Origin of the sequence: Rhodococcus sp. NPDC058521, assembly GCF_042719695.1 — a bacterium.
In the GTDB taxonomy this organism is placed as follows: domain Bacteria; phylum Actinomycetota; class Actinomycetes; order Mycobacteriales; family Mycobacteriaceae; genus Rhodococcus_F.
The window spans coordinates 158,185-388,429 of record NZ_JBHXNL010000003.1 but is presented as its reverse complement, the minus strand read 5'-3'; the positions used below and the strand labels follow the sequence as shown (position 1 = coordinate 388,429).

The following is a 230,245-nucleotide window of genomic DNA, read 5'->3' as shown; positions in this document are numbered from 1 at the left end:
CGGCACGGTCACTGTCGGGCATGATCAACGGCGCTGCTCGCATACACCATTCAACCAAACAATACCGTCCAAGCACTTCAGGCGCGCCGCACTAGAGGCACTGCGCCTACTGGCGTTCGGCGGTGTGCTCGATATCGACGTGCTCAGTCGAGCCACGTCGAACGACGCGGTCGCGGCCGCCCACCGGAGCGGACATCTGCGGTCCGGCTCGGACGGGGCCCGACGCGTCGCGCGGCTCAGCCACCCGATCGTCGGCGAGGTATTGCGGGAGCAGACCGGCGCTCTTGCCGCACGGATCCTGCGTGGCACGCTCGCGCGTGCCCTCGCCCAGGGCGGGGCGGCAGGTGACCGACTGCAGTCGGCCGCGTTGGCTCTGGACAGTGACGTAGTGCTCGATCCCGAGCTGTTGGTGGCGGCTGCGGAACAGGCATTGGCTCTCGGTGACCTTCCTCTCGCAGGGCGCTTGGCACAATCGGTCATGTCTCGAGGTGGTGGGCTGAGAGTGGCACTTGCCGCTGCCAGAGCCCAGGCATGGCAGGGCCGTGGAAATGAGGCAGCCGAGCTTCTCGCCGCATTCGATCCTGAGCAGATGTCCGAGGGAGAACTTCTCGCGTGGGGCGTGTGGCGTTCGACGTTCCTGTTCTTCGCCGGAAATCCGGTTGCCGCACGAGTGGAACTGGCACGACTGATGGGACGGCCGCACAGCAACGAACGACAGGACGTGGTCGTCGCGACAGAACTCACCTTCGACTCCTGTTCCAACGACGTACCCCGCTCGATCGAACTCACACGGCGACTGACCGGAGCCGAAAGATGTGCACCCTCTGCCCTTGCCGTTGCGGCAGCTGCAGGAGGATCGGCCTTGGCGAGAGCCGGACACGCGGACGAGGTCGCCGCACTTGCAGTGCGTGGTCGTAGCGCTGCGGAGGACAGCGACTTCATGATCGGGCACACGCAGATCGGCGTTGCCGAGGTCTTGGCGGCGGTGCTGTCCGGCAACCTTGCCGGCATCGAGGGAGTGCTCGAACGATACGCACCACCAGGACATTTCGGCAGATCAGGGTGGAGTGTGTATCAGTACATGCGAGGTCAGGGCTATTTCGCGGAGGGACGATTGTGGGAAGCCGCGGATCAGTATCGGCGGGGCCTCGCCGCAGCCAGAGCCGGTGGCCCACAGGTGTGGATTCTGCTGTGCTCGCTGGGCCTGTGTCAGGCGCTTGGGGCGCAAGGGAAGACGGAGCAGGCGGCAGAGGCGCTCGAGGTGGCGCAGCATGCATTCGGCGAGCAATTGGCATCCTTCGAGCCCGACCTCGTGTTGGCGAGGGCCTGGGTCGTGGCGGCGCGCGGAGAGCACCGTGAGTCGGTGAGCTTGGCACGCAAGGCTGCCGGGCTTGCCCGGTCCGGATCCATGTTCGGGATCGAGGTCCTAGCGCTCCACACCGCGGTGCGTTTCGGTGATCGTTCGGCGACCGGGCGCCTTCGTCGACTGGGCGGACAGGTCGATGGAATCTACGGACGCACCGCCGCACAGCATGCGCTGTGTTTGCAAGCCGGCGATGGGCAGGGACTGGACAACGCTGCCCGGGAGTTCGAGACGATGGGTGCCGTACTGGTCGCGGCCGACGTATCAGCCCAGGCCGCGTCCGCACACAGGGTCGGCGGTGACCGCTACCGGGAGAGGCTGTCGGCATCGGCGGCGCAGCGTCTCGCCGCACGGTGCCAAGGAGCAAGCACCCCGGCCCTGAAGACTCTCGGAAGCCGGGCGTACCTGACCGCCAGGGAACAAGTGGTCGCCTCGCTCATTGTGGCGGGCATGTCCAACCGGGAGATCGCCGAACGTTTGACGCTGTCGGTCCGCACGGTCGAAGGACACATCTATCGGATGTTTGCAAAGCTCGACGTGGACAACCGGAAAGAATTGGTGGACAAGTTGTGTCGAGTGGCATGACCATCTTCACGGAAGGGTTTCCGTGCGCATCGTTTCAGCCATCCCCTTGCGGTCGGCGACCTCCAGCTTCATGAACATGTGATAGATGTGTCCTTCGACGGTCCGCGACGAGACCGTCAAGCGTTCGGCGATCCCGTGGTTGGTCAACCCGTCCGCGACCAACAAGCCGATTTCCCGCTCGCGCTGCGTCAGTGGGAGCGGAGCCGCCCCGGCGCGGATTGCCGGGGTGTGTGCGCCGCAGGTGCGCGCGAGCGTGTATGCGCGAGCGGACGTGCGGAGTTGCTCGCGGCGATTACCCGCGCGCCGATATGCTGCCGCGGCCTGAGCGTAGGCATCCGCGGCCAGCAATTTTGCTCCGCCGATGTCGAACTGAGCAGCGGCCGAGCGCAGCCCATCGACATCTGACGCGGCGGCCGCGGCAGCGTGTGCGGCCATTGGAGCAATCAACAGGCCATCGACGAGACCGATGAGAGCCGCCAGCTTGGGCGCCGCCGCCTCATCACCGAACCTGACGGCGGTGTGCCATGCTTCAGCGGCTACAGCCAACAACCCTGACTCCTCGGCGGTGACCGCAGCCCTACGGGCCAGACTGATCGCGAGTCCCACGTCGCACGCCGCGGCAGCGGCCCATGCTTTGGCGATGCCGAGTTCGGGGGTATACAACTTTCTGTGCTGGCCGCGCGAGGCCTCCGCGCGTTCGATTGCCTTGTTCGCGTCGACAGGACGTCCGGACATCGCCAGAGTCTGAGCCAGGAAGAGACTGGTGAGCACCCGCCATTCGGGATTCGATTGTCCTAGTGCCGCAGCAGCTTCCTCCAACCTTGCCCTCGCTGCACGAAGCAGTCCTCTGGCAAGTTCGAGTCTGCCGAACAGTGCGGTGATGCCGAACGCTGCCGGATCGTGGGTTCCCGCCAGTTCGAGATACCGCCGAACAGATTGCTCGGCACTGTCGAAGTTGCCCGTGTAGATGAGCGCCATGATCTCGCCGTGCCCGATCGCAAATCGGAGAACCGCCGTGTCGGATTGCACGTAGGCGGCCGTCGATCGTGCCCAGGGGCGCACTTCATCACCCCGCCCCATCAACGCCAGCGCTACACACCCCGTGCTCGCCGCCCACATCCGTGCGGCGGGAGGAGCATTCTTGGACAGACGGATTCGGACTGCAGATTCGGCTGCGGAGCCCGCCCGCCCGATCGACAGCTCGATTGCGGCCCGAACTCCGTCAAGACACTCGCGGCCGGAGCCGGCGCCAATACGGGCACGCGCGGCGTTGAGGGCGGCGCAAGCACGATCTGGCGAGTCAAGGTTCCAGAACAGATTGCCCGCCCGCAGGATTGCCAACCGGGTGAGTTTTGCCGAGGTGCTGCAGGTGGTATCGGCCGTCGTCAGCAAGAGTTCAGCATCGGCACCCCGGCTCGTCCAGGCGAGCGCCCCCGCGCGGATGAGAGTGGCCCGGAATCCGCCGCCTTCGGCGGTGGCAGCGCGGGCAAGGGCTTCGGCTCGGTCGTAAGAGCCCAGGGCAATCGCATCCGCAGCGGCGGATGCGAGTAGGCCGCTGCTCGCGTAGTCAGTGCCGAGCGTAAGTTCCGCGGCCCGAATTCGATTCGCCTGTCCGCTCGCGTCGTTCGTGAGAAGCGGAACCAGTTCTTCGCGGGCCTGCCGTGCGTCGTCGGCGGAGAGACTGCTGCGGACCGCTGTTCCGAAGAATGGGTGGACCAGTCGCGCCACCAGGGTCGAATCTTCCTTCGTAAAGCGAATCAGTCCGGAGGTTTCAGCGTCGAGAAGTGATTGCGTGCTGACCAGTTCACGGAGGATTGCCAGTTCGAGGGGCTCGCCGAACGCGACAAGAGCGACTATCCGTCGGATAGTGTCCGGCGCGTGGGCGCACTGGCGGCGAAGTCGTAGTGTCAGCTCAGGAGTGACGGCGGGCTCCCCACGCAGCTGCCAGATTCCGCTGGTGCAACGCAGCGTGCCGGACGTAAGTGAGCCTTCGACCAGCTGTCGAAGACAACGGGGATTACCGTGGGACGCCTCCGCGAGCCGGTGCGTCGTGATGCTCTCGACCGGGCCCCCGAGCGTTGCGGCGAGAATCGTTCCTGTTTGGTCGCTGTCGAAGCCATCGATTCTCAGCCGCGAGAATCCGCGATCCTTCCACAGGGCGGCGATCGCGTCGGGGACTGGCGCATCGGACTTGATCGTCACTACCAGAGCGAGGGCCCCGCTGATCGCGAGATGATTGACAAGGATGGCAGACATCGGATCCAGTATGTGTGCGTCGTCTACGAAAAGCGTTCCGCCCCGGAGCTCCTCGGAGAAGCGCCGGTCTGAATCGCAAAGCATCGCAGCGAGATTCCACGACGAGGAACCGTCGACCAACCAGGAGAGGGCCCCGAACGGGATCTGGCGGGCTGTATCGGTACCGGCTATCCATCTGGCGGGGCCGTCAGGCGACGCCGCCACGCTTGCAAGCAGCGTGGTGCGTCCGATCCCCTCGGGGCCTTGGACGAGGATCCCCCGAGGCCCGTTCACACAGTTGACGGCCTCGGAAATTGCTCGAGATTCGGCAGGTCTCTCGATCACTGGCCAGGCCAGATTCACACCGACAAGTCTAATTCGTGGAGAGGAGTCGGTGGAAAACCGTTATCGTTTTCACTGAAGCTTGTCGATCACGACCCGAACATGCCTTGCGAGTCGCTGCTGAACTGGGTGCGCATGTCGTTGATGGGGTCGCGTGGGGAGTACAACTGAAGGGTCGCGCTCTTGTTGCTGGAACCCGCAGGGCACTCGGCGAAGACTGGGTGAGTCCCCGTGCCCAATGCTGCAACCTGCACGTTGTTCAACGTAAATGTAAAAGCCGAAGAGGCTCCTGTTCCCATAGTCATTGGACCCACGTGGACGTCGCACCCAGTTGGATTGGGGGTCGCAGTCGGGTCCAGGCTCACCGCCCAGGTGTTGGGGCCGACTGTTTGCACCGAGATTGTCGGTGGTGTTGCTGCCGAGGCGGTCCCCGCTCCCATGCCCACGCCCGCCGCTACCAATGGGGCGATGACGACTGCCGTCATTGCCCATCGAAAAGTGGTCGCTGTCATCGCTGGCTTCCCTTCGGACAGCCGCGACCTACCAGAGCGTGGCCGCGGACCAGAATCTCTCCTGGGCCCGAGTGTCGTCCCTGACGATCTCGATGTCATGAGTAGTCGACTACTCGAATTCGAGGCGCCGAGTCGAGACTCGCACCTGGTTTGACGAAAGGCGGACTACGACGGCCGCCGGATCTATAGATCGTGGGTGCCGAGCCATTCGAGGATCCGTTCGGCGACGTTCTGCCAACCAGGTTCCAGCATCATGTCGTGGGCCATCCCCGGAAACAACTCGGCCTCGAGTCCGTCGGCGCGTGCTGTTGCGCGAACTTCTTCGGGGGTATTTGCTGTGTCGCCCTCTGCGCCGAGTACCAAAACGGGTGTGGAACCAAGTCTCGGTCGGGTTCCATTGGAGAGCATCAGGTCGCGAAGTGCGTGGTCACTCTCATTCACCAACTGTGCGGCATAATGCTCGACTTGTGCCGCTGGCATCTGGGCCGAGAAGAACAGTTCGCGCGCCAACGCTGGGGTTTCGACGAGGTGCAGGGGGTTTCGAGTGAGCATTGCCTCGAGGGTCAGTCGTGGGTGACGTCTCGCGGCCCGCCGCACGGACCCACGCGCGCTGCGCGGGGATGTGGGAGAGATCAGCACTGCAGCCGGTGCATCGTGTGACTCCAAGTATTTCTGCACGATGAAGCCGCCGATGGAATGGCCGATGACCACCGGCTTCGTCGACAGCATGTCGGCGATTGAGACGACGTCGTCTACATAGTCCGCGATCGTCACGTTCCGAATCGGTGTGGATGTCGGACTGTTGCCGTGGCCGCGCAGGCTGACTGCGAGAGCGCGGTATCCCTTGTCCGCGAACCAGTCCAGGAAGTGCTCGTCCCAGCACCACGCACCGTGGTAGCCGCCGTGGATGAAGAGAAGAGGAGTGTCGTGCAAAGCACTGACCTGACCCTTGTCTATGACTTCGAGCACTGGACTTGTCCTCTCCATTTCGACAAGAACTGTCCCACAATTTGAACCCGTTCGGTTCGTCATCCACCGAAGTTCAGTACCCGACCCAACCTGCCCACCCTCAATCTCACTCAGTATCGTCACAGATTGCGGCGCGGACATAGGCACGACCGACGGAGCGTCCCGCAGGAACGGCGAGTTGTCAGCTGTACCGAGGAGCTGCGATTACCGCCTCCCGGTACCGTGCGTCGGGCCGTGGACCCCTTGACTCCGAGTGCTCAGCCTCGTTCTTGTCGAGGTGCACCTGGACGAGAATGGGATCGGGTTGGTCAGCAATGCTGAGCCCGAGGAGTGGCACGGCCCCGACACGTCGTCACCCGGCCGTACCGGATGGAAACGCCACTCCTCCAGTTCCGACACAACCGCCATTTACCGGGCCCGCAACCCAGGCGCCGAACATTGGATCGACGACTTTGCCGTTATGCGTGTTCACGTCCGGGTCGGACACCATACCGATGGTTAATCCCTGAAATACCGCGCAGGTCCAACCCTCCATCGGCAGACCATCAGTCCATAGGACCGGCCCAACAACCGCGGGTCGCGCGTCCGGCTCGAGCGTCGGAGCGGCCGCTGCAACACCTGATCCGAGGGCGATCGCGGGCGCAACCGCGGCACAAGCGACAGCTACCCGTACAACGTTCTTGTTCATGGTCTTTCCTCCATCCGTAGCCGCTTCGGGATCCGAGCGAATCTCCGGCGGTAACGTCAATCCTCCTCGCTGTGGCATGCTGAAACATCACCACTCGGGTAGAAAGTCGCCACACCTGAGCCACCGGTGACGTGTGAGGACACTTGACTGTTCACTGACGTCTGACCTCGCCGAGTCTTACTGTGAGGTGCACCGGAATGGTGAGGGAGATGCTCCCGGTGACAGGGGGAGTCCGCGTAGCCGCTGAGTCGTCGGTTGCTGTGCTTTCAGCGCCTGCCGTGCCGTCCGCCGGCGTTGGTGCCGGTTCCGATGTCCGTTGTGGAGGATCGTCCGGAAGTGCCAGCGCCGTGACGGGCGGCGGGTTCAGGAAATCTCCGATCAGACTCTGCTGCTCGGGGGTCAGGCCTTGTACCTTGCCGACTCGCTCGAGGATGCTGCTGATTCGGGCTCCTTCGTTCGCGACCCACTGAATCGTCGACTCGCCCCGATCTTCACTCCACGGCGTCCCGTCGACGGCGAGAATGCGGCCATCGCCTCCCCGTGCTGGAACCCCCGAATGGTGCAGCCCGACCACTTCCCACTGGTTGTTGTAGAGAGGTGAACCGGACGATCCGGGTGACGTATCCGAACGGTAGTGGAGGAAGTTGTCCAACCTGTCGATGAGCTCGTTCTGCTGCAGGGCGATTTGCTTCGGTCGACCGTCTGGATGCTGGATGACGTTGATCGATTCGCCGAGAATCAGCTTCCCTTGATCGCGGCTGGTGCGGTTGAATCCGAAGCAGGCAAGCGAGACGTGTGGGACACCATGAGTGAGCGGCGATACCGCAACCACGGTGAAATCGAGTTCGGCGTCGGTGATGAAAAGGACGTCGGGCTCGAGGTCGAACACATGCGACGGCATCGGCCGGCCATCGAGTCCATTCTGAAAGTTGAACTCGACTTGCGAGAATCGAGCCGATGCCGAGTCGGGCAGTACGTGGTTGTTGGTGAGGATCAGCCGCGGTGACACCATGAATCCGGTTCCCCGCCCTAGATCCCGGAATTGATCACGGATGTGGATCAGACCGACTGTACGAGCGACCGTGGTACCTAGTTCGAGGAAGGCGACGCCGAGTAGGTTGTTGCCGGCAAGTATTCGTTCCAACAGGTGCTCGCTGCCTTCCACAACGCCAAGGGTTTCGAGGGTCTCCGCGGCGGTGTCCGATCCCAGCGCTTCACGGACGATCGGCTGGTCGAGTACACGCTGAGTGCGCAATGCGAGCCGTTGCGGATCATCGACTCCGAGAATGCTTCCGCGGACCGAATGTGCGTCGGCGAGCTTTGCCTCGATGATCGCACGCTGGGCTGCCCGTTCCGTGAATCGTGCTTCGGTGGCGGCGATTACGCGACGCTGGAGGTCGAGGGTGGGCGCCGCGGGAGCTGGTGGATGTGGGTCCGCGGGCGCTTGGGTTTCTACGGACGAGGCAGCAATTCCATCGAATGTCATGTCAAGCCTTGTCACGTCCGTCGGGTCCGAGACGAGCGTCGACATGAGCTCGAAACCAGGCGTATTGGGGGTGAGACCGTGGAAGCGGATCAACTGTTTGGTGAAGTCCGTGACGACGCTGTAGCGCTGAAGGAGTGGAAGCAGTGAGCGCACCCGTTCGATCTGATCCAACGTCAACTCGGGCTCATGGGCACGCACGTAGAGATCCAGCCGTTCCATGGTGAAACCGAGTCCTTCATTGAACAGCGGCAGTCCGCGGTCGGCTACCTCGAGGAACACCTCGAGTGCCTCGGCGTGCCGGCCCACTCGTGCTAGATATTCGCCCCGGATGACCGCACCGTCAGGCAACCAAGGGATCGCGTTGCATAGCTTCTCGCTCGATGCATCGAGCTGATCGAGACGATTGAAACGCAGCAGGGCGTAAGAACCGACTGCGGCGGCGATCGGGTCTTGAAAGGTGCCACCGATCAAGTGATCTGTTCCGACGCCGTTTGCGTCTGGCTCCATCCCCATGGAGGCTTCGGAGGCGAAGCCCGAAGCGCGGTACCGGGCCATTGCGTTGGCCTCCACATTGGCGAAGTGCACATCGAGCGAGACTGCGTCCATCTCCTGCCCCACCGCAGATCCGGCGGGCACACGGGACAGGGTGACGGTGCATCCGATACTCGGCGAGATCGGCAGTGCGACGACGACCGCAGGGTTCTGAGAATGCAGCACTTGCAGGTACCACAAGCCTTCGGATGAGCCGGGAATCGATAGTTCCCGGACCGATCTGCTGACCGTACGGACCGCGATCCCACCGACATCCTGTGCCACAGCTGCAAGAGATAGTGGGTTTCCGTGGAAGAGCCGAATCTGGACTTCATCCCGCGACTCGGCGAACTCGCTGATCTCGGGACGGTTCGCGGATTCGAACACCGAGGTATGGGACGGCGCGGCGAGGACTCGGCGCTCGAGGGGTGGCGCCGTTGCTGTCGGACTCGTCTTCGGTTGGTGACCGAGGTAGTCACCGAGGAGGGAGTCGAGAGCGGCGCCCTCCTCATCGATACCAGTGGCATCGACCTCGGCGCCCACTCCGAGCGCTTCCATCATCGGAGCCGCGTCGGACCTCCATTCTTGGCGCGGAACCGGCTCAGTGCGCGGAAGAATCGTCGCTGCCGGGTTACCGAAGAACTGTTGCACCTCGTTGTTGTGCGACGTCGAGGCTTGCGGCGCTCCCGGTTCGAGCACGACCGCGATGGGTGAGGTCGACCGGAGTGGAATCGATACCTCCTGTGTGATGGTGGGCCCGCCCGGTAGTTGCGCAGTTACCACATAGGAGCGTCCGTGTTCGAGTCCTTCCACCGTTTGTCCGCTGCGCGTATGTGCAACGACGGACAAGTCGCTACCGCGTATCTCCACAGGTACCGCAAAGTTGTTCAACTCCGCAGTGCGGAAAGCCGTTTCGATCCGAATGGCGCCGGTGTTGGGGGAGTCCTGTGGTGGTTGACAGGGCGAGCTATCGTCCATCGGACATCCTCGCTTTCCACACTCGGGGCCGGAGTGGTTCGACGAGCTGAAGCTGGGCTTTGCAGTCGTGCAGAGGTGGTCGCGGCTGATCGAGGGCGGCCGAGAACTCGTAGAAGCCCGCCTCGAGACTCACCCTGAATGGATATGGGTCCGCCGGCGTGCGGAAATCGCGAACATACTTCGGGTCGGACTGACCCTCGAGATGCACGCACGTGCTGGCCGCAGCGTTGTCTGGTTCGATGCCCAGCTGGAACGACACCAGCGGGCGTTCCTTCAGGTAGCACAGCACCGCATCCTCGGTGAAGCCGTCGGCGAGCCCGATTTGGTCGCCGCCATAGTCGGCGTTCACCTCATCCAAGCGGCGCGGGAGTCCGAGATTGAGAGAGAACGACGAAACGTGCCAGTCGGTGGCGCTCCTGCCGTCGGTGGATTGGTCGGGTGCGTTTGCAGCTTCACCAGCGAGACATCGCAACAAAGCCATGCTGAACAATGACTGCTTGTCGGTGAGTGCGCGTGCCGCCCCGGCCGGGATCGCGGCATAGAACACCGGCGCGCGGCGGTCATCGCGCATGTCCGCGGCTTCCACATCCCATACGGCGCCCGAGCGAAGCTCCTCGTAAGACAGCAGCCGGGACGGGGCACTGCGGCAGGCGTCGATGAAATAGAACTGGGTTCGGGCGATTTCGGGCCTGACTCCCGAAGGATCACCCAGGCCTTTGCTGTTCGCATACGGAGCCATTCCATTTCGCAATGAACTCACGTCGACGGAGTGCCTGCTCAATGTGCCACCGGCGCCGAAAGTATCGAGGAGCAGGAGTTGGTCGCTGCGCGTGCGCTGAATGCCGTGCCCGGAGAAATAGAAGAAGGTGGCGCCGTCGCGATTCGCTGTGGCGCTTCTTCGCCACGCCTCGGTCGCAGCACTCAGATTGTTCTGATCGCATGTGGGCACCTTCAGCTGCGCGATCGGCGGCAGGCCGATCGTGCCCTGGGCCGAGTGCAAAGCCGTTACGCCGATCTCCTTGGTGGTCGGCGACAGCAGCAGCCGTACCGACCCGAGAGGGAAATGCAGCCGCTGTTCGTCCGCCGTTTTCATCAGCCAATCGAGGATGAGATAGGCGGTGAGGCTGGTGCAGGAGAGCCGTCGCATTCCCAGACCGGCGGAGGTAGCGGCTTCACCGGGCCCTGGCAGGTGTGAATACTCGCTGACTCCGGCAATGAGTGCATGGAGCGCGGGTTTGCCTGCCAGGGCGCGGTCCTCGAAGACAAGCGATGGATCTGCGGCCGGCCGGTCGGATGGCTCCAGTAGGTTCATGGCTGCGCTCGGACCTCTCGCGCCAGAAGTTCGTAGAACGTCGGCCGGGTGTAGTAGGCGCCGTGTGCATCGAGGGCGGAGACACCCGACTTGAATCGCAGATCCTTGATCCGCACAGTGGGATCTTGATCGGTCAAGACCGGTTCGATCAGGAAGCTGAGGATGTCGGCCGGATCATAGACGTTGAGCCAGGTCCGCACGCGCCCATCGAGCGCGGCGACCTTCGGTGGCATTGGCGGCGCGGGCGAATTCGTGATCGTGCTGCCCTTGAAGAGCTTCATCTCCTCGAACTGACCGACCTGTCCGCCAGCCGACACCCACAGGTCCACCTTCAGCGACGGGTCGTAGCTGGTGACGAGGTCGTAGAAGATATTGCCGCCCATCGAATGGGTGAGGACGACGAGCGGTTCGTCGGGGCGCGACCGGGGTACGTCGGCGATCGCCCGAGCAATCCGGTCGATAATCGGGCCGGGTGAATCCGGCTCACCGCGGTGCAACAGATATTCGAAGACGTCGCCCATGAACAACGTGAGATGCCTGTGCAGGCCGTCCCGGTACCGGTCGAGGGCCGCGATGGATGCTGCTCTGGCCGGTGCGTTCTTTGCTCGGTGGATTACTTCTCCGACCCGATTCTCGAGCTCGTCGAGCCAGGCCGGTCCGAGGGTTTCCAGTGTGCTGGCCTCCGCATCCCCTGGCCCGGGAGGTTGGGCGCGCCGGGCGATTGCGTCCCCGATCAGCGTGAGGGCTGCGTCGTCGGACACGCAGTCGCGAACCGCGGCGGTCAAATCGGCATCCGCGGCGGCCAGTGAACCAGCCAGGAGGACATGGCCATCAACGTGTCCTACTGCGCTTCCCGGGGTTATCTGCCGATCGGCCGGGAGATCATCGGCGCGCATGACCGACCCTTCGGAGTGGATGACCGGAGCGAGAAGCGCCTCCACGGTCCGGTGCGGATTCTTGATCCACGCGTTGCGCAGCGGCGTCTCGCCGCCCAGGCCTTCGAGGGTGGGCGCGTCCATTCCCATTTCCGCCAGCATCTCGGCGATCTCGAGATCAGCGGCGGTGGCGCCATCGCCGCCCGCTCCCATGTCCTCGAGCAGGCTGACCGGCGGCACAGTGGCCTGCGCCCAATAGTGACGCACCCCGAGATCGCCCCAATAGGGGCTCGTCACGTGCATTCCCGACCAGCGCGGATCGGACTCGGCCATTCGATCGATGAGCAACCGCCGGATCAATTCTTCACGAACGGCAACACCACGCTCGTACTCCTCTCCCGACCGCGTGGCGACACCATGGATGAAGACGACGGGCATGACGGTTCCTCCGGACGATTCGCACCGAACATCCGCTGTATCCAGCGAACTCCTGTTCGGATGCGCTGTCATGCGTAGTCGACTACTCGATTCCGGTGATCGGATTCGAAGTGCGCTACTTCGTCGTTCAAGTCAGCACACTCTCCGCGAACCGGGCGACCGCGAGGACCAGGTCGTCGGCGTAGCGCGGGCCGACGATCTGAAGACCGACGGGCAACCCTGCTTCGGTCGTTCCCACCGGGATGCTGATGGCGGGTTGCTGGGTCATATTGAACGGGTAGGTGAACGGCGTCCATTGCGGCCAACTGGTGAAGTCGCTGCCCGGCGGAAGGTCGTACCCGGCGTCGAAGGCGGGTATCGGCATGGTCGGGGTGATCAGTACCTTGTGCTCGAGATGGAAGGTGCCCATGTCGATCCCGATCTGGGCCGCCACCGCGCGAGCGTCGAGGAAGTCGACCGCCGAGTGGGTTTCACCACGATCCCAGACCTTGCCGAGTTCGGGATCGACCTTGTTGCGGGTGCCCTCCGGGTAGTGGTCCAGCATCGTCGCAGCACCCGCCGCCCACAGCAGTTCGAAGGCGTCCAACGGGTCCGTGAATCCGGGATCTGTCTCCGTGACATGCAGGCCTCCGGATTCCAGCGCGCGTACGGCACTGTCCACGATGCGGCGCACCTCCGGATCCACGTCGACGTAGCCGAGGGTGGGGGAGTAGGCGACGCGTAGCCCCGTCATGCTCTTCCCGATCTCGCCGCGAAATGTGTTGTGGGGTGGTTCAAGCGCGGTGGGGTCGCGGGGATCCGGCACCGAGAGAACATCCATCAGCACCGCGGCATCCTCGACTGTTCTTGTCAGCGGACCGGCGTGAGCCATGGGGCCGAACGGGCTGGCCGGATACATCGGGATCCGTCCGTGCGTCGGCTTGAAACCCACGATGCCGCAGAACGACGCAGGGATTCGCACACTGCCACCGCCGTCGGTACCGACCGACAACGGCCCGAATCCGGCGGCCACCGCCGCAGCGCTCCCGCCCGACGAGCCACCCGGCGTCTTCGTCGTGTCCACGGGGTTGCGCGTGATTCCGCACAGGGGGCTGTCCGTCACTGCCTTCCAGGCGATCTCGGGCGTGGTTGTCTTGCCGACGAAGACCATGCCGTCCGCACGCAACAGTGCAGCAACGGGGCTGTCGACCTCCCACGGCTGGTTCGGATCGACGGCGGCAGAACCGCGAAGGGTCGGCCACCCGTCGGTCAGGAAGATGTCCTTGATCGAGATGGGGACGCCGTCGAGAAGACCCTGCGGGGAGCCCATCCGCCAACGCTCCTGGGAGCTGTGCGCTTGTTCGAGGGCGCGTTCCTCGTCCACCAGGCAGAAGGCGTTGATGTCCCGATCTCCAGTGCCGATCGAGTCGAGCACCGAACGTGTGGCGTCAACCGGAGACAATTCGCCCGACGAGTACGCGGCCACCAGTTCGGCAGCGGTCATTTCGGTGGGATTCACGACCACACTCCTCACTCAACTGGGTACGTATCCGAGTGTCTTGTCGACAACGTTCTCGAGCGGAGCACCGTCGATCCACCGCGCGAAATTGTCGGTGAACACCCTGACCAGAGCATCACGCCAACCGACGAAATCCCCCGAATTATGTGGCGTGACGGACACATTGGGTATCGCCCACAGGGGGTGCCCAGGCGGGAGGGGTTCGGTTTCGAGCACGTCGAGGGCGGCGCCGGCGATAACCCCGTCTGCAAGCGCAGCGACAAGGTCGTCGGTGTTCACCAGTTCGCCTCTGCCGACGTTGATGAAGCGTGCACCCGGCTTCATCGCGGCGAACGTGTCGCGGTGGAAGAGGTGGCGCGTCTGCTCGGTAAGTGGAGCGACCGCGACCACGTAATCGGCCTCGGCCAACTGAGCAGGAAGCTCTTCAGTGGTGGTGACGGTTCCGAAGTCGGCGTCATCCGATCGCGCTCGCCGTCCCGATCCGCGCACCTCCATGCCCGCTGCCCGCAGGAGGCGCGCAATCGAACGCCCGATGGGACCGGTGCCCACGATCAGGGCCACGCGGCCGGCGATGCGCTCGGACTCACGGTGCTTCCACGTCTCGGCCTGCTGGAGCCGTAGCGAGCCGGGGAAGTCCTTTGCGAACGAGAGGATCTGCCCGAGTACGTATTCGGCGATGGCACCGTCGAACACGCCACGGGAATTGGTGACGGTGACATTGCTCGCGCGCAGCTCGGGGAACATGACCGGGTCGACGCCCGCGGCGGCGATATGGAGCCAGTCGAGGGTGTTCGCAGCGTGCCACGCCTCGGGTACGGCATCGCTGAGGAAGTCGTACAGGAACAGAGCCTGCGCCCCGTCCAATGCCTCTGCCAGTCCGTCCCGCGTGGTGTAGCGAATGTCCGCGCGCTCCGCGACCGGGGTCATGAGCTCCTGGCTCGGCCGGGGGTCAGTGCCGGAGGAGCTGTCGGCATGCAGCACCGCGAGGATCGGAGTCGGCGTCACGTTGACACCGTATGAGCGGGTCGTATGATTGTCAACAATCTGCACGTCGAAGGAAGGCATGAACATGGCACTGACCGATCTGGAGCCGGTCAGTCGGCAGTCGACGGCCGAACTGATCGCCGATCGGCTACGTGACGCCATCATGCGCGGGTCGTTGAAGCCGGGCGAGCAGCTGGGCGAAGCTGACCTGGCGGCTCACTTCCAGGTCTCGCGAGGTCCACTACGGGAAGCGATGCAGCGTCTCGTGTCCGAGGGCCTGCTGCACAGCATTCGCAACCGCGGCATCTTCGTCACAGAGCTGACCCTTGACGACGTGGTTGATGTGTACCGCAGTAGGCGAGTCATCGAGGGGGGAGCGCTCGCGATGATCCTCGAAGGACGTAGGGACGAGGCCTACGAGGCGCTCGGACCCGCCGTCGAAGCAATGCGCACCGCCGCTGAGCGTGGAGACTCCGCCGCAGTGTCCGACGCCGACCAGCTGTTCCATCAGATCCTGGTGGAAAGCTCCGCCAGTCCGCGCCTCGTCCGCGCCGCACGCACGCTCCTGATCGAGACGCGGATGTGCATGGGCGTACTGCAGACCACCTACGACGATATTCGCGACCAGGCGCGCGAGCACGTGGCACTGCGTGACGCCATCAAAGACGGTGCCGACGCAGATGTAGGGAAACTTCTCGCGGAGCACCTCGACGATGCGGTTGTGCGTCTGCGCGGGAAGTCACTACCCGCCTGAGTGCGCACAAAGTCGCTTCGAGTGACGGGATTCCGTCGCCGATCCCGATTTGTGTGCAGTGAGACCGGTTGTCAGGCCGGAGCAAGGTCGACGCCCGGCGGCGGACGAAGCTTCCGGAGAGTGCCGTCGAAGCCTGTGACGTACAAAGCCCAGCCGTCCCCGTCGGGTGCGACGCGCACCGATGTGGGGCCGTCGGGTGGCATCCGAATCGGCGCGGGAGGCTTGATCATTCCGGTGAGGACTGTGCAGGCCTCGCGCGTCTCAGGATTGATTCGGTACACGGCACCGGCGAGATGATCTGCGACATAGAGCGTGCCGTCGGCGACCGCTTCCATGTCGTCGGGCAGGCCGATCAGATCCGGGAACCCCATCACAGTGCTCGGCGTGCTGGGTGAATCGAGGGGCACCCGCAGGATCTGCGAGGTGACGTCACCTGTGTAGAACGCCGTGCCGTCGGGAGTGAGTGCCATTCCGTTCGACCGCGGAATCGTAGACCAGGAGCGATCGAGTGTGTTGGTGGACGGGGTGTATCGCGCGATTCCCGTCGGTGGACCGAAAATGTCGATGCGTGAGATCAGCAGGTCGCCGTCCGGTAGCAACAGCAGGCCGTTCGGTCCGTACAGTCCGTCGGCGAGTGTTGTCACCGAACCGGAATTGGTGTCCAGACGTTTGAGAGTGCCGTCGGCAACGGTACGCATGGGATCGTCGCCCGTAACGAAATACAGATCGGTCCCCGCCAGTCTCAGCCCGGCGGGTTTGTCCAACCCGGAGAGCACGGTCTCCACATTGTTTGCAGAATCGACGTGGTACAACTCGCCGTTGTCCCCGCCGCTGACGTAGAAGCCGCCCCTCCCGTCCGGCTCGAGGTTCTCGAGCCAGCCCAGGCCGGATGCCATCGTTTCCGATTGCCAGCCTTCGGAGCACGACGGTGCCGAAGCGCCGGCTTCCGACGGTGCGCCGACACTCAGGGTCGCGGTGGCAGCAACCACTGCGACAGCACAGGTGAACTTCGTCTTGACACGCATGACACCCCTCTCGAAAGAACGGTACGAAAATACACGCATCTGTGCGAGATCGGCAGCGGCGCGAACGATCTGTCAGGAAACGGTGAACTCTGCGGACGTGCCGGTGAACGTCGTGATCGTGCCGCCAGCGTCCTTTCCGGCACCGAAATGCTGAATTCGATACCTTCCGGCAGGAGTTCCTTCGGGGACGTCCCACGTGATTCGGGCGGTCGACTGGTTCGGTTCGGTTCTCTTCCAATGGAACTTGGTCGACCAGTCGCTGTCATCGGCATGCCGGACCCAGTTCTTACCTTGGCGTCGCTGGACCTCCAGGTAGGTGCTCCGCCGACGAAGATCGTTCTTCGGGTGCCCCGTCACGAACTCGGCCACAGCCTGTGCGCCTGCGGTTACGGCCACCGGCTGAGTCAACACGTCGCCGAACTTGCGGTCGGCACCTGGCACGTCGAGGTCGACGCCGGGGTTGAATGCCGGCTGCAGTCCCGAGTTGTCGACGGGTGCGGGGCCACGATCGGCGGCACTGCCCGACTTCAATGTCGCAGCCAGTGCCGCGAATCCCTGTTGGTAGGCAGGGAGGGTGTAGCGACCGAACATCGTCGACCCGCCCTCGTACTGCTGGGCGTCGTACTCCTGCGGGGTGGTGCAGTAGCTGGAGTAGGAGTTTGCGTATCCCTGGAAGATGACGTTCTCGAGGGGGACATCGAGTTCGGCGGCGACGGTTCGGCGGATTCGAAGACCCGACACGATGGTGAATTCGGCAGGGCCGCCGACCACGTAGAACTGACCGATCTCGAGGATCTGAATCTTCAGAATGTTGGGAACCCAGGTGCCGACCGGAGGCACCAGCCCTACCGCGATCAGAACGAGCTTGGGTGCCTGAGCGTCACGCAGCCACTGCGGTATCGGAGCGTCCATGCCACCGAGAGCATCGACGAGAGGATTGGTCGTGCCCTCCGGGAAGATCGGAATTGCCGGACCGTCCTCGGTGCTGCCCGCGCTCATCGCGGCGCCGATGCACGCGGGTGAGGTTCGGGCGGGCTTGCCGTCCGGGGTGTACTTGCCGTCCACGGTCTGAGCTGCCATGTCGAGGTACATCACCCGCGCGTCCACGGAGCCGGTCACCTTCTCGGATGCGGCGGACCAAGCCTTTTGGGCGGCATTGACCTGGCGCTGCCCGATGATTCGGGCGTTCTCGAATTCGTCGTCTGTCGGCCCGTGACCGGGCTCGAGGTCGAGGTTGGGTGACATGTCACCCGAATTCGTCTGAGGGAATGCGGCGACGAACTTCGGTTTCCCGTCGGCCAGGTAGTCGACGCCCTTGTCGGCGCGCTCCCAGAAGTACGCTGCGGCACCCTTGTTGTCACCGGACACCAGATGATTTTCGTTGGTGAGAGATGCGCAGTGGGTGGGGAACCAGTTGATCGCGCCGACATCCTCGCCGCCCTGCTTGATTCGCATCACGCGCATGGACGTGTCGATACCGAGCGGGTAGTAGCTCTTGTCCTCGTCCGGGTTGCGGTCGAAGGCGACACGAGACCGGTTGACGCTGGCGTTGGACAGTTCGCCACGGCCGTAGTCGACCGAGCCGGGAGCGAGGTCGTCGTGAGCGGCGCTGATCGCCTCGACGATTCCGTCGACCTCGGCGTCGTATACCAGTTTCTCGAAGCCCATGACTGCGAGGTTGTAGGCGTAGTTGTGCGAGGCGCCGCCGCACGCCGCGTGGGAGTGGACGGCCGTCAGCATGACGTTGCGTTCGGTGTAGAGATCGCCGTATTGCTGGGCGAGGCGGGCAATTACGCCGTCGTGCACGGACTGGAAGATCATGCAGTTGTCGACGACCACGTAGACCACGCGGGAGCCGCCCTCGGCGAAGACGTACGCCCGCGCGCGCATGCGCTGATGCAGGCCCTCCGTGCGCTGCTCGAAGCTCGAATAGCCCATCATGCCGACTTCGGCGACGGGGCCGGTCACGTCGGAGATACCAACGCCGACGTGCAGGCTGGACCCGGCCGGATCGTTTCGCTTCGGGCTCACGGCTCGGGCCGGGTCGGCCTGTGCGGCCCGGCCCGCGACGGCGGCGAGCGCTGGCGCCGCGGCGACTCCGGCCAGCATGCTTCGACGATTGATCCGCGCCATGAAGGTCCCTCCGGTGCGCCTCGGGCGCAGGTCACTCTTGGTCAAGTGTCCAGCAGTCTAACGGTGAACCGGAAATCGATGTAGTCCGGATCACAGATCGTTCGCGTCGCCGAAGGACATGGCGATATTGCGGACCGAGGTGGTGAAGAGGGCGCGGCGCGAAAGTCTCAGCGAACGTAGCTCTTCGGCGAGGGGATGGGAGCCCAGTCTCAGGGTGGCGCCGCCGGGCCGCGCCCGCACTCCCGTCGGCGTCATGTCCCACGGCGTATGTCGGGTGACGCCTCCCAGGTGCGAGTAGGCCACCGCCTCGGTTCGTCGGCCCGGTACTGCGATACCAGGTTTCACCTCGAGGTCGAGGACCGCGGCGCCGTCGACGGAAAGCGAGGCGCGCTTTGTCGAGGAATCGTGATCGGTGTCGAACGTGGCGAGGGTCTTCGGGAACCCCCAGATGCCGCGTCCCGCAGCCAACGTGAAGTCGCCGTCTACCGGAAGTCGGTGGATGAAGGCTCCTCGCGAGGAGCGCCCGCGATCGCGCACCATGAATACGACACCGAACTCCTCGTACCGACCGAGGTCGCCGTCGACGTAGTCGACGAACACCAGCATGCAGATTCCGCGGCCTTCGCGATACTCCAGAACCCGTAATCCGGAGTAGTCGATCGTCGACTGCGCACGATCGGACGGAACGGTGAACGCGGCCACGAAAGCCGATGCCTTCCGGACCTGGACCGGTGTGTTCACCGTCCGGCCGAGAACCTCGTGTGCGGTCATGTCGACCTCTCTGTCGGTGCAGGCTGCGCAACTCCGTCCGGCATCTCATCCGAGATCGTGAAGCAGAGGCGAGCGTGAACTACGCACGGTCGCCGATAGTGGCGACGAGTGTCGACGTGCCGGCGCGGGTGTAAACGCCGGCGATCCCGGTGGCGGTGATCTCCGAGGTCGCAACGACGCGCGGGCTCTCGAGTCGATAGCGCCTGCCGCAACGCTGAATCTCGCCACCACCTGCGGCCAGGAGGTTCTTGACCCACTGGCTTTGCGGTCCATAGAGCATGGGAATCGCGAAGCCTTCCGGGGTCTTGAAGCCCGCGACCGGTGTCTTGAACGAGCGGCCCGAAGACCGACCGGTGTGATGCACGATCGCCCATGGCGGTACCAGCCACGCCCAAAGCCTTTGCACACGGTTGGCGAAATGCTTGTTCACGATCGCGACCACGTGAGGCAGCTGCATGGCGTACGAAACTACCACCGTTGTTCGAAAAGTTGGGCGACTCACGTCCGTGGATGTCCCGGCGCTCACGCGAGAAAAATACGACAAACAGCCGACACCTGCAGGAACGCGTTCTACCATCGGGTGCACGATCGGCGGAGGAGTTCCACATGGACGCGAGGCCGGAGTTCGACCTTCTGGACGGGCGTTTCTACTCGGGCGAATTGGAGGATCCGCGGTCGGCGTATGCGTGGATGCGGGAGAACGAGCCGGTGTATCGGGCGGAGGGGATCGTCGGAGCAGCGACCTACGACGCGGTAGTCGATGCCGAGCGCGACCCCGTCCTCTTCTCGAACGGTGGCGGTATCCGCCCTGGTGTCGGACCGCTACCGCACATGATCGACATGGACGACCCGCAACACCTCCAGCGTCGCCGACTCGTGAACGCCGGATTCACCCGTAAACAGGTCGAGGCGAAGATTCCGAGTATCCGCCGCATCTGTGATCAGCTCATCGATTCGGTGTGCGAGAACGGTTCGGCGGACTTCGTGCGCGACCTGGCAGCGCCACTTCCGATGGCGGTGATCGGGGACATGCTCGGGGTGCGCCCCCAGGATCGTGGCACGTTCCTGAAATGGTCCGACGATCTTCTGAGTGCCCTCGGAAGCAACGCCTCGGAGGAGGAACTCAGAGCCCAGGCCGAGGCGTACCTGGCCTTCAGTGAGTTCACCCTCGACACGATCGCCAAGCGGCGGGACGACCCCACGGACGATCTGACGAGCATTCTCGTCCACGCCGAGATCGACGGCGACCGACTCGGCGACCAGGACATCGTGAGCGAAACCCTTCTGATTCTCATCGGGGGAGACGAGACCACCCGGCATGTCCTGAGCGGTGGCATGGAACAGCTGATGCGTCACCCGGGTCAGCAGGCGCGCCTCGTCGACGATCCGGATTCCATCCCTCAGGCACTGGAGGAGATGTTGCGCTGGGTGTCGCCGATCAAGAACATGTGCCGCACCCTCACTCGCGACGTCGAGTTTCACGGAACCTCGCTTCGCGAAGGAGAGAAGATGATGCTGCTCTTCGAATCGGCCAACTTCGACGAGGCGCACTTCGACGATCCGAACTCGTTCGACATCGAGAGGGCACCCAACCAGCATCTGGCTTTCGGGCTGGGTGCACATTTCTGTTTGGGAAATCAACTGGCGCGGTTGGAGGGAAGACTGATGTTCGAACAGCTACTGTCGAGACTGCCCGACATGACCTTGCCTGCCGATGTCATGGCAGATTCGCGTTCGCTGCGTCGCCGGCCGGCGAACTTCGTGTCGGGGCTGGAAGAGATGGCGGTGACGTTCACGCCCACCGCTCCCGCCGACTGAAGGGTGCGAAGGTGCTGAGACTGCATCGTGCGGAACGCTCGAGCACTCTCGCCGACGCACTGGCAGAGCTACTGGCCGCACCACAGGCGGATCCGTTTGCCGGCGAGGTCGTGGCCGTGCCGGCCAGGGGAGTGGAACGGTGGTTGACGCAACGACTGGCCACCGTGCTGGGCGCCGAGCACGCGGATGGCATCGCCGCCAACATCGCATTTCCCGGTCCCAATCGATTGGTGGACGACGCCGTGTCCGCCGTTTCGGAGATGGACGCCCGGACCGACCCCTGGTCGTCGAACCGGATGCTGTGGAAGGTCCTCGAGGTGATCGACACCAGCACCGGAGAGCCCTGGTACCCGGTGCTCGGGAAACACCTCGAAGGGCACAGGATCGGCCGCCGCTACGAAACGGCGTTGCACCTCGCAGAACTCTTCCGCGGGTATGCAGCGCAACGTCCATCCATGCTCGTGGACTGGGCGAACGGTGCCGACACAGACGGTGCGGGTGGTCCCCTCGACGGCGATCTGACGTGGCAGGCGGCGTTGTGGCGAGGAGTGCGGGAGCGGATCGGTTCGCCGAGTCTCGCCGAGCGACTAAGGCCGACGTGCGACCGTCTTCGTGAGGATCCCGACGCTGTTCCACTGCCGGAACGGCTCTCCCTCTTCGGAACGACGCGATTGACCACCGCCCAACTCGAGGTAGTGCAGGCTCTTTCGGCACATCGGGATATACATGTGTGGCTCACCCATCCGAGCCCGCGAATGTGGGAGCGGCTGTCGGCTTCGATCCCGGTGGTTCGGCGGCGCGAGGACGACTCTGCGCTCCTGGTACAGAACCCGTTGTCGGCAAGTCTTTCTCGCGACGTACGAGAGCTGCAGGCGCGGCTGAGTGGGATCACGATGGAAGACGTTCACCACCCGGGCAGCCCTTCGCCGGGGACGCTGCTCGGTGCGGTCCAGCAGGCCGTCGTCGAAGATCGCTACCCCGAATCGCTGCCCGATCCCGACGGAACTCTCGAGGTTCACGCCTGCCACGGCCCCTCCCGTCAGGTCGAAGTACTGCGCGAGGACCTGCTGCGGCTGTTCCAGGACAACCCGGGTCTCGAGCCACGCGACGTCTTGATTCTGTGTCCGGACGTGGAGGCGTACGCGCCGCTGATCAGGGCGGCATTCGGCCAAGGTGTACTCGGACATCCTGGCCACCGACTGCGGGTCCGCCTCGCCGACCGCGGACTTCGGCAAACCAATCCGGTCCTCGCCGTGCTGGACTCGCTGCTCCAACTTGCAGACGAGCGCGTCACTGCCAGTTCGGTTCTCGACCTGGCTGCCGCACCGCCTGTCCGCCGACGGTTCGGGTTCGGCGACGACGAGTTGGAACGATTGCGCGAATGGGTGCACGAGTCGGGCGCCCGCTGGGGGATCGGGCTGCGGCAACGCGCGACGTTCGGCCTCGAAGGGTTTCCGCAGAACACCTTCGTCACGGCCATCGACCGACTACTTCTGGGTGTGACCGCGGACGAATCGGAGTCCGAGTGGCTGGACCTCGCACTTCCACTCGACGACGTCGAGAGCACGGACATCGAACTCGCCGGCTGTTTCGCCGAGTTCGTGGATCGTCTGGCTGTCACGCTTCGTGACCTCGAGGGGCCTCGTCCTGCGAGCGAGTGGGTGACGGTGCTGCGCAGATCCCTGCAGTTCCTGGTCGATGTTCCGCAGTCCGATTCGTGGCAACTCGGTCAAGCCTTGCGCGAGTTGTCCGATGCCATGGAACACGGTGGCGAAACACGCCTCTCGCTTCCCGACGTGCGTGCGATGTTCACGAGTAGGACGGCCCCACGACCCACCCGTGCGAACTTTCGAACCGGCGAGCTCACCGTGTGCACGATGGTTCCGATGCGCTCGGTTCCGCATCGGGTGGTCGCCCTGCTCGGACTGGACGACGAGGTCTTTCCTCGCAAGGGCAGCCTGGACGGCGACGATGTCACGGGTCGCGATCCGTGTATCGGCGAACGCGACCCTCGGAGCGAGGATCGGCAACTGCTGCTCGATGCACTGATGTCCGCCGGTGACCATCTCCTGCTGTTCTTCACGGGTTCCGATCCGGTGACGGGCGCTGAGCGGCCACCCGCAATCCCGCTCAGCGGAGTGCTCGACATGGTGGGGGAGGGAGTGATTTGTCGACATCCGTTGCAGCCGTTCGACACCCGAAACTTCGACCCCACTCGCCCGGCCAGCTTCGACATGGCCGCGCTGGCCGGAGCGAGAGCCTCGCTTTGTGAACCGGCGGGTGCGCCTGCAAACTCACCGTCCCTCCCGTACGAGCCGCTGCCACCCCGTGTCGACACCGATGTGGACCTCTCCGACCTGGTGTCGTTCGTCGTCGATCCGACCCGGGCCTTCTTGCGGCAGCGGCTCGGGATTCGAGTGGCCGAGATCGAGGAGGACGTCGCGGACGCCCTCGATCTCGAACTCGACGGCCTCGCCAAATGGTCGGTCGGGGAGCGCATGTTGCACTCGCGGCTGCGCGGAGTCTCGCCCGCGGATTTCCGTGCGACCGAATGGCGCAGGGGCACCCTGCCACCGTTCGCTCTCGGGGCACAGGTCCTCCAGGAGATCGAGGCGGCGGTGGACGCGCTCTCCGATGCGACTCTGCCGCTGCTGGAGGCCGAGGCGGAAACCGTCGACGTTGCCCTCGACCTCGGTGACGGGCGGCGTCTCGTGGGCACGGTGACCGGCGTGCACGACGATTGCATCGTGCGGACGTCGTTCTCCAAACTCGCTGCGAAACATCGACTCACGGCGTGGGTGCAGATGCTGGCTGTGGCGGCCGCTGTCGGTAGACCGGTCCGAGCGCTGACAACCGGACGTGGCAGTCGCAATCGGTTCACCTGGCGTTCGAGCCTCCACTCACCGGGAGGCCCGATCGCACACCTGCGAGCGCTCGTCGAAATGCGCGATGAAGGATTGCGTTTCCCATTGCCGATCGCCCCGCGGACCACCGCCGCCTATGCCGAGCGTCGGTTTCGGGGCGACACGGAGGAGGAAGCCCGCGCGGCAGCGGAGCGGGAGTGGTCGGGGATGTACGGCGAGGCGACCGACCTGAGTATCGGCTACGTATTCGGCGAAGGCGTCTCGTTGTCCGAGTTCGCTCCTGATTCAACGACGTTCTCGACACTGGCATACGAGCTGTGGAGTCCATTGCTCGCCGTCGAGACCCAGGGGCGCCCGTGAACTTCGATTCGACCGGAGACCTGCCCACCGGGACAACGGTGCTCGAAGCGAGCGCCGGCACCGGGAAGACCTACGCGATAGTCGGTTTGGCCACCCGGTTCATTGCCGAGGGCACGGCAGACGTCTCTCAACTGCTGCTGGTCACGTTCTCGAGGGCGGCGACGCAGGAGCTCCGGGAACGCACACGTGAACGCTTCTCTGTGGTGTCGGCGGCTCTTGCAGATCGAGGTTCTGCTCGGGCCAGCGGTGACGCACTGATCGCACACCTCGCGGACGGCTCTGTCGACGAAGTTCAGACGAGGCGTCGTCGTCTGCTGCGTGCTCTGGCGGATTTCGATGCCGGAACCATCGCGACTACGCACAGTTTCTGCCAGCGGATGCTCGACAGTTTGGGGATCGCCGGCGAGCGGGAGCCGAACAGCCAGCTCGTGGAATCCGTGGACGACACGGTGATCCAGGCTGTCGACGACCTTTATCTGGCGATGTACGGCAAGAATGACGGCGGTGCCCCGATGACGCCGTCGGAGGCGTTGCAGTTGGGACGTGAAGCGGTTCGCGATCGTCAGGCTGCGCTGTCTCCCGATCCGGACGACACGACCGAGGCCGGAATGCGGGTGCGATTCGCCGCTGCAGTTCGCGAGGAGGTCGACCTACGTAAGAGGCGTTCGGGGCTTCGCGATTTCGACGACCTGCTCGGGCTGTTGCACGGTGTGCTCACCCATCCGGAACACGGTGAAGCGGCCTGTCGCCGGGTGCGGGATCGGTACCGGGTCGTGCTGATCGACGAGTTCCAGGACACCGATCCGCTGCAGTGGAACATCATCCGCCGGGCATTCCACGGGCACAGAACACTCGTGCTCGTGGGCGACCCGAAACAGGCGATCTACGCGTTCCGTGGCGCCGAAGTGCTCAGCTATCTCGATGCCGTCCGGCACGCCGAGAGCCATCAAGAGCTGAGCACCAACTGGCGGACCGACGCCGGGCTGGTTGCTGCGCTGGAGCACCTCTACGGGGGTGCGGCACTCGGGAACGACGATATTCTCGTGCACCCGGTGGAAGCAACGAACGCCGAGTCTCGCCTGCCGGGTGGTGAACCGTTTCGCTTGCGATACCTGCCACGCACGGGTGCAGGGCCGCTCGGGAAGTCGGGGTTTCCCGCGATCGACGTTCTCAGAGCTCGGGTGGCACGCGACGTCGCCGCCCAGGTAGTCGACCTCCTCGAGAACTCGGAAGGTCTGGTCGGACCGGGAGACATCGCCGTGCTGGTCCGCAAACGGGCGCAGATCACCCTGGTCCAGGACGCACTGCAGGCGGCTGGTGTGCCCTCGGTTCTGACCGGCGGAACGAGTGTCTTCGACACCAGTGCTGCGACCGACTGGCTCCGGGTTCTGCAGGCGCTCGAGGCGCCTCACCGGGCCGATCGTCTGCGGCTGGCCGCACTGACTCCGATCCTGGGGCGAACTGCCGAGTCGCTCGATGCGGAGGGTGAGACCGTCGTCGCCGAAGTCGGTACCGAGCTTCGCGAGCTCGCTTCGCTGTTCGCGAGGGCGGGATTCGCGGCAGTCTTCGAAAGAATCTCCGCGGCAAGCTCTCTGGACGAACGACTCCTCGGAAGGCCGTCCGGGGAACGGACCATCACCGATCTGCGTCACATAGGACAGCTGCTGAACCGCGCTGTCGTCGAGGATCGACTCGGGCTGACCGCGCTGACACGATGGCTGGCAGACCGCATCAGCGATCCCGTCGCCGCAGCCGCGACGGATCGCAGCAGACGACTGGACAGTGACGCGGCTGCCGTGCAGATCGCGACCGTTCACGCCAGCAAAGGACTCGAGTTTCCGGTCGTGTTCGTGCCTTTCGCGTGGGACGGTGCCAAACATCCGTATCCCAGCACCCTGCTACTGCACGGCCCCGACGGTGAGCGCATTCTCGATGTCGGCGGACGCACCGGACCAGGTTATGCACAGAGGAAACAACTCTCGGATCGTGAAGAGGCCGGCGAGGAGCTCCGGCTGCTGTACGTGGCGCTGACGAGAGCGAAGAGTCGGGTGCTGACGTGGTGGGCACCCAGTACAGCGACCTCGGGATCAGCTCTGCATCGTCTGCTTCTGGGGAGAGTTCCCGGAGCTGCCGCCCCGGAGCCGTCCGTGAAGGTACTCGAGGACGACGTGATGTCGAACCGCCTCGAATCCTGGCCAGGAGATGCGGTTTCGGTGATCTCGGTGGAACCGGTCGTGGGGGAACCCTCGTCCGAGCGGACGTGGAAGCAAGCGGACAACCCGAGCCCAGAGGTGGCAGCAGCCCGATTCGACCGGGAACTGGACATGGAGTGGCGGCGCACGTCGTATTCCGCTCTCACCGCCTCGGCACACGAAGGCCCGGGTGTGCGCAGCGAGGTGGAGCAACCGGAGAAGGACGACGAGCCGGAAGGCCCGGTCGAAGGCACCCCCGAACCCGACACGGAGGTGCCCGAGAGTCTGCCGTCGCCGATGAACGGGCTCCCCGCAGGCGCCGCCTTCGGAACTCTCGTCCACGAGGTACTCGAGACGGTGGACACCTCGGCTCCGGATCTCGCCGGCGAACTCTTGGTGAGATGCCGGGAAGCTGTCGAAGCGAGGTATGCGGACGTGGACCCGAAGGCGCTCGCGACGGCTCTGGTTCCCGTCATGCAGACCCCGCTGGGATTCGGCAGGCTCGCCGACATCGATCCTTCGGATCGGCTCGCGGAGTTGGACTTCGAACTGCCGCTCGCCGGCGGGGAGGAGCTCGTCGACGTTTCGGTGACGACCCGTGACATTGCCGACTTGTTGAGACGGCATCTGCCGGAAGACGACGTCATGGCCGGCTACCCGGAGCAGATGACGATGCTCGAAGAACGCCCGATTCGCGGGTTCCTCACGGGCAGCATCGATGCCGTGCTGCGAATACCCGGCCCGAGATTCGTGATCGTCGACTACAAGACGAACAGGCTCGGCGCAGGGGATCTCACCACGGAGCACTATACGAACGACCGTATGGTTGCCGAGATGCTGCGCGCCCATTACCCACTGCAAGCTCTGCTCTATGCCGTTGCACTGCATCGCTACTTGCGTTGGCGGCTACCGGACTACATCCCTGACGAGCACCTGGGTGGGGTTCGCTATCTGTTCGTGCGGGGAATGGCAGGGCCCGAATCCCCACCTGGGGCAGGCGTCTTCTCCTGGGACCCGCCGCCCGGCCTGGTGGTGGAGTTGTCGGATCTGCTCGCCGGGCGAATGGGGGTGCGAGGATCGTGACCGAATTCGATACGTACGAGCCGATTCCCGCGAGACTTGCTCAGCGGGCGACCGGAGCCATGCGGGTGTTCAACGAGGCCGGGGTGCTCGCCGCAGCCGATGTCCACGTGGCACTGCGCCTGCAGAAGCTCGGTCGTGAGACCTCGGAACCGGTTCTATTGGCAACGGCGATGGCGGTTCGAGCGGTACGCGCCGGCTCGGTATGCCTCGACCTGACGCGATTGCAGGATGCTGCTCACGCCGGTTCCGATGGTGAAGGCGGCGTGGCCGACCTCGACGACCTTCCCTGGCCAGACGAGAACGATTTGGTCGACGCACTGCGACGGAGTCCCTTGGTGATCGGTGCGGACACGGGCCCACTGCGCCCGCTTCGCCTCGTCGATACCGACGAGGGGCCGCTGCTGTACCTGGCTCGATACTTCCGTCAGGAACAGACCATCAGACGCATCCTCGACGAACGGGCCCGTACGCGTCCGATGGTGGTGGAGAGGGTGATTCGAGAGAGTCTGGAGCGACTCTTCCCGTACGAGAACGAAGCTCCCGTCGACCGTCAGCGCGTTGCCTCTGCCCTGGCCGCGACTTCGTGGACGACGGTGGTCGCGGGCGGGCCGGGCACCGGAAAGACCCATACGGTCGCACGTATTCTCGCACTGCTCACGGAAACGAGCGACGCCCCACCACGCATCGGGTTGGCCGCCCCTACGGGCAAGGCCGCAGCGCGACTGCAGGAATCGGTGCTCGCGCAGGCCGAGTCACTGACACTGCCCGAGAACGTGCAGGCGATGACGGTGCATCGCCTGCTCGGCTGGCAACGGGGCACGACCCGGTACCGATACAACGCCGACAATCGGCTCCCGTACGAGGCGATCGTCGTGGACGAGACGTCGATGGTTTCGCTCACGATGATGTGCCGGCTCCTCGAAGCCGTCCGTTCCGACACCCGACTGTTGCTGGTGGGCGACCCCGATCAGTTGACGTCGGTCGACGCGGGAGCGGTGCTCGCGGACCTGGTGGCGAGACCCACCACGAGCATTCCGAACCCTGCTCTCGAATTGCTCGTCCCCGCGGACATGAGCGCCACGGGAACGGACGAGGCTCTGACCCAGATGGAGAGGGACCGTCTCGACGCCGGCGTCGTGAGGCTCACGCGTGGGCGGAGATTCGGCGGTGACATCGGTGAGTTGGCAGAAGCGGTGCGAGACGGCGACGCGGACAGTGCGCTCGAGATTCTGGCGCGCGGCACTTCGGGAGTGTCGTTCCATCGACCGGAGGATCTCGAAGATCTTCGAAACGACGTGGTCCGGGCATCCTTGCGTGTCCACGAGGCTGCCGAGAAGGGTGACGCTTCGGGCGCTCTCACCGCACTCGAGTCACACCGCCTGCTGTGTGCGCATCGTGACGGACCGTTCGGAGTGGAGCGGTGGGCAGCGCGGGCAGTCGGCTGGGTCGGCGAAGCGACCGGACGGCGGCTCGACCCACATCAGTGGTACCCCGGGCAACCCCTCCTCGTGACCGCGAACGATTACGAGGCGCGGATCTACAACGGCGACGCCGGGGTCGTCGTTCGCGGTGAGAACGGCGAGCCGACTGCCGCTTTCGAACGAGGGGACGGAATCTTCCTTCGGCATCCGAGCCTGCTGTCGGCTGTCCAGACGGTATACGCGATGACGATTCACCGTAGTCAGGGCAGTCAGTACGACACCGTGTCCGTGGTGCTTCCCGACGAAAAGTCGGCTCTCCTGACCCGAGAACTGCTGTACACGGCCATTACCCGTGCGCGAACACACGTTCGCCTCATCGGAACCGAAGAGGCAATCCGGGCCGGGATCGAAAGACGAGTACTCCGCGCGAGCGGACTGCGCCGCGACATTCGCCCCTACGACGGGCTCAGTTCGACAGCACGGCCTTGAGGAAGGTGCGGGTGCGTTCCTGGGTCGGATTGGTGAAGATGTCCGTGGGAGGACCTTCTTCGACGATCTTCCCCTGGTCGAACACGAGGACTCGGTCGGCTACATCACGGGCGAAGCCCATTTCGTGCGTGACGATCAGCATCGTGATGTCGGTGGTCTTCGCAACGTTGCGCAGAACGTCGAGCACGTCGGCGACGAGTTCCGGGTCGAGGGCAGAGGTGACCTCGTCCAGCAGCAGGATGTCCGGGTCCATCGCCAACGCACGCGCAATGGCGACGCGTTGCTGCTGGCCGCCCGACAGCGTCGTCGGATGGGCGTCTTCCTTGTCCGCCAATCCGACTGTCTCGAGGAGTTCGCGCGCCCTCGCCTGCGCTTCCTGCTTGCTGCGTCCGAGAACGTGAATCGGTGCCTCCGTGATGTTCTCGATCACGGTCATGTTCGGGAACAGGTTGAACTGCTGGAACACCATGCCGATCTTCTTGCGCACTCCGCGCAGATACTTCTCGGACGGTGCGACGAGCTTGCCGTTCTTCGGTTCGTGGGAGAGCGGCTCGCCTTCGACCCAGATCACGCCGTCGTTCGCCTTCTCGAGTGTCATGAGCAGGCGCAGGATGGTCGTCTTGCCGGAACCACTCGGTCCGATGAGTGCCACGCGCTCACCCTGCCGAACCTTGAAATCCAGGTGATCGAGCACGACGTGGTCCCCGAACTGCTTGACGACCTTCTCGAAGAGGATCATCGCGTCCCCGGAGTCGGTGTGGTGGGGTGCCCTGTTGCTCGCGTCGGCCGCGTCAGTAGACAAGAGACTTCTCCAGTTTCCGAATGAGGATGGACGTGGGGTAGCTGGCGAGGAGGAAGATCACGCCGGCAATGGTGATCGGCTCCAGGTACTGGAATGTGCGCGCACCGTACTGCTGTGCGGCGGTCACCATTTCGACGACGGTGATCGCGAACAGGAAAGGCGTGTCCTTGAACATGGAGATCGCGTAGTTGCCCAGAGCAGGGAGCGTGCTTCGGATGGCCTGCGGCAGGATGATCGCTCGCCACGTCCTCGTCTGCGGGAGAGACAGCGCTCGCGCAGCTTCCCACTGGCCGGGCGGAACGGCGTCGATACCCGCTCTATAGACCTCTGCCATGTACGTCGAGTAATGAATGCCGAGTACCGCGATGCCGATCTGCAGCGGACTGAACTGGGGAAGCAGATAGTAGACGAACAGCAACTGCACCACGAGAGGTGTCAGACGGATGAACTCGGTGACGGCGCGTAGCGGCATCGTGACGAACTTCGGGGCGGATTGCCGAACAACCGCTATCGCCAGGCCGATGACTGCGGCGAGGACGAAACCGAGCACGGTGGCGAGCAGCGTGATCTTGAACCCGTCCAGGAGGATCGGGATGGAATCGGCCGCACGTTCCCAACTCCACTGAACGTTCATCGGCCGACCCCCACGCTCTCGTCGACCTTCTCCGGTCGCACCCGCAGCACATCCTTCATCGAAGGTCCGACGCCGAGTCGACTCTTTGCCCGCACCTCGAGCAGGTTCATGATCAGCGTGAGAATGTAGGCGAAAACGAAGTACAGAATCAGCCCGACCCCGAACGAGAAGATCGTGTCACCGGTACCGCGCCGCAGCTGCTCGATCTGGTAGGTGAGGTCCTGCAGCAGAATGAAACTGGCCAGGGCGCTGCCCTTCATGAGCTGGATCAACAGGTTCGTGAGCGGCGGAATCATCTGCGCCCACGCTTGCGGGAACACCACGCGGTGCATCCGTTGCCACGGAGTGAAGTTCAGCGCGACGGCCGCTTCCGATTGCGGGCGTGGGACGGCGGCGATCGCGCCGCGCACGACCTCCGCACCGTAAGCCCCGTAGTTGAGGCCGAGAGCGAGGATTCCGCAGAACGTGGGGTCGAGCTGGTAGCCGAGCAGCGGCAGCACGTAGAACAGCCAGAAGAGCTGCACCAGAAGCGAAGTACCGCGGAAGAACTCGACGACCACCCTGGCCGGCACGCGCACGTACGCGTGCCGGTTGGTGGACGCGAGGCCGAGCACGACCGCGAGGATCATCGCAAGGGCCGCCCCGCCCAGAGTCAGGATGATCGTGACGACCATGCCGTCCCACAGACGGGGTAGCGCGTCGATCAGTGCATCGACATTACTGTTCACAGTGTTTGAGCCTGTTCGGTGTCGAACGATGGTGAAAGGACGGGATTATGCGGTGCCCTCGCACAGCGCCGCTGTCGTCAGGTTCGGGTCGGGAAGCTCCGCTTCGGTGAAGCCGAAGGGTCCGACGATGGACAGGTACTTCTCGGGATCTGACGTGATCTTGGCGAGCTCCTCGTTGTACGCGTCGAGGAGTTCCTCGTCGTCCGTGCGGAACACGGTCGCACCGGCGCCGACCTGTGGCTTTCCGTCGATGTCGGCGACGAACGACGGGGTCACGTCGACCGGTGCATCCGGGTTGTTGTTCTTCATCCAGTTCAAGGAGATGGCAGTGAGAGCGAACGCGTCGGCACGGCCCGAGGTGACGGCGTCCATGCCGTCCTGAGCGCTCGCGACCTGGATCGCCTCGATACCGAGTGAATCGGCATAGTCGGACTCGATGGCGCCGGTCATGGTGGCGAGTCGAATGCCGCTGTCCTTCACGGTCTGCATGTCGGTGACGTTCCGCGGATTGCCGGTCGGAACCATCAGCGCCGTCGTGTAGTTGAACTCGGGGTCGCTGAACGCCGCCTGCTCGCAGCGCTGGGGGAGGATTGACATGCCGGCACTCACGACGTCGAATCGGTTTGCCTGCAGACCCGGGATCAGCGCGCCGAAGTCGGCGTTCACGCCCTCGACTGTATCGATGCCCAGCTTGCCGAAGATCTCACGGTGCAGTGCGACGGTGGCGCCGGTGAGTTGACCGTTCTCCTCGAAGCTGTACGGGGCTTCGCCCGCGAACCCGACGGTGATCGTGCCCTTGTCCTGCAGGGACTGGAGATGGTTGCTGTCGTCGCCCGTGTCGGTGGACGTACAAGCCGTGATGCTGCCTGCCAGCAGGGCGAATCCCGACAGCGCGACGACAGATCGCTTCCCGGCGAATCGATGAAGCAAGGTGCGTGCCATGAGGTGGAGCCTTCCGGTCGCAGTCGGGGTCGTGGCTCGTGAGCCGACGTGAACTGCGCCGAGCCCCGCCCCGTCTCGTTAAGTTTGAACGAACGTAACACGGGGACAGAAGGTTCCGAGCGAAATGGCTAGCAATGGAAACGAAGTTGTAACGATGACGGCGAAAACGGACTGATCGGACGACTCGGGCAGGTGTCCGAACCTCTCGAGACTCGGGTGCGCTTCGGGCGTGTCACCGTTCGAAGGTGGCGTCCAAGGCGTGCGACAGATCTGCGATGAGATCGTCGGGGTCCTCGAGGCCGACCGACATCCTCAGGTGCCCGTAGGCCCGGAAGGGTTCCGGGTACGCGGTCACCCGGGGTCCACTGGTGCCGACGTGGACGATGAGCGTCTCGTCGTGCCCTACGGACACGGCCGAGGTGATCAGAGCGAGGTTGGCCACGAACCGATTCTGGGTATCGGGGTCGCCGTCGACAGCGAAGGCCATGACCGATCCGAAACCCCTACCGCCGAACTGTTTCTCGGCCAGTTCGTGCTCGGGGTGCGACGGTAGCCCCGGATACGCTACGTAGGCGACCCGTGGGTCGGCATCCAGGAACTCGGCCACGCGTCGGGCCGAGGCGAGGTGCTGTCGCAGCCGGAGCGGCAGGGTGACCGAACCGCGGGTGATCAACCAGGCGTTGAACGGGGAGATCACGCCGCCCACGTCGACCATCGCGTCCGCCTTGATGGGTGCGACGAGTTCCGCGGACCCGACGATCGCTCCGCCCATGGCGTCCCCGTGGCCGTTGACGAACTTGGTAAGCGAGTGCACGACCAGGTCCGCACCGTCCCGGATCGGGCGATACAGCGGCGGTGGGGTGAACGTGGAATCGACCGACAGGATCGCGCCCGCGTCGTGTGCGATGTTCGCGAGCGCAGCGATGTCGGTGACCCGCGTCGTGGGGTTTGCGATTGCTTCCACATGCACGAGCTTGGTGTTCGGTTGCACTGCCGCACGTACCGCTTCGTGATCGGTGCTGTCCACGAACGTGGCACGAATGTCGTAGCGTTGCGGCAGAAGTTCGGTGAACAGGCGCCAAGTGGCCTCATAGGTGATGTCCGAGACGATCACGTGGTCGCCCGAGCGCAGATGGGTGAAGAACACCGCATGCAGGGCTGCGACTCCCGAGGCCAGCACCAAGGCGTCCTCACCGCCGTCGAGGGCGGCCAGCTTCTCCTGCAACAGCAACTGGTTGGTCCCCGAGTTTCGCGTGTACAGGGGCGGGTCGGTACGCGACCAGCTGATGTCCGCCGGGTCCTCGGGCAGCGTGTACGAGTTTGCAAGCACCAACGGAGAGCGGATGGCTCCCGTGCCGGGGTCCACCCGATTGCCGCCGTGCACTGCCAACGACTCGAAGGCGAGTGATTCCGGAAGGTGCTTGTCGGGGCGCTGCGTTGTCATGATTCGAACCTACAACTCGGCACCGCTCACAATCCGGCGGCGGCTGCCAAGCCTGGCAGGTACTCGCGGGGCTGTCCGAAGAGCTGCGCACTGCCGTGTGCCCGTTTGAAGTACAGCTGGGCGTCGTGCTCCCATGTGATCGCGATGCCTCCGTGTAACTGCACGGCCTCGGACGCCACCATTCGAAAGGCATCCGAGCAGTACACCTTGGCGATCGCCGCGTCTTCCGCGGACCCGGAGCGCGCCGCTGCGTACGACATCGATCGTGCGGTCTCCACGAGTGCGTACATGTCGGCCATGCGATGTTTGAGAGCCTGGAACGAGCCGATCGCCCTGCCGAACTGCTTGCGCGACTTCGCGTATTCGACGGTCTGTTCCATCGCGACCGCTGCTGCACCAACCTGTTCCGCGGACAACGCGATCAATGCGAGTGTCCGTAGCCGGTCCGCGAGGTCCGCAGGACCACCGAGGTGCCGTGCCGACGCACCGTCGAACGTGACCGTGGACAACGTGCGCGTGGGATCCATGGTCGGTACCCGGCGGCGTGCGACTCCGTCGGAAGCGGGGTCCACCTCGAAGAGTCCGTCCTCGGTGACCACCAGGAGTGTGTCCGCGATGTCGCCACCGAGCACGTACGACGCCACGCCTTCGAGGACTGTTCCGTCGGTCCGGATGCCGTAGTCACTCCAACCGCTCTCGTTCGCCCAGCAAAGGGCCAGCGTGGATTCGCCGGCAGCCAGGGTCGGGAGCAGCCGCGCGCACGCCTCGCTGTTTTCAGACAGCAGGACGGCGTGCGCACCCAGGATCGCGGATCCGAGCATGGGTGACGGGGTGAGGGAGCGCCCCAGCTCTTCCTGGACGACGTGGACTTCGCCGTATCCGGCCCCCACGCCGTCGTACTCCTCGGGGATCGCGAGCGCCGCAACGCCGATCTGCCCACACAACCTCGCCCACAGCTGTTCGTCGTAGCCGTTCGCGGAGTCGATCGCCTTGCGGACGGCGGCCGGGTCGGAGTGCTTGTTCAACAGGTCCCGCACCGATGCGCGCAGGGCTGCCTGTTCTTCGGTGTCGACGCTCATTTCGCACTCACCAGCGCTGCAGTCACGCGGCGACGGTGCATCGCCGGCGTTCCCCACGCTGTGGCCAGCGCACGAACCTTCGTCAGCCACAGAGACAGATCGTGTTCCTGCGTGTAACCGATGGCGCCGTGCACCTGCAGGCCCACGCGAGCCGCCAGATACGCGGCGTCACCGCAGGCGACCTTGGCAGCCGAGACGTCACGCGCGGCGTTCGGCGAACCGTCCCGGACGGCGAGCGCCGCACCGTGAAGCAGCGGCCGCGACATTTCGAGTGCAACGGCGGCGCCCGCCAGGTGATGCTTGATTGCCTGCAACGAGCCGATGACTCGGCCGAACTGCTTGCGCTGCTTTGCGTATTCGGTGGTCGTCTCCAGGAGAGTCTGGCCGAGACCCTGCAGCTGGGCAGCCGTGGCGAGTGCTCCGAGGTCGAACGCGGCGTCGAAGTCGCTCCGGCCGAGTACCTCACCGGCGGTGAGTGGGAACAGTCTGCGAGCCGCGTCCACGGAGGCTTTCGCGTCACCGATCTGCCCGATGGACACGGAACCAGCGTCGACCAGCAGGGCGAGGCGCGCCGCATCGGCGTCCACGGCGTAGGGCACGTGCGGAGCCGCTGCCACTGTTGCCAGATCCCCGGAGGCGAGTGCGGGCAGTCGATCCGGCGCGGTCGTGGCGAGCAGTGCCGGCGCGACGGCGGTCGTCTCCACGACCGGTCCCGGAACGGCGTGGCGCCCCAACTGCTCGATCGCGACCACGAGGTCCACGGCGTCCGCTCCGAGCCCGTCGTGCTCCTCGTCGACGAGCAGTCCGTTGACACCGGTCTCCGCGAGGCGTTTCCACACCTCGAGGCCGGGGCCGGTGTCGCCTGCGTTCCACGAACGAATCACGGCGGGCATGTCGGCCTTCGACAGCAGGGCGTCGATACTCGACGCGAAGTCCTGGTGGGAGGAATCGAGCGCGAATCTCATCGGTCCGCCTTCGGTAGGCCGAGCAGTCGCTCGGCGATGACGTTCTTCTGGATCTCGTTGGTGCCGGCGTAGATCGGGCCGGACAGGGAGAACAGGTACCCGTCCGTCCATGGATCGGCGAGCTCCGCCTCGGGGCCCTGCAGCTCCAGCGCTGTCTCGTGGGTGGCGATGTCCCACTCCGACCAGAACACCTTGTTGATGGATGATTCGGCGCCGAGTTGGCCGCCGTCGGCCAGACGTGTCACCGTCCCGAACGTGTTGAGCTGGTAGGCGCGGGCACCGATCCAGGCATCCGCCAGCCGGTCCCCGAGCGCTGCGTCGTCGGTCCGCCCGCTCTTCTCGTACAGACTCACCAGACGGTCCACGGTGGCGAGGAAGCGGCCGGGGCTACGTAGCGAGAGCCCGCGTTCGTTCGAGGCGGTGCTCATGGCTACGCGCCAGCCTTGGTCCACGGCACCGATCACGCCGGAACTTCCAGGTTCTGCCGGGTCGTCGGGAACGAAGACGTTCTCGAGGAAGATCTCCGCGAAGCCAGGCTCGCCGTCGAGTTGGTCGATGGGCCTGATCGTGATGCCCTCGGACTTCAGGTCGAACATGAAGTAGGTGATGCCCTTGTGGCGCTGGGCCTCCGGGTCGGTGCGGAAAAGACCGAATCCCCAGTCCGCAAAGCTCGCGCGCGAACTCCACGTCTTCTGCCCGTTCAGAACCCAGCCGCCGTCCACTCGCTTCGCCGACGAACGGAGGCTCGCGAGGTCACTGCCCGATTCCGGCTCCGACCAAGCCTGCGCCCAGATGTCGTCGGCGCGTGCCATGCGCGGCATGATCCGGTCGAGCTGCTGCTGATTCGCGTGCTCGAAGAGAGTGGGGGCCAGCAGGAAGATTCCGTTCTGACTCACGCGCCCCGGGGCGCCGGATCGGTAGTACTCCTCCTCGAAGATCACCCATTCGAGCAGGCTCGCATCCCGGCCACCGAGTTCCTTCGGCCACGACACGACCGACAACCGCGCGTCCGCGAGAGTGCGTTCCCACTCGCGATGGGCCTCGAACCCCTCTGCGGTGTCCATCGACGGAAGAGACTGGGCAGGAACGTTCTTCGTGAGGAAGTCCGCCACCTCGGTGCGGAAGGACTCGGTGGCTTCGTCGAATTCGAGGTCCACTACTTCGTCCTTCCCTCGGGTGCCTTGGCGCCGGCGGCCATCGACTTGGCGTTCTGACCGCCCAGCGAATCGGCGCCGACCTCGGCATTGTGCGCGTGCGCGAAGTGGTGCAGACCGAAGACGGAGTCCATCCCGTTCCGCATCCCCATCTGGTCCTCGCTCTGGTTGACGGCCTTCTTCGTCAGGGCGAGCCCGAGCCGTGGCATCGCGGAGATGCGTTCGGCGATCGCGAAGGTTTCCTTCTCGAGGTCGTCGCGCGGCACGACTTTGTTCACCATGCCGACCTCGTAGGCGCGCTGCGAGGTGAAGCGATCTCCGGTGAACAGCATTTCCTTCGCGAATCGCGGCCCCACCATCCACGGATGGGCGAAGTATTCGACGCCCGGAATGCCCATGCGAACAACGGGGTCCGAGAAGAACGCATCCTCGGACGCCACGATCATGTCGCACACCCAGGCCAGCATGAGGCCACCCGCGATGCAGGCGCCCTGCACCATCGCGATGGTCGGCTTCGGGATCTCTCGCCAACGGCGGCACATCCCGAGATATACCTCCATCTCGCGTGCGAACCGCTGGTCCCCGCCGACCTTGTCGACGTGGTCCCACCACATGACGGCCTTGTTCTCGTAGTGCACGTGATGGTCACGTCCGGGTGTTCCGATGTCGTGACCTGCACTGAAGTGCTTGCCGTTTCCGGCGAGCACAATCACCTTCACGTCGTCGTCTTCCACCGCACGCTCGAACGCGGCGTCCAGCGCATAGGTCATCACGGAGTTCTGGGCATTGCGGTAGTCGGGACGGTTGAGCGTCACCACCGCCACCCCGTCACGCACCTCGTAGGTGACGACTTCGCCTTCGTCGGGGACGGTCATGAAATCTCCTCACGCAGAACATTTTTGAGAACCTTGCCGGAAGGGTTGCGCGGTAACGCGTCTACGAACCGAACGTCCTTCGGAATCTTGAACTTGGCCAGACGGTCGCGGCAGAACTCCAGGACGTCCGCTTCCGCGATCTCGGCGCCGGGGAGCTTGACCACGACGGCACGCCCGACCTCGCCCATGCGCTCGTCTGGAACGCCGATGACCGCCGACTCGGCGAGGCCGGTGATGCGGGCGAGCGTCTGCTCGACTTCGGCCGGGTAGACGTTGAATCCGCCCGATATGTACATGTCCTTCAGACGATCCGTGATGTCGACGTAACCACGGTCGTCGATCGTCGCGACGTCACCGGTGTGCAACCAGCCGTCGGCGTCGATCGTCTTGGCCGTCGCCTCGGGATCGTCGAGGTAACCGAGCATCACGTCGGGACCGCGGAGCAGCAGTTCGTCCTGCTCGCCGAGTCGGATCTCCATACCGGGAACCGCGCGTCCCGAGCTGGACGAGATGGTTTCCGGGTCGTCGCCGCTGCGGCACATGGTGGCGACCACTGCCTCGGTCTGCCCGTAAGCGGTGAGGACAGCCTCGAATTCGAGTTCCTTCTGCATGCGCTCCACGAGCGCGACGGGGACCGGAGCGGCTCCCGTCACGGCGACCCGGAGGCTGCCCAGGTTGTAGTCGCTGCGGTTGGGATGATCCAGTATCGACTGATAGATGGTAGGGGCGCCGGGAAGCACGCTGATCTGCTCGTCGTGAATCTTCGTCATCACCTTCGGGACGTCGAAGACCGCCATCGGGACGATGGTCGCGCCGGCGAGCAGGCACACCAGAATTCCAGCCTTGTATCCGAAGCTGTGGAAGAACGGGTTGATGATCAGGTAGTTGTCGTGCGCGACAATCTCCGCGCACTCGGCCCACGCGATGGCAGCGCCCATGGTCTGGCGGTGCGCGGTGAGAACGCCCTTGCTCTTCCCGGTCGTGCCCGACGTGAACAGGATGTCCGCCACGTCGTCGGGGGAGACGGCACGCGCACGCCGGTCCACCTCGGCGCACAGGTCGGGGGTGGCCATCGCAAGGAAGGCGTCGAAGTCGATCACGGAATCGTCCGGCGCATCGGAATCGCCGAGAGGGATTCGGATCACGGTGCCGACGGAGAATGTGGTGTCGGCCGCACGGAGCTGGGCCAGGCGGTCCGCGCCGAGGAATTCGCCGACGACCACGAGCGCCGCAGCGTTCACTCGGTCGACGATCTCGGCTGCCTCGGCCCCTGTGTAGCGGGTGTTGATCGGCACCACGACGCCCCCAGCGTAGTGGATGCCCAGGGCCGAAACTATCCAGTGATGGGTGTTCGGGACCCAGACGGCGACGCGCTCGCCGGGTTGGAGGCCACGCGCGACGAGTGCTCCCGCGAAAGTCCGGACACGCTCGTGGAGTTGTGCGAACGTGAGCACGGTGTCGTTGTCGGACACGGCTGTGAGCTCGCCGAATCGATCGGCTGCCCGAACGAGGGCGGATGGTGTGGTTCTCGGATAGTCGGTCACTACGCTCCTAACCTACCTAGCAATTGCTTGGTAGGTTATCTTACAAACGTGGACCAGAGCGAGAGTCGAACCGACGAGACCGCGGACGAGCAGTTCGCGAACGATGTCAGGACGTGGCTGGCAGAGAACCTGACCGGTGATTTCGCCAAGCTGCGAGGTAAAGGCGGGCCGGGTAGTGAGCACGAGTTCTTCGAGGAACGCCTGGCCTGGGATCGTCACCTCGCCGCTGCCGGGTGGACCTGTCTGGGCTGGCCGGAGAAATACGGCGGCAAGGGTGCGAGTATCACGCAGCAGGTGATTTTCCACGAAGAGTACGCCAAGGCCGGGGCGCCGGCGCGCGTCAGCCATGTCGGTGAGGAGCTGCTCGGACCGACTCTCATCGCCTTCGGAACCGAGGAACAGAAGCAGCGCTTCCTCCCGGGGATCAACACAGTCACCGACCTGTGGTCGCAGGGCTATTCCGAGCCGGGGGCAGGCAGCGACCTCGCAAACGTGTCGACCACAGCCAGACTCGACGGTGACAAGTGGGTCGTCAACGGGCAGAAGGTGTGGACCTCTCTCGCACATGTCGCCGACTGGTGTTTCGTCGTGTGCCGGACCGAGCCGGGGTCGAAGCGGCACAAGGGCCTGAGCTTCCTGCTCGTTCCGCTCGACCAGCCCGGTGTCACCGTGCGTCCGATTCAGCAACTCACCGGCACGTCGGAGTTCAACGAGGTGTTCTTCGACGATGCCGTCACGGAGGCAAGTCTCGTGGTCGGTGAGCCGGGTGAAGGCTGGAAGATCGCGATGGGTCTGCTCACGTTCGAGCGTGGCGTATCCACCCTCGGGCAGCAGATCGGATTCGCCCGCGAACTCCGGGGGATAGTGGACATCGCCAAGGCGAACGGTGCCGATCGGGATCCCGCCGTACGCGAGAAGATCGCGCGGGCCTGGATCGGGCTTCGAGTCATTCGCGCCCACGCGGTCCGCACACTCGACGCGGTGGATGCGGGCACCGGTGGGGGAGAAGCGTCGGTCGCAAAACTGTTGTGGGCCAACTGGCATCGCGATCTCGGCGAGCTCGCCATGGAGGTCTCCGGCGCAAGCTCACTTCTCGCACCCAAGGCGAACGCGGTCGGTGAGCCGTCCGACGTCACCGACCCGGAACACCTCGAACTCGACGAATGGCAGCGGCTGTTTCTCTTCACTCGTGCCGACACGATCTACGGCGGGTCCAACGAGATTCAGCGCAACATCATCTCCGAGCGGGTGCTCGGACTACCACGAGAGGCACGACCGTGACACCTTCCATTCCTTCACCCCTCGCAGCCGTTCCGGCGGAAACCCCCGGGCACGACCTGCTCGAAGGGAAAAAGGTCGTCGTCACCGCGGCGGCCGGCACCGGCATCGGGTTCGCATCCGCCAGGCGCGCACTTCTCGAGGGTGCGGATGTGTTGGTGTCCGACTTCCACGAACGACGGCTCGGCGAGACGGTCGCGAAGCTGAAGGACGAGTTCGGCGGGCAGCAGGTCGAGGCGATCGTGTGCGACGTATCGAGCACACAGCAGGTCGATGCGTTGATCGACGGTGCGGCCGAGAAGCTGGGTCGCATCGACATCCTCGTCAACAACGCGGGGCTCGGTGGCGAGACTCCGGTTGTCGACATGACGGACGAGCAGTGGGATCGAGTCCTCGATATCACCCTCACGAGCACCTTCCGCGCGACGAGGGCCGCGCTGCGCTATTTCAAGTCGGTCGATCACAACGGAGTGCTGGTGAACAACGCGTCCGTCCTCGGGTGGCGTGCGCAGCATTCCCAGGCGCACTACGCGGCGGCCAAGGCCGGCGTCATGGCGCTCACGCGATGCAGCGCGATCGAGGCCGCGGAGTACGGGGTGCGTATCAACGCCGTCGCTCCGTCCATTGCTCGGCACGCGTTCCTCGCGAAGGTCACGAGCGAGGAGCTTCTCGACCAGCTGGCTGCGGGCGAGGCCTTCGGTCGTGCGGCGGAAGTGTGGGAAATCGCGGCCACGATTGCGATGCTGGCAAGTGACTACACCACTTACCTCACCGGTGAAGTCGTCTCGATCTCCTCGCAGCGCGCATAGGCGGCTCCGCCGCCTGTGAGTGGCCAGCGAGTTCAGGGACTCGTCAACCACTCACAGGGGGCCAAACAAGCGCTTGGTTGATAGGATTACCTCATGAACCCACCCAAGGGAACCGACGACGCCTCCGCGAAATCCGGACGCAGAGCGGAGCTCCTCGAGCTTGCGGCCGGACTCTTCGCGGAGCGCGGACTGCGCGCAACCACCGTCCGTGACATCGCCGACGCCGCAGGAATTCTCTCGGGCAGTCTCTACCACCACTTCGACTCCAAGGAATCGATGGTGGACGAAATCCTTCGCGGATTCCTCGACGAACTGTTCGGGCGCTACCGCGAGATCGTGGCGGCCGGATTCGACAGCAGAACCACCCTCGAGGCCCTGGTGACGACATCGTACGAGTCGATCGACGCCTCCCATTCGGCGGTCGCGATCTATCAGGACGAGGCGAAGCATCTGTTCGACAACGAACGGTTCGCCTACTTGTCGGAGCTCAACACCGAATTCCGCGAACTCTGGATCGGTGTTCTGGAAGCGGGCGTGAAGGACGGCAGCTTCCGTCCGGACATCGACGTCGAGCTCGCGTATCGGTTCATGCGCGACACCGTGTGGGTTGCCGTTCGCTGGTATCGCCCCGGCGGTTCGCTCACCGCAGACGCAGTCGCAAAGCAATATCTCGCCATAGTGCTGGACGGGCTCACCGAACCGGCCACACGGAACCCCACCACACGGAATCTGGAGAAGTGATGACAGAGGCCTACATCGTCGATGCGATCCGCACGCCGATCGGAAAGAAGAAGGGCGGCCTGTCGGAAGCTCACCCCGCCGACCTCGGTGCCCACGTGATCAAGGCGATCGTCGAACGAACCGGTGTCGATCCGTCCGATGTCGACGACGTGATCTTCGGTTGCGTCGACGCGATCGGTGGACAGGCCGGCAACATCGCCCGGACGGCATGGCTCGCGGCCGGTTACCCGGAAGCTGTGCCCGGCGTGACGGTCGATCGTCAGTGCGGCAGCAGCCAGCAGGCGATCCACTTCGGCGCTCAGGCGATTCTGAGTGGCACCGCCGATCTGATCGTCGCGGGCGGGGTTCAGAACATGACCCGCATTCCCATCTCCGCGGCGATGATCGTGGGCAAGGAGTACGGCTTCGACACTCCGACGAGCGGGTCGAAGGGTTGGGAAGAACGCTACGGCGACCAGGAGGTGTCGCAGTTCCGCGGCGCCGAGTTGATCGCAGACAAGTGGGACCTCAGCCGTGAGGATCTCGAGAAGTGGGCGTTGCAGAGCCACGAGCGTGCGAAGTCGGCTATCGCGGCCGGACGCTTCGAGCGCGAGATCGTGCCGTTCGGCGATGTCACCAAGGACGAGGGTCCGCGTGAGACGAGCCTGGAAAAGATGGCTTCCCTCGCGCCGCTGGCCGAAGGTGGCCGTCTGACGGCCGCCGTGGCGAGTCAGATCTCCGATGGCGCGAGTGCGTTGCTTCTCGCGTCCGGTCAGGCCGTGGAGAAGTTCGGGCTCACCCCGCGTGCGCGCATTCATCACCTCAGCGCTCGCGGCGACGACCCTATCTTCATGCTCAGTGCCCCGATCCCGGCCACCAAGCATGCCCTCGAGAAGACAGGCCTCACGATCGACGACATCGATCTGATCGAGATCAACGAGGCATTCGCCCCTGTCGTCCTGGCGTGGATCAAGGAACTCGGTGCCGACCCGGCGAAGGTCAACGTCAACGGTGGCGCTATTGCGCTCGGACACCCGCTCGGTGCGACGGGGACCAAGCTCATGGCCACCCTCGTCAACGAACTCGATCGAATCGAAGGGCGCTACGGCCTGCAGGTGATCTGTGAGGGCGGGGGCACCGCCAACGTCACCATCATCGAACGCGTCTGACCTGCATTTCCCGCCCCCGACCCCGGCGAATGTCACACCGGTTCAGCTCACGCGAACCGGTGTGACATTCGTCCGGGGAAGGTTGCTCTCTGTCACGATCCGGTCACGAGGCCGCTAGGGTGGGGCGTTGACCCGTAGCCGATCCCGAAAGTACGAACTCTTGATGCAGATTCGATCGAAGGCCGAAGCTCACCCGGTAGCCACCGCGTTGATCGCGGTCGGAACGATCATTTCGCTGTTCATGATCGTCGACTACGTGGTCGAAGCCGCGACGGGTTACCTGATGGATCTCTCGGTGTTCCGCGACGCCGGAGGTGCCTTCCTCCACGGGCTTCCGCTGTATTCGGACGACTTCCCGAGTACGTCCGGCTTCAGGTTCATCTACGCTCCGTTCGCAGCAATTCTGTTCGCACCAATGGCGGACGTGAATCAGACGGCGCTCCAGGTCGGGTGGTGCGCGATGAACCTCGTGCTGGTGTGGTGGACGCTCAAGATGGTGTTCGCCAAGCTGCAGTTTCAGCGTTCGTCGATGGTTGCGCTTGCCACGCTCGGTCCGGTCCTGCTCCTCGAGCCGATGCGGTCCAACTTCGCATTCGGCCAGGTCAACATCATTCTCATGGCGCTCGTCGTCGCGGATCTGACCGGCGTCATCCCGCGTCGGTTCCGCGGTATCGCCATCGGTCTCGCCACCGCCATCAAGATCACGCCCGGAGCGTTTCTGCTCGTGCTCCTCGTGCGCCGGGACTTCCGCTCCGTCGGACGGTCGATCGGTGCGGTGCTGGCCACAATCCTGCTCGGGTTCTGGGTTCTGCCCGACTCGTCCAAGTGGTTCTGGACGGCGGAGTTCTTCTCCACCGGCCGCGCCGGCCCGCCGACGTTCTTCCGGAATCAGGCGATCACAGGGCTCCTGGCGCGTCTCGGGGCCGACGGCATGCTCGAGAGCGTCCTGTGGGGTCTCGCCGTGATGATCGTGGTTGCGGCCACCGCGTGGGCCGCTTATCGCTTCTCGAGGGCGGGAGAGCACGTCGTCGCACTCGGCATCGTTGCTCTCGGGTCGTTGCTCGCCGCGCCGATCGCCGTCACACATCACTGGACGTACAGCATCCTCCTGGTCCCGCTGCTGTTGGCACCTCAGTACCGCAGCTGGCGCCCGCTGATAGGCATTGCGACCGTCATCTGGTTGATCGGTCCGAACTACGTGCTCAACACCGAGACGTCAGGCTGGGTCGAGGGTGCGGTCGTCGAGCTCGTCGGCAGCTCTCAGTGCCTGATTGCGATGGTGCTCATGGTGGCCGCTGTGGTCGCGGCGAAGTCTCGCAAGCCCGTCGACGAGGCGCCGTCGGTCGAGGGATTGCGGGAAGACGTACTCGAGCCTGCCCGTTCCTGACATGTGACGATCGACACAACTCGGCGCTATCGTCGAGACATGTGCAGAAATATCACCGAACTGCGCGGGCTCGAGCCGGCCGCGACTTCCGAGGAGATCGAGGCGGCTGCGCGACAGTACGTACGCAAAGTGAGCGGAATTCAGAAGCTGTCGGATGCCAACCGGGAGCCGTTCGAGAAGGCTGTGGCGGTCGTTGCTGCCGCGACCACCGAACTGCTGGCGGCGGTGCCGCAGCGGAGGCAGCCACCGAAGACGGTTCCGCCGCTCCGTCGGCCAGAGGTGCAGGCTCGTATCGCCGCCAAGGCTGCGGCCGCCAGCTGACCCGCCCCCGACGAATGTCACACCGGTTTGCGTGAGCTGAACCGGTGTGACATTCGTCGAAAAAAGGGGGAGATCAGGAGCGGAGGGCGGTCAGGGCGTCGATGCGTTTCACCGCATCCGCGACGATTCCGTCGATGAGTTCCTGGCACGACGGCAGATCGTCGAGCATGCCCACCACCTGCCCGGAGGCGAGGACGCCGGCCGCGGTGTTGCCCTCGACCAGTCCGGCTTTCAGTAGCATCGGGGTGTTGGCGGCCATGATGATCTGTTGCCACGTCCGGTCGCCGGACTTCTTCATCGCCAGCCCGTCCTTGACGAGGGACGACCATTTCATGCCGGTCATCGACTTGAACTTCGACGCGTTCTTGGCCGCGGCGAGCAGGCCACGCACGTTGCCGGAATGTTCGAGGCTGTCGACGAGTTCGGTGTTCAGGACTCGGTGCGGCATCCCGTCGACCTTTCGGGTAACGGTGGTGTCCTGAAGTCCGCGGGACAAGTATTGCTGTTTCACGGAGTCCGGGACGGAGCTGTCGCTCGTGAGCAGGAACCGGGTTCCCATCGCCACTCCGGCAGCACCGTAGGAGAGCGCGGCCGCGAGGCCGCGCCCATCGAAGAAGCCGCCCGCAGCGACGACTGGAATGTCGACGGCATCGAGAACGGACGGCAACAGCAGCGTTGTCGCCACGCCGCCGGTGTGGCCGCCGCCCTCGCCGCCCTGCACGATCACGGCGTCCGCGCCCCAGGAAGCGACCTTGACGGCGTGCTTGGCAGCGCCGATCGACGGCACGACGACGACACCGTTTTCCTTGAGCTTCGCGATCAGTTCCTTCTTGGGTGCCAACGCGAACGACGCGACGCGCACCTTCTCGCGGATGAGTAGATCGATGCGCTGGGGAGCATCGGCGGCGTCGGCGCGAATGTTCACGCCGAACGGCTTGTCGGTGAGGCTCTTGGTCTTCGCGACAGCCGCCTCGAGTTCCTCGTACGTCATCGTGGCCGACGCGAGAATGCCGAGGCCGCCCGCGTTGGCCGTCGCGGCGGTCAGGCGAGGACCCGACACCCAGCCCATACCGGTCTGCACGACGGGGTGCTCGATGCCCACCAACTCGGTGAGCGGTGTCTTCAGGTGCGCGGTCACACCGTCACCTCACGGTCCCGAAGGCTTCGGGGGTCGAGAACCTCGCGGATGATGGTCAGTTCCTCGTCGGTCGGTTCACGGGTGACACCCGCGCCGTCGAGTCCGGCAATCTCGAAGGACGTGTTCTCGGCGACGTCGTCGGCGCTGACTCCCGGATGCAGGGTCAGTGCGCGCATTGTGTGGTCCGGTCCGCCGAAGTCGAAGACTCCAAGATTGGTGACCACCCGGGCCAGGTCGAGGAATCGGTAGGCCGGGTTGTCCGGATCGACCTGGTCGTAGCCGATCCCCGACACGACGTCCACCTTGTCGCAGAACACCCGAGACGAATGCTTGCCTACCCAGTAGCTGGTGGGGTGATTGATGGTGTTGCCGGGCGCGCCGCGCACGCCGAACATCTGACGCGTGGGCTGCTGCAGCGGGCCGAACGCAGAGAGGTTCTGATTTCCGTGGCGGTCGATCTGGTTCGCCCCCATCACCACGTGGCGACGACCGGAGGCCACGACGTCGAACACCTTGCGGAAGGGCATCCAGCCCTCGATGTCGGCCTTGGCGCCGACGGCCGGAGTGTCGGCGAAGATCAGGGCTTCGCCGTCGGTGATGAGCAGGTCTGGTTCGGTGGTCAGGCGCGCCAGACGAGCGCCGATGAGCGGCACCGTTGCCATCGGGCTGGCCATGATTTCACCTGCACCGGAGAAGATCTCGGCGCATGCGATCACGCAGTACTCCGCCCGGGTGACGGCGGTGGTGGTTTCGCTCATGACTGGTTCTCCTGTCCGAACTTCGTCGCGGCGGCCTGGTAGTCGTCCTCGCCGCCGGAGAGGTAGGTGTCCACGAACTTCTGCCAGGACTCGGGATCCTTCGCCGACTCTGCGTAGTGGCGCTGAAACTTCTCGTCGCGGCCGTAGCTGTCGCCGGCGAGTGTGAAGTGAGCACCGTTCGGGGCCTCGACGACTCCATCGACCATCATGCGGTTGAGGATCAGGTTGGGCAGCGGCACGGTCTTGACCAGTTCTTCGGTCTCCACGACACGCTCGACGGAGACGTATCGCTTTTCGGCTGCGGCGCAGTAGAGGTCGTCGAAGTACGGGTCGACGCCGGTGTAACCGGCGTTGCCGTGCTTGTCACCGATGTTCAGATGAACCAGCGCCGCATCGAGATTCAGAGCCGGCATGGCGATCAGCGTCTCGGTCCTGCCGTCGGCGTTCGGGTAGGGGGATTCGACGGTCTTCAGCTCGTCACCCCAGAAGGTGCGGACATCCGAGCCGAGACCGGCACGGATCGGGAGGAACGGCAGCCGTGCGCCGGCGGCCTCGAGTCCGCACTTGATCATGCCCTCGTCCATCTCGCGGGCCTCGATCTCACCGCCGGTGCGCGCCTTGGCGAACCAGGGATCGTAGAAGGGCTTCGAGTCCAGGGAGACGAAACCGTAGTACGCCTTCTTCACCTTGCCTGCCGAGCACAGCAGACCGAGGTCCGGTCCGCCGTACGTCACGACGGTGAGATCCTTGATGTCGGAGCGCAGAATCGCGCGGATCAGGGCCATCGGCTTACGGCGCGATCCCCAGCCGCCGATGCCGATGGTCATTCCGCTGCGAAGCTCGCCGACCACGTCGTCGAGTGACATCCTCTTGTCACGCTTGCCGGCCATGTCGAGTCAGCCTTCCTTCTGGGTCGAATTGGTGCGGGCCTTACCGGTCTCGACGAATTCGTCGCGATGTTCGTCGGACACACCGGAGAGGTTGAGCTCGAACGTGTATCCCTGTTCGAGGCGGTAGCTCGTTTTGACGTCGACGGGGTCGATGCCGTTGATGGCTTCCTTGGCGCAGCGGATGATGCGGGTGTCCTTCGCGGCGATCCTGGTCGCGATGTCGTGTGCCGTGTCGTCGAGTTTCTCGCGGGGCACCACGTCGTACACGGAGCCGAAATGCTGCAACTGCTGCGCCGTCACGTTCTGGGCTGTGTAGTAGAGCGTGCGCATCATGTGCTGCGGGACGAGCCGCGCGAGATGTGTTGCGGCGCCGAGTGCTCCGCGATCCACCTCGGGAAGGCCGAACACCGCGTCGTCGGAGGCGACGATGACGTCGGCATTGCCGACCAGGCCGATTCCGCCGCCGACGCAGAATCCGTTGACGGCGACGATCACCGGCACCGCGCAGTCGTACACTGCGGCGAAGGCGGCGGCGCATCCACGGTTGGCGGCGACCAGTGCGTCGTAACCCTCGGTCGCCTGCATCTCCTTGATGTCGACGCCGGCGTTGAATCCGCGTCCCTCGGCTCGCAAGATTACGACGTGGGTGCTCAGGTTCTTGCCTGCCTCGAGGATTGCGTCCGCCAGTTCGAACCAGCCTTTGGAGGGGATGGCGTTCACGGGCGGGTAGTCCACGGTGACCGTGGTGATGCCGGCCCCGTCGGTGTTGGAGGTGATGCCCATGGCACGTTCCTAACGTCTGTTGACCAAACCAAGCGATTGCTTGGTAAGTTAGCACATGTGTCGCTCCGGAGCTCTCGGCTCGGACTGCACTGACGTCCACACGCGGAGGTATCGGTGAAAACAGGTCTTGACGGCGCAATAGTGCTGGTCACGGGTGGTGTGCGTGGGGTGGGTGCCGGAATAAGCCGGGCCTTCCTGCGCGCGGGCGCCACCGTGGTGACCTGCGCTCGTCGTCCGGCGGACGAGCCGGTCGAGGAGGTCGGACCGGACGGAATCACGGTCGGCATCGAGTTCACGGAATGCGACGTGCGTGATCCGGAGCAGATTCGGGCAATGATCGCGGGGATCGTGGATGCGCACGGCCGACTCGACGTGGTGGTGAACAATGCCGGCGGTTCGCCGTTCGCCCTGGCTGCCGACGCCAGTCCCAAGTTCCATTCGAAGATCGTCGAGCTGAACCTGCTGTCGCCCCTGCTGGTCTCGCAGGCTGCGAACGCGGTCATGCAGACACAGGCCAGTGGTGGCGCCATCGTGAACATCTCGAGCGTGAGCGGCTCACGGCCGTCTCCGGGGACCGCCGCTTACGGTGCGGCGAAGGCCGGCGTGGACAGCCTGACCAGTTCACTGGCGGTCGAATGGGCACCGAAGGTGCGGGTCAACGCGGTGGTGGTCGGGTTGGTCGAGACCGAATTGAGCCACCTGCACTACGGCGACGAAGACGGTGTCGCCGCGGTCGGTAAGACGGTCCCGCTCGGCCGTATGGCACGTCCCGAGGACATCGGCAACAGTGCCGTGTTCCTTGCTTCATCGCTGGCGGAGTATGTCAGCGGTTCGACCCTGACCGTCCACGGTGGCGGCGAACGTCCCGCATTTCTTGCGGCATCTACGAAGGAGAACTCATGAGCGGATTGGTGGACGGCCGCGTCGTCATCGTGACGGGTGCCGGACGTGGCATCGGGCGTGCGCACGCACTGGCTTTCGCGGCCGAAGGCGCGAAGGTCGTCGTGAACGACATCGGTGCCGGAATCGACGGCGGCGCCACGGGGGAGAGCCCAGCCGAGCAGGTCGTCGCGGAGATCGAGGCAGCCGGCGGCGAGGCAGTCGTCAACGGTGACGACGTGGCCGACTGGGCTGGGGCCGAGAACCTGATCAAGAGCGCTCTTGACGAGTTCGGACGGCTGGACGTGCTGGTGAACAACGCCGGCTTCCTCCGAGACCGTATGCTCGTCGGGATGAGCGAGCAGGAATGGGACGCGGTGACTCGCGTACATCTCAAGGGCCACTTCGCTCCGCTGCGTCATGCCGCCGCCTACTGGAGGGCGGAGTCCAAGGCAGGACGTCCTGTCGACGCACGCATCATCAACACCAGTTCCGGTGCGGGACTGCAAGGTTCGATCGGTCAGGGCAACTACGCGGCGGCCAAGGCCGGGATCGCCGAGCTGACCATCCAGGCGGCCGCCGAGATGAAGAACTACGGCATCCGGGTGAACGCGATCGCACCTGCGGCGCGTACCCGAATGACGGTAGGCGCCGGCGGGGCGATGGCCGAGGCCATGGCGGCCCCCGAGGAGGGGTTCGATGCGATGGCGCCCGAGAACATTTCGCCGCTCGTCGTGTGGTTGGCCAGCGCCGAATCGGCGGACGTCACCGGCCGGGTGTTCGAGGTCGAAGGCGGGAAGATCACCGTCGCCGAGGGCTGGCGGCACGGCCCTTCGCAGGACAAAGGTGATCGCTGGAAGCCCGACGAGATCGGACCCGTGGTCGCCGATCTGCTCGCCAAGGCGGAAGCCCCTACGCCGGTATACGGGGCCTGAACCGGAATCGTCGACGGGTGGGTGAGTGCCGTGAACGAGCCTCGACAGAACGTCGGTGCGGAGTGGAAGCGACTGCGCGTCGGTCATTTCCGGTCGGAGGCCGACTGGAAGCGGTTCCAGGACATCTACCGCGAAGGTATGAAGGAAATGCCGACACCGAGGCGTTCGGAGGATTTCCGAACCAGCTTCGGTATCGTGCGCGCCTACCTGTTCGGCGACGATCCGCGCACCCCACTGCTGTTGCTGCCCGGCCGGAATTCTGCGACGCCCTTGTGGGCCGGGAACATGTCCTCGCTGGGCGAAGGGCGGTCGATATGGGCGATCGATCTGCTCGGTGAGCCCGGACTCAGTGTTCAAACAGCGCGGATCGCGAACGCGGCGGACCACGCGCAGTGGCTCGACGAGTTGATCGAGAGACTCGGCGTGGACACGGTCCACCTTCTCGGGATCTCGATCGGAGGGTGGGCAGCGATGAATCTCGCGGTTCGACGCCCGAACCGGGTGGCGTCGGTGTCGTTCCTCGATTCCCCGCTGGTCTTCGCCGCGCTGAGCGTGAAGATGATCATCTTCTCGATCGGGACGATTCTTCCGCTGATGCCTTCTGCGGTGCAAAAACGACTGCTCGGGTGGATCTCTGGTGGTGCGCGAGCGGACGACCTCATGGAGGGCCGTCTCGTCGACGCGGGAATGAACACTTTCCGGTCGGCACTTCCGGTTCCGAAGCAGCTGAGCGACGACGAGTTGGCCGCCATCGACCTTCCGGTCCTGGGGATCTTCGCCGGGCGCAGCATCGTCCACGACAGCGCGAAGGCAGCCGATAACGCCCGACGGCTACTGCCGAACGCACAGGTGGAGGTATGGGGCGAGGCATCCCATGCAATCAGTGGTGAGTACTCGACAGGGGTGGCCGAGCGGGTGCACACCTTCCTGAACGAGGTCGAGAGCAGTTCCAGGTCCGAAGAATGTGATCGAGAGAATCGACGCGAGGAGAAATCGTGAAGTTCGGTGTCACCCTGTTCACGAGCGACCGGGGAATCAGTCCGACGTCAGCGGCACGTGGTGCGGAGGCAAACGGTTTCGACACGTTCTACGTGCCGGAGCACACGCACATTCCGGTCAAACGCGATGCGGCACATCCGCAGACGGGCGACGGCTCGTTGCCGGACGATCGGTACATGCGCACCCTCGATCCATGGGTGACGCTCGGTTCGATCGCTGCGGTGACGGATCGCATCCAGCTGGGTACGGCTGTCGCGCTGCCGGTCGAGCACGACCCGATCACCTTGGCGAAAACGATCGCATCGCTCGACCATCTCAGTGGCGGTCGGGTGGTCCTGGGCGTCGGGTATGGCTGGAACATCGACGAACTGACCGACCACAACGTGCCGGCGGGGCGGCGTCGCACGATGCTTCGTGAGTACCTCGAGGCGATGCGTGCGTTGTGGACGGAGGAGGAAGCCGCCTTCGACGGCGAGTTCGTGAAGTTCGGTCCGAGTTGGGCGTGGCCGAAGCCGGTGCGGATTCCACCGGTACTGGTCGGCGCGGCCGGCAACGAGAAGAACTTCGACTGGATCGTCCGTTCTGCGGACGGCTGGATCACCACTCCTGTCGAACAGGACATCGACGATCGAGTGAAGCTGCTCCAGGACAAGTGGGCGGCGGCGGGTCGCGAGGGGAAGCCGCAGATCGTCGTCCTCGACGGCAAACCGGATGTCGAGAAGCTGGCACGCCGGCGCGAACTGGGCGTCACCGAAGTGGTGTACGGAATGCCGGACAAGAGCGAGGCCGAGGTCCTCGCATACCTGGAACGTCTCGCCGGAAAACTCGAGAGTTTGCGCGAAGGTGACGCTACGGCCACCGTGCGATAGTTGGCGTGGCGTTACAGCAACTGTTCACGAGAGGTCGAATGCTGTGCGAATTGCACTGTTGTCTTACCGAAGCAAGCCGCACTGTGGTGGACAGGGCGTGTACGTACGTCACCTGAGCCGTGAGCTCGCCGCCTTGGGGCATTACGTCGAGGTGTTCTCCGGACAGCCGTACCCGGAGCTCGATCCGGGCGTGGTGCTCACCAAGGTGCCGAGTTTGGATCTGTACCGCGATTCGGATCCCTTTCGAACTCCGCATCCACGTGAGATCCGTGATCACATCGATCTGCTCGAACTCGCGACGATGTGGACCGCCGGCTTTCCGGAGCCGCGAACTTTCAGCATGCGCATGGCGCGCATCCTCCGCGGGCGGGCGCGAGATTTCGATGTCGTGCACGACAACCAGTGCCTTGGGCCCGGTCTGTTGAAGATTCAGGAGTCCGGTCTGCCGCTGGTCGCGACGATTCATCACCCGATCACCCGCGACCGCGAACTCGACGTCGCACAGGCACGGCGTCTGCGGAGGCTGACCGTGCGCCGGTGGTATGGGTTCTTGGGTATGCAGAAGCGGGTCGCGAGGCAGATCGGGGCACTGCTGACGGTGTCCCAGTCCTCTGCCGACGACATCGTTCGCGCTTTCGGCGTATCGGAAGATGCGCTCACGACCATTCCACTCGGCGTCGACACCGCGGTGTTTCGGCCACGCCCCGATGCGCGGGTACCCGGTCGCATCGTCTGTGTGGCGAGCGCGGACATGCCGCTCAAGGGTGTGTCGACGCTCCTCCAGGCGGTTGCGAAGGTGCATACCGAGCGGAACCTCGAGCTGGTACTGGTCACCAAGCTGGTGCCGGGAGGGGTGGCCGAGAACCTGATCGACGAACTGGCCATCGGCGACGTGGTGCGTACCGTGAGCGGGATCGAAGACGACGAGTTGGCGAGCCTCATGGCTTCTGCCGACATCGCGTGCGTCCCATCGCTGTACGAGGGTTTCTCGCTTCCTGCAGTGGAAGCGATGTCGTGCGGTACACCCGTGGTGGCCAGTCGCGCGGGCGCGATCCCGGAGGTGGTGGGTACCGAGGAGCAGGCTGCATTGCTGGTGGATCCGGGCAATGCGGAGCAGCTCGCGGCTGTGCTCACCGCGTTGCTCGACGATCCGGATCGGCGAGCCGCCCTCGGCGCGGGTGGCCGTGAGCGCGTGCTCGAGCGGTACAGCTGGGCCGCCGTGGCAGCGCATACGGCACAGATCTACCGCACAGTGATCGACGGACGGAACGGAACGGGGAATTCGGCGTGCTGACAGTTGATTTCGACAGGCTCGGGGTGCGCCCCGGTGACAAGGTCATCGATATAGGTGCGGGTGCGGGTCGACATTCGTTCGAGCTGTATCGCAGGGGCGCCGACGTGATCGCCTTCGACCAGAACGTCGAGGAACTCGCGGACGTCGAGAAGATGTTCATCGCGATGGCGGAGGTAGGGGAGGCACCGGTCGGAGCCTCGGCGAAGGTTCAGGTGGGCGATGCCTTGAACCTGCCGTACGAAGACGCCTCGTTCGATGTCGTGCTGATCTCGGAAGTGCTCGAGCACGTCCCCGAGGACGTTCGCGCGATCTCCGAATTGACGAGGATCCTGAAGCCGGGTGGCGTTGCCGCTGTGACGGTTCCACGGTGGTTCCCCGAACGAATCTGTTGGGCGTTGTCGGACGAGTACCACGAGGTCGAAGGCGGGCACGTCCGGATCTATCGCGCGGACGAGCTGTCCGCGAAGCTCTCCGCCGCAGGCCTCACTGTGACGGGCCGCGACCACGCACACGCTCTCCATTCCCCGTACTGGTGGCTCAAGTGCGCAGTGGGTGTGGACGAGAGCGAAAATCCGTTGACGAAGGCATATCACCAGATTCTGGTGTGGGACATGATGAATGCTCCGTGGCTCACGCGCACTGCCGAGCGGCTTCTCGATCCGGTGATCGGCAAGAGCGTCGTGTTCTACCTTCAGAAGCCGGAAATCCCCGTTGCAGTCGAATGACGTTCCCGCTGTCCCCGGTGCGCTGACGGCGGAGCAGTGCCGGCAGACAGCGCGCTCGATCTCCGCCGCGCAGGAGAGTTCCGGTGCCCTTCCGTGGTTCTCCGGTGGTCACACCGACCCGTGGGATCATGTCGAGTCGGCTATGGCCCTCCTCGCGGCGGGGTTCCGAGAGGAAGCCGAGGCGGCCTACGGCTGGTTGATCCGCACACAGCGCTCCGACGGTTCGTGGCCGATGCAGTCCCGGAACGGCGTCGTGGAAGACGACGGCGCGGACTCCAATTTCTGCGCCTACCCGGCGGTGGCAGTGTGGCATCACTACCTGATCACCGGAGATCGAGAATTCGCGGCGGAGATGTGGCCGGCGGTCCGAGCTGCGCTCGACTTCGTGGTGGACATGCAGGCTCCGTCGGGCGAGATCTATTGGGCACGTGGTGCCGCCACCGGTGAGGTGGTCACCGACGCCCTGGTCACGGGCAACTCGAGCATTCACCACAGTCTTTACTGCGGGCTCCGTCTCGCCGAACTCACGGACGACCCGCAACCGGAATGGGAGTTCGCGAAGTACCTTCTGGGCCACGCGATTCGCCGCCATCCGGAGTCGTTCACGCAGAAGAACGAGTACTCGATGGACTGGTACTACCCGATTCTCGGCGGGGCGGTACGCGGCGGCGCCGCTGCCGGGAGGATCGGCGAACGCTGGGACGACTTCGTTGTCGACGGGCTCGGGATTCGGTGCGTCGACCACCGGCCTTGGGTCACGGGTGCGGAGACGTGTGAACTGGTTCTCGCTCTGGATGCGATGGGTGAGACCGATCGCGGCAGGCAACAGTTCGCGGCGATGCAGCACCTGCGCGATCCGGACGGGTCCTACTGGACTGGTCTCGTGTACGCCGACGGAAAGCGGTGGCCGGTCGAGCGCACCACCTGGACCGGTGGCGCGGTGATCCTGGCCGCCGACGCGCTCTCTCGAACCACCCCCGGGAACGGCATCTTCAGAGACGCCGAACTACCGGTGGGGCTTCCGGTCGGTGACGACCGGTGCGGTCAGCACTGTCAGGCGAGCGGATCGCCCGTCTGACCTCCCGTTCGTTCGAGCACTCGGAGCGAGGCGAATGCAGACCTCTCCTCGAACTGTCCCGACGCCAGCGCACGCTCGTAGATCTCGAAGGGCGGCCGACCGCCGTCGGCAGGATCCGGGAACACGTCGTGGATCAGGAGTGCCCCGCCCGGTTTCACCCATGGTGCCCAACCGTCGAGGTCCGCCTCGGCGGCTTCGGACGAGTGGCCACCGTCGATGAACACGAAATCCAGGGGGGTCCGCCAGAAACGTGACACCACGGTGGAATCGCCCACCACAGCAACCACGTGCTCCTCGAGGTCGGCGTCGGAGAGCGTGTGCCGCAACCGTCCGACCGTGTCGAGACGGCCTGTGTGCTGATCCACGAATGTCGGATCGTGGTATTCCCACCCCGGTTGGTGCTCTTCGGATCCGTGATGGTGATCGAGCGTGACCACCGTGCCGCCGACGCGGCGCGCCACGTCGCCGAGGTACACGGTGGAGCGTCCGCAGTACGTGCCTATCTCGACCCCAACCCCGGATTCGCCGAGGTACTGCTCCGCGGCACGGTAGAGAGCGGCGCCCTCGTCGTCCGGCATGAACCCAGGCGTGGCGTGGACGAGGTCGAGAAGGTCTGCGGTCAGCACGGTTACGAGGACTCCGAATTCTCTGCTTGCGACTTCTTGCGTTGGTGCAGGACTTTTCCGACCGTCGAATCGAGTTTGGTGCCCAGCGGCCATCCGACATAATGGCAGAGGAACAAGGCGATTTCCTTCAACTGGGCTTCGTCCAGCTCGTCGTTGTGCAGTGCGGCACCGATCTGGATCTCCGCCACGTCGACCAGCCCCTGAGCCGTGAGTGCCCCGAGCAACAAGAGCCGCCGGTCACGAATGCTCAAGCCCGGCCTCGACCAGATATCGGCGAACAGATGATCGGCGGTGACGGCGAAATGGTCCCCGGGACCGTCCTGCAACTCGAAGCCGTAGACCTTCGACATCATCTCCAGTCCGCGTGCGCGAACGTCGGACGTTTGTGGAGCTTCGGTCATGAGTTCTCCTCCGTGGCAGGTGTTCCGACGCCGAGCCCTGGACCGAGTCCCGTCAACGCCAGCTTGGCGAGTGGTAGGTCGACGTCGAATCTTTCGCCCAACGACATTGCAAGGCCGAGGTCCTTCTCGCCGAGATTGCGAACGTGCTCGAAGATCGGATACCAATCGTCGTCCTCGGCGAGTTGCGCAGTGGTGTCACGCAACATGATCGCTCCGGCCCCTCCGGTGATCGCATCGGTGTGGCGGACCACCTTGCCGAGTTCCACGAGATCGATGCCGGCGGCTTCGGCGAGGCGTCCGGCTTCGGCCGCAGCCGTGAAGGACACGAAGTGCAGAAGGTTCCGCGCCAACTTCATTCTGGTGCCGGCGCCGACCGGACCGGCATGAACTACCAACTCGGCCCAGTAGCCGAACGGCTCGCGAACCTTGTCGAAGCCCGATTCGGTGGCGCCCACCATCACGGCCAACTTGCCCTGCTGTGCGCCCGGGGCCCCGCCGCTGACGGGCGCGTCGACCAGTTCCACGTCGCGCTCTCGGCACACCTGAGCGAGTTCGACTGCGGTGACATCGCTGATCGTGGAGTGAATCGCCACGACCGTACCGGGGGCAGCGCCGGAGAGAATTCCGTTCTCGCCGGTCACCACCTCGCGAACCTGTGCATCGTCGAGCACGGTGACGGAGACGACGGCCGAGTCCTCGGCAACTTCACGTGGACTCGACATCAGCTTCGCGCCTTTCGCCACGAACTTCCCGGTGGCCTCGGCACGAGTGTCGTAGACGGAAAGGCCGCCGGGCCAGTCGAGAAGCCGCTTGGCCATGGGGGCGCCCATGTTGCCCAAGCCGATGTAACCGACTGCAGTTTCGGTCATGAGCGGAAGATCTGTCCGCCGTCGACGTTGAGAATCTGGCCGGTGACCCAGCTCGCGTCGTCGGAGAGCAGGTAGAGGCACGCGCCGACGAGGTCGTCGGGAGTACCCATCCGCTCGAGTGGCAGCGTCTTCACCATGTCGGCGACCATGTTGCCCGGGGTCACGGTACGAGTGGCCTCGGTGTCTGTCGGTCCGGGTGCGATGGCGTTGACGCGAATGTTCATGCCGCCCAACTCGTGTGCGAGCTGTTGAGTGAGACCGTTGACGCCAACCTTCGCCAGACCGTAGAAACCGGAATACAGCCATGCTGCCGTGGACGACTGATTGACGATCGACCCGCCGCCGTTCTCGTTCATGTTGGGCCACACCGCGCGGGTCACGTTGAGGGCTCCGTCGAAGTTCACGCTCATGAACTTCTTGTAGTAGTCCCATGGCACCGTGATCAGCAGGTCCAGCTTCATGGTGCCGTAGATCGCGGCGTTGTTCACGAGGTGGTCGATGCGACCGAACTTCTCGACCGTGAACTCGGCGAGATCCTTGGCCGATTGTTCGTCCGAGACATCGACGTCCTTGAATGCCGCGGCGCCGCCGTCCGCAGTGATCTGCTTCGCCACTGCCTCACCGAGTGCTACCTCGATGTCCGCGACGACGACGTTCGCACCCTCGGAAGCGAGAGCCCTTGCATACACCTCGCCGATACCTTGCGCCGCACCGGTGACGATGGCGGTCTTGCCTTCGAAACGTCCCATGCCGAATTTCTCCTGTGTGTGATCAGCGTGCTGGTTCTGTTACTGCGCGGGAGCAGCGACGAGCTTCGTTTCCAGGTACTCCTCGAACCCGGCCACACCCATCTCACGGCCGATTCCCGACTGCTTGTAACCGCCGAAAGGCGCGTCTGCGGAGTACCAGACTCCGCCGTTGACGCTGAGTGTTCCGGTGCGAATCCCGGCGACGACGTGTTCCACCCGATCCGGGTCGGCGCCCCATACCGAACCCGACAGGCCGTAGGGGGAATCGTTTGCGATACGGATCGCGTCCTCGTCGCCGTCGTGTGGGATGATCACGATGACCGGACCGAATATCTCCTCCTGGGCTACTCGGGCGTCGTTTCCGACCCCGGAGATCAGGGTGGGGGAGACGAAGAATCCACGTTCCTTGTCGGACGGACGATCTCCGCCGCACTCGATGGTCCCGCCCTCTTCGACAGCCAGCTTCAGGTAGCTCTCGACGCGATCGCGTTGCTTCGCGGAGATCAGCGGCCCACAGATGGTCCCGGGCGCATCGGGGTCGCCTGCAGCGAGCCCCGCGAGGCCCGCCTTGGTAGCGGCGATGGCCTCGTCGTACTTCTCGCGCGGGACGAGCAGCCTTGTGGTGATGGCGCATCCTTGCCCCGCGTGCGTCGCGACCGTGAACGCCGCGATCGAGCAGGCTCCGTTGATGTCGGCGTCGTCGAGGACCACGAAAGCGGACTTGCCGCCGAGTTCGAGGAACACCTTCTTCAGCGATTCGGATGCGGCAGCCATGACTGCCTTACCGGTGGCGGTGGATCCGGTGAACGACACGAGGTCGATGCGCGGGTCGGTTGACAGTTGGGCGCCGAGCGCATGATCGCTGGATGTGACGATGTTGACGACGCCCGCGGGAATGTCGGTCTCCTCGGCGATGACCTTGCCGACCAGTGCGGCGCACCAGGGCGTGTCCGGGGCGGGCTTGAGTACAACGGTGTTGCCTGCTGCCAACGCTGGGCCGATCTTGGCGAAGTTGATCTGATGGGGGAAGTTCCACGGGGTGATCGCGCCGACGACGCCGACGGCTTCTTTGAGGACCCGGCGATGTGTCTTGATCCCCATCGGGGCCGCAACTCCGAGATCCCGCTCCCACTCGTAGGATTCGGCCAGGTCGGCGAAGTATCCCAGATCGGCTATCGGACCCTCGAGTTGCGGGCCGCTCGTCAGGAAACGTGGTGCTCCGACCTCGGCGATGGTGATGTCGCGGAGTTCGTCGATGTGCCCCTGCAGGGCGTCTCGTAGTTGGCGAAGGCACCGGGCGCGGAGGGCGTGATCCCGCGACCACGACGTGGTGTCGAACGCTCGACGAGCTGCCTGGATCGCCGAGTCCATGTCGGTGGCGTCTGCGTCGGCGGCCTGGCCGATCACTTCCTCCGTAGCAGGGTTCACGATGTCGAAGACACCACTCGATCCGGGGACCAGCTTGCCGTCGACCAGTAGTGCCGAGCTGTCTGTGGGACGCAGCGGCATCAGGCGTCGGCTTCATTTCTGGACATGTGTCTGGACTGTAGTATGTCAAGATGTGAGGTGCAATGGCGATCGCAGAAGTCGTTGCGGCACCGACACATCAACTATGGCGAAAGCAGGAGGGTGCCGACCAACGAGATCGCACCGACCCACACGGTGGAGGCCAATGCCATGACGAACGGCCTCGGTCCGACGCGCTTCATGGTCGCGATGCGGACACCAGTTCCCAATGCGAACATCGCGGCAGTCAGCAGCGCCGTCTCGATGACTACGCCGACCGTGAGGAACCACTCGGGGAGCGTGACCAAAGAACGTATGGCCACCATCGAGATGAAGACCAGCACGAACAACGGCACCAGTGGCGGGCGTTTTCGATCTGGCGGTGTCTGCGTCATCGCACGCCGCTGGGCGAGACTGACGATCGCCATGACCGGAGCCAGCATCAACACGCGTGCCAATTTGACCACCACTGCGACGGCCAACGCGCCGCCGCCGATGGCGCCGGCCGCGGCGATGACCTGCGCAACCTCGTGGATGGATCCACCCGCCCACAGCCCGGCCTGCTCGGGTTCGAGACCGACGAACGATGCAAGCAGCGGGAGTGCCGGAATCATCAAGGTGCCGAAAATGATGACGAGGGCGACGGCTGTAACCGTTTCCTCTTCATCTGCGTCGACCACCCCGTCGACGGCCGCGGCTGCGGCGGCACCACAGATCGAGAACCCGCACGCGATCAGTAGTCGTTGAGTCCAACTCAGTCCCAGCAACTTGCCGACGAACATTGAGCCGAGGATGCCGAGCCCGACGATGGCGACCACCATGATGATCACACCCGGGCCGAGGTCGAGAATGTCCGCGAACACCAGTTGTAGCCCGAGGAATGCGACCCCTGCGCGCAGCAATCGCTTCGCCGAAAACTCGATCCCCGGTTCGATTCGATTCGGCAACCGCACAATATTCGCGAGCGCTGCGCCCATCACGATGGCCACCAATAGCGGGCTGATCGACGGCACGAGATCGTGGACACACAGCGCGACGCCGGTAGCGCCGGCGCAGAGCAGGAGACCGGGTAGTAATCGTCGCAGACGCGCAAATCGCGCCGGAACCTCGTGTTCGGGCGCCTCCTGCTCGGGCGCCTCCTGCTCGGGTGAACCGTTCGGGGTGATCATGAATCCACCCTCCGCACCCTGGGCTGGCCCCGGTAGTCCCCAAATCGGTATGGCGACATATGGCATTGAGATGGCTCGTGCGTTATGCATATCCTGAATGCATGATCAGAGCGTGGCCTGACCTGGCGGTACTTGAGTTGCTGGTCAGGGTGGACGAGCTCGGAAGTCTCGGAAGTGCGGCGCGCAGGGTGGGCATGGCGCAGCCGAATGCAAGTCGTGCCGTCAAACAGCTCGAAACTCATCTGGGCGCCCCGTTGCTCATGCGCAGCACACGCGGATCGACCCTCACTCCGCAGGGCACGGTGATCGTGCACTGGGCGCGTGAGGTTCTTGCCGATGCAGCGCGGCTGCTGGACGCGGCAGAGGCGTTGCGCGCGCAGCGCCAGGCGGAACTGACCGTCGGCGCAAGCATGACGGTGGCCGAACACCTCGTCCCGAACTGGCTCGCCGAATTCCACCGGCACCATGCGGATGTGCAGGTCCACCTGCAGGTGCACAATTCCACCGAGGTCTTCGAGCGCACCGAGGACGGTCGGTGCGACGTCGGCTTCGTGGAGTCTCCGACGGTGCCGAGGAGCTTGCACAGCGCGGCGGTCGCCACTGATCGCCTGGTCGTCGTCGTGCATCCGGCACATCCGTGGGTCCGAAGACGGCGTTCGGTCGGTATTGCGGAACTCGCTGGTGCGCCGCTCGTGGTGCGCGAGCCCGGCTCGGGTACCCGAACGACTCTCGATGTGGCACTGATAGACCGTGTGCGTCCGTTGCCGCTCTTGGAGCTCGGTAGCGCGGCGGCCATTCGCACCAGCGTGATTGCGGGCGTGGGCCCCGCCGTGATGAGCACGCTCGCGGTCTCCGATCAGGTGGCGTCCGGCGAGATGAAGATCGTCCCGGTCGAAGGCCTCGATTTGACCCGCACTTTGCGGGCTGTGTGGCGCCCGCCGCGCAGACTCGACGGTCCGGCCGGTGAACTGGTGAGTATCGCCCGATCTTGGCGGGCGTAGTCGGCAGACCGCCAGTCTCGGTCCATTTCAGATGCTGCTCCCGTAGCCAGGTATCTGCCCGCCTGGCGGATGCCTGGCACAGCCAGGCGTCCTGGACGATCTCGACCAGCTCATCGTGGTCGATCTCGCCCACGTGCGAGGCGGGAGCAAGACCGAGCGATGTCCGTCGAAGTGGCGGGTCGTGAAGAAGGGTAAGCGCACTTCCTGAAGTAGGGCCTGCTTGTCGCCCTCCGACGCCACCCAGATGACGACGACATCGTCGTAGCGCTTCCCGGTGTCCACGTCGATAGAGTCCGGCCGCGGAGTGCGGAAGAAGACGAACGACTTGCTGCCCACCTGGTAGACAGGGTTGCTCTCGGGACGGAAGACGGTCACGTGCGGCATCGCGCGCGCGGTGGCGTGGATGTCGTCGACCGTCGCTTTCCGGGTCACGGCTTCCAGTCCAGGAGTCGCTAGCGTCAGTGATTTCGTTGCCGCGACACTCGAACTGTAGTAGCGTCCAGACACGTGTCCAGTAATGCGAATTTCGAGTCCACCCGGCGCCGTCTGACCGAGAAGCAAGCCGATACCGTCGATCGCCTGACAAAGGCCGCGGTGGAGGTTCTGCGCGAAGAAGGGTTCGCGGGACTCACCGTTCGGTCCGTCGCGGGCGTCGCAGGTGTAGCGCCCGCGACGGCGTACACCTACTTCTCGTCGAAGGAACATCTCGTTGCAGAGGTGTTCTGGCGCAGGCTCGCCGCGTCCGAGCCGCCCTCCTCGGACGGTGAGAACCCTGTGGTCCGTGTCGTTGCAGTACTGCGCGACACCGCTCTGCTCATCGCCGACGAACCCGAATTGGCGGGAGCCGTCACCAGCGCTCTGCTCGGTCGCGATCCCGACGTCGAGCACCTGCGCGGTCGGATCGGACTGGAGATTCGTCGCCGCCTGGCCGACGCGCTGGGGGACGGCCACGACCCCAACGTGCTCGAAGCCCTCGAATTGCTCTATTCGGGCGGGCTGGTCCGTGCCGGTATGGGGTACGGCACGTACGAGAAGTTCGCCGACCGTTTGGAAACATCCGCCAAGCTCATATTGGAGTAATCGCCATGACGGCAGCGTCACTGAGATTCGACCCTTACGACTACGACTTCCACGAAGAGCCGTATGCGATGTACCGCCGGCTACGCGAGGAGTACCCGCTCTACTATGACCGGGACCTCGAGTTCTGGGCGCTGTCGAGGCACGTGGATGTCGCGGCTGCATTCCGGGACAGCAAACGGTTGTCGAGCGCCAACGGAGTTTCGTTGGATCCGGCGGCATACGGCCCCAACGCCCACAAGACGATGTCGTTCCTTGCACTCGACGATCCGCGGCACATGCGGATGCGTCAGTTGGTGTCTCGAGGATTCACGCCTCGCCGAGTCAACGAACTCGAGGGCCGGATCCTGGAGTTGACGGATCGCTATCTGGACCCGGCAATGGAGGCCGGTGAGTTCGACTGGATCACCGAGTTCGCAGGAAAGCTCCCCATGGACGTCATCTCGGAGCTGATGGGTGTTCCCGAGTCCGATCGCGCAGAATTGCGAAGGCTTGCGGACCTGGTGGTGCATCGCGAGGACGGGGTGCGCGACGTACCGGTCGCCGCCATGGAGGCATCCCTCTACCTTGTCGGCTACTACGCGGACATGCTGGCAGTGCGCCGCAAGACGCCGGCCGACGACCTGACATCCGCACTGCTGGAGGCCGAGATCGACGGCGACCGGCTCACCGACGAAGAGATCATCGGCTTCATGTTCCTGATGGTCGTGGCGGGTAACGAGACCACGACGAAGCTTCTCGGCAATGCACTCTACTGGGGGTCGAAGAATCCGGACCAGGTGCGGCCGGTGCTCGACGATCCCGAGAACGTGCCGGCCTGGGTGGAGGAGACGTTGCGCTACGACACGTCGAGCCAGATCGTCGCGCGCACCGCGGCGGAGGACATCGAGTACTACGGGCAGACCGTTCCGGCCGGCAGCAAGGTGCTGATTCTCATCGGTTCGGCCAATCGCGATTCCGATGTGTTCGAGGATGCGGACGAGTTCCGAATCGGACGTGACACTTCCACCAAGATCGCCAGTTTCGGTGGCGGCACCCACTTCTGCCTCGGCGCCCACATGGCTCGGCTCGAGGCCAGGATCGCCCTCACCCGGTTCGCCGAGAAGGTGCGTGAATACGAAGTCGACGAGGCGGGCGCCGAGCGAGTCCATTCGACCAACGTGCGGGGATTCTCGAAGCTGCCGGTGAAAGTGAAGGTGCGCGGTGCCTAGGTTCGAGCCCAACCCCCAGCGGCGCCCGGCGATCGTGAGCGGAGCTTCCTCCGGGATCGGTACCGCTACGGCGTACGCACTAGCGCAACTCGGGCACCCCGTCGCCCTCGGTGCGCGAAGAGTCGCCGAATGCGAGGCGATAGCGGAGAAGATTCGCAACAATGGCGGCGACGCATTCGCCCACTTCCTCGACGTCACCGACACTGCCTCGGTCGACGAGTTCGTCTCGGCCTCCGAAGGAGAGCTGGGGGAGACCGAGATCGTGCTGTCGGGCGCGGGTGACCTTGCCTTCGGACAGGCACACGCGATGGACCCCGACGACTTCCTCACCCAGGTGAACGTGCACCTCGTCGGTGCTCAGCGCCTCGCACACCGCATCGTCCCGGACATGATCGAGCGCAGGCGCGGTGATTTCGTACTGATCGGCTCCGACTGCGCCGATGCGCCGCGACCGCGGACCGGTGCGTACAACGCCGCGAAGACGGGTCTGGAAGCCATGGGGCGCCAGATGCGAATGGAGCTCGAAGGCACCGGCGTTCGCGCGTCGATCGTGCGACCGGGCCCGACGCAGACCGGCATGGGGATGGACACGACCCCGGAAATCATCGGACCCGTACTGGACGACTGGTCGAAGTGGGGCTTTGCACGGCATCCCTATTTCCTGCGCGCTTCCGCGATCGCCGACGCCGTCGTCGCGACCGTATCGGCGCCCCGTGGATCACACATCGTCCTGACCGAGGTCCAGCCGGAAGCCCCGCTCAGCACGCAGCAATCTGCTGAGGAGGTAGAACCATGACCACCGCGCCGCGAGTGTCCGGCGGGCAGACCGAGCACGGGCATCTCGAAGAACTCCGCACCGATCCGATCGCACTCATGCGGCGTGTTCGGGACGAGTGTGGTGACGTGGGCGTGTTCGAGCTCGCCGGCCGCGACGTCGTGCTGCTGTCCGGCGCGGAGGCCAACGAGTTCTTCTTCCGCTCGAACGACGAGGATCTCGACCAGCAGGCTGCCTACCCGTTCATGAAGCCGATTTTCGGCGAGGGTGTGGTGTTCGACGCCAGCCCCGAACGCCGCAAGGAGATGCTTCACAACCAGGCGCTGCGCGGTGAACAGATGAAGGGTCACGCGGCCACCATCGCCGGCGAGGTGGACGACATGGTCGCCAAGTGGGACGACGAGGGCGAAATCGACCTTCTCGACTTCTTCGCCGAGTTGACCATCTACACGTCGTCGGCCTGCCTCATCGGCAAGAAGTTCCGGGATCAACTGGACGAACGCTTTGCGCGCCTGTACCACGAGCTCGAACAGGGCACCGACGCGCTGGCTTTCGTCGATCCCTATGCCGATATCGAGAGCTTTCGTCGACGTGACGAAGCCCGGGTCGAGCTCGTCGCGCTGGTGCAGGACATCATGACGGAGCGAATCGCGAACCCTCCTCGAGGAAAAGAAGATCGCGACATGCTCGACGTGCTCGTATCCGTCAAGGACGACGAGGGCAAAGAGCGTTTCAGCGCCGACGAGATCACGGGCATGTTCATCTCGATGATGTTCGCCGGGCACCACACCACCAGCGGAACTGCGGCATGGACGCTGATCGAACTCCTCCGGCACCAGGACTTCATGAAGCAGGTGGTGACCGAACTGGACGAGCTCTACTCGGACGGTTCCGACATCAGTTTCGGAGCGCTCCGGCAGATTCCGAACCTCGAGGCAGGGCTGAAGGAGACTCTACGTCTGCATCCACCACTGATCATCCTCTTACGTCTCGCCCGAGGCGATTTCGAGGTGGCCGGCTATGAGATCTCCGAGAACGATCTGGTCGCTGCCACCCCGGCAGTGTCGAATCGAATTCCCGAGGATTTTCCCGATCCCGACACGTTCGATCCGGCCCGCTACATCGACCCGAACCAGGAAGACATCGTGAACCGGTGGACCTGGATTCCGTTCGGCGCGGGACGACACCGCTGCGTCGGCGCGGCATTCGCCCTGATGCAGCTCAAGGCGATCTTCTCGATCCTTCTGCAGGACTGGGAGTTCGAGATGACGCAACCCTCCGATTCTTACCGGAACGATCACAGCAAGATGGTTGTGCAGCTCGCCAAACCGTGCACCGTCAGGTACCGGAAGCGGAGCAAGTGATGAACGTCGAGGCCGACCTGGACCTCTGCCAGGGGCATGCCATGTGCGAACTCGAGGCGCCGGATGTCTTCGAGGTTCCCAAGCACGGACAGGTCGAGATTCTCGAGAAGTACCCACCGGAGTCCGCCCGCACGGAAGTCGAGAGTGCCGTGCGGTTCTGTCCCACCCAGGCCTTGCGCCTGCTCGAATCGAACGGAGACGAATCATGACGGAAAAGAAGGTCGGCTTCGATCGGGCCGAGCTCGACGAGATGGTCGAGAAGTGGATCGACGAGAACAAGCGATGCGAGTCCATCGGAGACTGGAAGCCGTTGGCGGACATGTACACCGAGGATGCCACCTACGGTTGGAACTACGGGCCGAAGGACGACTTCATGGCCGTGGGTCGTGAGGAGATCCGCGAGCTGGCGCTGGGGCAGGAGATGCACGGGCTCGAGGGGTGGCAGTACCCGTACCAGCAGTTCGTCATCGACGAGCGCACCGGAGACTGCATCGGATTCTGGAAACAGACAGCCGACGAGACGCGCGAAGACGGCTCGCACTATCAGGTGCACGGCATCGGTGGCAGCTGGTTTCGATACGGCGGCGATTTCCAGTGGTCCTGGCAACGGGACTTCTTCGATTTCGGCAATGTGTCTGCCCTGTTCCTGGAGATGATCACCGACAACGCCTTGTCGGACAGCATGAACGCACGCATCCAGCGCTCCACCGGCGAGCGACTGCCCGGCTGGTACCCAGCAGGGAAGGCTCCGGTCTCGTTGTGGTGACGTCCTCTCGATTCGAGCCTTTGTCGCGGCGCGAACTGGCGGTCCTGGTTCGCGAACTGTTGCTGTGCGGGCATCTGATCGACCGATCCGGAATGCCGCACCTGATAGGCGCTTTCGGCCGCGAAGGCATGACGGAGGTCGCCATCGAGGAGTGGATGGCCGCCAGTCCCGTGTACACGAAGCGGATGCAACGGGCGCTGGATTTCGAGGGTGACGGCGTGGACACCCTGTTCAAGGGCATGCAGATCGAGATAGGCGCGCCACCTCAGTTCATGGACTTCCGATACAGCGTGACCGATCACGATCACGGCGAGTTCTGGCTCGATCACTGTGGTGCCCTCATGGACGTCGAACCGATGGGTGACGAGTACGTGACCGCAATGTGCCACGACGTCGAAGACCCCACGTTCGACGCGACGGCGCTGGCGACCAATCCTCGTGCTCAGGTCCGGCCGGTGCACCGCCCCCCGCGCCGACCAGCTGACCGGCACCCACACTGTGCTTGGCAGGTGACGATCGACGCGAACAACAAGCCGCAGCCTTTTCCCCCTCGCGCAAGGACTCTCGCTGCGTCGGCGGCGGGCACCGTGCAGCTGACTCCGATAGACGAAAGTGAGGAAGGGCAGGGAAGCTATAGCGGCCCACTGCTCGCTGACGTGCGATTCGAGGACTTCTCGCACTCGGCGTTGATACGGATCGCAGAAGAAGTCTGCATCCAACAGCATCTACTCGCGCTCGGGTTCCTGATGGCGGTGCGGGTGCGTTGCGACGAGAACCAGTCTCTCGAGATCGCCCGCAAACAGCTCACCGGAATCGCCGGTCTGACTTCGGAACGGATTCGTGACGCCATGGGGCTCGCAAGCGACACGGACGGCCTCGCCACGGTGTTGGCTCTCCACCCAGTGCTGAACCCGCGTCAGTACGTCGATGCCGAGATCCTCGGCGGTGACCGGATGCGAATCCGTCTCGGACGCGGTTCCGGTGTGGACACCGACGGTGGGTGGCCGTCGTGGGTCACCGCTGAACACCTCGAACCACTCGTCGCCCTGGTTCGGGGAGTGAATCCCGCATTCGACCTTCGAATCGTCGAAGACCTGCCAGACTCCCTGGTTACAGAGGTCGTATTGGGGGAGGTGCCGGCGAAGGAGGCTTCCGAGGTGGCGTTGACGAGATTCAGCACGGGCGCGGGTTTCGCCTTCTCCGATCGGGGAATGTCGTTACCGCTCACTGTCGTGTAGTGATTCGAGCCTGTAGTGATTCGAGCCTGTGTAGTGCCCGACTCCAGAGACAACTCTTGCTAGAGAGGACCCGACTTCGTGGCGTACAACCTGGCTGACCTGTTCGAGCATTCGGTCGATCTGATGCCCGATCGTGTTGCGTTGATCGATCCGTCCAGGGAGGTGACCTACCGTGAACTGGAGGAGCGCTCGAACCAGCTCGCGCACTACTTTCTGAGCATCGGCCTGGGGGAGGGGTCGCACATCGGAATCCACCTCCACAACGCGATCGAAACGATGGAAGCTCTCATCGCGTCGTTCAAGATCCGCGCGGTGGCGATCAACATCAACTACCGCTACACCTGCGACGAGCTGGAGTACGTCTACGACAACGCACAGCTCGACGCCGTGGTCCACCATCGGATCTATGCCCAGCAGATCGCCGAGGTGCTTCCGTCACTGCCGCGAATCGGTACGACCCTCGTGGTCGAGGACGACATCGGCGGGGCCGGTCTCCCCAGCGAATCTGTGCCGTACGAGGACGCGCTCGACGGGATGTCGACCGAGCGGGACTTCGACGAGCGCAGCAGTGAAGACCACTTCATCATGTACACCGGCGGCACCACCGGTAGGCCGAAAGGCGTGGTCTGGACGCAGGAAGGCATCTGGCGAGTCCTCGGCGGTGGCCTCGATTTCTACACCGGGGAGTCGATCGAGGACGAGTACCAGCAGTCGCGGGTCGGCGCCGAGGGGGATCCGTCGCGGTGGTTCGCGCTGCCCCCGTTGATTCACGCGGCAGCGATGATGCCCACCTTTTCGGCGCTGTTCAGTGGAAACACCGTGCTGCTCGATTCGAAGTTCGACCCGGTTCGTACCTGGCGGCTCATCGAGAAGCATCGGATACAGATCATCATCATCACCGGCGACGCGATGGGGCGGCCGCTGATCGAGGCCTATCGTGATGTCGACGTGGACGTCTCGAGTCTCATCGTGGTCGCGTCGGGCGCGGCCCTCTTCTCCTCGGCGATCAAGGACAGCTTCCTCGAGACCTTCCCCGGCATCATGGTCTCGGATTCCATCGGTTCGTCCGAGACCGGCTTCGGTGGAATCGGCTTCGCCTCCAAGGGGCAGAAGCAGGTCGGTGGTCCGCAGGTGCCGGCGGGGAGATTCGCGATGGTCGTCGACGACGACAACGTTCCGGTCGAGCCGGGATCGGGTGTCGAGGGGTGGTTCGCCAAGGGCGGGTATGTGCCGATCGGCTACTTCAACGACCCGGAGAAGTCGAAGGAGATCTTCCGAGAGGTCGAGGGCAAGCGTGTCGTCGTCACCGGAGACCGCGCGCGTATCGAGGCTGACGGCGCGATCACGCTGCTCGGCCGAGGCAACATGGTGATCAACACCGGCGGTGAGAAGGTGTTCGCCGAGGAGGTCGAAGGCGTCGTCAAGGCGCACCCCGATGTGTACGACGCCATCGTGGTCGGCGTCGCGGACGATCGTTGGGGCCAGCGCGTCGCTGCGGTGGTTCAGGCTCGCGAGGATGCGGTGGATTTCGCCGGCCTGGAGGCTCACGCACGAGCGAGCTTGGCGGGGTACAAGATTCCTCGTCTGGTTTGGGTCGTGGAGACCGTCGAGCGCACGCCCAGCGGTAAACCAGACTACCGATGGGCGCACGCGGTCACCGAGAAATCCGGACCTACCCACGAAGTGGGCTCCGCCCCCGTGAGTGGTTAGCGAGTATCTGAACTCGCTGACCGCTCACGGCGACGTGCGGGTGGCGAGTCGCTCGTAGCGCTGTCTGGCCGCCTGGGTGCTCCCGAGTCCGAGGCCGAAAGCGATGTCCTTCCACGTCATTCCACGCTGTCGGGCGACACCGAGCAGCAGGGCCTCGAGTTGGTCCATGTCCGCACGGGCGCGCGGCAGCAAACTCAGAGCCGCGGTGATGTCGGTGTCGTCGACGGGCGCTTCGTCGGGCAGCAGTTGCGCGGAACCGCCGGCGAGGGCGGCCACCACACGAACGGCCCCGAGCGGTTCGAACATCTCCGTGTGGGATTGACGTGCGCGCTGCTCGGGGGTGGCGCCGTGGCGATCACCGATTCTGAAGAGTCCTTCGTACTCGCGGTGTGCTCGCTCGCGGCCGGGGTCGGGTGGGGTGAAGGTGTTGTCGCTCATGGATCGAGCATGCCTTGGCAACACCAAATTGACAATAGAATGTTGTGAACCAAATGTTCAAACGCAGAACTCGGTGGTGGCCGAGCGCCCGGTGGACCGCGTCAGGCCGGCGCTCGGACGACGAGAACGGTGCCGGGGAACTCGGCGGCCAGCTCTCGACGGCTGTGCTTGACGGCTGCGGTTCCATAACCCTTCTTGCGGGACTCGGGAGCGATCCAGATCGCCACGTCGACCTCACGTCCCGACAGTTCGCCGAACACGAGTCCCACGCACGAGGAGTCGGAGGTGTCCTCGGCGACGAACCATGCGGCCGACTCCTCGCCGACGCGGCCGATGCCTGCCTTGCGCTCGTTCTCGATCCGGTCCTCGTTCCACGGACTACCCGCGTCGTCCGTCTGCTCGGCGCACCGCTTGTGGAACAGTTCGGCATCCTCGGAGCTGTCCGTGAAAGGCCGCAATCGGAACTGCCGGCCGGTGCTCGCCGGTCGGTCCACGGCTGTCCACTGGAGTGTGGCGTCGAGGTCGTCGAGTTCGGCCTGCGTCTTACGGCGCTCCGCTCTGGTCAGTCGACGGAACTGCAAATTCAGTACCGCGTTCGCGTAGGCCTCCGAGGTGTCCAGAAGTTTCGCGACGGTACGCAGAGCCGCATCGTGGTCTTCGCTGTCGACCACGGCGTCGAGGACCTCGTGCCGTCGTTCGAGAGCGCGGAGCAATGCTGCGGTGAGCTCGCGGCGGTCGTGGATCTGATCGTGTATCTGTGTGCTCATGTGTGCGAAATCCTTGCTTCGAGGCCGACCGTACGTCTCCATATTGCAAGACTCCGGCCGGCATGGCATCCCCTCGGGGCAACTACTGACGGGTAGGTGCCTCGGCACTTGTCAGCTACTGGCCGGTACGCAGATGACGACGGGAATCGTGCGGTCCGTCCATGTCTGATAGTTGTCGAAATCGGCGTACAGCGACGTCAATCGGGGCCACAGTGCAGCACGTTCGTCCGGGGTGGCCACCCGTGCGGTCATGGTCGTCACGCGCCGTTTGATCTGGATGCTCACCCGAGGGTCGGCCATCGAGTTGAGGTACCACATCGGGTTCTTCGGGAGACCGCCCTGGGACGCGACGAGGACGACGTTCTCGCCGTCCTCCATGAACACCAGCGGCGTGATTCGCTGCTGGCCGCTCTTGTGTCCCGTGGTCGTGAGCAGGCAGACGGGGATACCGAACGGAAACGCGCTGCCGACTCGCCACTTGCTGCCGAGGAGACCGCCCGTCCGGCGGTAGAGGAAGACGTTGACGTGCGACATCCATTTGATGATGCGAGCCGTTGTCGGTGAATCGAGGTGCGCCGGACGGGTCGTCATCGTCGTCAGATCCGTTCGATGATGGTGCCTGTCGCGAGTGCGCCGCCGGCGCACATGGTGATGAGAGCCGTCGACTTGTCGGTGCGCTCGAGTTCGTGCAGAGCGGTGGTTATCAGTCGAGATCCGGTGCTGCCCACCGGGTGTCCGATCGCGAGTGCGCCGCCGTTGACGTTGACCCTGTCCATGTCCGGCTCGTGAACGGAGGCCCACGAGAGCATGACCGAAGCGAAGGCCTCGTTCACCTCGAACAGATCGAGGTCACCGATCTTCATGCCACTGCGTTCGAGTACTCGCGAAGTCGCCTGGACCGGGCCGTCGAGGTGGAACTCGGGTTCGGCGCCGACGAGCGCCTGCGAGACGATCCGTGCGCGTGGCCTCAGACCCAGTGCGAGCGCCTTCTCCTCGTCCATCAGCATGACGGCTGCCGCGCCGTCCGATATCTGAGAAGACGTTCCCGCCGTGTGAATTCCGCCGTCGATCACGGGCTTCAGTTTGGCGAGCGATTCGGCCGTGGTGTCCCGCAGGCCTTGGTCCCGAGTGACGGTGAGGGTCTCGCCGGTGCGGTTTCCCTCCTTGTCGACCTCCGGTGCGGTAAGGGTGAGAACCTCGCGGTCGAACCTGCCTTCCTCCCATGCCTGCTTGGCGCGTGCCTGGGAGCGGACGCCGAGCGCTTCGACGTCGGCACGGCTGATACCGCGGCGCTTGGCGATGCGCTCGGCCGCCTCGAACTGGTTGGGGAGGTCGATGTCCCAGTCGAGGGGGCGGCGCGGGCCGGCACTCTCGACCACGTTGGCGCCGAGCGGGACCTGGCTCATGGCTTCGATTCCACAGGCGATACCGACGTCGATCGTGTCGGTGGCGATCAGTCCGGCGATCAGGTGATTGGCTTGCTGCGCCGATCCGCATTGGCAGTCGATGGTGGTTGCGCCCGTCTGCCACGGCAGTCCGGCGTGGAGCCATGCGGTGCGGGTGATGTTGTTCGACTGAGCGCCGGCCTGCGTGACGCAGCCGCCGATGACCTGTTCGACCAGCTCTGGGTCGACCCCGGTCCGGGAGAGGATTCCGCTCTGCACGCTGCCGAGGATCTCTGCGGCATGCAGTCCGGACAGCCAGCCGCCACGCTTTCCGATGGGCGTGCGGACGGCCTCGACAATTACTGGTGTGCCCACGGCGGGCTCCTTTCCTGTTACTTCAAAAAGTAGAACACGTTCCTAAGCATGGCAAGGCTTCTGTAAAGCGAGGCGAGAGAAGCTTTCCTTTGCCGGTGCCGCGGCTTGTGCTTCAATGTAAGTAGAACGTGTTCCACATCACTGAGTGATGTATGGCTTAGGGCAGGAGACAGCAGTGGCGCAGCCCAACCTTCTAGAGGGTTTCGATCCCACCGACCCCGACATCTACGAGCAGCGGTTCCCTCTCGAGGAGTTCGCTGAACTGCGGAAGACAGCTCCGATCTGGTGGTGCCCGCAGTCGCCCGAAGTCGGTGGATTCCATGACGACGGATTTTGGGTCGTCAGCAAGCTCGAGGACGTGAAGGAGGTGTCGCGTCGCAGCGACGTCTTCTCCACTCACGAGAACACCGCGATCCCTCGTTTCGCGGACGACATTCCGCGCGAGAACATCGAGATGCAGCGGTCGATTCTGTTGTTCAAGGACGCGCCGGAGCACACCAAGCTCCGGAAGCTCATTTCTCGCGGTTTCACCCCTCGCGCGATCAACAGCCTGCGCGAGGAACTGACGGAGCGCGCCGAGAAGATCGTCAAGGCGGCCGCGGAGTCGGGTTCCGGCGACTTCGTCACCCAAGTCGCGTGCGAGCTTCCGCTCCAAGCCATCGCGGAGCTTCTGGGTGTCCCGCAGGAGGACCGCGGCAAAGTCTTCGACTGGTCCAACCAGATGACGGGCTACGACGATCCCGAACTCGACATCGACCCGGTCACGGCGTCGATGGAGATTCTCGGCTACGCGTACAACATGGCGGACGAGCGTAAGAAATGTCCGGCAGACGACATCGTCACCAAGCTGATCGAAGCCGATATCGATGGCGACGAGCTGTTGCCCGAAGAGTTCGGCTTCTTCGTCATCCTGCTCGCCGTCGCCGGCAACGAGACCACCCGCAACGCCATCACTCACGGCATGGTCGCGTTCCTCGACAACCCGGATCAGTGGGAGGCCTTCAAGAGGGATCGCCCCAAGACCACCGCGGACGAGATCGTGCGGTGGGCTACGCCGGTCACCTCGTTCCAGCGCACCGCCCTCGAGGACACCGAACTCGGTGGTAAGCAGATCAAGAAGGGCCAGCGAGTCGTCATGCTGTACGGTTCGGCCAACTTCGACGAGGATGCGTTCGACGAGCCGCAGAAGTTCGACATCACACGCGAGGACAACCAGCACGTCGGCTTCGGCGGCACCGGTGCGCACTTCTGCATCGGCGCCAACCTGGCACGACTCGAGATCGACCTGATCTTCAACGCGATCGCCGATCACCTCCCGGACATCACCAGGCTCGGCGATCCGCGCCGTCTCCGCTCCGGCTGGCTCAACGGCATCAAGGAGTTCCAGGTGGACTACAAGACCGGAGGCTGTCCGGTCAAGCACTGACCGGCCCGGACGGGTAACGAGGAAGGGGCGGTAGCAGGGTGAACCTGCTACCGCCTCTTCCTCGTGCTCGAGCCGCTGGGTAAGGCGGGGCAGGTCACGCAGGGCAGGTCACGCAGGGCGCAGTGTCTTCATGGCACGATCGACCTCCCAGAACGCGCGCAGTGACGCGATCTTGCCGTCCTCGTTCACCTTGTAGACGAAGACACCCTCGGCGTCGATGATCGAACCGCTGACGGTGCTGCGAATCGTGCCGATGTTTACGTTCTCGTCACCGCAGACCAGAGAATCCTCGATCAGGAACTCGAGTGACTCCGTGGTGGCGATGGTCATGTCATAGAAGCGGCTGATCGCCTCCAGTCCTCGATGCCCCTTGCCTTCGGGGTCGAAACCCGAAGGGCCGACCGGATCCTCGACGACGGCGTCTTCGGCGAACAGCGCCAACCATTCGTCCTTGCGCTTGCCCGACGCGGCCAACCTCGACGCCCGCCCCGCTTTCACCGAGGGGTGCAGTGTTTCCGTCATCGTCGTAGCTCCTCGTCAGTTCTTCTGAATGTGTTCGGCGGCAAACTTGCGGAGTGAATCCTGCTTGGCCTCGAGCGGTCCGTCGAAGCCGATTCCATCGAAAACCCAGGGCACCGTGATGATGTCGGTAACGCCGGCCGCTTCGAGATCAGCGTGGCCGTCCTTCCCGAATCGATCGATGCATACGGTCTGGATCTCGAAGGGATCGTTCTCCTTACCCTGTTCCGTGCGGAGTTCGCGTAGTCGGGCAATCACCTGGACCAGGTCGTCGTACTTGATCATTGCCGACGTCCACCCGTCGCCGACTCGTGCTGCGCGGCGCAGTGCGACGTCTGTGTGCCCGCCGACATAGAAGGGGACAGGCTTCGATGGAGCCGGGCTCATCTGGAGACGTTCGAAGTCGAAGAACTCACCGTGATACTCGACCATGCCGCCGCCCAGGATCAGTTTGATGATGTCTATCATTTCGTCGACGCGCTTTCCTCGGCGCTTGTATGGCGTCCCACACCATTCGAATTCTTCAGGTGCCCAACCGATGCCGAGACCGAGACCGAAACGATTTCCGGTCAGGTTGGCGACCGAGCCGACCTGTCGTGCCAGCAGCACCGGATTGCGCGAGCCCAGCTTCAACACCTGAGTGTAGAACTCGATCTTCGAGGTCACTGCCCCCATGGCAGCCACTGCGATCAGGGGGTCGACCCAGGGGGTGTTCTCGTCCCACATGCGTGACCCGTCCGGTGTGTACGGGTAGTCGGCTGCCTGCTTCTCCATGAAGAAGAGGGAATCGGGGAGGGCAATCGAGTGGAACCCGCATTCCTCGGCAGTCTGTGCGAGTGCGGGCAGTTCTTCGAGCGGGTTCATCGCGATGCCGACGGTGTACTTCATCGTGTGTCCTTACGTCGTGGGGCGGTCGGCGCCGACCACCCACATGGAGAAGTATTGGGAGCCACCGCCGTAGGCGTGACCCAACGCCTTGCGAGCATTCGGAACCTGGTGGTCGCCTGCGCGGTCCATCACCTGCATTGCGGACTCCGCGAATCGGATCATCCCGGAGGCCCCGATGGGGTTGGACGACAGAACGCCGCCCGATGCGTTGACCGGAAGCTTGCCGTCGATCGCGGTCTCGCCCGCCTCGGTGAGCTTCCAGCCCTCGCCTTCGGCGGCGAAACCCAAGTTCTCGAGCCACATGGGTTCGAACCAGGAGAAGGGCACGTAGATTTCCGCGGCATCGATCTCTTCGAGTGGGTTCGTGATCCCGGCGTCTGCCCACAGTGCGGCTGCCGCATCACGACCGGCGCGAGGATTGACCTGATCTCGACCCGAGAAGGTCGTGGGTTCGGTGCGCATCGCGGTGGCGTGAATCCAGGCGACCGACCGGCCCGACGCTTCGACTTGTGCCGCGGCCTCTTCGTTTCCGATGACGAGTGCGCACGCGCCGTCGGACGAGGGGCACGTCTCGTCGAATCTGATTGGGTCCCAGAGCATCTGTGAGGACTGCACCGATTCGAGCGTGATGTTCGGCTGCTTGAGGTGGGCGTACGGATTCTTGCTTCCGTTCAGCCGATCCTTCACGGCAACGATCGAGCCGATATGGCTCGGTGCGCCGGAACGACGGATGTACGAACGAACGTGCGGCGCGAAGTAGCCACCGGCTCCGGCGCCCACGGGCATGTTGAACGGGATGGGTATGGACAGCGCCCACATCGCATTCGACTCGGACTGCTTCTCCCACGAGACCGTGAGAACCCGCTCGTGCACACCCGACTTCACCAGGCTCGACGCGACGACAGCGGTGGACCCACCCACAGAGCCCGCGGTGTGCACGCGAAGCAATGGCTTTCCGTTCGCGCCGAGAGCGTCCGCCATCGCGAGTTCCGGCATCATGGCGCCCTCGAACAGGTCCGGGGCCTTGCCGATCACCACGGCGTCGATGTCGTCCCATCCGACGCCGGCGTCCGCCATCGCCCGGTCGATGGCTTCTCGAACCAGGCCGGACATCGACACGTCGTGACGTTTCGCGACGTAGTGCGTCTGACCGGTTCCGAGTACTGCAGCATGTTGTCTTCCAGAAGCCACCATCAGTCGCGTCCCTCCATGACGGCCACCAAATTCTGTTGCAGGACTGCACCACTCGTCGCGTGAGCGAGCGCGCGATTCGCGGTGCCGTCGAAAATCGCGCGGGCGGCGTGCCCTATCCTTTCCAGCCCGGCAGCGAACATCGGATTTCCGGTGAGCGGTCCACCGGAAGGGTTGATCTTCGTGTCACCCGGGATCCCGATGGCCTCGCGCAGAATCAGCTCCTGGTGGGTGAACGGCGCGTGCAGCTCCGCGACGTCGATGTTGCCGGCGTCGCCGCCGGTCGCCTTCCTCGCCGCCGTCGTCGTCGACGGTGACAGGGTGAGGTCACGGGCGCCGAAGTTGGGGGAGTCGATCCGATGGTCGATTCCGGTGATCCATGCAGGTCGTTCGCGCAGCTGGCGGGCCCGGTCGGCCGACGCGAGGACGATCGCGGCCGCACCGTCGGTGACGGGTGCACAATCGTGAGCGCGGAGCGGATCCGCGACGTACGGCGAGGCGAGGAGATCGTCGATGCTCGGGTTTCCGGCGATCTGTGCGTCAGGACGCGATTGCGCGGAAATTCGGCTGCGCGCCGCGACTTCCGCCATGTCCTTCGCGGTCCACTTTCCGGAGTCCAATCCCATGCGGGCCTGCAAGCCGGCGATGGACACGGAGTCCAGACCGAGGGGCGCGACGAGGTACGGATCCAGTTGCATCGACAGGATCTTGCGAAGGTTTCCCGCGGACGACTTCCCGAATCCGTAGACGAGGGCCGTGTCGACCTCTCCGGTCATGACCTTCACCCAGGCCTCGTAAAGGGCCCACGCCGCGTCCATCTCGACGTGTGATTCGTTGATCGGCGGTACGGCGCCGATCGCGTCCACTGCGGAGATGAACGAGAATGCTCTGCCTGCGAGGTAGTCCGACGATCCGGAACACCAGAAGTCGATGTCGGACTTGCTGATTCCCAATTCTTCGTACAGCTGGTGGAAACACGGGACGAGCATCTCGACGCCGTTGGTGGTGCCGCCGGTCTCGCGGACGTGGGGCGCCTGCGCGAACCCGACGACTGCTACTTCTGTCATTGCCGCCTCACAGATGGTGTTCGAAGGTGTCGTACTCCGCATCGGGTTCGCCTGTCGGGCGGAAGTACTCGATGTTCTGAAGCGTGTGACCCCACTCCTCGCGTCGACGCCATTTGGCTTCCACGCGCATGCCCATTCGTACGTCCGCTGCATCGCATTCGAGGATGAGGTGCAGAAAGGGGATGTCGGCGCCGTCGAGGAGCACGTATGCGGCGACGTAAGGGGGTTTGATCTTCTGGCCGAGGAACGGCACGTTCACGATGCAGAACGTGGTCACGATTCCCTTGTCCGGCAACTCCACCTGGTCTCGGGTGGGGATACCGCTGGTGGGGTTAGCGCCACGCGGGGGAATGTAGACCTTGTCGCCGGGGCCGGTGCGCCCACCGATGAGACGCCCTTCCGCCAGTCCGCGCAGAAAGTAGCTCTCTTCTGCCGACGCGGAGTGCATATAGTCGAGCGCGACCGGTGTGGTGAGCATCGTGACGGCTTCGGCACCATCGCCGTCGGAGCTGACCGAGGGCCGGGCGTCGGACTCGCCGGGCTCGAAGTACTCGATGTCCTGGATGCGACCGAACCGCTGATCGGACCAGTGCGCACGCACCCGCATCCCGGTGCGTATCGAGTCCGGCGTTCCGACGTCCACGGCGTGCAGCAGAGAGGTGTCGGCGCCGTCGAGCTTGATCAACGCCCACGCAAAGGGGTGCGCGAGTGGTTGCCCGGCAATGGGTTCGGGCATCCATGTCCAGCTCTCGACCGTCCCTGTGTCGGAAACGTCTACGAACTCGGTCAGCGGCTCCGCGGTGTTCGGGTCGTATTCCGGCGGCGGCGCGTACACCCGTCCGTCGGACCCACGTGCGCCGATCAGTCTGCCGTCTCGGATGGCGGTGAGGAACGCGCCGATGGTCGGACCCACCGATCGGGTGTAGTCGAATTGCAGACTCAGCGGTGCGCTGAGTGGTTGATCCGCCACCGCGCTCTTTCCCAGGCTCACAACTTCGAGTAGAACAGGTTCTAGTGGATGTGGCAAGGGTCACCGTTGCTCGTCGGAAGGGTCGGAGGTGCGGGATGAAGCTCGGATTGCAATTGGGGTACTGGGGTGCCGGACCACCCGCCAACGTTCCGGAGTTGCTCGCCGCGGCAGAGGAAGTCGGATTCGACGCCGTATTCGCCGCCGAGTCGTGGGGGTCGGACGCGTTCACCCCGCTCGCCTGGTGGGGGTCGCGTACCGAGCGCATGCGCCTGGGTACTTCCGTCGCGCAGCTATCCGCCCGCACTCCCACCGGTTGTGCGATGCACGCGCTGACCCTCGATCACGTGAGTGGTGGACGCGCCATTCTCGGGCTCGGCGTATCCGGTCCGCAGGTCGTCGAGGGTTGGTACGGGGAGCCCTTCGCGAAACCGTTGGCGCGCACTCGCGAGTATGTGTCGGTGGTGCGGAGGGTCCTGGCTCGGGAAGCACCTGTCACCAACCGCGGACCCCACTATCCACTGCCGTACTCCGGGCCGGGGAGCGTCGGGCTGGGGAAGCCCCTCAAGCCGATCACCCATCCGCTGCGGGCGGACCTGCCGATCTGGCTGGGCGCGGAGGGGCCGAAGAACGTGGCCCTCACCGCCGAGATCGCCGACGGGTGGCTCGCAATCTACTACTCGCCGCGTCTCGCGCCCATGTACAACGAGTGGCTGGACGAAGGATTCGCACGGACCGGTGCTCGTCGGACGCGCGAGGACTTCGAGATCGCCGCGACCTGTCAGGTCATCATCACCGACGACCGTGCCGCGACCGTCGCATCGTTGAAACCGACGACGGCGCTGTACGTCGGTGGCATGGGTGCGCCCGAACTCAACTTCCACGCGCAGGTCTACACCCGAATGGGATACGGCGACGCGGTCGCCGAGATCGGTGAGTTGTTCCGCGCGGGCCGCAAGGACGAGGCCGCGGAAGCCGTACCGGATGACATGGTGACCGACACGATGATCATCGGCGACATCGACGAAGTACGAGCCGGCGTCGACCGGTGGGAAGCCGCAGGCGTCACGATGCTCCTTCTTTCGTGCCGGGACGCCGACCACGTACGTCAACTTGCGGAGGCCTTTCTCTGACCCCTCCCGTCGGGGCGAACGGGTCGGTCGTCCGCTCAGATCGGACGAATGCTCCATGGGTTCTGACCACATTGCCGCCACGGTCGTGCTTCAGTTGTCAGCGTCGGGTTCCGTCGTGGGAGGTCTCGGATGAGCAAACGTTGTCAGCGAAGTGCAGTTGCCGTTCTGCCGATCATTGCGCTCGGAGTTGTCGTGCCGGCGGGCACCGCCTCGGAGCATCTCCGGGCACCGACATATCCGCAGTCTCTTCGACCCCGTGCGAGGTCACTTTCGAGATCGTCAACAGAACGAATTCGACGTTCTACACGATCGACTTCCGGGTGGATGGCGAAGAACTGACCGGGCCGGACTATGGATCCGGACCAACTGGTCGGCGGACCGTCAACTCGCAGCTCGCGCCGGGGACCGCGCCGTTCCAGCCCGGTCTCACGCCGTACCGCAACGATCTGCCGCCGGTAACCAGCAGTAAGACCGAGAACCTCGCCGACCTCGGCTACCCGGAAAAGCAGCCGGACGAGTCGTACAACGTCGAGTACCGGATGATCCTCGGACCGAACGGTGCCGATCGGCACGCGACCTGGCAATCCGTCGAGGTGCCGGGCTGCGCCACGCCGCCGCCCGAGCCGGGTGGATCGTCAGGTTCCTCGGGGTCTTCTGCTCTGGACATCTTCGGCCTTCTCGCTCCTCGCTGACCACACGGGGCCGAGTTGTCCACAATGGCGACTTTGCCCGTGGTCGCGCGCGTCTGTGGGGTGCCATCATCAGCCGATGAAACGAGGATTGTTCGTCGGCGGAGGATAGGGGAGGAGTCAGCGGCCCTCGAAGTGCGGGGCGCGCCTTTCCGCGAAGGCGCGGGGGCCTTCCTTGGCGTCCGCGCTCTTGAAAACCTCGGTTCCGAGCCTGGCGTCGACCTGGAAGGCCTCCTCCTCGTGCATTCCCTCGGTGCTGCGGATGGTCTCGAGGATGGCCTGCACCGCGAGCGGGCCGTTCGCGGAGATGAGTGCGGCGAGCTCGAGTGCCTTGTCCATGGCCTGGCCGTCCGGGACGACGTGGCCGATGAGCCCGATCTCCTTCGCTTCGGGTGCCTTCACGTGCCGGCCGGTCAGGAGAATGTCGGCGGCGACCGTGTACGGAATCTGTCGAACGAGACGCACTGCCGACCCGCCGAGCGGGAAGAGGCCCCATTTGGCCTCGGACACCCCGAACTTCGCACTCTCGCCGGCGACCCGGATGTCCGTGCCCTGCAGGATCTCGGTGCCGCCCGCGATCGCGGGCCCTTCGACCGCGGCGATGAGCGGCTTGGTGAGACGTCGACCCTTCAGCAACGCCTCGATCTTCGACAGGTCCCAGCCGCCACCCGAGAAGGAGTCTCCGGGGTGCTGTGACGTCATCGCCTTCAGATCCGCGCCGGCACAGAATGCACCGCCGGCGCCCGTGAGGATCGCGACGCGGATGTCGGGATCCGCATCGGCACGGTCCCAAGCGTCGCGCATGATCGCCATCATTTCGGCGGACAGCGCGTTCCGAGCTTCAGGACGGTTCATCGTCACGATGAGAATGTGCCCTCGCTTCTCGACGAGGCAGTGCGAAGATTCTTCCGATATGTCCGAATTATCGGCGGCGATGGAGGACACTGTGACTCCCGTCGGGTGTGTGAGCTGGGTCTCGAATTGGGTCTTGCCAGGAACGGTAACACGTTCTATTTTGTTGACGTGGCCCTAAATATCGCAGACTTCGTCGAGCACTCCATCGACCTCAACCCGGACCGCATCGCGATCCGGGACTCGAGTCGTGAAACGACCTACGCGCAGTTGGAGGAGCGAGCCAATCGACTTGCCAACTACCTGCGGGATCGTGGTGTGAACCCCGGTGACAAGGTGGGTATCTACTGCCGTAACACGATCGAGGCGATCGAGGCGATGGTTGCCGTGTTCAAGGCGCGCGCGGTGATGGTGAACGTCAACTATCGGTACGTCGAGAACGAGTTGCAGTACATCTTCGAGAATTCGGACATGGCAGCTCTCGTCATCGAGCGCCGGTACTCGGACAAGGTTGCGGCGGTCGTGCCCAACACACCGCAGGTTCACACCGTCGTGGTCGTCGAGGACGGCACCGACATGGACTACTCCGCCTTCGACGGCATCGAGTACGAGAGCGCGCTTGCCAAGGGCTCACCGGAGCGAAACTTCGGCGAGCGCAGCGCGGACGATCTCTTCATGCTCTACACCGGTGGCACGACGGGTAAGCCGAAGGGTGTCATGTGGCGTCACGAGGACTGGTGGCGTGTTCTCGGAGGCGGTACCAACTTCGTCACCGGTGAACTCGTCGAGGACGAGTGGGATCTGGCCAAGCTCGGCGCCGCCAACCCGGCGATGGTTCGGTTCCCGATTCCGCCGATGATTCACGGTGGCGCGCAGTCGGCCGTGTTCCACAGCCTGTTCGGTGGTGGCACCCTCGTGATGCACCCCGAGTTCGACGGACACGAAGTGTGGCAGGTCATCGACCACCACAAGGTCAACCTCATCTTCATCACCGGTGACGCCATGGCGCGCCCGATGTTGGACGCCCTCGTCGAGGGGAACCCGAAGACCGGTGAGCCATACGATCTTTCGTCGCTGTACGTGATGGCCAGCAGTGCTGCTCTGTTCTCTCCCGCATTGAAGGAGCAGTTCCTCGAGCTTCTGCCCAACAGGATGATCACGGATTCGATCGGTTCGTCCGAGACCGGCTTCGGTGGCCTTAGCACGGTGACCAAGGGCTTCGAGCATACGGGCGGGCCGCGGGTGAAGATCGACGGGTCCACCGTGGTCCTGGACGAGGAGGGCAATCAGGTCGAGCCCGGTTCCGGGAAGGTCGGCATGCTCGCCCGCAGGGGCAACATTCCCATCGGCTACTACAAGGACGAGGTAAAGACTGCCGAGACGTTCAGAGTCATCGGCGGCATCCGCTACTCGATTCCGGGTGACTATGCGACCGTCGAGGCCGACGGCACCGTCACCATGCTCGGGCGCGGCTCGGTCTCCATCAACAGCGGCGGCGAGAAGATCTACCCCGAAGAGGTCGAGGGGGCTCTCAAGTCGCATCCCGACGTGTTCGACGTGCTCGTTGTCGGCGTTCCGGACGAGCGTTTCGGTCAGCGCGTCGCTGCCGTGATTCAGGGGCGCGGGTCTGCTCGCCCGAGCGTGAAGGACCTCGCGGAGGCGGGACGCAAGGAGATCGCGAGCTACAAGTTGCCGCGCAGTGTGTGGTATGTCGACCAGATCAAGAGGTCCCCGGCTGGAAAGCCGGACTACCGGTGGGCGCAGGAGCTCACCGAGAGCCGCGCCGCGGACGATCAGAACGGTTCCACTCAATCGGAGGCAGCTGAGGGCAAAGGTGCATGATGCGGACGGACCTGAGTGACAAGTTCGGTATCGAACATCCGATCTTCGCGTTCACTCCCTCCGAGCATGTTGCCGCGGCTGTCAGTCGTGCAGGCGGCCTCGGCGTACTCGGTTGCGTCCGCTTCAACGATCCGGATGAGCTAGAAGCCGCTCTGACGTGGATGGACGAGAACACCGACGGCAAGCCGTACGGCGTGGACATCGTGATGCCGGCGGAGGTGCCGACCGAGGGCACTCCGGTGGACCTCGAATCTCTCATTCCTGCCGAGCACCGCGCGTTCGTGGATCGCACGCTCTCCGAACTCGGAGTGCCGCCGCTCGATACGGGTATCGAGCACGCGACCGGCGTGCTCGGCTGGCTTCATTCCGTCGCTCGCGCTCACGTCGAGGTCGCACTCGATCACCGCATCGCTTTGATCGCGAACGCGCTGGGCTCGCCACCCAAGGACGTGATCGACCAGGCCCACGCGAAGGGTGTTCCGGTCGCTGCTCTCGCCGGAGCGGTCGAACACGCGAAGCGGCACGTCGCCAACGGCGTGGACGTGGTCATCGCTCAGGGGTACGAGGCGGGCGGCCATACCGGTGAGATCGCCTCGATGGTCCTGGTTCCCGAGATAGTCGACGCCGTGGGTGACTCGGCCGGCGTGCTCGCGGCGGGTGGTGTGGGCAGCGGCCGGCAGATCGCTGCCGCCCTTGCTCTCGGAGCGTCGGGAGTATGGATGGGCTCGTACTGGTTGACGGCTGCAGAGTACAAGCTCGGCAGTGCGGCGGGAGAAGGCCCGTCGGCGATCCAGAAGGCACTGCTCTCCGCGACATCTTCGGACACCGTCCGTACCCGAATCTTCTCCGGCAAACCGGCGCGTCTTCTCAAGACGAAGTGGACCGATGCCTGGGAGAAGCCGGACGCACCGGATCCGTTGCCGATGCCACTGCAGAACCTCCTCGTCAGTGACGCACATCAGCGTATCGTCGCCTCCGACGACCCCGAGGTCGTCGCGATGCCGGTCGGCCAGATCGTCGGCCGGATGAACGAGATTCGGCCGGTTGCCGACTTGATGGCAGATCTCGTGAACGGTTACGAAACCTCGGTGAATCGGTTGAACACGTTGTCGTAGTACGAGATTCAGGAGTGATGATGTACGGATACGACCCGTTCGATCCCGCGTTTCTGGCGGACCCGTATCCGGCATATCGGGAGCTGCGAGCCTTCGATCCGGTGCATCGGTACACCGGTGGTGAGGTCCCTCCGTTCTGGTCACTTTCACGATTCGACGACGTCTGGAACGCGGTGCGCGACACGGAGACCTACTCCTCGGCGCAGGGACTGACCTTCGTTCCCGACGAGATCGGCAAACTGGGACTCGCACCGACCATCGTGATGCTCGACCCGCCCCGTCACGGCCAATTGCGGGGACTCATCGGCAAGGGTTTCACGCCGCGTCGGATCGCCGCCCTCGAGGACAAGATTCGCGGCTACGTGAAGCTCCGTCTCGACATGATCGCCGCCATGCAGCGAGACGGTGAGGTCGTCGATCTGCACCAGGACTTCTCGTCGCCCGTGCCCACCTTCACGCTCGCCGAACTTCTCGGGGTTCCGGAGTCGGAGCGCTGGCGTTTCGACCCGTGGGTCGAAGCATTGACCGCCCTGCAGAACAACGGATTCGATGTTGCCCGAATGTCCGCTCCGGACGCGGTGGCGGAGATGTTCGGGTACTTCTCCGATCTCGTCGCCAAGCGGCGGGCCGATCCCACCGACGATCTGGTCGGCACGCTGGTCCAGGTCGAGTCGGAAGGTGAACTCCTCACCGACTGGGAGATCCTCGGATTCTGTTTCGTGATGGTCGCGGGCGGAAACGACACGACCGGAAATCTGATCACGCACACCGTGATGACGCTCGACCGCGATCACGCACAACGCGAGATGCTCGTCCGGGATCGAGAGTTGATCCCGACCGCGCTGATGGAAGTATTGCGACTCGAGGGATCCGTGCAGGGTCTGGCCCGTACTGTCACCAGGGACGTATCGATCGGCGACGCCACCATCCAGGAGGGGGACAAGGTGATGATGCTGTACGGATCGGCCAATCGCGACGAGGCCGAGTTCGGCGAAACGGCAGAGGAACTCGACATCACCCGGCACATTCCGCGTCATCTCGGATTTTCCAGCGGACCGCACTTCTGCATCGGTTCCCATCTGGCGAAACTTCAGGCGCGGGTTGCCGTCGAGGAGTTGTACGCGAGATTCCCCACCGTCGGAGTGGACGTGGATCGGGGCGAGCGGATTCGGTCGTCCTTCACTCGCGGCTGGGAAACACTGCCGGCAGTTCTCTGACCGACATCGCGACTGCAGGCTTTTGGAGAAGCCGGAATTCGGCATCACCGCGTTCACGTACCCACACCGGGTCGGCACAGTTCCATCGCTCGGCACTCAAGGTGCGCGTGACGATCTTGAATGTCGCGGTTCGGGGGAGTTCCACGCTCACCCGCACAAAAGTCGGGTGCTGCTTCGGTCCGAGATCGGGTTGATCACGAAGAAACCGGGAGAAGTCGGCCGCATCGAAACCTGCGCGGGCATGTTCGGGTGACAGCACCACGGCAGCCATCACGCGGTCGCCGACGTCGGTGTCTGGCACACCGTAGACGGACACCTGCGAGAACGCCGGATACCGCGTCAGGACATGTTCGATGGGCGCGGTTCCCAGGTTCTCGCCGTCGACGCGAAGCCATCCCGCACTACGACCGGCGAAGTAGACGAAGCCGTCGGAATCGCAGAAGCCGAGATCTCCACTCCAGTACTTGCCATCTCGCATTCGCTCCGAATCCGCATCCGGGTTGCCGTAATAGCCGGCGAACGACCCGGAACCCGTCACGTTCACCAGTTCGCCCGTAGCCTCGTCGGCGTTGGTGATGCGACCGTCGGCATCGAACACGGCAGGCGGGCAGACCGCACCGGTCTCCGGATCCAGTATCCGGACCGATTCGGGTAGCAGGCCCAGCGCCCCCGGTGGCTTCCCGGGCGTGGACGAAATCGCGATGCCACCCTCTGTCGAACCGAAGGCTTCGACGACGGTGGCATCGAAGCGGCGCGCGAACTCGGCGACGACTCTCGCAGACCCTTCGTTTCCGTACATGAGACGCAACGTGTTGTCGGCGTCGTCGGGACGCTCCGGCGTCGCCAGCACGTAGGCGAGCGGTTTGCCGACGTAGTTCGCGTAGGTGACCTCGAATTTGCGGACGTCGGAGAGAAACCCGGATGCGGAGAACGTACGTCGGAGTGCGACGGAAGTGCCGGCTGCGAGAGCTACCGACCACCCAGCCATCATCGCGTTGGAGTGGAACATCGGCATCGCCAGGTAGACGACGTCGGACGTCGACAGGTCGAACCGTTCGGCCAGCATCATTCCGGGCCCGACGATCTTCTCGTGGGTGCACCGTACGGCCTTGGGCTTTCCGCTCGTGCCGGAGGTGAAGATCAGCATGAACAGGTCGTCGGGTGTGGTCTCCGCGATGGTCACTGGCGTCGAATCATGCTGTTCGAGAAGGTTCTTCCACCGATCGGATCCGACGTCGATGACCGGAACCTCGAGATCGAGGCCCTCGAGGAGTGCGGCAGACCGACCCTCGGTGAACACGATTTGGCAGTCGGCAACGCGAATGTCGTCGGCAAGGGCCTCGCCGCGACGCGTCGTGTTGAGACCGACCACCACCGATCCCGACAGTGCCGCCGCGCCGGCCAGGAGAGAGAACTCGGGGACGTTGTCCATGAGGACCCCGAAGTGGCGCGGTTCGGCGGGGTCGAGGAGCGAGTCCAGGGCGACTGAACGGATCTTGCTGTCCGACACGTGCCGTGCCCACGAGATCGCCTGATCCTCGAAGCGAAGGCCTCGGTCCTCGGTGTGCTCGAGGGTCAGCAGGAGTTCGGTGACGGTCCGAGTCATTCGGTGGCCTCAGGCGGGCACGGACGCGAGGACTTCACCGAGCGCGCGTAGTTGATGCGTGGCGGAACCGAGTCCGAATTCGTGTGCCTTGGCGGCGAGAAAGTATCGGTGGACCGGGTGGTCCTCGTCCAGTCCGACGCCGCCGTGCACGTGGATCACCGTGTGCGCCACGCGGTGACCGGCTTCCGAGGCCCAGAACTTGGCAGTGTGGACGCTGCCCTCTGCGGGGAAGTTCTCACTGGTCTGCCACGCCGCTTGCCACAGCGTCAGACGGACACCCTTGACGTCGATGTAGGCATCGGCCAATCGTTGCGCCACGGCTTGGAACGAGCCGATCGGCCTTCCGAACTGAACTCGCTCGCGTGCGTACTCGGCGGTGAGTTCGAGGGCGCGGTCGAGTACTCCGTATTGGAAGGCGCAGGAACCCAGCGTTCCTCGTTCGACGATCCACTTCACGATCTCGGAACCTCGATCGGCTTCTCCCAGAACGCGATCGTCGGTCAGGCGCACTTCCTGGAACGACACTTCGCCGGTGCTCGCGTGATCGACGGGGTCCTGGCGGGTGATGCCCACGCCGTTGTCGTCGCGGTGGACCAGGAAGACTGTCACGCCATCGGGAGAGGTCGCGGGGACCAGGAAGAGATCGGCGATCGGTGCCGCATCCACGAGGATCTTGGTGCCGGTCAGTACCCAGGCGTCTGCCTCTCGCCGCGCCACCGTTACGGGCGCGCCCGGATTCTCGTTCACCTCCTCGGCCAGAGCCACGGTCGAGATCCGTTCGCCGCGCGCCGCAGGAACTCCCCACTCGGAAACCTGTTTTGCATCACCGAACTCCGCTACGGCCCCGGTCGCCATCACGATCGACGACAGGTAGGGAACCGGTGCGAGGGCACGCCCCAGTTCGATGAGAACGGCACACTGCTCCAGCACGCCGAAACCGTCTCCGTCAACGGATTCGGGTAGGGCTGCGCTCAATACGTCCGAGGATGCGAGGGTGGCCCACAGGCGAGCATCGAACAGGTCGTCTTCGGCTTCGAGTTCGCGTAGCCGCTCGTTGGTGACGAGGTCTCCGACGATGCCGCGGGTCAGCCCGGCCAGGTCTTGCTGGGCCTCGGTGAGTGTGAAATCCATGGTCGTGTCATCTCCTCGCCGGTGGCAGGCCGAGAGCGGTCATGCCGATGATGTCGCGCTGCACCTCGTTGGTGCCGCCGCCGAAGGTCAAGATGAGCGCGGACCGATGCATGCGCTCGACCCGGCCTCGAAGGAGCGCTCCGTGCGAACCCTGACGCAGAGTCGCCGAAGGGCCGAGGATCTCCATCAGCAGGCGGTATGCCTCGGTGGCGAATTCGGTTCCGAACACTTTGTTGGCGGATGCGGCCTCGGGACCCGGCGTCTGTTCCGAGTTGGCGATCTCCCAGTTCATCAACTTCAGGTATTCGGCCTTGGCGTGAACGCGGGCCAGGTTGACCTGCACCCACTCCTGATCGATCACTCGGCGACCGTCCGGCAGCTTCGTGTTCTGCGCCCATTCGCGAACCTCACGCTGGGCCGTCAGGATCGGACCCGCCGACGTCAGTGCGACGCGCTCGTGGTTGAGCTGGTTCGTGACGAGTGCCCATCCACCGTGCTCGGGGCCGACGAGGGCGGACGTGGGAACGCGCACGTCCTGGTAGTAGGTGGCGCTCGTGTCTGGCCCGGCCATCGTGTGCACCGGTGTGTACGAGAAGCCCTCGGCGGTGGTGGGCACGATCAGCATGCTGATGCCCTTGTGCTTCTTCGCGTCGGGGTCGGTGCGACAGGCCAGCCACACGTAGTCGGCGTAGGCGATGAGGCTGGTCCACATCTTCTGGCCGTTGATCACGTATTCGGCGCCGTCCTTGACGGCCGTGGTGCGGAGGGACGCCAGGTCGGTGCCGGCCTCGGGTTCGGAGTAGCCGATCGAGAAATGGAGTTCGCCCGCGGAGATCTTCGGAAGGAAGAAGGCCTTCTGCTCCGGCGTCCCGAAGTGCATGATCGTCGGCGCGACGGAATTGATCGTCAGGAACGGCACCGGTGCTCCCGCGATGGAGGCCTCGTCGGTGAAGATCAACTGTTCCATGGCCGAGCGTTCTTGCCCGCCGTACTCCTTGGGCCACCCGAGTGTGAGCCAGCCGTCCTGGCCCATCTGGGCGACGACATCGCGATACACGGTGCCGGAGCCGTACTCGCCGGTGGTGGCGGAAAGTGCCTCGCGCCGTTCGGGAGTGAGCAACTGAGCGAAGTATTCCTGCAGTTCCTCACGCAACTTCTGTTGTTCCGGCGTGTAGGTGATGTGCATCGAGAGCACCTCTTCGGTCGGTCGGTGCCCGAATCATTGCACACGACTGGAACAGGTTCTAGTGTTGTGGCAGGAATGGTGTGGATCACAGCCCGATCCCGCCCTGTCCGCCCCTCTTGAATTCAACGAGAAGTGAGGTATGTCGATGGAGGTCAGGGTTGATCTCGATATGTGCGAGGCGAACGGAGTGTGCGTGGGGATTGCACCCGACATCTTCGACCTCGACGACGACGAGGTGTTGCATATCAGCTCCGCCGTGGTTCCTGTCGACCGCGAAGCCGACGTGCGCTCTGCGATCTCGCAGTGCCCGAGGGCTGCGCTGTCGGAGCACCCGTGACGAACCGCGCCGCGACCATTGCTCAATTCTGTAACACGTTCTACTGTTGCGACGTCTGAAGAGAAGGCAGGAGAACGCTTCCATGAATGCAGTGAACAATCGCGACGTAGGCCTCGAAGGCAAAGTCGCCGTCGTGACGGGCGCCGGGTCCGGACTGGGTAAGTTCGAGGCGCTCGAATTGGCGCGAGCGGGCGCCGCTGTGGTCGTCAACGATCTGTCCGCGAACGATGCGGTCGAGGAAACGCTCGAAGAGTTGCGTGGTCTCGGCGCCGGTGCGGAGTTCGTGGCAGGTGACATCGGTGAGCGGGCAACGGCCGACGCCCTCCTCGACACGGCGCAGAAGAAGTTCGGCAGTCTCGACATCGTCGTCAACAATGCCGGGATCACTCGCGACCGAATGTTGTTCAACATGTCGGACGAAGACTGGGATCTCGTTCTGAAGGTGCATCTGCGCGGACACTTTCTCCTGTGCCGCAATGCGGCGTCGTACTGGCGTGCCAAGTCGAAGGAATCCGGCGCACCCGTGTACGCCCGGATCGTCAACACGTCGTCCGAGGCGGGACTGCTCGGACCCGAGGGCCAGGCCAACTACGGAGCGGCCAAGGCGGGTATCACCTCGCTGACCCTGTCCGCTGCGCGCGGACTCTCTCGGTATGGGGTGCGGGCGAATGCGATCTGCCCGAGGGCTCGCACGTCCATGACCGAGAACGTCTTCGGGGAGGCGCCGGCGGAGGGGATCGACCCGCTTTCGCCGGATCATGTCGCAGCCCTCGTCGCGTACCTTTCCTCGCCCGCTGCGGAGACGGTCAACGGACAGGTCTTCGTGGTGTACGGACCGATGGTCGCGCTGATGGCCGCGCCGGCCGTGGAACAGCGTTTCGATTCCGCAGATGGGCAGTGGTCGGCAAAGGCGCTGGCTTCCGAGTTGGGCGAGTACTTCGACGACCGCGATCCCGCCAGGATGTTCTCGGCGTCGGCAGCGCTGAAGTCGCTGGGCTGATCGACGTAAGCGCCCAACTGTCTCGGTTGGCGTATGTCACAGTCTGGTCGTGAAGTGTGACGCGCTACGATTTCCCCGCCGATCGAGGCGATTCGGTCGTTGTTACTTGGTACAAATACAGGGTCCTCGCTGCGGTCGGACCTTCTCGTGAGGCCCAACCGTGCGATATGGAGGGGCTGGATTCAGGTAGATCCTGTTCTAGTTTCGAACGCTGTGAGGGGAGCGGCAAGGCGCTCGGGGAGAGCGTCGAAGGGGGAGCGGCGGGAAAAGTTCGGGCGATCCTCGGACGAGCTCGGGGCTATTCGTGAACCGTTACGAAGTTGGTCGCCGAAATACTCTTGTTGCAGGGGTTATGGGTATCGAATGTCGGTGAGATATCGCGCCACGAGCGGGACTTTTCGTCGAGGGTGAGCACACTGTCAGCACCTGGATCGATTGAACGTACGGGGGCGATCCGTGTGCGATTGCAATCGTGATGCAGGCCACTTTTGACACATGAACACGTTCTAGTTAATATGACCTGGGTCACAGGCCGTTCCGGAGGACTGGACATGGAATTTCGAGCGGCTCTGCGTCGGAACATGAATGAGGAGGATGGATGGTAGACCTCCTCGAGGTGCCGTTGCGCGCGGTCGGAGGGTTCTTCGCGGTTTCGGCGGAGACCCTCCGTGCCGTGTTCTCCCGGCCGTTCCAGCGGCGTGAGTTCGTCGATCAGGCCTGGTTCGTCGCACGGGTGTCGATGTTGCCCACCGTTCTGGTGGCCATCCCTTTCACCGTGCTGGTGAGCTTCACGATCAACATTCTCCTGAGGGAGATCGGCGCTGCCGACCTCAGCGGCGCGGGCGCCGCACTCGGAACCGTCACCCAGGTCGGCCCGATCGTCACGGTCCTCATCGTGGCAGGCGCCGGTGCAACCGCGATCTGCGCCGACCTCTCGGCCCGCACCATTCGCGAGGAAATCGATGCCATGCGGGTGTTGGGAATCAACCCCATCCACCGCCTCGTCGTCCCGCGTGTTCTGGCATCGACGGTTGTTGCACTGCTGTTGAACGGCCTCGTCTGCACCATCGGCATCTTCGGTGGCTTCGTGTTCTCCGTTTTCGTTCAGGACGTCAACCCCGGAGCGTTCGTCAACGGCATCACCCTGCTCACCGGATTCGGTGAGCTCATCATCTCCGAAGTCAAAGCCGGTCTGTTCGGAATGATCGCCGGCCTCGTGGCCGCCTACCTGGGACTGAACGTCCGCGGCGGCGCCAAGAGCGTGGGCGATGCCGTCAACCAGACCGTGGTGTTCTCCTTCATGGCGCTGTTCGTCGTCAACGTTCTCGTCACCGCTGTCGGCCTCAAGCTGACGGACGGGTGATCGACATGGTGGTGGGATAAATGGCACTCGCAGCAGCCGGCCGCTTTCCGCGGACTCGGCGTAGATTCTCCAGGGCATCTCGGTCCGTCGACCGGGTCGGCGAACAGGCGTTGTTCTTCGCGCGCGCCATCGGTTCGGCGCCGCGCGCCCTGATGCACTACCCCCGTGAGACGTTGCGGCTCATCGCCGAGATCAGCATGGGGACCGGCGCGCTCGCCGTGATCGGTGGAACGGTGGTCATCGTCGGCTTCCTGACGCTGTTCACCGGCGGCACCATCGCCGTTCAAGGCTACAGCTCGCTCGGCAACATCGGCGTCGAGGCCCTCACCGGCTTCTTCGCTGCCTTCATCAACGTTCGCATCGCGGCGCCGGTCATCGCAGGCATCGGACTCGCTGCCACGATCGGCGCGGGCTCGACCGCTCAGCTGGGTGCGATGCGCGTGTCCGAGGAGATCGACGCGCTCGAGGTCATGGCCGTTCCGTCGGTGCCCTACCTGGTCAGCACCCGTGTCATGGCGGGAATGATCGCCATCGTTCCGCTCTATGCACTCGCGGTGATCGCGTCGTTCATCGCCAGTCGCTTCGCGACCGTCGTGCTCTACAAACAGTCGGGCGGTGTGTATGACCACTATTTCTCGACCTTCCTGATGCCCACGGACATTTTGTGGTCGTTCGCGCAGGCCATAGTCATGGCTATCGCGATCATGCTGATCCACACCTACTACGGATTCAACGCGACCGGCGGTCCCGTCGGCGTCGGTGTCGCCGTCGGCAATGCCGTCCGGTCGTCGCTCATCGCCGTCGTCACGGTCACCCTGCTCATCTCACTCGCCATCTACGGCGGGTCCGGCAACTTCAACCTCTCGGGATAGGGGCGCCCGATGACCGATTCGAGTTGGAAGAAGAAGCTGGCCGCTCTGGTGATGGTCGGTAGCCTCGTTGCGCTCGTCGCCGTGGCACTGACCATGTTCTCCGGCGGATTCACCAAGACCACCCCGGTCACGGTGACTGCCGACCGGGCCGGACTGGTGATGGAACCCGACGCCAAGGTGAAGCTCCTCGGCGTCGAAGTCGGTCGCGTCGGTTCGATCGAGCACAGCGAAGAAGGCGCGATTCTCAACCTGGACATGAAACCCGACATGATGTCGCTCATTCCGGCCAACTCCGAGGTCGAGATCAAGTCGACGACCGTGTTCGGCGCCAAGTACGTGAACTTCGTGATGCCGAAGGATCCGTCGTCGAAGCATCTGAGCGCGGGCGCGACCATCGGATCGAAGAGCGTCACGGTCGAGTTCAACACCGTCTTCCAGCATCTGTCCGACGTACTCGCCCAAGTCCAGCCCGAGAAGCTGAACGCCACCCTCGGTGCCGTGGCCTCCGCGCTTCGCGGTCGAGGTGACGAACTCGGCCAGGTGCTCGAACAGGGAGACCAGTACCTGAAAAAAATCAACCCAAGCCTGCCGCAACTGCAGGAGGACCTGGCCAAGGCCGCACGGGTCTCCAATCTCTACGCCGATACGGCGCCGGACCTGCTGCACACCGTCGACAACGTCACGGCGATCGGCAACACGGTGGTCGATGAGCAGGCCAACCTGGACAGCTTGCTCCTCAACGTCATCGGTCTCGCGGACAACGCGAACGGTGTGATCACCGAGAACGAGCAGAACCTGGTGTCGGCGCTCGACCTCCTCGAACCGACCACTGACCTGCTCGCCGAATACTCACCTGCCATCACCTGCTTCATTCAGGGCTTGAACAACGCACGTCCGCTCGGTGAGGCGATCTTCGGTGGAAACCAGGAAGGCATCGCGCTCAATGCCAGCTTCATGTACGGCATGGATGCGTACGAGTACCCACGCGACCTCCCCAAGGTGAACGCGACCGGCGGCCCGAACTGCTGGGGATTGCCCAACCCAGACCCGAACGTTCACGCCGACTTCGTCGTGACGGACACGGGAACGGTGCCCTTCGTTCCGTCGACCAAAACGGAGCCGCGTGTGCCCAAGTTGTTCCAGATCCTGTTCGCCGGCGTCTACCCGGAACAGGGGGAGTAGGCGATGAGAAGTGTTTCGATCAAGCTGTTGATCTTCGCGACCGTGATGGCCATGATCTTCGCGGGACTGGCGCTGGTCTTCAGTCAGTACCGATTCTCGAGTTCGAACGACTATCACGCCACGTTCACCGACGTCTCCGGTCTCGAGCCGGGCGACAAGGTGCGCATCGCAGGTGTGCCGGTGGGGGCAGTGGAGAGCGTCGATATCGACGACGACAATCTGGCCTCGGTCGAGTTCACAGCGGACACCAAGTACAGTCTCTTCGACGGTACCAAGGCAACGGTTCGGTACGAGAACCTCGTCGGTGACCGCTACATGGAACTGCTCGAGGGTGCCGGGTCGACCGAGCAGTTGGCAGACGGGGGGTCGATTCCCGTCGAGAACACCTCTCCCGCACTCGATCTGGACCTGTTGCTCGGTGGATTCAAACCGCTCCTTCGTTCCCTCAATCCAGCACAGGTGAACAAACTGTCCGAAGCTCTCGTACAGGTGTTTCAGGGGCAAGGTGGCACGTTGGTGTCACTGCTCGGAAGTACGAGTTCCTTCACCAACACCCTTGCGGATCGCGACCAGCTGATCGGCGACGTGATCAACAACCTCAACGAAGTGCTCGGGACGATCAACGATCGCGGGGACCAGTTCAAGTCCACCCTCGACCAGCTGCAGCAGTTGGTCAGCGGTCTGGCGCAGGACAAGGACCCGATCGGTGAGGCAATCCCCAAGATGGCCACGGCAACTGGCGATCTCGCTCAACTGCTCGAGGGAGTCAGGCCGCCGCTGCAGAGCACAATTGCGGAGGCGAATCGCACAGCCACCCAGCTCAATGCGGGTGAAGACGAGATCAACTGGGTGCTCGAACGACTGCCGGCGTCCTACCGGAAGCTGATCAGGCTCGGCACCTACGGCAGCTTCTTTCAGATGTACGTCTGTAGTGCCAACTTCAAGTTCGGAGCACCGAACGGGCAGGACATGGTCGTCAAGATGCCGGGGGCACAGGACACGGGAAGGTGCGCGCCGAACTCATGAAAGCAGAACGCAATCCCGTCCAGGTCGGCATCATCGGTGTTGCCGTCTCCGCGATGATCGTGATCGCGACCCTGCAGTACGACCAACTCCAGTTCATCTCGGGTGGAACGCATTACACCGCCGAGTTCGCCGATGCCGGTGGTCTGCTCGAAGGTGACGAGGTCAGTCTCGCCGGTGTGGAAGTCGGCAAGGTCACGGACGTGGAGCTCGAGGACAAGCACGTCGCGATCACCTTCACCATCGAGGACGGAATCGCTCTCGGCGATGCGACAGAGGCGAACATCAAGACGAACACGGTGCTCGGACGTAAGTCTCTGCAGATCGTTCCGCGGGGAAACGAAACCCTGGACGTCGGGAGCACCATCCCACTCGATCGCACGAATTCGCCGTACTCGCTCAACGATGCATTGGGCGACCTCACGACCACGGTGTCCGAACTGGACACCGACCAGGTCAACAATGCGCTGAACTCGATGTCGGGGGCCCTGGAGAACACGCCGCCCGAGCTGCGGACCGCGCTGGAGGGTATGACACGCCTGTCGGAGAGCATCAACTCGCGCGACGAGAGCCTCCAGCAGTTGTTGTCTCGCGCAGAGGACGTGACGGGTATCTTGGCCGATCGCAGCGATCAGATCAATCAATTGATCGTCGACGGCAATGAGCTGTTCGCCGAACTCGATCGTCGGCGTAACGCGATCAGTCAGCTGATCGCGAACGTCTCCTCTGTGTCGAGGCAGCTCTCGGGCTTGGTTCTGGACAACCAGGAGCAGATGAAGCCCACGCTGGATCAGCTCAATCACGTGGTCGGGATTCTGCAGAAGAACAAGGAGAATGTAGGGCAAGCGTTGGAGGCTCTCGCTCCCTATGCGACGTCCCTGGGTGAGGCCGTGGGTAGTGGATCGTTCTTCATGGCATACCTGCAGAACGTAGGTGTGCAGAAATTCCTGCAGCCGTTGTCGGATGCCGTGACGTGGCCGGAACACCTGCCTGACGACCTGCGGTCGTTGGTCGACCCCGCGCCCGGTATCGAGTTCAAGGATCCGACACGATGACAGAGACGAACACTGTGAAATCACGCAAGAAGTGGCTGGCTCCACTGGCCGCCGGGTTACTTGTCGTCGCCGTGGTGGTGGCTGCAGCCGTGTATTTCCTGCCCGGACTGGGCAAGAACAAGGTGGTCGCATACTTCCCGAGCACCACCGGGTTGTACGAAGGTGACGACGTACGAGTGCTCGGCGTCAGTATGGGCCGAGTCGACAAGATCGAGCCCGGTGGCGACTATTCGAAAGTCACCATGTACATGGATTCGTCGGTCGATGTTCCGGCCGACGCCAAGGCCGTCATCGTTGCGCCGAGCTTGGTGTCGGGCCGGTTCGTCCAGTTGACCCCGGTCTACGAGAGCGGCCCCAAGCTCGAAGACGGCGGTGAGATTCCCGTCGAGCGCACGGCTGTGCCGGTCGAGTGGGACGAGATCAAGACCGAACTCACCAAGCTCTCCGATGCACTCGGGCCGCAGGGCGCGGATCCGCAGGGTTCACTCGGGAACTTCATCGACACCGCGGCCGACAACCTCGACGGCAACGGACAGACCATTCGCGATACGTTGCGGGAGCTTTCGGACACGATGCGGGTCTTGTCCGACGGCCGCACCGACCTCTTCGGCACGGTGCGTAACCTGCAGACTTTCGTCTCCGCGCTGTCGTCGAGCAATCAGCAGATCGTTCAGTTCGAGGGTCGACTCGCGTCCGTATCGGATTTGATGGCGACCAACTCGGACGAGTTGGGTCAGGCCCTGGCCGATCTGGATGTCGCCCTCGCTGACGTCGACCGGTTCGTGAAGGAGAACCGAGGCGCACTCACCGAGCAGGTAGGACGTCTCGCGGAAGCCACTCAGGTTCTTGCGGACCATCGTCCGGATCTCGAAAAGGTCCTGCACGTGGCACCTACCGCGTTGGCCAACTTCAACAACATCTACAAGCCTGCCCAAGGTTCGCTGGTCGGTTCGGTAGCCTTCCCCAACTTCGCGAATCCGGTGCAGTTCATGTGTGGTGCCATCCGGGGTATCGAGGCCAACGATTCGGACAAGAGTGCCGACCTGTGTGCGCAGTATCTGTCGCCGGTACTGAACTCTTTGACCAACAACTACCTCCCGATTCTGACCAATCCGGTCGCTGGAACCAACGCCTTCCCCGATCAGATCAGCTACAGCCCACCGAGTCTGGCCGGTGAGGTGCCGCCTCGTACGGCGAAGGTGCCGGATGCGGCGCCGCTGGACCTGGCTCCCGCGGTGGGCATCCCGAAGGGACTCGAGGACTTGCTGCAGCCGGGAGGTGGACGATGAATCGTCGAGTCACGACGGGCCGAGCGCGTAGAGGCGTGGCGATCGCCGCATTGTCGACCGCGTTGACGGTCACCCTCACCGGCTGCGAGTGGGAGGGACTCAATTCGCTGCCTTTGCCCGGAACACAGGGGCAGGGAGACGACGCCTACACGGTGAAGATCGAGATGCCGAATGTGACGACGCTGTCACAGAACTCACCCGTCCGGGTGAACGACGTGACGGTGGGATCGGTCACCGGTATCGACGTGGAGAACTGGCACGCCATGGTCACCGTCTCCATCAACGGCGGGGTGGAACTGCCTGCCAATGCGACGGCGAAGATCGGGCAGACCAGCCTCCTCGGCTCGCAGCACCTCGAGTTGGCGCCGCCGGCCGATACCAGCCCCGAAGGTGTTCTCGCGGACGGCGACGTGATTCCGATCGAGCGCGCCGGAGCGTACCCCACAACCGAGCAGACACTGTCGTCCCTCTCCGTGGTTCTGAACGGCGGCGGCATCGCTCAGATCCAGGACATCACCGAGGAATTGAATGCGACCCTGGACGGTCGGGAAGGGTCGATCCGAGACCTGCTGCCTCAACTCGACCGCCTGGTGACGAGCCTCGATCAGCAGCGTGGCGACATCGTGAATGCCATGGAAGGAATGGACCGACTGGCCGGAACCGTCAACGCACAACGAGACACCCTGACCGCCGCGCTCGACAGCATCCCGCCTGCTCTGCAGGTCTTGGTCGGACAGCGGCAGAATCTGACCAATGCGCTGGTCTCGCTGGGCAATCTCAGTGATACCGCGACCCGGGTGATCGACGCGAGCGGTGAGGACCTCAAAGCGAATCTTCGCAATCTGACCCCGGTTCTGCGTGAACTGGCGGACTCGGGCAGTGCTTTGACCGACGTCCTCTCGTTGGCTCTCACCTACCCGTTCCCGATGAAGACGATGGACAATGCGATCAAGGGCGACTACGCGAACCTCATGATGCTGATCGACATGACACCCGAGCGGATCGACAACAACTTCCTCACCGGTACGGGGTTGGGCGGCACATTGGGTGGCGTCGAAGGTGCCATCGGGTCGCTGGCCGGTCCGGCAGCAGGTACCGGAGACCCGCTGCGAAACCCGTTGCAACCGCCACCGGCGGCAGCACCCGAGCCCGCCCCTGCCCCGCAGGGTGATTCGACCCCGACACCGCCCAAGGCGCCGGCCGCAGCGCCTGCGCCGTTGATTCCGGGGCTACCGTCGATCCCGGGGATTCCGGGACTGGGAGGGGGACCGACACCATGATGCTCACAAGGTTCGTGCGCATACAGCTGATCATCTTCGCGATCCTGACGGTGATCGGGCTCGTGGTGATGTCGTTGCAGTACATCAAGATTCCGTCGATGTTCGGGATCGGCCGTTACGAGGTGACCGCTGAGCTGGCGTCGACGGGCGGTTTGTATCAACGCGCGAACGTCGCGTACCGCGGCACCAATATCGGTGTGGTCGACGCGGTCACCCTCAATTCCGACGGTGTCGAAGCCAAGATGTCGATCGACAGCAGCTACAAGGTTCCGGCCGATGTGGACGCGGTCGTCAAGAGCGTGTCCGCAGTCGGCGAGCAGTACGTGGATCTGATTCCGCGGTCGTCCGACGGAGCCGAGCTCGCCGACGGCGACGTGATTCCCGAGGACCGCACGGCAATCCCACAGGACGTCGGAGAAATGCTCGACCAGGCAGACGTACTGCTCGCGAGCATTTCGGACACTCGGTTGCGCACCGTGATCGACGAAGCGTTTCTCGCGTTCAACGGCGCGGGCCCGGACCTTCAGCGCCTGATCGATTCGGCCCGGCTCTTCGTGCAGGAGGCCGACGCCAATGTCGATGCGACCAAGACCCTGATCGATCAGGTCGGTCCGCTACTCGAGACGCAAGAGGTCAGTAGCGACGCGATTCGCTCGTGGACCAAGGATCTGATGACGTTCACCGATCAGGTACGGGCAAGTGATCCGAACCTGCGATCGATTCTCGAGAAGGGCCCCGGAGCGGCGCAGGAAGCCAACGCACTGTTCCAGGATCTTCGCCCCACCCTGCCGCTGCTGCTGGCGAACTTGGTGAGTGTGGGCGAGGTCGGTGTGATCTACCACCCCGGCATCGAGCAGATCCTCGTTCTGTATCCGCCACTGACGGCGGCGCTGACCACGGCGGCCACCGGCGGCCCGCTGGACGAAGGCGCGATCGTGGACTTTGCTCTGGCACTGCATGATCCGCCGCCGTGTGTCACCGGATTCTTGCCCCCCGAGGAGCGCCGTGACGGAACTCAAACCGAGGTAATCCCCACTCCGAGCGATCTGTTCTGCAAGACCGCGCACGACGACCCGAGCGTCGTTCGTGGTGCCCGAAATCTACCGTGCATGGAGTACCCGGGCAGGCGGGGTCCGTCCCCGGAGGCGTGCCGCGAAGGTTATGTGGCCGAGGGCAACAATCCGCCCACCGGGCCCAGCATGCCGCCGGATGTACCCTCGTACACGACAGTCCCAAGTTCCTACGAAGGCTCCTCAGATGTGCCGGCAACGGCAGTCCCGTACGACCCGGGTTCAGGAAGCTTCAGAGGGTCGGATGGCAAGGCATACAGCCAACCGAACCTGACGTCCGGATCGCCGAGAAAGGACCCGACGTGGCAGACGATGATGACAGGACAGCTGGGTTGAGTTCGAAGACCGACTCCCTTTCGGCCCCAGCTGCAGATTCCTCCACGGTAGACAACACTTCCAAACCGCGGCAGCGTCGACGTGCGGTCCGGAACGCGGGTGCACCGGGCGGTGTGAACGACTCGAAGAGCGCGGAAACCGTCGCCGCGACTCCGGCCACAACGAATACGGACAAGTCGGATGGAAAGGCTGTGCCGCTGTCCGATTCGGCGGGCGAAGAGCCTCCGAAGAGCAAGCGGTCACCGAAGTCGCTCGCGCTTGCCGGACTTGCCGGCGTCCTGGTCGTCGCCCTGATTGCGGCCGCTGTCGTTCTGGCGGTTCTTCGCTATCAAGTGCAGGCGGACAACGAGAAGCGTCAGGAGTACGTGGACGCTGCGAAGCAGGCGGTGTTGAATCTGACCACGATCCATCCGGAGTCCGCACAGGAGGACGTCGCGCGGATCATCGACGGTTCGACAGGTGAGTTCCGTGAGGATTTCGAGGGCAGGCGCGATCCGTTCGTCAGCGTGGTCCAGGACAGCCAGGTCAAGACCGACGGCAACATCGTCGAAGCGGCGATCGAGGACTTCACCGACGGCCCGACAACTGTTCTGGTTGCGGCCAAGACCACGGTGAGCAGTGCCGATCAGCCCGAGCCCGCGGACCGTAATTTCCGGATGCGGGTGACCGTGGTCGACGAGGACGGCAAGTTGAAGGCATCGAAGTTGGAGTTCGTTCCGTGACCGAAGAGAAGAGCACGCCAGAGGTGCCGGCCATCGACAGTGCGTCGACCGACAGTGCGTCGACCGACAGTGCGCCGACCGACAGTGCGCCGACCGGCGGAAAGAACACACGAAAGACGGTTCTCGCGTCACTGGCGGGAGTTCTCGTACTCGTGCTCGTGGGACTGGTCGTGTGGCAGGGTCTGGCCTACCGCGAGGATCGGCAGGTCGAGCAGACCCGGGAAGAAGTCGTCGACGTGGCAGGCCAACAGGCGGTCGCCATGCTCGCATACAACTTCGATACCGCCGAGGATCAGTTGACCAGTGCCTCGGACGGGCTCACCGGGTCGTTTCGTGAGGACTACACGAAGCTGATCAACGATGTGATCGTTCCCGGTGCACAGGAGAAGAAGCTCACCGTCCAGGTGACCGTTCAGGCAGGCGGGGTCATCTCTGCCGAGCCGGAACACGCTTCGGTCCTGCTTTATCTCAACCAGATCACCACCAGCGCAGATGCTCCCGAAGCGAAGACATCGGGTAGCCGGGTGAAGATCGGACTCGACAAAGTGGACGGCCGATGGCTGGTCAACAACCTGGAACCGGTGTAGCCGTGACGAATACGCGCGAACTCGTCGAGCTCGTCGAGGGGTCGCCGAAGGCTGTGGCCGTTCACGATCGCGACGCGTGGCTGAGTCTGTTCACGAGTGACGCCGAGGTCAACGATCCCGTCGGTTCGGCACCGCATGTCGGGGTAGCCTCCATCGGGCCCTTCTACGACACGTTCATCGGGCCGAACACGATTTCCTTCGATGTGGACCGCGACATCGTGTGCGGCATGACGATCGTCAGAGATCTGCACGTGACGACCGTGATGTCCACGGGTGCGACGCTGAAGGTCCCGATGCACCTGCGGTATGTGGCGGAACGTACGGACGGAAATCTGAAGATCGCGCGTTTGTACGCGCACTGGGAACTTCCGTCGATGATCACGCAGTTGATGCTCGCCGGCAGCAAAGGGCTGCTGGCCTCGGCGAAGCTGACGCCACAGTTGGTGTCGAACCTGGGTCCGAGTGGCGCCGTCGGCTTCATGCGTGGGTTTGTCCGAGTCTCGAGGCATGGCAAGAAATCTGCAACGCGTTTCCTTTCTGCGGTGCAGCAGGGTCGGGTGGATCTAGCCGAAGGGCTGCTGGCAGACGACGCTGTTCTGGAGTATCCCCTGGGCGCCGCCGTCACACCTGCTCAGTTCGTGGAACTAGCTGGCTCCGTTACCTGGAGCAAAGTTATATGTGCAGGTAGATTCGTTACCGCCTCGATCGAGTCCGAGGTCGAAGCAGGAGTGATCCTTTTCGAGTTCGGGCCGCGAGGCCGAAAGATCGAAGCTGTACAAATGCTGACTAACCGTAAATGACCCCCCTTCCTAACTGAAACAAGTTCTAGTACTCTCGGGTAGGCCAAGGCCGAGGCTCGACGCACCCCCCCGCGTGGATCGTCAAGGCCAAGACCTAGTGCAGGGAGTCGTTCATGAAGGTCGCAGTCACAGGGGCCGCAGGCTACGTCGGTACCAACCTTGTCGATCTCTTGGTGGACCAAGGCCATGAAGTCACCGCCATCGACCGCGTTCGCCCGGTCCACGCGACCGAAACGGGCGTCAGGTGGGTGGACGGAGACGTGCTCGACCCCGCGTCGATGGAGAAGGCGCTCGCCGGCGCCGAGGTCGTGTACCACCTCGTCGCGATGATCACTCTCGCGCAGAAGGACGAACTGGCCTGGAAGATCAACACCAAGGGAGTGCGAACCGTCGCGGAGGCCGCGCTGGCAGTAGGTGTTCGACGGATGGTGCACTGTAGCTCCGTTCATTCGTTCGATCAGGAGAACTGCGGCGGATCACTCTCCGAGGTCAGCGCGCGGTCTGTCGACCCCGCGCTGCCGGTCTACGACCGCTCGAAGTGGCAGGGCGAAATCGAACTCAGAGAGGTTGTCGACGCGGGTCTCGACGCCGTTGTCTGTAATCCGACAGGCGTTTACGGACCGGCCGATTACGGATTGTCCCGCGTGAACGGATTGCTCCGCTCCGCCGCACGCGGCCGGGTTCCGGCATTCGTCGACGGCGGATTCGACTTCGTGGACGTTCGCGACGTCGCGGCGGGTCTCATCGCTGCCGGGGAGAAGGGCAGGACGGGCGAGAACTATTTTCTCTCGGGACACATGCTTCAACTGACCGACGCGATGCGGATCGCGGCCAATGTGACGGGCCGTCGCGGCCCGGTGTTCAGCCTCCCTGCCGGGGTGCTGAACGCGGTGATCCCGATTCTCGAGCCGATCGGCGCCAAGCTGGGCTCGGACGTGCTGTCGAAGGCAGCGATGTCCGCGATTCTCGCTGCTCCGCGGATCGACGGCTCGAAGGCGCGCTCGGAAATCGGATACAACCCGCGCCCCGCGGAAGAGACGATTCGCGATTTGATCGCGTTCCTGGTGTCCTCGGGGCAGCTCGGCAGCTGACCTGCCGAGCGTCAGCTCTTCTCGTTCGCCTCGCCGGGAGTGATGAGAGCTCGACCCGCGGCGCCGTCGTGGGCCAGTGCGTCGAGGAACGAGCGAGCCCACCGGTCGACGTCGTGCGCGAGAACCTGCCGGCGCAGCGCACGCATGTGACGACGTCCGTCCTCGTGTGGCTGATCGAGTGCCTGTTCCATCGCGTCCTTCACGCCGTCGAGGTCGTGCGGATTACACAGGAAGGCTTGACGGAGTTCGGCTGCGGCGCCGGTGAATTCACTCAGCAGCAGGGCGCCGCCCAGGTCGCTGCGGCACGCGACGTACTCCTTGGCCACGAGGTTCATTCCGTCTCGTAGCGGTGTCACCAGCATGACATCGGCGGCGACGAAGAAGGCGATCAGTTCGTCTCGCGGGATGGGCCGGTGAATGTAGTGCACGACCGGACGGCCGACCTCGCCGAACTCACCGTTGATGCGGGACACCTTGCGTTCGATGTCGCCGCGCATCTGCACGTAGCTTTCGACGCGTTCGCGGCTCGGTGTGGCCAGTTGCACCATCACCGTGTTCTTGGGATCGACCCGCTTCTCGACCAGCAGTTCGTGAAGTGCCGCGAGCCGGACGTCGATGCCCTTCGTGTAATCCAGACGGTCCACGCCCAGCATGATGTGCTCGGGGTTTCCCAGCTCTTCGCGAATCTGCTTCGCCCGGTCGCGAATCGCCTTGCTCTTCGACTGTTCGTCGAGCCTCCCGGAGTCGATCGAGATCGGGAATGCACCGACCCGAACGTTCCGGAAACCAACCTGCACGACACCGAGCTTGGAGCGGACACCGACCGTGCCGCGTGAGGTGGGCTGACCGGCGAGACGCCGCGCGAGATACAGGAAATTCTGAGCGCCGCCCTGCAAGTGGAAGCCGATGAGGTCGGCGCCGAGCAGACCCTCGACGATCTCGGTCCGCCACGGCATCTGCATGAACAGCTCGACCGGGGGGAACGGAATGTGGAGAAAGAATCCGATGCTGAGATCGGGACGGAGCATGCGCAGCATCTTCGGGACCAGCTGAAGCTGGTAGTCCTGGATCCAGACCGTTGCTCCGTGCGCCGCGGCCTTCGACGTCGCCTCGGCGAAGCGTCGGTTGACCTCGACGTAGGAGTTCCACCATTCCCGGTGATATTCCGGCTTGACGATGACGTCGTGGTACAGCGGCCACAGCGTCGCGTTGGAGAAGCCCTCGTAGTACTGCGCGATGTCGTCTGCGCTCAGGGTGACCGGGTAGAGCTCGAGCCCGTCTTCGACGATGGGGTCGAGCTCTGCATCGGCCACACCCGCCCAGCCGACCCAAGCGCCCTGATTGCTGCGCAGGATCGGCTCCAGCGCTGTGACGAGCCCTCCGGGGCTCCGCTTCCAGCGGGTGGTGCCGTCCGGGAGTCGTTCGAGGTCCACCGGAAGCCGGTTGGCGACGACCACGAAGGTCGCCTGCCCCGACACCTCGTCGCGCGCCGCTACCTGGTCCTTCGCCGCATCGTTCGACGCAGATCGTGCTGACGTTGTTTCCGGACCGGCGGCCACATGCTTCCTTAGGGTCGAGTGAACGGGACTTTCAGTCGGTCTTGCTCTCCGGGCCGATTCCGAGCATCGACAGGAGCATCCGGCACTCGTCGGCATCCGCAGCATATGCAGCAACGACGCGCTGCGCCTGGTGTGCGGTTTCGTCGGCGACGGGTTCGAGCTCGTCGTCCGCGATGTCGGTGTCTGCGGTCGTCTTCGCGGGCATGCGTTTCCTCTCGGGCTTGCTGCTACCTCGCGGGTAGTTGGTCGTATCGGCGACTCTATGAGAATCGGGTGGTCAGATGCCAGTCGCGAGTCGGTTAGGGTGTGCTCAGTTGATGGTATCGGCGTATTCGGAGTGCTGGTGAAAAGTGGTGGTGCGGCGATCCTCCGCCGGGTGATCCTGCGAAATCGGCGCGCCCTCGCCATCGGCACCGTGCTGGTGAGTGTGCACCAGGTGGCCGAGACGATGGTTCCGATCACCATTGGCGTCATCATCGATCGAGCGGTGGTGACAGGCGATACGTCTGCGCTCGTCGCGTCCCTCGTCGCACTCGCGCTGCTTTTCGTCGTTCTCACGGCCGCCTGGCGTACCGGCGCACGGTTCATCGTGAAGGCGATGCAGAACGAGGCGCATTCGCTGCGGGTGGAGGTCGCGCGGCGCATTCTCGACCCTCGCGGGGTGCGCACGGAACTGCGGTCGGGGGAGTTGCTCACGGTCTCCACTTCGGATGCCGATCATGCGTCCTGGGTCGCGGACATCGTCGCGCGAGGTGCTGCGGCGCTCACGGCTGCTCTCGGATCCGCGATCGCCCTTCTCGTGATCGACGTGCAGCTGGGTCTCGCGGTGCTGATCGGCACCCCGGTGATCCTCGGACTGCTTCAGTTGGCCGCACCACTGATCACCAGGCGGGCGACCGCAGAACAGTCGGCCGTCGCGCGGGTGTCCGCCATGGCCACGGATCTCGTGAGCGGATTGCGACCCCTACGCGGCATCGGTGCCGAGACAACGGCATCGGCGAGGTACGGCGCCACGAGCGGTTCGGCACTCGGCGCGGCCCTGCGGACGGCGAAGAGCACCGGCGTGTACGCGGGCGTCGCCGTGACCGTGAGCGGACTGCTCGCCGTGTGTGTCGCCGGCCTCGCGGGTTGGTTCGCCCTCGAGGGCAGGATCACCATCGGTGAGCTCATCACCGTCGTCGGCCTGTCGCAGTTCTTCATCGAGCCGCTGGGAATGCTCGCGCGGATGCCGGGCGTGATCGCGGTGTCGCGGGCTTCGGCCGATCGGCTCGCGCTCGTCCTCGACGCGGACCCGATGCTGCCTGCGGGAACCGAGGTCGTGCCGGTGGGCGGCGACCTGCAGTTGCGAGACGTCCGCTACCGTTCGCTCGACGGTCTGTCGCTGTCCGCGGCGTCGGGAGAACTGCTCGGTGTTCTCGCCTATCGCCCCCAGGACGCCGAGGCTCTGGCAGCGGTCCTGTCGGGGCAGGTGCCGCCGGACCGGTATTCCGGAGAGCTCACGGTCGGCGGTGCCAACCTGGCGGAGGCCGGCCTCGAGCAGGCCCGTCGAACGATGCTCGTCGAGCCGCACAACGCGGATCTGTTCTCGGGGACGATCGGATCGAACGTCCGAGCCGCCGATCGGGAAGCCGACGTCGAGCAGGTGCACAGCGCGCTCACCGCATCCTCGGCGACCGATGTGGTGGCCGTGCACACGGCAGGACTCGCGCACGAGGTGACCGACCGCGGTGCCTCGTTGTCGGGCGGGCAACGCCAGCGTGTGGCTCTCGCCCGGGCATTGGTGGCTCGTGCGCCGATCCTCGTGCTGCACGATCCGACGACAGCGGTGGATGCGGTGACCGAACACAGCATCGCAGAGGGGATCGCGGGGATACGGCATGGCGACACCGCGGGTGGACGACACACGACGGTGCTGGTCACGAGTAGCCCGGCGCTCTTGGCCGTCGCAGACAGGGTCGTCGTGATCGACAACGGCGTGTCCGTCGCTGAAGGCACCCACTCGGCCCTGGTGGAGTCCGACGAGATCTACCGCAGGGTGGTTGTGCGATGACCGAGATCCTGCCTGTCGCGAGTGCGCGCGACACCTGGAAGTGGTTGCGGAGCCAGTTGGGAAAGCAGCGTGGCGCGGCATCGATGACCCTGGTCGTCGCGGCCGCTGCCGCAGCACTCGCCCTGGTGCCGGTCTACGTGTTCGGCGTCCTCGTGGACCGTGTCCGCGAACAGGCCGACCCGTCGATTCTGGTGTGGGTGATCGCGATCATCGTGGCTGCGGCGGTTGTAGGTGGCGTCTGCACCGGTATCGCCACCTACCTCGTGAAACGACTCGGCGAACGAATACTGGCCTCGTTGCGTGAGCGCGCGGTCGACCGAGCGCTGCGTCTGCCGATCGACACCGTCGAGCGCGTCGGCAAAGGCGATCTCTTGGCGCGAGTGGGCGACGACGTATCGGTGATCGGAAAAGCTGTCACCGAGGTGATACCCAATCTGGTCGCGGCGGTCATGCTCGTGGTGCTGAGCATCCTCACGATGCTCGGAATGGACTGGCGCCTCGGCCTCGCGGGCATGGTGGCATTGCCCATGTACGTGCTGGCCCTGCACTGGTACCTACCCCGGTCCGCCCCGATCTACGCAGCTGAACGTGTGGCGATGGGTGAGCGCTCTCAGGCGCTGATCAGCAGCATGCAGGGTGCGCGCACCGTTCGCGCGTACGGGCTCGAGAACGAGCACCTGGACCGCATCGATCGATCGTCCGGAAAAGCCAGAGACCTCGCGGTCGGGGTGTTCGGTCTGTTCACTCGCTTCGCCGGACGCGGAAATCGGGCCGAGTACGTAGGCCTCGCCGCGATTCTGGCTGCCGGCTTCTTCCTGGTGAAGGCGGACATGGTCACGGTCGGCGAAACGACAGCGGCGGCTTTGCTGTTTCATCGTTTGTTCAATCCGATCGGCATGCTGATGTACTCCTTCGACGAGGTGCAATCCGCGGGGGCGAGCCTCGCCCGGCTCGTCGGTGTCGTCGATATTGCGGAGCCGTCGCGTCCACGGTCGACCCGAACGGCGCCGGCCTCGGACCTCGAACTCGAGTCGATTCGGCACACCTACGACGGTGAGCACGAGGTTCTGCACGGTGTGAACCTGCACATCGCAGCGGGGGAGCGGGTCGCACTGGTGGGTTCGACCGGTGCGGGGAAGACGACGCTCGCCGCGATCGCAGCAGGTTCGATCGACCCCACCGCAGGTTCGGTCAAGATCGGTGGTGTGCCATTGGTCGAGCTGACCCACCTCCGCTCCGACGTGGCGATCGTCAGTCAGGAAGTGCACGTGTTCGCGGGCCCGCTCGTGGACGATCTCCGACTGGCGGCGCCGAAGGCTTCGGACGAAGACGTGGTGGCAGCGTTGGCGAGTGTCGGTGCCCTCGGTTGGGTGCAGGCGCTCGAGTCCGGGGTGGACACCGTCGTCGGTGAGGGTGGGCACGAGCTGACCGCGTCGCAGGCTCAACAGTTGGCGCTTGCGCGCCTGGTCCTTGCGGATCCAGCTGTGGCGATTCTCGACGAGGCCACGGCCGAGGCTGGGAGTTCCGGCGCTCGCGATCTCGAGGAAGCAGCCGTGGCGGCCACTCGAGGGCGAACGACTCTCGTGGTTGCACACCGGCTCACGCAGGCGGCGTCGGCCGATCGGGTGGTGGTTCTCGAGCACGGGCAGATCCTGGAGCAGGGACCTCACGATGCGTTGGTTGCCGCCGGTGGCCGCTACGCGCAGCTGTGGGCCGCGTGGGAGGGTCGCCAGCTCAGCGGAGAACGTTCTACGTAGATAACGGGACCGGACATGTGTTCCGGCGCGATACTGGTGCTGCGCGACGGCGAGGACCGAATCGCTCCGACAAAAAACTTCCTGCGGATGTCGATCCTGGTGAATCTTGTTCGACCTATGGCCGAGCGGTCCACGGACGGGCCGACCAACCAAGGAGACGGAACCATGAAATACATGCTGATCATGCGCGCCACCGACGAGACCTTCGCTGCCTTCCAGGACGTTGATTTCGACGAGGTCATGGACTCGATGGGCAGGTTCAACGACGAACTGATCCGTGCCGGAGTCCTGCTGGCTGCGGAAGGCCTCGACCCCGAACCGTCATCGGGTGTGGTGGTCGACTACTCCTCGCAGCCGCCGGTCGTGACCGACGGTCCGTACGGGGAGACGAAGGAATTGTTCGGCGGATTCTGGATTCTCGACGTCGCCTCCAAGGAAGAGGCCGTCGAGTGGGCGAAACGTGCCCCGTTGGCGGGCCCCGGATCGAAGGCCGAGATCCGCAGGGTGTCGACAATCGACGAGTTTCCACAGGACAACAAATGGATCAAGAAGGAGCGGGAGTGGCGAGAAGCCACCGGCCAACTCTGAGCGCCGTTCCCGACGGCACCGGCCGCGAGGAGGTCGGTGCCGTGTGGCGGATCGAGTCCGCCCGCATCGTCGGTGCGCTCGCCAGGTACACCGGCGATTTCGCGTTGGCCGAGGACGTGGCGCAGGAATCCCTGGCGGAGGCTCTCGTGTCCTGGCCACGTGAGGGGGTTCCACGAAATCCGGCTGGTTGGTTGCTCACGGTAGGGCGCCGCCGCGCGATCGATGCGTTTCGCAGACGCGCTGCACTGGATGAAAGGTACTCCACGCTCGCTCGTGAACTGGGGGAGGAATCCGGGGTGGACGGGGACGTGCTGTGGGACCCGGATCGGATCGACGACGACGTTCTCGCACTGATCTTCGTCTCGTGTCACCCGGTGTTGTCGAAGGAAGCCAGTATCGCCCTCACTCTGCGGGTCGTCGGCGGGTTGACGAGCACAGAGATAGCGAAAGGATTCCTGGTCCCGACGGCCACCGTGCAGGCCCGGATCACTCGGGCGAAGAAGACCCTCGGTGCCGCACGGGTGCCGTTCGAGGTGCCACCGGTTCAGGAACGAGCCGAGCGGCTCGGTGCTGTGCTCAGCGTGGTCTATCTGATCTTCACCGAGGGATCGTCGGCGAGTTCGGGTGGTGAACTCATTCGGTTCGACCTCGCGCGCGAAGCGCAACGTCTTGCCCGCGTTCTCGCAAGGCTTATGCCGGGTGAGTCCGAGGGCCACGGACTGAACGCACTGCTCGAACTGACGGCGGCCAGATTTCCGGCCCGCACCGGTCCGGACGGCGAACCGATCCTCCTCGAGGATCAGGACCGTCGGCGTTGGGATCGTGCTGCGATCGGCAGAGGTCGTGCCGCGCTGACTCGTGCCGAGCAGGTGGGTCGAGGGCTGGGCGTGTACGGCCTTCAGGCTGCGATAGCCGAATGTCACGACATCGCGCCGTCGGTGGATGCGACGAACTGGGAGAGGATCGTGATCCTCTACGAAGCGCTCGGACGACTCGCGCCTTCGCCCGTCGTCGAACTCAACCGAGCCGTGGCAGTCTCCATGGTTCGTGGGCCGGGCGCGGCACTGAAAGTGGTCGATCGGTTGGTAGATGCCGAACTCCTGTCGAACTCACACCTCCTGCCCACGGTGCGCGGGGAACTCTTGGCTCGGATGGGACGTGCTGACGAAGCGCGAGTCCAGTTCGAGAAGGCGCAGCAGTTGTGCGGAAACGAACGTGAACGCGGACTCTTGGCGCGAAAGCTCGCGAACCTGGAGTGACCTCGAAGACAAGCTCGGGTGAGACGGGGTCAGGTCAACGGCGGGTGTTCACCGAAATCTGCCTCTGCATCCTGCGTCGAGGCCTTCGCCGATCGACTGCGAAGGAACAAGACCGTGCAGATCACCACGACGAGCGCAATTGGGGCCGTGAACGGCAGGACGTGGAGCACCTTGTCGTAGAAAGTGTCGCCATCTTGGTATACGGAGATGGCGAATGTGAACGCTACGAATACGGCCGCGATTCTGATGAAAATCTCGACGTTCTTCGGCAACGAAACTTCTGAACTACCGCTTTTCTGCACTGTGGATCCCCCGTTGAGTGTGGAGGAGCGACTTTACCCGAGGTGGGCAGGGGTGCGGATGGCGTGTCTCACCAGATCGTCCCTGAATGCCCGGATTCGATGGGGTCACCTGGACTGAGTCGTTCTCGAAGTGGGTTCGGGCGCAGCAATTCTCGGGCGGCAGGAGCGCTCAGGACGTGCCTGCGGTTCGGGTGAGTTTTCAAATCGTGGATCGCACGGAAGAGTGCGTTCGGTTCGGCTGCCACGTAACTGGTCGGAATGGCAAGGCTGTCGTCGGTGTCGTAACGAAGCCGGCCACCACGGGCCAATCGGTCCTTCGGTGTCAACCTCAGAAGTGGGTCACGTCTCGACCCGACGCGCAACGGCAGGATGTCGATATCCGTTCTCACCGAGTCGATTTCATCCCAGGTGAGGAACACTTCACGGCTGCCGATCGATTGCCAGTTCCGTGCTCGTCGCCGCACACCCGTGGTGTGAATGGACAACGAGACGCTACCCACCAACCGCCACAGCCCGAGTGCGATGAGTAATAATGCGATTCCCGTCCCTCGGTGGAGGGGAATCAACGTTGCGCCGAACAGTCCGAACGCGACGAACGGCAAGGGGATGGCCAGGCTTGCCGGTACGTGGACGCCCGGTCCGTATTTCCCGTCGCAGGCCCGAACCCGTCGTGAGAGCGCCAGCGAGTGCATGCCACCCTGCCGAAACGGCCCGATCGAGAAGGTGGCCGCCATGAGCGCCGCGGACGCGAGGATGTCAGCAGTCGGAAGGTTGCGCGCCGTGACCGAGCCGACGGCGAAGAGAATTGCGATGGCGAGCATGGAAGCACCCGAAGCGAGCCATGGCCAACAGGGCTTCTGTGGCCACGGCTCGAACGATGGTCCCATCGCTGCTCGGCGCTTACGTGAGGTAGCCACCGCCGTGCGGGAAAAACTCCTTGCCGGGAACTTCGGTGCCGTCGTCGAGGCGAACTCGCTCGATGCGCAGACCCTTGTTGCGTCCGGTGCGGGCATCGGGGCCGGCGACGATGACCATGCCGTCGCCCTCGTGGATGAACACGCGGCCCGGGGTGCCGCCGAAGTTACCTTCCGACACGGAGGCCTTCAGGATACGAATGCGCTGACCCTTGAAGTGGGTGAACGCGTTCGGGTAGGGGTCGGACTGGGCGCGTACGAGTCGCTCGATCGCATCGGCGGGCCACGTCCAGTCGATGCGGCTGTCCTCCTCGGCACGCTTGTGGAAGAAGGTGGCCTGCGACCGATCCTGCGGGGTCCAGTCCGTGCGTCCCGAAGCGATCAGGTCGAGTGCGTCGAGCGTGATCGGACCGATCATGTCCACGGTGCGGTGGAAGAGGTCGGTGACGGTGTCGGTCGGGCCGACCTCGGTCGAGCGCTGCAACACGATGTCGCCGGCGTCGAGTTCCTCGTCCATGAGGTGCGCGGTGAGGCCCACCTCCTCCTCGCCATTGATGAGTGCCCAGATCAGCGGGGAGAAACCCGTGTACTTGGGCAGCAGGGAGTCGTGGATGTTGAGGGTGCCGAACTTCGGGTAGTCGAACACGTCCCGAGGCAGCCATGTGCGCCAGTTGTTGGCGACGATGATGTCCGGATCGGCCTCTTTCAGTGCCGACTTGAACGCTTCGTCAGGTTTGGTGGCGATGTGAACGGGAACGTTGTGTTCGGTGGCGAGATCGGCTACCGAGTCGGCCCACATCTGCTCGTAGACGTGGTCGCTCTTGGGATGCGTGATGGCCAGGACGACCTCGTGTTCCGAACCCAGTAACGCCTGCAGAGTACGGTGACCCCAGGTTTGGTATCCGAGTGTGGCGACTCTCAACGCACTCCTCCTCGAGGGTTGTGGATTGTCGCCGCAAGGTCGCGACGACGTACTGAGCCTAGGCTATCCAATCTTGGAACGGGTCGGCAGAGGTCGGAAGGAAGGGCAGACATGACGATCGCCACGATCAATGGCATTCCCCTGAACTATCAGCTCAAGGGGTCGGGAGAGCTCGTGGTCCTCATCATGGGAACGGGCAGCCCAGGTCGAGTGTGGGATCTGCATCAGACTCCGGCCCTGGTCGCGGCCGGCTATCAGGTCTGCACGTTCGACAATCGCGGTATCGCGCCCTCCGGCGAAAGTGTCGACGGGATCACCATCGAACAGATGGTGCAAGACACCGCGGGCCTCATCGAGCACCTCGGCAGCGGTCCGGCGCACGTAGTGGGCACCTCCCTCGGCGCCCGCGTCGCGCAGGAACTGGCTCTGGCTCGTCCCGACCTGGTCAAGAAGGCAGTTTTCCTCGCCGGGCACGCTCGGATGGATCTCTTCCAGCAGACACTCACCGAGGGTGAGCGGGCTCTGGTGGACAACGGAGTGGAACTGCCGCCGAAGTACCGCGCCGCGGTGACGGCGGTGATGAACCTCTCGCCGGCGTCGCTCGCGGACACGAATACCGCCCGTGACTGGCTCGACCTGTTCGAGTTCAGCGGCGGACGCACTTCGGCAGGTGTCCGTGCGCAGATGGGGATGGACCGGACGTTCGACCGTCGGGCGGCGTATCGGCAGATCACGGCCAAGTGTCTCTCGGTCGGTTTCGCGGACGACCGGATGATCCCGGCCTATCTGTGCCGTGAGGTTGCCGATGCGGTCCCGTCAGCCACGTACTACGAGATCCCGGACGTCGGGCATTACGGCTATCTCGAACAGCCCGATGCGGTGAACAAGGTGGTTCTGGAGTTCCTGGCCGGCTGATGTCGACGGTGTGATGTCCGTCGTGGGATTAACGAAACCCGGGACGACTGGGTAGCCTTACCTAAGGTTTCCCCCTCCGGGGGGAGCTCGCCTGGGTGCGGGCACTGTTACTCACGATCGGATTCACATGTCGCCGGACCATTCGACCTCCAAGGTAGCCACTGTTCCCGAGTCTCGGGAGGCACTTCCCGCCACTGCGGCTCAGTCGGAGATCTGGGTTGGACAACAACTCCACGGCGACAGTCCCGTCTACAACTTGTCGCTCGTCGTCGAGATCGCAGGTCCTGTCGATCTCGAGCGGGTGGCAGCTTCGATTCGCGCCACTGTCGACAGGGCAGAGGCTCTCCACGTTCGATTCACGAACGACGAGAACAACAAGCTCGTTCAGGTCCCCACATCCACCGGTGCCTGGGAACTGACGGTCCTCGACCTTCGGGCCGAGGAAGACCCGGAGGCGGCCGCGCGTGCGTGGATGAGCCGTGACATGCTCGCCGTCGTCGGTCTGGACGCGCAGGAGCCACTGTTCGGTCAGGCGCTGCTTCGAACGGGCGACGAGCAGGTCTACTGGTTCCAGCGCTACCACCACAGCGTGATGGACGGGTACGGCATCTCGCTCCTCGTGGCCGACGCGGTCGAACGGTACGAGAGTGAGGATGGGGCGGGCAGTGCAGGGACGTGGTCCCTCGCGCGGTTCGTAGAACTCGATCGGGCGTATCGGGAATCGTCTCGGTACGACGACGACCGCAGGTTCTGGCTGGCTCAGGCGCTGGACGGTGCCGAACCGCCCCGACTGCTGCCGCCTGCCACCGGTGCGGGGCTGCCGTCCGGCGTCACCGTCGAGATCTCCGGCATCGACGCCGACCGTTTGTACGAGTTCGCTGCGGCGGCAGGCGTACGGAGAACGCGATTGCCCATCGCGGCACTCGTGGCCTACATCCATCGGATCACCGGGCAACGTGATCTCACGGTCTCGCTGCCGATGACCGCGCGGGTGGGCCGCGAGATGCGCACCATCCCCGGTATGACGTCGACGATTCTGCCGCTCCGGATTCGGGTGGACCCGACTCTTGCGGTCGCGGAGCTCGCGACCAAGTTGGACACGGTGCTCGTGTCCGCCCTGCGGCACGGTCGGTACCGGGGCGAGGACCTTGCACGCGACGTGCGGGAAGTCGATCCGGACCGGCAGGTTTTCGGTCCTGGAATCAACTCTATGATGTTCGAGCACGCGCTGAGCATCGGTGACGCGACGACGAGCGTGCACAGTTCGGCGACCGGGCCCGTCGACGATCTCGACTTCACGATCCGTGGGGGACAGGACGGGGTGCCGATCCGGATCGACATGCGTGCTCCCTACGGACTCGAACGCGAGCTGGGCGAACACAAGCGGAGGCTGGAACACTTCCTCGCACAGTTCATCTCTCGGCCGACCGCCGCCATCGGATCCCTCGACCCGCTGACGGACGCGGAACGACGCCGAATCCTGGAGGAGTTCAACGACACTCGCGCGCCACAGCGGTCCGCCACGGTCCCCGGACTGTTCGCCGCCATTGCCGCCGCAACTCCGGACGCAGAGGCGCTGATCGCAGGTGACACTCGGCTCACCTACCGCGAATTGCGTGACCGGGTTGCACAACTGGCGCAGGTCTTCGTCGAACGTGGACTCGGACCCGAAGACGTTGTCGCCATAGGAGTGCCGCGCTCTCCCGAGATGGTGGTGGGAATTCTGGCGGCAATGGCGGCGGGAGGTGCCTTCGTGCCGCTCGATCCGTCGTGGCCGGAGGATCGGAGGAATGCGGTGCTCGTCGAGTCCGGCGCTGCGCTGGTGCTCAGCGGCCCGGGTGGTGTCGACGCCGGCGAGCGGACCGTGTTCGCCGATCTGGACAACTGGGCGTACTCGGACCGCTCGACTGCTCTTCCCAGCGTGCTTGTACAGGGTTCACGCTTGGCGTACATGATCTTCACATCGGGCTCCACGGGCCGACCGAAGGGTGCAATGATTCGCCACGAGGCCGTGTGCGCACGGCTGCTGTGGCAGCGTGACGAGATCCTCGGGTTCGGACCGGAAGACGCTTCGCTCTTCAAAGCGCCTCTGGCATTCGATATTTCGGTGAACGAAATCCTTCTTCCGCTGATCTCCGGCGGACGCCTGATAGTCGCCGAGCCGGACGGCGAGCGTGACGCGCAGTATCTTCTCGACCTGATTGCACGTGAGCGTGTCACCTTCGTGTATCTGGTGTCGTCGATGCTCGACGTGCTCCTCGGTTTGGCCCGCGGCACCGATGCCCTGCAGGGCCTGAAGCACGTGTGGTGCGGCGGAGAGGTGCTCACACCGGGTCTGTTCGAACGATTCCGCTCGCAGCTGTCGACCACGCTCTACCACGGCTACGGCCCGGCCGAGGCGACCATCGGTGTGTCACACGTGATCTACCGTGACGACGCGGAACGAATCGCCACCTCGATCGGCAAGCCGAACCCCAATACTCAGCTCTACGTCCTCGACGCGAACCTTCAGCCGGTTCCGGTGGGGCAGGGCGGCGAACTGTATGCGGCCGGATTCCTGCTGGGACGCGGTTATACGAGTGCCCCCGGTCTCACCGCATCGCGTTTCGTTGCGAATCCGTTCGGCGAACCCGGTTCCCGGATCTATCGCACGGGGGACCTGGCGCGCTGGGCACCCGACGGCACGCTCGATTTCCTGGGGCGTACCGACAACCAGGTGAAGATTCGCGGTATGCGTCTCGAACTCGAGGACGTCGAGGCCGGGCTCGGATCGCACCCTGATGTGCGACGCAGCGCGGTGGTAGTGCGCCGTGCCCCGCAGGGCGCCAAATACCTTGCGGGCTATGTCGTGTCCGAGGACGCGTGCGAACTGACCGTCGAATCGCTACGAACGTGGGCCCGGGCGAAGTTGCCCGAATACATGGTGCCCACGGCATTCGTCGTGATGGACGATTTTCCGCTCACCCCGAACGGGAAGGTGGACCGCAGGGCACTGCCCGAGCCGGACCTCACGAATCGTGGCGACAACGTGGCTCCGCGCTCTTCGGACGAAGCAGTCGTGTGTGGGCTGATGGCAGACGTCCTCGGTCTCGAGTCGGTCGGTGTGACGGACGACTTCTTCGCTCTCGGCGGTGACAGCATCGTCGCGATTCAACTCGTCAATCATGCGCGTTCCAAGGGTGTTTCGATCACTCCGCGTGAGGTCTTCGCACTGCGAACGGCAGAGGCGATCGCACGGGCGCAGGTCGACCGGGCGGAGGCGATGGTCGACGTCGACGATGTGTTCGCGGGAGAGACCGAGCCCACCCCGATCATGTCGCGGTTGCAGGAGACTGCGAACGACGCCGTGGCAGGTTTCCACCAATCGGTGCTTCTGCGGGTCCCGGCAGATTTCACTGTCGAGGTCGCGCGCACGGCACTGGCAGCTCTCGTGGAGCGCCACGATGCACTCCGAGCCCGATTGGTGAGGGGTGACCGCTGGACTCTCGATGTGCCGCAGGCCGGGCCGGGCCATCCGGACCTCGTTCACGAGGTGACGGTGGACACCGTGGACGGAGCGACGATCCGGAAAGTTCGGACGGCGGCCGTCGACCGTCTCGACCCCGACAACGCTGTGATGGTGCAGGCCATCCTCGTCCGCTCGGCCGAGGGTACCGCTCGACTGCTCGTCGTCGGGCATCACCTGGTGGTCGACGGAGTCTCGTGGCGGGTGATCGTCGAGGACGTCGCGCGCGCAGGAATCTCCGCCATGACGGGCGAAAACAGCGAAATCGCCCCCGTGGGAACGTCCTTCCGGCGGTGGACGCAGCGGGTGGCCGAACGCGCTCGCGCAGGCGCGTTCGACGACGAGCTCGAACACTGGCGCGAGGTTGCTGCCACTGCGACACCACGTCTGGGATCGCGCGCCCTCGATCCGGAACGTGATACCACGGCGACAGCGGAGGCACTCGAACTGGAGCTTCCCCCCGAGCTCTGTGCGCCACTGCTGTCCACGGTCCCGGCTGCATTTCACGGGCACGTCAACGACGTTCTGCTCACCGCGCTCGCCATCGCCATGAAGCGTTGGCTGGGCGGCGACGGCCCCGTGCTCGTCGATCTGGAAGGCCACGGTCGAGAAGAAGATCTCGGACGCAGCGAAGGCACCGCTGCAGTCGATCTGTCGAGGACGGTGGGATGGTTCACGACCGTGTACCCGGTGTCCGTCCACCCCGGCGACACTGCTGCTGCTTCCCCGCGTGACCTCGCCGGCGCCGTGAAGGCAGTGAAGGAGCAACTGCGGCGAACTCCCAACGCAGGGTTCGGTTACGGGGCACTTCGGTTCCTCGGCAGTCACGACGAACTGGCAGTGACTCCGCAGGTGCTGTTCAACTATCTCGGCCGGGTTGCCGGAAACGACGGCGCCGATTGGCTCCCCGTCGAAATGACCGGAGCGGGCGACCCGAACATGCCCCTCGGTCATCCGATGGCGATCGACGTGATCGCAGTCGAGGGCGAAGACGGAGTCGGCCTGCGTACCACGATCTCCTGGGCCGGTGGCGTCCTCGAGAGCGAGGCGATTCACGATTTCGGTAGGGAGTGGACGTCTGCTCTCACCGACCTCGCCCGGTCCGCCGAATTCGGCGGGCACACGCCCTCCGACTTCGAACTCGTCGGTGTGACCCAGCAGGACCTCGACTCGTTCGATTCGGGTGTCGTCGACATCCTCCCCTTGACTCCCTTGCAGGAGGGGATCTACTTCCAGTCGGTCTTCGAGACCGATCGGTCCGATCCCTATGTGGTGCAACAGATCATCGAGCTGACCGGAAGTGTGGACGCAGACGCGCTGCGAAGCGGGGTGCAGGCGGTCGTCGACCGGCACGCTGCATTGAGGACGGGCCTGAAGACACTGTCGGACGGCAGCGTCGTACAGGCCGTGTACGGTGCTGCGCGCGTTCCGTTCGACGTCACCGACCTCAGCTCCTCCGACGACACGACTGCCGACATTCGCCAGATCCTCGGGGCGGAGCGGCAGCGCGGATTCGACTTCGCGCAGCCTCCACTCCTGAGATACACACTGGCACGCGTGGACGAGCAGAAGTTCATACTGCTGCAGTCCGTGCACCACGTCGTCGCCGACGGCTGGTCGGTTCCGGTGATGCTGCGCGAGTTGATGGCCCATTACGGGACGGCGACGGGCGAATCCCCGCTGCTCTCCGCCACCCCGTACCGGTCCTACCTGGAGTGGCTGTCGTCCCGGGACAGGGCGGCGTCGCACGCGGCGTGGCAAATGGCGCTCGAGGATGCACCGGAGCAGCCGGAGTTGCCGGGCTCGGGCTCAGCCGAGAGCGAGACGGGCAGTGTGCGCGTGAATCTGTCTCAGACGGACACGAATTCACTGAGCGCGGGCGCACGGGTGCGCGGGCTGACGCTGAGCACCGTCGTCCACGGAACCTGGGGGCTGCTTCTCGGACGCATCGCCGGTGTCGAAGACGTGATTTTCGGGTCGACGGTATCGGGGCGGGGCGCCGACCTTCCGGGCATCGAGGGCATGGTCGGGCTGTTCATCAACACCGTGCCCGCCCGGATTCGATTCTCCGCGGCCGAGAAGGTGTCCGAGGTGCTCACGCGCTGGCAGGACGAGCAGTCGGCACTGCTGGATCACCAGTACCTCGGCCTGCCCGAGTTGCGCCGTGTCACAGGGCTGGCGGACCTGTTCGAGACGTTGGTGGTATTCGAGAACTATCCGATCGGGGACGGCGGGATTGCAGATCCTTCTGGAACCGTGCACATCACCGGTATCGAGTTCGACGAGAACCCGGCGTACCCACTGACTTTGATCGTGGCCCCCGGCGAGTGCCTGGCCCTCGATCTGAAGTACGACGCTTCGCGCGTCGATTCGGCAACGGCTAGCCTGGTGGCGGACGGCATGGTCGCGTACCTCGCTGCTTTGGCCGCGGACATGGATACTGCGGTGTCCCAGGTTTCCTTGGCGCGACAGGCGCTGCCTGCACCGGTCACAAAGGCGGACGAGGAGACTGCCGCCGCAACGGTGACAACGCTTCTGGAAATGCAGGTCGGCCGAACCCCCGACCGACCGGCAGTGAAGTTCGGCGACGAACAGCTCGACTATGCGCAACTACATCGCGAGTCGAACCGTTTGGCGCACCTCTTGATCGAGCGTGGCGTAACCCCCGAGTCGATCGTCGGAATAGCGCTGCCACGCTCGGTCGAGCTGATCGTGGCGATCGTCGCCGTGCTCAAAGCCGGTGGTGCGTATCTGCCGCTGGATACCGGATACCCGGCCGATCGTCTGGCCTACATGCTCGACGATGCATCACCGGTATGCGTGCTCACGGACGGCGTCGTGACCTTGCCCGACACGGATGTTCCGCTCGTGACCGTCGATCATGCAGTGCTGCAGTCGCACTCGACGGAACCTGTCGACGTCGAGATTCGGCCCGGTCACCCGGCATACGTCATCTACACCTCCGGCTCGACCGGTAGGCCCAAGGGTGTCGTGGTTCCGCACGAAGGTGTCGTGAACCGACTTTCCTGGATGCAGAAAGTTCGTCCACTGGGAACCGCCGATCGTGTGCTGCAGAAGACTCCGTCGAGTTTCGACGTGTCCGTTCCGGAGTTCTTCGGTCCCTTGATCGCAGGCGCCACCCTCGTCGTGGCCAAGCCCGATGGGCACAAGGACCCGGAGTACCTGTCCGACTTGATCCGGCGGGAAGCGGTGACTCGCACGCACTTCGTTCCGTCGATGCTCGAAGCATTCCTCGGTGAACCGACGGCGCCGCAGTGCACGAGTCTGCAGGTCATCCACTGCAGTGGCGAGGCTCTCCCGGTTCACGTGGCGCGCCGCGTCGCCGAAGTGCTGCCGGATGTCGAAGTAGAGAACCTGTACGGGCCCACCGAGGCTTCCGTGGAAGTCACCAGGCACGAGTCGGCACAGCGGGTACCTGCGGATGCACCTTCCGTCCCGATCGGGAAGGCTGCGCACGCGACCGGACTGTACGTCCTCGACAGATACCTTCAGCCGGTTCCGCAGGGTTTGCCGGGTGAGTTGTACCTGGCAGGAACGCAATTGGCCCGCGGTTACCTTCGTCGCCCCGCGGTGACGAGCGACCGTTTCGTCGCCGACCCGTTCGGGGCCGACGGCGCCCGCATGTACCGGAGCGGCGACCTCGTCCGGTGGAACGACAACGACGAACTCGAGTACCTCGGACGGTCGGACTTCCAGGTCAAGCTGCGCGGTTTCCGTATCGAACTGGGCGAGATCGAGGCGCAACTGGCTCGATGCCCGGGCGTGAAACAGGCTGCGGCGCTGGTGCGGACGGACCGACCGGGTCAGCAGCAGCTGGTCGGCTATCTCGTCGGAAATCCCGACCTCGAGGACGTTCGGGTTCGGCTGTTCGCCTCGCTACCGGAGTTCATGGTGCCGGTCGCGTTCGTCGTGTTGGACGACATGCCGCTCAGTCCGAGCGGCAAGCTCGATCGCGGTGCGTTGCCCGCGCCCGAGGTGGCGACGGGCAGCGGTGCTCCGATCCTCGCGACGGCGGTCGACGGTGCCGGTGCGGTGCTTGCCCGACGCTATGCCGAAATCCTCGGCGTGGAATCCGTGGGTGCGGACGACGACTTCTTCGCTCTCGGTGGTGACAGCATTCTCGCAATTCGCCTGGTCAATCTGGCACGGAAGGACGGAATCACCGTCACGCCGAGGCAGATCTTCGAACAGCGCACGCCGGCTGCACTCGCCCGGTTGGTGGGCGACGTTCCCGTCGCTGCCGCGGTTCCGGCGGAGCCGCCCGTGGGGGAGCTGCTACCGCTGCCGGTGGTGCATCGCCTGTCCGAGTGGAGCGGTGGAAAGGACCGCTTCAACCAGGCGGTCCTGGTACGTACACCTGCCATCACCCACGAGGCGATTTCAGCAGCAATCGCTGCGGTGGTCGCACACCATGACGGTCTGCGTCAGCGTCTGACCCGTCACGGTCAGGGAATGTGGTCGCTCGCGATCGACGAGCACGTCGACGTTCCGGTTCGGCGGGTCGAAACCGCCGGCCTGTCGGGGTCGGACCTGCGCGACCTGATCGAGACCGAGTCGAACGCCGCTACCGATCGACTCGACCCGGACGCCGGAACCATGCTCACTGCAGTGTGGTTCGACGCCGGCGCCGGGCAGCCGGGCAGGTTGCTGGTGGTCGCCCACCACCTGGTCGTCGACGGTGTGTCATGGCGGATCCTGCTCGAGGACCTGGCGATGGCCGCCGTTGCAGCAGCGAACGGTGAAGCCGCAGCGTTGGATCCCGTTGGCACGTCACTGCGTTCCTACTCACGCATCGTCGCACTCGAAGCGCAGCGCGCGTCCAGGCTCACCGAGCTGGAGCTATGGACGAGGACCACCGAACCCGGAGCCGAGCTCATTCCCGGTACGTCCGGGCACGCGAGCGTGGGCAGTGGCTCTCGCCGCACCGTCACTGTGGATTCGGCAACCACCGCTGCCATGCTGACGGCCATCCCCGCGATGGCCAATGCCGACGTCACCGACGTTCTGCTGACCGCACTTCGACTGTCGGTGACCGAATGGTTCGCGGAGAAAGGGCGACGGGGCGATCTGCTGGTCGACCTGGAGCGGCACGGTCGCGAAGAGCTCGAGCCCGGCGTCGACCTTTCGCGAACCATCGGATGGTTCACTAGCGTGTCACCGGTGCGGCTCGAATCCGCGTCCGACCCGGTCGCCGCGTTGAAGTCGGTGAAGGATCAGCTTCGCCGCGCTCCGGACGGCGGCATCGGTTACGGCATGCTTCGGTATGCCAATGCCCGTACGGCGGTGGCCTCGAGTGGCCGCGCCGAGTCGCAGGTGCTGTTCAACTACCTCGGACGCACACCGGTGGGTGGCGACGGTCCCTGGACAACTGCACCCGAATCCGATTCTTTGGCAACCGATCCCGACGCGGATCTCGGCGGCCCGTACCGCTTGGTGATCAACGCGGTGTGCGAGGACGGCAGCGCCGGTTCCCGGTTGCGTGCCGTGTTCGCCTGGGCCGACGATCTCGAGGAGAGCGACGCGGTCGCGCTGAGCGAAGGCTGGGTCGAGGCCCTGCAGGAGCTGGCGCGGACGGCCACCGAACACGCCGGGCAGGCGCTTCTCACACCGTCGGACGTTTCGCTCACCGGTCTCACGCAACCCGACATCGACCGGATCGTTCAGGAGAGCCCGAGTGGCGTCGACACGATCCTGCCGTTGTCCCCGCTGCAGGAGGGCCTGTACTTCCAGGCAAACCTCGATGCGGGCAAGGACATCTACACCGCGCAGTTCTCGCTCGATTTCGGACACCGTCTCGATGTCGATCGGTTGCACGCCGCTCTCCGCACCCTCACTCGTCGAAACCCGATGCTTCGCGCGGGATTCGTCTCGGACGGTTTGCCCGAGCCGGCGCAGTTCATCGGTGCCGGTCTCGATGTGCCGGTGGTCGAACACGACCTGCGCGATCTCGACGACGCTGCTCGTGAAGCGCGGGCCGTAGAGCTGAGCGCCGAGGACCGGGCGACACCCTTCGACCTCACGGCTCCGCCACTGTGGCGTGCGATGCTGTTGCGTCTCACGGACGAACACGACCGGCTGGTGATCAATCGTCAGTTCCTGTTGTGGGACGGATGGTCGAACGGTCTGGTCGTCAGCGCCCTGCTGGCACTCTACGAGTCCGGTGGCGACGACCGCGGATACCCTGCGCCCGAGGGGACGTTCGAGGACTATCTGCAATGGTTGGCCGCGCAGGACCAAGGTGCGGCGGAGAAGGCCTGGTCCGAAGCGCTGCGCGGACTCGACGAGCCGACGCTGTTGGCGAGTCCCGTCCAGGGCCCGCCCCAGTTGCCGCGGCGGCAAGACACAGTTCTCGCCGCGGATCTGAGCGAGCGGTTGCGGAGTGCGGCTCGTGAAGCGGGCGTCACGTTCAACGCCGTTCTCAACGCAGCTCTGGCACTGACGATTGCGACGGCCACTGGACGCCAGGACATCGTGTTCGGCACCACCGTGGCGGGCCGGCCACCAGAGGTTCCGGGCATCGACGCCGTGGCGGGCATGTTCCTCAACACGGTCCCCGTCCGCGTCACCCTGAGGCCGGACGAGTCCGCTGCCGAACTGATGCGCCGGACACAGGCGGACAGGCTGTCGCTGGGACAATACGACTACCTCGGTCTGGCAGCGATTCAGCGAGTTTCGCAGCACCGGAAGCTGTTCGACGTGCTGTATGTTCTGCAGAACTTCGTGGACGAGAACCAGGTATCTGCGCTCAACGCCGCCCACGACATCAGCGACGGCGACAGCGTCGATCACACGCACTACCCACTGACCGTGGTCGTCACGCCGGGAACGTCCGTGCGGATCAAGTTCGAGTTCCACCCGGAAGTGATCGAGGCGCAGCGCGTCGAGTCGATGCTCGAGCAGTTCGTCGGCCTCCTCGAACAGTGGGCGCAATCCACTGCGGGCCTCGTGGCCAGGACGGACCTGCCAACGCTTCCCGACACCGGACGTAACGACCATCCGTTGCCGGAGAGCACGATTGCGGATCTGTTCGGGGATGTGGCGCTCCTGCAACCCGACGAAACCGCGCTGGTGTTCGGCGACCGTGTCGTGACGTATGCGGAGCTGGACGCCGACATCAACAGGATGGCCAGGCTGCTACTGAATCGTGGTGCCGGGCCCGAGAAGATCGTGGCACTCGGACTGCCACGAACCATCGACATGGTGGTGGCACTGTTCGCGGTTCTGCGGTCGGGTGCGGCCTACCTGCCGCTGGAACTGGACCACCCCGCAGAACGTCTCGCCGGGATGCTCGACGACGCGAGCCCCGTGCTGCTGCTGACCACCGCGCAGACAGCCGACAAGCTGGGGCACGTGGACGTCGACACGGTCCGCCTGGACCTCGAGGATTGGCGTTCGCTCCCGGAGTCGCAGTTGTCACCGGAAGAACTGGGCGCCTTCGCACCCGGTAGCCCGGGGCGGCTCGAGCACCCTGCGTACGTCATCTACACCTCCGGATCGACGGGCAAGCCGAAGGGCGTGGTCACGGCCTACCGGGGTCTGACCAACATGCAGTTCAACCACAGGGAAGCTATATTCGAACCGGTGATTCGCGATGCCGGAGACCGGCGTTTGCGTATCGCGCACACCGTGTCGTTCGCCTTCGACATGTCGTGGGAAGAGTTGCTGTGGCTCGTCGAAGGGCACGAAGTCCACATCTGCGACGAGAACCTGCGCCGCGACGCCGAGGCGTTGGTGAGCTACTGCCACGACCATGCGATCGACGTCGTGAACGTGACACCGACCTACGCGCAGCATCTCCTCGAGGAAGGCTTGCTGGACGATCGGGACGGTGCGCACCGCCCGCCGCTGGTGCTGCTGGGCGGTGAGGCGGTACCCGAGTCGGTGTGGAACCGTTTGCGGGATACGGAGGGAACGTGCGGGTACAACCTGTACGGCCCGACCGAGTACACCATCAACACGCTCGGGGCAGGTACGGACGACAGTGCGACACCGACTGTCGGCAAGCCGATCTGGAACACCCGGGCTTACGTGCTCGATTCCTGGCTGCGTCCCGTTCCGGACGGGGTCCCGGGCGAGTTGTACATCTCCGGAATCGGTTTGGCTCGCGGGTACCTGAACCGTCCCGGCCTCAGCGCAGAGCGTTTCGTTGCCGATCCGTTCGAGCCGTCCGTACGTATGTATCGGACCGGTGATCTCGTCCGGCGACGTGACGATCGCAGCTTCGACTTCCTCGGACGCACCGACGACCAGGTGAAGATTCGTGGGCACCGCATCGAACTGGGCGAAGTGACGTCCGTCCTCGAATCCCTCGCGGACGTGAAGCAGGCCGCCGTCATCGCCGACGACGGTCCGGGTGGATTCAAGCGACTGATCGCCTACCTCGTCCCTGTGAGTGGTTCGCGAGTCCCTGGACTCGTCAACCGCTCACAGGCGCTCCGCGCACTCTTGCCGGACTACATGGTGCCGGCGGCAATGGTCGAGGTGGACTCCTTGCCACTGACGGTCAACGGGAAACTCGACGTCAAGGCTCTACCGCCTGCGTCGTCGGTGCTCGGTGCCGAGGACACGGACCGGGTCGAACCTGCGACTCCGGTCGAGGAAGCCCTCGCCGACCTGTTCGCGGACGTGCTCGACATTCCGGTTCCCGGGGTGACGGACAACTTCTTCGACCTCGGTGGACACTCGCTGCTGGCGACGAAACTGATCAGCAGGGCGCGAACGGTGCTGTCCGCGGAACTCGCGATGCGCGATCTGTTCGAGACGCCGACGGTGCGCGAACTCGCCGCACGCATTTCGGAATCGTCGGCGTCGACGAGGCCGACACTGGTGGCCGGTCCACGGCCCGAGCGCATTCCACTGTCTCCCGCTCAGCGCCGATTGTGGCTGATCCAACAGATGGAAGGCAGTTCGGCCGCATACAACTTCCCGATCGTCTTCCGGACGGGCGTCGCTCTCGATGCGGCGGTCTTCACCGAGGCCTTGGCCGATGTGGTCGCGAGACACGAATCGTTGCGGACGGTGTTCGTCGATCGCGACGGTGAACCCGTTCAGGTGATCCTCGACGACGTATGTCCACAGGTGACGACCACTACGACCGACGAGGACGGAATCGAGCAGGCGGTTCGGGACGCGCTCTCGAAGCCCTTCGATCTGTCGACCGACATCCCCGTGCGCGCCACGGTGATCGACGTGGTCGGTGGTGAGCAGATTCTCGCGATCGTGCTTCATCACATCGCCACGGACGAGTGGTCGGACCGGCCGTTCACCCGCGACCTGATGACCGCGTACGCGGCGCGGGCACAGGGGAAGGCGCCGGAGCACGCGCCCCTTTCGGTCCAGTACGCGGACTACACACTGTGGCAGCGGAGCCTCCTCGGCGACCCCGAAGAGGAGGGCAGTGTCGCTCACGCACAGCTCGACTACTGGGCTCGCGTGCTCGACGGCGCACCGGACGAGCTCGTGTTGCCCACCGACCGAAGCCGTCCGGCGCGGCCGACATTCACCGGTGGTGCTGTCACGTCGGTCCTGTCGGGTGAGACAACCGCTGCGCTGCGTGGGCTGGCCCGCGCCTCCGGTGCGAGCATGTTCATGGTCCTGCACGCCGCGTCGGCTGCGCTCCTGCATCGACTCGGCGCGGGCGAGGACCTGCCTCTCGGTGCACCGGTGGCAGGTCGAGCCGAGGAAGGGCTCGATGATCTCGTCGGATTCTTCGTCAACACCGTGGTGTTGCGTACGGACCTTTCGGGAGACCCAACCTTCCGTGAACTGGTCGGCCGGGTGCGAGAAGGCGATCTCGCCGCGTTCTCGCAAGCGGATATCCCGTTCGAATCGGTTGTGGAGAAGGTCAATCCGCCGCGCACGCTGTCGCGCAACCCGTTGTTCCAGGTGATGGTCGGCTACCACTCACGCCAGGAAGGCAGCGCGGGGAGCTTCACACCGCTGTCCGTCGACGAGCACACGGCGAAGTTCGATCTGGTCTTCAACTTCACCGAGTATGTGGCGGCCGACGGCGGTCCTGGACGTGTGGAGTTGCGCCTCGAGTACGGGTCCGATCTGTTCGATCGCGCGACGGTGGAGGCCATCTCGGCGCGTCAGTCCCTGCTGTTGGACGCTGTGGCGGCCAACGCGGATACCCGTGTCGGAGGTGTGGAGACCTTTCTGTCCGAAGAGCGCGAACTCGTGCTGACGGGCTTCAACGACACCGATATCGAGGTGCCGGAGGAGACTTTCCACCAGGCGTTCACTCGAAACGCGCTGGCCACGCCGGATGCGATTGCGGTAGTGGATGCTCGGGGCGAGGTGACGTACGCGGAGCTCTCGGATCGGGCAGACCGTATTGCCGCAGTTCTCCACGACCGCGGTGTTTGCGTGGAAGCTACCGTGGCCCTTGCCGTTCCACGGTCGACGGACTTCGTGGCTGCCGTGCTTGCGGTGTCGAGACTCGGCGCGGCATATCTGGCCCTCGACTTGAACCATCCGCGCGAGCGCATCGACTACATGCTCGACGACTCTCGTGCACAGGTGCTGTTGACCACGACGGCGACGGAATCGCGATTGGCGGGCGTGGACGGGCTGATTCGGGTGGTCCTCGACGACACGTCCACGGTTTGCGAGTTGGCTGCGAACGGGGGCCGCGAGCTGCCTCCCGAGCCTTCGGGGCTCGCTCATGCGGCTTACGTGATCTACACGTCGGGATCGACGGGCAAGCCCAAGGGCGCAGTCCTCACTCATGACGGCATCCCCAGTCTGGTGGCCACTGCCGAGCAGCGAATGGCGCTCGTTCGGGGATCGGTGGTCATGCAGTTCGCTTCCGTCGGATTCGACGTGGCGGTGTTCGAGTTGTCCATGGCGCTGTGCACCGGATCGCGCCTGGTGATCGTCCCGGACGATGCCCGTACCGCGGGACCGGAGCTCACGGATTTCATGGAGCATCACGGCGTCACACACGCGATCATTCCGCCGTCCCTGCTTGCGGCCCTGCCGCCGGGGTGCCTCGTCCCGGAGGGTTGCACCGTTCTCGTCGGCACGGAGACGGTGCCGCCCGAGCTGATCGGTCGATGGGCGGAGCGGCTGAATCTGCTTGCCGCATACGGTCTCACCGAGGCCACCGTCAACAACACGCTGTGGCAAGCGCAACCGGGGTGGAGTGAGGCCGTGCCGATCGGGATCCCGGACCCGAACGAGCAAGCCTACGTTCTCGACGCTCGATTGCAGCCGGTGCCGCCGGGTGTGGCGGGTGAGTTGTACATCGCCGGTAGGGGTTTGGCGCGTGGGTACCTCGGGCGTCCGGATCTGACGGTGAGCCGGTTCGTGGCCAACCCGTTCGGTCCCGGCCGGATCTATCGGACGGGCGATCGCGCACGCTGGCGAAATGACGGCAACCTCGACTTCCTCGGCCGCGTGGACGAACAGGTCAAGATTCGTGGATTCCGGATCGAACCCGGAGAGATCGTCGCTGCGCTGAGCAGTCACGAGTCGGTCAATCAGGCAGCGCTGGTCGCCGATCGGGAGGGCGGGATCGTTCGCCTGGTCGCATACGTGACGCCGACACAGTCCCACGTCGTGGATCCGATCGCCGTTCGCGAGTTCGTATCGGACGTGTTGCCCGACTACATGGTTCCGGCCATCGTGATCGTGCTCGAGGGCTCGTTGCCGCTGACTCCGAACGGCAAGCTCGATCGAAAGGCGCTGCCGCCGCCGAACTGGTCGGATCTGGTCGGGGACGGCGAGCCGCGAACGGAGACCGAGCGAGCGATCGCGGCCGAGTTCGCCGACATCCTGTACCTGCCGGGTGTCGGTATCCACGACGACTTCTTCGAACTCGGTGGGCACTCGATGGCGTCGATGCGCCTGGTGGCGCGGATACGCGAGAAGTTCGGCGTGAGCATCGGAATTCGGGATGTGTTCGACGCGCCGACGGTGGCGCGGCTCGCCGAGATCGTGGATGCGGGTGGGGATTCGGACCGACCTGCGCTCTTACCGACGACGCGCCCGGAGACGTTGCCGTTGTCCGGACCGCAGCTCACACAATGGAATCGGCTGCAGACCGCAGGACCGACCGCGGATCACGCGCTTGCGCTGACCCTGACCGATCGGGTGGATCCGGAAGCGCTGGCACATGCTCTCGACGACGTGTCGTCTCGTCACGAGCCGCTGCGGACCGTCTATGTCGAAGTGGACGGTGTCGTCGTCGCGCAGGAGGCGGTGCGTCCCGCTCTCGAGCTCGAGGACGTGGGTGACGGGGATCTGCACCGAGCGGTCTTCGACATCGCGCAGCGGCCGATGAATCCTGCCGAGGACGCGCCGCTTCGCGTTCATCTCGTGTCGGGTTCGGATGGTGCCCAGGTGGTTCTGGTGGTCATGCACTACCTTGCGGTCGACGAATGGTCCGTGGTGCCCCTGTTGGAGGATCTGTTCGCCGCATATGGCGCCCGTGTCGCAGGACAGGAGCCGGAGTGGGTTCCGCTGCCGGTGACGTACCCGGACTACGTCGTTCATACCGAGGCCGTTCTGGGCGACCCCGGCGACCCGGACAGTGTCCGATCTCGTCAGCTCGACTACTGGCGAGTTCGGTTGGCAGGCATGCCGGAACGTCTGGAACTGCCGACCCCGGATGTGGGGGAGCACAGGGCGGAAGTCGTGCCGATCGAGATCGACGCCGACCTGCACCGTGACATCGATCGTCGTGCGCAGGTAACCGGCACGAGCATGTTCATGGTGCTGCAGGCGGCGTTCGCGAGAATGCTTTCGGGAAGTGGTGTCGGCGAGGACATTCCGATCGGCGCACTTTTCGCAGGTCGCAACGATCCACGTCTGGAGGGTCTGATCGGATGCTTCTTCGACACGACGATTCTTCGCACCGAGGTGAGGGAATCGACGGCCGAGCTGTTGGCGAGCATCAGGGAGAACAACCTGCGGGCGCTCGAACACCAGGACGTGCCGTTCGCGGAGGTCGTCGAGGCACTCGGAGGTGCCGACGCGCTTCGTCCGCAGGTTCTGATGGTTCACCACCAGCAGGCCCAGTTCGGCGACCTCGGGTCACTGGGTTCTTTCTGGCCCGTGCCGACGGGTGTCCCGTTCGCGGACTTCACGCTGAGCTTCTACGAGCCGGTGGGTGACGGGCCCGTGCCCGCTCACTTCACTTTCGCCACGGATGTTCTGGCCGTCGACACGGTGCGGTCGTGGGCGAGGGCGTTCGTGGATGAACTGCGGTCTTTGGTGAACGGCGAGGGTGAGTAGCGGTGACGTATATCGCAGTGCCGGAAGGGCTCGAGGCTCCGAGCGCGGGGCGGCACGTTGCTACTCTTCCATTGGTGAGGATAGGCTTCACTATCTTTTCGGAACGCATACGGCAGCGGCGAACTCGAACGAGGATGTTCGCTTGCTATCGGGGATGGACGACGAGCACATGAACGAATCGCCGCGCGCTGAAAGCAACGGCTGCGAGGTCCGCGACATCGTCGGAATCGGGTTCGGCCCGGCCAACCTGGCGTTGGCTATCGCCGTCGAGGAGTACAACGAGAGTTGTTCTCCGCGCGATCGCCTGACCGCCAAGTTCTTCGAACGTCAGGACGCGTTCGCGTGGCACCCGGGCATGCTGCTCGACGGCGCAACCATGCAGATCGCGTTCCCCAAGGACCTGGTCACGTTCCGCAATCCGACCAGCCGCTTCACGTTCTTCGCCTACCTGTTCGATCGCGACCGCCTCGTCGACTTCGTCAATCACCAGACGTTCTTCCCCACGCGGCACGAATTCAACGATTACCTGCAGTGGGCGGCTGCCAGGGTGGACGCGGACGTGCAGTATGGGACGAGCGTCGAGCAGGTACGGGGAGTTCGCGACGAGGACGGCACCGTCGACCTCTTCGAGGTGACGACCGAGACCGGCGAACGCGTCCTTGCCCGCAATGTCGTGGTGGCCGCCGGCCTGCGCGAGCGCATCCCCGAGTGGGCCAGGCGCTCGACGCGCTGCTTCCACAATCACAAGTTCCTGTTCCACCTCGAAGAGATGCCGGAACCGGTTCATCAGCGTTTCGTGGTCCTCGGTGCCGGACAGAGCGCCGCGGAGATCGTTCAGTACCTGCATTACAACTATCCGCAGGCCGAGGTTCACAGCGTCTTCGCCAGGTACGGATACAGTCCGGCGGACGACAGCCCGTATGCCAATCGCATCTTCGATCCCGAAGCAGTGGACGAACTGCACGGCGCATCCGCCGAGGAGCGCCGCCGCATCATGGAACTGCATCGCAGCACCAATTACTCGGTGGTCGACCTCGAACTGATCAACGAGCTCTACTCCACCGAATATCAGGAAATGGTGCGTGGTCGTCGTCGACTGTTCATGCGCCGAGCATCGGAGATTGTCGATGCCAAGGAAACCGAGACCGGTATCGAGGTCGGCGTCCACAGCACCATGGACGGCCTCACCGACACCCTCACCTGTGACGCAGTCGTTCTGGCGACCGGATTCACGCCCACACCACTGAATGCGATCCTCGGTGATCTTGCCCCTGAAGAGGGAAAACCTCCGGTTGTGAGCCGCGATTACCGATTGTCGGTTTCCCCCGACGTAACTGGGGGAATCTATCTTCAGGGCGGTACCGAGGCTACGCACGGACTCACGTCGTCCCTCTTGTCGAATGTTGCCGTGCGGGCAGGGGATATTCTGACTTCGGTGCTAACCAGGCGTGACCAGACGGAAACGCTTGCTACTGTGACACGACAGGACACGTACGTGACAAGCGAGGCGAGATGAGCACTAATCCTTTCGACGACGAAGACGGCCGCTTCTACGTGCTGGTCAATGACGAAGAGCAGCACTCGCTCTGGCCCACCTTCTCGGAGGTACCTGCCGGTTGGCGCGTGGTTTTCGGTGAGGAGAGCCGTGCCGCGTGCCTCGAATACGTAGAGAAGAACTGGACCGACATGCGGCCGAAGAGCCTGCGTGAGGCCATGGAAGCCGACGAGAAGTCCGGCGGCCGCCACAGCGTGGAGAAGAGCTGACACCAGCTTTTCGCTCGGCATACGAATCGGGGCAGGGATGATCATCCCTGCCCCGATTCGTGTTCGTGTCAGGCCGCTGCGGTGCCCTTCTTTGCATCGCCTGCCAGCTGGGTTCGGCGCCGCTTGAACGTCGGGCGGCGGATCGAATCCTGGGCGCGAAGGATGCGGGGACGGCGCAGCGAGCGGGCGATCCACTCACCGAGCGTGACACCGGCCGCCAGCGCGCAGCCGATACCGAATGCGGACAGCAATGCGCCGAGACCGACGATGGGCTCGTCGTTGAGGAGCGCATACAGACCGCGGTACAGAGACAGACCGGGGAGAAGTGGGGTGATGCCGGCGACCGCCACGACGAGCGGGGGCGTGAGCGCACGACGGGCCATCAGACCACCGGCGAGACCGACGACCGTGGCCGCGATCGCGGAACCCATGACGGGACCGATGTCCAACTTCGTCGTGATCACGTAGACGATGGCGCCGGCCAGGCCGCCCGCCCAGGCTGCGGTCAGCGCTCGCCGCTCCGCATAGCACGCCAGTGCATAGAACAGCGAGGCGAATGCGCCCGCGAGCAGGAAGATCGGGACTCGCGCCAGGTTTCCGATCTCCACATTGATCGGAGGGAGTGTGGACCCGACAGCGCCGGTCAGACGCAGCGACATCGCCACACCGGCGATGATCCCGCCGGTCATCATCACGACTTCGAAGAACCGGGCCGAGGCTGTGATAGGTGCGCCCATGATCGCGTCCTGCACCGAGCCGACCAGTGACAGACCGGACAACAACACGACGACACCGGCCGCAATGATCTGCGACGGTGCGATATCGATGCCCAATTGATCCTGGAAGGTGTACAGGGTCGCGGCCGGTGTCGCAGCGACTGTGCCACCCACGAACTGCTGGAAGAAGAACGGCAGCTTGAAGCGGTTGAGAACCCGGTTGACGCGGTCGATGACCATCGTTGTCAGAAACGCCACCGAAGCGATGAGCAACCCACCACCGAGCAGCACAGATATGGATGCGGCCATGCCTGCCCACGCCAGCGTTGCCGTCCACCTGTTGTACGGGTGCGGTGCGGTCGTGACAGTGGTCAGAGCATCGTGGGCGATGCTCGGCAGGATCGCGTCCCGACGGATGCGGCGAGTCAAGCGGTCGACCGCAGCCAGCCGGGTGAAGTCCATCGATCGGTAGTGCACGATGCGCATGGTGCTCGCGGGGGGCAGGGTCGGCCCACGGTAGGCGGAAAGGACGATCGAGTTGTACGTGACGTCGACGTCGCATTGCGCCAGACCGTAGGTCGCCGCGATGAACTGCACCTGATCGGCGACGTCCATTGCTGCGGTACCCGATGCCAACAAGACCTCACCGACGCGGACGGCAAGGTCGAGAACCTCCGTGACTCGCGCGTCGTCGGTCAGGTCGATCGGCTGCAGTGGTGCCGGTGCAGCCGTGACCGTATCGATCGTCGCGCGACGGCTACCGAGGAGGCGGTTCAGTAGCCCGGTGAAATCAGCCATACGCAACTCAGACGAGGTCCTTATCGGTCAGGTCGGTGGCGGCCAGCGCCGCTTCGAGGGTGTCGTGTCGGAAGGTCGATGTCACCTGGTCGTGGACGACCCGGAACGCCGACGCCACATTATGTGTCGTGCCTGGATCGGACGCCCAACTGGCCTCCTGCTCGACTACGACAACACCGTCGTGGACGTACATCTTCCCGGGTTTCAAGGTGACACCCGCGCTCGATGCCCACTCACGCAAGGGGCCGAGACCCTGCGCGGCACCCTTCGGGCCACCGACTTCGATGTCGTCGCTCGACAACGACAACAGAGTGTCGACGTCGCCGGAATTGAGGGCGTCGTGCCATGCCAGAACGGTCGCGATCTCCGATGTGCTCATGTCGTCAACGCTAACCAATACGGGCGGGGAACGCCCTGTTTGGACGTATGGATATGATGGGTGCGCTACACACGCCTCCTTAGCTCAGTGGTAGAGCACTCGCCTTGTAAGCGAGCGGTCGTCCGTTCAATCCGGACAGGGGGCTCGCGAAGAGGCCCCAACCGGGTAACGGTTGGGGCCTCTTCTTCGTGAGATCCACCCGCCCCCAACCATAAAGGTTGTTCGTCGGGCTTCTATTGAAAACGATTATCGTTTACATTATGGGTCGCATAATCCGACGAATAGGACGACCGATGACGATGACAGTTCGGCGATGGCGCGTACTCGCGGCCGTGGTGACCGGTGCCGTGTTGCTGGGTGGGTGTAGCGCAGCCGAGGGTGCCGATCGCCCGCCGACAGAAATCGGTGGGCAACAGATCAACGCGCGGGAGGTCTCGTCCCTGCGTGACGGGGGCGAGCTGCGTATTCCTGTCGATGCGTTGCCCACCAACTACAACCCGCTTCAGATCAACGGTGCGCGTGTGGTGACGTGGCAACTGGCCGAGGCGATCCTGCCGAGTGCGTTCCGCGACGGACCCGACGGCCGCCATCAGCTGGCCACGGATTTCTTCTCGTCGGCCGAATTGACGTCGTCTTCCCCCCAGGTGGTCACCTACGACATCAACGAGGATGCAAAGTGGTCGAACGGTCGGGCGCTGGATTGGGAGGACCTGAAATCGCAGGTCGACGCGCTCAGTGGCGACAACACAGAGTACGAGGGATACAGCAACGTCGGTTACGCCGACATCGCCACGGTCGAGCGCGGTGAGGACGATCAGCAGGCGGTCGTGACCTTCGACACACCCTTCTCGGAATGGCAAGGTCTGTTCAATCTCATCGCTCCGAAAGAAGTGACCTCCGATCCGGAGGCGTTCAACAAAGCGTGGCTGACGAAACCGACGATCACCTCGGGCCCGTTCGTGTTCGACGCAGCGGACGAAGCGGCGAAGACCGTCGTCGTGTCGCGCAACGCGGACTGGTGGGGCGATCAGCCGCCGCTGGAGCGCATCGTCTTCCGTTCGTTGGACCCCACGGCTCGTGCGGATGCTCTGGCCAACAACGAGATCGACCTCTATCCCATCGGCGGTGACATCGACCTGTTCACCCGTGCGCAGTCGATGGACGGTGTCGAGATCAGGCAGGCGCCCGAACGCAAGGCCGGCCAAATCACCTTCAACGGCGCCAACGGCGCACTCTTGGCCGACGAGCAGCTACGCAAGGCCGTCGCGCAGTCCGTGGATCCGGCAGCCGTGACCACTGTCCTGCTCGATCGCATCGTGCCCGGCGCCGACCCCGTCGGAAACCACATCCTGCCTGCGACCGATGCCGGCTACGTGGACAATTCGTCGACACTGCCCTATGACCCGGACGCGGCCAAGCAGTCGCTCGACGCACTCGGGTGGACGGTGCAGGAAGGCAGCGTCCGAAAAAAGGACGGCACAGCACTGACATTGAGGTTGCTCGCGCAGAACACCCCGGTCGGTAACACCGTTTCGGGCGTCATCCGTGACCAACTCACGTCGGCAGGTATCGGCGTCGAGGTCGACTCCGTTTCTCCGGAACAGTTCTACGACGGATACCTGATCCCCGGAAACTTCGACCTCGCTGCGTTCGAGTGGACGAAGTCGGCTTCTCCGCTCGCGCACGACCGACCTGTGTTCCAGAAGCCCGAAGGAGACGACGCAGGCAGCAATTTCGGGCGGGTCTACATCCCCGAGATCGACGCGCTCTACGACGAGGGTCTGGCCGAGCTCGATGCCGACCGACGCAACGAAATCGCTAACGAGATCGACGTGTTGGCGTGGGAGAAGGCGCACCACCTCCCTCTCTACGCCGACTCGGGTGCGTACGCGGTACGGGCGGACCTCGCGAACTACGGAGCCCGGGGACTCGGTGCCTACGGGTTCGAGGATGCGGGCTGGCAGGAGTGACAACCTCCAGCCTCGCTGCGATCGGCCGTGACGGTCGATCGCAGCGAGTCACCTGGGCCGCCCGGCTGGCAAGTCGGTTGGGAGCGCGAATCGCACTCTGTCTGACGGCTACCTTCCTCGCCTACTGTCTCGCGTCGTGGGTGTTCGACCCACTGGCAGAGCTGGAGTCGCGCCAGCCGCGCCCTCCGCAAAACGTCATCGACGCCCGCGCCGAACGGCTCGACCTGGACCAACCGATAGTCTTACGGTTCCTGAGTTGGATCGGCGGGGTGGTCAGCGGAGATTTCGGAACCGCCGTCGGCGGGCGCCCCATAGGCGACGAACTGTGGACGCGTACGGGAACCAGTCTGCGGCTCTACCTGATCGGGGCCGCGATAGCCGTGATCCTCGGAGTGATCGTCGGCGTTCGGGGTGCGTTGTCGTCGAGCGTTGTGCGTCAACAGTGGTCGATGCTGTGGACTCTCGTCGTACTCGCGGTGCCTGTGTTCGTCCTTGGCACGGTACTGAAGATGCTGTGGCTGCCGGTCAACGAGCTCGCGGGCACCCAGATCCTGTATTTCTCCGGAGAACGCACGGCGGGGTCGACGTATACGGGCATTCGCGCGATGGTCGACAGACTTCAGCATCTCGTGTTGCCGACAATCTGTATCGCCCTCCCTCAGATAGCCTTCTTCAGTCGATACCAGCGCGCAGCAGCCCTCGACGTCGCAGGTAGCGATTATGTGCTGGCCGCCCGTGCCCGCGGGTTGAGCAGGCGAACTGCCTTCTGGCGCCACGGACTTCGGTCGGCGGTGATACCTGTGCTGTCGTTGTTCGCGTTCAGCTTCGGAATCCACCTCGCAGGTGGCGTCTTCACCGAGCGGATTTTCGGGTGGTACGGACTCGGTGATTGGGTCATCACGGCCATTCAAGATCACGACGCCAGGGTGTGTGCAGCGGTCACATTGCTGTTCGGCATTCTCGTCGTGCTTGCGGGCTGGGTCTCCGATGTCGCCTCGGTGGCTCTGGACCCCAGGTTGCGGGCCAAGACATGAGCACCCTCGAAGGGCATACACCGATCGACGCCGACGGCATGCCGCATCCGGATGCCCGGTCTCCCATGTACAACGGCCGTGCCCTGACTGTCATCGGCGCAAGCATTCTCGTTCTCTTGACCTTCGCTGCATTCGTCGGCCCCCTCGTGTCGAGTCAGGACTACGCGACGCAGAACCACCGATCGGTCCTGGAGCCACCGACGAGCCACCATTGGTTCGGTACCGCTCGACTGGGGGAGGACGTTCTGGCTCAGACCCTGCACGGCCTGCAGAAGTCCCTGCTCATCGGCGTCGCGTCGGCCGTGCTCGCAACCGCGCTCGCCGCGGTCGTCGGAATGCTCGCTGGACTGGCTCGGGGCGCGGTCGACCGGTCGACGATGTGGGCGGTCGACACCCTGCTGGTGTTACCGCCGATCTTGGTGATCGCGGTACTGTCGCCGCTGTTCGTGGACCGCTCGTGGCTCTTCCTCATCGTCGCTATCGCGGTCTTCCAGTGGATGCTTCCGGCTCGGATGATTCGTGCCCGCACCCTCACCTTGCGCGTGAGCGGATTCGTCAGGGCCGCAGAGACGATGGGCGCTTCCACTACTCATCTAATGCGCCGGCATCTACTTCCGAACATGGTTCCCCTCTTGGCGATCGACTGCGCTCTCACGGTGGCGACTGCCGTCCTTGCAGAGGCAGGCCTGAGCTACTTCGGTTTCGGAGTGCAGCCGCCCGACATCTCACTCGGCACTCTGATCGCGACGGGCAGCGCCTCGGCCGTGACGTATCCGTGGGTCTTCCTCGCACCGGCGTTCACTCTTGTGCTGACCGTGCTGGGCGTCGGACTCGTCGGCGAAGGCGTCCGGCGGTCGAGAGAGGCTGTGTCGGCATGACTGAACCATTGCTGCGGGTCGACGGACTCGGTATCGCCATCAGGGCGCGAACCATTCTGTCCGACATCACGTTCGACATCGCGCGAGGTGAGGTCCTCGGTGTGGTCGGCGCATCCGGATCCGGGAAGTCGATGACGGCGGCAGCGGTCATGGGGCTCACTCGAGATTCCGCTCGCATCACCGGATCGATCCGTTTCGACAACACCGAGCTCACATCGCTCGGCGACGAACAGATGTGTGAGCTGCGGGGAAACCGGATCGCCTTCGTTCCTCAAGACCCCATGGGGTCTCTCACGCCGACTCGCACCATCGCCTCGCACATGATCGAGGCGATCGGTCTGCACCAGTCGCTCGCCAAGGGAGAAGCACGAAGTCTGTCCATCGAACTTCTGGACCGAATGCGGATCCCGTCACCGGCGACACGAATCGACGCTTATCCACACGAACTGTCCGGAGGGATGCGTCAGCGCGTGTCCATCGCCCTTGCGGTAGCGAATGGGCCGGAGCTGATCATCGCCGACGAACCGACAAGTGCACTCGATGCCGATGTCGGCGCACGAATTCTGGATCTCTTCGACGACCTTCTGCACGACAAGCGGACGGCGATGCTTCTCATTTCCCACGATCGTTCCGTCGTCGATCGGCTCAGTGACCGCACCATTACGATCTCGAACGGAAGGTTGGTGGAGCCAGAAGCCGCGACGGGCCGAGTGAACCCGACTGGAACGGCGGCGAACGCGATCCGCTGCGCCAGGATCGCGCCGAATCGACACACAACGGCCGACGACAGTGCCTCGCCAGATCAGGTTCTGGCGATCGAACATCTCACAGTCACCTACGGCGGATCGGGACTGTGGCGCCGACGCTCTCACGTTGTCGCGTGCCGCGATGTGTCCCTCACCGTTTCGGCAGGGGAGGCAGTGGCCCTGGTGGGGCCTTCCGGCAGCGGAAAGTCGACAGTTCTGAACCAGGTCCTCGAGCTTCGCGCGCCCCAAGTAGGGCGTATCGAGGTGTTCGGTCGAGATATCGCACGGTTGTCGGCCATCGAACGACGCCGGATACGCACGAAGATGCAGGCTGTGTTTCAGGATCCGAGTGATTCGCTCGATCCGCGTATGACGGTCGAATCGATCATTGCCGAACCACTCCGTATTCACCACCGACCGGCACCGACGGCACGCATACACGAACTGCTCGCCCTCGTCGACTTGCCGTCGGAAACGATACGGCGGTACCCCCGCCAGTTGTCGGGTGGTCAGCAACAGCGAGTGGCGATCGCACGCGCGCTTGCGCTCGAACCGGAGTTGCTCGTCCTGGACGAGCCGGTGTCGTCGCTGGACGCTCCCGCGAGGATCGCGATCATGTCTCTGCTCGACGACCTGCGTTCTCGCCTGAAGTTGGCCTACCTCATCGTCTCTCATGATCTCGGGCTCGTCGGTCGATTCGTCGACCGGCTGATCCCTGCCGACAACACGCACATGCCAGTTCACGTACAACCGTCAGCCAAGGAGGCCGTCTCATCGTGACAGTTCATTCGCCCGTGCCGTTGACCCCCAGAATGTCCGACCTCGTCGGCGATTTGACTTCCGAATCGACGTTGATCGCCTCTCTCGTCGATGCGTTGGGCTCTCCTCTCAATCTGATTCTTCCTCAACAGATTCGACGCAATGTCGACGAGTTCGCACGAACAATGGCCGTCCATGGACTGGAAGGAAGTGTCTACTACGCACACAAGGCGAACCGTTCGTCGGCACTCGTACGGGAGCTCGCGGACACCGACGCACGAATCGATGTAGCCTCCCTCGCGGAGTTGCAGCACGCACTCGGCAGTGGGTTCGCTCCCGACCGCATCATGACGACCGGCCCGAAGACACCGGAGTTCCTGTGGCTCGCCTTGCGTTCGGGTGTCACCATCAACGTCGACACCGTGCAGGAACTGACCCTGGTGGGCGAGATCTCCTGCGCTCACGATCTTCCCCGGGTCGATGTGCTGGTAAGGCTGTCGTCGTTCACCAGTTCCGGGACGACGATCTCGAGTCGACCGTCGCGATTCGGGGTGTCGACGGATGGGGTCGATGCGGTGTTCTCCGTTCTCGACAAGTTCCGTGATCAACTGCGGTTGTTGGGCTTCGCGTATCACCTCGACACGATCGGAATACCCGAAAAGGCGCGTGCCTTCGATGGCTGCCTGCTTGCGATGGAGGAGGCGCGCGCCCGCGGGCACGACCCGAGAGTGGTGGACATCGGCGGTGGCTTCGGCGTCGACTACGTGGCCGATGCCGGCGAATGGGATGCGTTCACCACCGCACTCTCGGAGGCAGTGCTGGGTCGACGTGATCCGATCACTTGGCAGAGCACCGGATACGGATTGCGCAACGAGGGTGGGCGGCTTCGGGGCACACTCGGCCTCTACCCCGCCCACAGGCCGGTGAGCGGTCCGCGTTACCTCGATTCTCTGTTGTCGACCGACGCTCCGAACGTCGGGTCCACACTTGCAGAGGCAGTTCTGGACAACATGCACCGACTCTGGATCGAACCAGGACGTTCGTTGCTCGATCAGTGCGGTGTGGTCGTGGGACGAGTTCTCGAAGTACGCCCCGCGAACGAGGACGAGAGTTTTGTGCGGTTGGACCTCAACGCCCGTGACATCAGCATCGAAGAGCACGGCGTTCATCTCGACCCGGTGCTCGTGCCCGCACGTATCGGCGAGAGAAGACCGGGCGCTGGTTACCTGATCGGCAACCTGTGTCTCGAAGCGGACTTCATCACCCGGCGAAAGATCTGGTTCGATGCCATGCCGGAGCCGGGGGATCTACTCGCGTTCGTCAACACGGCCGGGTACTTCATGGACTTCAGCGCCGATCACGCCCTCGACCAACCGATTGCACGCGTGGTTGCTCTGTCCCGCAATGAATCCGGTTGGTCGTGGCGTCTCGACGATCAGTACTGGCCGGATCCATTTTACCGGTCGGCTCCATGTTCATCGATTTCATCCCAGGAGGGATCATGAAGTACGACAGCATCATCGACGTCATCGGTGACACTCCACTGGTGCGGATCAGCAGCGAAGTGACCGGTCTGAGGAACATCGACCTCTATGCCAAGCTCGAAATGCTGAACCCGTTCGGTTCGGTGAAGGACCGAGCCGCGTGGTCCATGGCGCGAGAAGGGATCGACGCCGCACGCGACGACGGACACACAATGATCGAGCTGTCGAGTGGAAACACCGCGAAGGCGTTGGCTGTCATCGCAGGCATGCACGGTGTCGACTTCAGGTCCGTCACCAATCGCATGAAGGTCCCCGAGATCAAGGACCTTCTACTGCTCATCGGCGCCGACATCGAGGAGTTGCCCGGGCAGGCCGAATGTCTCGATCCCACCGACACCGACGATCCGCTGGCGCGGATACACCGTGAGATCTCGGGACCGGGGAGCGGGTACTTCCACACCGATCAGTACTTCAACGGTCGTAATGTCGATGCGCACGTTCACGGGACCGGGCCCGAGATCCTGCGTGACCTCGACGGTGCCCCCGAACACTTCGTGGCGTGCGTGGGGACTGCAGGTTCCTCGACCGGTGTGGCGCAGGCTCTCCGTGCTGTCGACGCCAGTGTCCAGGTCCTCGGTCTGGTCGCTCACAAGTCCGACTTCATTCCTGGTATTCGAAATATCGACGAGGTTCACGAAGTAGGTCTGTTCGACCCCGACACCTACGACACCATCGAATCGGTCAGTGCAGATGAGGCGATCGACGGAATGCTGACGCTCGTGCGTCGGTGCGGCATGCTCGCCGGACCGACAGGGGGCGCTGCCTACTTCGGAGCCGTCCGGCACCTGGCGAAGGCAGACGCACAATTGGAAGGGACAGGTAGGCGTGAGACTGCTGTGTTCATCGTGTGCGACCGCGTCGAGAGCTACATGTCCTATGTGCGTGTGCGTCGGCCGGAGTTACTCAAACAACCGCCTCGTGAAGGAAGCGTGGCGACGTTGTCCGACGCGGAGATCGCGGCGGTTCCAGCGCTCACGGTGGACGAGGCGACGCGGTGGATCGAATCCGAGTCACCGTTGATCGTCGACCTGCGAAGCAGTTTCGCATACCGGGCGTTGCACATCGCGGGCTCGATCAACATCGTCGACGAGTTGTTCGGTGAGTTGCTTCGGGGGGGATTGCCGTTCGGTACGGCTCGACATGTGCTTCTCGTGTGTCCGGTCGGTGAGAAGTCGGCGCGTTACGCCGCGGCTCTCGCACGCATGGGGCACACCAACACCCGCAGTCTCACCGGCGGCGTCATCGCATGGCGCGACGCCGGTGCGCCACTTGTCCGCGACTAGGGAACGGAGAGAACCATGTCGATCGCCATCACACATTCGCCGATACCAACCGAGTCCGCGACCGAGACGCTTGCGCGCCTCACCGGCTGGCACTCGCGAATGCGCGAACAGTTTCCGATCATCACAGCGCACCCCGACCTCGCCTACCTGGACAGTTCCGCCACCGCGCAGAAGCCGCAGGCGGTGTTGGACGCGGTCGGCGACTACCTGGTTACCAGCAATGCAAACGCGGGGCGTGGCACGTACGGATGGGCGAACGCCACTACCGATCTCGTCGACGCGGGACGCGAGTCGGTGCACGAGTTCCTTCACGATGACCGTGCCCACCCCTCGTCGGTCACCTTCGTCGACGGTGCATCGAGCGGATTGCGAAAAGTCGCACAGGACTGGTTGATCCACAACTTGGACGATGGTGACGAGATAATCGTCCCTTTCGCCGACCATCAGGCGAATGCATTGCCCTGGCTCGAGGTCCAGCAGATGCTTGCCGCTCGCGGGCGAACGGTTACGGTCCATCCCCTACCGTACGAGGAAAGCGGCTCGGGCGATTACGACATTGACGCCTTCATGCGCCTCCTCGGTCCTCGGACCAGATTCGTCGCAGCTACCCACGTTCACCACGTCTACGGAAACGACATGAACGTGCACCGTATTCGGAATGCCTGTGGGTCGGATACCGTCATCTGTCTCGATGCCGCGCAGAGCGTCGGCCATATGGACGTCGACGTGTCGACACTCGACGTCGATTTCGTGGTGTTCTCCGGTCACAAGGCGATGGCACTTCCGGGCATTGGCGCGGTGTGGGCGCGGAACGCACGCGGGGCTGCGTTCGAATCCGCCGGATGGCCCGGCTCTCCCAACACCACCGGAATAGTCTCGCTGCGAGCAGCTTTCGAGTGGTTGAACGCGGCCGGTCTGCAGAAGGTGCACGCGTGGACGTCGTCACTGGGGGCAGTACTGACCGACGGGCTTTCCCGTCTCGACTCCTACGAGGTGCTCGGTTGTCAGTCGAGTCTGACCCTTGATTCGCAGGTTCAACGCAGGTTGGGCACCGTCACATTTCGTCATCGCGACGTGTCGTCGAACGATCTGGGCTTCGTGCTGGACAGTCGCGGCTTCATGGTTCGAGCCGACGGGCATTGCCAGGCCCGTGCCGGTGAGGACTCGGCGTCTGTGCGTGTCAGCCTGCATGTCTACAACACAGAGGACGAGGTCGATCGTCTTCTCGGCGTACTTACCGAATTGGATGGTGCAGCATGACCCGAACAGTCGTGATGGTCGATCTGTACGCACCGACCATGCGTCTTGCGCAGGCATACCTCGATCGCGGGTTCGACGTGGTCCAGTTGCAGAGCACGCCGGAGGTGCCACCGGTCTATCGGGGGTTCGATGGGGTTGGTCTGTCCGGGCGGATCGTTCACGGTGGGGGAGCGTACGACAGCGACGATCTCGAGCGCACGATCGAATTGGTTGCCGCGCTGAACCCGGTCGCGGTCACCACCGGTGGCGAAACCGGTGTCGAACTGGCTGACCTGATCTCCGAGCGCCTTGGACTGGCCACCAACGGTAGTGCGCTGAGCAGCGTGCGACGGGACAAGTTCGCGATGATAGAGCGGTTGCGCAGCCACGGACTGCGCGCCACCGCGCAATTGCTCGTGCCCGACGTCGAGACGCTGAGATGCTGGCACGAGAGTGTCGGTGGGCGTGTCGTGATCAAACCGACCCGTAGCGCCGGGAACGACGGCGTTCAGTTCTGCGCGGATTCGTCGGAATCGGTCGCGGCGTACCGGCAAATCGTGCACCGGCAGAACATTTTCGGCGTAACGAACGAGGGGGTCGTAGCCCAGCAGTTCCTCGTCGGTGGCGAGTACGTCGTGAACACCGTCAGTTCCCGGGGTGCGCACCGTGTCACCGACATGTGGAAATACGTGAAGATGTCCGCCAACGGGGTATCCGACCGGGTCGGTGCCGCGGTGTCCGTACCCGGCGACGATTCGCGCCGTGCAGCATTGGTGGACTACGCGACATCCGTGCTCGATGCCCTCGGTATCGAACACGGACCCGCGCACCTGGAAATCATGATGACTCCGGACGGCCCCTGCCTCGTCGAGATCGGAGCAAGGCTGTGCGGCGCCGACACCGCTCGATACGCGGAAATCGCACGAGGAGAGTCGCAGATCGACTGGACCGTCACGGCGTTCACCGATCCGGATGAGTTCGCCCGCGAACACACCCGCCCGGCCGTCGACCGATCGCACGCCGCCATGGTGTTCTCTACCTCCCCGTACGAGGGAACACTGCGCAGCTATCCGAAGCTCGACCAGGTACTCGCCCTGCCGAGCTATGTCGATCACCAGCTGGTCGTCCCACCGGGCGGACAACTGCAGCGCACGGTGTCCGACGTGACGGAACCCATGATGATCGGACTGTCTCATCCGGTCCGAGACGTTCTCGAACGTGACCTGACGACCGTGCTGTTTCTCGACGGTGATGGGTTCTACGACGTGGCGGCCGAGCCGGATGCCACAGCGGTGGGTGCGCCTTGACCGGTGTGCACGTGGTGGTCGTTCACCGGTGGCGAGCACCGTATGCGCTGTACGCGAACTACATCGATCACACTCGTCATCGGGTGTCGTACGTCACGAGTGAAGTAGGACGGGAGTCGATTCCCACACTCGCCGCCGGAATCGAGACGGTGTCCGAAACCGACTCGCTGGCGCAGGTACGACCCGCAGTGGCACGGCTTGCCGGTCGGTTCGGCGCACCGGCCGCCATCGTTGCCTTGAAGGAGGACGACCTTCTCAATGTTGCGCAATTGAACGCGGAGTACGAGCTGTCCGGTCGCCGGCCAGAAGATCTCGGGGTTTTCCGTGACAAGCTGACGATGGCTCGGGCGATCGACAGTGCAGGCCTGCTGCAACCACGGTTCGGATCGGCCTCCACGGTCGACGACGTCGTCGCATTCGGTACTCGCCACGGGTGGCCGGTGGTGGTCAAACCGCGCCTCGGCAGTTCGAGTGAGGGCGTGCAGGTCTGGTGCAGCGACGCCGTAGACCCGAGCTGGCGACCCGGTTCCGATGGTGCCATCGTCCAGACGTTCGTCGACGGGACCCTTCTTCACGTCGACGGGGTGTTCGACGGACGCACAGTAGGGCCGTTGCGGGTCTCGAAATACCTCGGTACGCCTCTGGGGTTTCGAAGCGGCGGCTGGGTCGGTTCGGTCGAGATCGACGACCCCGCGGTCAGGACCGTTGTCGAGTCGTACGCCCAGAAGACGCTGACTGCGCTCGCAGACCGGCCGACGGTGTTTCACCTCGAGGTGTTCCTGAAGTTCGACGAAGCGGGAGACCCGTACTGCGTCTTCGTCGAGATCGCTGCGCGTGCGGGAGGCGCGGAAATACCGTTCCTGTGGCGAGAGGTACACGGCTACGACCTGGTCGGCGAGGCGTTTCGTCTCGCTCTTGGTGCGGTCGGGGACTTTCATGTCCCAACGGAGGTCTCGGCGCCCACGACCGACGATTGCGCCGGTCTGTTGCTCTTTCCGGCACCGGCGCGAAGGCCGTGTCGCATCACGTCTGTGAGAACTGTTCTGGGTACCGCTTCGGCCCCGTCGGAGCTCTACGCCGAGGAAACCCTTGCGGTCGGGGAGGTCGTGTCCGATGCCCCCGCATACTACGAACACGTCGGGGGCCGATTCCGCTTCCGCGGTCGATCAACGGAGGCGGTCGAAGCGGCCGTCAGATCCGTTGCGCAAAAGTTTTCGGTATCCGCCAGTCACGTGGACGCGCTCGGCCGTGACGAACTCGGCGACCAGGAACTCGATGTGAAGGATTTCGTATGAGGAAGTATTCGAGGCTGTGGCATCTGCCCGGCGCACCGATGTTGATCATCGGTGGAACCGCTGCGAGGATCGGCCACGGTGTCACGATCATCGCATGGTTGCTGTTGATCAGGGAGATCGACGGGAACTACGCGACAGCAGGCCTGGTAAGTGGTGCGATCTCGCTCGCCACCGCGTTCGCTGCGCCGGTAGCGGGCCGTCTGGTCGATCGATATGCCGCAGCTCGAATCGTTCCCGTGTATGCCGTTGGGTACTCGCTTGCGCAAGCGGCGTTGCTGATCGCGGTACTGCAGGATGCCGGCGTCTCCCTCTTGCTGCCGTTGGCGGTACTCACCGGAGCCCTGTTTCCACCGATGTCCCCGACGCTACGGTCGGCCTGGTCGCACGTGACCCGCCCCGAGGGAGAGCATTCGGCTCTGCGCACAACCGCCATGGCTGCAGAATCGGCAGTGTTCGAACTCGTGTTCGTTCTCGGACCTCTGATCATGTCGATGTTCATCGTGCTGGCCGATTACACGACCACGGATCCGACCGTCTACGGCGCCGGAGCGGCGATTACCTTCGCGACGGTCACCACGCTCGTGGGCACGATAGTGGTGTGTCGGGGAAGGCTCATTCAGTCTCTGGGCACCGAGGTAGCTTCCGACAAGACGATTGGCGTGGGGCCGTTGGGGTTCCCGGCCTTCTTGTTGTTGCTCACGGTGACCGCGGGAGTTGCGTTCTCCTTCGGAGCCTCCCCGGTCGCCATTGCAGCGTTCGCCACCGCCGGCGGGGAGGTGTCGGGAGGAGTGACCGCGGGTGTCCTGATCGCAGTCTGGAGTGTGGGGAGCGCTGCGGGGGGAGTCGTGTACGGCGCGCTCCCGCTGCCGCTCGCCGATACTGCCGGGACCCTGACGAAGCGGCTGCTCGTTCTACTCGTGGGTCTGACGATCGGATACGCCGCCTGGAACATCGCGGGAAGTTCGATCCAACTGTCCGTTGTCCTCGTGGCCACTGGAGCCGTCATCGCACCCGCAGTGACCGTTCTGGCAGAACTGGTCGCGTCCACGGTGCCCGCGTCGATGATCACCGAGAGCTATACATGGTTCACTTGTGTCAACATGTCCCTTGCAGCGGCCGGGGCGGCCGTGGCCGGACCGGTGGTCGACGGACCGAACGGTCCGGCGCTGGGCTTCTGGCTGTGTGCTGCGGCGACGGCAGCGGCCATCGTTGCGGCGGCCGCGACAGGCGCGCTGACGGTCAAGCGAGCGGCGGTGTCCGCGTGAGCGTTCCGGGTTCTATCGATGCGGAGACCGCACGTCATTGGTATCAGCGCTGGGAGAGTCAACAACAGCAATACGCCGGTGACCGAGAAGAGCGGTTCGAGGCTGTTCTCGATGTTGTGGCGGCGGTGTGTGTTCGGCCGCGTGTCATCGTCGATCTGGGTAGTGGACCTGGATCGCTGGCCACCCGAGCGGCTCGTCGCTTCCCGGACGCGACCGTCGTCGCTGTCGATCACGATCCGTTTCTGACATCCCTGGGAGTGTCCGCACATCCAGAGCTCGATTTCGTGTCGGTGTCGATCGGTGCAGTTGGGTGGACGGGCGCGCTCGAGCGGTACGCGGGGCGCGTGGACGCCATTGTGTCGAGTACCGCGCTGCACTATCCGCCGCCTGACGTCCTGGCCGCGATCTATCGTGATTGTGCAGGTCTGCTCGACCAACGGGCAGTGCTGGTCAATGCCGATCAGTTCTACCCGGGGGACGAGGGGTGGAACTCGACACTGTCGGGCATCGACGATGTTCGCCGTGCGCGCAACGGGTCTACCCCTTCGGAGGACTGGGCGCAGTGGTGGCGTGCAGTAGATTCCGAGCCGGCGTTCGCAGACTCGTTAGCGTGCCGAGCAGCCACGCTGCCCGTTCACGAGGGGGACAACCTCCTCTCGTGCGACGATCACATCGCCTTGATGCTCCGAGCCGGTTTCGCCGTTGCAGGTACCGTCTGGCAACACGGCCGCAGCGCGGTGGTCGCCGGAGTGCCGGAGACTGGACGATCCTTCCGATAGTCGTGCGAAGAGTCCCACGAAGCCCACCTCGTTTCGAGAGCGGCCCGTCGCGGCGTGAGTGGCTATCGTCGTGGCATGACCTCGACGACTCCTGTCCTTCGCGGATATCTCAGTGACAACGCGGCCGGTGCCTCTCCCGAGATCCTCGCGGCTGTGTCGGATGCGTCGAGTGGTCCCGCGGCACCGTACGGAAACGATGCGTTGTCCGTTGAGGTTGCCGAGCAGTTTTCGGCGGTGTTCGAGACGGCTGTCGAGGTTTTTCCGGTGAGCACGGGGTCCGCCGCGAACGCGCTGGGGCTCGCTTCGCTGACCCCGCCGTGGGGAAGCATCCTCGCTCATACCGACGCCCACATCGGATCGGACGAGGCAGGAGCGCCGGAGTTCTTCACCAATGGCGCCAAGATCGTTCACTTGGGCGGAGTTCATTCGAAGATCGATCCGGACCTGCTTCGCGCCGGCGTCGAACGCAAGAGAGGCGACGTGCACAGTGTGCAACCATCCGTCGTCAGCATCACTCAAGCCACCGAGGCGGGCAGTGTCTACACCCTCGACGAACTACGGGAGCTGGCCGACATCGCGCACGGTGCAGGACTTCGAGTTCACATGGACGGTGCCCGTTTCGCCAACGCGCTCGTTGCGCTGGACACCACACCCGCCGAGATGACCTGGCGTCTGGGTGTGGACGTTCTGTCGTTCGGGGCCACGAAGAACGGAGCGATGACGGCCGATGCGATCGTGTCCTTCGATCCGTCGCTGACCGAGGAACTGGCGTACCGCCACAAGCGCGGTGGGCAGTTGACGTCGAAGATGCGATTCCAAAACGCCCAGCTCGGCGCCTACCTCACCGATGACGTGTGGTTGCGTAACGCACGCCACGCCAACGCAATGGCAGCGAGGATGCGTGACGGACTGCGTGAGATTCTCGGGGTGGAGGTGCTCGGCGACACGCGAGCGAACATCCTGTTCTGCCGTTTCCCTGCCGACTTGGTCACTGCACTTCGCGAAGCCGGATACGGCTTCTACGGAAACAGGTGGGAGACGGACGTGGTTCGGCTGGTGACGAGTTTCGTTCACTCCGCCGAGGATATCGACGACTTCTTGGCTGCCGGACGCAGATTCACGGCTCACGCCCTATGACGGGCTCGTCTGCGTGGCCTGCGAATACGGCCGGGCTGCTGCGGTTGCCGTCCGGACGTGTGGTTCGGGGTCGAGGATTGCGAAACCCGCTGCCGGACGGAGCGTTACCCGACTTCGGGGTATACCTGACAGGTAAGGCCCCGTCGGCGCTCGCGTGGGAGCAACGATGGGTCCGATGGCCGGACTTCTGGTTGCCTGCGGATCGGGGCGCTCTGCGTTCCGTACTCGAGGAAGCTCTCGAACGTTCGGAACGTGACCGTATCGAATTTGCCTGTGGTGGCGGGTACGGCCGAACCGGTACCGCCCTTGCCTGCCTTGCGGTACTCGACGGGATCCCCAAGGCGAACGCCGTCGCTTACGTGCGTGAACACTATTCGCCTCGTGCGGTGGAGATGCCGTGGCAACACCGCTTCGTGAAGTCCTTCCCCCTGTGAGTGGTCAGCGAGTCCCAGGACTCGCTGACCACTCACGGACATTGGGTGTCCGCAATTGCCCCTAACCTGGGTTCATGGACATTCGATGGAACGACGAACTGGTCGATCAGCTCGAGTGGCACTGGCGGCATCAACTGCGCGAGCGCTTGTCCGGTCTGACCGACGACGAATACTTCTGGGAGCCGGTGGACAACTCGTGGAGCATTCGACCGCGGGGGACGTCCAAGGCACAGATCCAAGCGGGTGCGGGGGACTGGACGATCGAATTCGCCTTTCCCGAACCCTCGCCGGCCCCCGTCACGACCATTGCCTGGCGGCTGGGACACATCGTGGTCGGGGTCTTCGGGGCTCGCAACGCCTCGCATTTCGGCGGGCCGCCGATGGACTACGAATCTTTCGAGTACGCGGGCACGGCCGAAGAAGCATTGCTGCAGCTAGACGAGCAGTACGCAGCCTGGATCTCCGGAGTGAGGTCGTTGGGCGAAGACGGATTGTCGCGCCCCTGTGGCAGTGCCGAGGGGCCGTTCGCGGATGCGCCTTTGGCAAAGCTGGTCCTGCACATCAACCGCGAAATGATCCATCACGGTGCGGAGATCGCGCTGCTGCGCGACCTGTATGTCAACCGTGAGCGCCCAACTCGATGAGCAGAACGCCGGCGGCGATGAGTGCGATGCCTGCACCCATCGTCTTGGTGAGGGGGTCGCGGAAGATGAAGCATGCTGCGATCGCGGTGAGAGCGACACCGGTCGCCGCCCAGATGCCGTAGGCGACGCCGACCGCCATACCGGCGCCCAGAGCCAAGGCGAGAAAACCGAATGAGACGAGGTAACCGAGCACGATCACGGGTGCCCATCGTTTGTCCCTCAGCCCGTCGGATTGGCGAAGTGACAGGGTGGCACCCAGTTCGCACCCGATCGCGCACAGCAGATAGAACCAGCTCATCGGCGTACTCGTTCCCGCTCCCTCGGCTGCGCCTTCTGCGAGCCGACTTCGACGAGGAGAACCCCCGACGCAACGATGGCGATTCCGAGACCCATCACCGTGGTGAATGGTTCGTCGAACAGAACTCTTGCGAGAACCGCCGTGAGCGCGACGCCACTGGCACCCCAGATTCCGTAGGCGACACCGATCGGCGCACCCTCACGCAGGACTGCGGCAAGAAAGCCGAACGACACGACGTAGCCGATGGCGACCGCGACGACCCACAGCGAGTTGTCCAGCGACGCACGCAATGCGAGTGTCCCGGACACCTCGAACACGATCGCACCCACCAGGAACAGCCATTTACGCATCGACGTCGCAGGTTACTCGGGGCCGAGTGGGTAGTCGAGGGCCGGACGCTCGCCACGACGTAGCCATCGTCCGGGCAAGCGCCCGGCGAGATCGCCGAGTGGGCCGACAGCAGAACTGAGAATTCCCACCGTCTCCTGCAGGAGGTCGATGCTCGAGCTCATGCGTTCGATGTTCGGTGCCAGGGAAGTGAGCGTTTCCGACAGGGCGACGATCTGGTCCAGAGGTCCGTCCTTGGCGATGAGCCGTTCGAGGGCGCCCTGTTCTGCGAGGAGGGTGTCGAGAAGGCCGTCCTCGGCGAGCGCACGATCGACGATTCCGCCCTGCGCCGTGAGCCTCTCCACGGCTCCGTCCTCGGCGGTGAGCCGTTCGAGTGGACCGTCGGCAGCGGTCAGGCGGTCGAGCAGTCCACCGGGTGCGAGAAGTCGTTCGAGCGCCCCGTCCTCGGCCAACACCCGGTCGAGGGGCCCGCCGGGGGCAAGTACCCGTTCGAGTGGTCCACCTGGTTCGAGTAGTCGTTCGAGGGTCCCGTCGGGAGCCGTGAGTCGGTCGACGGGTCCTCCGGGTGCCAGCAGTCGGTCGAGTGGACCGCCCGGGGCCATGGCCTGGCCGAGCGGCCGATCACCTGCGGTCAGCGAGGACAGCTGCTGAATCATCTGCAGCGGATTTCCGGATGCCCCCGACGGCATCCCCACACCGGCAACAGCGTTGCTGGTGGACACCGCTCCTCTGATGGTCGTCAGCGTCACCTCGGCGACGCCGAGACCTGCCTCGGCAGCGGTGAGCCCGATTCGCAGTGGCGCGAAAGCCAAGGAGACGAGATTCATGCGATAACTGTAACCCGTGACACACATGAACCCCTGTGAGTGGTTGACGAGTCTCTGGACTCGTCAACCACTCACAGGAGGCGGAGCCGCCTAGGTCAGGACTTTCAGGCCGACGACACAGCCGACGATGCCCAGGATCAGCAGAATTTTGACGAGCGAGGCGGATTCGGCGCCCGTGACCATCGCGTACGCAACGGTGATCGACGCCCCGATGCCCACCCAGATGGCGTAGGAAGTGCCGGTGGGCAGTGTGCGCATTGCATACGCAAGCCCCGCCATCGACAACAGGAGTCCCACGCAGAACGTGATGGAAGGCGCGAGTTTGCTGAAACCTTCGGATTTGCCGAGCGCGGTCGCCCAGACCGCCTCGAGAACACCGGAAACGACGAGAACCAGCCATGCCATGAGGAACACTCCTGCACCGTCTTTTCGCTGGCCGGGTACGGTGCGCTCGTCCGGGTGTCCATTCGACCTCGCCAGGTTAGCAAAGTGGGAAAGACGTTTCCGGCTACCGGCTGCCTTGTCGAAGGGCTGCGGTGACGGAGCTGAACATGGTGGTCTTGATCGCCCCGGGTGTTCCGCGATCCTTCCCTGCGATCGGTGACAGTCGGTCCACGGCGGCCGACACCAGCTCGCTCTCCGCGGCGACACCGTCGACCAGTGCATCGGATGCGCCGAAGCGGTGTCCGGTCGTCATGGCCTTCATCGCCGCTCGGGGGCGACAGGTCGGCCTGGATCAGGGCCGCCATGCCGGGAGTGAAGAGGTGTTGATGTCCACCTCGGGGAAGCAATAGTAGCCGCGGTCCTCACACATGTATCGGTAGTCGTGGGCGATGGCCGGCATGGCTCTGGCACCGAAGGTGTGGCCCTTCACCGCGGCGACTGTGGGAAGCGGAAAGGTGAGGACTCGGTCGAACAACTCCTGGACCCGACCGACGTACCACTCCGCGCGATCACCGTTGGACATCAGCCAGTCCAGATCCAAGCCGCGGAGTAGAACTTTCCCGCGCCGACGGCGATCAATCCGCGTGCCGAGGTCTCGATCTCGTTCAGGTGGGCGTCCACCGTGTCGAGCCATTCCGGCGAGAAGCGGTTCTCGTCGTTTCCGAGTGTCAGGACGGCGAAATCGTCGCGGTATTCCAGAGTTGCGGTCATGGGGATCTTCCTTTCACCGGCCGCTTGTAGCCGCGGGTCGTGATGGCTCGAGTGGTGGGATCGCCAGCACCGCACGTACGGCGCCGGCGAGACGGTCGCGAACCAGTGGTTCGGGCACCCGGTCGCCTCTCAACAGCAGGGCAGTGGGTAGTTCGACGACGCAGTCCCTGATCACCGATACGGCTTCTCGATCCGCTCGGCCCCACATGGATTTCGACAGTCGTACGAGTGGCTCGACAGCCGAATTGTCAAGTCGGAGAAGGTCCCTTGCGATGCCGTCGGGAATGTCGTTGGTGCCGAGTAGTTCGTCTCGGCGTACGGAGAGCAGGAACCGGGGATTCGAGCAAGAAGCTGGCCGTGGGTATGTCACCACCCGCGGCGTCGACCGCTTCGTTCTGAATCGACAGAAACCGCCTTGCTGCCCGCAGCCAGACCTTTCCGACCAGCCCTCCACGGGATCCGAAAGCGTGATAAATCGCTCCGTTGGACACCGAGGTGCGATCCGACAGGGTGCGGACGGTCACCGCAGCGGCACCGGACTCGACCGCCAGTTGTTCGGCAGCGTCCATCAGCTGTTCGAGGTCGTGAACACGTGGCCTTGGCGTGGAACGAACATGGCAGAGCAGGTGCTCTGTTATTTATCGGCCCAGGTCGGAGTTCACAGGAACCTTCCAGCGAATGTGCAGCCTGGCCCCAGCGCGCTACGTGATGATGGTGGAGTGACACACGCGAACCCTGCAGACCGCACAGCCGAGGCGCGCATCCTGGTGGTCGACGACGAGCCGAACATCGTGGAACTGCTTGCGGTCAGCCTGAGATTCCAAGGATTCGAGGTCGAAACGGCCTCGACGGGAGCGGAAGGTCTCGACCGGGCCCGATCGTTTCGCCCTGACGCGCTGATTCTCGATGTGATGATGCCCGGAATGGACGGGTTCGGCCTGATCGGACGGCTGCGCGCGGACGGAGTCGATGCGCCTGTCCTGTTCCTCACTGCGAAGGATGCGGTCGAGGACAAAGTCACGGGATTGACGCTGGGTGCGGACGATTACGTGACCAAGCCCTTCAGCCTCGAAGAGGTGGTTGCGAGGTTGCGAGTGATTCTGCGCCGGTCCGGGAAAGTGCCGGACGACAAGCGGTCGGCGCGGGTGACCTTCGCGGACATCGAACTCGACGACGACACCCGGGAGGTGTGGAAGGCCGGTGAGCTGGTTTCGCTTTCACCCACCGAGTTCACGTTGTTGCGGTACTTCATGGTCAACGCGGGGACCGTGCTGAGCAAGCCTCGCATCCTCGATCACGTGTGGAACTACGACTTCGGTGGCGAGGTGGGAGTGGTCGAGTCGTACGTGTCGTATCTGCGTCGCAAGGTCGACACCGGGGATACCCCACTGATCCACACCCTTCGCGGCGTCGGTTACGTCATGCGCGAACCTCGGCGATGACACGGCTGTGGGTACGTTTTCCGTTGTTGCCGTTGCGCTTTGCGATGGTCGCGACGGTCACGATCCTCGCTGGTTTGGGCTTGTTGGCTTCGGGTACGGCGGTGACGTCGGCGCTCGAGAACTCGTTGACCGAGCGGGTGGATCACTCGTTGTACGACGCAGCTCAGGGCTGGGCGAAACCGCACCCCGAGCGGGATCTGCCTCCGCCGGACACCCCGAGCATCCGCAGGCCACCCAGCCCGTTCTACGTGCGCACGGCCGCGCCGAACGGCACGGTTCTGGTGGAGATCAATGATTACGACGCGACACCGGCACTGCCGTCGACGACTGTCGACGGGCCCACAACCGTCGATTCCACCGGCGATTCCGACGTCCGTTGGCGAATCCTGACTGCGCAGAACCCAGACGGGACCGTCACGACAGTGGGAGTCAACCTCGGCGACAACGACGCCACTGTGTCGCGTCTTGTCGCGTTGCAGTTGGTGATCGGCTCGATCGTCCTGCTGGTCCTGGCGGTCGCCGCGTATGTCCTGGTGCGCCGCAGCCTTCGTCCACTCGTCGAGGTGGAGGAGACGGCCGCCGCCATCGCCTCCGGTGATCTGCACCGGCGGGTACCCGAGCGCGAGAACCGCACCGAGGTCGGGCGCCTCTCGGTGGCGCTCAACGGCATGCTCGCGCAGATCCAGCACGCGTTCGCGGCGACCGCGGCCTCGGAGGAATCGGCTCGACGTTCGGAGGAGAAGATGCGCCGATTCGTCGCGGACGCCAGCCACGAACTGCGCACTCCGCTCACCACGATTCGCGGATTCGCGGAGCTGTATCGACAGGGTGCGGCGTCCGACGTGGACATGTTGATGAGTCGCATCGAGGGTGAGGCGTCCAGAATGGGCCTGTTGGTCGAGGATCTCGTGATGCTCGCCAGGCTCGACGCCGAGCGACCGCTCGACCGCGCACCCGTGGATCTGCTGTCGATCGCTTCCGAAGCTGTGCACGGTGCCCGCGCCCTCGCCCCGCAGCGCACGGTCCGGCTCGAACTCGTGCCCGGCCCCGGCACGCCGCAGGTTCTCGGCGACGAGGCGCGGCTGCGTCAGGTGCTCGGCAACCTGATCGCCAATGCGCTACGGCACACACCCGAAACAGCGAACGTCACCGTCCGTCTCGGAACCACGGCAACCAGTGCGTTTCTCGAAGTCGCGGACACCGGCTCCGGGCTCGGAGAAGAGGATCGCCAGAAGGTGTTCGAGCGCTTCTACCGCACCGACACCTCTCGAAACCGAGAGCGCGGTGGAAGCGGTCTGGGACTCTCCATCGTGGCCGCGCTCGTCGCGGCGCACGAAGGCAGGGTGTCGGTCGAGAGCGAGCTGGGCAAGGGAGCGACGTTCCGGGTCGAACTGCCTCGCACCGACGAATGATTGGGTCAGACGGGGACGTTCGCCCCGTGGCCCTGTTCCCGCAAGGTGGCCTTGATCTTCTCGGCGGCCTCGTCCATCGACTCGGGAGACGGGTCGGTGTCCGCGCCACTGATGTCGAAGTCACCCATGTCGTAGGCAGGGAAGACGTGTACGTGCAGGTGCGGCACTTCGAGTCCGGCGATCAGGAGACCTGCACGGGGAGCATCGAACGCGGGACGCACAGCGCGGCCGAGGGTGCGGGCAACTTCCGTGACCTTGACGAACAGCTCTCCGTCCACGTCCTGCCACTGGTCGACCTCTTTGCGTGGCACGACCAGGGTGTGGCCTTGGGTGACCGGCGCGATGGTGAGGAACGCGACGACGTCCTCGTCCTCCCACACGAACCGGCCCGGAAGATCCCCGTTGATGATTGCGCTGAATACGGAAGCCATGCTCTGAGGATAGGTGCTAACCGAGTTGTTCGGAGACGTCCGCGCCGGCCAGGGTGATGATCATGAGTGGGACGACCTTCGGCGCCGGAATGAAGTAGCGGTTTCGCGATTCCTGTTCGACGATGCGCGCGCCTGTCAACGCCTTCAGATGGTGGTACAGCTGGCCGGCGGACGAGAGTCCCACGGAAACCTGTAGTTCGGCGGCAGCGGCCGGGCCACGAAGCAACGTTCGGACGATCTGCAGTCGGACCGGGTTGCCGAGTGCGGCAAGAACAGTGGTGATTCCACCAGGCGCAAGGTCGAGGGTCGCCGCGGCGTCGTAGCGGATGGTCCAGGCCACGTCGCCGCAGAGGTCGACGGCACCCTGGTAGCCGATCGTGCCGGCCTCGCCGGGCGACGTGTCGGAAGCGGGGGAAGCCGAGTTTCGCTCCTCGAGTGCGTGCACGCGCGCTTCGAGGTCGGCCAGTCGGTCGTCGTGATCGGTCACACCGCGCAACCCAATCGGTCGAATTCGGTGGGATTCGTCATTGCCTGCAGGAGCAGTTGCTGATGGGCGAAACTTGCCGTCGCGGCGGTGTAGTCCTCGGGTGACATGCGGTCGACCAACAGGACCGCGTTGGCGACGGTTCCGTCCGTACGCCGCATCGTCATCGCTTCGGTGAGCACACCGGGGAGACTACCGCCCTTGAATCCGAGGCCCTCGGTTCCCGGCGGTGCAGGCTGCCATTCCAATTGCGCGCGTGCGATTTCCGAGCCCGGACCGAACTCGCCGGTGGCGATGGACCGGTGCAGGGACGACAGTCCCGCGGCCGTGCCGTGGGCGCCGGTCTCGTCCACCCGGTCGTTGGCGAGTTCGAAGTCCTCCGGGACGGCAAGGTTGCTCACCTCTTCGCGGTAGCCGGGGTCGTCGGCGTACCGCTGGGCTGCCGTCTGGAGGGAATCGGAATCGCTGTCGATCTCGGGGTCGAGGATTGCGATCGTGGAACCGAGCATCGTGGGAACCTCGAAGTCGGACCAGCCACCGCGTTCGGCTGCCGCCTGAAAGGCATCGTCACCCAGTCGGTCACGCAGGTAGTCGGGGACCGCGTTGTCACTCTCCTGGATCATCGCCGAGACCATCTGCTCGAGGGTGACGGTCGCGTCCGGCGCACGGATGCCCAGGCGCGCAAGCGCGCGCGGATGGGCATCGCCGTCCGTCCCGGGTAGGTACCAGCGCTCCCATTCCGCGATCGGCACCGCCTCGTTCGGATCGAGTTCGCCACTTGCCACGGCCTGTGCGTAGGCGGCGAGATGAACCACCTTGACGGCCGAAGCCGTGGGTGCGGATTCGTCGACACGGTGTTCCAGCACGGCGCCGCGGCCGTCGTCGACGCGCAGTGCGATGTTCTCGGCGTGCTCGCCGAGGTAGCCGGTCCACCCCTCGGCCGTGTCCACGCCCGGCTGGGGTAGTGGCGCACAGGCGTCGGCTGGGGTCGTGTCTGCATTGCCGCAGGCGACCGCACTTGCGGTGACTGCGAGAAGCATGGAAAGCGCCCTGAGCATGGAAACTCCAAAAGTTCGGAATTACGGAATTGTTGAATCACCGTAGCTTCAGTCGGTCGAGTTGTCGATATCGCCAGCTCCGGGCAATCGGGTGGCGAGCGCGCCGTAGGCTGAGCGTCGTGCGCGTACTCGTTATCGGCTCCGGAGCCCGTGAACATGCCCTCCTTCTGGCCCTCGCTCGTGACCCAGGTGTCAGTGCACTGATGTGCGCTCCCGGTAATGCCGGGATCGCCGAGGTCGCCGAGCAGCACTCGGTCGATGCGTCGTCCGGTGAGGCCGTGACCGCCCTCGCGAAGGAGGTGTCGGCCGACCTCGTCGTGATCGGCCCCGAGGTGCCACTGGTGCTCGGGGTCGCCGACGCCGTTCGAAGCGCCGGGATCGCATGCTTCGGCCCGTCCGCCGACGCCGCCCGGATCGAGGGCTCCAAGGCCTTCGCCAAGGACGTCATGGCAGCAGCCGGAGTCCGCACCGCCCACAGTGAGATCGTGGACAACCCTGCCGAGCTCGACGCGGCGATCGATCGCTTCGGACCCAACTGGGTCGTCAAGGACGACGGGCTCGCCGCAGGCAAGGGTGTCGTTGTCACCACGGATCGCTCGGTTGCACGCGATCACGCGGCCGAACTCCTGGAGAACGGCCACCCTGTCCTTCTCGAGTCCTTCCTCGACGGCCCCGAGGTGTCGCTGTTCTGTCTGGTCGACGGCGAGACCGCCGTACCGCTGCTCCCTGCGCAGGACCATAAGCGCGTCGGCGACGCGGATACGGGCCCCAACACCGGAGGCATGGGGGCATACACCCCGCTCCCGTGGCTGCCCGCAGGTGCCGTCGACGAGATCGTGAACACCGTCGTCAAGCCGGTTGCCGCCGAGCTGGTGAAGCGCGGCAGCTCGTTCTCGGGTCTGCTCTACGCGGGTCTGGCGATGGGAAGCAACGGTCCCGCCGTGGTCGAATTCAACTGCCGTTTCGGCGACCCGGAAACGCAGGCCGTGCTGGCGCTTCTCGAGTCACCGCTCGGCGAGTTGCTGAACGCGACGGCTACCGGAACTCTCGGCGATGTCGGTGAACTGCACTGGCGCAACGGGTCCGCGGTCACGGTCGTGATCGCTGCGGAGAACTACCCGGCGTCTCCGCGTACCGGTGACGTCATCACCGGTTCCGACGCCGAAGGTGTGCTGCACGCGGGAACCAAGGTCGTGGACGGCAAGATTGTCTCCGCCGGCGGGCGCGTGTTGAGTGTTGTCGGCGTGGGGGAGGACCTCACCGCCGCACGTGACGACGCCTACGCCAAGATCGAGGCAATCAAGTTGCCGGGCAGCCACTTCCGTACCGACATCGGATTGGGAGCAGTCGAAGGAAAGATCTCCATCCCGAACTGACCGGTCGTCTTCACCTGGTGGCTGTGCGTGACAGCACGGCCACCAGGAAGTCGGAGCCTTCGGTGAACGGGCGCAGGTCCCAGGTCGAGAGCAACACGTCGGCAGTGAGGCCGGCAGCCTCTGCGTCCGTCAGGAACTCCGCAAACGCGTATCCGCGGTCCGCGCCGAATCCGACCACTGCGCGTCCGGACGCAGCCAAGTGGCGAGCGAACCCCGCGAGGACCTGGACGCGTGTCGACGGGGCCAGGAACGTCACCACGTTGCCCGCGCACACGATGGCATCGAACTCTGCGGCAACTTCTCTCGATGCGAGGTCCAGTTCCGCCAGATCGCCGACGAGCCACGTGGGTCCGGGATGATCGGCCTCGGCCGCCTCGATCAACACCGGGTCGACGTCGACACCGACGACGGTGTGTCCGACGTCGTGCAGGTGGCCACCGACGCGCCCCGGCCCGCAGCCCGCATCGAGCACCCGGCTACCGCGAGAGAGCATCGCGTCCACCAGGCGTGCCTCACCGACGATGTCTGCACCGTCGGCCGACATGGTCCGGAACCGCTCGACATACCGCGTCGAGTGCGTCGGATCGGCGGAGGTGATCTCTTCCCATTTGCTCGGTGTGTGAGTGCTCATCGTTGTCTCCTCCTCGGCCTCGTGGCTGCCTTCCGGTCACGGTATACCCCCGCCGCTGGACTCGTGAGACATGGACCACATACAGCTCGAAAAGAGCACCGCCACAGGCGGAAAGCCGATGAAAGGCATTCACATGGGACTCGTAGCCGGACTTGTCGGAATCGTCGGGACCATGGCTGATTCCGGAGATGCGATCCATGCCACAAAGGAAGCGACTTCGTTGGGTTCGAGAGGCGCCGAATGGCGATGTCGCCGAGCATGATCTTCTCGACGACCTCGTCTTCACCGATCTCATGAATTCGAGCCTGATCGGCAATCTGCTTCTGCATCGAAGGTGCCGAGACATACCCCGGATTGACACAGCTGCTGGTCACGCCATGGCGGCCCCCTTCGAGGACCGTTGTCTTCGAAAGGCCTTCGAGTCCGTGCTTCTCCGTCACATACGCCGATTTGAACGGGATGCGCGGAGTCCGTGAACCGAGGACACGTTGATCGCTCGTCCGAATCCTTTGGCGTACATGTGCGCGCTACATCCAGCGGTTGATGGTGGAGTCGCCGTTCCTGTTGATCCGTGCAGCACTACCTGAACGAACCGCAGTGTCACGAGAAGCGCAGGGGCAAATAGCCGATCTGGTCGAAGGTGGGCAGACATCCCATCAGGAACGTGGCTGCTCCCACCAGGTCCAGGCTGAACTGGAGCAGTTGCTTGCGGCCGAACTTGTGCCCGAAATGGTCGAAGACGATTCCGCCGAGCGGGCGGGCCGCGAAACCGACGGCATAGGTCACGAAAGCGGCGATGATCGCGTCGAGTTCGTTGTCTCCAGCAGCGAAGGACACTTTGCTGAACACGAGCGTGGCAGCCGTGCCGTAGAGGAAGAACTCGTACCACTCGACGACGGTGCCGGCCATCGAGGCGCCGACGACCTACTCGTCCTGCTGCGGTCGGCTGCAGTGGTCGGTACACCACCGCAGCGGATGATCTCGGGATGAATCACACGACGATCTCCAGGCGGATCGCCCACCTCGAGTCGTGCCTCGGAGACCGGGTGCTCGTTCACGGCTCCGGAGGCTGGGAACTCACCGACCTGGGTAGCCGAGCACTTGCGTCTGCCGAGACGATCGAATCTGCGCTGGACGGCCTGGTCACCGAACGAACCGGCGCCGAACGTCTGCAGGGCGTGGTCCGCCTGACCGCAACCGATGGGTTCAGCGCCTATATCGCCGCACCCGCAGCCGCCGACGTTCACCGATGTCACCCGGACGTGGCCGTCACCAGGCGCGCAACCCAGAACCGGTGGGGATTCGACGTCGAAGTGGTGGTCGGTAAGCCGCAGGTGCACCGGGCCGAGGCGGTGTGGCCGGCAGACTACGCACTCGGGTTGTACGCCTCGCGCGCCTACCTGGAATCGAGATCGGCGCCGAGGGGGACCGCGGACCTTGCGGACCATTCGTTGGTGTACTTCGTCGACTCGATGCTGCAGGTGGACGAGCTGGACCTGGCCAGGAAGATGACTGCGCCGATGCGTGAGTCCGTGACGTCGACCAATGTGTTCGTGCGCGTCGAGGCCACGCCCGCCGGCGCCGGACTCGGACTGTTGCCGTGCTTCATGGCCGATCGGCACGACGATCTCGTTCGCGTTCTACCCCGCGACGTGGAGAAGATGCTGTCCTACTGGCTGGTGGCCCGCCCCGAGTCGCGGCGCAGACCCGAGGTGGCTGCCGTCGTCGATGCCCTGTACGACACGGTCGACGCGCAGCGGGGCGCTCTGGGTGGCGGACTCTCGCCGCGCTAGCGTCGAGCACGTGCGCAAAGAATCTCGACGGTCCCGAATCCAGACGTTCCACGTGATGGACGTGTGGAAAGCCGCAGCGGAACGTCAACGAACCCACGGTGACGTGCTCACACTCGCTGCCGGTCAGCCGTCCACGCCCGCGCCCGGTCCGGTGCTGCGGGCGACACACGAGACCCTCGACGAGCACCTGCTCGGCTATACCGAAACCTTCGGCATTCCAGCGCTTCGTGAGGCGGTGGCCGATTACCACTCGACCGGGTCTGGCATCGACGTGGGCCCCGACGACGTCGTGATCACCACCGGTTCCTCGGGTGCGTTCACGCTCATATTTCTTGCGGCTTTCGACGTGGGGGACACCGTCGTCGTAGCGCGCCCGGGATATCCCGCCTACCGGAACACCCTGGCCGCACTCGGATGCAACGTCGTCGAACTGGACTGCGGACCCGACACCAGATTCCAGCCGACCGTGGCGATGCTCGACGCGCTGCCGGAGCCCCCGGCCGGACTGATCGTGGCGAGCCCGGCCAATCCGACAGGCACGGTCATCGCGCCGGACGAACTCGCAGCCCTGGCGCGCTGGTGTGACGCCCACGGCACCCTCCTCGTGTCGGACGAGATCTACCACGGGATCGCGTACTCGGATCAGGTCACGAGCTGTGCGTGGGAGACGTCCCGCGAGTCCGTCGTGGTCGGATCCGTGTCCAAGTACTTCTCGATGACCGGGTGGCGGCTCGGTTGGATGCTCGTACCGAGGGACCTGCGGCCTGCCCTCCAGCGGCTCGGTTCGAACCTCACGGTGTGCCCGCCCGCCGTGTCGCAGTATGCGGCGGTCTCGGCGTTCACACCGGAGTCACGCGCAGAGCTCGACAGTCACGTCGACAGGTACGGCGTGAACCGCTCGCTTCTGTTGGAAGGACTTCGGCGGCTCGGGATCACGGACCTCGCTCCGGCCGACGGCGCCTTCTACGTGTACGCCGACATCGGGCATCTCCTCGGCGAGGACGAGGCCTCGACGGCCTGGTGTGCACGGTTGCTCCAGGAGACGGGGGTGGCGCTGGCACCCGGCGTGGACTTCGACACCGTACGTGGCGACCGGACGGTTCGCTTGTCGTTCGCCGGGGCCACCGCAGATATCGAGGAAGCATTGGTCCGGTTGCAGGGGCACCTCGTCGTCGGCGACTAGGAGTTCTCGGCCAGAATGCCAATCCGCCCTGATTGGGGACGCTGTGCTGGCACGATGAAATTGTGTCCTCTGCAGCGACGCCAAAGGGTGAACGACGCCGTCAGGCGTTGGTCGAAGCTGCTGCAGACCTGTTGCTCGAGGGTGGATTCGATGCGGTCAGGCACCGGTCGGTAGCGACTCGCGCCGATCTCCCGCTGGCGTCGACGACCTACTACTTCGAGTCGCTCGACGACCTCATCGCGTGCGCGGTCGAGCGCAACGGAACACGTGATCTCGCTGCCATGCGATCTCGAGTGGGCGAGATCGTGCACCTGCCGCGAGGCAGTTCCGACACCGCGGATCTTCTCGTCGAGTTGATGATCGGGCCGCCCGAGCCGAGTGAGACGGATCGTGAGCGGCTCATCACGCGCTACGAGCGTTTCGTCGCCTGCGCGCGTAGTGCGGCCCTGCGCGATGTGCAACGACGGCTCAAGGCGCAGGTGGACGAAGCGCTTGCAGACGCACTGCTGCGATCGGATCGTGACGCCCACGAGGGGACGCTTCGCAAGCTCGTCGCGATCGTCGACGGGGCGGTGGTCAGTTCCTTGGCGGAACACGAGATGGACCCACGCGAGTTGGCACGCGGCATGCTGTCCGACGTGATCGACATCCTCGCACCGCGAGTCACGCATCCGGCCGCAGAAGGCGCGTGATGGACTTTCGGCGCGCACGTGTCGGTGCGCTGCGGTACTACTGACCGCATGGAGCTGGAGCGACCGATCCCACCGATGAATGCCGGCGAACGCGAAACTCTCGAAGGTTGGCTGGATTTTCACCGCGCCACGCTCGTCCGAAAGTGTGACGGCCTGAGCGACGAGCAGGCGGCCACGGCTTCGGTACCACCGTCCACCTTCACGCTGACCGGTCTGGTGCAGCATCTTGCGGAGGTGGAGCGGAACTGGTTCCGCCGCGTGCTCGGTGAGGACGTGCCGCCGATCCACGGGGCACAGGAGAACGGAATGGACGGCGGGTTCGACGTGTCCGCCGGTGCGGGATTGGCCGCAGCGCTGGCGGCATGGCGGTCGGAGGTCGATGCGGCACGTTCGGCGTGCGCGGGCAGAGTGCTGACCGACCTGGGCCGTATTCACGGTCAGGACGTCAGCCTTCGGTGGATCTACATGCACATGATCGAGGAGTACGCGCGTCACAACGGCCATGCCGATCTCATCCGCGAACGCATCGACGGGGCAACCGGGGTGTAGCCGTAAACTGATGCCTCGTGAGCCGCATCCCGAACGTCCTTGCCAACCGCTACGCCAGTCCCGAGCTCGCCGAGCTGTGGTCCCCGGAACACAAGATCGTGCTCGAACGTCAACTGTGGCTGGCCGTGCTTCGTGCGCAGGCCGAGCTCGGTATCGACGTCCCTGACGAGGCTCTCGCCGACTACGAGCGGGTGCTGCACCAGGTGGATCTGGACTCGATCGCCGAACGTGAGCGGGTCACCAGGCACGACGTGAAGGCACGTATCGAGGAGTTCAACGCGCTCGCCGGACACGAACAGGTCCACAAGGGCCTCACCTCGCGTGACCTGACCGAGAACGTGGAGCAGCTGCAGATTCTGCGTTCGCTCGAGCACGTGTACGCGCACGGCATCGCCGTTGCGGCCCGGCTGTCGGAGGGGGCCGCGCAGCACAGCGAGATCGTGATGGCAGGGCGTTCACACAACGTGGCAGCGCAGGCGACCACACTCGGAAAGCGTTTCGCTTCGGCGGCGGACGAGCTGCTGGTGGCGCTGACGAGACTTCGCGAGCTCATCGACCGCTACCCGCTGCGCGGCATCAAGGGCCCGATGGGCACCGCGCAGGACATGCTCGACCTTCTCGACGGTGATGCGTCCAAGCTCGACACACTCGAGCAGAAGGTCGCCGATCACCTCGGATTCGCCCACGTCTTCACGAGCGTCGGTCAGGTGTACCCGCGTTCTCTCGACCACGACGTGCTGTCGACTCTGGTGCAGGTTGCGGCGGGTCCGTCGTCCTTCGCCCACACGATCCGCCTCATGGCAGGACACGAACTGGTGACCGAAGGTTTCCAGCCCGGTCAGGTCGGCTCGTCCGCCATGCCGCACAAGATGAATACTCGCTCGTGCGAACGCGTCAACGGTCTTCAGGTGGTCCTGCGCGGGTACGCGTCGATGGCTGCCGAACTCGCCGGTGCCCAGTGGAACGAGGGAGACGTCTTCTGCTCCGTCGTCCGCCGAGTCGCATTGCCTGACGCCTTCTTCGCGATCGACGGACTGATCGAGACGTTCCTGACAGTGCTGGCGGAGTTCGGGGCCTACCCGGCCGTCATCGAGAAGGAATTGGCGCGTTACCTCCCGTTCCTCGCGACCACCCGCATCCTCATGGCGTCGGTGCGTGCCGGCGTGGGCCGCGAGACCGCTCACGAGGTCATCAAGGAGCACGCGGTGGCCGTTGCATTGGCGATGCGCGAGCAGGGCAAGGAGCCGGATCTGCTCGACCGACTCGCGGACGACGAGCGTCTGCCGCTCGGACGCGAGGAGTTGGACGCGGCTCTCGCCGACAAGACTGCGTTCATCGGCGCCGCCGCCGCGCAGGTGTCCGCCGTGGTCGAGCGGGTTCAGGAACTCGTCGACGCGAACCCGGAAGCGGCTGCGTACTCGCCATCTCCGATTCTTTAGGCGGCTCCGGCAACAGCACAGGAGGTGTATGTGTCCTGCATTTTCTGCGAGATCGTCGCCGGCCGAGCCGAAGCGAGTGTCGTCCACGAGGATGACGACGTCATGGCTTTCATGGACATCAGACCGTGGACGTCGGGTCATCTGCTGGTCGTGCCGAAACGCCACGCCGTCGGTCTGGCCGACCTCGAGCCTGCCGACGGACAGAAGGTGTTCGCGACCGGTCAACGAATTGCACGAGTGATGCGGGGTGGGGATTCGTCGGCGGAGGGCGTCAATCTTTTCCTCGCCGACGGCGTGGTGGCCGGCCAGGAAGTGTTCCACGTTCATCTGCACGTGTTGCCGCGCAGACGCGGTGACGGCTTCGGGCTGAGGGGCATCCCGCGATCACCGGGCCGCGCCGAACTCGACAAGACCGCGGCCGCGCTCCGCCCCCTTCTGCGATGATCTCACCAGCAGGCAAGGTTCGATCCACCTCCGCTGTCGAACTCCGTATCCGATCGAATTGGAGGCGTGATGACACGCAGTCCCTCCAAATCCGACTCGACGCTGCGACTGCTGTGGCCCCAGTGGCAGGGGGCCGGCGCTGACAATGTTGCAGACCTCATGCCCGACACACCCCTGGAACAGGCTAGACGCAGTTATGCGGTCGGGACCGCCGTCCTGAATGCAGTACTCCCCGAACACGCAGGGAGAACTGCTACCGTGCCCGTCACGTTGGGCGATCAGGGTCTGGCCCAGCGCGACGGAATCGACGCGAAGGACGCCGTCGTTGCGCAGTTGAAGGCCGCACTGGATCTCATCGAGGACAACCCCGCCGAGAAGATAGTGACTCTAGGCGGCGAGTGCTCTGTGAGCGTTGCACCCTTCACCACCCTTGCGAGGAAGTACGGAGAAGACCTCGCGGTCGTGTGGGTCGACTCCCATCCCGACGTGGGAACGCCCGAAAGCGAATACCACGGATATCACGCCATGGCGCTTTCGACACTGCTGGGGCATGGAGACAGCGACATACAAGCACTGCTTCCCGCGACCATGCCGGCATCGAGGGTTGCGCTCGCCGGTCTTCACTCGTGGACGGCAGACGATATCCCGAACGTCGCGAAATGGGGCGTCACCTCGTTCTCCCCGGACGATCTACGGACTTCCAGTGAGGCGTTGCTCGCCTGGATCACACAGACCGGTTGCTCACGTGTCGCCATTCATCTCGACGTCGATGTGGTCGACAGTGACGAGGAGGCGCTCGGTCTCGGAAGGGAGCCCGGTGGGCTGACCTTGCAACAGGTCCGCCGACTTGTCGGCGACATCGACCACGCCGTAGAAGTCGTGGGTATCACGATTGCCGAGTACATCCCTCGGCAGGTCCTCTCGTTACAGCGCCTGGTGGATGGTCTGCCACTGCTCTGAAACGACACAACGGCGTGGGCGCTCGACGGTCTGGCCGCCGGCCGACCGTGCAGAGTATTCCTCTCCGCCGTTGGACCGTTAGGGTGGAAAATCGTGCGCCCTTCATTGTCTTCATATGCCCATCTGGCCGGCGGCAAGGTCCGAGACCTCTACACGATCGACGACGAGCACCTGCTGCTGGTCGCGAGCGACCGGATCTCGGCTTACGACCACGTGCTGGACTCACTGATCCCCGACAAGGGACGCGTACTCACCGCGATGAGCGTGTTCTTCTTCAACGTGATCGAGGGAAACAACCATCTGGCGGGAGATCCGGACGACGAACGTATCCCGGAGGAGGTGCTCGGTCGTGCGTTGGTCGTGCGCAAGCTGAACATGGTTCCGGTCGAGTGCGTCGCCCGCGGATACCTCACCGGGTCGGGTCTGATCGACTACCGGGACACCGGCACGGTGTGCGGTGTGGAGCTTCCCGAGGGACTGGTGGAGGCGAGCGCACTTCCGGACCCGATCTTCACGCCCGCGACCAAGGCCGATCTGGGCGAACACGACGAGAACATCTCCTTCGATAAGGTCATCGACAAGGTCGGGCAGGATCTCGCGGTGAAGCTGCGCGACGACACCCTCGAGATCTACACCCGTGCTGCCCACTTCGCGGCAGATCGGGGCATCATCCTCGCGGACACCAAGCTCGAGTTCGGGCTGGATTCGGGAGGCAACCTGGTTCTGGCCGACGAGGTGCTCACGCCGGATTCGTCGCGCTACTGGCCGGCTGACACCTACGAGGAAGGTGCCGTTCAACCGAGCTTCGACAAGCAGTTCGTCCGCAACTGGCTGACCGGCCCCGAGTCGGGTTGGGATCGTGCGTCCGACACTCCGCCGCCTCCGCTGCCGCCGGAGATCGTCGAGGCCACGCGCGCCCGGTACATCGAGGCGTACGAGCGAATTTCCGGACTGTCCTTCGACGATTGGGTGGGGTGAGAGCATGACGGCCGACGACATGAAGACCGATCCGCCCGTTGCGAAGAAGGTTCCCACCGAACGGCATCATCACGGGCACACCTTCGTCGACGAGTACGAGTGGCTTCGGGACAAGGAGTCGCCCGAGGTCATCGAGTATCTCGAGGCCGAGAACACGTACACGGATCAGCAGACTGCACACTTGGAGCCCTTGCGGGAGAAGGTGTTCCAGGAGATCAAATCGCGTACTCAGGAAACCGACATGTCGGTTCCGACCCGAATGGGGAAGTGGTGGTACTACGCACGCACCGTCGAGGGTGAGCAGTACGGGATGCAGTGTCGCTGTCCGATCGCCGGTGACGAGGACTGGACACCTCCGGAACTCACTCCGGGTGTGGAGGTTCCCGGTGAGCAGATCCTGCTCGACGGCAACAAGGAGGCCGAGGGGCACGAGTTCTTCGCACTCGGTGCGTTCTCGCTGAGCGAGGACGGCACGCTGCTGGCGTACTCGGTGGACACGGTCGGCGACGAGCGTTTCACCATGAAGTTCAAGAACCTGGACTCGGGGGAGTTGCTCGCGGACGAGATTCCCGGCACCGCACCGGGTGCGACGTGGGCGATCGACCACAGCCACATCTTCTACATGACCGTCGACGACTCGTGGCGGCCCGACACCGTGTGGCGTCACCGACTCGGGACCACCACCGACGAGGACGTGAAGGTCTTCCACGAACCCGACGAGCGCTTCTGGGTGTCGTGTGGTTCGACGCGCAGCGAGAAGTACCTGATGATCTGGATTGGATCGAAGATCACCAGCGAGGTGTGGGTACTCGAATCCGCCGATCCCGAAGGCGAATTCACCGTTGTGCTCCCACGCCGTGACGGTGTCGAGTACAGCGTCGAACACGCTGTGGTGGCAGGTGAGGATCGATTTCTCGTCTTGCACAACGATGGGGTCGACGGTGAGAAGGCCGAGAATTTCATGCTCTCGGAGTGCCCGGCGAACGACCCGGGGACACTCACCACTCTGGTTCCCCATCGTCGCGACGTTCGTCTCGAGGACGTCGACGCGTTCTCCGACCATCTGGTGCTCAACTACCGCCGTGAGGCGCTGACGCGAATCGCCGTGTGGCCCATCACGGAGAACGGCTACGGTGAGATCGCCGAGCTTCGGTTCGACGAGGAACTGTTCAGTATCGGCCTCAGCATCAATCCGGAGTGGACTCAGCCGATGCTGCGCATGGGCTTCACTTCCTTCATCACGCCGGGGCAGGTGTACGACTACGACCTGAAGTCCGGCGAGCTCGTTCTGCGGAAGTCGCAGCCGGTGCTCGGTGACTTCGACGCCGCCGACTACGAGCAGCAGCGAGAGTGGGCGACCGCCGAGGACGGGACCAGGGTTCCGCTGTCGATCATCAAGCGCCGTGGAGTCGAGGGCCCTGCGCCGCTGCTTCTGTACGGCTACGGATCGTACGAGGCGAGCATGGACCCGGCGTTCTCCGTGGCACGGCTCTCGTTGCTGGATCGCGGAATCGTGTTCGTCGTCGCGCACGTGCGCGGCGGTGGAGAGATGGGCCGTCACTGGTACGAGAACGGCAAGACGCTCACCAAGAGAAACACCTTCACCGATTTCGTCTCGTGCGCAAGGCATCTGGTCGATTCCGGGTACACCACGCCGGACCGAATGGTGGCGGACGGCGGAAGTGCGGGCGGTCTCCTCATGGGAGCGGTCGCGAACCTCGCACCGGAGCTGTTCACGGGCATTCTCGCCAACGTGCCTTTCGTGGATCCGCTCACCTCGATTCTCGATCCGTCATTGCCGCTCACCGTGATCGAGTGGGACGAGTGGGGTAATCCTCTCGAGGATCCCGAGGTGTACGAGTACATGCGTTCCTACAGCCCGTACGAGAACGTGGAAGCCAAGGATTACCCGGCTATTCTGGCGATCACCAGCATCAACGACACGCGTGTGCTGTACGTGGAGCCCGCCAAGTGGGTGGCGAAACTGCGTGCCACCAAGACCGGCGATTCGCCATTGCTCCTCAAGACGGAGATGAGTGCGGGTCACGGTGGGGTGAGCGGCCGCTACGCGAAGTGGAGGGAAGTCGCGTTCGAGTTCGCGTGGATTCTCGACACCCTGCAGGTCGAGGCAGTCTGATCGGTGGCCTCAGGTGCGCGTCGCATAGCGCACCTGAGGCCGTCCGGCGCGGCCGTACTCGGTACTTTCGTGTGACGACGCCGTCGTCGGCGAGACGTTCGAGGTAACGCCACGCGGTCACGCGGGACATGCCGGTCTGCGCGGCAACCTCGGCGGCCGTGATGGCATCGTCCGATTCCCGCACGCAGCTGAACACGCGGTCCAAAGTTCGTGGGGCAACGCCTTTGGGTGCCGATGCCCGATCGTCGCTGGTTCGACGAGGAGATCACCTTCGACGAGGCGACCATGTTTGAACCGTCATTCCGCGTAAGCGTCGAGCATCTCCTGCGGCAGTGGCTGCTCCATCACGACCTGCGATCCGTCCCACGTGTACGTGATGGTGGCGGGGCCACCGGACGGGCAGCAGCTCGCATCGGTGTTCTCGAGCCAGCGGTAGTTCACCGACACCGAGTTGTCGCTCGAACCGGCAATCGTGGTGTACGAGTAGGCCTCCGACGTGGCCGTACCGAGGTAGGTGTTGTCGTGGAAGAAGAGCACCTGGGTCGGGGAGCTTGCCGTACCGCCGGGCGTCTCTGCCAAGACGTATTCGAGTCCGGGGCAGTTTCCGGCCGGTGCATCACTCGACTCGCCTGCCACCCACCCGTCGTTGCGCGGGGACGGGCTCAGTGACGAGAAGGCCGCTCCGACCACCTGCGAGTTCACGTCCAGGCACGATCCGGCCTCGGGTTCGCTGGGGAGAGGCTTCTCGGGACCTTGCCCGGGAGTGGGCTCGCCTGGAGCAATCGCCGCCGATTCCGCACTTTCGTTCGTGGATGCCGTCTGCGCAGGCGATTGCACGGGAGGTTGAGCTTCGGAAGACGCCGGCTGAGGGGCCGCTGCTGTCGTTGGCGAAGGGTTGGCGTCGTCCGAGCTGCAGGCGGAGAGAAGTGCTGTCGCGGTGATCGCGACCAATGATGCAGAGAGTCGATTGTTCATGATGTCCCCTCTTTCGTGAAGTCGCCGAAGCGCCGACGGTCGTGGACAGTGCGTCACACGGTGTCTCGCCATCCCGGTACCGATCGTTAACGTAGTTATCGACTCGTAATGCGGGAGAGGGCCCGCGTTCTTCGCTACGTTGGAGCCATGACGACTCCTGTACAGAACATCGGAATCAACACACTCCGCGGTGTCCCCACGTCGCTCGGCGAGTACGACGGACGTGCCGTCCTCGTGGTCAATGTGGCATCGAAATGCGGTCTGACCCCGCAGTACACGGCGCTCGAGAAGCTCTCCACCGATTACGCGGACCGCGGTCTCACCGTCCTCGGCATCCCGTGCAATCAGTTCATGGGTCAGGAGCCGGGTACTCCCGAGGAGATCGAGACGTTCTGCTCGACCACCTATGGGGTCACCTTTCCGTTGCTGGAGAAGGTCGAGGTCAACGGCGAGAACCGGCATCCTCTCTATGGGGAACTCACCAAGTCCGAGGACGCCGAGGGCAAGGCCGGCGACATTCAGTGGAACTTCGAGAAGTTCCTGATCGCGCCCGACGGAACCGTTGCCAAGCGTTTCCGCCCACGCACCGAGCCCGACGCTCCCGAGGTCGTCGAGGCCATCGAGGCTGTTCTTCCGGGCTAGAGCCCACCCTCTGTGCGCGCTCGGGGAGTCTGCGCCCCCCTCGAGCGCGCACAGGATCGGTTTCGCACAGGATTGGTTTGTTGTTCACCTTCCTCTGCCACGCTGGGGTACATGACCGGACAGGTGATCGTGTCGGTGTCAGGGATCCGCGACGAAACGCGTGAGCACGCCGCGTCGTTCGCGGACGAGATGGACAAGCGTGGTGTGTCGCTGTCGCTGCTCGTCGCGCCTCGATCGAAGGACAAATATCGCCTCGTCAACGACACGAAGACGCAGTCTTGGCTGCGTGATCGGCGCGCTGGCGGTGCCGCGATAGTTCTGCACGGCTACGACCAGGCTGCAACGAAGCGACGACGTGCCGAGTTCGCCACCCTCCCCGAGCACGAGGCGCGGCTGCGGTTGCTCGCAGCGGACCGGGTGATGGAGCAGGTGGGTCTGCGCACCCGCCTCTTCGCTGCTCCGCGGTGGTCGGCTTCGGCGGGTGCGGTCAATGCCCTCCCGTCCGCAGGTTTTCGCCTGCTGGCCGCAATGACGTCGATTCAGGATCTCGAGCGCGACACTGCGGTCCGTTCTCGGGTGCTGGGTATCGGTGAGGGCTTTCGGGCCGAACCGTGGTGGTGTCGGGCGCTTGTCTTGGGGGCGGGACGGACGGCGCGTCGCGGAGGCCTGGTTCGGCTGGCAATCACCGGAAAGCAATTGGGCAGGAGTGGGGCACGACAGGCGCTGATCGACGCCGTCGACCTGTGCCTTCATCATGAGGCCACGCCCACCGTCTACCGATGGGACCGGCGTCTGAACCATCTGGGCGCTGCCTGAACCATCTGGGCGCTGCCTGAACCATCTGAGCGCTCAGGCCAATCCGTCGATGTGTGCGGCCAGAGTCTTCGCTGCAACCTCGGACGAATCGTTGTCGCCGAGCACGAGGTGCATCGCGAGTCCGTCGATCAGAGCATGCAGGCGCAGTGCTTCGTCCTCGACGCTGCGTGCGGAGTCGAATAGGCCGTTCCGTGAGAGTCCGTCCAAGGCCAGAGCGCAGGCGGCGCGAAGTGCGTTGTGAGCGTCGAGCGCGATCGTGCGCAGTGTGGGATGTCCGGGGACCTCGCTGACGAGTGCGAGGTTCACTTCCATCTCGCACTGCCTCGTTTCGTCGAGGGGGAGTACCTCCTCGAGTATCGCCAGTGCGCGACTTCGCGGATCGGTGATAGACACGTGCGCGATTATGCGTTCGCGAGCGCGAACGTGCACCAACTGCATCGAGTAGGCGAGAAGTTCGGCCTTACTGGCGAACACGTGTCGAAGGGAGCCGCTCGACAAGCCCGCCTCGGCGGCGACCTCACGTACCGAGACCGCGCTGACACCGTCGCGTCTGATGACTCGCCACACGGCCTCGGCTATTTCCTGTTGGCGTCCTTCGTGGTCGATCAGTTTCGGCACACCCTCATGTTAGCACGAGCGTGTTAGCATACTGAAGTTGTTGATACGACCGTGCTACCAAACTGGCAGGGGTTCTCTCGTGACGAAGCATCGGTACATCGCCCTCGACGTTCTTCGGGGCCTCGCGATCCTGGGGACACTGGGTACCAACGTGTGGATTTTCACCAATGCCGAAGGATTCGTCGGCTACGTCAACGGAACGGGTGATGCGACGGGGGTCTGGGCTCCCGTGCAAGACGTCCTGCAACAACTTGCGCAGGGGAAGTTCCTCGGACTGCTGACCATCATGTTCGGAATAGGTCTTGCGGTCCAACAACGTTCGGCCGTGAAGCGCGGTGCCCGCTGGCCCGGAAATTATCCTGTTCGCGCAGGGCTGCTGATGCTCGACGGTGTTCTGCACTACTTCCTGTTCACGGAGTTCGACGTGCTGATGGGGTACGCGTTCACCGGTCTCGTCGTCGCCTTCGTCCTTGCGTCGAGCATTCGCGCGCAACGGATCTGGACCATCTGCGCGGTCGCGCTGCATACCGCGATGCTTGCGTTGCTCGTCGCGGCGCTCGCTTTTGCTCCGGCGCTCGATCCCGAGCCGCTGTCTCCGAATCCGTATGCCGACGGAAGTTTCTGGGATCTCGTCGTGTTCCGTCTCGAAAATATCCAGATCTTCCGGCTCGAGGTGATCTTCATCCTGCCGATGTCGATTGCGCTGTTCCTCGTGGGGGCGAGGCTGTTCGGCAGGGGAATCCTCGACCCCGAGTGTGCGCAGCTTCGCCGCAAGTTGATGCTGTTCGGATTCGGTGTCGCATTGCCGCTGGACTTCGCACTCGGCCTGTTCGGTTCGGATGCCGGGCTGGTATTGGGGCGATACGGAACCGCACCCTTCGTATCGTTGGCGATCCTCGCGGCGGTGGCGCACCGGTACGTGGTCGAACCGGAGCCCGGACTGATCGGAAAGGCCCTCGTCCCACTCGGACGAACCGCGTTGACGTGCTACGTATTGCAGAACTTTCTGTGCTCGGTGATCTGCTACGGGTGGGGGTTCGGTCTGTCGGCGCGGCTCACCGGCGAAACCCTCGTGCCGGCGACGGTAGCGGTGTTCGTGGGAGTGTCCGCGACCATGATCGCGGCCTCCACGTTGTGGCTGCGCCGCTTCGACCGTGGACCGCTCGAATGGTTGTGGAACGCGAGCTACCAGCGTCTGACCGGGAAATCGCAGGAGCGGTCGGCAGTACCCGTGGCCTGAACGGGTGACGTGCACAGCAGGAAGTGGGATCCTGGAAGGCGTCCGTACTGCGCGAACCCGCGAGGAGGAAAGATGCCCACATCAGGTGGCTCCGACAACCAACCGCAGTTGAAGGACCAGGACCTCTACGAGACCCTCCGCGAGGAAGGGAACTCCAAGGAAAAGGCGGCCCGGATCTCGAACGCCGCCGCCAACCGTGGTCGATCGAACGTGGGTCGATCGGGCGGAGAATCGCCTGCCTACGAGGAGTGGACCGTCGACGAGTTGCGCGAGCGAGCCAAGGAACTCGACATGCACGGCTACTCGGATCTGACGAAGGACGACCTGATCGACAAACTTCGTAACCACTGAGGCTTGGCCGTGCAAGGCTAACGGACATGTGGACTGGAGCGGATCTTGTCGAAGACGTATCCGAGGGTGACTGGATCGAACCAGCGATTTCCGGGTTCTATGCAAGCGGGGGTGGACGGTTCGGCATGGTGGGTGCGTTGCTCCCGCCATGTTTCGACGCCTACGCCCGGATTCTGCACCCCGCCTATCGGTTTCGGTCGGGGGTGCGTAGTAGCCCATTGGTGTGTTGGACCACGGTAGCGGCGGCGAACGGACGCACGATGCACCCGCTCGTTCAGTGGACTCACCTGTTGCCTCACCGTGACGAATGGGAGGGGCAGACGGGTGTCTGGGCAAAGGGGCCCGATACGGGGCGGCTCGAGCCCCCGGTCCGAAAGAAGCTCGAGTCGATTCTCGCCGCACACACATCCACCCCGGATACCTGCTGGTACGCGATCTGGGAAGGAAACACCATCCTGGACGACGTCCGGCACCTCGGTGGTCGGGTGCGTGCTTACGGTCTGGAGTTCTTTCTCGTGAAGGACGAACTCCAGGCTCCCGACGACGAGCGCGACCTGGATTCGATTCCGGCGGGCCTGTGGTGGCCGAACGACCGTAGTTGGTGCGTGTCCAGCAACGGTGACCTCATGTCGACCTATGTCGGCGGTACGTACGAATGTATTGCCGCGATCCTCGACGACCCCGACCTGGAAGCCTTCCCGGTGGCTCCCACGGACGACGTCACGTCGACAAGTGACACCGTGAACCCGCTACCTCCACTGAATGGATCCGCCTAGGGTCAGACCTCCACCGACGTCTCGCTCGGCAGCGTTCGGAACTCCGAGCCTTCGGGTGCCATTTCGGAGTATCGGCCGTAGAAAAGGCCCGTCGCGTCGTCGGCGATGATGGCCTGGTGGATGGGTACGGCCACGCGCGGAGCGACCGCACGCAGGAAGTCGATGGCCTCGGAAATTTTCAACCAAGGAGCGGCCGCGGGCAACGCGAGTACGTCCACCTTTTCGTCCGGGACGAACAACGAGTCGCCGGGATGCATGAATCGTGCCGGGTTGTCTGTGTCTCCGAGGAGATATGCGGTGTTGTCGATCAGCGGAATATCCGGATGGATCACAGCGTGCATACCGCCGGTTCCGGTGACCTGCACGTCGCCGATGTGGAACTGCTGACCCGGACGAACGGCCTTCCAGTCGCCGCCGAGTTGATCGGCCGTCTGCGGATCGGAATAGAGGGCAGCTCCCGGGTTGGCCGCCACCAGCTTCGGCAAGCGCGACTGATCGGCGTGATCCGGATGTTGGTGGGTGATCATGATCGCGTCGAGACCCGTGATGCCCTCGAACCCGTGCGAGAACGTTCCCGGATCGAACAGGATCGTCGAACCGTTCAACTCGACGAGTACACAGCTGTGTCCGAAGTGAGTCAGTCGCATGCACCCGAGTATGCCGAATGGTCGCCGGAGCCGCCGTGGCCGTCGTCCGATGCGGAGTGAAGTCGGGTCGACCGGTAAACTTCCGGGTGCCTGGTGAACTACCCAGGGCTCAGTACAACTACCGAGGAGCAGCACGTGGCCCGTGTCGTCGTCGAAGTCATGCCCAAGGCCGAGATTCTCGACCCTCAGGGCCAGGCCATCGCCGGAGCTCTGCCCCGCCTCGGATTTGCCGGGGTCACCGACGTTCGTCAGGGTAAGCGGTTCGAACTCGAGGTCGACGGCAGCGTCGACGACGCACAGCTCGAGAAGATCGCCGAGGCACTCCTGGCCAACACGGTGATCGAGGACTGGACCGTCAGGCGCGTCGAAGCATGAGCGCACGCGTCGGAGTAATCACTTTCCCCGGCACGCTCGACGACGTCGATGCTGCCCGGGCCGTGACTCTCGCCGGCGGCGAGGCCGTCAGCCTGTGGCACGGGGACGCAGACCTCAAGGGCGTCGACGCCGTGATCGTGCCCGGCGGCTTCTCCTACGGGGACTACCTGCGCTGTGGCGCCATCGCGCGATTCGCTCCCGTCATGGGCAAGGTCGTCGAAGCAGCGAAGGGTGGCATGCCCGTCCTCGGTATCTGCAACGGCTTCCAGGTGCTGTGCGAGGCCGGACTTCTGCCCGGTGCGCTCACCCGCAACGAGGGACTGCACTTCATTTGCCGCGACGAGTGGCTGAAGGTCGAGAACAACTCGACGGCGTGGACCACCCGGTACGAGGCGGGCGCCGAGATTCTCATCCCGCTCAAGTCCGGTGAGGGACGGTTCCAGGCTTCGACCGAAGTCCTCGACGAACTCGAAGGCGAAGGTCGCGTGGTGTTCCGCTACGCCGGCGACAACCCGAACGGTTCACAGCGCGGCATCGCAGGGATCTCCTCTGCAAACGGTCGGGTCGTCGGCTTGATGCCGCACCCCGAGCACGCTACCGAGGCGCTGACCGGGCCGAGCGACGACGGTCTCGGGATGTTCTACTCGGCTCTCGAAAGCATCGTGTCCGTCTAGTTCTCAGTCGTTTCCGCTGATAGGCCGCGGGAACCTGTTCTAGTTCGGTAGCGTCGGTCCCATGATCGACACCGTCGTCTGGGGGACCGGAAACGTCGGCCGCGCAGCCATCCGTGCGGTTGTCGCCAATCCGGCGTTGTCATTGGCCCGCGTTCTGGTGCACAACCCGGAGAAGGTCGGGCGGGACGCCGGCAATCTCGCCGGTCTCGGGCACCCGCTGGGTGTCGCGGCAACCGACGACGTCGCTGCCGTGCTCGAGTCCGAACCGGATGCGGTCGTCTACGCGGTCTCCGGCGAAGTGCGTCCCGACGAGGCACTTGCAGACATCGTGCGCGCGGTGAGTTCGGGGGCCGTGGTCGTGACACCGGCACTTTATGCGCTCTACGACCACCGAAGTGCACCCATCGAAATCGCCGAACCGGTCCACGCGGCGATAGCGGACGGGGGTGGGTCACTGTTCGTGTCCGGCGTGGACCCAGGTTGGGGTAACGACGTACTCCCACTCCTCCTCAGCGGTCTCGGGTCGAGCATCGACGTCATCAGATGTCAGGAGATCTTCGACTACTCGACATACGACCAGCCCGATTCCGTGCGCTATCTCGTCGGGATGGGGCAGCCGATGGAGTATGTACCGCCCATGGTTGCGCCCGGCGTGCCGACGATGGTGTGGGGCGGTCAGGTGCGGCTCATGGCCCGGGCGCTCGGTCTCGAACTGGACGAGATCCGCGAGACTCTCGAGCGGCGGCCGCTCGCGAAGACCGTCGGCACCGCGACGATGGGAGAATTCGAAGCCGGAACCCAAGGCGCACTGCGGTTCGAGGTTCAGGGTGTCGTCGACGGCGAGGCGATCATCGTCATCGAACACGTCACCCGTATTCATCCTTCGTGTGCACCCGACTGGCCGATGCCGCCCGACGGCGACGGAGCTCACCGGGTCGTTCTTGAAGGCCGCCCGCACATCGAGGTGACCGTCGAGGCCACCGACGAGGGTGGAAGTAGATCGGCAGGCGGAAACGCCACGGCGGTAGGGCGTTTGGTCAACGCGATCGATTGGCTCTTTGATTCACCCCCGGGGCTTTACGACGCGCTGGACGTGCCGTTGCGTCCGACGGTGGGCAAACTCGGAAGGAAGAAATCATGAGAATCGATGTTCCGGAGGGCAAGGATCCGATCGGGTACGTCTGGGGCGAAGTGGTGCCCGAGATCGGAATCGCAGCGTCACAGTTCTCGATGTCGGTGTATGCCCACACCACACTGGGGCTGCGTGAGTTCGAGGCGGCCCGGCTGAGAATCGCTCAGATCAACGGGTGCATCTTCTGCCTCGACTGGCGAACCGACCGAGACGGTGAAAAGGTCGAAGATGGTTTCGCCGAAGCCGTGGCGGACTGGCGCACGACGGACGACTTCGACTACAGGACAAGGCTCGCAGCCGAATACGCCGAAAGGTACGCCGTCGACCATCACAATCTGGATGACGAATTCTGGTCGAGAATGTTCGAGCACTACACCCAAGCAGAGGTAGTGGAACTGTCGATGGCGATCGGATCATGGTTGGCGTTCGGTCGCCTCAATCACGTTCTCGGCGTCGACACGGCCTGCACGCTCCCGGTGCCGGATCCGAACACCTCCGGCGAACCGGTCACGCCGCGGATTTGAACGGATCGTGTTTCTGCGTGGTACTACCCGAGTTGGCGGGGTGGCCGTGCAGGTCGCTTTCGACCGGGAAGCCACACGTAGTTCGCCGTGCGTGATCCGTACTTGGCGTATCGGTTGACTCCTTCCTTGCTCACGGCCCCCGGTATTCCGGTCACGAAGAGCCGGCGCGGGGTGTCGTCGCGGCGGCAGGCCTGGAGCAGCCCGTTTCGCCGCCCGAGACTCAGTGCTTGCCCCGTGTAGCCCATGGAAAACTTTCTAATCTTGTGGCCCTTGGCAATTCGAATGATCGAACCAGCCGCGTGTGCACCCTGTGGTGTGGCTGTTGCGCAGGCGAACCTGGCGTCCGGGACGGCCGCGCAATCGCCGACCACGAAAATGCGTTCGTCCGTCACACTGCGGAGATATTCGTCGACAACGGCACGACCCGACGCGTCGACGGCCAACCCGCTCGAGGCGACGAGTTCGGGCACGTCTGCGACGACGGCCCACAACGTGAGGTCGGAGTGCAACTCCTCCCGGCTCCGCAGAACCACGGTGCCACCGAGGGGTGTCTCCATCGTGCGTACCTCGTCGACCACGTCCTGGACGATCTGCACGTTCATCCGCCCCAAGTCCTCGCACACCCTCCGCTGCGCTGCGGGGGACAAGGTAGCGCCGATAGTCTGTCCCACGATGCGCACGTGCACGTCCGGGCGTGATTCGGCGATCTCGGCAGCCGTCTCGATGCCGGTCGGGCCGCCGCCGATGACCGTCACCGTCTTTCCTGCAGGCAGATCCGAAAGGGATGCGCCCGCCACGACGGCAGCTTCGTAAGTGCCGACAGCGACCGTGCCGGGTAGCGGCGAGACCGTGCTCCCGACGGCGACGATCAAGTAGTCGAATCGAATGCTGGTGCCATCGTCGAGTCGCAATGCGCCGTCGCCGATCTTGTCGACCGATCCGAGCTGTATGTCGACATTCTTTCGGAGCATTTCGATCAATGGTGTTGTTGCGGAGCCGGTACCGGCGATCTGCTGGTGCAGCCGCACTCGCTCGACGAACTCGGCTCGCGGATTGATCACGCTGACTTCGGCGTCTTTGCATTTGCGTGCAAGCCGGTTCGCCGCGATCGTTCCTGCATAGCCGGCACCTATTACGACGATCTTCACAACTGAATCCTGTCCGTTCGCAAGACGGTAGCGGCGATGTCTTCCAGACCGCCGCGGACGATGGCCGGATCGGCGCCCGCCACGGACGCTGAACGCAGTAGGCCGAGGTACCCGTAGTAGAGCGCCCGCGCTGCGGCGGGGGCGAGTGCGTCGAGCCCCGCCCCGCGCGCAACATGCTCGAACTCTCCTGTGAGAGTTGTCGACAAGCTCCCGAAGACATCCGTCCGGTGTGCGCCTCGCGCGAGTATGGCTCCGTACTCGCGCGCCAGAGCAGGGTCGGAGGAGAACAGGTCCAGGAAGGGCTGCACCACGTCACCGGCGCTGCGCACCGGGTCGTCGACGGAGGGAAGAGGCGATGCTGCCCGCTTCTCGTGGATGGCGCCGATCCAGCGGTCGTAGGCCATGAGCAGTAGGGAGTCCTTGTCTCCAACAGCCATCACGCTCCCGACGCTGACCCCCGCGGCTTCCGCAATTCTGCGAATTGTCGTCGACTTGAATCCGTCGTTCGAGAAAAGCTGTTGGGCAGCATCGATGATGCGCGTTCGGGTGTCCTCACGTTGCCTGTCCCGACTAGACTGAACACGTTCACCGAACATGTTCATCAACTTAGGGCGTACCGGTCACTACGTCAAGGGCGGTCACGCCGCGGATTTGAAGGGGTCGTGTTCCGCGATCAATTTCTCGAGCCGTGCCTCGTCGACTCGACCGAGGACGCTCGACGCCTCCTGCTGGTCGCGGATGACCTTTGCGAGAGTGAAGGCACTGGTGACGAGGAATAACAGGGTCATCCCGAGAAATGCTCTCTGCCAGGTGTCGATCGGGAGGTAGGCGATCCCGAGAAGCGATCCGCCGAGACTAACGGCGAACGCCAGCGCTGCTTGGAAGAAGTAGGCGGAGGTGGTCTTTGTCGAAGGCGTCGGTGTCATGAGAATCAGCCTGACGCGGCCGCGGGGCCGATTCCTGAGTAGGACTACCCGAGTTGACCGAGTATTTCCGCAAGCGGGCTCGGTTGGAGTGCACTCGAGCTCGTCGTCGTATGCCAACCTCCACGTGATTGACAGCTCACGGAGCAAGGGCGCGCATCGCCAAGTCGACCACGGCGTCTGCGTGTGCATAGTCGAGTTCGAAGGCGCCGTTCATCCATCGGTGAAACAGTGGAGCTACGAAAAGCTCGAAGGCAAGGGCTGTTTCGATGTCGTCTCGGATCTGACCCTGCTCTTGTGCGGATCTGAACCGCACGTCGACGTGCTCGAGTTGCGGCCGATAGACGCGTTCGACGACTTGCTGCTGGAGTTCAGCGTCTTGCATCGACTCGATGGTCAGCGCCCGGAAGAGGGGTTCGAAGTCAGGGGAGGTGAACTCGTCCACTGTCGCCCTCAGTACGGTGCGCATGTCCGTAGCAAGATCGCCGGTGTCGGGGAATTGCAGAAGATCGTCGGCCGAGTTCTGTAGCGCCAACGCGTCCACGACTACGGCGCCCTTCGATCTCCACCACCGGTAGATGGTCTGTTTGCCCACACCGGCGCGGGATGCGATGCCTTCGATGGTGATCTTGGGGTAGGGCAGTTCTTTGATGAGTTCCTGTGTCGAAAGCAAGATCGCCGTACGTGCTCGCTCCGATCGGCGGGAAGTGTCCGGGGTCATGAGTGCAGTCTACGGTCCTGCGAGACGTTCCGTCTTGTTCGTGCGAGTATTCCGTTGACAATATGAGACTGTAGTGGCACTATTTGGCGAGACGGATCGTCTCGTTAAATCGAAAGGTGCTACCGATGCCCCGTAAACACATAGCGATGGTCAGCATTCCCGCACCGGGGCATGTGAATCCCAGCCTCGAAATCATCCGGGAGCTGGTGGATCGCGGACACCGCGTGACCTATGCGAACGACCCCTCCATGGAAGCCGTCATCACCGCGACGGGTGCGGAGCTTCGTCCTGTCGTGTCCACGCTGCCCAAGGTCAATCATTCGGGTGTGGCAGAAGAATCGACGGAAAAGTCCTGGGACGGCGACGCGATCCACGCGTTGACGCTGTTTCAGGAGGAGTACGAATCGATGCTTCCGCAGTTGCGCGATCACTACGAGGACGACAGGCCGGATCTGTTTCTCTACGACATCGCCGGCGGACCGGCGCGAATCCTGGCTCAGGAGTGGGGGATTCCAATGGTGCAGCTCTCGCCCACGTACGTGGCATGGGAGGGCTACGAAGAGGACATGGCCCCGATGCTCGACGAGATGAAGGCCGACCCACGTGGCGCCGCCTACTACGAACGGCAGGCGCGTTTTCTCGTCGAGAACGGTGTGAGCATGCCGGCCGACCAGTTCTACGGCCGCCCCGAACGCGCTGTGGTTCTCGTGGCGAAATCCATGCAGCCCAATGCAGAACGCGTCAACGAGTCGGTGTACACGTTCGTGGGTCCGGCATTGCCGACCGCCAGATCCGATGACGGCGAGTGGGCTCGTCCGGCCGGTAATCGAAAGATTCTGCTCATCTCGCTCGGTACCGCCTACACAGACAAGGTCGACTTCTACCGCCGCTGCATGGAGGCTTTCGGCGGCCTCGACGATTGGCATGTCGTGCTCCAGATCGGCAGGTACGTGGACCCGAACCAGTTGGGTGACGTTCCCGCGAACTTCGAGGTGCACCGATGGGTGCCGCAGTTCGACATTCTGGGCCAGGCAGATGCTTTCGTCACCCACGCTGGGATGGGCGGTTCCAGCGAGGGCATGTTCACCGGGACCCCGATGATCGCCGTCCCACAGGCCGTCGACCAGTTCGAGAATGCCGACGCGCTCGTGGCTGCCGGCGTAGGTGTACGCCTCGATGCGGACACTGCGACGGTGGCGGAGTTGCGAACAGCCTTGGGGGAGGTCACTTCCGAGCCGATCCGCGGACGCAGCGCCGAATTGGCTGCCGAGCTGCGTGAGGCGGGTGGAGCTGCGCGAGCAGTCGAGATCATCGAGGCTGCAGTGCCGAGCTGATGTGCCGAGGCTGCAGTGCCGAGCTGATGTGCCGAGGCTGCAGTGCCGAGCTGATGTGCCGAGGCTGCAGTGCCGAGTTGATACTCAGGTGTGTTCGGAGATCAGGACTGCGTGCGTTCCCGGTTCGAGTGCGCGAAAAATGTGCGGAACGTCGCCGGGGTAGGCGATGTAGTCACCTGGCCCCAACTCGACCGGGTTGTCCGCGACGCCGACGAGCGCCCGGCCTCCGCCCATGACGACATGTTCGACGAGGCCGTGCATGTGTGCATCGGATTCGCGTCCGGGGCCCGGCTCGGCATCGATGCGGTACATGTCTCGGCGGGCGTTCGGCGGGCACGAGGAGACGAGTGTTGCCCGGTAGGCGGCCTTCTCCGAGGCGACGCCCGGGCCTTCGCCGGCTCGGATCACGTGCACGCGGGGTCGAGGTGGATCGACGATGTGGGCGAAGGGGACGTCGAGCGCCACGCACAGCGCCCAGAGTGTCTCGACGCTGGGATTTCCGGTGCCAGATTCGAGCTGCGACAACGTGGATTTCGCCACCCCGGCGCGTCGTGCCACCTCGGTGAGTGAGAGGCCTGCGCGTGCGCGTTCGCGCTTGAGGGAGGTGGCGATCACCTCGAGCGGGGCGTTTCCATCCGTCATGTTCGCTCCATCGGTCGCTTGTTCGGCTTGACGAACGATCTCGATCCGTTCACCATAAATTCTATGCGTTCGATGTGGCGAACAGCCGACAAGGCCCTGGTGCGAAACATCGCATTGGTCTGTCTGGCGGACGGAATCGTGGGCATCTCGTACGGCGCGATCGCGGTGAGTTCGGGGCTCGACCTATGGGTGCCGATCCTGCTCAGCGTCGTGGTCCTTGCCGGCGCATCCGAATTTCTGTTCGTCGGCATCGTCGCGTCGGGTGGAAGTCTGGCTGCCGCGACCATCGCAGGGCTGATAGTGAACGCGCGCCACCTGCCGTTCGGGCTCGCCGTGGGTGACGTGGTCGGAAGCGGCAAGACCCGATTGGCGGGTAGTCACCTGATGAACGACGAGTCGGTCGTCTTCGCGCTCGGCGAACGAGAAGAACACCGCAAACGCGCCGTCTTCTGGATCTGCGGAATCGGAATTCTCGTGTGCTGGCCACTCGGCGCGGCGATCGGAGCCATGGGCGGAGGATTGCTGGGCGGCGGCGACATCGCGGCGGATACGGCAGCGTTCGGCTTGGATGCGATGTTTCCCGCGGTCCTTCTCGCCCTCGTGATGCCTGCGCTGCGTGAGGCGAGCACCCGTCGGCCGGCACTGGTGGGTGCGGGCATCGCGCTGATGCTGACCCCGTTCCTTCCTGTCGGGCTGCCGGTACTTCTGGCGCTCGCCGGGTTGCTGATACTCATCCCGAGGAGGGCGCTCCGATGACGGTGTCGCTCGGCCCACTGTTGGTCGCCGTGGCGATCCTCGCCCTCGGAACTTTCGCTTTCCGCTACGCCGGCCCGACTCTTCGCAGGCGGGGTGTTCCGCCGCACGTGCAGACCGTGCTCGCTACCGCGGCCACCCTGCTCTTGTTCGCTGTCGCGGTCACGTCCGCTGTCACCGAAGATCAGGAGTTCGCCGGGTTCGCCCGCCCGCTGGGAGTCGTGGTGGCTGGTGTCCTGGCATGGAAGAAGGCGCCGTTCGTCGTGGTCGTGCTGTCCGCCGCGGTGACGGCTGCTGCGCTGCGGCTCGTAGGCATCGCCTGACGCCGGATTCGGCTGAACGAATGGAACATTCGTCCCGTCAGATCGGACGGGCGTCCCATTCGTCCGGGGGTGGGTGGGAATCGGGGGTGCGGCATGATGTGAACCATGTCTTCCACCACGTGGGCCGACGCCCGAGGACTCTGCACGTTCGTCGACGCATCGCCGTCACCGTTCCACGTGTGCGCCACGGTGTCGGTGATGCTCGAAGGCGCGGGCTTCACGCGTCTCGACGAACGGGAGTCGTGGGCCACCGAACCGGGCAAGTACTACCTCGTTCGGGGCGGCTCGCTCATCGCGTGGAGCACCGAGCGTGTGAACAGGACCGCACCCTTCCGGATCGTGGGCGGTCACACGGACAGCCCCAATCTGCGAGTGAAGCAGCACCCGGACCTCGTGTCCGCCGGGTGGCAGATGGTCGGTCTCGAACCGTACGGCGGAGCGTGGCTCAACTCGTGGCTCGACCGTGACCTGGGTCTTTCGGGTCGGATCAGTGTGCGCGTCGGCAATGCCGTCGAAGAGAAGCTGGTGCGCATCGACGAGCCGATCCTGCGGGTCCCACAACTTGCCATTCACCTGTCGGAGGACCGCAAGGGCGTCCATCTGGATCCGCAACGCCACGTCAACGCGGTGTGGGGCGTGGGCGCCGAGCCCCGCTCGTTCATCGAGTTCGTCGCCGAGAAGGCTGAGGTTCCGGCCGACACCGTTCTCGGGTGGGAGTTGATGACCCACGACCTGGCGCCGAGCTCCGTGGTGGGGACGGACGAGAGTCTCGTCAGCGCACCCCGCCTGGACAATCAGGGCACCTGCTACGCCGGTACGCAGGCGTTGCTCGCCGCCGCCGAGTTTCCCGGTGATCATGTCCCGGTCCTCGCCCTGTTCGATCACGAAGAGGTCGGCAGCATGTCCGACCGGGGCGCGTTCTCGGATCTGCTCAGCACCGTCCTCGAGCGAATCGTGATCGGCCGTGGCGGGGGTAGGGAAGAGTTCTTGCAGGTCATGGCAGGTTCGGTGTGTGCATCGGGGGACATGGCCCACGCCACGCATCCCAACTACCCGGATCGTCACGAGCCGGCCCACCGGATTGCCGTCAACGGTGGCCCGGTTCTGAAGGTCAATCAGAATCTGCGCTACGCCACCGACTCGGCGGGTGCCGGTGCGTTCGCGGTGGCGTGCGATCAGGCAGGTGTGCCACTGCAGCGCTACGTGCACCGCGCCGACCTGCCGTGTGGTTCGACGATCGGACCCATCACCGCCTCACGCACCGGTCTCTCGACTGTCGACGTGGGTGCTGCCCAACTCGGTATGCATTCGTCCCGTGAACTCATGGGGGCGTGGGATGTTCGCGCGTACGCGGACGCCCTCGCCGCGTTCCTGACACCCACCGGATGACGCGGCGCCGATCCCTCGCGGCGATCGGGCTAGACTTCGTGCAGGCAGCGCGATGCCGAGCCTGCCGTTCGATCCCCACAGGGAAGGGACCCCACGCCCAGTGTCTCCGCAGGTAGATACCGTCACGCACGCAGTCGACACACCAGATGTGGACCAGCCGTTCAAAGAGCTGGGCCTCAAGGACGACGAGTACGCCCGCATCAAGGAGATCCTCGGCCGCCGCCCGACGGATGCCGAGCTGGCGATGTACTCGGTGATGTGGAGCGAGCACTGCTCGTACAAGTCCTCGAAGGTCCACCTTCGATACTTCGGTGAGACCACCACCGACGAGATGCGCTCCTCGATGCTTGCCGGCATCGGTGAGAATGCGGGCGTTGTCGACATCGGTGACGGCTGGGCCGTCACCTTCAAGGTCGAGAGCCACAACCACCCGTCCTACGTGGAGCCGTACCAGGGTGCAGCCACCGGTGTCGGTGGCATCGTCCGCGACATCATGGCGATGGGTGCCCGTCCGATCGCGGTCATGGACCAGCTGCGGTTCGGTGCCGCGGATGCGCCCGACACTCGCCGTGTCGTGGACGGCGTGGTTCGTGGCGTGGGCGGCTACGGAAACTCCCTTGGCCTGCCGAACGTGGGCGGCGAGACGGTGTTCGACGCCTCGTATGCAGGCAACCCGCTCGTCAATGCGCTGTGTGCCGGCGCGATGCGCGTCGAGGACCTCCATCTCGCGTTCGCCTCGGGCGCAGGGAACAAGATCATCCTGTTCGGCGCGCGCACCGGCCTCGACGGCATCGGCGGCGTGTCCGTGTTGGCGTCCGAGACTTTCGACGAAAGCCAGGGCCGGAAGAAGCTGCCGGCGGTGCAGGTGGGCGATCCCTTCACCGAGAAGGTTCTCATCGAGTGCTGTCTCGACCTGTACCGCGAGCGGCTGGTCGTCGGCATCCAGGACCTCGGCGGTGCCGGGCTGTCCTGCGCCACCTCGGAGTTGGCTGCTGCCGGTGACGGCGGCATGCACATCAACCTCGAGCAGGTCCCGATGCGCGCCACCGGAATGACTGCCGCAGAGGTTCTCTCGAGCGAGTCGCAGGAGCGCATGTGCGCTGTCGTCACGCCGGAGAACGTCGACGCATTCATGGAGGTGTGCAAGAAGTGGGACGTTCTCGCCACCGTGATCGGTGAGGTCACCGACGGTGAGAACCTCGTCATCGACTGGCACGGTGAGACCGTCGTCGACGTTCCCCCGCGCACCGTTGCGCACGACGGGCCTGTATACGAGCGCCCGGTGCAGCGGCCCGATTCGCAGGACGCCCTGACCGCTGACACCACGAAGGATCTGAAGCGTCCGCAGACCGCCGAGGAACTGCAGGCGACGCTGCTGAAGATGATCTCCTCGCCCGCATTGTGCAGCCGCAAGTGGATCACCGAGCAGTACGACAGATACGTTCGCGGCAATACCGTTCTCGCCGAGAATGCGGATTCAGGCGTGATTCGGGTGGACGAGAAGACGGGCCGGGGAATTGCCCTGGCAACCGACGCCTCGGGCCGATACACCGCTCTCGACCCGTACACCGGTGCGCGCCTCGCGCTCGCGGAAGCGTTCCGCAACGTCGCGATCACCGGTGCGACCCCCAAGGCCGTCAGCAACTGCCTCAACTTCGGTTCACCCGAGGACCCGGGTGTCATGTGGCAGTTCCAGCAGGCCGTGCGCGGACTTGCGGACGGGTGCGCCGAGCTCGGCATCCCTGTCACGGGCGGCAACGTCAGCTTTTACAACCAGACGGGGTCCACCGCGATTCTGCCGACGCCGGTGGTCGCGGTTCTCGGTGTGATCGACGACGTGCACCGCCGCATCCCGACCGGGATCGGTCTGGAGCCGGGCGAGACGCTGATTTTGCTGGGCGACACTCACGACGAGTTCGACGGTTCGATCTGGGCTCAGGTCGAGCACGGTCACCTCGGTGGTGTTCCGCCGAAGGTCGACCTGGCCCGTGAGCAGTTGATCGCGGACATCCTTCTCGCCGGTTCCCGCGATGGGCTCGTCACGGCTGCGCACGATCTCTCCGAGGGTGGTCTTGTGCAGGCTGTGGTCGAAGCTGCGCTGGCGGGTGAGACCGGTTGCCGGGTCTTGCTTCCCGAGGACGCGGATCCGTTCGTGACGCTCTTCTCCGAGTCGGCGGGTCGTGTTCTCGTCGCTGTGCCGCGGACCGAAGAAACTCGCTTTACGGGTATGTGCACCGCCCGTAATCTTCCGTGGGTGCGTATCGGTGTCGTCGACGAGGGGAGTGACTCCGTGGAAATTCAGGGACAGTTCTCCATCACTCTCGACGAACTCCGGAAGGCGCACGAAGGAACTCTTCCGGCACTGTTCGGATGATGCGTGGCTGCGCCGGGTCTACTGCGGAAACGTGACGTCAATCCTCGGGTCTTCCCGAGGATTGCCGACCCGGCGCGGCTGCACGGCCCGGTGCTCGACAGGGTGTGGGATCGCCTGCGCCTCGACTTCACTGGAATTGCCGTCGCTGCACTGTTCTTCTGCTGGTCGCTCACCCCGTCGCTGCTCCCGCGTGACTGGCTGTTCCAAGGCCTGATCGGCGGAATCAACGCCGCGATCGGTTACGCCGTCGGTGTTCTGTTGAGCAAGGCCGCGCACCGGTGGTTCCTGAACGGACGCCGTTGGTGGCCGCTACCCGAACCGTGGAGCACCGGAGTGCGGGTCTTCACGGTCGTGACTTCGGTGTCGGTGTCCGTTGTCGTGCTTGTGTATTCGGCGGGATGGCAGCGTCAGATCGCCACGCTGATGGATGCGGAAGGCACAACCACCTCCGGATACATACGTACGGGTGGGCTCAGCTTGCTCGTGGGGGCCGCGATCGTGCTGACGTGGCGCGGCATGCGCGAGATCGTGCGCTGGATCGCGGGTCGTTTGATCCGGCGTCTTCGGCTGTCGATACCGAAGGCGACGACGATTGCTGTCACCGTGGTGGTGGTTGCAGCTGTTCTCCTCGTGGACGGGGTCCTCGTGCGCGGCCTGTATGCGGGTACCAATCAGATCTTCAGCCTGCAGAACGCCACGACGAGAGACGGTGCCGAGCAGCCGACCGTACCCGAGAAGTCGGGAAGCCCGCAGTCCGAGGCACCTTGGGATTCATTGGGATTCGAGGGTCGAAACTTCGTTTCACGGGGATTGGATGCGCAGGAGCTGTCGGAAGTCAACGGCCGCCCTGCGAAGGAACCGATCCGCGTCTACGCCGGCCTCGACACGGCAGAGGATTCCGACTCCCGGATGGATGTGGTGATCGACGAGCTCGAGCGCACGGGGGCGTTCACGCGCAGTGTCCTCGTTGTCGTTCCCACCACCGGTACGGGCTGGGTCAATCCGACTGCGGCGCAGGCCATCGAACTCGTGCACAACGGTGACAGTGCCCTGGTTGCCAGTCAGTACTCCTTCCTGCCCAGCTGGATCTCCTTCCTCGCCGACCGCGAAAAGGCCCAGGCTGCAGGCAGGGAGCTCGTCCACCGGATTCACGACAGGTGGTTGCAGGAGCCGGAAGCAACCAGGCCCAAGCTTCTCGTCTACGGAGAGAGTCTCGGCACTCAGGCGGGTGAGGGCGCTTTCGACACCGTCGCCGACATTCGCGACACCGTCGACGGGGTGCTGTGGGTCGGCCCTCCGAACTCGAACCGGCTGTGGAGTCAGCTCGTTGCGCGACGTGACCCGGGTACGCCCGAGGTGGACCCGGAGTACGCAAGTGGTCTGACCGTCCGTTTCGTGGACGACCCCGGAGACGTCCACGAGACGTCGGGGGAGTGGTTGCCGCCACGGATCCTGTACGTGCAGCACCCTTCGGACCCGGTGGTGTGGTGGTCTCCTGACCTGTTGTTCACCCGACCGGATTGGTTGAAGGAGCCCCCGGGGTTCGACCGGACGGCCTCGATGAAGTGGTTCCCGTTCGTGACTTTCTGGCAGGTCTCGGCCGATCTCACCAATGCCGCCGGCGTTCCGGACGGACATGGACACAATTACGGGACACTGGTGCTCGATGCGTGGGTAACTGTGGCGCAGCCGGCAGGCTGGACGCCCGCCGACACCGAGCGGGTGCGCGACGAGCTCGAAGCGTTGCGCGACACGGAGGGGCCGGAGAAGTGAGGCGTTCCGGACGGACATGGACACAATTACGGGACACTGGTGCTCGATGCGTGGGTAACTGTGGCGCAGCCGGAAGGCTGGACGCCCGCCGACACCGAGCGGGTGCGCGACGAGCTCGAAGCGTTGCGCGACACGGAGGGGCCGGAGAAGTGAGGCGTGCCGGCTCGCTCGTGCTGGCTGCCGCGCTGGTGGGCTGGAACAACGCGGTGTTGCCGCGCGTGTGGTTGTCGGCGCGACACCGTGCCCTCGCGGGCGGCGCAGTGGGCGTCGCGCTCACTGCGGTTGCCGCGACCCGCTGTCGCTCGGAGGAGCTCGGGATCTCGACGGGCCGGATTCCGGAGGGCTTCCGTGTCGGGATCCTCGCCTCGTCGGTGCCGGCCGCGGCAATGCTGCTGGCGGCCGCGATCTCGGGAGTGCGTGCGCGGGTGCGTGACGGCGCACCCCGTGAGGATTTCGACGAGTGGGTGCTGCTGCACATTCCAGTCGGAACCGTGCTGGCCGAGGAGTTGATGTTCCGGAGCGTGCTGGCCGCGGCGCTGCGGTCGGCATGGTCGCCGAGGCAGGCGATCGCGATCCATGCGGGAGCCTTCGGTTTGTGGCACGTGTATCCGGCAAGGGCAGCGGGCGACAACGTGCTCGCCACCGTGGCATTCACCGCCGCATCGGGGGTGTTGTTCGAGGCACTCCGAGCGCGGAGCGGCAGTGTGGTGGCACCGGCACTGCTCCACTTGACCGTCAACATAGGCGGAGTACTCCTGACCAGGCCGGAGCTCTCCTGACCGGGCAAGCAGTAGATTGGACGTATGCCTCCACGTCGCGCTGCAGACCCCGCGGAGTTCCGCGCGGCGATTCACGATGTCGCGGACTGGTTGCGCAACGACGAGCAACCTCGTCCACCGCGGGATCGTCTGGCGGCAGCGGTGCGCCTGAGTGCGCGAACTCTGGAACAGGTAGCCCCCGGATCGAGCGTCGAGGTGCGGGTGCCCCCGTTCGTCGCCGTGCAGTGCATCGAGGGCCCGAGGCACACCCGAGGCACGCCACCCAACGTCGTCGAGACCGATCCGCGGACGTGGCTGTCGATCGTCACCGGACTGCTCGAGTTCGATGCTGCGGTTGGAGACGGACGCATCGCAGCCTCGGGAAGCAGGGCTTCGGACATCGCGCACTGGTTGCCTCTGCTCCCACTGTGATCTCCTTCGTGCCGTTCGCCGAGGCGTCGGTTCGGCACCCTTGGTACGGGAAGGGCGCCGCAGCCCGTAGACTGATGCATGCCCCCCCAGCCCAGCCACTAAAGGGAGCGCCCGGTGACTCGAGCCGACCTGTCGGTCAACAGTCCTAATCTCCTCACTTCGACTCCGTCCGACGAGGACGAGAACGAGCCCCGCGAAGAGTGCGGGGTGTTCGGTGTATGGGCGCCGGGGGAGGACGTGGCGAAGCTCACGTACTACGGCCTGTATGCGCTACAGCACCGTGGCCAGGAGGCGGCCGGGATCGCCGTCGCAGACGGATCCCAGGTGCTCGTCTTCAAGGATCTGGGCCTGGTCAGTCAGGTGTTCGACGAGCAGACGCTCGCGGCCATGCCGGGACACGTGGCAGTCGGCCATTGTCGATACTCCACGACCGGGTCCACCACCTGGGAGAACGCGCAGCCGATCTTCCGGACCACTGCTGCGGGCAGCGGTCTGGCCCTCGGGCACAACGGCAACCTCGTGAACACCGCCGAGCTGGCCGAACGGGCACGTGCCGCTGGACTCGTGGACGGGCGGCGCCCGGGCGGCGCCACCTCCGATTCCGACGTCATGGGCGCCCTCCTCGCGGATGCCGCGACCGACTCCACCATCGAGCAGGCCGCGATGAAGCTGCTGCCGACCGTGCGCGGCGCCTTCTGCCTGACCTTCATGGACGAGAACACCCTGTACGCGGCGCGTGACCCGCATGGCGTCCGGCCACTGTGCCTCGGTCGACTCGATCGTGGCTGGGTGGTCGCCAGCGAGACGGCGGCACTCGACATCGTCGGTGCTTCGTTCGTTCGTGACATCGAGCCGGGCGAACTGCTTGCGATCGATGCGGACGGAGTTCGCTCGTCCAGGTTCGCGAACCCCGAGCCCAAGGGCTGCGTGTTCGAGTACGTCTACCTCGCACGCCCGGACAGTGTCATCGCCGGTCGATCGGTGCATTCCACCCGTGTGGAGATCGGCCGCCGCCTCGCCCGCGAACACCCCGCCGAGGGGGACCTGGTCATTCCGGTTCCGGAATCGGGCACTCCGGCCGCAGTGGGTTATGCGCAGGGCTCCGGCATCCCTTACGGCCAGGGTCTGATGAAGAACGCCTATGTCGGCCGCACCTTCATCCAGCCGTCGCAGACCATTCGTCAGCTGGGCATCCGGCTCAAGCTCAATCCGTTGAAGGAAGTCATCCGCGGAAAGCGGCTCGTGGTCGTCGACGACTCGATCGTCCGCGGCAACACTCAGCGCGCACTGATTCGGATGCTCCGGGAAGCGGGCGCGCTCGAGATTCACGTCCGCATCGCCTCGCCCCCAGTCAAGTGGCCGTGCTTCTACGGGATCGACTTCGCGTCCCCGGCCGAGCTCATCGCCAACGGCGCAGGCAGCACCACGGGTGGCCCGACCAGCTTCGACGAGATGCTCGAAGGTGTTCGCCGCTCGGTCGGCGCGGACACGCTCGGTTACATCTCCATCGACGGCATGGTCGCCGCGACGGAGCAGCCTTCGAGTCGCCTGTGCGCGGCGTGCTTCGACGGTGAATACCCGATCGCGTTGCCGACCGAGACCGCGATGGGCAAGAACGTTCTCGAAGGGTTGCTCGACAGCACCGCAGGTGCGTCCGCGACCCGAGTGAACGACAACGCCGATGCCTTGAGTCGCCCCTAGCTTTTCGCAGTACGGAGTTCGACGGACACCGCACGGGCGCGAGCCCCTCCGGTACCGTAAGAGCGCAATCGGGTGGCCGATTCGCGTCACGATTTTTCCCACGACGAGTAATCACGAGGCTGGAGTAACAACCGCATGACCGAGGATCCGACAAGTCGCCCGGGCGCTTCCTACGCTGCTGCAGGAGTGGACATCGCCGCCGGCGATCGGGCAGTGGAACTCTTCGCACCGCTGGCGAAGAAGGCCAGTCGACCCGAGGTCATGGGTGGTCTCGGCGGATTCGCCGGCCTGTTCTCGCTCAAGGGTGACTACAAGGAGCCGCTGCTCGCCGCGTCCACGGATGGTGTGGGCACCAAGCTCGCGGTGGCGCAGGCCCTCGACAAGCACGACACGGTCGGACTCGACCTGGTGGCAATGGTCGTGGACGACCTCGTGGTGTGCGGTGCGGAGCCGCTCTTCCTGCAGGACTACATCGCCGTCGGGCGGGTTGTCCCGGAGCGGGTCGCGGAGCTGGTCGGTGGCATTGCAGAAGGCTGTATCCAGGCAGGCTGCGCGTTGCTGGGTGGCGAGACCGCAGAGCACCCCGGAGTGATGGCGGACGGCGACTACGACCTGTCGGCAACCGGCATCGGTGTCGTGGAGGCCGACCAGGTTCTCGGCCCCGACCGTGTGCGTCCCGGTGACGTCGTCATCGGAATGGGCTCTTCCGGATTGCACTCCAACGGCTACTCGCTCGCTCGCAAGGTTCTCCTCGACATCGACCGGATGAGCCTCACCGCGCACGTCGACGAGTTCGGTCGCACGCTGGGTGAAGAGATGCTCGAGCCGACCAAGATCTACGCCAAGGACTGCCTGGCCCTCGCAGCCGAGACGGACGTGCGCACGTTCTGTCACGTCACCGGCGGCGGCCTCGCGAACAACCTGGCCCGCGTCATGCCCAAGGGTCTCGTCGCCGAGCTCGACCGCGGTACCTGGAGCCCCGCGCCCATCTTCGCGATGATCGCGCAGCGCGGTCGCGTGGAGCGGGTCGAGATGGAACAGACGTTCAACATGGGCGTCGGCATGGTTGCCATCGTCGCTCCGGAGGACGTCGATCGGGCCCTCGCGGTACTGACCGCCCGGCACCTCGAATGCTGGACCCTGGGCAGTGTCAAGAAGGCTCAGGATCCAACTGCGGAGCGCGCCTTGCTGACCGGGGACCACCCACGGTTCTGAGTTCGACCGTTCCGAACTGAATGCAGAAGTGAGGGGGAGCCGGAAACGGCTCCCCCTCACTTGTTGCGTTGCTCAGCACTCAGCCGAACTGCGGCTCACCGCCAGTCGTCGTCATCATCCTCTCGGGCATAGCCGTCCCTGTCGGATAGCGGATCCGCAAGGGGACCGCTCCGATGCGAGCTGGACGACCCACCTGCGAGCTCTCGTTGCAGGCTGTCGAAGTCAGTGGTCGGTACGCTGTACTTCAGCTCGCGTGCAACCTTGGTCTGCTTTGCCTTAGCCCGGCCGCGGCCCATGGCTGACCCCCTCGCGCTTTCGCGGGGCGGCCTGGGGAATTTGGCGGCCCCGTTTGAGTGTGTAAGTTTCCTGCCACACACTCTAGCGTGGAAAACTCGCTTCCGCTTCCATCATGCCTCTGCGGTTGTGTCTGTTTTGTCTCACAGGGTCCGCGAGCTGGACAGATGCGGAGCGAAGCAGTCAGAAGATGCCGGGAATCGCACGGATCGTCCCGACGCGGACTCCGCCACCGAGCACCGGGAGCGATGCGAGCGCCGCGAGATCCTCTGTCCAGACCGCTCCCATGTGATGAGCGAGGGCGGCGGCCACGGGAAGGAGGGCACGCTCGTGCCCGTCCTCGATCTTCACGGCGAACGCCGACCCGTCCGGTAAGGCACCGGCGTAGATGCCGTCCGCACCCGACTTGCAGAAGAGCCCGGGAACGGTCGGCATGAGTCGTGCCTCGCTTCGACCGGTACCCGACAGGAGGTGCGGGTGTTCTCGGGCGGAATCCGCCACCGCTCGTTCGGGAGAATCCGGCTCGGCCGTGACGAGCGTCGAGTACAGCCGAGCCAGGTGGGTGAGGGACAGGGGGACGATGGGTAGACCGCATCCGTCGATGCCCAACTCGGGGTCGGCTTCACCACTGATCGCGGCGAAAGTCGCGACGACGGCCTTCTGGAGGGGATGACTCGGTTCCAGGTAACTGTCGAGCGGCCAGTCGTTGACGACACAGGTCGCCAGCATCGCTGCGTGCTTACCCGAGCAGCCCATGTAGATGGGTTGCGGCAGCTCGCCGGCCGCGAGAAGTTCGGCTCGGGCGAGCTCGTCGAGGGGAAGTTCGGCTGGGCACCGCAGAAGGTCGGCGGTGAGCCCGTACCGGCCGAGGATGCGTTCGACCAGCTCGATGTGGTCGGACTCGCCGGAGTGCGAAGCCGTGGCGATGGCCAGCTCTTCGGTGCTTTGCGGAACGAATCCGTTACGCAGCAGGGCGACCGCCTGTAGCGGCTTGTTGGCAGACCTCGGATAGATCGGCGTGTGCGTCTCGCCGAGCGTCAGCGTGGGTTCGCCATCCACACGCGAGACGACCACCGAACCGCGATGGACGCATTCGCGGACTCCGGACCGGACGACTTCGACAAGTTCGACGCTCAATAGGTGACCCGCACTTCCAGACCGGCCAGGCGTTTCCTGGCTTTCTCCGCAACCGACGGTGACAGATTGTTCTGCTGCTCCAGGAGACCTGCGAGCCTGGCCGGATCACGGCCGGTGAACAGATCGCGCACGGTGACTCCGTGGTCCGGAACGAACACGCGGGTGACCTCGTCTCCGGCACGGATCGAACCCGTGGTCACCACGCTCAGGTACGCGCCGGTGTCTCCGCGGTCGGAGAAGCGCTTCACCCAACGTGGTTCCTTCGCCCACATCCCGAAGGTGCCGCAGGGCGTTCGAGGACCGGTCACTTCGAGTTCGGTGTCCGCACCGATCCGCCACCGCTCGCCGATCACCGCATCGGTGACGGGAATACCAGCGATGCGCAGGTTCTCGCCGAACCAACCGAAGGGCAGGACCCGGCCCAGTTCCTGCTCCCAGCGACCCGCCTCGGCCGCGTCGTAGGCATACACGGCCTTGAACGGTCCGCCGTGATTTTCGGTGTCGCACACGTAGTCGCCCGCCAAACCCGCGGAGTCGAGGCGGACCGGACCGTCGACCGGTCGCTTGTCGATCGCCGTGCGGGAAACCCGCCGGGTTCCGCTGTTGCGCTCGGTGTGCAGGACGCAGACTGCTTCGACGACTCCGGGTGACTGGGTCATCGGCCGCGCAACTTCTCCACCGCAGCGCGCCCCGCCTGCACGTGATCGTCCGATTCGTCGGTCTCGGCGTCGATCGAGGCGGCGACCGTACCGGCGAGAAGCTCGGTGTCGGCAGGCACTGCGCGTTTGACCAGAGCAAGCGCGATGGGGCCGAGTTCGTGATGATCCACGACGGTGCCCACGCGGCCTACCGCTCGACCGCCGGCCGTGACGGAATCACCGACTTCGGGGTGGGTATCGGCACTTCCGTCCAGGTGCAGGAGCACCAGGCGGCGCGGCGGCTTTCCGAGGTTGTGTACCCGCGCCACCGTTTCCTGGCCGCGGTAGCAGCCCTTCTCCAGATGCACGGCACCCTGTTCCTGTGGTCCGCCGATCCAGCGAACCTCGTGGGGGATGGTCCGTTCGTCGGTATCGAGGCCGAGTCGTGGGCGGAGGGCGGCGACTCGCAACGCCTCGTACGCCCACGTACCGGCAGGTGCGCTGCCCGCGCCGGTCAGCTTGTTCCACCAGTCGGTGAGGTGATCGCGCGGAACCAGCAGGTCGTAGGCGAGTGCCGTCGGCCCGGGCATGCGGCGCACGAAGCCTCCCTCGGGAAGCGGGGCCGCGGCGTAGACGTCGGTGGGGGCCTCGACACCGGCTGCCGTGAGAACGTCCGAGGCGTTCGGCCCGAGGACGCTCAGGACGGCGAGTTCGTTGCCGTCCCGTGGCTCGGCTTTCGCCCAGAACACCATCTTCTTCAGGAAGTTCAGCAGGTCTGGGCCCTGCTCGGCCTCGGTGTCGATCCACGTGACCTCGTCGAGGTCGGTCTGCACGAAATGGTGTTCGACCCGGCCGTTGACGTCGAGACTGAGGTTCTCGGCACTTCTCGCATCGCCGAGCTCGGCCACGTGCTGACTGGAGATGGTGTGCAGCCAGGTGAGTCGTTCGGCGCCACCGATCGCGATGACGAATCGATGCGACCTGTCCACGACGATTGCTCCCCGCTCGGCGGAGCGCTGTTCGCCGAGTGGGTCGCCGTGGTGCCACGGGACACCGGTGTCGGGGGAACCTTCCGGCGGCGGTACTGCGCCGGGTACGGACAACAGGGCACTGGTAGTTACGGAATCGTCGACAACCACACACCCAGTCTAGGGATCGTGGGGAAGGTGTGCCGATAGGCTGCGTTGTATGGCCGATCGAGTGCTGGTGACACTGGACCACGAGATACGGGACGCCGATTCGCAGCTGCTGTATGCAGACGATCTCGCGGTGGTCCGTGGTGACGGCGTCTTCGAGACACTGTTGGTGCACGGCGGCCGAGCGTGCAAGGTCGAGCCGCACCTGAGTCGGTTGTGCTCGTCGGCGTCGGCGCTCGGTTTGCCACAACCGGATCTCGACGATTGGCGGTTCTCGATCGACCTCGCGGCAGAGCAGTGGGGCTCGGACGTCGAGGGTGTGATGCGGCTCGTCTACACCCGTGGGCGTGAGAGCGGCGGGGAACCGACTGCGTTCGTGATGGTCGGGCCCGTGTCCGATGCGGTGTCGAAGGCGCGCAGGGACGGAGTGTCCGTACTGACGCTGGACCGCGGGTTCTCGGTCGACTTCTCGGCGAATGCGCCCTGGCAGTTGCTGGGTGCCAAGACGCTGTCGTATGCCACGAACATGGCTGCTCTGCGCTATGCAGAGGGGTTCGGGGCCGACGATGTGATCTTCGTCAGTAGTGAGGGCAATGTGTTGGAAGGGCCACGTTCGTCTGTTGTGGTCGCGCGTGGGCGGACGTTGATCACACCTCCGCACGAGCAGGGAATCTTGCCGGGAACGACGCAGCGCGCGCTGTTCTCGGTGGCGCAGGACAGAGGGTTTCATTGCGAGTACGCCTCGCTTCGGACTGCGGATCTCATTGTCTCCGAAGGTGTTTGGCTGGTGTCGAGTGTGACGAAGGCGGCACGAGTGCACACGCTCGACGGGGTCGAGTTGCCGGAATCCCCTTTGGCGGAGGAGTTCGCCGATTTGGTCGACCTCGCCATCGAGACTGCCGGGCTCGGTTCCGGCGAGGCTTGACACCTCTACTACGGTTTGTAGTAACAAAGCGCTGCGGGTGGTTCACGCTCCGCAGTACCTTGTGAAACAGGATTCGAGCGCAAGCCCACGCTCCGAATCCGAAGCCTGTCCTACGGGCCGAGTGTCGGAGTAGTCATGGATGCCTTGGACGTCTCCCGGTGGCAGTTCGGGATCACCACCGTCTACCACTTCATTCTCGTTCCACTGACCATCGGTCTCGCGCCGATGATCGCCGTAATGCAGACGATGTGGGTGGTGACCGGCAAGGACCACTGGTATCGACTCACCAAGTTCTTCGGCAAGCTCTTCCTCATCAACTTCGCACTCGGTGTCGCGACCGGCATCGTGCAGGAATTCCAGTTCGGCATGAACTGGAGCGAATACTCCCGGTTCGTCGGTGACGTGTTCGGTGCTCCGCTCGCTCTCGAAGGCCTCGTCGCCTTCTTCCTCGAGTCGACATTCCTCGGCCTGTGGATATTCGGGTGGGGACGCCTGCCCAAGGTGGTCCACCTCGCCACCATCTGGCTTGTGGCGATCGGGGTCAACGCCTCCGCGTTCTTCATCATCGCCGCCAATTCGTTCATGCAGCACCCGGTGGGCGCTCGGTTCGATCCCGATACGGGACGCGCCGAACTGACCAGCATCTGGGAGCTTCTCACCAACAACACCGCGCTCGCCGCCTTCCCGCACGCAGTCGCGGGTGCGTTCCTGACCGCAGGCACGTTCGTCGCCGGCATCGCCGGCTGGTGGATGGTGCGCAACATGCGCTGTGCCCGCGCGGTCGAAATCACAGCGCCTGCAGACGACACGGACCCCGCCGCCGAGAAGATGCGCGACGAAGCCCGCACCATGTTCAGGCCCGCAGCGCGCTTCGCGATGCTGGTGATGGTGGTGTCCGGTATCGGACTGGTGTTCACCGGTGACGTCCAGGGCAAGCTCATGTTCGAGCAGCAGCCGATGAAGATGGCTTCCGCAGAGTCGCTGTGTCACTCCGAAACCGATCCGCACTTCTCGATTCTCACCGTCGGCACCCACAACAACTGCGACGGCGTAACGCACGTTCTCGAGGTCCCCTTCGTGCTCTCCTACCTCGCCGAGGGCAAGTTCACCGGCGTGCACCTGCAGGGTGTCGAAGACCTTCAGGTGCAGTACGAAGAACAGTTCGGACCGGGGAACTATCGACCGAACCTCTTCGTCACCTATTGGTCGTTCCGTGCGATGATCGGCCTCGCGGGCGGCTCGGCGGCGCTGGCACTCGCCGGTCTCTGGGTGACACGTCGTGGCCGCGTTCCGGACCAGAGGTGGTTCGGATGGCTGAGCATCGCCGCCATCCCCACCCCGTTCCTCGCGAACAGTGCGGGTTGGATCTTCACCGAGATGGGTCGCCAGCCCTGGGTCGTGCACCCGAATCCCACGGGAATCGACCTCATCCGGTTGACCGTGGATCAGGGTGTCTCCAACCATTCCGCCGCGACGGTCTGGGTCTCGCTGATCACCTTCACACTCGTCTACGCCGGACTCGGAGTGGTGTGGTTCGGGCTCATCCGCCGCTACACGATCGAGGGACCACTCGAGCACGACGCCCATCCACCGGGCGACGATGACGACGAGCCCGACGATCCGGACAAGCCCAAACAACTCTCGTTCGCGTACTAGGAGACGGTCATGGGACTTCAAGAAGTGTGGTTCGTCCTGATCGCGGTGCTGTTCACCGGCTACTTCGTGCTCGAGGGTTTCGACTTCGGCGTCGGCATGCTGATGCCCGCCCTCGGCCGGCGAAAGGACTCGAAGGGGGAGACCAGGCGACGGGTCGTACTCAACACCATCGGCCCGGTGTGGGACGGCAACGAGGTGTGGCTCATCACCGCAGGCGGTGCGCTGTTCGCGGCGTTTCCGGAGTGGTACGCGACGCTGTTCTCCGGCTTCTATCTACCGTTGTTGCTGATCCTGGTTGCACTCATCGTCCGCGTCTGCGCGATCGAGTACCGCGGAAAGATCGACGACGACACGTGGCGCCGGCGCTGTGACTGGGGAATCATCTTCGGGTCATGGGTGCCGGCGGTGCTGTGGGGAGTGGCGTTCGCCAATATTCTCCGGGGCGTGGACATCGACGCGGACAAGCACGTCGTGTCCGGATTCTTCGATCTGCTGAATCCGTACGCACTGTTGGGTGGGTTGAGTACCGCGCTGGTCTTCGGTCTGCACGGTGCGGTCTTCCTCGCTCTCAAGACCGGTCGGGAGGTGCGGGCCGACGCGGTGAAACTCGCTGCGCAGTTGGCAGTTCCGGCTGTCCCCGTCGTCGGCGGATTCGTCCTGTGGACGCAACTCGCACACGGCAAGGGCTGGACGTGGATTCTCGTTGCGATCGCCGGTGCTGCCCTGCTCGGTGTCGTCGCACTGACCCGCGCGCAACGTGAGGGATGGGCGTTCACCCTCAGCACTCTGGCCGTTGCGGCGACGAGCGTCCTGCTGTTCGCGTCGCTGTTTCCGAACGTCATGCCCTCCACGCTCGACGCCGCATACAGCCTGACGATCGACAACGCATCTTCGAGTCCGTACACGCTGAAGGTGATGACGTGGGCGGCAGCCTTCCTCACCCCGATCGTGATGATCTACCAGGGTTGGACGTACTGGGTGTTCAGGCAACGAATCTCGGCGGACCAGATTCCGCCGTCCATCGGGCTGAAGCTCGGCCGCAAATGACACCTGTCGGTGCGGACACGGCTGCGAAGGCCACCGACTCGCAGGCACGTTCGCGGGCGCCGATCGACCCCCGGTTGTGGCGGTACTCGGTATCGGCGCGTGGATACCTGATCTCGACGGTCGTGCTGTCGACGCTCGACGTGGTCATGGTGATCGTCACCGCGCTCATGCTCGGCCGGGTGCTGGCGGGAGCGATCACGGCTGGCGACACCTCGTGGGGTGAGTGGAGCGCCGAGTTGACGATCCTTGCGGCCGCTGTCGGCGCACGGGTCGTGTTGTCCTGGGCCACCACCAGGTTCGCCGACCGGGCGGCTCATCGGGTCGTTGCGGAGCTCAAGAACGAAGTTCTGGTCACCGCGACTCGTTTGCCACCGCGCGAGCTCGATCCCCGTCGTGACGAGATCGCGACGGTTCTCACCCGTGGGATCGACGGCCTGATCCCGTATCTCACCGGTTATCTACCCGCGCTGATTCTGGTCGGAACGCTCACGCCCGCGACCCTTGCGGTGATCTGGGTGCAGGACACGACATCGGCATTGATCGCGGTCGTCACGCTGCCACTCATCCCGATCTTCATGGTTCTCATAGGGCTGCTCACCAGGGGGAAATCACGCCGCACGCTCGAAGCGATGACGGCCCTGTCGTCCCAGCTTCTCGATTTGCTGGCGGGACTACCGACGTTGCGAGCCCTGGGGCGCGAGCAGGGCCCGGCTGCTCGTATCCGAGAGCTGGGCGACGCGCACAGGCGCAGCACCATGTCCGCACTGAAGATCGCCTTCTTGTCGTCGATGGTGCTCGAACTGCTGGCGACCCTGAGTGTTGCGCTCATTGCGGTCAGTATCGGGTTGCGTCTCGTGTTCGGTGAGATGGCGCTGGAAGCCGGGATCGTGGCACTGGTCCTGGCCCCGGAGGTGTACCTGCCGCTGCGCATGGTCGGCACCAGATTCCATGCGGCAGAAGACGGATTGGAGGCGGCCGATCGCGCGTTCGCGGTGATCGATTCCGCCGAGGATCTCCGCACCGACGGACGAGGTAGCGTTCCCGCGCACCCGAGACGGATCGAGCTGATCGGTGTCGGGGTCCGCTCGCGCAGCGGCTCTGCACCGGACGAGCTGGGCGTAGTCTTCGAGGCCGGCCGCATCACAGCTCTCACCGGACCGAACGGCTCGGGAAAGACCACAGCGCTGCACGTCGTTCTTGCGCTCTCCGCACCCGACCGGGGCGCTGTCACGATCGACGGGGTACCACTGGAGAACCTCGAGCGGGACGAATGGTGGGCGCGAATCGCTTGGCTGCCACAGCATCCGGTACTGCTGGCCGGGACGGTCGAAGAGAATTTGCACCTGACCGGCGAAGTGCACCATCTCGAACAAGCCTCCTCCGCAACCGGATTCGACAGTGTGCTCGCCGAGCTTCCTGACGGTGTGGACACTGTCGTCGGCGTCGGTGGGGCCGGCATGTCCCTCGGCCAGCGGCAACGTCTTGCGCTGACGCGTGTTCTCGCCACGTCACGTCCGGTCGTGCTGCTCGACGAGCCCACCGCTCACCTCGACGACGCGACCGAAGCGACGGTGCTGAACTCTATTCGCGCACTTGCCGACCGGGGGCATCTCGTGGTGGTCGTAGCACACCGTCCGAGTGTTCTCGCGGTTGCCGACACCGTGGTGGAGGTGCATGCACGTGAGGAATGACCCGTTGGTCAGGGCGATGCGCCTGCTGGAACTGCGACCACGGCGCGTCGTCTCATCGGTTGCCGCCGGCGTGGCCACGCTCGGCAGTGCTCTCGCACTTGCGGTGCTGTCGGCCTGGCTCATCACCCGGGCATGGCAGATGCCGCCGGTTCTCGACCTCACCGTGGCCGTGGTCGCGGTTCGCGCACTGGGCATCTCACGTGGTGTGTTCCGATACCTCGAACGGCTGTCCACCCACGACACGGCCCTTCGCGGAACCACTTCCGCGCGCACACGCATCTATCGCCTGCTGGCGGACGGTGATCCAGCCGCGTCTTCCGGTCTGCGACGGGGAGATCTGCTCGCCCGAACCGGTGCGGACGTGGACGCTCTCGGCGACGTGGTCGTTCGGGCAGTGATCCCGATGGCCGTTGCCGCCGTACTGTCCGTCGCCGCGGTGGGCGTACTCGCGGTGGTCTCGTTGCCGGCAGCGCTGATACTCGCGGCGGCACTCGTGGTGTCGGGTGTCGTGGCACCCGCATTGTCGGCACGCGCAGCGCGGCTCGCCGAGGACGAGAGTGCAAGGGCGCGAGCGCTCTTCAGTGAGGCGTCCGTGACCGCGCTCGACTGCGCCGCCGAGCTTCGGGTGGCAGGTCACCTGGACACGGCGACCGAACGCGCTCGGAAGGCGGAAGCCGATGCGGTGCGAGACCTGGACCGTGCGGCACCCCGCCACGCCTTCGCATCGGCGGCCACACCGCTCGCGATCGGCGTCAGTGTCATCGCGTCGCTCCTGATCGGTCTGGAGCTCTACGCACCTGGAACCATGAGTCCGATGGCGCTGGGGATTCTGGTGCTGACGCCGCTGTCGGCCTTCGAGGCGACGGGCGCACTGTCCGAGGCGGCAATCGCGCTGAGCCGTGCCCGAATCGCTTCGCGCCGCATTCTCTCCGTCCTGGACGCTGCCGAGACCCACGTTCCCGAGGGCACGAACGCGTGGGACGGGTCCGGGGCGGTGCGCGCGCACGGACTCCGATGCGGTTGGCCCGGGGGCAAGGTGACCGAGGAGGTCGACCTCGATCTGCCCCCTGGACGACGAGTGGCTGTGGTGGGCAGTAGCGGTGCAGGCAAGACCACGTTGCTGATGACACTCGCAGGACTCCTTCCGCCGACCTCTGGACACGTCACCGCAGGTGGCACCGACCTCCTCGCGCTGCGGCCGGAAGACGTCCCACGCGGTATCGGATTCTTCGCGGAGGACGCCCACCTCTTCGAGACTTCGGTCCTCGAGAACCTCCGTGTGGTGCGTGGCGACGTGATGGAGGGCGAGGCGGAAGCCGCTCTGATTGCGGTGGGTGCGGGGGAGTGGCTCGAATCGTTGCCCGAGGGTGTTCACACGTACCTCGAGGGTGGAACTCGCGCCGTATCCGGTGGGCAGCGCAGGCGATTGCTTCTCGCTCGTGCGTTGCTGTCACCGGCACGCGTTCTGTTGCTGGACGAACCAACCGAGCACATGGACTCGGCGGCCGGTGAATCGATGCTTCGTGGGCTACTGGACCGTGCGGGTGGACTGCTGGCCGCAGACCGCACCGTTGTGGTCGTTACCCATCAACTTCCGGGCACAACCGAGGCTGACCAGGTAATACGCCTGGAATCCGCTGAGAGAAATAATCCGTTGCCGACTTCGTGAGTGCGGCGTACCTTTTGGGTACACGAGGAAGGAGGTGGTCTGAAGTTGAAGAACATACGGACACGTGAGGTGGCTGCCAGCTAGCCGCTACCGCTGACGGAATTCACTGACCGCGCGAGCGGCTGGCGAATCCCAGGCAGCTACCCGGCCCTCGAGTCCCCCGGTCTTGTCCAGACCGGACCCGGTGTCACACACCGGAGGACTCGGGGGCCGTTTGCGTGCGATAAGGGCCGTAGGGAACGACGGGGAAGCCGGGAGTCAGCCGATGTAGCGCGACAAGCGAGCAGACAGACGAGGCTTCAGGTCTCCATCGGCCACGATGCGTTCTTCGACGTACGCGAGGTCGCCGCCCTCGACGATCCCGTAGAGACGCTTGGCGCCGCCCATCAACGCTCCGGAGGTGGAGCGGATGACGACATCGGTTGCGAGCTCCCACGAGGACTGCGTGAGCGCCTTGCCGTAGTACAACTCCACGACGCCGGAGCTGTGCGTGAGAAGCAGCTCCACGACTTCTTCGTCGACGCTTCCGGGGATGCTGTCGCCGCTCATCCGCCAGAATCCGGACTCACGAAGATCGGGGCGAACGTACTCACCGTCCGCATCGATGACCCAACTCTGTGATTCCCAAGTGAGGTACGGACCACCGTTGTGGGAAACCACAATCTGCTGACCGAATCGGTAATCGTCCCCGGACTCGGGGTCGTGACCTTCGCCCTCACCGCGCCACACACCGACGAGCGGTAGGACAGCGAGAAGTTCCTGGTTCAGATCCGGGCCGAGGCGAAGGTTCGCCGTGTCCTCGGGAAGAGGTAGATCAGGGAGCTGAGGGATGTTGCGGCCCGCAGTCGACTTGGAACGCTCGACCGCGTCGGCAACAGCGGCATCGCCGCTGCCACGTCGGATTTCGGGTCGATCGTCTGTGCGATCAGCACCTTTGTCGGACGGGTTGCTCACGATTCGTCGGTGACCAGTCGGTACAGGACGTACACCGAGAACCACAGGATCAGCAGCGTTGCGAGACCTAGGAGAACCTCGAAGAAAATGACCACGAAACCCATCTTAAACCGTGGTCTTCGCATCGGCGAAACGGGTCTGTTTTCGTACCTTCGCTTGTACCGTTCTCATCTGTATCTTGCTTTGTATTGCCACATCTCTCTCCGGCGGAGGTTTCATGCTGTTCTCTCGTACCAACTTTGCGCGTGCGGCGAGGGGGGTGGTCGCAGTGGGAGCTGTGGTCCTGACCCTGCCGGGGCTCGCCCACGCGCAGGCACCCGACACCGGATCGGCGTCGGGCTCCGCCGACTCGGGATCCGTCTCGGGTTCATCCGAGACCGGAGCCGTCCATCCCGACAACTACGGTGCCGGCTGCCCCGACGTCATGGTCGTGGCGATCTCCGGGGCCACCGACTCCGAAGTCGACAACCCGCCGCTCGACGAATCCGACCGCAAAGCGTGGTCGAACTGGGTCGGCAACGTAACCGTGCCGACCGGTGAGCGTTTCGCGGACGATCCGGGCACGGTCGGGTGGGCTTACGTCCCCTACCCCTCCACTTACGGTGTCGGTTTCCTCGAACCTGTGCCGACATACCAGAACTCGGTGGCAGCCGGCGTCGCGTCGATGAACAAGATCCTGGACGACAAGAAGAACCAGTGCGGCGACGCCACGGACTTCGTTCTCTTGGGTTACAGCGTCGGCGGCGAAGTGACCGAGCGCGTCGCCCGGGAGATCGGCGGCCGAGACTCCTCCGCGAAGGTGACCGCAGACGACATCTTGGGGGTCGCTCTGGTCGGTGACCCCTACCGTCCGGCAGGCACGCCGTCCATGGGTGAACCCGGGCCGTCGGGTGGTGGATTCATGTCTTCCGAGCCCGCCGACTACGGCAAGCTTGCCGACAAGATCAGCTACGCCTGCCGGCCCTACGACATCGCGTGTGATGCGCCGGAGGAGATCGCCGTTGTCGAACTGGCCCTCGGCGTCCTCGGCCAGATGCACTTCACGCTCGTCGACCCGGGACAGACGGTCGCGGACTTCCGCAACGTCGTCTCCGACATGGCCACCCGCGCCATCGTCCACATCGTTGCGCACGACGACTGGTTCGGATCCGACGAGACGTTCCTCGACGTTCTGCGCAAGGTCGCGGACAAGACCTACGATCCCGACGGGCCGGACGTCGACACCCAGTACACGCCCGAGCAGAAGGCCGCGATGCTGGATTGGGCGATGGGGCCCGGCTCGGACATCGTGAAGGAGAAGCTGAAGGCGGAGGGGCCCGGATTCCTGGAGGACAACCGCGGCATCTTCGAACTCGTCACGAAGCCGTACATCTTCCTGGGGTTCATCCAGCACATGGCGTACTGGAACATCAACCCGAACGACCCCTGGTACTGGGAGAGCGAGAAGATCGTCGACTGGATCGTCTCGCTGGTGGAGCAGGAAGACGTGCAACTCCCCACCGCCTGAGGTTCCCCTGAAAGGCTTCCGTACACAAAACACCCCTGTGAGTGGTTAGCGAGTCCAGAGACTCGTCAACCGCTCACAGGGGCGTAGCCCGCTACTCCTGGCCGACCGTGACGTCGACGTTGTGCACGCCGGCGCCCGTCGGCTTCACCGTGGCGGTGCCGTTGCCGGAGCTCGACAGTGCGCGAATCTTCCAATCGCCGGGAGCGGCGAAGAAGCGGAAGTCGCCGGTGCCGGACGCCACGACCTCGGCCGTGAACTCGTCCGAGCCGTCGAGGAGACGGACGAACGCCCCACCGATGGGCTGACCGTCAGCAGCGAGGACGCGGCCCGTGATGACCGTTTCCTTCTCTACGTCGACTCCTGCAGGCAGGGTCTGGGTCTGAACGGGTGCTCCACACATGATCAGTTGACCTCCAGTTCGATCGGGGCGCCGACGAGCGAGCCGTACTCGACCCAGCTGCCGTCGTAGTTCTTGACGTTGGACTTGCCGAGGATCTCCTGCAGAACGAACCAGGTGTGGCTCGAACGCTCACCGATGCGGCAGTACGCGATGGTCTCCTTCGAGTCGTCGAAGCCCTTCTCGGCGTACAGCTTCTCGAGGTCCTCGTCGGACTTGAAGGTGCCGTCCTCGTTGGCGGTGGTGCTCCACGGGATGTTGATGGCGCCGGGAACGTGGCCGCGCTGCTGTGCCTGCTCCTGCGGGAGGTGGGCGGGCGCGAGGATCTTGCCGGAGAACTCGTCGGGCGAACGCACGTCCACGAGGTTCTTGTTGCCGATGGCGTCGATGACCTCGTCGCGGAAGGCGCGGATGGAGACGTCGGGAGCTTCGGCCTTGTACTGCGTGGACTCACGGGTGACGGTGTCCTTGGACAGCGGGCGTCCGTCGAGCTCCCACTTCTTGCGGCCACCGTCGATGAGCTTGACGTCCTTGTGGCCGTAGAGCTTGAAGTACCAGTAGGCGTAGGCCGCGAACCAGTTGTTGTTGCCGCCGTAGAGGACGACGGTGTCGTCGTTGGCGACACCCTTGGCGGAGAGCAGGTCGGAGAACTGCTGCTGGTTCAGGAAGTCACGACGGACTCCGTCCTGCAGGTCCTTGCGCCAGTCGAGGCGAATTGCACCCTCGATGTGACCGCCGTCGTATGCGCTGGTGTCCTCGTCGACCTCGACGAAGACCGTCTTGGGTGCGTTGAGGTTCTGCTCAGCCCAGTCGGCGGAGACTAGGACGTCGGAGCGAGCCATGGTGTTCCTTTCGATGTTGCTTGCTGTGTTGTGCGAGCGGAGATTGACGGTGGATCGGTATTACGCCGCCGCCTGGTCGGGGATCTTCCTGAACCTGGCGACGAGCGGGTACACACGGCAGCCGAGACAGATGCCGAATGCCGCGTTGAGTAGTGCTGCGAACAGGGCGAACCCGGTGGCGACTGCGCCGAGGAGCCCGGCTCCGAAAAGGAAGCCGATTGCGCCGATCACCGCGAAGAAGAAGCCCACGAGCTGGGCGAACTTCAGCGGTGCGGTCGGCTCGTTCTCGGATGCCGGTCCCACACGCGGCGCGACCAACTTGGCGTAGATGCTGCCGTACGGGCTGCGCCGAGGGCCCAGCGTGGCCCCGAGTGCGAACACGACGGCCTGAGCAGCCAGCAATATTCCGGCTGCGACCAGCGAGAATGTGGAAACGAGGAGGGTGATCACGAGGACAGCGGTGGTCACCCAGGCCGCGAATCGGGGGCCACGGACATCGACCTGATTCGTGGGTTGTGGTGTGGACATTTCACGTACTCCTGCGCTGAGGTTACTGATAGCTGACTGTCTGGACCGAGGCGAACGGCATCGCCGAGCGGCGGTCGATCACCTGAGCAGAACGCCGGATACGGCGGCCGGTGATCAGCAGTAGATACAGCAACAAGCCCCGAGGCGGCACAGATCCACTGCGCGGCGACGGGTGAGCAGAAGCTCGTGGCTGGTGTGCACGGCGACGAGTTTACCTGGTTCTTCAGGATTCGGAATCCGGACCCCACGTCAACGGTGTGAGCGCATCCTCGAGGTCGGTGGCTGTCGGGACCCCGGACACCCGGAAACGCTCTGCACGATTGTGGTCGAGAACGAACGTGGTCGGCAACGACATCACGCCGAGTTCTCGGGCGAGAGCGGGATACTCGTCGATGTCGAGTTCCACCTCGACAGGCGGGATCGCGGTGTCGGACAAACGCGACACGACCTGGCCGGCCACCCTGCGCACGGCAGCGCACGGTCCGCACCAATCTGCGGAGAAGTGCAGGAGTACTGCGTTGCCGGTGCGCACCCCAGCGGATTCCAGGAGTGCGATCCGAGCGTCGGACGGCGACGCGGACTCCTCGATCGCCCGGACCTTGCCCTCACGGGCGCGCACGACGATTCCGACGGCGACCGCTGCTCCGATCACGACGACGAGCAGCACGATCGCAGTCATGACTTCCGTAGTTCCTGCAGGTCGACGACGACGTTCTCGCCGACACCTTCGATGACGATCTGCGAACCTTCGGCGTAGACCTGGGTCGGGATGATGCCGAACGGAATCTCGGTGGTTTCGATGGTGCGGGTGAACAGACCCAGCACGCTCGGGGCGAGATCCGGTGGGATCGTGAAGTCGGCGTTGCCTTCGGGGCCGAAGTAGAAGTCGCTTGCGACGATCTGCACGCGGGAACCGTCGAGGACGAGGTCGGCCTGCACGCTCACCTCGGTATCGATCGGTCCGATGGGGACCGTGCCGGTGAGGACAACGCCGCCGGCGGTCGGCATGCCGGAGCCGCCGGAGCCGCCCGTCCCGTCCGACTTGTCGGCCGGGGGAGCGGATACCTGCAGGTCGGGGATGCCGAGGAACTGGCCGAGAACGGTGGCGTCGATCATCATGCGCCCGGACAGCTTGTCGACGGGGACGGCCTGGACCGTTCCGTCGATGACCTCGGAGGCCGGTGCGTGTGCGCCTTCGAGGTCTGCTTCGATGGTGACCTCGCCGACGAGGTCGCTCTCGACTCCCTGGGCCCGGAACTCGATGTTGTCGTACTTGCCCCCCCAGGCCTGGGTGAGGAACGGGAACCCGTGGATGGTGACTGCCGGGTCCGCATCGAGTTGGCCACCCTCACGCATCTCCCGCGAGAGCCGGTATTCGGCGTACGCCGCAGAGCCGAAGTCGACAACCACGGCCAGGCCGACGACGAGGAGGATTCCGATGATGAGTTTGCGCACGGGACCATTGTGACGGAAGTGCGAGGGCTGACCGCGGGCGACCGTGCGGGTCGGGATGCACAGGTGACCGGTGGTGGCACGCTAGTCTGTTGCAGACCAATGCGTGTTGGCAAGCCAGATGGGAGGCAGTGTGGAGCTGCTGCTTCTGACGTCCGATCCGAACACGGAAGCGGTTCTACCTGCGCTCTCGCTGTTGCCGCATACGGTGCGACCGGCGCCGACAGAGGTGTCCTCCCTCCTCGAAGCGGGTTCCGCCGACGTGGCGCTGGTGGATGCCCGTACCGATCTTGCTGCCGCCCGTGGACTCTGCCGGCTGCTGGGCAGTACCGGTTCCGCCGTGCCCGTGGTGGCGGTGCTCACCGAAGGTGGCCTGGTCGCGGTCAATGCGGACTGGGGCCTCGACGACATCCTGCTACCGGGCACCGGCCCGGCGGAGGTGGATGCTCGACTGCGTCTGCTGGTGGCGCGCAGCGGCGGTGCGGTGAGCCCGGAGGCTTCGGGAAAGATCACGCTCGGTGAACTGGTGATCGACGAAGGCACGTACACGGCGCGGCTCCGTGGGCGTCCACTCGACCTCACTTACAAGGAATTCGAGTTGCTCAAGTACCTGGCGCAGCATGCCGGGCGGGTCTTCACCAGGGCACAGCTGCTCCAGGAAGTGTGGGGATACGACTTCTTCGGTGGCACCAGGACCGTCGACGTTCACGTGCGTCGTCTGCGTGCGAAACTCGGAAGTGAACACGAGTCGCTGATCGGTACGGTCCGTAACGTCGGATACAAAGCGGTGCGGCCGACGCGCAGTAAAGCCGGGTCGGCGCAAACGGCGGGCGAGGGTCAAGACGATCTCTCGTCGGTGGACGTGTAGGTAGATCGAGAGTCAGGCGGTTCGACGTGGCGTGGACGGACAGTGTCGACGAGGACCGAATCGTTCGGATTCGGGAGTTGGTGAGTTCGGCCACCGCAGCGGACGGCACGGCTCCGGTTTCGGAGGATGCCGTCCGCGGTCTCACCGCGACCACCGGTGTCGTGCACCGCGTGGACCTCGACGCCGCCGGTAATGTCGCCGGTTACGCGCAGAAGCGTCTCGGTCACGGCGATCATCCGGACATGTCCGAGGTGGTGGTTGCCCCCGAGAGTCGTGGCCGAGGAATCGGCACCGACCTGGTGTCGGATGCGCTCGCGCAGGGCGGGAAGGGTGCCCAGGTCTGGGCGCACGGAGATCTTCCCGCGGCTCAATCGGTGGCCCGCAAGCTGGGCCTCGTCGGTGCGCGGGAACTGCTTCAACTGCGGAGGCCCCTCACCGCCCCTGACCTTCCCGAAGTGACTGTTCCGGAGGGGATTTCGCTTCGAACCTACGAGGGTCCGGGCGACGATGCCGAGATTCTGCGCGTGAACGCCGCCGCCTTCTCCTGGCACCCCGAGCAAGGTGCCATGTCGGCCGCGGATTTCGAGCAGAGTCGCGGTGAGGCATGGTTCGACCCGGCAGGCCTGTTCCTCGCCTTCGCAGACGACGAGCCGCAGACAATTCTCGGCTTTCACTGGACCAAGGTGCATCCCGCCGAGGTCGGCTCGGAAGCGATCGGCGAGGTGTATGTGGTGGGAATCTCACCTGAGGCTCAAGGGCGCGGACTCGGCCGCGTGCTGACTCTCGCGGGTCTGCACCACCTGAGGAAACTGCAGCTCAGCGCAGTGATGTTGTACGTAGAAGGTGACAATTCCGCGGCACTGCACACCTACGAGCGACTCGGGTTCGAACGCTTCCACGTCGACCTCGCCTACTCGTACCCCGAAAACTGACATTTCGCCCGGCCTGTTCACTCTCCGTTCACCGAACATGGGGTAGCCGGACATGCGCCGCCTTTAGGTTTCTCCGTGGGCAGCGCCGCGCTGCCTGGTGCAGGGTTCAACGATCCGCGCCTCATGTCGCCGTCCGATCGAGGGCGTGACGGTAGCGATTTCCGGAGGAAACCAGGTGAATCTCAAGCGCAGTGGAGCCCTGTTCGGCGCAGTGGCTCTCGGTGCCATGACGTTGGCGGCATGCGGTAGCGACGACAACACCGCGGCCAGCGGAGTCGACACGTCGTCCTCCAACGCGACCTGCGAAGGCAAGGAGAACCTCTCCGCCGCGGGATCGTCCGCCCAGAAGAACGCCATGGACGAGTTCGTGTCCACTTACATCGCGGTCTGCCAGGAACGGGGCAAGACGGTCAACGTCGCCTACAACCCCAGCGGCTCGGGTGACGGCCGCACGCAGTTCATCGCCGGCCAGATCGACTTCGCGGGGTCGGACTCCGCAATCGAGGAGGAGCAGGCCGAGCAGGCCAAGGCGCGTTGCGTCGGCGGCGAGGCATGGAACCTGCCCCTCGTCTTCGGCCCCGTCGCTCTCGCCTACAACCTCGACGGCGTCGACAACCTGGTGCTGAACGGTGAGACCAGCGCAAAGATCTTCAACGGCACCATCAAGAAGTGGAACGACCCGGCCATCGCTGCACTGAACGAAGGCGTCGAACTGCCGGACCAGGACATCACCGCGATCGTGCGTTCGGACTCCTCCGGCACCACGGACAACTTCCAGCAGTACCTCGAGGCTTCGTCGAGCGGTGCGTGGACTTCGGGCGCGGGCTCCGACTTCACCGGCGGTATCGGTGAGGGCGCCAAGGGATCCGCAGGTGTCGCACAGGCCGTGGCCGGTGCCCCCGGATCGATCACCTACGTCGAGTCTTCCTACGCCAAGCAGAACGAGTTGTCGATGGCGCAGATCGACAACGGATCGGGACCTGTCGAGCTCACCGACGAGACCGCCGCCAAGGCAATCGAGGGTGCGGCGTTCACCGGTGAGGGTGTCGGTGACCTGACACTCGACCTCGGCTCGATCTTCGGGACCAACGAAGCCGGCTCCTACCCGCTGGTGCTCGCAACTTACGAGGTGGTGTGCTCGAACGGATACGACGCCGACACCTCTGCTGCTGTGAAGTCCTTCCTGACCAGTGCTGCGAACGAAGGACAGACCAACCTCGCCGAGCAGGGCTACGTGCCGCTGCCCGAGTCCTTCAAGCAGAAGCTGACCGAGTCGATCAACGCGATCGCCTGATTCGGTTCGCCCCATTTCGATTCACCACTGTTCGGACCGCCCGTGACTTTATATTCAGACGAGGAGATTGCGAGCTCACATGAGTGACGCGCCGACCCAGTCATCACCTCGCGCCTCCGGCCCTGTGGACAACAGGGCCGGGGTGGGCGGTCCGAACAGTACTTCGGAGGCCACTTTGGGATCCAGGAAACCAGCCCCCGGCGTCGATGGACCGAAGTCCGGAAAAGCGGTCACCAGACCGGGCGACAGGATCTTCCAGTCGCTGTCCACCGGATCTGCAGTATTCATCTCCATCTTGATCGCCGCGATCGGGGTCTTCCTCGTCTGGCGTGCAATACCGGCGCTGAGCCGCAACGAGGCCAACTTCCTCACGAGTCGTGAGTGGGTTACCCAGAACATCGACGCGATGGCGTTCGGAGTTCTCGATCTCTTGCAGGTCACCGTGCTGGTGTCGCTGTTCGCACTCGTCCTCGCGATGCCCGTCGCACTGGGTATCGCGATCTTCCTGACCCAGTATTCGCCGTCGTGGCTGAAGCGGCCCCTCGCCTATGTGATCGACCTGCTCGCCGCGGTGCCGTCGATCGTCTACGGACTGTGGGGACTGCTCGTATTCGCCCCCGCGATTCGCCCGTTCGCCGTCTGGCTCAACGAGAACCTCGGCTGGTTCCCGCTCTTCGCGACAGGTAGCGGTTCGATTCTGGGTGGCGGGACTATATTCACGGCGGGCATCGTGCTCGGCGTGATGATCCTGCCTGTCATCACCGCGGTCACCCGCGAGGTCTTCGTGCAGACTCCGACCGCGCAGGTCGAGGCGGCCCTGGCCCTCGGCGCTACCCGGTGGGAGGTCGTACGAACGACCGTCATCCCGTTCGGCAAGTCCGGCTACATCAGTGGGTCGATGCTGGGTCTCGGTCGCGCACTCGGCGAGACCATGGCGCTCTACCTCATCCTGCGGACCACCAGCCAGGCGTTCGGATGGTCGCTGTTCGACGGCGGCGCGACCATCGCCTCGAAGATCGCGCTCGGGTACGCCGAGTTCAACAACGACATCCAGGCCGGCGCCTACATCGCCGCGGGCCTGGTGCTCTTCGTGCTGACGTTCGTGGTCAATGCCGCAGCGCGTGCCGTGATCGCCGGAAAGAAGGACTGACATGACCGCGACCCTGGACAAGCCGGTCAAGGCACCCACCTTCAAGGGTGTCGGAACCCGGCGGCGCCTCACCGACCTGACCGCCACCGTTCTGGTGTCGCTCGCCGTGCTCGTCGCACTGATCCCCCTCGCATGGGTGTTGATCACCGCGATCGTGAAGGGCGTGCCGGCGCTTACGAGTTCCACCTGGTTCACACACTCGCTGAGTGGCCTTTCCGCTTCGACGGAAGGTGGTGGCATCTACCACGCACTCGTCGGCACGGTGCTGCAAGGCCTGGTGTGCGCGATCGTGTCCATTCCGCTCGGCATCTTCGTCGCCATCTACCTGGTGGAGTACGCAGACCGGAAGTCAAGACTCGCGAAGACGACCACCTTCATGGTCGACATCCTCAGTGGTGTGCCCTCGATCGTGGCCGCGCTGTTCATATACGCGCTGTGGGTTGCGACCTTCGGCATGCCGAAGTCGGGCTTCGCGGTCGCGCTGGCACTGGTGCTTCTGATGGTCCCCGTGGTCGTGCGCAGCACCGAGGAGATGCTCCGCATCGTTCCGCAGGATCTCCGCGAGGCGTCCTACGCACTCGGCGTGCCCAAGTGGCTGACGATTGCCCGGATCGTTCTTCCGACCGCAGCGCCCGGCATCGTCACGGGCGTCATGCTCGCCCTCGCCCGAGTCATGGGCGAGACCGCGCCGCTGCTGATCCTGGTCGGCTACGCACCGTTCATCAACTTCAACCTGTTCGGTGGCGAGATGGGCACCCTCCCCGGAGTCATGGTCGCCGAGATGAACAACCCCACCGACGCCGGCACCAACCGCATCTGGGGTGCCGCACTCACCCTGATCCTCCTCATTGCGATTCTCAACGTCGCAGCCAAGATCATCGGACACTTCTCGCAGGTGCGCAGCAAGTGATCCAGCCACACCATGTCGTCGATACACAACCAGTAGGGAGCCGGTAATGGCCAAACGTCTGGATCTCAAGGACGTCAACATCTACTACGGAAAGTTTCACGCCGTGGCCGATGTCGGGCTGTCCGTTCCCCCGCGGAACGTCACCGCGTTCATCGGGCCCTCGGGCTGCGGAAAGTCGACGGTTCTGCGTTCGCTGAACCGCATGCACGAGGTCACGCCGGGTGCAAGGGTCGAAGGTTCGATTCTGCTCGACGGCGAGGACATCTACGGCTCGGGCGTCGACCCGGTCGGCGTCCGCAAGACCATCGGCATGGTGTTCCAGCGTCCCAACCCGTTCCCGACGATGTCGATCAAGGACAACGTCGTGGCCGGCCTCAAGCTTCAGGGTGAACGAAGCAAGAAGGCTCTCGACGAGGTGGCCGAGCGTTCCCTGCGCGGTGCCAATCTCTGGAACGAGGTCAAGGACCGCTTGGACAAGCCGGGCGGCGGTCTCTCGGGTGGTCAGCAGCAGCGTCTGTGCATCGCGCGCGCCATTGCGGTGTCACCGGACGTGCTGCTGATGGACGAGCCCTGCTCGGCCTTGGACCCGATCTCGACGCTCGCGATCGAGGATCTGATCACCGAGTTGAAGAAGGACTTCACGATCGTCATCGTCACCCACAACATGCAGCAGGCAGCGCGTGTGAGTGATCAGACGGCGTTCTTCAACCTCGAGGCAACCGGTAAGCCGGGCCGTCTCGTGGAGATCGACGACACCGAGAAGATCTTCTCCAACCCCGGTCAGAAGGCCACGGAGGATTACATCTCCGGACGCTTCGGATAGGCCCGAAACACCAGTGTGGCCCCGCCGGGAAACCGGGCGGGGCCACCTTTCTGCCTGATGGCAGAGCGATTGCGGGCCTACTCGGGGTAGGTGGTGAGATCGTCTGCGCGCTTGACCGTCACGGCTCCGTCGTCGTTCGGGAGTTCACCGGTGACGAGGAAGATGACACGACGGCCCACCTCCACGGCATGATCGGCGAACCGCTCGTAGAAGCGGCCGAGAAGAGTGATGTCGACGGCGGCGGCGACACCGTGCTTCCACTCCCTGTCCATCAACACGCTGAACAGGTGGCGGTGGAGGTCGTCCATCGCCTCGTCTTCCTCGCGCAGGCGGGCAGCCCGCTCGGGATCGCGAGTCTCGAGGACCTCCTTTGCCGCACCGCCGATGGATACGGCGATGCGCCCCATCTCTGCGAAGTAACCGTTCACCTCTTCGGGCAGCACATGGTTGGGGTGTCGCCGACGAGCGATCTTTGCGACGTGGAGCGCCAGTGCGCCCATGCGGTCGATGTCGGCGACCATCTGAATGCCACTGACCACGGAGCGCAGATCGCCGGCAACCGGCGCCTGCAGTGCGAGAAGCGCGAAAGCCTTCTCTTCACACACCGCGCTCAGTTCGGTGATCTTGTCGTGCTCGCCGATCACTTGCTCGGCCAGGGCGAGGTCGGCCTGGAGCAGCGATTGGGTGGCTCGCTCCATGGCGGCACCCGCCAGTCCCGCCATCTCACCGAGGATGTCTGCCAACTCGGTCATCTTGTCGTTGTATGCCACGCGCATGAGGTCACAGCCTACGGTGGTTGGGAGACCAAGTCACGATCAACGGGTGAACGTGGGGTGAATGAGCAGCCGGTCTCGGCGGATGTTCGTCCTGCTCACTCGCAGGATGCGTCACCTGCGTTCACGACGGCGAGGTCCTCCGGGATCTCGGCGACCTCAGCCTTGCCCACCCGGTCCGGGGTCGCGTCCAATTCGGTTCCGGGATCTGCGGGGTACGAGACCGTTCCGCTGTAGTTCGCACCGATCACGACCTCGACAGTTCCGCCGAGTCCTTGTGCCGACTCGAGGATCGCGCCGGGGATCGACGAGGCGACCGTTGCCGCTTCCGCTTCCGAACCGGGCGAGAAGCGGACGACGGTCGACGCGCTCGTCTCCGTGTAGTTGCCGACGCTGATGATCTGGAAGCCGTGCAGTCCCAGATTGTCGGCTGTGTCGGCTGCGACACCGGAGACTCCCGATGCATTCGACACCTGGACGGAGACCGTAGACGGGTCCGCTGCCGAGACGGTCTTCGGCGCTGGCGGCTTCTCCTCTGCCGGCTTCTCTTCGCCGGTCGGCTTCACTGGTTCGGAACGCTCCTCGCCGGGTAGCGGCTCGTCGTCGATGACCGCCTGGAAGATCGCCTTGATGTCGTCCTCACGGGGAATCTCGTTGCCCCAGTCGGTGGTACCGGCGGTGGGCACGGTCAGGAAGGTGACGGCACCGGCGTCCACGTTCTGCAGAGAACGTCCCAGGGTGAGGAGCGATTTGGTGTCGATGTTCTCCACGAAGGTGTCACGGGTGAACGCATTGATGAAGCCGTTCAGCTTGCTCGGGTTGAGCAGGACCTTGTTCGACAGCGCACCTCGGAGCAGTGCCGACAGAAAACGCTGCTGACGGTTGATACGGCCGTAATCGCCGTTGCCCTCCGCCTCGACGTGCCGGGCTCGGACGTAGTTGAGTGCGGTACGGCCATCCAGGCGCTGCGGACCGGTGGTGGGCAGGATCGGGCCGAGAACGTAGTCCTCGAGGGGCTGCGTGTTGCAGATGTTCACGCCGCCGATCTCGTCGACCATCGCTTCGAAACCGGCGAAGTCCATTCCGACGAAGTGACCGATCTTCAGTCCCGACAGCTTCTGGATCGTCTTGACCAGGCATTTCGGGCCACCGAGTGCGTAGGTCGCGTTCAGCTTGTCGCCATCTGCAGCGGGATAGGTCTCGTCGGTGTAATCGCCTGCCGCGTTGTCCCATCCCTGGCAGACCGGACGTTCCACATCGAGGTCGCGAGGGAAGGACACCGCCACAACACGACTGCGGTCGGCCGGAACATTGACCACCATGACGGTGTCGGCGCGCGCACCCTCGGCGTCATCGACGGTGCCTGCGCCCAGTTCTCCGCTGGCACCGGCACGTGTGTCGGTACCGACGATCAGGTAGGTCTCGTCGCCGAGTTGTCCGCCCGCGTCGACGATGTCGGACGATTCGGTGTCGAGTGCAGCGATCTGCTCGAACTTTCCCTCGGTCGAGCGCAGGTACCCCCACACCACGCCGGTTCCGAGCAGTGCCAATACGGCTACGAAGGCAACGGACGTTCGACCGGCCAAGCGAAGTCGACGGCGGCGGCGACTGCGACCGAGCGCGAGGCGGGAGAGGCCCGGGCTTCCGACCACTTGGGGAATGGCCACGGTCTCGGAGTTGTCGGCTGCCCAATCCGACTCGGCGTGGGATTCCGCCGGGGCCTCGGGAGCGGGTGGATCGGTTATCGGTGGATCGACGTGCGGTGTGGACGGCTGCTCGTCCACGGCGGCGGGGATGACTTCGGTGCGGTCTTCGTCGTCGACCTTCTTGACCAGATCGGCGACGGAAAGCGATTCGGTGGGACGTTGGGGAGCACGCCGCCCCAGACGTCCGCTGTCGCGTTTCGAGACGGCCGCAGACCCTTCCGGTGGCTCCGGCGTCTTCGGTGGTTGTGCCCTCCGACGCCTGCCCGTGGTCCGAGATTCGCGGTAGTTGCTGTCGGCCAGAGGTCGTTCCCACGGTGCGCGACTTTCAGGCAGATTCATGCCTGAATCGTGATCGTCACCCACCTGTCCAACCCGACCTCTCCACCGACTCCGGAATGCTCCGCCATCCGACGGATTTCAGTCATAGTACTGATGGAACCTGAGCGTCCCGCACGTGTGCGTCGGCGCGTCGGTTCCTGCCAGGTCAGCCGCCGGAGTGCATCAGATCTGCGCCGGCAGGCACGAGAACGTCCTCTGGGTCGTCGAGCCAGCCTTCGGGCAGGGCGACGGTGCCGGGTGATCCCTGTCGGCCACGAGGCCCTTCCGCGTCCTTCGGGAATGGCACGGTGGGGTCGAGCTGTGCCAGGAGATCGTCGAGTTCGGTGAGCTTGCTGACGAGCGCCATCGCGACTCGAATTTCCGAGCCGACGGGGAAGCCGCGCAGGTACCACGACACGTGCTTGCGGAGCTCGCGCAGCCCCTTGTCCTCGCCGTGGTGCGCCGCGAGGAGTTCCGCGTGTCTGCGGATGATGGCGGCCACCTCGCCGAGTGTGGGCGGCACCGGCTGCTCGGCGTCGTTCAGTGCGGCACTGAGCTCTGCGAACAGCCACGGACGACCGAGGCATCCGCGCCCGACGACGACGCCGTCACAGCCCGTTTCTGCCATCATGCGGGCAGCATCCTCGGCGGCGAAGATGTCGCCGTTCCCGAGGACCGGGACGTCCGTGACGTGTTCCTTCAGTCGGGCGATCTCGTTCCAGTCCGCTGTTCCGGAGTATCGCTGCGACGCGGTGCGGGCGTGCAGCGCAACGGCGGCAGCACCTTCCGCTGCCGCGATGCGTCCGGCGTCCAGGTGCGTGTGGTGCTCGGCGTCGATGCCGACGCGGAACTTCACCGTGACCGGGATGTCGGTGCCCTCGGTGGCAGCGACCGCGGCGGCGACGATGCGGCCGAACAGGTTGCGCTTGTAGGGGAGTGCGGCGCCACCGCCCTTGCGGGTGACCTTCGGCACGGGGCAGCCGAAATTCATGTCGATGTGGTCCGCGATGTTCTCGTCGACGATCATCTTCGCTGCCGCATACGTGGTTTCCGGGTCGACCGTGTACAGCTGCAACGAACGAGGCGTTTCGGTGGGACCGAACGTGGTCATGTGCATCGTCGCCGGTTGCCGCTCGACGAGAGCCCGCGCGGTCACCATTTCGCACACGTACAGGCCGGACGTGCTGCCTGCGCGTTCGATCTCGAGCTCACGACACAACGTGCGGAAGGCGACGTTGGTGATGCCGGCCATGGGCGCGAGAACGACGGGGCTCTGCAGTTCGAGCGAGCCGATACGAAGCGGTGACATGAATACCTCTGAACGATCTTCGGAAAGCGATTTCGAGAAAGCGCCGAAACGCAACTGTGCCCGGCACCGAATCCGATACCGGGCACAGGATAGCTGTTTCAGCAGGGTGCCTGCTTGTCCGCTCAGGACGCCATCTGCTCGCGCTTCTTCGCCTCACGGGCCAGCATGCGGTCGCGCTGCTCCTCGAACTTGGTCGCCTGGCGATCGAGATCCTCGAGGAACGCGGCCAGCTTCTCACGGGTGTTCTCACCGCGGCCGGAGAAGTCGTCGCGCTCGAAGATGCGCCACTTGCGGAGTACCGGCTGGACGACCTCTTCGAGGTGCTGACGGAGGTCGTAGATGCCGTGCTTGGCCATGAGCACACCGTTGCGGCGGAAGTTCGGCATTCCCGCACCCGGCATCTGGAAGTTGGTGACGATGTCGGCGACGGCCTCGATCGTCTGGTCCGGAGCCAGATCGATCGCCGCGCCGCACAGGTTTCGGTAGAACATCATGTGCAGGTTCTCGTCCGCCGCGATGCGCTGCAGCATCTTGTCCGCGATCGGCTCGGCGCAGGCCTTACCGGTGTTGCGGTGGCTGACGCGGGTGGCGAGCTCCTGGAAGGTCACGTACGCGACCGAGTGCAGGAGTCCGGTTTCGGCGCCGGCGGGGGAGGCGAACCCGTTGGTCATGTGCTCCATGCGGAATTGCTCGAGCTGGACGGGATCGACTGCACGGGTGACGACCAGGTAGTCGCGCATGACGATGCCGTGGCGGTTCTCCTCGGCGGTCCACCGACCGACCCAGGTTCCCCAGGCGCCGTCCTGGGAGAAGTTCTCGGCGATCTCACGGTGGTACGAGGGCAGGTTGTCCTCCGTGAGGAGGTTGGTGATCATCGCAGCCTTGGCGACCTCGTCCAGCTGGGACTGCTCGGGATCCCAGTCGACGCCGCCCATGGCGGCGAAGTTCCGGCCGTCGTCCCACGGGATGTAGTCGTGGGGGTGCCATTCCTTCGCCATCTTCAAGTGGCGGTTGACGTTCTCCTCGGCAACCGGCTGCAGCTCCTGCAGCAGCTCGAGTTGGGTCAGATCCCTCGCCATGTATTGCCTCCAAGTAGAGCGAATTCGACTTCGGCATGCCTACGGTACCGTAGGTTCGAATGATAATCGCCGTCGCGAGAATCCCGAAGCTCTGAAGTTACCGGCGCGTAGATGCGCCTCCATTGTCTTTCGTCGCAACGCGACGGACCGTTACGCAGTGTACCTCCGGCGGCTGGGTTCACAGTGACGTAGGGCCTGAGTCCGTACTGCGATGACATCGCTCACACCCGTGTCGCTCCAGCGCTCCGCGAACGGCCTGCGCAAGGGCACTCTCGCGGTGCGAACTGCGCGAACCGGACATCGGGAGACGTTCGGGATTCGTACGCGACCGTGGAATGGTTGTTAGCGGAGGAAATCATGTCCGATCGTGAAATGACAGTCGAGCAATCCCAGCCCGAAGAAGTCGACGCGGCTCCGGTGCCGCACGCTCGGGGTTCCAAGGGTTATCGCACCATCACAGCAGCCCTCTTCGCGGCAGGTCTCGCGACCTTCATCTCGATGTACTCGGCGCAGGCGCTCCTACCTGCGCTCTCCGAGGGATTTCACATCTCGCCCGCGACCTCGGCGTTGACGGTCTCCGTCACCACCGGACTGCTCGCGTTGGCGATCGTGCCTGCGAGTGTGCTGTCCGAACGCTACGGACGCACCCGAGTCATGGTGATCTCGGCGCTCGTCGCCTGCACTGTCGGCGTACTGCTGCCACTGAGTCCCAGCATCGGCGTCCTGCTCGTCGGGCGGGCGATTCAGGGGTTGGCGCTCGCCGGGGTTCCTGCCGTGGCGATGGCATACCTCGCCGAAGAGGTACACCACAAGGATCTCGGTGCCGCGATGGGGCGGTACGTCGCAGGAACCACGATCGGCGGTCTCGTCGGACGTATCGTGCCGTCGGCGGTCCTCGACGTCAGTACCTGGCGGTGGGCGATGGAGATCGCGGCGATGGCTGCGCTGGTCTTCGCATCGATAATGGTTCGTACGTTGCCGGCGTCCCAGTTCTTCAGGCCGCAGCGCGTTCATCCCCGGACCGTGGCGACGAACCTGGCCGGACATCTTCGAGACCGCCGATTGCGTTCCCTGTTCGCCCTCGGATTCATCCTCATGGGTGGATTCGTCTCGGTCTACAACTTCTTGGGATTCCGGCTGGTTGCCGATCCCTTCGACCTTCCCGAGAGCATCGCCGGGCTGATCTTCGTGCTGTACCTGGCCGGTACGTACTCGTCCGCTGCGGCGGGCGCCTTCTCGGACCGGATCGGACGACGTGCGGTCCTGCTCGGCTCGGTCCTGGTCACGGCGCTCGGCCTCGCATTGACCCTGCCGGATTGGTTGCCGACGGTGCTGGTGGGAATGGCCCTGTTCACCGGTGGCTTCTTCGCGGCGCACTCGGTGGCGAGCGGCTGGGTGAGCCGGGTTGCCACCGATCACCGTGCCGAGGCGTCGTCGCTCTATCTGCTCGCGTACTACCTGGGGTCTTCCTTCGCGGGGGCCGCTGCGGGAATCGCCTACGGAATGGGGGACTGGCCGGCAACAGTCGGTTTCGTCGGCGTTCTGATGATCGGAGCTCTGGTTCTCTCGATCGGCATGTTCAGGCGCGCGGAATAGCCGGGTCGAACGGTCGGCCGCGTGGGGAGTGTGAATCGCCGGCGGATGGAGACGAGTCATGACCACCGGGGACCCCACGAGTTCCGCGACCGCAAACACGGGGATGCCCGCGTGGGCGAAGAAGGCCATCGGCATCACCGTCCTGGTGATAGAGCTGGTCATCGCCTACTTCATTCTGGCTGCCTACTTGCCGCGTGCGTGGGCTCAGAACGTCGGCTCGCTCGCCGGCGGCAGTGTCGCGAAGGGTGTTCTCTGGGGCCTCGTGTTCGGGGTGCTCTGCTCGTTCGTGCCACTACTGCTGTTCCAGGGCGCATGGATGACAATTCCGCGTCGTCGGTTCAAGCCGGTTCAGATCGGTCTTGTGGCGCTCGGCGTCATCGTGATGATTCCGAACCTGCTGACCTCGAGCGTTGTCATGGGCGACAACAACGCGGCACATGCAGGTGAGCGCATCCTGGATGTCTACGCACCTGGATTCCGCGGTGCAACGTTGGTCGGCGTCATTCTCGGAGTGCTGCTGTTCCTGGCGGTAGCAGCAATCACCGTCACGTACCGCAGGCGGAGGGCGGAGGCCGAGAAGATGAAGAGCGGGCGATCTCGTGTGAGATCGCCCGCTCTTTCGTGCCCCCAGTAGGGCTCGAACCTACGACCTGCGGATTAAAAGTCCGTAGCTCTACCAACTGAGCTATAGGGGCGCGGTGCCAGAGTGTAGCGGTGCCGAAGTCTAATGTGATCGATCGGCGGGGGCGTAGCCGACCCGCCAGCGGCGAAGATGCCCCGAATGCGAGTTGCTCGGGTGCGCACCCCCTGCAGCGCACCCGAGCAAGGGAATTATACCATTCGGTGTGTTCTGGTTACCGGCGGGTAACTGTAGTGATGCACTTCACCGGGCATTTTGCGGACCGGTCGTCCGGTTATGGTTGTAGTGAGGTCCTCTCTCGGCCTGTCGGGGCACAGGAGCGGAAATTCTTCGGAAGGTGTTCAACTCGAATGGCACGTCAACAGGAGCGTGCGCGGCGAACACGTGCTGCGCTGGTCGAATCTGCGGCACTCGAATTCGCGCGTCGCGGCTATTCGGCGGCATCTGTCAACACGATCCTGGAAGGCTCGCACACCACGAAGGGTGCTATGTACTTCCATTTCCAATCGAAGGAAGACCTGGCTCGAGCGGTATTGGAGGCCGGCGTCGAACAGTTCACCGAACTGACGGCGCGATGGTCGGACCGGGTGGACCTCGATCCGTTCGTGGTACTGCATGCGCTGCTTCGTGACCTGGCTCGGATGTTCGACGAAAGTGTCATCGCGCAGGCGGAATTTCGTCTCATCATCGAGCCGGAGTTCTATTCCGAGGTGCAGTCGGGTGGTTCTCAGGTGTGGGGACGCACCGCTTACGCGTTGGCGCGACGGGCATCGGAGATGGGTTTGCTGCGAGAAGGGGCGGATCCGGGCAGGTTCACGCGCGTGCTGGCGGCCACCCTTGCCGGCCAGCGCTACATGACGGACCTCACCGCACTGGATGGCGGACTCGAAGACAGGTTCCTGGAAGCGCTGGGGGTGGTCCTGGACGCGATGGCCGCTCCCGAGTGGCTCGCGAAGCTCGAGGCCGAGGGTTGGCCCGAGATCGAGCCCGATCTGCCCCGTGAAACGCAGGAAACGTAGTGTGCGCTGCTGATTTGGGATTTTCACGATCAGTGTCCTAAGCTATCCAAGCTCCCAACGGAACGCCGTTGAGGTACTGGTTCGGAGAAATCCGACGGGCCCCCTTCGTCTAGCGGCCTAGGACGCCGCCCTTTCAAGGCGGTAGCGCGGGTTCGAATCCCGTAGGGGGTACGTTTGACCGACATCAAACGTGCAGTACGGTTGCAGCGTTATCTGTAACCGGCAGTAACAGATAGTTTGCAGGACAAGCAAGGCCCTGTGGCGCAGTTGGTTAGCGCGCCGCCCTGTCACGGCGGAGGTCGCGGGTTCGAGTCCCGTCAGGGTCGCAAGCAGTTTCGGGTCGGCAGAAATGTCGATCCGAACGCTTCGATAGGCATTCGGTTCGGGTGCCGTCCGGCCAGGTAGCTCAGTTGGTACGAGCGTCCGCCTGAAAAGCGGAAGGTCGCCGGTTCGATCCCGGCCCTGGCCACAATCCAGTCTTATGAAGAGTTCCGCCCCGCGAGATTCCCCTCGCGGGGCGGAACTCTTTTCGCGTTACCCGCCCAGGTTGCGGAACACCAGGCGGACAGCCAGGTCGAGATGTTCGATGACGTCCTCGGTCGTCTGCCGGCCGGCAACCCACGACACGAGGCTCGACATCCACACGTCGCCCACCACGTGAGCGGCATTGAGCTGTTCGTCCGATACGTCCTCCACGCCGATCGCCTTCGCGAACATGGCGTTGACCACATGCACGAACGCGTCGAGCTCGGCCGCTGCGGATGCGTCCGCGAACATGAACGCGCGAACCAGTGCCTCGTACCGCTTCGGGTCGCGTTCGAGCACTGCAGTGTTCTTGCGCAGCACGAACAGGATGCGTTCGGAGGGTGTATCGCCCGGAATGACGACGTTCGCGAACCGGTGCCGCATGTCGTCGAACACGACCAGCATGCCGACCACCAGAATGTGGTTCTTCGACGGAAAGTAGCGGTACAGCGTGCCGAGTGCGACCTCGGCTCGCTCGGCGATCGTCCGCATCTGGACGGCTTCGTAGCCACCCTCGGACGCGAGTTCCATCGAGGCGTCGATGATGCGTTGGTACCGCTCACGCTGGGTGGCACGGCGGCCACCGCTGGTGTCGCGTAGAACAGCGAGGACGCTGCTGCGCGGTGTTGTGCGTTCGCCGACCATCGTGTGTGGAAACCCCTTGTTCGAAGACTGCGACATCGTTGCTGCAGGACAGCTTAACCTCAGCCTTTACCCCACAGCGGTTCGATGTCCGGACCTTCATCGGAGTCCGACGATCCGCGGAACCGAAAGGCGAACACTATCCAGCCGATGATCGCGACGAGGATGAAGCTCACCAAGCGATATACGACGACGGCGGAGAGCGCCTGGGCACCCGTCAGGCCACTGGCGGTGAGCGCGGGAACGAGGACGGCGTCCATCACGCCGAGTCCTGCGGGAAGCAGTGGAATGGCGGAACCGGCCGCGTTACCCGCCGCATAGGCGACGGCGAGGCCGGCGAAGCTCGGGCTGCCGCCGATCGCGTAACAGGCGAATGCAAGACAGGACGCATCTGCGATCCAGTTGAGCAGTGACCAACCGAATGCGCGACCCGTGTCCTTTCGGTCCATCCGGACTGCGCCGATCTGGTCGACGATGTGCTTCCAGCGGCGGATCCCGTTGAGTGCCGGCCTCTTGCGGATGCGGTTGATCACCTGAAGTGCCGTCACACCGATGCCCTCCAGCCAGTCCGGTCGGGACGCGGCATATTGAGCGAGGACCAGGAACGCGACGAGACCGCCGATGCTGAACAACAGCGAGAACGGGTTGGTGCTGGCTCCGACCAGGAAGGCCCCGGCCAGACCCACGAGTGCGAGCCCGATTCCCTGAAGGGCGCCGGCCGTCACGAGTTGCCAGGTCGCCACCACGGGGGTTGCGCCCCACATGCGAGTCTGCCGATAGGTGAACGTGGTCGCCAATACGGGTCCGCCGGGCAGCGTGACGCTCATCGAGTTCGCGGCGTAGGCCACCGACAGCGACTGTCGCTGCCGGACATGGACCCCCGCGATCCCGAGCAGGCAGCGCTGCACTCGCGCGAAGCTCGACATCGAGGCCAGCGTCGCGAGAACCGCCGCCGCCACCCAGTGCCAGCGGATGTCGCCGAGACTGCGGACGCTCTGCGACAGGTCGGGCCAGATGAGGACGACTTCGACCGTGAGAACCGCGACGAGCACGACACCGAGAATCCATCGAAGATGGCGGCACTTCGATGACGTCGGGTGTCCGTTGTCCGGTTCCGTTTCGTCCATGTCACACCGTGAAACCGCCGTCGACGTTCAGTTTCTGCCCGGTGACGAAGGCGGCTTTGTCGCTCGAGAGGAAGCACACGGCCTCGGCGACGTCGGCGGCCGTTCCGAATCTGCCGAGGGGGATGTTGTTCATGGCCGCGTCGAGGGCGCGTTGGTCGAGTTCCGCGGAGGAGATGAGCCGTTGTGCCATACCGTCGGTGAGCATTCCGGGGCCGACAGCGTTGAACCGGACACCGAATCGTCCTTCCTCTGCGGCAAACCCTCGGACGAGTTGGTCTATCGCGCCCTTGGTCCCCGGCGACAGTCCGTCACGCACCGGGAACCGATCGGTGGCTGCTGTCGTCACTGCCACGACGGAGCCGGAGCTCTCACGCAGCGCCGTGAGCGAAGCCTGCACCACGGTGAAGAACGCAACCGCCTCCTGTTCGAGATGACGTGCGTAGTCACCCGGATCTATTCGGGACAGATGCTTCATGGGCACGTGCGGACCGGCCGCGTGGACGAGAGTGGTGAGTGTGCCGAACTGTTCGATCGTCTGCCGCACCACGTTTCGGACTCGCGGCACGTCCACGAGGTCGGTCGAGAACGAGGTTGCGCGCACGCCGAGGAGTTCGAGTTCACCCACGAGGTCCGAGGCGACGTCCGCATTGGTTCGATACGTGATCGCGACGTCGTGCCCGAGCTGTGCGAGCTGGCGTGCGATAGCCGATCCGATGCCGCCCGTTCCGCCCGTGACGAGGGCTGCGCGACGGGTGTCGGGCGCCGTCCTGGGTGGCATCACACCTCCAAGCGTGTCGGTTCCGCCCTAACCTAACAACGGCTAGGTGCTCGTGCTCGGTGTTCGCGGCCACCAGTTGGCCCGGCCCATGAGCTTGACGAGAGCAGGAACGAGCAACATCCGTACCAGGGTCGCGTCGATCAGAAGCGCTGTGATCATCCCGATTCCGATGAATCGCATTGGCGTCAGCTCCGACAGTGTGAACGCCCCGGTCACGAGGATGAGCAGGGCAGCGGCCGCAGTCACGACTCGGCCGGTGCGGGTGGCACCGGTCATGACAGCCTCTGCGGTGTCCGCACCCTCCGCTCGGGCCTCGACCATGCGCGAGAGCAGGAACACCTCGTAGTCGGTCGACAGCCCGAACACGACCGAGATCACCAGCACGACCATGCCCGCTGCCAACGGGCCGGGTGTGATGCCCAGCTGGTTCGCCAGGAACCCGTTGTGGAAGATCAGGGTCAGGACGCCGAAGGTGGCGCCGAGACTCAGGAAGGCCATCACGACCGCCTTGATCGGTAGTACGACCGACCCGAACGCCACGAACATGAGAATCAGGGTGGCGGCGGCCATCACGGCCAGCATCACCGGCATCATTCGAACGATGGTGTCGACCCCGTCCGAGGTGGAGGCAGTGGTGCCGCCGAGCTGCCAGTGCACACCGGGGTGGTCGATCGCGCGGATGTCGTCGACGACCCGCATCGCGTCCTGCGACCGGTCCGGGACGGACATCTCCACTCTCAGCGCGACGAACTCCTCGGTCGCGGCACCGAGCGGGGACACGTCAGAGATGTCGTCGACCGCTTTCAGTTCGCGCACCGCGTCGTTCACCGCGGTGTTCTCGGGAGCACCGCCTTCTGCGTCCTCGAGGACGACGAGCACGCCGCTGTTGGCGGCGGGAAACTCGGCGGCCAGATGCTCGGCGGTGGCACGTGCCTTGCTGTCTGCGGGCAGCGCGGTGTGGTCGACGTCGCCGAGCGCGATGGCGTTGATCGGTGCTGCCAGCAGTAGCAGGAGGGCCCCGATCGTCACCGCCACAAGGCCTGGTCGGCGGAGAACGGCCCCGGTGGTAGCGCCCCAGAACCGCCGCGCTCGCGCTTCACCACGCTCGAATGCGTTTGCATTCCACGTCCATTTTCCGATGCGGGTGCCGAGGAGTGCGAGGGCTGCCGGCAACACGGTCAGCGACATGAGTGCGGCCATCGCGACTGCCGACATCGCGCCGAAACCCAGTGACTTCAACATCGGTTGCGGGAAAACGAGAGTCCCGGCGAACGCGCACACCAACAACAGGGCGGAGAAGCCGATGGTGCGGCCCGCCGTGGACATGGTGCGAACCAGTGCGTCGTCGGCGCTGCGTCCGGCCGTGATCTCCTCACGGAACCGACTGACGACGAACAGCCCGTAATCGATCGCGAGTCCGAGGGCCAACAGTGACGCCACATTGACGGCGAACACATTGACTTCGAACCACTCCGAGATCACCCGAAGCGACGCGAGGGAACCTAGCACTGCGAGCACTCCCACGGTCACGGGCAACGATGCGGCCACGACTCCACCGAACACCAGAACCAGGACGACGAGAGTGATGGGCAGGGACAATGATTCGGCGAAGATCAGGTCCTTCTCCGACTGGGAATTGATGTCGTCGGCGAGAGCGCTGAAACCGGTCAGTTGGGTGTCCACTCCGGGCACGGTGAGGTCTTCACGAACGTCCTCGAATCCTCGAAGGCGTTGGTTCTCGTCACCGTCGAGGTAAACGAGTGCCAATGCCTGTGTGCCGTCCGCAGTAGCGAGTTGTTTCTTGGTCGCAGGCGAATTCC

At 64.4% G+C, this 230,245-nt stretch carries 201 protein-coding genes, 5 tRNA genes, 9 pseudogenes and 1 riboswitch (1 of these 216 cut by a window edge); of the genes and pseudogenes, 121 read left to right on the top strand and 94 right to left on the bottom strand.

Annotation, left to right across the window (positions count from 1 at the left end; translation table 11 throughout):
- On the top strand, positions 1–1,948 hold a 1,948-nt coding region (locus tag ACFWO3_RS08180), incomplete at its 5' end, for a LuxR C-terminal-related transcriptional regulator (protein ID WP_378575893.1).
- Between the two features lie 6 nt (positions 1,949–1,954).
- Here ACFWO3_RS08180 and ACFWO3_RS08175 read toward each other — a convergent pair.
- From ACFWO3_RS08175 to ACFWO3_RS08140, 8 genes are all read right to left on the bottom strand, one after another.
- Complete coding sequence (locus tag ACFWO3_RS08175; RefSeq protein ID WP_378575891.1) at positions 1,955–4,204, bottom strand: LuxR C-terminal-related transcriptional regulator; 2,250 nt, start codon at positions 4,202–4,204, stop codon at positions 1,955–1,957.
- Positions 4,205–4,614: 410 nt separating this feature from the next.
- On the bottom strand, positions 4,615–4,779 hold the full coding sequence (locus ACFWO3_RS08170) for a hypothetical protein (RefSeq protein ID WP_378575889.1): 165 nt from the start codon (positions 4,777–4,779) through the stop codon (positions 4,615–4,617).
- A 441-nt stretch (positions 4,780–5,220) separates the two neighbouring features.
- A complete protein-coding gene (locus ACFWO3_RS08165) occupies positions 5,221–6,006 on the bottom strand; it encodes an alpha/beta hydrolase (protein WP_378575887.1) in 786 nt (261 codons plus the stop codon).
- An 839-nt stretch (positions 6,007–6,845) separates the two neighbouring features.
- Positions 6,846–9,689: a trypsin-like serine peptidase gene (locus tag ACFWO3_RS08160; RefSeq protein WP_378575885.1), complete on the bottom strand. Its 2,844-nt coding sequence runs from the start codon at positions 9,687–9,689 to the stop codon at positions 6,846–6,848.
- Complete coding sequence (locus tag ACFWO3_RS08155) at positions 9,679–11,001, bottom strand: caspase family protein (protein ID WP_378575883.1); 1,323 nt, start codon at positions 10,999–11,001, stop codon at positions 9,679–9,681. The genes ACFWO3_RS08160 and ACFWO3_RS08155 overlap by 11 nt, the downstream gene beginning before the upstream one ends.
- Entirely contained in the window at positions 10,998–12,314 is a 1,317-nt protein-coding gene (locus tag ACFWO3_RS08150; RefSeq protein ID WP_378575881.1) for a hypothetical protein, read from the bottom strand. The genes ACFWO3_RS08155 and ACFWO3_RS08150 overlap by 4 nt, the downstream gene beginning before the upstream one ends.
- Before the next feature lie 127 nt (positions 12,315–12,441).
- Positions 12,442–13,812 (bottom strand): amidase, encoded by a 1,371-nt coding sequence (locus ACFWO3_RS08145; protein WP_378575879.1) that lies wholly within the window; start codon positions 13,810–13,812, stop codon positions 12,442–12,444.
- Positions 13,813–13,827: 15 nt separating this feature from the next.
- Complete coding sequence (locus ACFWO3_RS08140) at positions 13,828–14,817, bottom strand: D-2-hydroxyacid dehydrogenase (RefSeq protein WP_378575877.1); 990 nt, start codon at positions 14,815–14,817, stop codon at positions 13,828–13,830.
- Positions 14,818–14,881: 64 nt separating this feature from the next.
- Between ACFWO3_RS08140 and ACFWO3_RS08135 the strand changes: the two genes are divergently transcribed.
- Positions 14,882–15,550 (top strand): GntR family transcriptional regulator, encoded by a 669-nt coding sequence (locus tag ACFWO3_RS08135; protein ID WP_378575876.1) that lies wholly within the window; start codon positions 14,882–14,884, stop codon positions 15,548–15,550.
- A 71-nt stretch (positions 15,551–15,621) separates the two neighbouring features.
- Here the strand turns inward: ACFWO3_RS08135 and ACFWO3_RS08130 are convergent, their stop codons facing one another.
- From ACFWO3_RS08130 to ACFWO3_RS08115, 4 genes are all read right to left on the bottom strand, one after another.
- The gene (locus ACFWO3_RS08130; protein ID WP_378575875.1) at positions 15,622–16,575 is read right to left on the bottom strand and encodes an SMP-30/gluconolactonase/LRE family protein; all 954 of its coding nucleotides are present in this window, start codon (positions 16,573–16,575) and stop codon (positions 15,622–15,624) included.
- Positions 16,576–16,647: 72 nt separating this feature from the next.
- Positions 16,648–18,708 (bottom strand): neutral/alkaline ceramidase, encoded by a 2,061-nt coding sequence (locus tag ACFWO3_RS08125; protein WP_378575929.1) that lies wholly within the window; start codon positions 18,706–18,708, stop codon positions 16,648–16,650.
- 90 nt (positions 18,709–18,798) lie between these two features.
- The gene (locus ACFWO3_RS08120) at positions 18,799–19,479 is read right to left on the bottom strand and encodes an acetoacetate decarboxylase family protein (RefSeq protein WP_378575873.1); all 681 of its coding nucleotides are present in this window, start codon (positions 19,477–19,479) and stop codon (positions 18,799–18,801) included.
- A 79-nt stretch (positions 19,480–19,558) separates the two neighbouring features.
- Positions 19,559–19,936, bottom strand: coding sequence for a nitroreductase family deazaflavin-dependent oxidoreductase (locus ACFWO3_RS08115; protein ID WP_378575871.1), 378 nt, complete (start codon positions 19,934–19,936; stop codon positions 19,559–19,561).
- 149 nt (positions 19,937–20,085) lie between these two features.
- On the opposite strand from ACFWO3_RS08115, the gene ACFWO3_RS08110 reads away from it, so the two are divergent.
- From ACFWO3_RS08110 to recD, 4 genes are read left to right on the top strand one after another with little or no spacing between them, the layout of a single operon-like run.
- On the top strand, positions 20,086–21,297 hold the full coding sequence (locus tag ACFWO3_RS08110; RefSeq protein ID WP_378575869.1) for a cytochrome P450: 1,212 nt from the start codon (positions 20,086–20,088) through the stop codon (positions 21,295–21,297).
- An 11-nt stretch (positions 21,298–21,308) separates the two neighbouring features.
- Positions 21,309–24,521 (top strand): exodeoxyribonuclease V subunit gamma, encoded by a 3,213-nt coding sequence (gene recC / locus ACFWO3_RS08105; RefSeq protein ID WP_378575867.1) that lies wholly within the window; start codon positions 21,309–21,311, stop codon positions 24,519–24,521.
- Positions 24,518–27,796 (top strand): UvrD-helicase domain-containing protein, encoded by a 3,279-nt coding sequence (locus ACFWO3_RS08100; protein WP_378575865.1) that lies wholly within the window; start codon positions 24,518–24,520, stop codon positions 27,794–27,796. Before recC ends, ACFWO3_RS08100 begins: the two co-directional genes overlap by 4 nt.
- A gap of 59 nt (positions 27,797–27,855) precedes the next feature.
- Positions 27,856–29,706, top strand: a complete 1,851-nt coding sequence (gene recD, locus ACFWO3_RS08095) for an exodeoxyribonuclease V subunit alpha (RefSeq protein ID WP_378575927.1) — start codon at positions 27,856–27,858, stop codon at positions 29,704–29,706.
- Here recD and ehuA read toward each other — a convergent pair.
- From ehuA to ACFWO3_RS08045, 10 genes are all read right to left on the bottom strand, one after another.
- A complete protein-coding gene (ehuA, locus tag ACFWO3_RS08090; protein WP_378575925.1) occupies positions 29,684–30,445 on the bottom strand; it encodes an ectoine/hydroxyectoine ABC transporter ATP-binding protein EhuA in 762 nt (253 codons plus the stop codon). The genes recD and ehuA overlap by 23 nt on opposite strands.
- Before the next feature lie 52 nt (positions 30,446–30,497).
- Positions 30,498–31,142 carry an ectoine/hydroxyectoine ABC transporter permease subunit EhuD gene (gene ehuD / locus ACFWO3_RS08085; protein WP_378575863.1) on the bottom strand — a complete coding sequence of 215 codons (645 nt, stop codon included), beginning with the start codon at positions 31,140–31,142 and terminating at the stop codon, positions 30,498–30,500.
- Positions 31,139–31,870, bottom strand: a complete 732-nt coding sequence (gene ehuC, locus ACFWO3_RS08080; protein WP_378575861.1) for an ectoine/hydroxyectoine ABC transporter permease subunit EhuC — start codon at positions 31,868–31,870, stop codon at positions 31,139–31,141. The genes ehuD and ehuC overlap by 4 nt, the downstream gene beginning before the upstream one ends.
- Before the next feature lie 45 nt (positions 31,871–31,915).
- A complete protein-coding gene (ehuB, locus tag ACFWO3_RS08075) occupies positions 31,916–32,812 on the bottom strand; it encodes an ectoine/hydroxyectoine ABC transporter substrate-binding protein EhuB (RefSeq protein WP_378575859.1) in 897 nt (298 codons plus the stop codon).
- A 232-nt stretch (positions 32,813–33,044) separates the two neighbouring features.
- Positions 33,045–34,256, bottom strand: coding sequence for a trans-sulfuration enzyme family protein (locus tag ACFWO3_RS08070; RefSeq protein WP_378575857.1), 1,212 nt, complete (start codon positions 34,254–34,256; stop codon positions 33,045–33,047).
- A gap of 26 nt (positions 34,257–34,282) precedes the next feature.
- The gene (locus tag ACFWO3_RS08065) at positions 34,283–35,335 is read right to left on the bottom strand and encodes an acyl-CoA dehydrogenase family protein (RefSeq protein ID WP_378575855.1); all 1,053 of its coding nucleotides are present in this window, start codon (positions 35,333–35,335) and stop codon (positions 34,283–34,285) included.
- Positions 35,332–36,300: an acyl-CoA dehydrogenase family protein gene (locus tag ACFWO3_RS08060; RefSeq protein WP_378575853.1), complete on the bottom strand. Its 969-nt coding sequence runs from the start codon at positions 36,298–36,300 to the stop codon at positions 35,332–35,334. The genes ACFWO3_RS08065 and ACFWO3_RS08060 overlap by 4 nt, the downstream gene beginning before the upstream one ends.
- Positions 36,297–37,457, bottom strand: coding sequence for an acyl-CoA dehydrogenase family protein (locus ACFWO3_RS08055; protein WP_378575851.1), 1,161 nt, complete (start codon positions 37,455–37,457; stop codon positions 36,297–36,299). Before ACFWO3_RS08055 ends, ACFWO3_RS08060 begins: the two co-directional genes overlap by 4 nt.
- Positions 37,457–38,329 carry an enoyl-CoA hydratase gene (locus ACFWO3_RS08050; protein ID WP_378575849.1) on the bottom strand — a complete coding sequence of 291 codons (873 nt, stop codon included), beginning with the start codon at positions 38,327–38,329 and terminating at the stop codon, positions 37,457–37,459. Before ACFWO3_RS08050 ends, ACFWO3_RS08055 begins: the two co-directional genes overlap by 1 nt.
- Positions 38,326–39,873, bottom strand: coding sequence for a FadD3 family acyl-CoA ligase (locus ACFWO3_RS08045; RefSeq protein WP_378575847.1), 1,548 nt, complete (start codon positions 39,871–39,873; stop codon positions 38,326–38,328). The genes ACFWO3_RS08050 and ACFWO3_RS08045 overlap by 4 nt, the downstream gene beginning before the upstream one ends.
- 48 nt (positions 39,874–39,921) lie before the next feature.
- On the opposite strand from ACFWO3_RS08045, the gene ACFWO3_RS08040 reads away from it, so the two are divergent.
- From ACFWO3_RS08040 to ACFWO3_RS08015, 6 genes are all read left to right on the top strand, one after another.
- Positions 39,922–41,154: an acyl-CoA dehydrogenase family protein gene (locus ACFWO3_RS08040; RefSeq protein ID WP_378575845.1), complete on the top strand. Its 1,233-nt coding sequence runs from the start codon at positions 39,922–39,924 to the stop codon at positions 41,152–41,154.
- A complete protein-coding gene (locus ACFWO3_RS08035; RefSeq protein ID WP_378575843.1) occupies positions 41,151–41,960 on the top strand; it encodes an SDR family oxidoreductase in 810 nt (269 codons plus the stop codon). The genes ACFWO3_RS08040 and ACFWO3_RS08035 overlap by 4 nt, the downstream gene beginning before the upstream one ends.
- Positions 41,961–42,053: 93 nt before the next feature.
- Positions 42,054–42,701 carry a TetR/AcrR family transcriptional regulator gene (locus tag ACFWO3_RS08030; RefSeq protein ID WP_378575841.1) on the top strand — a complete coding sequence of 216 codons (648 nt, stop codon included), beginning with the start codon at positions 42,054–42,056 and terminating at the stop codon, positions 42,699–42,701.
- Positions 42,701–43,849, top strand: a complete 1,149-nt coding sequence (locus ACFWO3_RS08025) for an acetyl-CoA C-acetyltransferase (RefSeq protein WP_378575839.1) — start codon at positions 42,701–42,703, stop codon at positions 43,847–43,849. Before ACFWO3_RS08030 ends, ACFWO3_RS08025 begins: the two co-directional genes overlap by 1 nt.
- A gap of 160 nt (positions 43,850–44,009) precedes the next feature.
- On the top strand, positions 44,010–45,236 hold the full coding sequence (locus tag ACFWO3_RS08020; RefSeq protein ID WP_378575923.1) for a glycosyltransferase family 87 protein: 1,227 nt from the start codon (positions 44,010–44,012) through the stop codon (positions 45,234–45,236).
- Positions 45,237–45,275: 39 nt separating this feature from the next.
- Positions 45,276–45,557, top strand: coding sequence for a DUF2277 domain-containing protein (locus tag ACFWO3_RS08015; RefSeq protein WP_378575837.1), 282 nt, complete (start codon positions 45,276–45,278; stop codon positions 45,555–45,557).
- A gap of 73 nt (positions 45,558–45,630) precedes the next feature.
- On the opposite strand, the gene ipdC is transcribed toward ACFWO3_RS08015, so the two are convergent.
- The 4 genes from ipdC to echA20 are packed head-to-tail and all read right to left on the bottom strand — an operon-like array spanning position 45,631 to position 49,126.
- A complete protein-coding gene (ipdC, locus tag ACFWO3_RS08010; protein ID WP_378575835.1) occupies positions 45,631–46,695 on the bottom strand; it encodes a (3aS,4S,5R,7aS)-5-hydroxy-7a-methyl-1-oxo-octahydro-1H-indene-4-carboxyl-CoA dehydrogenase in 1,065 nt (354 codons plus the stop codon).
- The gene (gene ipdB / locus ACFWO3_RS08005; protein WP_378575833.1) at positions 46,692–47,453 is read right to left on the bottom strand and encodes a cholesterol ring-cleaving hydrolase subunit IpdB; all 762 of its coding nucleotides are present in this window, start codon (positions 47,451–47,453) and stop codon (positions 46,692–46,694) included. Before ipdB ends, ipdC begins: the two co-directional genes overlap by 4 nt.
- Positions 47,450–48,343, bottom strand: a complete 894-nt coding sequence (ipdA, locus tag ACFWO3_RS08000) for a cholesterol ring-cleaving hydrolase subunit IpdA (protein WP_378575831.1) — start codon at positions 48,341–48,343, stop codon at positions 47,450–47,452. The genes ipdB and ipdA overlap by 4 nt, the downstream gene beginning before the upstream one ends.
- A gap of 6 nt (positions 48,344–48,349) precedes the next feature.
- Positions 48,350–49,126, bottom strand: a complete 777-nt coding sequence (gene echA20 / locus ACFWO3_RS07995; protein ID WP_378575829.1) for a (7aS)-7a-methyl-1,5-dioxo-2,3,5,6,7,7a-hexahydro-1H-indene-carboxyl-CoA hydrolase — start codon at positions 49,124–49,126, stop codon at positions 48,350–48,352.
- Between the two features lie 114 nt (positions 49,127–49,240).
- Between echA20 and ACFWO3_RS07990 the strand changes: the two genes are divergently transcribed.
- The 7 genes from ACFWO3_RS07990 to ACFWO3_RS07960 are packed head-to-tail and all read left to right on the top strand — an operon-like array spanning position 49,241 to position 55,905.
- Complete coding sequence (locus tag ACFWO3_RS07990) at positions 49,241–50,029, top strand: SDR family oxidoreductase (RefSeq protein WP_378575827.1); 789 nt, start codon at positions 49,241–49,243, stop codon at positions 50,027–50,029.
- Positions 50,026–50,940, top strand: coding sequence for an SDR family oxidoreductase (locus ACFWO3_RS07985; protein ID WP_378575825.1), 915 nt, complete (start codon positions 50,026–50,028; stop codon positions 50,938–50,940). The genes ACFWO3_RS07990 and ACFWO3_RS07985 overlap by 4 nt, the downstream gene beginning before the upstream one ends.
- Before the next feature lie 30 nt (positions 50,941–50,970).
- Positions 50,971–51,939 carry an alpha/beta fold hydrolase gene (locus ACFWO3_RS07980; protein WP_378575823.1) on the top strand — a complete coding sequence of 323 codons (969 nt, stop codon included), beginning with the start codon at positions 50,971–50,973 and terminating at the stop codon, positions 51,937–51,939.
- Entirely contained in the window at positions 51,936–52,808 is an 873-nt protein-coding gene (locus ACFWO3_RS07975; RefSeq protein WP_378575821.1) for a TIGR03619 family F420-dependent LLM class oxidoreductase, read from the top strand. Before ACFWO3_RS07980 ends, ACFWO3_RS07975 begins: the two co-directional genes overlap by 4 nt.
- 43 nt (positions 52,809–52,851) lie before the next feature.
- On the top strand, positions 52,852–54,102 hold the full coding sequence (locus ACFWO3_RS07970; protein WP_378575819.1) for a glycosyltransferase family 4 protein: 1,251 nt from the start codon (positions 52,852–52,854) through the stop codon (positions 54,100–54,102).
- Positions 54,096–54,827, top strand: coding sequence for a class I SAM-dependent methyltransferase (locus ACFWO3_RS07965; protein ID WP_378575818.1), 732 nt, complete (start codon positions 54,096–54,098; stop codon positions 54,825–54,827). The genes ACFWO3_RS07970 and ACFWO3_RS07965 overlap by 7 nt, the downstream gene beginning before the upstream one ends.
- Entirely contained in the window at positions 54,814–55,905 is a 1,092-nt protein-coding gene (locus ACFWO3_RS07960) for a prenyltransferase (protein WP_378575817.1), read from the top strand. Before ACFWO3_RS07965 ends, ACFWO3_RS07960 begins: the two co-directional genes overlap by 14 nt.
- Here the strand turns inward: ACFWO3_RS07960 and ACFWO3_RS07955 are convergent.
- From ACFWO3_RS07955 to ACFWO3_RS07930, 6 genes are all read right to left on the bottom strand, one after another.
- A complete protein-coding gene (locus ACFWO3_RS07955) occupies positions 55,881–56,483 on the bottom strand; it encodes a class I SAM-dependent methyltransferase (protein WP_378575921.1) in 603 nt (200 codons plus the stop codon). The two genes, ACFWO3_RS07960 and ACFWO3_RS07955, sit on opposite strands and share 25 nt — an antisense overlap.
- Positions 56,484–56,533: 50 nt before the next feature.
- A complete protein-coding gene (locus tag ACFWO3_RS07950) occupies positions 56,534–56,932 on the bottom strand; it encodes a carboxymuconolactone decarboxylase family protein (protein ID WP_378575815.1) in 399 nt (132 codons plus the stop codon).
- Positions 56,929–57,801, bottom strand: coding sequence for an NAD(P)-dependent oxidoreductase (locus ACFWO3_RS07945; protein WP_378575813.1), 873 nt, complete (start codon positions 57,799–57,801; stop codon positions 56,929–56,931). Before ACFWO3_RS07945 ends, ACFWO3_RS07950 begins: the two co-directional genes overlap by 4 nt.
- Entirely contained in the window at positions 57,798–58,550 is a 753-nt protein-coding gene (locus ACFWO3_RS07940; RefSeq protein ID WP_378575811.1) for an SDR family oxidoreductase, read from the bottom strand. The genes ACFWO3_RS07945 and ACFWO3_RS07940 overlap by 4 nt, the downstream gene beginning before the upstream one ends.
- Before the next feature lie 39 nt (positions 58,551–58,589).
- Positions 58,590–60,059 carry an aldehyde dehydrogenase gene (locus ACFWO3_RS07935; protein ID WP_378575809.1) on the bottom strand — a complete coding sequence of 490 codons (1,470 nt, stop codon included), beginning with the start codon at positions 60,057–60,059 and terminating at the stop codon, positions 58,590–58,592.
- 101 nt (positions 60,060–60,160) lie between these two features.
- A complete protein-coding gene (locus ACFWO3_RS07930; RefSeq protein WP_378575807.1) occupies positions 60,161–61,225 on the bottom strand; it encodes a YeiH family protein in 1,065 nt (354 codons plus the stop codon).
- Between the two features lie 101 nt (positions 61,226–61,326).
- Here ACFWO3_RS07930 and ACFWO3_RS07925 point away from each other — a divergent pair, with 101 nt between their 5' ends.
- Positions 61,327–62,226, top strand: coding sequence for a LysR family transcriptional regulator (locus ACFWO3_RS07925; protein ID WP_378575805.1), 900 nt, complete (start codon positions 61,327–61,329; stop codon positions 62,224–62,226).
- Between the two features lie 34 nt (positions 62,227–62,260).
- Here the strand turns inward: ACFWO3_RS07925 and ACFWO3_RS07920 are convergent.
- Positions 62,261–62,610: pseudogene (locus ACFWO3_RS07920) on the bottom strand (hypothetical protein); the annotation flags it as partial.
- A 123-nt stretch (positions 62,611–62,733) separates the two neighbouring features.
- Between ACFWO3_RS07920 and ACFWO3_RS07915 the strand changes: the two are divergent.
- From ACFWO3_RS07915 to ACFWO3_RS07880, 8 genes are all read left to right on the top strand, one after another.
- Positions 62,734–63,306, top strand: coding sequence for a TetR/AcrR family transcriptional regulator (locus tag ACFWO3_RS07915; protein WP_378575803.1), 573 nt, complete (start codon positions 62,734–62,736; stop codon positions 63,304–63,306).
- 5 nt (positions 63,307–63,311) lie between these two features.
- Positions 63,312–64,514 (top strand): cytochrome P450, encoded by a 1,203-nt coding sequence (locus ACFWO3_RS07910; protein WP_378575802.1) that lies wholly within the window; start codon positions 63,312–63,314, stop codon positions 64,512–64,514.
- Positions 64,507–65,310 (top strand): SDR family oxidoreductase, encoded by an 804-nt coding sequence (locus ACFWO3_RS07905; protein WP_378575800.1) that lies wholly within the window; start codon positions 64,507–64,509, stop codon positions 65,308–65,310. Before ACFWO3_RS07910 ends, ACFWO3_RS07905 begins: the two co-directional genes overlap by 8 nt.
- Positions 65,307–66,653, top strand: coding sequence for a cytochrome P450 (locus ACFWO3_RS07900; RefSeq protein ID WP_378575798.1), 1,347 nt, complete (start codon positions 65,307–65,309; stop codon positions 66,651–66,653). The genes ACFWO3_RS07905 and ACFWO3_RS07900 overlap by 4 nt, the downstream gene beginning before the upstream one ends.
- Complete coding sequence (locus ACFWO3_RS07895) at positions 66,653–66,862, top strand: ferredoxin (protein ID WP_378575796.1); 210 nt, start codon at positions 66,653–66,655, stop codon at positions 66,860–66,862. Before ACFWO3_RS07900 ends, ACFWO3_RS07895 begins: the two co-directional genes overlap by 1 nt.
- Entirely contained in the window at positions 66,859–67,419 is a 561-nt protein-coding gene (locus ACFWO3_RS07890; protein ID WP_378575794.1) for a nuclear transport factor 2 family protein, read from the top strand. The genes ACFWO3_RS07895 and ACFWO3_RS07890 overlap by 4 nt, the downstream gene beginning before the upstream one ends.
- On the top strand, positions 67,413–68,657 hold the full coding sequence (locus ACFWO3_RS07885) for a hypothetical protein (protein WP_378575791.1): 1,245 nt from the start codon (positions 67,413–67,415) through the stop codon (positions 68,655–68,657). Before ACFWO3_RS07890 ends, ACFWO3_RS07885 begins: the two co-directional genes overlap by 7 nt.
- Positions 68,658–68,735: 78 nt before the next feature.
- Positions 68,736–70,367: an acyl-CoA synthetase gene (locus ACFWO3_RS07880; RefSeq protein WP_378575788.1), complete on the top strand. Its 1,632-nt coding sequence runs from the start codon at positions 68,736–68,738 to the stop codon at positions 70,365–70,367.
- Between the two features lie 24 nt (positions 70,368–70,391).
- On the opposite strand, the gene ACFWO3_RS07875 is transcribed toward ACFWO3_RS07880, so the two are convergent.
- The 4 genes from ACFWO3_RS07875 to ACFWO3_RS07860 form a co-directional block, all read right to left on the bottom strand.
- On the bottom strand, positions 70,392–70,805 hold the full coding sequence (locus ACFWO3_RS07875) for a DNA-binding protein (protein ID WP_378575785.1): 414 nt from the start codon (positions 70,803–70,805) through the stop codon (positions 70,392–70,394).
- 101 nt (positions 70,806–70,906) lie between these two features.
- A complete protein-coding gene (locus ACFWO3_RS07870; RefSeq protein WP_378575782.1) occupies positions 70,907–71,572 on the bottom strand; it encodes a GNAT family N-acetyltransferase in 666 nt (221 codons plus the stop codon).
- A gap of 111 nt (positions 71,573–71,683) precedes the next feature.
- Positions 71,684–72,163, bottom strand: coding sequence for a nitroreductase family deazaflavin-dependent oxidoreductase (locus ACFWO3_RS07865; protein ID WP_378575779.1), 480 nt, complete (start codon positions 72,161–72,163; stop codon positions 71,684–71,686).
- A 5-nt stretch (positions 72,164–72,168) separates the two neighbouring features.
- Entirely contained in the window at positions 72,169–73,332 is a 1,164-nt protein-coding gene (locus ACFWO3_RS07860; RefSeq protein WP_378575776.1) for a steroid 3-ketoacyl-CoA thiolase, read from the bottom strand.
- 175 nt (positions 73,333–73,507) lie between these two features.
- Between ACFWO3_RS07860 and ACFWO3_RS07855 the strand changes: the two genes are divergently transcribed.
- On the top strand, positions 73,508–74,758 hold the full coding sequence (locus ACFWO3_RS07855) for a cytochrome P450 (protein ID WP_378575773.1): 1,251 nt from the start codon (positions 73,508–73,510) through the stop codon (positions 74,756–74,758).
- Between the two features lie 108 nt (positions 74,759–74,866).
- Here the strand turns inward: ACFWO3_RS07855 and ACFWO3_RS07850 are convergent, their stop codons facing one another.
- Genes ACFWO3_RS07850 through ACFWO3_RS07830 form a run of 5 tightly spaced genes read right to left on the bottom strand, consistent with a single transcriptional unit; the run spans position 74,867 to position 79,414 of the window.
- Complete coding sequence (locus ACFWO3_RS07850; RefSeq protein WP_378575770.1) at positions 74,867–75,280, bottom strand: nuclear transport factor 2 family protein; 414 nt, start codon at positions 75,278–75,280, stop codon at positions 74,867–74,869.
- Between the two features lie 15 nt (positions 75,281–75,295).
- The gene (locus ACFWO3_RS07845; RefSeq protein WP_378575767.1) at positions 75,296–76,165 is read right to left on the bottom strand and encodes a TIGR03619 family F420-dependent LLM class oxidoreductase; all 870 of its coding nucleotides are present in this window, start codon (positions 76,163–76,165) and stop codon (positions 75,296–75,298) included.
- Between the two features lie 9 nt (positions 76,166–76,174).
- Positions 76,175–77,359 (bottom strand): thiolase domain-containing protein, encoded by a 1,185-nt coding sequence (locus tag ACFWO3_RS07840; protein WP_378575764.1) that lies wholly within the window; start codon positions 77,357–77,359, stop codon positions 76,175–76,177.
- Positions 77,359–78,423 carry a thiolase domain-containing protein gene (locus tag ACFWO3_RS07835; protein ID WP_378575761.1) on the bottom strand — a complete coding sequence of 355 codons (1,065 nt, stop codon included), beginning with the start codon at positions 78,421–78,423 and terminating at the stop codon, positions 77,359–77,361. Before ACFWO3_RS07835 ends, ACFWO3_RS07840 begins: the two co-directional genes overlap by 1 nt.
- A gap of 7 nt (positions 78,424–78,430) precedes the next feature.
- Positions 78,431–79,414: a Zn-ribbon domain-containing OB-fold protein gene (locus ACFWO3_RS07830; protein WP_378575758.1), complete on the bottom strand. Its 984-nt coding sequence runs from the start codon at positions 79,412–79,414 to the stop codon at positions 78,431–78,433.
- A gap of 74 nt (positions 79,415–79,488) precedes the next feature.
- Between ACFWO3_RS07830 and ACFWO3_RS07825 the strand changes: the two genes are divergently transcribed.
- The gene (locus ACFWO3_RS07825) at positions 79,489–80,523 is read left to right on the top strand and encodes an LLM class F420-dependent oxidoreductase (RefSeq protein WP_378575755.1); all 1,035 of its coding nucleotides are present in this window, start codon (positions 79,489–79,491) and stop codon (positions 80,521–80,523) included.
- A gap of 320 nt (positions 80,524–80,843) precedes the next feature.
- On the top strand, positions 80,844–81,215 hold the full coding sequence (locus ACFWO3_RS07820) for a hypothetical protein (RefSeq protein WP_378575752.1): 372 nt from the start codon (positions 80,844–80,846) through the stop codon (positions 81,213–81,215).
- A gap of 117 nt (positions 81,216–81,332) precedes the next feature.
- Here ACFWO3_RS07820 and ACFWO3_RS07815 read toward each other — a convergent pair whose 3' ends face one another.
- Entirely contained in the window at positions 81,333–82,067 is a 735-nt protein-coding gene (locus ACFWO3_RS07815; protein ID WP_378575749.1) for a crotonase/enoyl-CoA hydratase family protein, read from the bottom strand.
- A gap of 168 nt (positions 82,068–82,235) precedes the next feature.
- On the opposite strand from ACFWO3_RS07815, the gene ACFWO3_RS07810 reads away from it, so the two are divergent.
- From ACFWO3_RS07810 to ACFWO3_RS07800, 3 genes are read left to right on the top strand one after another with little or no spacing between them, the layout of a single operon-like run.
- Positions 82,236–83,906, top strand: a complete 1,671-nt coding sequence (locus ACFWO3_RS07810) for an acyl-CoA synthetase (protein ID WP_378575746.1) — start codon at positions 82,236–82,238, stop codon at positions 83,904–83,906.
- On the top strand, positions 83,906–85,021 hold the full coding sequence (locus ACFWO3_RS07805) for an NAD(P)H-dependent flavin oxidoreductase (protein ID WP_378575919.1): 1,116 nt from the start codon (positions 83,906–83,908) through the stop codon (positions 85,019–85,021). The genes ACFWO3_RS07810 and ACFWO3_RS07805 overlap by 1 nt, the downstream gene beginning before the upstream one ends.
- Positions 85,022–85,038: 17 nt before the next feature.
- Positions 85,039–86,238 carry a cytochrome P450 gene (locus tag ACFWO3_RS07800; protein WP_378575743.1) on the top strand — a complete coding sequence of 400 codons (1,200 nt, stop codon included), beginning with the start codon at positions 85,039–85,041 and terminating at the stop codon, positions 86,236–86,238.
- On the opposite strand, the gene ACFWO3_RS07795 is transcribed toward ACFWO3_RS07800, so the two are convergent.
- The 3 genes from ACFWO3_RS07795 to ACFWO3_RS07785 are packed head-to-tail and all read right to left on the bottom strand — an operon-like array spanning position 86,201 to position 90,161.
- A complete protein-coding gene (locus tag ACFWO3_RS07795; RefSeq protein ID WP_378575740.1) occupies positions 86,201–87,844 on the bottom strand; it encodes a long-chain-fatty-acid--CoA ligase in 1,644 nt (547 codons plus the stop codon). The genes ACFWO3_RS07800 and ACFWO3_RS07795 overlap by 38 nt on opposite strands.
- Positions 87,845–87,853: 9 nt before the next feature.
- Entirely contained in the window at positions 87,854–88,975 is a 1,122-nt protein-coding gene (locus ACFWO3_RS07790; RefSeq protein WP_378575737.1) for an acyl-CoA dehydrogenase family protein, read from the bottom strand.
- 7 nt (positions 88,976–88,982) lie between these two features.
- Positions 88,983–90,161: an acyl-CoA dehydrogenase family protein gene (locus tag ACFWO3_RS07785; protein WP_378575734.1), complete on the bottom strand. Its 1,179-nt coding sequence runs from the start codon at positions 90,159–90,161 to the stop codon at positions 88,983–88,985.
- A 145-nt stretch (positions 90,162–90,306) separates the two neighbouring features.
- Here ACFWO3_RS07785 and ACFWO3_RS07780 point away from each other — a divergent pair, with 145 nt between their 5' ends.
- From ACFWO3_RS07780 to ACFWO3_RS07715, 14 genes are all read left to right on the top strand, one after another.
- Positions 90,307–90,498, top strand: a complete 192-nt coding sequence (locus ACFWO3_RS07780) for a ferredoxin (protein ID WP_378575731.1) — start codon at positions 90,307–90,309, stop codon at positions 90,496–90,498.
- A gap of 82 nt (positions 90,499–90,580) precedes the next feature.
- Complete coding sequence (locus ACFWO3_RS07775; RefSeq protein WP_378575728.1) at positions 90,581–91,498, top strand: 3-oxoacyl-ACP reductase; 918 nt, start codon at positions 90,581–90,583, stop codon at positions 91,496–91,498.
- Positions 91,499–92,096: 598 nt separating this feature from the next.
- The gene (locus tag ACFWO3_RS07770) at positions 92,097–92,861 is read left to right on the top strand and encodes an MlaE family ABC transporter permease (protein WP_378575725.1); all 765 of its coding nucleotides are present in this window, start codon (positions 92,097–92,099) and stop codon (positions 92,859–92,861) included.
- Positions 92,862–92,881: 20 nt separating this feature from the next.
- On the top strand, positions 92,882–93,733 hold the full coding sequence (locus tag ACFWO3_RS07765; protein WP_378575722.1) for an MlaE family ABC transporter permease: 852 nt from the start codon (positions 92,882–92,884) through the stop codon (positions 93,731–93,733).
- Positions 93,734–93,742: 9 nt separating this feature from the next.
- Complete coding sequence (locus ACFWO3_RS07760) at positions 93,743–94,915, top strand: MCE family protein (RefSeq protein ID WP_378575719.1); 1,173 nt, start codon at positions 93,743–93,745, stop codon at positions 94,913–94,915.
- 3 nt (positions 94,916–94,918) lie between these two features.
- Positions 94,919–95,941, top strand: a complete 1,023-nt coding sequence (locus ACFWO3_RS07755) for an MCE family protein (RefSeq protein ID WP_378575716.1) — start codon at positions 94,919–94,921, stop codon at positions 95,939–95,941.
- Positions 95,938–96,993, top strand: coding sequence for an MCE family protein (locus ACFWO3_RS07750; protein ID WP_378575713.1), 1,056 nt, complete (start codon positions 95,938–95,940; stop codon positions 96,991–96,993). The genes ACFWO3_RS07755 and ACFWO3_RS07750 overlap by 4 nt, the downstream gene beginning before the upstream one ends.
- Complete coding sequence (locus ACFWO3_RS07745) at positions 96,990–98,282, top strand: MCE family protein (RefSeq protein ID WP_378575710.1); 1,293 nt, start codon at positions 96,990–96,992, stop codon at positions 98,280–98,282. Before ACFWO3_RS07750 ends, ACFWO3_RS07745 begins: the two co-directional genes overlap by 4 nt.
- Positions 98,279–99,562 (top strand): MCE family protein, encoded by a 1,284-nt coding sequence (locus tag ACFWO3_RS07740; RefSeq protein ID WP_378575707.1) that lies wholly within the window; start codon positions 98,279–98,281, stop codon positions 99,560–99,562. Before ACFWO3_RS07745 ends, ACFWO3_RS07740 begins: the two co-directional genes overlap by 4 nt.
- The gene (locus tag ACFWO3_RS07735) at positions 99,559–100,968 is read left to right on the top strand and encodes an MCE family protein (RefSeq protein WP_378575704.1); all 1,410 of its coding nucleotides are present in this window, start codon (positions 99,559–99,561) and stop codon (positions 100,966–100,968) included. Before ACFWO3_RS07740 ends, ACFWO3_RS07735 begins: the two co-directional genes overlap by 4 nt.
- Before the next feature lie 113 nt (positions 100,969–101,081).
- Positions 101,082–101,690, top strand: coding sequence for a hypothetical protein (locus tag ACFWO3_RS07730; RefSeq protein ID WP_378575701.1), 609 nt, complete (start codon positions 101,082–101,084; stop codon positions 101,688–101,690).
- Positions 101,687–102,277 carry a h domain protein gene (locus ACFWO3_RS07725; RefSeq protein ID WP_378575698.1) on the top strand — a complete coding sequence of 197 codons (591 nt, stop codon included), beginning with the start codon at positions 101,687–101,689 and terminating at the stop codon, positions 102,275–102,277. The genes ACFWO3_RS07730 and ACFWO3_RS07725 overlap by 4 nt, the downstream gene beginning before the upstream one ends.
- Positions 102,278–102,279: 2 nt before the next feature.
- On the top strand, positions 102,280–103,077 hold the full coding sequence (locus tag ACFWO3_RS07720) for a nuclear transport factor 2 family protein (protein WP_378575695.1): 798 nt from the start codon (positions 102,280–102,282) through the stop codon (positions 103,075–103,077).
- A gap of 113 nt (positions 103,078–103,190) precedes the next feature.
- The gene (locus ACFWO3_RS07715; protein WP_378575692.1) at positions 103,191–104,168 is read left to right on the top strand and encodes an NAD-dependent epimerase/dehydratase family protein; all 978 of its coding nucleotides are present in this window, start codon (positions 103,191–103,193) and stop codon (positions 104,166–104,168) included.
- 11 nt (positions 104,169–104,179) lie between these two features.
- Here the strand turns inward: ACFWO3_RS07715 and ACFWO3_RS07710 are convergent, their stop codons facing one another.
- Positions 104,180–105,646 (bottom strand): trehalose-6-phosphate synthase, encoded by a 1,467-nt coding sequence (locus ACFWO3_RS07710; protein ID WP_378575917.1) that lies wholly within the window; start codon positions 105,644–105,646, stop codon positions 104,180–104,182.
- Positions 105,647–105,758: 112 nt separating this feature from the next.
- Positions 105,759–105,932 carry a hypothetical protein gene (locus tag ACFWO3_RS07705; RefSeq protein ID WP_378575689.1) on the bottom strand — a complete coding sequence of 58 codons (174 nt, stop codon included), beginning with the start codon at positions 105,930–105,932 and terminating at the stop codon, positions 105,759–105,761.
- A 138-nt stretch (positions 105,933–106,070) separates the two neighbouring features.
- Between ACFWO3_RS07705 and ACFWO3_RS07700 the strand changes: the two genes are divergently transcribed.
- From ACFWO3_RS07700 to ACFWO3_RS07685, 4 genes are all read left to right on the top strand, one after another.
- Positions 106,071–107,777, top strand: a complete 1,707-nt coding sequence (locus ACFWO3_RS07700) for an ABC transporter ATP-binding protein (RefSeq protein WP_378575686.1) — start codon at positions 106,071–106,073, stop codon at positions 107,775–107,777.
- Positions 107,774–109,534: an ABC transporter ATP-binding protein gene (locus ACFWO3_RS07695; protein WP_378575682.1), complete on the top strand. Its 1,761-nt coding sequence runs from the start codon at positions 107,774–107,776 to the stop codon at positions 109,532–109,534. The genes ACFWO3_RS07700 and ACFWO3_RS07695 overlap by 4 nt, the downstream gene beginning before the upstream one ends.
- A 165-nt stretch (positions 109,535–109,699) precedes the next feature.
- Positions 109,700–110,122, top strand: coding sequence for a YciI family protein (locus ACFWO3_RS07690; RefSeq protein ID WP_378575679.1), 423 nt, complete (start codon positions 109,700–109,702; stop codon positions 110,120–110,122).
- Positions 110,095–111,381 carry an RNA polymerase sigma factor gene (locus tag ACFWO3_RS07685; protein WP_378575676.1) on the top strand — a complete coding sequence of 429 codons (1,287 nt, stop codon included), beginning with the start codon at positions 110,095–110,097 and terminating at the stop codon, positions 111,379–111,381. The genes ACFWO3_RS07690 and ACFWO3_RS07685 overlap by 28 nt, the downstream gene beginning before the upstream one ends.
- A 29-nt stretch (positions 111,382–111,410) precedes the next feature.
- Here ACFWO3_RS07685 and ACFWO3_RS07680 read toward each other — a convergent pair whose 3' ends face one another.
- From ACFWO3_RS07680 to ACFWO3_RS07670, 3 genes are all read right to left on the bottom strand, one after another.
- Positions 111,411–111,653 (bottom strand): hypothetical protein, encoded by a 243-nt coding sequence (locus ACFWO3_RS07680; RefSeq protein ID WP_378575673.1) that lies wholly within the window; start codon positions 111,651–111,653, stop codon positions 111,411–111,413.
- A 98-nt stretch (positions 111,654–111,751) separates the two neighbouring features.
- Positions 111,752–112,504 (bottom strand): hypothetical protein, encoded by a 753-nt coding sequence (locus ACFWO3_RS07675; protein WP_378575670.1) that lies wholly within the window; start codon positions 112,502–112,504, stop codon positions 111,752–111,754.
- 79 nt (positions 112,505–112,583) lie between these two features.
- Positions 112,584–113,519, bottom strand: coding sequence for a methionyl-tRNA formyltransferase (locus ACFWO3_RS07670; protein WP_378575667.1), 936 nt, complete (start codon positions 113,517–113,519; stop codon positions 112,584–112,586).
- Between the two features lie 111 nt (positions 113,520–113,630).
- Here ACFWO3_RS07670 and ACFWO3_RS07665 point away from each other — a divergent pair, with 111 nt between their 5' ends.
- The 4 genes from ACFWO3_RS07665 (at position 113,631) to ACFWO3_RS07650 (ending at position 132,963) form a co-directional block, all read left to right on the top strand.
- Positions 113,631–114,434 (top strand): alpha/beta fold hydrolase, encoded by an 804-nt coding sequence (locus tag ACFWO3_RS07665; protein WP_378575664.1) that lies wholly within the window; start codon positions 113,631–113,633, stop codon positions 114,432–114,434.
- 127 nt (positions 114,435–114,561) lie between these two features.
- Positions 114,562–131,199: an amino acid adenylation domain-containing protein gene (locus tag ACFWO3_RS07660; RefSeq protein ID WP_378575661.1), complete on the top strand. Its 16,638-nt coding sequence runs from the start codon at positions 114,562–114,564 to the stop codon at positions 131,197–131,199.
- A gap of 169 nt (positions 131,200–131,368) precedes the next feature.
- Positions 131,369–132,715, top strand: coding sequence for a lysine N(6)-hydroxylase/L-ornithine N(5)-oxygenase family protein (locus tag ACFWO3_RS07655; protein WP_378575659.1), 1,347 nt, complete (start codon positions 131,369–131,371; stop codon positions 132,713–132,715).
- Positions 132,712–132,963 carry an MbtH family protein gene (locus ACFWO3_RS07650; RefSeq protein ID WP_378575657.1) on the top strand — a complete coding sequence of 84 codons (252 nt, stop codon included), beginning with the start codon at positions 132,712–132,714 and terminating at the stop codon, positions 132,961–132,963. Before ACFWO3_RS07655 ends, ACFWO3_RS07650 begins: the two co-directional genes overlap by 4 nt.
- Positions 132,964–133,031: 68 nt before the next feature.
- Here ACFWO3_RS07650 and ACFWO3_RS07645 read toward each other — a convergent pair whose 3' ends face one another.
- Both ACFWO3_RS07645 and ACFWO3_RS07640 read right to left on the bottom strand, forming a co-directional pair.
- Entirely contained in the window at positions 133,032–134,477 is a 1,446-nt protein-coding gene (locus ACFWO3_RS07645; RefSeq protein WP_378575654.1) for a threonine/serine exporter ThrE family protein, read from the bottom strand.
- 7 nt (positions 134,478–134,484) lie between these two features.
- Positions 134,485–134,856, bottom strand: coding sequence for a nuclear transport factor 2 family protein (locus ACFWO3_RS07640; RefSeq protein ID WP_378575651.1), 372 nt, complete (start codon positions 134,854–134,856; stop codon positions 134,485–134,487).
- A gap of 73 nt (positions 134,857–134,929) precedes the next feature.
- On the opposite strand from ACFWO3_RS07640, the gene ACFWO3_RS07635 reads away from it, so the two are divergent.
- The 15 genes from ACFWO3_RS07635 to ACFWO3_RS07565 all read left to right on the top strand — a co-directional run bounded on the left by ACFWO3_RS07635 (position 134,930) and on the right by ACFWO3_RS07565 (position 151,170).
- Positions 134,930–135,001: transfer RNA gene (locus tag ACFWO3_RS07635), tRNA-Thr, on the top strand.
- Between the two features lie 148 nt (positions 135,002–135,149).
- Positions 135,150–136,826, top strand: a complete 1,677-nt coding sequence (locus ACFWO3_RS07630; RefSeq protein ID WP_378575647.1) for an ABC transporter family substrate-binding protein — start codon at positions 135,150–135,152, stop codon at positions 136,824–136,826.
- Entirely contained in the window at positions 136,823–137,860 is a 1,038-nt protein-coding gene (locus ACFWO3_RS07625) for an ABC transporter permease (RefSeq protein WP_378575644.1), read from the top strand. Before ACFWO3_RS07630 ends, ACFWO3_RS07625 begins: the two co-directional genes overlap by 4 nt.
- Positions 137,857–138,738, top strand: a complete 882-nt coding sequence (locus tag ACFWO3_RS07620) for an ABC transporter permease (protein ID WP_378575641.1) — start codon at positions 137,857–137,859, stop codon at positions 138,736–138,738. The genes ACFWO3_RS07625 and ACFWO3_RS07620 overlap by 4 nt, the downstream gene beginning before the upstream one ends.
- Entirely contained in the window at positions 138,735–140,264 is a 1,530-nt protein-coding gene (locus ACFWO3_RS07615; RefSeq protein WP_378575638.1) for an ATP-binding cassette domain-containing protein, read from the top strand. Before ACFWO3_RS07620 ends, ACFWO3_RS07615 begins: the two co-directional genes overlap by 4 nt.
- Complete coding sequence (locus tag ACFWO3_RS07610; RefSeq protein WP_378575635.1) at positions 140,261–141,748, top strand: Y4yA family PLP-dependent enzyme; 1,488 nt, start codon at positions 140,261–140,263, stop codon at positions 141,746–141,748. The genes ACFWO3_RS07615 and ACFWO3_RS07610 overlap by 4 nt, the downstream gene beginning before the upstream one ends.
- Entirely contained in the window at positions 141,745–143,070 is a 1,326-nt protein-coding gene (locus ACFWO3_RS07605; RefSeq protein ID WP_378575632.1) for a pyridoxal-phosphate dependent enzyme, read from the top strand. Before ACFWO3_RS07610 ends, ACFWO3_RS07605 begins: the two co-directional genes overlap by 4 nt.
- Positions 143,071–143,085: 15 nt before the next feature.
- The gene (locus ACFWO3_RS07600) at positions 143,086–144,330 is read left to right on the top strand and encodes an aminotransferase class V-fold PLP-dependent enzyme (RefSeq protein ID WP_378575629.1); all 1,245 of its coding nucleotides are present in this window, start codon (positions 143,086–143,088) and stop codon (positions 144,328–144,330) included.
- Positions 144,327–145,616 carry an ATP-grasp domain-containing protein gene (locus ACFWO3_RS07595; RefSeq protein ID WP_378575626.1) on the top strand — a complete coding sequence of 430 codons (1,290 nt, stop codon included), beginning with the start codon at positions 144,327–144,329 and terminating at the stop codon, positions 145,614–145,616. Before ACFWO3_RS07600 ends, ACFWO3_RS07595 begins: the two co-directional genes overlap by 4 nt.
- Complete coding sequence (locus tag ACFWO3_RS07590) at positions 145,613–146,911, top strand: acetyl-CoA carboxylase biotin carboxylase subunit family protein (RefSeq protein ID WP_378575623.1); 1,299 nt, start codon at positions 145,613–145,615, stop codon at positions 146,909–146,911. The genes ACFWO3_RS07595 and ACFWO3_RS07590 overlap by 4 nt, the downstream gene beginning before the upstream one ends.
- Complete coding sequence (locus ACFWO3_RS07585; protein ID WP_378575620.1) at positions 146,908–148,176, top strand: MFS transporter; 1,269 nt, start codon at positions 146,908–146,910, stop codon at positions 148,174–148,176. Before ACFWO3_RS07590 ends, ACFWO3_RS07585 begins: the two co-directional genes overlap by 4 nt.
- Positions 148,173–148,955 carry a class I SAM-dependent methyltransferase gene (locus tag ACFWO3_RS07580; protein WP_378575617.1) on the top strand — a complete coding sequence of 261 codons (783 nt, stop codon included), beginning with the start codon at positions 148,173–148,175 and terminating at the stop codon, positions 148,953–148,955. The genes ACFWO3_RS07585 and ACFWO3_RS07580 overlap by 4 nt, the downstream gene beginning before the upstream one ends.
- A gap of 75 nt (positions 148,956–149,030) precedes the next feature.
- Entirely contained in the window at positions 149,031–150,092 is a 1,062-nt protein-coding gene (locus ACFWO3_RS07575; RefSeq protein WP_378575614.1) for a threonine aldolase family protein, read from the top strand.
- Positions 150,089–150,526: a protein phosphatase gene (locus ACFWO3_RS07570; RefSeq protein ID WP_378575611.1), complete on the top strand. Its 438-nt coding sequence runs from the start codon at positions 150,089–150,091 to the stop codon at positions 150,524–150,526. The genes ACFWO3_RS07575 and ACFWO3_RS07570 overlap by 4 nt, the downstream gene beginning before the upstream one ends.
- A gap of 80 nt (positions 150,527–150,606) precedes the next feature.
- Positions 150,607–151,170, top strand: a complete 564-nt coding sequence (locus tag ACFWO3_RS07565; RefSeq protein ID WP_378575915.1) for a DinB family protein — start codon at positions 150,607–150,609, stop codon at positions 151,168–151,170.
- Here ACFWO3_RS07565 and ACFWO3_RS07560 read toward each other — a convergent pair.
- From ACFWO3_RS07560 to ACFWO3_RS07535, 6 genes and pseudogenes are all read right to left on the bottom strand, one after another.
- The gene (locus tag ACFWO3_RS07560) at positions 151,145–151,468 is read right to left on the bottom strand and encodes a DMT family transporter (protein WP_378575608.1); all 324 of its coding nucleotides are present in this window, start codon (positions 151,466–151,468) and stop codon (positions 151,145–151,147) included. The genes ACFWO3_RS07565 and ACFWO3_RS07560 overlap by 26 nt on opposite strands.
- The gene (locus ACFWO3_RS07555) at positions 151,465–151,818 is read right to left on the bottom strand and encodes a DMT family transporter (protein ID WP_378575605.1); all 354 of its coding nucleotides are present in this window, start codon (positions 151,816–151,818) and stop codon (positions 151,465–151,467) included. The genes ACFWO3_RS07560 and ACFWO3_RS07555 overlap by 4 nt, the downstream gene beginning before the upstream one ends.
- A 12-nt stretch (positions 151,819–151,830) precedes the next feature.
- Positions 151,831–152,643, bottom strand: coding sequence for an ABC transporter (locus ACFWO3_RS07550; protein WP_378575602.1), 813 nt, complete (start codon positions 152,641–152,643; stop codon positions 151,831–151,833).
- Positions 152,644–152,733: 90 nt separating this feature from the next.
- Positions 152,734–153,048, bottom strand: coding sequence for a DMT family transporter (locus ACFWO3_RS07545; protein ID WP_378575599.1), 315 nt, complete (start codon positions 153,046–153,048; stop codon positions 152,734–152,736).
- Between the two features lie 10 nt (positions 153,049–153,058).
- Positions 153,059–153,120: riboswitch (guanidine-III (ykkC-III) riboswitch) on the bottom strand.
- 31 nt (positions 153,121–153,151) lie between these two features.
- Positions 153,152–153,798, bottom strand: a pseudogene (locus ACFWO3_RS07540) (enoyl-CoA hydratase/isomerase family protein).
- A 13-nt stretch (positions 153,799–153,811) separates the two neighbouring features.
- Positions 153,812–154,367: pseudogene (locus tag ACFWO3_RS07535) on the bottom strand (TetR/AcrR family transcriptional regulator).
- 150 nt (positions 154,368–154,517) lie between these two features.
- Between ACFWO3_RS07535 and ACFWO3_RS07530 the strand changes: the two are divergent.
- Together ACFWO3_RS07530 and ACFWO3_RS07525 are read left to right on the top strand one after the other, a co-directional pair.
- Positions 154,518–155,240, top strand: a complete 723-nt coding sequence (locus ACFWO3_RS07530; protein WP_378575596.1) for a response regulator transcription factor — start codon at positions 154,518–154,520, stop codon at positions 155,238–155,240.
- Positions 155,241–155,284: 44 nt separating this feature from the next.
- Positions 155,285–156,652, top strand: a complete 1,368-nt coding sequence (locus tag ACFWO3_RS07525; protein ID WP_378575913.1) for a sensor histidine kinase — start codon at positions 155,285–155,287, stop codon at positions 156,650–156,652.
- 5 nt (positions 156,653–156,657) lie between these two features.
- Here ACFWO3_RS07525 and ACFWO3_RS07520 read toward each other — a convergent pair whose 3' ends face one another.
- The 3 genes from ACFWO3_RS07520 to ACFWO3_RS07510 are packed head-to-tail and all read right to left on the bottom strand — an operon-like array spanning position 156,658 to position 158,625.
- On the bottom strand, positions 156,658–157,083 hold the full coding sequence (locus ACFWO3_RS07520; RefSeq protein WP_378575593.1) for an HIT family protein: 426 nt from the start codon (positions 157,081–157,083) through the stop codon (positions 156,658–156,660).
- A gap of 16 nt (positions 157,084–157,099) precedes the next feature.
- Positions 157,100–157,570 carry an ArsR/SmtB family transcription factor gene (locus ACFWO3_RS07515; protein ID WP_378575590.1) on the bottom strand — a complete coding sequence of 157 codons (471 nt, stop codon included), beginning with the start codon at positions 157,568–157,570 and terminating at the stop codon, positions 157,100–157,102.
- The gene (locus ACFWO3_RS07510) at positions 157,567–158,625 is read right to left on the bottom strand and encodes a serine hydrolase (protein ID WP_378575587.1); all 1,059 of its coding nucleotides are present in this window, start codon (positions 158,623–158,625) and stop codon (positions 157,567–157,569) included. Before ACFWO3_RS07510 ends, ACFWO3_RS07515 begins: the two co-directional genes overlap by 4 nt.
- A gap of 119 nt (positions 158,626–158,744) precedes the next feature.
- On the opposite strand from ACFWO3_RS07510, the gene purD reads away from it, so the two are divergent.
- Entirely contained in the window at positions 158,745–160,001 is a 1,257-nt protein-coding gene (gene purD / locus ACFWO3_RS07505; RefSeq protein WP_378575584.1) for a phosphoribosylamine--glycine ligase, read from the top strand.
- Positions 160,002–160,011: 10 nt separating this feature from the next.
- On the opposite strand, the gene ACFWO3_RS07500 is transcribed toward purD, so the two are convergent.
- The 3 genes and pseudogenes from ACFWO3_RS07500 to ACFWO3_RS07490 form a co-directional block, all read right to left on the bottom strand.
- Positions 160,012–160,632 carry a class I SAM-dependent methyltransferase gene (locus ACFWO3_RS07500; protein ID WP_378575581.1) on the bottom strand — a complete coding sequence of 207 codons (621 nt, stop codon included), beginning with the start codon at positions 160,630–160,632 and terminating at the stop codon, positions 160,012–160,014.
- Between the two features lie 129 nt (positions 160,633–160,761).
- Positions 160,762–161,155, bottom strand: a pseudogene (locus tag ACFWO3_RS07495) (SDR family oxidoreductase); the annotation flags it as partial.
- A gap of 60 nt (positions 161,156–161,215) precedes the next feature.
- Positions 161,216–161,541: pseudogene (locus tag ACFWO3_RS07490) on the bottom strand (MFS transporter); the annotation flags it as partial.
- A 24-nt stretch (positions 161,542–161,565) separates the two neighbouring features.
- Here ACFWO3_RS07490 and ACFWO3_RS07485 point away from each other — a divergent pair.
- The 9 genes and pseudogenes from ACFWO3_RS07485 (at position 161,566) to ACFWO3_RS07445 (ending at position 170,807) form a co-directional block, all read left to right on the top strand.
- Positions 161,566–162,425 (top strand): annotated as a pseudogene (locus ACFWO3_RS07485) (LysR family transcriptional regulator).
- Between the two features lie 10 nt (positions 162,426–162,435).
- The gene (locus tag ACFWO3_RS07480; protein ID WP_378575578.1) at positions 162,436–163,608 is read left to right on the top strand and encodes a pyridoxal phosphate-dependent aminotransferase; all 1,173 of its coding nucleotides are present in this window, start codon (positions 162,436–162,438) and stop codon (positions 163,606–163,608) included.
- Positions 163,609–163,670: 62 nt separating this feature from the next.
- Positions 163,671–164,300, top strand: coding sequence for a TetR/AcrR family transcriptional regulator (locus tag ACFWO3_RS07475; RefSeq protein ID WP_378575575.1), 630 nt, complete (start codon positions 163,671–163,673; stop codon positions 164,298–164,300).
- Between the two features lie 48 nt (positions 164,301–164,348).
- Complete coding sequence (locus ACFWO3_RS07470; protein ID WP_378575572.1) at positions 164,349–164,849, top strand: DinB family protein; 501 nt, start codon at positions 164,349–164,351, stop codon at positions 164,847–164,849.
- 17 nt (positions 164,850–164,866) lie between these two features.
- Entirely contained in the window at positions 164,867–166,288 is a 1,422-nt protein-coding gene (gene purB, locus ACFWO3_RS07465) for an adenylosuccinate lyase (protein WP_378575568.1), read from the top strand.
- Positions 166,289–166,318: 30 nt separating this feature from the next.
- Positions 166,319–166,732, top strand: coding sequence for an HIT family protein (locus ACFWO3_RS07460; protein ID WP_378575565.1), 414 nt, complete (start codon positions 166,319–166,321; stop codon positions 166,730–166,732).
- A gap of 69 nt (positions 166,733–166,801) precedes the next feature.
- Positions 166,802–167,692: an arginase family protein gene (locus ACFWO3_RS07455; protein WP_378575562.1), complete on the top strand. Its 891-nt coding sequence runs from the start codon at positions 166,802–166,804 to the stop codon at positions 167,690–167,692.
- A gap of 93 nt (positions 167,693–167,785) precedes the next feature.
- Positions 167,786–168,670 carry a phosphoribosylaminoimidazolesuccinocarboxamide synthase gene (locus ACFWO3_RS07450; RefSeq protein WP_378575560.1) on the top strand — a complete coding sequence of 295 codons (885 nt, stop codon included), beginning with the start codon at positions 167,786–167,788 and terminating at the stop codon, positions 168,668–168,670.
- 19 nt (positions 168,671–168,689) lie between these two features.
- Positions 168,690–170,807 (top strand): S9 family peptidase, encoded by a 2,118-nt coding sequence (locus ACFWO3_RS07445; RefSeq protein WP_378575911.1) that lies wholly within the window; start codon positions 168,690–168,692, stop codon positions 170,805–170,807.
- Positions 170,808–170,816: 9 nt separating this feature from the next.
- Here ACFWO3_RS07445 and ACFWO3_RS07440 read toward each other — a convergent pair.
- A pseudogene (locus ACFWO3_RS07440) lies at positions 170,817–171,072 on the bottom strand (helix-turn-helix domain-containing protein); the annotation flags it as partial.
- A gap of 32 nt (positions 171,073–171,104) precedes the next feature.
- Positions 171,105–171,782, bottom strand: coding sequence for an LppP/LprE family lipoprotein (locus tag ACFWO3_RS07435; RefSeq protein ID WP_378575558.1), 678 nt, complete (start codon positions 171,780–171,782; stop codon positions 171,105–171,107).
- A 147-nt stretch (positions 171,783–171,929) separates the two neighbouring features.
- Here ACFWO3_RS07435 and ACFWO3_RS07430 point away from each other — a divergent pair, with 147 nt between their 5' ends.
- Positions 171,930–172,424 (top strand): glutathione peroxidase, encoded by a 495-nt coding sequence (locus tag ACFWO3_RS07430; protein WP_378575555.1) that lies wholly within the window; start codon positions 171,930–171,932, stop codon positions 172,422–172,424.
- 111 nt (positions 172,425–172,535) lie between these two features.
- Positions 172,536–173,240 carry a DUF2334 domain-containing protein gene (locus tag ACFWO3_RS07425; protein WP_378575552.1) on the top strand — a complete coding sequence of 235 codons (705 nt, stop codon included), beginning with the start codon at positions 172,536–172,538 and terminating at the stop codon, positions 173,238–173,240.
- Positions 173,241–173,273: 33 nt separating this feature from the next.
- Here the strand turns inward: ACFWO3_RS07425 and ACFWO3_RS07420 are convergent, their stop codons facing one another.
- Positions 173,274–173,858, bottom strand: a complete 585-nt coding sequence (locus ACFWO3_RS07420; protein WP_378575549.1) for a TetR/AcrR family transcriptional regulator — start codon at positions 173,856–173,858, stop codon at positions 173,274–173,276.
- Positions 173,859–173,937: 79 nt separating this feature from the next.
- On the opposite strand from ACFWO3_RS07420, the gene ACFWO3_RS07415 reads away from it, so the two are divergent.
- The 3 genes from ACFWO3_RS07415 to ACFWO3_RS07405 all read left to right on the top strand — a co-directional run bounded on the left by ACFWO3_RS07415 (position 173,938) and on the right by ACFWO3_RS07405 (position 176,225).
- Entirely contained in the window at positions 173,938–175,098 is a 1,161-nt protein-coding gene (locus ACFWO3_RS07415; RefSeq protein WP_378575546.1) for a DUF418 domain-containing protein, read from the top strand.
- Positions 175,099–175,170: 72 nt separating this feature from the next.
- Complete coding sequence (locus ACFWO3_RS07410; protein WP_378575543.1) at positions 175,171–175,449, top strand: Rho termination factor N-terminal domain-containing protein; 279 nt, start codon at positions 175,171–175,173, stop codon at positions 175,447–175,449.
- A gap of 26 nt (positions 175,450–175,475) precedes the next feature.
- Entirely contained in the window at positions 175,476–176,225 is a 750-nt protein-coding gene (locus ACFWO3_RS07405) for a hypothetical protein (protein ID WP_378575540.1), read from the top strand.
- A gap of 2 nt (positions 176,226–176,227) precedes the next feature.
- Here ACFWO3_RS07405 and ACFWO3_RS07400 read toward each other — a convergent pair whose 3' ends face one another.
- Entirely contained in the window at positions 176,228–176,872 is a 645-nt protein-coding gene (locus tag ACFWO3_RS07400) for an MBL fold metallo-hydrolase (protein WP_378575536.1), read from the bottom strand.
- 135 nt (positions 176,873–177,007) lie between these two features.
- Between ACFWO3_RS07400 and purS the strand changes: the two genes are divergently transcribed.
- The 4 genes from purS to ACFWO3_RS07380 all read left to right on the top strand — a co-directional run bounded on the left by purS (position 177,008) and on the right by ACFWO3_RS07380 (position 179,577).
- A complete protein-coding gene (purS, locus tag ACFWO3_RS07395; RefSeq protein WP_378575533.1) occupies positions 177,008–177,247 on the top strand; it encodes a phosphoribosylformylglycinamidine synthase subunit PurS in 240 nt (79 codons plus the stop codon).
- Positions 177,244–177,921, top strand: coding sequence for a phosphoribosylformylglycinamidine synthase subunit PurQ (purQ, locus tag ACFWO3_RS07390; RefSeq protein WP_378575530.1), 678 nt, complete (start codon positions 177,244–177,246; stop codon positions 177,919–177,921). Before purS ends, purQ begins: the two co-directional genes overlap by 4 nt.
- 61 nt (positions 177,922–177,982) lie before the next feature.
- Positions 177,983–179,062, top strand: coding sequence for a dihydrodipicolinate reductase (locus ACFWO3_RS07385; protein ID WP_378575527.1), 1,080 nt, complete (start codon positions 177,983–177,985; stop codon positions 179,060–179,062).
- On the top strand, positions 179,059–179,577 hold the full coding sequence (locus ACFWO3_RS07380; protein WP_378575524.1) for a carboxymuconolactone decarboxylase family protein: 519 nt from the start codon (positions 179,059–179,061) through the stop codon (positions 179,575–179,577). The genes ACFWO3_RS07385 and ACFWO3_RS07380 overlap by 4 nt, the downstream gene beginning before the upstream one ends.
- Positions 179,578–179,600: 23 nt before the next feature.
- Here ACFWO3_RS07380 and ACFWO3_RS07375 read toward each other — a convergent pair whose 3' ends face one another.
- From ACFWO3_RS07375 to ACFWO3_RS07355, 5 genes and pseudogenes are all read right to left on the bottom strand, one after another.
- A complete protein-coding gene (locus tag ACFWO3_RS07375) occupies positions 179,601–180,725 on the bottom strand; it encodes an NAD(P)/FAD-dependent oxidoreductase (RefSeq protein WP_378575521.1) in 1,125 nt (374 codons plus the stop codon).
- Positions 180,722–181,165, bottom strand: a complete 444-nt coding sequence (locus tag ACFWO3_RS07370) for a hypothetical protein (protein WP_378575931.1) — start codon at positions 181,163–181,165, stop codon at positions 180,722–180,724. Before ACFWO3_RS07370 ends, ACFWO3_RS07375 begins: the two co-directional genes overlap by 4 nt.
- 9 nt (positions 181,166–181,174) lie before the next feature.
- Positions 181,175–181,321 (bottom strand): annotated as a pseudogene (locus ACFWO3_RS07365) (TetR/AcrR family transcriptional regulator); the annotation flags it as partial.
- Between the two features lie 42 nt (positions 181,322–181,363).
- Positions 181,364–181,651: a YiaA/YiaB family inner membrane protein gene (locus ACFWO3_RS07360; RefSeq protein WP_378575518.1), complete on the bottom strand. Its 288-nt coding sequence runs from the start codon at positions 181,649–181,651 to the stop codon at positions 181,364–181,366.
- A 136-nt stretch (positions 181,652–181,787) separates the two neighbouring features.
- Positions 181,788–182,369 carry a TetR/AcrR family transcriptional regulator gene (locus ACFWO3_RS07355; RefSeq protein WP_378575515.1) on the bottom strand — a complete coding sequence of 194 codons (582 nt, stop codon included), beginning with the start codon at positions 182,367–182,369 and terminating at the stop codon, positions 181,788–181,790.
- 125 nt (positions 182,370–182,494) lie between these two features.
- On the opposite strand from ACFWO3_RS07355, the gene ACFWO3_RS07350 reads away from it, so the two are divergent.
- Complete coding sequence (locus tag ACFWO3_RS07350) at positions 182,495–183,703, top strand: macrolide family glycosyltransferase (RefSeq protein WP_378575512.1); 1,209 nt, start codon at positions 182,495–182,497, stop codon at positions 183,701–183,703.
- Positions 183,704–183,787: 84 nt separating this feature from the next.
- Here ACFWO3_RS07350 and ACFWO3_RS07345 read toward each other — a convergent pair whose 3' ends face one another.
- The gene (locus tag ACFWO3_RS07345) at positions 183,788–184,345 is read right to left on the bottom strand and encodes a helix-turn-helix domain-containing protein (RefSeq protein ID WP_378575509.1); all 558 of its coding nucleotides are present in this window, start codon (positions 184,343–184,345) and stop codon (positions 183,788–183,790) included.
- Positions 184,346–184,408: 63 nt separating this feature from the next.
- On the opposite strand from ACFWO3_RS07345, the gene ACFWO3_RS07340 reads away from it, so the two are divergent.
- The 10 genes and pseudogenes from ACFWO3_RS07340 (at position 184,409) to purM (ending at position 195,063) form a co-directional block, all read left to right on the top strand.
- The gene (locus tag ACFWO3_RS07340; RefSeq protein ID WP_378575506.1) at positions 184,409–185,101 is read left to right on the top strand and encodes an AzlC family ABC transporter permease; all 693 of its coding nucleotides are present in this window, start codon (positions 184,409–184,411) and stop codon (positions 185,099–185,101) included.
- The gene (locus ACFWO3_RS07335; RefSeq protein ID WP_378575503.1) at positions 185,098–185,421 is read left to right on the top strand and encodes an AzlD domain-containing protein; all 324 of its coding nucleotides are present in this window, start codon (positions 185,098–185,100) and stop codon (positions 185,419–185,421) included. The genes ACFWO3_RS07340 and ACFWO3_RS07335 overlap by 4 nt, the downstream gene beginning before the upstream one ends.
- A gap of 105 nt (positions 185,422–185,526) precedes the next feature.
- Positions 185,527–186,810: a M18 family aminopeptidase gene (locus ACFWO3_RS07330; RefSeq protein ID WP_378575500.1), complete on the top strand. Its 1,284-nt coding sequence runs from the start codon at positions 185,527–185,529 to the stop codon at positions 186,808–186,810.
- Positions 186,811–186,862: 52 nt separating this feature from the next.
- Positions 186,863–189,184 (top strand): phosphoribosylformylglycinamidine synthase subunit PurL, encoded by a 2,322-nt coding sequence (purL, locus tag ACFWO3_RS07325; RefSeq protein ID WP_378575497.1) that lies wholly within the window; start codon positions 186,863–186,865, stop codon positions 189,182–189,184.
- A gap of 3 nt (positions 189,185–189,187) precedes the next feature.
- Positions 189,188–190,957, top strand: a complete 1,770-nt coding sequence (locus tag ACFWO3_RS07320) for an alpha/beta hydrolase (protein WP_378575494.1) — start codon at positions 189,188–189,190, stop codon at positions 190,955–190,957.
- A pseudogene (locus ACFWO3_RS07315) lies at positions 190,958–191,110 on the top strand (alpha/beta-hydrolase family protein); the annotation flags it as partial. It abuts the gene before it with no gap.
- Complete coding sequence (locus ACFWO3_RS07310) at positions 191,107–191,736, top strand: CPBP family intramembrane glutamic endopeptidase (protein ID WP_378575491.1); 630 nt, start codon at positions 191,107–191,109, stop codon at positions 191,734–191,736. The pseudogene ACFWO3_RS07315 and the gene ACFWO3_RS07310, both read left to right, overlap by 4 nt.
- Before the next feature lie 24 nt (positions 191,737–191,760).
- Positions 191,761–192,147 carry a sterol carrier family protein gene (locus ACFWO3_RS07305; protein ID WP_378575488.1) on the top strand — a complete coding sequence of 129 codons (387 nt, stop codon included), beginning with the start codon at positions 191,761–191,763 and terminating at the stop codon, positions 192,145–192,147.
- 114 nt (positions 192,148–192,261) lie between these two features.
- Positions 192,262–193,848 (top strand): amidophosphoribosyltransferase, encoded by a 1,587-nt coding sequence (gene purF, locus ACFWO3_RS07300; RefSeq protein ID WP_378575485.1) that lies wholly within the window; start codon positions 192,262–192,264, stop codon positions 193,846–193,848.
- A 135-nt stretch (positions 193,849–193,983) separates the two neighbouring features.
- Positions 193,984–195,063, top strand: coding sequence for a phosphoribosylformylglycinamidine cyclo-ligase (purM, locus tag ACFWO3_RS07295; protein ID WP_378575482.1), 1,080 nt, complete (start codon positions 193,984–193,986; stop codon positions 195,061–195,063).
- Between the two features lie 95 nt (positions 195,064–195,158).
- Here the strand turns inward: purM and ACFWO3_RS07290 are convergent, their stop codons facing one another.
- The 4 genes from ACFWO3_RS07290 to ACFWO3_RS07275 all read right to left on the bottom strand — a co-directional run bounded on the left by ACFWO3_RS07290 (position 195,159) and on the right by ACFWO3_RS07275 (position 198,271).
- The gene (locus ACFWO3_RS07290; protein ID WP_378575479.1) at positions 195,159–195,359 is read right to left on the bottom strand and encodes a DUF3073 domain-containing protein; all 201 of its coding nucleotides are present in this window, start codon (positions 195,357–195,359) and stop codon (positions 195,159–195,161) included.
- Between the two features lie 181 nt (positions 195,360–195,540).
- A complete protein-coding gene (locus ACFWO3_RS07285; protein ID WP_378575477.1) occupies positions 195,541–196,494 on the bottom strand; it encodes an asparaginase in 954 nt (317 codons plus the stop codon).
- Positions 196,491–197,153 carry an MOSC domain-containing protein gene (locus ACFWO3_RS07280; protein ID WP_378575474.1) on the bottom strand — a complete coding sequence of 221 codons (663 nt, stop codon included), beginning with the start codon at positions 197,151–197,153 and terminating at the stop codon, positions 196,491–196,493. The genes ACFWO3_RS07285 and ACFWO3_RS07280 overlap by 4 nt, the downstream gene beginning before the upstream one ends.
- Positions 197,150–198,271, bottom strand: coding sequence for a YgfZ/GcvT domain-containing protein (locus tag ACFWO3_RS07275; protein WP_378575471.1), 1,122 nt, complete (start codon positions 198,269–198,271; stop codon positions 197,150–197,152). Before ACFWO3_RS07275 ends, ACFWO3_RS07280 begins: the two co-directional genes overlap by 4 nt.
- 49 nt (positions 198,272–198,320) lie before the next feature.
- On the opposite strand from ACFWO3_RS07275, the gene ACFWO3_RS07270 reads away from it, so the two are divergent.
- The 5 genes from ACFWO3_RS07270 (at position 198,321) to cydC (ending at position 205,256) form a co-directional block, all read left to right on the top strand.
- Positions 198,321–199,193, top strand: a complete 873-nt coding sequence (locus ACFWO3_RS07270) for an aminodeoxychorismate lyase (protein ID WP_378575468.1) — start codon at positions 198,321–198,323, stop codon at positions 199,191–199,193.
- Between the two features lie 135 nt (positions 199,194–199,328).
- The gene (locus ACFWO3_RS07265) at positions 199,329–200,849 is read left to right on the top strand and encodes a cytochrome ubiquinol oxidase subunit I (protein WP_378575465.1); all 1,521 of its coding nucleotides are present in this window, start codon (positions 199,329–199,331) and stop codon (positions 200,847–200,849) included.
- Positions 200,850–200,858: 9 nt separating this feature from the next.
- Positions 200,859–201,896: a cytochrome d ubiquinol oxidase subunit II gene (cydB, locus tag ACFWO3_RS07260; protein WP_378575461.1), complete on the top strand. Its 1,038-nt coding sequence runs from the start codon at positions 200,859–200,861 to the stop codon at positions 201,894–201,896.
- Positions 201,893–203,587 carry a thiol reductant ABC exporter subunit CydD gene (cydD, locus tag ACFWO3_RS07255; protein WP_378575458.1) on the top strand — a complete coding sequence of 565 codons (1,695 nt, stop codon included), beginning with the start codon at positions 201,893–201,895 and terminating at the stop codon, positions 203,585–203,587. The genes cydB and cydD overlap by 4 nt, the downstream gene beginning before the upstream one ends.
- Positions 203,571–205,256: a thiol reductant ABC exporter subunit CydC gene (cydC, locus tag ACFWO3_RS07250; protein WP_378575455.1), complete on the top strand. Its 1,686-nt coding sequence runs from the start codon at positions 203,571–203,573 to the stop codon at positions 205,254–205,256. Before cydD ends, cydC begins: the two co-directional genes overlap by 17 nt.
- 258 nt (positions 205,257–205,514) lie before the next feature.
- On the opposite strand, the gene ACFWO3_RS07245 is transcribed toward cydC, so the two are convergent.
- Positions 205,515–206,159 (bottom strand): FABP family protein, encoded by a 645-nt coding sequence (locus tag ACFWO3_RS07245; protein WP_378575909.1) that lies wholly within the window; start codon positions 206,157–206,159, stop codon positions 205,515–205,517.
- 268 nt (positions 206,160–206,427) lie between these two features.
- Between ACFWO3_RS07245 and ACFWO3_RS07240 the strand changes: the two genes are divergently transcribed.
- On the top strand, positions 206,428–207,717 hold the full coding sequence (locus ACFWO3_RS07240; protein WP_378575452.1) for a cutinase family protein: 1,290 nt from the start codon (positions 206,428–206,430) through the stop codon (positions 207,715–207,717).
- A 91-nt stretch (positions 207,718–207,808) separates the two neighbouring features.
- Here the strand turns inward: ACFWO3_RS07240 and ACFWO3_RS07235 are convergent, their stop codons facing one another.
- The 5 genes from ACFWO3_RS07235 to ACFWO3_RS07215 all read right to left on the bottom strand — a co-directional run bounded on the left by ACFWO3_RS07235 (position 207,809) and on the right by ACFWO3_RS07215 (position 210,939).
- Entirely contained in the window at positions 207,809–208,117 is a 309-nt protein-coding gene (locus tag ACFWO3_RS07235; protein WP_378575449.1) for a DUF1416 domain-containing protein, read from the bottom strand.
- Between the two features lie 2 nt (positions 208,118–208,119).
- Positions 208,120–208,956 carry a sulfurtransferase gene (locus tag ACFWO3_RS07230; protein WP_378575446.1) on the bottom strand — a complete coding sequence of 279 codons (837 nt, stop codon included), beginning with the start codon at positions 208,954–208,956 and terminating at the stop codon, positions 208,120–208,122.
- A gap of 60 nt (positions 208,957–209,016) precedes the next feature.
- Complete coding sequence (locus ACFWO3_RS07225; RefSeq protein ID WP_378575443.1) at positions 209,017–209,484, bottom strand: DUF4395 domain-containing protein; 468 nt, start codon at positions 209,482–209,484, stop codon at positions 209,017–209,019.
- Between the two features lie 223 nt (positions 209,485–209,707).
- A complete protein-coding gene (locus ACFWO3_RS07220; protein WP_378575440.1) occupies positions 209,708–210,163 on the bottom strand; it encodes a thioredoxin family protein in 456 nt (151 codons plus the stop codon).
- A complete protein-coding gene (locus ACFWO3_RS07215) occupies positions 210,160–210,939 on the bottom strand; it encodes an LmeA family phospholipid-binding protein (RefSeq protein ID WP_378575437.1) in 780 nt (259 codons plus the stop codon). The genes ACFWO3_RS07220 and ACFWO3_RS07215 overlap by 4 nt, the downstream gene beginning before the upstream one ends.
- 130 nt (positions 210,940–211,069) lie before the next feature.
- Between ACFWO3_RS07215 and ACFWO3_RS07210 the strand changes: the two genes are divergently transcribed.
- From ACFWO3_RS07210 to pstB, 6 genes are all read left to right on the top strand, one after another.
- Entirely contained in the window at positions 211,070–211,804 is a 735-nt protein-coding gene (locus tag ACFWO3_RS07210; RefSeq protein ID WP_378575434.1) for a winged-helix domain-containing protein, read from the top strand.
- A 26-nt stretch (positions 211,805–211,830) separates the two neighbouring features.
- Positions 211,831–212,736 (top strand): mycothiol synthase, encoded by a 906-nt coding sequence (gene mshD, locus ACFWO3_RS07205; RefSeq protein WP_378575431.1) that lies wholly within the window; start codon positions 211,831–211,833, stop codon positions 212,734–212,736.
- A 175-nt stretch (positions 212,737–212,911) separates the two neighbouring features.
- A complete protein-coding gene (gene pstS / locus ACFWO3_RS07200; RefSeq protein ID WP_378575428.1) occupies positions 212,912–214,030 on the top strand; it encodes a phosphate ABC transporter substrate-binding protein PstS in 1,119 nt (372 codons plus the stop codon).
- Positions 214,031–214,109: 79 nt separating this feature from the next.
- A complete protein-coding gene (gene pstC / locus ACFWO3_RS07195; protein WP_378575425.1) occupies positions 214,110–215,180 on the top strand; it encodes a phosphate ABC transporter permease subunit PstC in 1,071 nt (356 codons plus the stop codon).
- Between the two features lies 1 nt (position 215,181).
- Positions 215,182–216,090: a phosphate ABC transporter permease PstA gene (gene pstA, locus ACFWO3_RS07190; protein WP_378575422.1), complete on the top strand. Its 909-nt coding sequence runs from the start codon at positions 215,182–215,184 to the stop codon at positions 216,088–216,090.
- A gap of 46 nt (positions 216,091–216,136) precedes the next feature.
- On the top strand, positions 216,137–216,913 hold the full coding sequence (gene pstB / locus ACFWO3_RS07185; RefSeq protein WP_378575419.1) for a phosphate ABC transporter ATP-binding protein PstB: 777 nt from the start codon (positions 216,137–216,139) through the stop codon (positions 216,911–216,913).
- 77 nt (positions 216,914–216,990) lie between these two features.
- Here pstB and phoU read toward each other — a convergent pair whose 3' ends face one another.
- From phoU to ACFWO3_RS07165, 4 genes are all read right to left on the bottom strand, one after another.
- A complete protein-coding gene (gene phoU, locus ACFWO3_RS07180; protein WP_378575416.1) occupies positions 216,991–217,689 on the bottom strand; it encodes a phosphate signaling complex protein PhoU in 699 nt (232 codons plus the stop codon).
- Between the two features lie 95 nt (positions 217,690–217,784).
- Positions 217,785–219,755 carry an LCP family protein gene (locus ACFWO3_RS07175; RefSeq protein ID WP_378575413.1) on the bottom strand — a complete coding sequence of 657 codons (1,971 nt, stop codon included), beginning with the start codon at positions 219,753–219,755 and terminating at the stop codon, positions 217,785–217,787.
- Between the two features lie 121 nt (positions 219,756–219,876).
- Positions 219,877–221,019 (bottom strand): tRNA dihydrouridine synthase DusB, encoded by a 1,143-nt coding sequence (gene dusB, locus ACFWO3_RS07170; protein ID WP_378575410.1) that lies wholly within the window; start codon positions 221,017–221,019, stop codon positions 219,877–219,879.
- 122 nt (positions 221,020–221,141) lie between these two features.
- Positions 221,142–222,098, bottom strand: a complete 957-nt coding sequence (locus ACFWO3_RS07165) for an acyl-ACP desaturase (protein ID WP_378575407.1) — start codon at positions 222,096–222,098, stop codon at positions 221,142–221,144.
- Between the two features lie 372 nt (positions 222,099–222,470).
- Between ACFWO3_RS07165 and ACFWO3_RS07160 the strand changes: the two genes are divergently transcribed.
- Together ACFWO3_RS07160 and ACFWO3_RS07155 are read left to right on the top strand one after the other, a co-directional pair.
- Positions 222,471–223,694 (top strand): MFS transporter, encoded by a 1,224-nt coding sequence (locus ACFWO3_RS07160; RefSeq protein ID WP_378575907.1) that lies wholly within the window; start codon positions 222,471–222,473, stop codon positions 223,692–223,694.
- A 58-nt stretch (positions 223,695–223,752) separates the two neighbouring features.
- Positions 223,753–224,328: a hypothetical protein gene (locus ACFWO3_RS07155; RefSeq protein WP_378575404.1), complete on the top strand. Its 576-nt coding sequence runs from the start codon at positions 223,753–223,755 to the stop codon at positions 224,326–224,328.
- Here the strand turns inward: ACFWO3_RS07155 and ACFWO3_RS07150 are convergent.
- A tRNA-Lys gene (locus tag ACFWO3_RS07150) sits at positions 224,317–224,389 on the bottom strand. The two genes, ACFWO3_RS07155 and ACFWO3_RS07150, sit on opposite strands and share 12 nt — an antisense overlap.
- Before the next feature lie 295 nt (positions 224,390–224,684).
- Between ACFWO3_RS07150 and ACFWO3_RS07145 the strand changes: the two genes are divergently transcribed.
- From ACFWO3_RS07145 to ACFWO3_RS07130, 4 genes are all read left to right on the top strand, one after another.
- Positions 224,685–225,353, top strand: coding sequence for a TetR family transcriptional regulator (locus tag ACFWO3_RS07145; protein ID WP_378575401.1), 669 nt, complete (start codon positions 224,685–224,687; stop codon positions 225,351–225,353).
- Between the two features lie 98 nt (positions 225,354–225,451).
- A tRNA-Glu gene (locus ACFWO3_RS07140) sits at positions 225,452–225,524 on the top strand.
- Positions 225,525–225,605: 81 nt separating this feature from the next.
- Positions 225,606–225,679: transfer RNA gene (locus ACFWO3_RS07135), tRNA-Asp, on the top strand.
- A gap of 69 nt (positions 225,680–225,748) precedes the next feature.
- A tRNA-Phe gene (locus ACFWO3_RS07130) sits at positions 225,749–225,822 on the top strand.
- A 65-nt stretch (positions 225,823–225,887) separates the two neighbouring features.
- Here ACFWO3_RS07130 and ACFWO3_RS07125 read toward each other — a convergent pair.
- The 4 genes in view from ACFWO3_RS07125 to ACFWO3_RS07110 are tightly spaced (at most 42 nt apart) and all read right to left on the bottom strand, a layout consistent with a single transcriptional unit that may run on beyond the window.
- A complete protein-coding gene (locus ACFWO3_RS07125) occupies positions 225,888–226,559 on the bottom strand; it encodes a TetR family transcriptional regulator (RefSeq protein ID WP_378575398.1) in 672 nt (223 codons plus the stop codon).
- A gap of 23 nt (positions 226,560–226,582) precedes the next feature.
- Positions 226,583–227,647 (bottom strand): YbhN family protein, encoded by a 1,065-nt coding sequence (locus ACFWO3_RS07120; RefSeq protein ID WP_378575395.1) that lies wholly within the window; start codon positions 227,645–227,647, stop codon positions 226,583–226,585.
- 1 nt (position 227,648) lies between these two features.
- Positions 227,649–228,425: an SDR family NAD(P)-dependent oxidoreductase gene (locus ACFWO3_RS07115; protein ID WP_378575393.1), complete on the bottom strand. Its 777-nt coding sequence runs from the start codon at positions 228,423–228,425 to the stop codon at positions 227,649–227,651.
- Between the two features lie 42 nt (positions 228,426–228,467).
- Positions 228,468–230,245, bottom strand: the 3' portion of a protein-coding gene (locus tag ACFWO3_RS07110; protein ID WP_378575390.1) for an MMPL family transporter. Its footprint extends 316 nt past the window's final position; the window shows 1,778 of its 2,094 coding nt (coding positions 317–2,094); its start codon lies off the right edge, out of view; its stop codon occupies positions 228,468–228,470.

Coding starts and splice junctions, on each gene's coding strand:
- ACFWO3_RS07545 (WP_378575599.1), bottom strand. CDS start 153,048: ATGGCATGGCTGGTTCTCGTCGTTTCCGGTGTTCTCGAGGCGGTCTGG.
- ACFWO3_RS07290 (WP_378575479.1), bottom strand. CDS start 195,359: ATGGGCCGCGGCCGGGCTAAGGCAAAGCAGACCAAGGTTGCACGCGAG.
- ACFWO3_RS07115 (WP_378575393.1), bottom strand. CDS start 228,425: ATGCCACCCAGGACGGCGCCCGACACCCGTCGCGCAGCCCTCGTCACG.
- ACFWO3_RS07985 (WP_378575825.1), top strand. CDS start 50,026: ATGAGCGGATTGGTGGACGGCCGCGTCGTCATCGTGACGGGTGCCGGA.
- ACFWO3_RS07955 (WP_378575921.1), bottom strand. CDS start 56,483: ATGCCGGACGACGAGGGCGCCGCTCTCTACCGTGCCGCGGAGCAGTAC.
- ACFWO3_RS08110 (WP_378575869.1), top strand. CDS start 20,086: ATGGACGCGAGGCCGGAGTTCGACCTTCTGGACGGGCGTTTCTACTCG.
- ACFWO3_RS08175 (WP_378575891.1), bottom strand. CDS start 4,204: ATGTCTGCCATCCTTGTCAATCATCTCGCGATCAGCGGGGCCCTCGCT.
- ACFWO3_RS08155 (WP_378575883.1), bottom strand. CDS start 11,001: ATGAACCTACTGGAGCCATCCGACCGGCCGGCCGCAGATCCATCGCTT.
- ACFWO3_RS07340 (WP_378575506.1), top strand. CDS start 184,409: ATGCGTTCGATGTGGCGAACAGCCGACAAGGCCCTGGTGCGAAACATC.
- ACFWO3_RS07815 (WP_378575749.1), bottom strand. CDS start 82,067: ATGAACCGTCCTGAAGCTCGGAACGCGCTGTCCGCCGAAATGATGGCG.
- ACFWO3_RS07715 (WP_378575692.1), top strand. CDS start 103,191: ATGAAGGTCGCAGTCACAGGGGCCGCAGGCTACGTCGGTACCAACCTT.
- cydC (WP_378575455.1), top strand. CDS start 203,571: ATGCACGTGAGGAATGACCCGTTGGTCAGGGCGATGCGCCTGCTGGAA.
- ACFWO3_RS07775 (WP_378575728.1), top strand. CDS start 90,581: ATGAATGCAGTGAACAATCGCGACGTAGGCCTCGAAGGCAAAGTCGCC.
- ACFWO3_RS07690 (WP_378575679.1), top strand. CDS start 109,700: ATGAAATACATGCTGATCATGCGCGCCACCGACGAGACCTTCGCTGCC.
- cydD (WP_378575458.1), top strand. CDS start 201,893: ATGACACCTGTCGGTGCGGACACGGCTGCGAAGGCCACCGACTCGCAG.
- ACFWO3_RS07665 (WP_378575664.1), top strand. CDS start 113,631: ATGACGATCGCCACGATCAATGGCATTCCCCTGAACTATCAGCTCAAG.
- phoU (WP_378575416.1), bottom strand. CDS start 217,689: ATGCGCGTGGCATACAACGACAAGATGACCGAGTTGGCAGACATCCTC.
- ACFWO3_RS08015 (WP_378575837.1), top strand. CDS start 45,276: ATGTGCAGAAATATCACCGAACTGCGCGGGCTCGAGCCGGCCGCGACT.
- ACFWO3_RS07455 (WP_378575562.1), top strand. CDS start 166,802: ATGACACGCAGTCCCTCCAAATCCGACTCGACGCTGCGACTGCTGTGG.
- ACFWO3_RS07875 (WP_378575785.1), bottom strand. CDS start 70,805: ATGAGCGACAACACCTTCACCCCACCCGACCCCGGCCGCGAGCGAGCA.
- ACFWO3_RS08130 (WP_378575875.1), bottom strand. CDS start 16,575: ATGCGTGTCAAGACGAAGTTCACCTGTGCTGTCGCAGTGGTTGCTGCC.
- ACFWO3_RS07405 (WP_378575540.1), top strand. CDS start 175,476: ATGTGGACTGGAGCGGATCTTGTCGAAGACGTATCCGAGGGTGACTGG.
- ACFWO3_RS07425 (WP_378575552.1), top strand. CDS start 172,536: ATGACCGGACAGGTGATCGTGTCGGTGTCAGGGATCCGCGACGAAACG.
- ACFWO3_RS07735 (WP_378575704.1), top strand. CDS start 99,559: ATGATGCTCACAAGGTTCGTGCGCATACAGCTGATCATCTTCGCGATC.
- ACFWO3_RS08025 (WP_378575839.1), top strand. CDS start 42,701: ATGACAGAGGCCTACATCGTCGATGCGATCCGCACGCCGATCGGAAAG.
- pstB (WP_378575419.1), top strand. CDS start 216,137: ATGGCCAAACGTCTGGATCTCAAGGACGTCAACATCTACTACGGAAAG.
- ACFWO3_RS07525 (WP_378575913.1), top strand. CDS start 155,285: ATGGTCGCGACGGTCACGATCCTCGCTGGTTTGGGCTTGTTGGCTTCG.
- ACFWO3_RS07575 (WP_378575614.1), top strand. CDS start 149,031: ATGACCTCGACGACTCCTGTCCTTCGCGGATATCTCAGTGACAACGCG.
- dusB (WP_378575410.1), bottom strand. CDS start 221,019: ATGTCACCGCTTCGTATCGGCTCGCTCGAACTGCAGAGCCCCGTCGTT.
- purQ (WP_378575530.1), top strand. CDS start 177,244: ATGAGCGCACGCGTCGGAGTAATCACTTTCCCCGGCACGCTCGACGAC.
- ACFWO3_RS07345 (WP_378575509.1), bottom strand. CDS start 184,345: ATGACGGATGGAAACGCCCCGCTCGAGGTGATCGCCACCTCCCTCAAG.
- ACFWO3_RS07935 (WP_378575809.1), bottom strand. CDS start 60,059: ATGCCGCTGCGTCCCACAGACAGCTCGGCACTACTGGTCGACGGCAAG.
- ACFWO3_RS07930 (WP_378575807.1), bottom strand. CDS start 61,225: ATGATCACCCCGAACGGTTCACCCGAGCAGGAGGCGCCCGAGCAGGAG.
- ACFWO3_RS07745 (WP_378575710.1), top strand. CDS start 96,990: ATGACAGAGACGAACACTGTGAAATCACGCAAGAAGTGGCTGGCTCCA.
- ACFWO3_RS07350 (WP_378575512.1), top strand. CDS start 182,495: ATGCCCCGTAAACACATAGCGATGGTCAGCATTCCCGCACCGGGGCAT.
- ACFWO3_RS07560 (WP_378575608.1), bottom strand. CDS start 151,468: ATGAGCTGGTTCTATCTGCTGTGCGCGATCGGGTGCGAACTGGGTGCC.
- ACFWO3_RS07445 (WP_378575911.1), top strand. CDS start 168,690: ATGAAGACCGATCCGCCCGTTGCGAAGAAGGTTCCCACCGAACGGCAT.
- ACFWO3_RS07125 (WP_378575398.1), bottom strand. CDS start 226,559: ATGTCGCAGTCTTCGAACAAGGGGTTTCCACACACGATGGTCGGCGAA.
- purL (WP_378575497.1), top strand. CDS start 186,863: ATGCCGAGCCTGCCGTTCGATCCCCACAGGGAAGGGACCCCACGCCCA.
- ACFWO3_RS08060 (WP_378575853.1), bottom strand. CDS start 36,300: ATGAGATTCGCGCTCGATTCCTCCCACCAGGACTTCGCGTCGAGTATC.
- ACFWO3_RS07895 (WP_378575796.1), top strand. CDS start 66,653: ATGAACGTCGAGGCCGACCTGGACCTCTGCCAGGGGCATGCCATGTGC.
- ACFWO3_RS07655 (WP_378575659.1), top strand. CDS start 131,369: ATGAACGAATCGCCGCGCGCTGAAAGCAACGGCTGCGAGGTCCGCGAC.
- ACFWO3_RS07145 (WP_378575401.1), top strand. CDS start 224,685: ATGGCACGTCAACAGGAGCGTGCGCGGCGAACACGTGCTGCGCTGGTC.
- ACFWO3_RS07940 (WP_378575811.1), bottom strand. CDS start 58,550: ATGGGACGTTTCGAAGGCAAGACCGCCATCGTCACCGGTGCGGCGCAA.
- ehuD (WP_378575863.1), bottom strand. CDS start 31,142: ATGAACGTTCAGTGGAGTTGGGAACGTGCGGCCGATTCCATCCCGATC.
- ACFWO3_RS07695 (WP_378575682.1), top strand. CDS start 107,774: ATGACCGAGATCCTGCCTGTCGCGAGTGCGCGCGACACCTGGAAGTGG.
- ACFWO3_RS08115 (WP_378575871.1), bottom strand. CDS start 19,936: ATGCAGCTGCCTCACGTGGTCGCGATCGTGAACAAGCATTTCGCCAAC.
- ACFWO3_RS07660 (WP_378575661.1), top strand. CDS start 114,562: ATGTCGCCGGACCATTCGACCTCCAAGGTAGCCACTGTTCCCGAGTCT.
- ACFWO3_RS07900 (WP_378575798.1), top strand. CDS start 65,307: ATGACCACCGCGCCGCGAGTGTCCGGCGGGCAGACCGAGCACGGGCAT.
- ACFWO3_RS08135 (WP_378575876.1), top strand. CDS start 14,882: ATGGCACTGACCGATCTGGAGCCGGTCAGTCGGCAGTCGACGGCCGAA.
- ACFWO3_RS07430 (WP_378575555.1), top strand. CDS start 171,930: ATGACGACTCCTGTACAGAACATCGGAATCAACACACTCCGCGGTGTC.
- ACFWO3_RS07865 (WP_378575779.1), bottom strand. CDS start 72,163: ATGACGACCCGTCCGGCGCACCTCGATTCACCGACAACGGCTCGCATC.
- ACFWO3_RS07620 (WP_378575641.1), top strand. CDS start 137,857: ATGAGCACCCTCGAAGGGCATACACCGATCGACGCCGACGGCATGCCG.
- ACFWO3_RS07220 (WP_378575440.1), bottom strand. CDS start 210,163: ATGACTGCGATCGTGCTGCTCGTCGTCGTGATCGGAGCAGCGGTCGCC.
- ACFWO3_RS07280 (WP_378575474.1), bottom strand. CDS start 197,153: ATGACCCAGTCACCCGGAGTCGTCGAAGCAGTCTGCGTCCTGCACACC.
- ACFWO3_RS07155 (WP_378575404.1), top strand. CDS start 223,753: ATGACCACCGGGGACCCCACGAGTTCCGCGACCGCAAACACGGGGATG.
- cydB (WP_378575461.1), top strand. CDS start 200,859: ATGGGACTTCAAGAAGTGTGGTTCGTCCTGATCGCGGTGCTGTTCACC.
- ACFWO3_RS07785 (WP_378575734.1), bottom strand. CDS start 90,161: ATGCACATCACCTACACGCCGGAACAACAGAAGTTGCGTGAGGAACTG.
- ACFWO3_RS07570 (WP_378575611.1), top strand. CDS start 150,089: ATGACGGGCTCGTCTGCGTGGCCTGCGAATACGGCCGGGCTGCTGCGG.
- ACFWO3_RS07235 (WP_378575449.1), bottom strand. CDS start 208,117: ATGTGTGGAGCACCCGTTCAGACCCAGACCCTGCCTGCAGGAGTCGAC.
- ACFWO3_RS07780 (WP_378575731.1), top strand. CDS start 90,307: ATGGAGGTCAGGGTTGATCTCGATATGTGCGAGGCGAACGGAGTGTGC.
- ipdB (WP_378575833.1), bottom strand. CDS start 47,453: ATGAGCGAAACCACCACCGCCGTCACCCGGGCGGAGTACTGCGTGATC.
- ACFWO3_RS07630 (WP_378575647.1), top strand. CDS start 135,150: ATGACGATGACAGTTCGGCGATGGCGCGTACTCGCGGCCGTGGTGACC.
- ACFWO3_RS07615 (WP_378575638.1), top strand. CDS start 138,735: ATGACTGAACCATTGCTGCGGGTCGACGGACTCGGTATCGCCATCAGG.
- ACFWO3_RS07600 (WP_378575629.1), top strand. CDS start 143,086: ATGTCGATCGCCATCACACATTCGCCGATACCAACCGAGTCCGCGACC.
- ACFWO3_RS07470 (WP_378575572.1), top strand. CDS start 164,349: ATGGAGCTGGAGCGACCGATCCCACCGATGAATGCCGGCGAACGCGAA.
- ACFWO3_RS07355 (WP_378575515.1), bottom strand. CDS start 182,369: ATGACCCCGGACACTTCCCGCCGATCGGAGCGAGCACGTACGGCGATC.
- ACFWO3_RS07800 (WP_378575743.1), top strand. CDS start 85,039: ATGATGTACGGATACGACCCGTTCGATCCCGCGTTTCTGGCGGACCCG.
- ACFWO3_RS07835 (WP_378575761.1), bottom strand. CDS start 78,423: ATGACAGAAGTAGCAGTCGTCGGGTTCGCGCAGGCGCCCCACGTCCGC.
- ACFWO3_RS07225 (WP_378575443.1), bottom strand. CDS start 209,484: ATGTCCACACCACAACCCACGAATCAGGTCGATGTCCGTGGCCCCCGA.
- ACFWO3_RS07675 (WP_378575670.1), bottom strand. CDS start 112,504: ATGCTCGCCATCGCAATTCTCTTCGCCGTCGGCTCGGTCACGGCGCGC.
- ACFWO3_RS07950 (WP_378575815.1), bottom strand. CDS start 56,932: ATGACCGAAGCTCCACAAACGTCCGACGTTCGCGCACGCGGACTGGAG.
- ACFWO3_RS07795 (WP_378575740.1), bottom strand. CDS start 87,844: ATGACTCGGACCGTCACCGAACTCCTGCTGACCCTCGAGCACACCGAG.
- ACFWO3_RS07945 (WP_378575813.1), bottom strand. CDS start 57,801: ATGACCGAAACTGCAGTCGGTTACATCGGCTTGGGCAACATGGGCGCC.
- ACFWO3_RS07765 (WP_378575722.1), top strand. CDS start 92,882: ATGGCACTCGCAGCAGCCGGCCGCTTTCCGCGGACTCGGCGTAGATTC.
- ACFWO3_RS07160 (WP_378575907.1), top strand. CDS start 222,471: ATGACAGTCGAGCAATCCCAGCCCGAAGAAGTCGACGCGGCTCCGGTG.
- ACFWO3_RS07650 (WP_378575657.1), top strand. CDS start 132,712: ATGAGCACTAATCCTTTCGACGACGAAGACGGCCGCTTCTACGTGCTG.
- ACFWO3_RS07790 (WP_378575737.1), bottom strand. CDS start 88,975: ATGGATTTCACACTCACCGAGGCCCAGCAAGACCTGGCCGGGCTGACC.
- ACFWO3_RS07925 (WP_378575805.1), top strand. CDS start 61,327: ATGATCAGAGCGTGGCCTGACCTGGCGGTACTTGAGTTGCTGGTCAGG.
- ACFWO3_RS07240 (WP_378575452.1), top strand. CDS start 206,428: ATGCTGTTCTCTCGTACCAACTTTGCGCGTGCGGCGAGGGGGGTGGTC.
- ACFWO3_RS07740 (WP_378575707.1), top strand. CDS start 98,279: ATGAATCGTCGAGTCACGACGGGCCGAGCGCGTAGAGGCGTGGCGATC.
- ACFWO3_RS07910 (WP_378575802.1), top strand. CDS start 63,312: ATGACGGCAGCGTCACTGAGATTCGACCCTTACGACTACGACTTCCAC.
- ACFWO3_RS07770 (WP_378575725.1), top strand. CDS start 92,097: ATGGTAGACCTCCTCGAGGTGCCGTTGCGCGCGGTCGGAGGGTTCTTC.
- ACFWO3_RS08070 (WP_378575857.1), bottom strand. CDS start 34,256: ATGACAACGCAGCGCCCCGACAAGCACCTTCCGGAATCACTCGCCTTC.
- recD (WP_378575927.1), top strand. CDS start 27,856: ATGCGGGTGTTCAACGAGGCCGGGGTGCTCGCCGCAGCCGATGTCCAC.
- ACFWO3_RS07500 (WP_378575581.1), bottom strand. CDS start 160,632: ATGAGCACTCACACACCGAGCAAATGGGAAGAGATCACCTCCGCCGAT.
- ACFWO3_RS07435 (WP_378575558.1), bottom strand. CDS start 171,782: ATGAACAATCGACTCTCTGCATCATTGGTCGCGATCACCGCGACAGCA.
- ACFWO3_RS07595 (WP_378575626.1), top strand. CDS start 144,327: ATGACCCGAACAGTCGTGATGGTCGATCTGTACGCACCGACCATGCGT.
- ACFWO3_RS07870 (WP_378575782.1), bottom strand. CDS start 71,572: ATGAGCACACAGATACACGATCAGATCCACGACCGCCGCGAGCTCACC.
- ACFWO3_RS08160 (WP_378575885.1), bottom strand. CDS start 9,689: ATGGACGATAGCTCGCCCTGTCAACCACCACAGGACTCCCCCAACACC.
- ACFWO3_RS08150 (WP_378575881.1), bottom strand. CDS start 12,314: ATGCCCGTCGTCTTCATCCATGGTGTCGCCACGCGGTCGGGAGAGGAG.
- ACFWO3_RS07550 (WP_378575602.1), bottom strand. CDS start 152,643: ATGAATCTCGTCTCCTTGGCTTTCGCGCCACTGCGAATCGGGCTCACC.
- purM (WP_378575482.1), top strand. CDS start 193,984: ATGACCGAGGATCCGACAAGTCGCCCGGGCGCTTCCTACGCTGCTGCA.
- ACFWO3_RS07825 (WP_378575755.1), top strand. CDS start 79,489: ATGAAGCTCGGATTGCAATTGGGGTACTGGGGTGCCGGACCACCCGCC.
- ACFWO3_RS07755 (WP_378575716.1), top strand. CDS start 94,919: ATGAGAAGTGTTTCGATCAAGCTGTTGATCTTCGCGACCGTGATGGCC.
- ACFWO3_RS07605 (WP_378575632.1), top strand. CDS start 141,745: ATGAAGTACGACAGCATCATCGACGTCATCGGTGACACTCCACTGGTG.
- ACFWO3_RS07585 (WP_378575620.1), top strand. CDS start 146,908: ATGAGGAAGTATTCGAGGCTGTGGCATCTGCCCGGCGCACCGATGTTG.
- pstA (WP_378575422.1), top strand. CDS start 215,182: ATGACCGCGACCCTGGACAAGCCGGTCAAGGCACCCACCTTCAAGGGT.
- ACFWO3_RS08050 (WP_378575849.1), bottom strand. CDS start 38,329: ATGACCGTCCCCGACGAAGGCGAAGTCGTCACCTACGAGGTGCGTGAC.
- ACFWO3_RS07265 (WP_378575465.1), top strand. CDS start 199,329: ATGGATGCCTTGGACGTCTCCCGGTGGCAGTTCGGGATCACCACCGTC.
- echA20 (WP_378575829.1), bottom strand. CDS start 49,126: ATGGGCATCACCTCCAACACCGACGGGGCCGGCATCACCACGGTCACC.
- ACFWO3_RS07510 (WP_378575587.1), bottom strand. CDS start 158,625: ATGCTCAGGGCGCTTTCCATGCTTCTCGCAGTCACCGCAAGTGCGGTC.
- ACFWO3_RS08125 (WP_378575929.1), bottom strand. CDS start 18,708: ATGGCGCGGATCAATCGTCGAAGCATGCTGGCCGGAGTCGCCGCGGCG.
- ACFWO3_RS07165 (WP_378575407.1), bottom strand. CDS start 222,098: ATGGCGAGGGATCTGACCCAACTCGAGCTGCTGCAGGAGCTGCAGCCG.
- ACFWO3_RS07705 (WP_378575689.1), bottom strand. CDS start 105,932: ATGCCCGCGAAGACGACCGCAGACACCGACATCGCGGACGACGAGCTC.
- ACFWO3_RS08120 (WP_378575873.1), bottom strand. CDS start 19,479: ATGACCGCACACGAGGTTCTCGGCCGGACGGTGAACACACCGGTCCAG.
- ACFWO3_RS07305 (WP_378575488.1), top strand. CDS start 191,761: ATGCCTCCACGTCGCGCTGCAGACCCCGCGGAGTTCCGCGCGGCGATT.
- ACFWO3_RS07410 (WP_378575543.1), top strand. CDS start 175,171: ATGCCCACATCAGGTGGCTCCGACAACCAACCGCAGTTGAAGGACCAG.
- ACFWO3_RS07385 (WP_378575527.1), top strand. CDS start 177,983: ATGATCGACACCGTCGTCTGGGGGACCGGAAACGTCGGCCGCGCAGCC.
- ACFWO3_RS07555 (WP_378575605.1), bottom strand. CDS start 151,818: ATGCGTAAATGGCTGTTCCTGGTGGGTGCGATCGTGTTCGAGGTGTCC.
- ACFWO3_RS07400 (WP_378575536.1), bottom strand. CDS start 176,872: ATGCGACTGACTCACTTCGGACACAGCTGTGTACTCGTCGAGTTGAAC.
- ehuA (WP_378575925.1), bottom strand. CDS start 30,445: ATGATCCTCTTCGAGAAGGTCGTCAAGCAGTTCGGGGACCACGTCGTG.
- ACFWO3_RS08030 (WP_378575841.1), top strand. CDS start 42,054: ATGAACCCACCCAAGGGAACCGACGACGCCTCCGCGAAATCCGGACGC.
- ACFWO3_RS07850 (WP_378575770.1), bottom strand. CDS start 75,280: ATGACGGAAACACTGCACCCCTCGGTGAAAGCGGGGCGGGCGTCGAGG.
- ACFWO3_RS07805 (WP_378575919.1), top strand. CDS start 83,906: ATGCGGACGGACCTGAGTGACAAGTTCGGTATCGAACATCCGATCTTC.
- ipdA (WP_378575831.1), bottom strand. CDS start 48,343: ATGGCCGGCAAGCGTGACAAGAGGATGTCACTCGACGACGTGGTCGGC.
- ACFWO3_RS07890 (WP_378575794.1), top strand. CDS start 66,859: ATGACGGAAAAGAAGGTCGGCTTCGATCGGGCCGAGCTCGACGAGATG.
- pstC (WP_378575425.1), top strand. CDS start 214,110: ATGAGTGACGCGCCGACCCAGTCATCACCTCGCGCCTCCGGCCCTGTG.
- ACFWO3_RS07760 (WP_378575719.1), top strand. CDS start 93,743: ATGACCGATTCGAGTTGGAAGAAGAAGCTGGCCGCTCTGGTGATGGTC.
- ACFWO3_RS07330 (WP_378575500.1), top strand. CDS start 185,527: ATGTCTTCCACCACGTGGGCCGACGCCCGAGGACTCTGCACGTTCGTC.
- ACFWO3_RS07335 (WP_378575503.1), top strand. CDS start 185,098: ATGACGGTGTCGCTCGGCCCACTGTTGGTCGCCGTGGCGATCCTCGCC.
- ACFWO3_RS07645 (WP_378575654.1), bottom strand. CDS start 134,477: ATGGCTGATTTCACCGGGCTACTGAACCGCCTCCTCGGTAGCCGTCGC.
- ACFWO3_RS07750 (WP_378575713.1), top strand. CDS start 95,938: ATGAAAGCAGAACGCAATCCCGTCCAGGTCGGCATCATCGGTGTTGCC.
- ACFWO3_RS07840 (WP_378575764.1), bottom strand. CDS start 77,359: ATGGTGGCTTCTGGAAGACAACATGCTGCAGTACTCGGAACCGGTCAG.
- ACFWO3_RS07230 (WP_378575446.1), bottom strand. CDS start 208,956: ATGGCTCGCTCCGACGTCCTAGTCTCCGCCGACTGGGCTGAGCAGAAC.
- ACFWO3_RS08065 (WP_378575855.1), bottom strand. CDS start 35,335: ATGAGCGTCGACACCGAAGAACAGGCAGCCCTGCGCGCATCGGTGCGG.
- ACFWO3_RS07640 (WP_378575651.1), bottom strand. CDS start 134,856: ATGAGCACATCGGAGATCGCGACCGTTCTGGCATGGCACGACGCCCTC.
- ACFWO3_RS07845 (WP_378575767.1), bottom strand. CDS start 76,165: ATGAAGTACACCGTCGGCATCGCGATGAACCCGCTCGAAGAACTGCCC.
- ACFWO3_RS07520 (WP_378575593.1), bottom strand. CDS start 157,083: ATGGCTTCCGTATTCAGCGCAATCATCAACGGGGATCTTCCGGGCCGG.
- ehuB (WP_378575859.1), bottom strand. CDS start 32,812: ATGGCACGCACCTTGCTTCATCGATTCGCCGGGAAGCGATCTGTCGTC.
- ACFWO3_RS07380 (WP_378575524.1), top strand. CDS start 179,059: ATGAGAATCGATGTTCCGGAGGGCAAGGATCCGATCGGGTACGTCTGG.
- ACFWO3_RS07360 (WP_378575518.1), bottom strand. CDS start 181,651: ATGACACCGACGCCTTCGACAAAGACCACCTCCGCCTACTTCTTCCAA.
- ACFWO3_RS07120 (WP_378575395.1), bottom strand. CDS start 227,647: ATGGACGAAACGGAACCGGACAACGGACACCCGACGTCATCGAAGTGC.
- ACFWO3_RS07270 (WP_378575468.1), top strand. CDS start 198,321: ATGGCCGATCGAGTGCTGGTGACACTGGACCACGAGATACGGGACGCC.